Source organism: Streptomyces kurssanovii (assembly GCF_040677245.1).
Taxonomy (GTDB): Bacteria; Actinomycetota; Actinomycetes; order Streptomycetales; family Streptomycetaceae; genus Streptomyces; species Streptomyces kurssanovii.
In genome coordinates, this window is the sequence record NZ_JBFAQK010000006.1 from 1 (window position 1) to 207,625 (window position 207,625).

General features: G+C 70.5%; 180 protein-coding genes and 14 pseudogenes. 85 read left to right on the top strand and 109 right to left on the bottom strand.

Features of this window, described 5'->3' with window-relative positions; genetic code table 11:
- The 5 genes and pseudogenes from AB0K36_RS06835 to AB0K36_RS06855 form a co-directional block, all read right to left on the bottom strand.
- Positions 1-88 (bottom strand): annotated as a pseudogene (locus AB0K36_RS06835) (crossover junction endodeoxyribonuclease RuvC); the annotation flags it as partial.
- A 24-nt stretch (positions 89-112) separates the two neighbouring features.
- Entirely contained in the window at positions 113-1,168 is a 1,056-nt protein-coding gene (locus AB0K36_RS06840; RefSeq protein WP_364589297.1) for a maleylacetate reductase, read from the bottom strand.
- Between the two features lie 35 nt (positions 1,169-1,203).
- Positions 1,204-2,475 carry a PP2C family protein-serine/threonine phosphatase gene (locus tag AB0K36_RS06845; RefSeq protein WP_364589300.1) on the bottom strand — a complete coding sequence of 424 codons (1,272 nt, stop codon included), beginning with the start codon at positions 2,473-2,475 and terminating at the stop codon, positions 1,204-1,206.
- Between the two features lie 186 nt (positions 2,476-2,661).
- Positions 2,662-2,865 carry a cold-shock protein gene (locus AB0K36_RS06850; protein WP_005320750.1) on the bottom strand — a complete coding sequence of 68 codons (204 nt, stop codon included), beginning with the start codon at positions 2,863-2,865 and terminating at the stop codon, positions 2,662-2,664.
- Between the two features lie 232 nt (positions 2,866-3,097).
- Positions 3,098-4,102: a glutathione S-transferase family protein gene (locus AB0K36_RS06855; protein ID WP_435877803.1), complete on the bottom strand. Its 1,005-nt coding sequence runs from the start codon at positions 4,100-4,102 to the stop codon at positions 3,098-3,100.
- A gap of 174 nt (positions 4,103-4,276) precedes the next feature.
- Here AB0K36_RS06855 and AB0K36_RS06860 point away from each other — a divergent pair, with 174 nt between their 5' ends.
- The gene (locus AB0K36_RS06860; RefSeq protein ID WP_364589304.1) at positions 4,277-5,227 is read left to right on the top strand and encodes a GNAT family N-acetyltransferase; all 951 of its coding nucleotides are present in this window, start codon (positions 4,277-4,279) and stop codon (positions 5,225-5,227) included.
- A gap of 4 nt (positions 5,228-5,231) precedes the next feature.
- On the opposite strand, the gene AB0K36_RS06865 is transcribed toward AB0K36_RS06860, so the two are convergent.
- Positions 5,232-8,207, bottom strand: coding sequence for an ATP-binding protein (locus AB0K36_RS06865; RefSeq protein WP_435877804.1), 2,976 nt, complete (start codon positions 8,205-8,207; stop codon positions 5,232-5,234).
- Positions 8,208-8,562: 355 nt separating this feature from the next.
- On the opposite strand from AB0K36_RS06865, the gene AB0K36_RS06870 reads away from it, so the two are divergent.
- Complete coding sequence (locus tag AB0K36_RS06870; protein WP_364589307.1) at positions 8,563-9,681, top strand: isoafricanol synthase; 1,119 nt, start codon at positions 8,563-8,565, stop codon at positions 9,679-9,681.
- Between the two features lie 102 nt (positions 9,682-9,783).
- Here AB0K36_RS06870 and AB0K36_RS06875 read toward each other — a convergent pair whose 3' ends face one another.
- Both AB0K36_RS06875 and AB0K36_RS06880 read right to left on the bottom strand, forming a co-directional pair.
- On the bottom strand, positions 9,784-10,854 hold the full coding sequence (locus AB0K36_RS06875; protein ID WP_364589310.1) for an alcohol dehydrogenase catalytic domain-containing protein: 1,071 nt from the start codon (positions 10,852-10,854) through the stop codon (positions 9,784-9,786).
- A gap of 165 nt (positions 10,855-11,019) precedes the next feature.
- Positions 11,020-11,172 (bottom strand): annotated as a pseudogene (locus tag AB0K36_RS06880) (NADP-dependent oxidoreductase); the annotation flags it as partial.
- On the opposite strand from AB0K36_RS06880, the pseudogene AB0K36_RS06885 reads away from it, so the two are divergent.
- Positions 11,161-11,859, top strand: a pseudogene (locus AB0K36_RS06885) (substrate-binding domain-containing protein); the annotation flags it as partial. The pseudogenes AB0K36_RS06880 and AB0K36_RS06885 sit on opposite strands and share 12 nt — an antisense overlap.
- Position 11,860: 1 nt before the next feature.
- On the opposite strand, the gene AB0K36_RS06890 reads toward AB0K36_RS06885, so the two are convergent.
- Positions 11,861-12,184, bottom strand: a complete 324-nt coding sequence (locus tag AB0K36_RS06890) for a GatB/YqeY domain-containing protein (RefSeq protein ID WP_364589772.1) — start codon at positions 12,182-12,184, stop codon at positions 11,861-11,863.
- Between the two features lie 223 nt (positions 12,185-12,407).
- Here AB0K36_RS06890 and AB0K36_RS06895 point away from each other — a divergent pair, with 223 nt between their 5' ends.
- A complete protein-coding gene (locus AB0K36_RS06895; protein WP_364589313.1) occupies positions 12,408-12,968 on the top strand; it encodes a hypothetical protein in 561 nt (186 codons plus the stop codon).
- A gap of 362 nt (positions 12,969-13,330) precedes the next feature.
- Positions 13,331-15,454, top strand: coding sequence for a SpoIIE family protein phosphatase (locus AB0K36_RS06900; RefSeq protein ID WP_364589316.1), 2,124 nt, complete (start codon positions 13,331-13,333; stop codon positions 15,452-15,454).
- Positions 15,455-15,526: 72 nt separating this feature from the next.
- Here the strand turns inward: AB0K36_RS06900 and AB0K36_RS06905 are convergent, their stop codons facing one another.
- From AB0K36_RS06905 to AB0K36_RS06935, 7 genes are all read right to left on the bottom strand, one after another.
- The gene (locus AB0K36_RS06905) at positions 15,527-16,705 is read right to left on the bottom strand and encodes a putative hexosyltransferase (RefSeq protein ID WP_364589319.1); all 1,179 of its coding nucleotides are present in this window, start codon (positions 16,703-16,705) and stop codon (positions 15,527-15,529) included.
- Between the two features lie 701 nt (positions 16,706-17,406).
- A complete protein-coding gene (locus AB0K36_RS06910) occupies positions 17,407-18,246 on the bottom strand; it encodes an aldo/keto reductase (protein WP_364589321.1) in 840 nt (279 codons plus the stop codon).
- Positions 18,247-18,356: 110 nt separating this feature from the next.
- The gene (locus tag AB0K36_RS06915; protein ID WP_364589324.1) at positions 18,357-19,916 is read right to left on the bottom strand and encodes an FAD-dependent monooxygenase; all 1,560 of its coding nucleotides are present in this window, start codon (positions 19,914-19,916) and stop codon (positions 18,357-18,359) included.
- Positions 19,917-20,141: 225 nt separating this feature from the next.
- A complete protein-coding gene (locus AB0K36_RS06920) occupies positions 20,142-21,566 on the bottom strand; it encodes a flotillin family protein (protein WP_364589326.1) in 1,425 nt (474 codons plus the stop codon).
- A 149-nt stretch (positions 21,567-21,715) separates the two neighbouring features.
- Positions 21,716-22,222 (bottom strand): NfeD C-terminal domain-containing protein, encoded by a 507-nt coding sequence (locus AB0K36_RS06925; RefSeq protein ID WP_364589329.1) that lies wholly within the window; start codon positions 22,220-22,222, stop codon positions 21,716-21,718.
- Between the two features lie 348 nt (positions 22,223-22,570).
- Positions 22,571-23,092, bottom strand: coding sequence for a hypothetical protein (locus AB0K36_RS06930; protein ID WP_364589332.1), 522 nt, complete (start codon positions 23,090-23,092; stop codon positions 22,571-22,573).
- Entirely contained in the window at positions 23,089-23,238 is a 150-nt protein-coding gene (locus AB0K36_RS06935) for a hypothetical protein (protein WP_364589335.1), read from the bottom strand. Before AB0K36_RS06935 ends, AB0K36_RS06930 begins: the two co-directional genes overlap by 4 nt.
- A gap of 119 nt (positions 23,239-23,357) precedes the next feature.
- Between AB0K36_RS06935 and AB0K36_RS06940 the strand changes: the two genes are divergently transcribed.
- The 3 genes from AB0K36_RS06940 (at position 23,358) to AB0K36_RS06950 (ending at position 25,162) form a co-directional block, all read left to right on the top strand.
- Entirely contained in the window at positions 23,358-23,927 is a 570-nt protein-coding gene (locus AB0K36_RS06940) for a TetR/AcrR family transcriptional regulator (protein ID WP_364589338.1), read from the top strand.
- Positions 23,928-24,068: 141 nt separating this feature from the next.
- Positions 24,069-24,269: a hypothetical protein gene (locus AB0K36_RS06945; protein ID WP_364589341.1), complete on the top strand. Its 201-nt coding sequence runs from the start codon at positions 24,069-24,071 to the stop codon at positions 24,267-24,269.
- Complete coding sequence (locus AB0K36_RS06950; protein ID WP_364589344.1) at positions 24,266-25,162, top strand: RNA polymerase sigma-70 factor; 897 nt, start codon at positions 24,266-24,268, stop codon at positions 25,160-25,162. The genes AB0K36_RS06945 and AB0K36_RS06950 overlap by 4 nt, the downstream gene beginning before the upstream one ends.
- 186 nt (positions 25,163-25,348) lie before the next feature.
- Here the strand turns inward: AB0K36_RS06950 and AB0K36_RS06955 are convergent, their stop codons facing one another.
- From AB0K36_RS06955 to AB0K36_RS06975, 5 genes are all read right to left on the bottom strand, one after another.
- Positions 25,349-25,984, bottom strand: coding sequence for a DUF305 domain-containing protein (locus AB0K36_RS06955; protein ID WP_364589346.1), 636 nt, complete (start codon positions 25,982-25,984; stop codon positions 25,349-25,351).
- Positions 25,985-26,071: 87 nt separating this feature from the next.
- Positions 26,072-26,491 carry a DUF6153 family protein gene (locus AB0K36_RS06960; protein ID WP_364589349.1) on the bottom strand — a complete coding sequence of 140 codons (420 nt, stop codon included), beginning with the start codon at positions 26,489-26,491 and terminating at the stop codon, positions 26,072-26,074.
- Positions 26,492-26,851: 360 nt separating this feature from the next.
- Positions 26,852-27,214, bottom strand: a complete 363-nt coding sequence (locus AB0K36_RS06965; RefSeq protein ID WP_364589352.1) for an ArsR/SmtB family transcription factor — start codon at positions 27,212-27,214, stop codon at positions 26,852-26,854.
- Positions 27,211-27,657, bottom strand: a complete 447-nt coding sequence (locus AB0K36_RS06970) for an SRPBCC domain-containing protein (protein WP_189469587.1) — start codon at positions 27,655-27,657, stop codon at positions 27,211-27,213. The genes AB0K36_RS06965 and AB0K36_RS06970 overlap by 4 nt, the downstream gene beginning before the upstream one ends.
- Positions 27,658-28,334: 677 nt before the next feature.
- Positions 28,335-29,774: an FAD/NAD(P)-binding protein gene (locus AB0K36_RS06975; RefSeq protein WP_364589356.1), complete on the bottom strand. Its 1,440-nt coding sequence runs from the start codon at positions 29,772-29,774 to the stop codon at positions 28,335-28,337.
- Positions 29,775-29,970: 196 nt separating this feature from the next.
- On the opposite strand from AB0K36_RS06975, the gene AB0K36_RS06980 reads away from it, so the two are divergent.
- Positions 29,971-31,077 (top strand): LuxR C-terminal-related transcriptional regulator, encoded by a 1,107-nt coding sequence (locus AB0K36_RS06980; protein WP_364589359.1) that lies wholly within the window; start codon positions 29,971-29,973, stop codon positions 31,075-31,077.
- Here AB0K36_RS06980 and AB0K36_RS06985 read toward each other — a convergent pair.
- Positions 31,062-32,237, bottom strand: a complete 1,176-nt coding sequence (locus tag AB0K36_RS06985; protein WP_364589775.1) for a serine hydrolase domain-containing protein — start codon at positions 32,235-32,237, stop codon at positions 31,062-31,064. The genes AB0K36_RS06980 and AB0K36_RS06985 overlap by 16 nt on opposite strands.
- A 223-nt stretch (positions 32,238-32,460) precedes the next feature.
- Positions 32,461-33,357 carry an alpha/beta hydrolase gene (locus AB0K36_RS06990; RefSeq protein ID WP_364589362.1) on the bottom strand — a complete coding sequence of 299 codons (897 nt, stop codon included), beginning with the start codon at positions 33,355-33,357 and terminating at the stop codon, positions 32,461-32,463.
- A 107-nt stretch (positions 33,358-33,464) separates the two neighbouring features.
- Here AB0K36_RS06990 and AB0K36_RS06995 point away from each other — a divergent pair, with 107 nt between their 5' ends.
- Positions 33,465-34,499, top strand: coding sequence for a helix-turn-helix domain-containing protein (locus AB0K36_RS06995; RefSeq protein WP_364589365.1), 1,035 nt, complete (start codon positions 33,465-33,467; stop codon positions 34,497-34,499).
- A 771-nt stretch (positions 34,500-35,270) separates the two neighbouring features.
- Here the strand turns inward: AB0K36_RS06995 and AB0K36_RS07000 are convergent.
- Entirely contained in the window at positions 35,271-35,609 is a 339-nt protein-coding gene (locus tag AB0K36_RS07000) for a MerR family transcriptional regulator (RefSeq protein WP_364589368.1), read from the bottom strand.
- Between the two features lie 857 nt (positions 35,610-36,466).
- Between AB0K36_RS07000 and AB0K36_RS07005 the strand changes: the two genes are divergently transcribed.
- Entirely contained in the window at positions 36,467-36,856 is a 390-nt protein-coding gene (locus AB0K36_RS07005; protein ID WP_364589371.1) for an ATP-binding protein, read from the top strand.
- Between the two features lie 289 nt (positions 36,857-37,145).
- A pseudogene (locus AB0K36_RS07010) lies at positions 37,146-37,403 on the top strand (IS5/IS1182 family transposase); the annotation flags it as partial.
- A gap of 28 nt (positions 37,404-37,431) precedes the next feature.
- Here AB0K36_RS07010 and AB0K36_RS07015 read toward each other — a convergent pair.
- From AB0K36_RS07015 to AB0K36_RS07045, 6 genes are all read right to left on the bottom strand, one after another.
- Positions 37,432-38,037, bottom strand: coding sequence for a hypothetical protein (locus AB0K36_RS07015; protein ID WP_364589373.1), 606 nt, complete (start codon positions 38,035-38,037; stop codon positions 37,432-37,434).
- Complete coding sequence (locus tag AB0K36_RS07020; protein ID WP_364589376.1) at positions 38,034-39,299, bottom strand: DUF7224 domain-containing protein; 1,266 nt, start codon at positions 39,297-39,299, stop codon at positions 38,034-38,036. Before AB0K36_RS07020 ends, AB0K36_RS07015 begins: the two co-directional genes overlap by 4 nt.
- Before the next feature lie 3 nt (positions 39,300-39,302).
- The gene (locus AB0K36_RS07025; protein WP_364589777.1) at positions 39,303-39,689 is read right to left on the bottom strand and encodes an ATP-binding cassette domain-containing protein; all 387 of its coding nucleotides are present in this window, start codon (positions 39,687-39,689) and stop codon (positions 39,303-39,305) included.
- Positions 39,690-40,803: 1,114 nt separating this feature from the next.
- Positions 40,804-41,208, bottom strand: coding sequence for an EF-hand domain-containing protein (locus tag AB0K36_RS07035; protein ID WP_364589379.1), 405 nt, complete (start codon positions 41,206-41,208; stop codon positions 40,804-40,806).
- The gene (locus AB0K36_RS07040; RefSeq protein ID WP_364589382.1) at positions 41,196-41,366 is read right to left on the bottom strand and encodes an EF-hand domain-containing protein; all 171 of its coding nucleotides are present in this window, start codon (positions 41,364-41,366) and stop codon (positions 41,196-41,198) included. Before AB0K36_RS07040 ends, AB0K36_RS07035 begins: the two co-directional genes overlap by 13 nt.
- 195 nt (positions 41,367-41,561) lie before the next feature.
- The gene (locus AB0K36_RS07045; RefSeq protein WP_364589385.1) at positions 41,562-42,554 is read right to left on the bottom strand and encodes a 3-oxoacyl-ACP synthase III family protein; all 993 of its coding nucleotides are present in this window, start codon (positions 42,552-42,554) and stop codon (positions 41,562-41,564) included.
- 250 nt (positions 42,555-42,804) lie between these two features.
- Here AB0K36_RS07045 and AB0K36_RS07050 point away from each other — a divergent pair.
- Positions 42,805-42,957: pseudogene (locus tag AB0K36_RS07050) on the top strand (IS5/IS1182 family transposase); the annotation flags it as partial.
- A 2-nt stretch (positions 42,958-42,959) separates the two neighbouring features.
- Here AB0K36_RS07050 and AB0K36_RS07055 read toward each other — a convergent pair.
- Positions 42,960-43,331, bottom strand: coding sequence for a hypothetical protein (locus AB0K36_RS07055; protein ID WP_364589388.1), 372 nt, complete (start codon positions 43,329-43,331; stop codon positions 42,960-42,962).
- 105 nt (positions 43,332-43,436) lie between these two features.
- On the opposite strand from AB0K36_RS07055, the gene AB0K36_RS07060 reads away from it, so the two are divergent.
- Positions 43,437-44,012, top strand: a complete 576-nt coding sequence (locus AB0K36_RS07060) for a hypothetical protein (RefSeq protein WP_364589391.1) — start codon at positions 43,437-43,439, stop codon at positions 44,010-44,012.
- A 31-nt stretch (positions 44,013-44,043) separates the two neighbouring features.
- Here AB0K36_RS07060 and AB0K36_RS07065 read toward each other — a convergent pair.
- A pseudogene (locus AB0K36_RS07065) lies at positions 44,044-44,253 on the bottom strand (IS110 family transposase); the annotation flags it as partial.
- Between the two features lie 39 nt (positions 44,254-44,292).
- Positions 44,293-44,721, bottom strand: coding sequence for a hypothetical protein (locus AB0K36_RS07070; RefSeq protein ID WP_364589393.1), 429 nt, complete (start codon positions 44,719-44,721; stop codon positions 44,293-44,295).
- Positions 44,722-45,449: 728 nt separating this feature from the next.
- Between AB0K36_RS07070 and AB0K36_RS07075 the strand changes: the two genes are divergently transcribed.
- Together AB0K36_RS07075 and AB0K36_RS07080 are read left to right on the top strand one after the other, a co-directional pair.
- Positions 45,450-46,139 (top strand): iron-containing redox enzyme family protein, encoded by a 690-nt coding sequence (locus tag AB0K36_RS07075; protein WP_364589396.1) that lies wholly within the window; start codon positions 45,450-45,452, stop codon positions 46,137-46,139.
- Between the two features lie 72 nt (positions 46,140-46,211).
- Positions 46,212-47,129, top strand: a complete 918-nt coding sequence (locus AB0K36_RS07080; protein WP_364589399.1) for a TauD/TfdA family dioxygenase — start codon at positions 46,212-46,214, stop codon at positions 47,127-47,129.
- Between the two features lie 34 nt (positions 47,130-47,163).
- On the opposite strand, the gene AB0K36_RS07085 is transcribed toward AB0K36_RS07080, so the two are convergent.
- The 3 genes from AB0K36_RS07085 to AB0K36_RS07095 all read right to left on the bottom strand — a co-directional run bounded on the left by AB0K36_RS07085 (position 47,164) and on the right by AB0K36_RS07095 (position 50,184).
- The gene (locus AB0K36_RS07085) at positions 47,164-48,192 is read right to left on the bottom strand and encodes an NAD(P)-dependent oxidoreductase (RefSeq protein ID WP_364589402.1); all 1,029 of its coding nucleotides are present in this window, start codon (positions 48,190-48,192) and stop codon (positions 47,164-47,166) included.
- A gap of 92 nt (positions 48,193-48,284) precedes the next feature.
- A complete protein-coding gene (locus tag AB0K36_RS07090; RefSeq protein WP_364589405.1) occupies positions 48,285-49,214 on the bottom strand; it encodes a hypothetical protein in 930 nt (309 codons plus the stop codon).
- A gap of 13 nt (positions 49,215-49,227) precedes the next feature.
- The gene (locus AB0K36_RS07095; protein WP_364589408.1) at positions 49,228-50,184 is read right to left on the bottom strand and encodes an FAD-dependent oxidoreductase; all 957 of its coding nucleotides are present in this window, start codon (positions 50,182-50,184) and stop codon (positions 49,228-49,230) included.
- 153 nt (positions 50,185-50,337) lie between these two features.
- Here AB0K36_RS07095 and AB0K36_RS07100 point away from each other — a divergent pair, with 153 nt between their 5' ends.
- Positions 50,338-52,752 (top strand): ATP-binding protein, encoded by a 2,415-nt coding sequence (locus AB0K36_RS07100; protein WP_364589411.1) that lies wholly within the window; start codon positions 50,338-50,340, stop codon positions 52,750-52,752.
- Between the two features lie 13 nt (positions 52,753-52,765).
- Here the strand turns inward: AB0K36_RS07100 and AB0K36_RS07105 are convergent, their stop codons facing one another.
- The 9 genes and pseudogenes from AB0K36_RS07105 to AB0K36_RS07145 form a co-directional block, all read right to left on the bottom strand.
- Positions 52,766-53,230, bottom strand: coding sequence for a GNAT family N-acetyltransferase (locus tag AB0K36_RS07105; protein WP_364589414.1), 465 nt, complete (start codon positions 53,228-53,230; stop codon positions 52,766-52,768).
- Between the two features lie 44 nt (positions 53,231-53,274).
- On the bottom strand, positions 53,275-54,126 hold the full coding sequence (locus tag AB0K36_RS07110) for a DUF6879 family protein (RefSeq protein WP_364589417.1): 852 nt from the start codon (positions 54,124-54,126) through the stop codon (positions 53,275-53,277).
- Positions 54,127-54,279: 153 nt separating this feature from the next.
- Positions 54,280-55,257, bottom strand: coding sequence for an SCO2521 family protein (locus AB0K36_RS07115; RefSeq protein ID WP_364589420.1), 978 nt, complete (start codon positions 55,255-55,257; stop codon positions 54,280-54,282).
- Between the two features lies 1 nt (position 55,258).
- Positions 55,259-56,221, bottom strand: coding sequence for an SCO2522 family protein (locus AB0K36_RS07120; protein WP_364589422.1), 963 nt, complete (start codon positions 56,219-56,221; stop codon positions 55,259-55,261).
- Positions 56,218-57,135 carry an SCO2523 family variant P-loop protein gene (locus AB0K36_RS07125; RefSeq protein ID WP_364589425.1) on the bottom strand — a complete coding sequence of 306 codons (918 nt, stop codon included), beginning with the start codon at positions 57,133-57,135 and terminating at the stop codon, positions 56,218-56,220. Before AB0K36_RS07125 ends, AB0K36_RS07120 begins: the two co-directional genes overlap by 4 nt.
- Before the next feature lie 490 nt (positions 57,136-57,625).
- Positions 57,626-58,324: a restriction endonuclease gene (locus tag AB0K36_RS07130; protein ID WP_364589428.1), complete on the bottom strand. Its 699-nt coding sequence runs from the start codon at positions 58,322-58,324 to the stop codon at positions 57,626-57,628.
- Positions 58,325-59,389: 1,065 nt separating this feature from the next.
- Positions 59,390-59,732, bottom strand: a pseudogene (locus tag AB0K36_RS07135) (helix-turn-helix domain-containing protein); the annotation flags it as partial.
- Entirely contained in the window at positions 59,725-60,153 is a 429-nt protein-coding gene (locus AB0K36_RS07140) for a hypothetical protein (RefSeq protein WP_364589431.1), read from the bottom strand. The pseudogene AB0K36_RS07135 and the gene AB0K36_RS07140, both read right to left, overlap by 8 nt.
- Positions 60,154-61,348: 1,195 nt before the next feature.
- The gene (locus AB0K36_RS07145; protein WP_364589434.1) at positions 61,349-62,044 is read right to left on the bottom strand and encodes a helix-turn-helix domain-containing protein; all 696 of its coding nucleotides are present in this window, start codon (positions 62,042-62,044) and stop codon (positions 61,349-61,351) included.
- A 54-nt stretch (positions 62,045-62,098) separates the two neighbouring features.
- On the opposite strand from AB0K36_RS07145, the gene AB0K36_RS07150 reads away from it, so the two are divergent.
- Together AB0K36_RS07150 and AB0K36_RS07155 are read left to right on the top strand one after the other, a co-directional pair.
- A complete protein-coding gene (locus AB0K36_RS07150) occupies positions 62,099-62,470 on the top strand; it encodes a DoxX family protein (RefSeq protein WP_364589436.1) in 372 nt (123 codons plus the stop codon).
- Between the two features lie 69 nt (positions 62,471-62,539).
- On the top strand, positions 62,540-63,682 hold the full coding sequence (locus AB0K36_RS07155) for an NAD(P)/FAD-dependent oxidoreductase (RefSeq protein ID WP_364589438.1): 1,143 nt from the start codon (positions 62,540-62,542) through the stop codon (positions 63,680-63,682).
- A 376-nt stretch (positions 63,683-64,058) separates the two neighbouring features.
- Here AB0K36_RS07155 and AB0K36_RS07160 read toward each other — a convergent pair whose 3' ends face one another.
- The 6 genes and pseudogenes from AB0K36_RS07160 to AB0K36_RS07185 all read right to left on the bottom strand — a co-directional run.
- Positions 64,059-64,469, bottom strand: a complete 411-nt coding sequence (locus tag AB0K36_RS07160) for a hypothetical protein (RefSeq protein ID WP_364589440.1) — start codon at positions 64,467-64,469, stop codon at positions 64,059-64,061.
- A 560-nt stretch (positions 64,470-65,029) separates the two neighbouring features.
- Positions 65,030-65,749: an SGNH/GDSL hydrolase family protein gene (locus AB0K36_RS07165; RefSeq protein ID WP_364589442.1), complete on the bottom strand. Its 720-nt coding sequence runs from the start codon at positions 65,747-65,749 to the stop codon at positions 65,030-65,032.
- A complete protein-coding gene (locus AB0K36_RS07170; RefSeq protein ID WP_364589444.1) occupies positions 65,746-66,213 on the bottom strand; it encodes a cupin domain-containing protein in 468 nt (155 codons plus the stop codon). Before AB0K36_RS07170 ends, AB0K36_RS07165 begins: the two co-directional genes overlap by 4 nt.
- Positions 66,214-66,296: 83 nt before the next feature.
- Complete coding sequence (locus AB0K36_RS07175; protein WP_364589447.1) at positions 66,297-67,130, bottom strand: AraC family transcriptional regulator; 834 nt, start codon at positions 67,128-67,130, stop codon at positions 66,297-66,299.
- A 48-nt stretch (positions 67,131-67,178) separates the two neighbouring features.
- A complete protein-coding gene (locus AB0K36_RS07180; protein WP_364589795.1) occupies positions 67,179-67,322 on the bottom strand; it encodes a cupin domain-containing protein in 144 nt (47 codons plus the stop codon).
- 59 nt (positions 67,323-67,381) lie between these two features.
- Positions 67,382-67,753 (bottom strand): annotated as a pseudogene (locus AB0K36_RS07185) (hypothetical protein); the annotation flags it as partial.
- A 19-nt stretch (positions 67,754-67,772) separates the two neighbouring features.
- On the opposite strand from AB0K36_RS07185, the gene AB0K36_RS07190 reads away from it, so the two are divergent.
- The 3 genes from AB0K36_RS07190 (at position 67,773) to AB0K36_RS07200 (ending at position 69,116) form a co-directional block, all read left to right on the top strand.
- The gene (locus AB0K36_RS07190; RefSeq protein ID WP_364589450.1) at positions 67,773-67,997 is read left to right on the top strand and encodes a hypothetical protein; all 225 of its coding nucleotides are present in this window, start codon (positions 67,773-67,775) and stop codon (positions 67,995-67,997) included.
- A gap of 98 nt (positions 67,998-68,095) precedes the next feature.
- Positions 68,096-68,554: a CBS domain-containing protein gene (locus AB0K36_RS07195; protein WP_364589452.1), complete on the top strand. Its 459-nt coding sequence runs from the start codon at positions 68,096-68,098 to the stop codon at positions 68,552-68,554.
- Positions 68,555-68,714: 160 nt separating this feature from the next.
- The gene (locus tag AB0K36_RS07200; protein WP_364589455.1) at positions 68,715-69,116 is read left to right on the top strand and encodes a hypothetical protein; all 402 of its coding nucleotides are present in this window, start codon (positions 68,715-68,717) and stop codon (positions 69,114-69,116) included.
- 65 nt (positions 69,117-69,181) lie between these two features.
- Here the strand turns inward: AB0K36_RS07200 and AB0K36_RS07205 are convergent, their stop codons facing one another.
- The 4 genes from AB0K36_RS07205 to AB0K36_RS07220 all read right to left on the bottom strand — a co-directional run bounded on the left by AB0K36_RS07205 (position 69,182) and on the right by AB0K36_RS07220 (position 73,269).
- Positions 69,182-70,225 carry a LacI family DNA-binding transcriptional regulator gene (locus AB0K36_RS07205; protein ID WP_364589458.1) on the bottom strand — a complete coding sequence of 348 codons (1,044 nt, stop codon included), beginning with the start codon at positions 70,223-70,225 and terminating at the stop codon, positions 69,182-69,184.
- A gap of 73 nt (positions 70,226-70,298) precedes the next feature.
- On the bottom strand, positions 70,299-71,135 hold the full coding sequence (locus tag AB0K36_RS07210; protein WP_364589461.1) for an ATP-binding cassette domain-containing protein: 837 nt from the start codon (positions 71,133-71,135) through the stop codon (positions 70,299-70,301).
- On the bottom strand, positions 71,132-72,151 hold the full coding sequence (locus tag AB0K36_RS07215) for an ABC transporter permease (RefSeq protein ID WP_364589464.1): 1,020 nt from the start codon (positions 72,149-72,151) through the stop codon (positions 71,132-71,134). The genes AB0K36_RS07210 and AB0K36_RS07215 overlap by 4 nt, the downstream gene beginning before the upstream one ends.
- A 104-nt stretch (positions 72,152-72,255) precedes the next feature.
- A complete protein-coding gene (locus AB0K36_RS07220) occupies positions 72,256-73,269 on the bottom strand; it encodes a sugar ABC transporter substrate-binding protein (RefSeq protein ID WP_364589467.1) in 1,014 nt (337 codons plus the stop codon).
- Between the two features lie 276 nt (positions 73,270-73,545).
- Here AB0K36_RS07220 and AB0K36_RS07225 point away from each other — a divergent pair, with 276 nt between their 5' ends.
- Positions 73,546-74,508, top strand: a complete 963-nt coding sequence (locus AB0K36_RS07225; protein WP_364589469.1) for a carbohydrate kinase family protein — start codon at positions 73,546-73,548, stop codon at positions 74,506-74,508.
- Positions 74,509-74,746: 238 nt separating this feature from the next.
- Positions 74,747-77,305 carry a GH32 C-terminal domain-containing protein gene (locus AB0K36_RS07230; RefSeq protein ID WP_364589471.1) on the top strand — a complete coding sequence of 853 codons (2,559 nt, stop codon included), beginning with the start codon at positions 74,747-74,749 and terminating at the stop codon, positions 77,303-77,305.
- 109 nt (positions 77,306-77,414) lie between these two features.
- On the opposite strand, the gene AB0K36_RS34705 is transcribed toward AB0K36_RS07230, so the two are convergent.
- Together AB0K36_RS34705 and AB0K36_RS07240 are read right to left on the bottom strand one after the other, a co-directional pair.
- Positions 77,415-77,582, bottom strand: coding sequence for a hypothetical protein (locus tag AB0K36_RS34705; protein WP_435877805.1), 168 nt, complete (start codon positions 77,580-77,582; stop codon positions 77,415-77,417).
- A 344-nt stretch (positions 77,583-77,926) separates the two neighbouring features.
- Positions 77,927-78,379: a DUF7144 family membrane protein gene (locus tag AB0K36_RS07240; protein ID WP_364589476.1), complete on the bottom strand. Its 453-nt coding sequence runs from the start codon at positions 78,377-78,379 to the stop codon at positions 77,927-77,929.
- A gap of 518 nt (positions 78,380-78,897) precedes the next feature.
- On the opposite strand from AB0K36_RS07240, the gene AB0K36_RS07245 reads away from it, so the two are divergent.
- The 4 genes from AB0K36_RS07245 (at position 78,898) to AB0K36_RS07260 (ending at position 82,284) form a co-directional block, all read left to right on the top strand.
- Positions 78,898-79,305: an SHOCT domain-containing protein gene (locus tag AB0K36_RS07245; RefSeq protein ID WP_364589479.1), complete on the top strand. Its 408-nt coding sequence runs from the start codon at positions 78,898-78,900 to the stop codon at positions 79,303-79,305.
- A gap of 683 nt (positions 79,306-79,988) precedes the next feature.
- On the top strand, positions 79,989-80,312 hold the full coding sequence (locus AB0K36_RS07250) for a hypothetical protein (RefSeq protein WP_364589482.1): 324 nt from the start codon (positions 79,989-79,991) through the stop codon (positions 80,310-80,312).
- On the top strand, positions 80,309-80,881 hold the full coding sequence (locus tag AB0K36_RS07255) for a potassium channel family protein (protein ID WP_364589485.1): 573 nt from the start codon (positions 80,309-80,311) through the stop codon (positions 80,879-80,881). The genes AB0K36_RS07250 and AB0K36_RS07255 overlap by 4 nt, the downstream gene beginning before the upstream one ends.
- Positions 80,882-80,913: 32 nt before the next feature.
- Complete coding sequence (locus AB0K36_RS07260; protein ID WP_364589488.1) at positions 80,914-82,284, top strand: chloride channel protein; 1,371 nt, start codon at positions 80,914-80,916, stop codon at positions 82,282-82,284.
- An 86-nt stretch (positions 82,285-82,370) separates the two neighbouring features.
- Here AB0K36_RS07260 and AB0K36_RS07265 read toward each other — a convergent pair whose 3' ends face one another.
- On the bottom strand, positions 82,371-83,363 hold the full coding sequence (locus tag AB0K36_RS07265; protein ID WP_364589491.1) for a helix-turn-helix domain-containing protein: 993 nt from the start codon (positions 83,361-83,363) through the stop codon (positions 82,371-82,373).
- A gap of 134 nt (positions 83,364-83,497) precedes the next feature.
- The gene (locus AB0K36_RS07270; protein ID WP_364589494.1) at positions 83,498-87,184 is read right to left on the bottom strand and encodes a S8 family peptidase; all 3,687 of its coding nucleotides are present in this window, start codon (positions 87,182-87,184) and stop codon (positions 83,498-83,500) included.
- 419 nt (positions 87,185-87,603) lie between these two features.
- On the opposite strand from AB0K36_RS07270, the gene AB0K36_RS07275 reads away from it, so the two are divergent.
- The 7 genes from AB0K36_RS07275 (at position 87,604) to AB0K36_RS07305 (ending at position 96,126) form a co-directional block, all read left to right on the top strand.
- On the top strand, positions 87,604-88,017 hold the full coding sequence (locus AB0K36_RS07275) for a DUF7144 family membrane protein (protein ID WP_364589497.1): 414 nt from the start codon (positions 87,604-87,606) through the stop codon (positions 88,015-88,017).
- A 54-nt stretch (positions 88,018-88,071) separates the two neighbouring features.
- A complete protein-coding gene (locus AB0K36_RS07280; protein WP_364589500.1) occupies positions 88,072-88,992 on the top strand; it encodes a cyclase family protein in 921 nt (306 codons plus the stop codon).
- Between the two features lie 115 nt (positions 88,993-89,107).
- Entirely contained in the window at positions 89,108-90,712 is a 1,605-nt protein-coding gene (locus tag AB0K36_RS07285; RefSeq protein ID WP_364589503.1) for a GMC oxidoreductase, read from the top strand.
- A 159-nt stretch (positions 90,713-90,871) separates the two neighbouring features.
- Positions 90,872-91,711 (top strand): SDR family oxidoreductase, encoded by an 840-nt coding sequence (locus tag AB0K36_RS07290; protein WP_364589506.1) that lies wholly within the window; start codon positions 90,872-90,874, stop codon positions 91,709-91,711.
- Positions 91,712-91,753: 42 nt separating this feature from the next.
- A complete protein-coding gene (locus tag AB0K36_RS07295; protein ID WP_364589509.1) occupies positions 91,754-93,232 on the top strand; it encodes a cytochrome ubiquinol oxidase subunit I in 1,479 nt (492 codons plus the stop codon).
- The gene (locus tag AB0K36_RS07300) at positions 93,229-94,287 is read left to right on the top strand and encodes a cytochrome d ubiquinol oxidase subunit II (protein ID WP_364589512.1); all 1,059 of its coding nucleotides are present in this window, start codon (positions 93,229-93,231) and stop codon (positions 94,285-94,287) included. Before AB0K36_RS07295 ends, AB0K36_RS07300 begins: the two co-directional genes overlap by 4 nt.
- Positions 94,288-94,350: 63 nt before the next feature.
- Positions 94,351-96,126 (top strand): cation:proton antiporter, encoded by a 1,776-nt coding sequence (locus AB0K36_RS07305; RefSeq protein ID WP_364589515.1) that lies wholly within the window; start codon positions 94,351-94,353, stop codon positions 96,124-96,126.
- Between the two features lie 44 nt (positions 96,127-96,170).
- On the opposite strand, the gene AB0K36_RS07310 is transcribed toward AB0K36_RS07305, so the two are convergent.
- A complete protein-coding gene (locus AB0K36_RS07310) occupies positions 96,171-97,994 on the bottom strand; it encodes a glycoside hydrolase family 15 protein (protein WP_364589519.1) in 1,824 nt (607 codons plus the stop codon).
- 264 nt (positions 97,995-98,258) lie between these two features.
- Here AB0K36_RS07310 and AB0K36_RS07315 point away from each other — a divergent pair, with 264 nt between their 5' ends.
- On the top strand, positions 98,259-99,560 hold the full coding sequence (locus tag AB0K36_RS07315) for a DUF2254 domain-containing protein (RefSeq protein ID WP_364589522.1): 1,302 nt from the start codon (positions 98,259-98,261) through the stop codon (positions 99,558-99,560).
- A 158-nt stretch (positions 99,561-99,718) separates the two neighbouring features.
- Here AB0K36_RS07315 and AB0K36_RS07320 read toward each other — a convergent pair whose 3' ends face one another.
- The 3 genes from AB0K36_RS07320 to AB0K36_RS07330 form a co-directional block, all read right to left on the bottom strand.
- Positions 99,719-100,024 carry an SHOCT domain-containing protein gene (locus AB0K36_RS07320; RefSeq protein ID WP_364589525.1) on the bottom strand — a complete coding sequence of 102 codons (306 nt, stop codon included), beginning with the start codon at positions 100,022-100,024 and terminating at the stop codon, positions 99,719-99,721.
- A gap of 34 nt (positions 100,025-100,058) precedes the next feature.
- Positions 100,059-100,511, bottom strand: a complete 453-nt coding sequence (locus AB0K36_RS07325) for a DUF6325 family protein (protein WP_364589528.1) — start codon at positions 100,509-100,511, stop codon at positions 100,059-100,061.
- 206 nt (positions 100,512-100,717) lie between these two features.
- Positions 100,718-102,061 carry an erythromycin esterase family protein gene (locus tag AB0K36_RS07330; RefSeq protein WP_364589531.1) on the bottom strand — a complete coding sequence of 448 codons (1,344 nt, stop codon included), beginning with the start codon at positions 102,059-102,061 and terminating at the stop codon, positions 100,718-100,720.
- Between the two features lie 241 nt (positions 102,062-102,302).
- Here AB0K36_RS07330 and polX point away from each other — a divergent pair, with 241 nt between their 5' ends.
- Positions 102,303-104,063: a DNA polymerase/3'-5' exonuclease PolX gene (polX, locus tag AB0K36_RS07335; RefSeq protein ID WP_364589534.1), complete on the top strand. Its 1,761-nt coding sequence runs from the start codon at positions 102,303-102,305 to the stop codon at positions 104,061-104,063.
- 116 nt (positions 104,064-104,179) lie between these two features.
- Here the strand turns inward: polX and AB0K36_RS07340 are convergent, their stop codons facing one another.
- Positions 104,180-105,136 (bottom strand): GlxA family transcriptional regulator, encoded by a 957-nt coding sequence (locus tag AB0K36_RS07340; protein WP_364589537.1) that lies wholly within the window; start codon positions 105,134-105,136, stop codon positions 104,180-104,182.
- 109 nt (positions 105,137-105,245) lie between these two features.
- On the opposite strand from AB0K36_RS07340, the gene AB0K36_RS07345 reads away from it, so the two are divergent.
- The 7 genes from AB0K36_RS07345 (at position 105,246) to AB0K36_RS07375 (ending at position 112,952) form a co-directional block, all read left to right on the top strand.
- Entirely contained in the window at positions 105,246-105,557 is a 312-nt protein-coding gene (locus AB0K36_RS07345) for a cupin domain-containing protein (RefSeq protein ID WP_364589540.1), read from the top strand.
- 209 nt (positions 105,558-105,766) lie between these two features.
- The gene (locus tag AB0K36_RS07350; RefSeq protein WP_364589543.1) at positions 105,767-106,264 is read left to right on the top strand and encodes a hypothetical protein; all 498 of its coding nucleotides are present in this window, start codon (positions 105,767-105,769) and stop codon (positions 106,262-106,264) included.
- Positions 106,265-106,329: 65 nt separating this feature from the next.
- Positions 106,330-106,722, top strand: coding sequence for a DUF2267 domain-containing protein (locus tag AB0K36_RS07355; RefSeq protein ID WP_364589546.1), 393 nt, complete (start codon positions 106,330-106,332; stop codon positions 106,720-106,722).
- Between the two features lie 990 nt (positions 106,723-107,712).
- The gene (locus tag AB0K36_RS07360; protein WP_364589549.1) at positions 107,713-108,648 is read left to right on the top strand and encodes a TauD/TfdA dioxygenase family protein; all 936 of its coding nucleotides are present in this window, start codon (positions 107,713-107,715) and stop codon (positions 108,646-108,648) included.
- A gap of 357 nt (positions 108,649-109,005) precedes the next feature.
- The gene (locus AB0K36_RS07365) at positions 109,006-109,464 is read left to right on the top strand and encodes an RrF2 family transcriptional regulator (RefSeq protein WP_364589552.1); all 459 of its coding nucleotides are present in this window, start codon (positions 109,006-109,008) and stop codon (positions 109,462-109,464) included.
- A 328-nt stretch (positions 109,465-109,792) separates the two neighbouring features.
- The gene (locus tag AB0K36_RS07370) at positions 109,793-111,043 is read left to right on the top strand and encodes an acyl-CoA dehydrogenase family protein (protein WP_364589555.1); all 1,251 of its coding nucleotides are present in this window, start codon (positions 109,793-109,795) and stop codon (positions 111,041-111,043) included.
- 802 nt (positions 111,044-111,845) lie between these two features.
- Entirely contained in the window at positions 111,846-112,952 is a 1,107-nt protein-coding gene (locus tag AB0K36_RS07375) for an ABC transporter substrate-binding protein (protein ID WP_364589558.1), read from the top strand.
- Positions 112,953-113,075: 123 nt separating this feature from the next.
- On the opposite strand, the gene AB0K36_RS07380 is transcribed toward AB0K36_RS07375, so the two are convergent.
- The 5 genes from AB0K36_RS07380 to AB0K36_RS07400 form a co-directional block, all read right to left on the bottom strand.
- Positions 113,076-113,522 (bottom strand): TIGR03618 family F420-dependent PPOX class oxidoreductase, encoded by a 447-nt coding sequence (locus tag AB0K36_RS07380; protein WP_364589560.1) that lies wholly within the window; start codon positions 113,520-113,522, stop codon positions 113,076-113,078.
- 267 nt (positions 113,523-113,789) lie between these two features.
- Positions 113,790-114,764, bottom strand: a complete 975-nt coding sequence (locus AB0K36_RS07385; protein WP_364589563.1) for a hypothetical protein — start codon at positions 114,762-114,764, stop codon at positions 113,790-113,792.
- Between the two features lie 285 nt (positions 114,765-115,049).
- Positions 115,050-115,604, bottom strand: a complete 555-nt coding sequence (gene tpg, locus AB0K36_RS07390) for a telomere-protecting terminal protein Tpg (RefSeq protein WP_364589566.1) — start codon at positions 115,602-115,604, stop codon at positions 115,050-115,052.
- A gap of 4 nt (positions 115,605-115,608) precedes the next feature.
- On the bottom strand, positions 115,609-117,834 hold the full coding sequence (tap, locus tag AB0K36_RS07395; RefSeq protein ID WP_364589568.1) for a telomere-associated protein Tap: 2,226 nt from the start codon (positions 117,832-117,834) through the stop codon (positions 115,609-115,611).
- 313 nt (positions 117,835-118,147) lie between these two features.
- Positions 118,148-119,593, bottom strand: coding sequence for an FG-GAP-like repeat-containing protein (locus tag AB0K36_RS07400; protein ID WP_364589571.1), 1,446 nt, complete (start codon positions 119,591-119,593; stop codon positions 118,148-118,150).
- 380 nt (positions 119,594-119,973) lie between these two features.
- Here AB0K36_RS07400 and AB0K36_RS07405 point away from each other — a divergent pair, with 380 nt between their 5' ends.
- Positions 119,974-123,627 carry a protein kinase domain-containing protein gene (locus tag AB0K36_RS07405; protein WP_364589573.1) on the top strand — a complete coding sequence of 1,218 codons (3,654 nt, stop codon included), beginning with the start codon at positions 119,974-119,976 and terminating at the stop codon, positions 123,625-123,627.
- Between the two features lie 413 nt (positions 123,628-124,040).
- Here the strand turns inward: AB0K36_RS07405 and AB0K36_RS07410 are convergent, their stop codons facing one another.
- Positions 124,041-124,340: a hypothetical protein gene (locus tag AB0K36_RS07410; protein WP_364589576.1), complete on the bottom strand. Its 300-nt coding sequence runs from the start codon at positions 124,338-124,340 to the stop codon at positions 124,041-124,043.
- A gap of 1,395 nt (positions 124,341-125,735) precedes the next feature.
- A complete protein-coding gene (locus tag AB0K36_RS07415; protein WP_364589579.1) occupies positions 125,736-126,374 on the bottom strand; it encodes an HAD-IA family hydrolase in 639 nt (212 codons plus the stop codon).
- Positions 126,375-126,773: 399 nt separating this feature from the next.
- Between AB0K36_RS07415 and AB0K36_RS07420 the strand changes: the two genes are divergently transcribed.
- The 3 genes and pseudogenes from AB0K36_RS07420 to AB0K36_RS07430 all read left to right on the top strand — a co-directional run bounded on the left by AB0K36_RS07420 (position 126,774) and on the right by AB0K36_RS07430 (position 128,746).
- Positions 126,774-127,358, top strand: coding sequence for a DinB family protein (locus AB0K36_RS07420; protein ID WP_364589582.1), 585 nt, complete (start codon positions 126,774-126,776; stop codon positions 127,356-127,358).
- 37 nt (positions 127,359-127,395) lie between these two features.
- Positions 127,396-128,206, top strand: a pseudogene (locus tag AB0K36_RS34710) (IS5 family transposase).
- A 249-nt stretch (positions 128,207-128,455) separates the two neighbouring features.
- Positions 128,456-128,746, top strand: a complete 291-nt coding sequence (locus AB0K36_RS07430; RefSeq protein ID WP_364589588.1) for a hypothetical protein — start codon at positions 128,456-128,458, stop codon at positions 128,744-128,746.
- A 29-nt stretch (positions 128,747-128,775) separates the two neighbouring features.
- On the opposite strand, the gene istB is transcribed toward AB0K36_RS07430, so the two are convergent.
- The gene (gene istB, locus AB0K36_RS07435; protein WP_364589591.1) at positions 128,776-129,573 is read right to left on the bottom strand and encodes an IS21-like element helper ATPase IstB; all 798 of its coding nucleotides are present in this window, start codon (positions 129,571-129,573) and stop codon (positions 128,776-128,778) included.
- Between the two features lie 11 nt (positions 129,574-129,584).
- Positions 129,585-131,217, bottom strand: a pseudogene (istA, locus tag AB0K36_RS07440) (IS21 family transposase).
- Between the two features lie 305 nt (positions 131,218-131,522).
- On the opposite strand from istA, the pseudogene AB0K36_RS07445 reads away from it, so the two are divergent.
- Positions 131,523-132,339, top strand: a pseudogene (locus AB0K36_RS07445) (IS5 family transposase).
- Here AB0K36_RS07445 and AB0K36_RS07450 read toward each other — a convergent pair.
- Positions 132,331-132,819 (bottom strand): DUF5959 family protein, encoded by a 489-nt coding sequence (locus tag AB0K36_RS07450; RefSeq protein ID WP_364589594.1) that lies wholly within the window; start codon positions 132,817-132,819, stop codon positions 132,331-132,333. The pseudogene AB0K36_RS07445 and the gene AB0K36_RS07450 sit on opposite strands and share 9 nt — an antisense overlap.
- 42 nt (positions 132,820-132,861) lie before the next feature.
- Between AB0K36_RS07450 and AB0K36_RS07455 the strand changes: the two are divergent.
- Positions 132,862-133,053: pseudogene (locus tag AB0K36_RS07455) on the top strand (IS5/IS1182 family transposase); the annotation flags it as partial.
- Positions 133,054-133,062: 9 nt separating this feature from the next.
- Here AB0K36_RS07455 and AB0K36_RS07460 read toward each other — a convergent pair.
- Positions 133,063-133,437 (bottom strand): hypothetical protein, encoded by a 375-nt coding sequence (locus AB0K36_RS07460; protein WP_364589780.1) that lies wholly within the window; start codon positions 133,435-133,437, stop codon positions 133,063-133,065.
- A 271-nt stretch (positions 133,438-133,708) separates the two neighbouring features.
- Between AB0K36_RS07460 and AB0K36_RS07465 the strand changes: the two genes are divergently transcribed.
- From AB0K36_RS07465 to AB0K36_RS07485, 5 genes and pseudogenes are all read left to right on the top strand, one after another.
- Positions 133,709-134,305, top strand: a complete 597-nt coding sequence (locus tag AB0K36_RS07465; protein WP_364589597.1) for a gamma carbonic anhydrase family protein — start codon at positions 133,709-133,711, stop codon at positions 134,303-134,305.
- A 208-nt stretch (positions 134,306-134,513) separates the two neighbouring features.
- On the top strand, positions 134,514-135,185 hold the full coding sequence (locus tag AB0K36_RS07470; protein WP_364589600.1) for a hypothetical protein: 672 nt from the start codon (positions 134,514-134,516) through the stop codon (positions 135,183-135,185).
- Positions 135,186-135,577: 392 nt separating this feature from the next.
- Positions 135,578-136,366: a hypothetical protein gene (locus AB0K36_RS07475; RefSeq protein ID WP_364589601.1), complete on the top strand. Its 789-nt coding sequence runs from the start codon at positions 135,578-135,580 to the stop codon at positions 136,364-136,366.
- Positions 136,367-136,511: 145 nt separating this feature from the next.
- A pseudogene (locus AB0K36_RS07480) lies at positions 136,512-136,688 on the top strand (universal stress protein); the annotation flags it as partial.
- Positions 136,689-136,992: 304 nt separating this feature from the next.
- Positions 136,993-138,084 (top strand): amidinotransferase, encoded by a 1,092-nt coding sequence (locus AB0K36_RS07485; protein WP_364589604.1) that lies wholly within the window; start codon positions 136,993-136,995, stop codon positions 138,082-138,084.
- A gap of 112 nt (positions 138,085-138,196) precedes the next feature.
- On the opposite strand, the gene AB0K36_RS07490 is transcribed toward AB0K36_RS07485, so the two are convergent.
- Positions 138,197-138,496 carry an Hsp20/alpha crystallin family protein gene (locus tag AB0K36_RS07490; protein WP_435877811.1) on the bottom strand — a complete coding sequence of 100 codons (300 nt, stop codon included), beginning with the start codon at positions 138,494-138,496 and terminating at the stop codon, positions 138,197-138,199.
- Positions 138,497-138,856: 360 nt separating this feature from the next.
- Positions 138,857-139,660: an alpha/beta fold hydrolase gene (locus tag AB0K36_RS07495; RefSeq protein WP_364589610.1), complete on the bottom strand. Its 804-nt coding sequence runs from the start codon at positions 139,658-139,660 to the stop codon at positions 138,857-138,859.
- Between the two features lie 144 nt (positions 139,661-139,804).
- Here AB0K36_RS07495 and AB0K36_RS07500 point away from each other — a divergent pair, with 144 nt between their 5' ends.
- Together AB0K36_RS07500 and AB0K36_RS07505 are read left to right on the top strand one after the other, a co-directional pair.
- A complete protein-coding gene (locus tag AB0K36_RS07500; protein WP_364589613.1) occupies positions 139,805-140,263 on the top strand; it encodes a hypothetical protein in 459 nt (152 codons plus the stop codon).
- 604 nt (positions 140,264-140,867) lie between these two features.
- Complete coding sequence (locus tag AB0K36_RS07505) at positions 140,868-141,254, top strand: hypothetical protein (protein ID WP_364589616.1); 387 nt, start codon at positions 140,868-140,870, stop codon at positions 141,252-141,254.
- Between the two features lie 231 nt (positions 141,255-141,485).
- On the opposite strand, the gene AB0K36_RS07510 is transcribed toward AB0K36_RS07505, so the two are convergent.
- From AB0K36_RS07510 to AB0K36_RS07535, 6 genes are all read right to left on the bottom strand, one after another.
- Positions 141,486-141,794, bottom strand: coding sequence for a hypothetical protein (locus AB0K36_RS07510; RefSeq protein WP_364589619.1), 309 nt, complete (start codon positions 141,792-141,794; stop codon positions 141,486-141,488).
- Between the two features lie 130 nt (positions 141,795-141,924).
- Positions 141,925-142,191: a hypothetical protein gene (locus tag AB0K36_RS07515; RefSeq protein ID WP_364589622.1), complete on the bottom strand. Its 267-nt coding sequence runs from the start codon at positions 142,189-142,191 to the stop codon at positions 141,925-141,927.
- Between the two features lie 526 nt (positions 142,192-142,717).
- On the bottom strand, positions 142,718-143,383 hold the full coding sequence (locus AB0K36_RS07520) for an MSMEG_1061 family FMN-dependent PPOX-type flavoprotein (RefSeq protein ID WP_364589625.1): 666 nt from the start codon (positions 143,381-143,383) through the stop codon (positions 142,718-142,720).
- 431 nt (positions 143,384-143,814) lie between these two features.
- Complete coding sequence (locus tag AB0K36_RS07525; RefSeq protein ID WP_364589628.1) at positions 143,815-144,294, bottom strand: hypothetical protein; 480 nt, start codon at positions 144,292-144,294, stop codon at positions 143,815-143,817.
- An 803-nt stretch (positions 144,295-145,097) separates the two neighbouring features.
- On the bottom strand, positions 145,098-145,532 hold the full coding sequence (locus tag AB0K36_RS07530) for a hypothetical protein (protein WP_364589631.1): 435 nt from the start codon (positions 145,530-145,532) through the stop codon (positions 145,098-145,100).
- 133 nt (positions 145,533-145,665) lie between these two features.
- A complete protein-coding gene (locus tag AB0K36_RS07535) occupies positions 145,666-146,070 on the bottom strand; it encodes a type II toxin-antitoxin system PemK/MazF family toxin (protein WP_364589634.1) in 405 nt (134 codons plus the stop codon).
- Positions 146,071-146,222: 152 nt separating this feature from the next.
- Here AB0K36_RS07535 and AB0K36_RS07540 point away from each other — a divergent pair, with 152 nt between their 5' ends.
- The gene (locus AB0K36_RS07540) at positions 146,223-147,491 is read left to right on the top strand and encodes a mycothiol transferase (protein ID WP_364589637.1); all 1,269 of its coding nucleotides are present in this window, start codon (positions 146,223-146,225) and stop codon (positions 147,489-147,491) included.
- Positions 147,436-147,795: an isochorismatase family protein gene (locus AB0K36_RS07545; RefSeq protein WP_364589640.1), complete on the top strand. Its 360-nt coding sequence runs from the start codon at positions 147,436-147,438 to the stop codon at positions 147,793-147,795. The genes AB0K36_RS07540 and AB0K36_RS07545 overlap by 56 nt, the downstream gene beginning before the upstream one ends.
- A gap of 30 nt (positions 147,796-147,825) precedes the next feature.
- Here the strand turns inward: AB0K36_RS07545 and AB0K36_RS07550 are convergent, their stop codons facing one another.
- Complete coding sequence (locus tag AB0K36_RS07550; RefSeq protein WP_364589643.1) at positions 147,826-148,716, bottom strand: helix-turn-helix transcriptional regulator; 891 nt, start codon at positions 148,714-148,716, stop codon at positions 147,826-147,828.
- A gap of 231 nt (positions 148,717-148,947) precedes the next feature.
- Between AB0K36_RS07550 and AB0K36_RS07555 the strand changes: the two genes are divergently transcribed.
- Positions 148,948-149,478 (top strand): cyclophilin-like fold protein, encoded by a 531-nt coding sequence (locus tag AB0K36_RS07555; protein WP_364589645.1) that lies wholly within the window; start codon positions 148,948-148,950, stop codon positions 149,476-149,478.
- Positions 149,479-149,507: 29 nt separating this feature from the next.
- Positions 149,508-150,779: an MFS transporter gene (locus AB0K36_RS07560; protein WP_364589648.1), complete on the top strand. Its 1,272-nt coding sequence runs from the start codon at positions 149,508-149,510 to the stop codon at positions 150,777-150,779.
- 149 nt (positions 150,780-150,928) lie between these two features.
- On the opposite strand, the gene AB0K36_RS07565 is transcribed toward AB0K36_RS07560, so the two are convergent.
- The gene (locus AB0K36_RS07565) at positions 150,929-151,324 is read right to left on the bottom strand and encodes a RidA family protein (RefSeq protein WP_364589783.1); all 396 of its coding nucleotides are present in this window, start codon (positions 151,322-151,324) and stop codon (positions 150,929-150,931) included.
- Between the two features lie 136 nt (positions 151,325-151,460).
- Between AB0K36_RS07565 and AB0K36_RS07570 the strand changes: the two genes are divergently transcribed.
- The 5 genes from AB0K36_RS07570 to AB0K36_RS07590 all read left to right on the top strand — a co-directional run bounded on the left by AB0K36_RS07570 (position 151,461) and on the right by AB0K36_RS07590 (position 159,942).
- A complete protein-coding gene (locus AB0K36_RS07570; protein ID WP_364589651.1) occupies positions 151,461-152,435 on the top strand; it encodes a helix-turn-helix transcriptional regulator in 975 nt (324 codons plus the stop codon).
- A gap of 249 nt (positions 152,436-152,684) precedes the next feature.
- Positions 152,685-153,107, top strand: coding sequence for an effector-associated constant component EACC1 (locus AB0K36_RS07575; RefSeq protein WP_364589653.1), 423 nt, complete (start codon positions 152,685-152,687; stop codon positions 153,105-153,107).
- Entirely contained in the window at positions 153,104-157,618 is a 4,515-nt protein-coding gene (locus tag AB0K36_RS07580) for a caspase, EACC1-associated type (RefSeq protein ID WP_364589656.1), read from the top strand. The genes AB0K36_RS07575 and AB0K36_RS07580 overlap by 4 nt, the downstream gene beginning before the upstream one ends.
- Before the next feature lie 19 nt (positions 157,619-157,637).
- Positions 157,638-158,282, top strand: a complete 645-nt coding sequence (locus tag AB0K36_RS07585; protein WP_364589659.1) for a low temperature requirement protein A — start codon at positions 157,638-157,640, stop codon at positions 158,280-158,282.
- A gap of 271 nt (positions 158,283-158,553) precedes the next feature.
- Positions 158,554-159,942 (top strand): MFS transporter, encoded by a 1,389-nt coding sequence (locus tag AB0K36_RS07590; RefSeq protein WP_364589662.1) that lies wholly within the window; start codon positions 158,554-158,556, stop codon positions 159,940-159,942.
- Positions 159,943-160,175: 233 nt separating this feature from the next.
- On the opposite strand, the gene AB0K36_RS07595 is transcribed toward AB0K36_RS07590, so the two are convergent.
- From AB0K36_RS07595 to lnt, 4 genes are all read right to left on the bottom strand, one after another.
- On the bottom strand, positions 160,176-162,173 hold the full coding sequence (locus AB0K36_RS07595; protein ID WP_364589665.1) for a helix-turn-helix domain-containing protein: 1,998 nt from the start codon (positions 162,171-162,173) through the stop codon (positions 160,176-160,178).
- A 178-nt stretch (positions 162,174-162,351) separates the two neighbouring features.
- On the bottom strand, positions 162,352-163,173 hold the full coding sequence (locus tag AB0K36_RS07600; RefSeq protein WP_364589668.1) for a 3-hydroxybutyrate dehydrogenase: 822 nt from the start codon (positions 163,171-163,173) through the stop codon (positions 162,352-162,354).
- Between the two features lie 58 nt (positions 163,174-163,231).
- Positions 163,232-163,717 carry an NUDIX hydrolase gene (locus AB0K36_RS07605; RefSeq protein ID WP_364589671.1) on the bottom strand — a complete coding sequence of 162 codons (486 nt, stop codon included), beginning with the start codon at positions 163,715-163,717 and terminating at the stop codon, positions 163,232-163,234.
- A gap of 218 nt (positions 163,718-163,935) precedes the next feature.
- Entirely contained in the window at positions 163,936-165,567 is a 1,632-nt protein-coding gene (lnt, locus tag AB0K36_RS07610) for an apolipoprotein N-acyltransferase (RefSeq protein WP_435877809.1), read from the bottom strand.
- Positions 165,568-166,084: 517 nt separating this feature from the next.
- Here lnt and AB0K36_RS07615 point away from each other — a divergent pair.
- Positions 166,085-167,032, top strand: a complete 948-nt coding sequence (locus tag AB0K36_RS07615; protein WP_364589674.1) for an O-antigen ligase family protein — start codon at positions 166,085-166,087, stop codon at positions 167,030-167,032.
- A gap of 117 nt (positions 167,033-167,149) precedes the next feature.
- Here AB0K36_RS07615 and AB0K36_RS07620 read toward each other — a convergent pair whose 3' ends face one another.
- Both AB0K36_RS07620 and AB0K36_RS07625 read right to left on the bottom strand, forming a co-directional pair.
- Positions 167,150-167,737, bottom strand: a complete 588-nt coding sequence (locus AB0K36_RS07620; RefSeq protein WP_364589677.1) for a hypothetical protein — start codon at positions 167,735-167,737, stop codon at positions 167,150-167,152.
- Positions 167,738-167,969: 232 nt separating this feature from the next.
- Positions 167,970-168,755 (bottom strand): glutamate racemase, encoded by a 786-nt coding sequence (locus tag AB0K36_RS07625; protein WP_364589679.1) that lies wholly within the window; start codon positions 168,753-168,755, stop codon positions 167,970-167,972.
- Between the two features lie 58 nt (positions 168,756-168,813).
- Here AB0K36_RS07625 and AB0K36_RS07630 point away from each other — a divergent pair, with 58 nt between their 5' ends.
- A complete protein-coding gene (locus tag AB0K36_RS07630) occupies positions 168,814-169,986 on the top strand; it encodes a glycosyltransferase (RefSeq protein WP_364589681.1) in 1,173 nt (390 codons plus the stop codon).
- Positions 169,987-170,068: 82 nt separating this feature from the next.
- On the opposite strand, the gene AB0K36_RS07635 is transcribed toward AB0K36_RS07630, so the two are convergent.
- Positions 170,069-171,373 carry a TerD family protein gene (locus AB0K36_RS07635; protein WP_364589683.1) on the bottom strand — a complete coding sequence of 435 codons (1,305 nt, stop codon included), beginning with the start codon at positions 171,371-171,373 and terminating at the stop codon, positions 170,069-170,071.
- 251 nt (positions 171,374-171,624) lie between these two features.
- On the opposite strand from AB0K36_RS07635, the gene AB0K36_RS07640 reads away from it, so the two are divergent.
- The 3 genes from AB0K36_RS07640 to AB0K36_RS07650 all read left to right on the top strand — a co-directional run bounded on the left by AB0K36_RS07640 (position 171,625) and on the right by AB0K36_RS07650 (position 175,625).
- Positions 171,625-172,080 (top strand): DUF6643 family protein, encoded by a 456-nt coding sequence (locus AB0K36_RS07640; RefSeq protein WP_364589685.1) that lies wholly within the window; start codon positions 171,625-171,627, stop codon positions 172,078-172,080.
- 398 nt (positions 172,081-172,478) lie between these two features.
- Positions 172,479-173,087, top strand: a complete 609-nt coding sequence (locus AB0K36_RS07645) for an Rv1733c family protein (protein WP_364589688.1) — start codon at positions 172,479-172,481, stop codon at positions 173,085-173,087.
- A gap of 129 nt (positions 173,088-173,216) precedes the next feature.
- Positions 173,217-175,625: a right-handed parallel beta-helix repeat-containing protein gene (locus AB0K36_RS07650; protein ID WP_364589691.1), complete on the top strand. Its 2,409-nt coding sequence runs from the start codon at positions 173,217-173,219 to the stop codon at positions 175,623-175,625.
- Here AB0K36_RS07650 and AB0K36_RS07655 read toward each other — a convergent pair.
- Complete coding sequence (locus tag AB0K36_RS07655) at positions 175,595-178,099, bottom strand: hypothetical protein (protein ID WP_364589694.1); 2,505 nt, start codon at positions 178,097-178,099, stop codon at positions 175,595-175,597. The genes AB0K36_RS07650 and AB0K36_RS07655 overlap by 31 nt on opposite strands.
- Positions 178,100-178,374: 275 nt before the next feature.
- On the opposite strand from AB0K36_RS07655, the gene AB0K36_RS07660 reads away from it, so the two are divergent.
- From AB0K36_RS07660 to AB0K36_RS07670, 3 genes are all read left to right on the top strand, one after another.
- Complete coding sequence (locus AB0K36_RS07660; protein WP_189469733.1) at positions 178,375-179,214, top strand: DeoR/GlpR family DNA-binding transcription regulator; 840 nt, start codon at positions 178,375-178,377, stop codon at positions 179,212-179,214.
- A 5-nt stretch (positions 179,215-179,219) separates the two neighbouring features.
- Positions 179,220-179,666, top strand: coding sequence for an SRPBCC family protein (locus AB0K36_RS07665; RefSeq protein ID WP_364589697.1), 447 nt, complete (start codon positions 179,220-179,222; stop codon positions 179,664-179,666).
- A 74-nt stretch (positions 179,667-179,740) separates the two neighbouring features.
- The gene (locus AB0K36_RS07670) at positions 179,741-180,220 is read left to right on the top strand and encodes an SRPBCC family protein (RefSeq protein ID WP_364589700.1); all 480 of its coding nucleotides are present in this window, start codon (positions 179,741-179,743) and stop codon (positions 180,218-180,220) included.
- 17 nt (positions 180,221-180,237) lie between these two features.
- Here the strand turns inward: AB0K36_RS07670 and AB0K36_RS07675 are convergent, their stop codons facing one another.
- The gene (locus tag AB0K36_RS07675; RefSeq protein ID WP_364589703.1) at positions 180,238-181,374 is read right to left on the bottom strand and encodes a PLP-dependent cysteine synthase family protein; all 1,137 of its coding nucleotides are present in this window, start codon (positions 181,372-181,374) and stop codon (positions 180,238-180,240) included.
- A gap of 194 nt (positions 181,375-181,568) precedes the next feature.
- Here AB0K36_RS07675 and AB0K36_RS07680 point away from each other — a divergent pair, with 194 nt between their 5' ends.
- Positions 181,569-181,892, top strand: coding sequence for a hypothetical protein (locus AB0K36_RS07680; protein WP_005320591.1), 324 nt, complete (start codon positions 181,569-181,571; stop codon positions 181,890-181,892).
- Between the two features lie 179 nt (positions 181,893-182,071).
- A complete protein-coding gene (locus tag AB0K36_RS07685) occupies positions 182,072-182,608 on the top strand; it encodes an ATP-binding protein (RefSeq protein WP_364589706.1) in 537 nt (178 codons plus the stop codon).
- Between the two features lie 23 nt (positions 182,609-182,631).
- Here the strand turns inward: AB0K36_RS07685 and AB0K36_RS07690 are convergent, their stop codons facing one another.
- The 3 genes from AB0K36_RS07690 to AB0K36_RS07700 are packed head-to-tail and all read right to left on the bottom strand — an operon-like array spanning position 182,632 to position 186,265.
- Complete coding sequence (locus AB0K36_RS07690; protein WP_364589709.1) at positions 182,632-185,202, bottom strand: ABC transporter permease; 2,571 nt, start codon at positions 185,200-185,202, stop codon at positions 182,632-182,634.
- A complete protein-coding gene (locus AB0K36_RS07695; RefSeq protein WP_364589712.1) occupies positions 185,199-185,984 on the bottom strand; it encodes an ABC transporter ATP-binding protein in 786 nt (261 codons plus the stop codon). The genes AB0K36_RS07690 and AB0K36_RS07695 overlap by 4 nt, the downstream gene beginning before the upstream one ends.
- The gene (locus AB0K36_RS07700; protein WP_364589789.1) at positions 185,981-186,265 is read right to left on the bottom strand and encodes an SHOCT domain-containing protein; all 285 of its coding nucleotides are present in this window, start codon (positions 186,263-186,265) and stop codon (positions 185,981-185,983) included. The genes AB0K36_RS07695 and AB0K36_RS07700 overlap by 4 nt, the downstream gene beginning before the upstream one ends.
- A gap of 172 nt (positions 186,266-186,437) precedes the next feature.
- Between AB0K36_RS07700 and AB0K36_RS07705 the strand changes: the two genes are divergently transcribed.
- Both AB0K36_RS07705 and AB0K36_RS07710 read left to right on the top strand, forming a co-directional pair.
- On the top strand, positions 186,438-187,025 hold the full coding sequence (locus tag AB0K36_RS07705) for a TetR/AcrR family transcriptional regulator (protein WP_364589715.1): 588 nt from the start codon (positions 186,438-186,440) through the stop codon (positions 187,023-187,025).
- 7 nt (positions 187,026-187,032) lie between these two features.
- On the top strand, positions 187,033-187,614 hold the full coding sequence (locus tag AB0K36_RS07710) for a DUF4865 family protein (protein WP_364589717.1): 582 nt from the start codon (positions 187,033-187,035) through the stop codon (positions 187,612-187,614).
- Here the strand turns inward: AB0K36_RS07710 and AB0K36_RS07715 are convergent, their stop codons facing one another.
- Both AB0K36_RS07715 and AB0K36_RS07720 read right to left on the bottom strand, forming a co-directional pair.
- A complete protein-coding gene (locus AB0K36_RS07715; protein WP_435877810.1) occupies positions 187,615-188,460 on the bottom strand; it encodes a YhjD/YihY/BrkB family envelope integrity protein in 846 nt (281 codons plus the stop codon).
- 317 nt (positions 188,461-188,777) lie between these two features.
- Positions 188,778-189,992 carry an ROK family protein gene (locus AB0K36_RS07720; RefSeq protein WP_364589720.1) on the bottom strand — a complete coding sequence of 405 codons (1,215 nt, stop codon included), beginning with the start codon at positions 189,990-189,992 and terminating at the stop codon, positions 188,778-188,780.
- Between the two features lie 97 nt (positions 189,993-190,089).
- Here AB0K36_RS07720 and AB0K36_RS07725 point away from each other — a divergent pair, with 97 nt between their 5' ends.
- Together AB0K36_RS07725 and AB0K36_RS07730 are read left to right on the top strand one after the other, a co-directional pair.
- On the top strand, positions 190,090-191,313 hold the full coding sequence (locus AB0K36_RS07725; protein ID WP_364589723.1) for an MFS transporter: 1,224 nt from the start codon (positions 190,090-190,092) through the stop codon (positions 191,311-191,313).
- A 193-nt stretch (positions 191,314-191,506) separates the two neighbouring features.
- Positions 191,507-192,250 (top strand): maleylpyruvate isomerase family mycothiol-dependent enzyme, encoded by a 744-nt coding sequence (locus AB0K36_RS07730; RefSeq protein WP_364589726.1) that lies wholly within the window; start codon positions 191,507-191,509, stop codon positions 192,248-192,250.
- A gap of 29 nt (positions 192,251-192,279) precedes the next feature.
- Here the strand turns inward: AB0K36_RS07730 and AB0K36_RS07735 are convergent, their stop codons facing one another.
- The 4 genes from AB0K36_RS07735 to AB0K36_RS07750 form a co-directional block, all read right to left on the bottom strand.
- Positions 192,280-193,128, bottom strand: a complete 849-nt coding sequence (locus AB0K36_RS07735; protein WP_364589729.1) for a DUF4328 domain-containing protein — start codon at positions 193,126-193,128, stop codon at positions 192,280-192,282.
- Between the two features lie 426 nt (positions 193,129-193,554).
- Complete coding sequence (locus AB0K36_RS07740) at positions 193,555-194,220, bottom strand: response regulator transcription factor (protein WP_364589732.1); 666 nt, start codon at positions 194,218-194,220, stop codon at positions 193,555-193,557.
- Positions 194,217-195,470 (bottom strand): sensor histidine kinase, encoded by a 1,254-nt coding sequence (locus tag AB0K36_RS07745; protein WP_364589735.1) that lies wholly within the window; start codon positions 195,468-195,470, stop codon positions 194,217-194,219. Before AB0K36_RS07745 ends, AB0K36_RS07740 begins: the two co-directional genes overlap by 4 nt.
- A 115-nt stretch (positions 195,471-195,585) precedes the next feature.
- Positions 195,586-196,317 carry a TetR/AcrR family transcriptional regulator gene (locus AB0K36_RS07750; protein WP_364589738.1) on the bottom strand — a complete coding sequence of 244 codons (732 nt, stop codon included), beginning with the start codon at positions 196,315-196,317 and terminating at the stop codon, positions 195,586-195,588.
- Positions 196,318-196,489: 172 nt separating this feature from the next.
- Between AB0K36_RS07750 and AB0K36_RS07755 the strand changes: the two genes are divergently transcribed.
- Positions 196,490-196,939, top strand: coding sequence for a nitroreductase family deazaflavin-dependent oxidoreductase (locus tag AB0K36_RS07755; RefSeq protein ID WP_364589741.1), 450 nt, complete (start codon positions 196,490-196,492; stop codon positions 196,937-196,939).
- A gap of 293 nt (positions 196,940-197,232) precedes the next feature.
- Here the strand turns inward: AB0K36_RS07755 and AB0K36_RS07760 are convergent, their stop codons facing one another.
- Positions 197,233-198,480 carry a geranylgeranyl reductase family protein gene (locus AB0K36_RS07760; RefSeq protein WP_364589744.1) on the bottom strand — a complete coding sequence of 416 codons (1,248 nt, stop codon included), beginning with the start codon at positions 198,478-198,480 and terminating at the stop codon, positions 197,233-197,235.
- A gap of 146 nt (positions 198,481-198,626) precedes the next feature.
- Between AB0K36_RS07760 and AB0K36_RS07765 the strand changes: the two genes are divergently transcribed.
- The gene (locus tag AB0K36_RS07765) at positions 198,627-199,991 is read left to right on the top strand and encodes a dipeptidase (RefSeq protein ID WP_364589745.1); all 1,365 of its coding nucleotides are present in this window, start codon (positions 198,627-198,629) and stop codon (positions 199,989-199,991) included.
- Positions 199,992-200,056: 65 nt separating this feature from the next.
- The gene (locus AB0K36_RS07770; RefSeq protein WP_364589748.1) at positions 200,057-200,749 is read left to right on the top strand and encodes an MBL fold metallo-hydrolase; all 693 of its coding nucleotides are present in this window, start codon (positions 200,057-200,059) and stop codon (positions 200,747-200,749) included.
- A gap of 85 nt (positions 200,750-200,834) precedes the next feature.
- On the opposite strand, the gene AB0K36_RS07775 is transcribed toward AB0K36_RS07770, so the two are convergent.
- Together AB0K36_RS07775 and AB0K36_RS07780 are read right to left on the bottom strand one after the other, a co-directional pair.
- Entirely contained in the window at positions 200,835-201,566 is a 732-nt protein-coding gene (locus AB0K36_RS07775) for an SDR family NAD(P)-dependent oxidoreductase (protein WP_364589751.1), read from the bottom strand.
- Between the two features lie 184 nt (positions 201,567-201,750).
- Positions 201,751-202,794: an NUDIX hydrolase gene (locus tag AB0K36_RS07780; RefSeq protein WP_364589754.1), complete on the bottom strand. Its 1,044-nt coding sequence runs from the start codon at positions 202,792-202,794 to the stop codon at positions 201,751-201,753.
- A gap of 159 nt (positions 202,795-202,953) precedes the next feature.
- On the opposite strand from AB0K36_RS07780, the gene AB0K36_RS07785 reads away from it, so the two are divergent.
- The gene (locus tag AB0K36_RS07785; protein ID WP_189469776.1) at positions 202,954-203,133 is read left to right on the top strand and encodes a DUF8839 family protein; all 180 of its coding nucleotides are present in this window, start codon (positions 202,954-202,956) and stop codon (positions 203,131-203,133) included.
- Positions 203,134-203,145: 12 nt separating this feature from the next.
- Here the strand turns inward: AB0K36_RS07785 and AB0K36_RS07790 are convergent, their stop codons facing one another.
- The 3 genes and pseudogenes from AB0K36_RS07790 to AB0K36_RS07800 form a co-directional block, all read right to left on the bottom strand.
- Positions 203,146-204,066 (bottom strand): carbohydrate ABC transporter permease, encoded by a 921-nt coding sequence (locus AB0K36_RS07790; RefSeq protein ID WP_364589757.1) that lies wholly within the window; start codon positions 204,064-204,066, stop codon positions 203,146-203,148.
- Positions 204,063-204,995 (bottom strand): carbohydrate ABC transporter permease, encoded by a 933-nt coding sequence (locus tag AB0K36_RS07795; RefSeq protein WP_364589760.1) that lies wholly within the window; start codon positions 204,993-204,995, stop codon positions 204,063-204,065. The genes AB0K36_RS07790 and AB0K36_RS07795 overlap by 4 nt, the downstream gene beginning before the upstream one ends.
- Positions 204,995-206,285, bottom strand: a pseudogene (locus AB0K36_RS07800) (ABC transporter substrate-binding protein). The gene AB0K36_RS07795 and the pseudogene AB0K36_RS07800 overlap by 1 nt, the downstream one beginning before the upstream one ends.
- A 220-nt stretch (positions 206,286-206,505) precedes the next feature.
- On the opposite strand from AB0K36_RS07800, the gene AB0K36_RS07805 reads away from it, so the two are divergent.
- Entirely contained in the window at positions 206,506-207,384 is an 879-nt protein-coding gene (locus AB0K36_RS07805) for a sigma-70 family RNA polymerase sigma factor (protein WP_364589763.1), read from the top strand.
- The last annotated feature ends 241 nt before the right edge of the window (positions 207,385-207,625 follow it).

Genomic DNA, 207,625 nt, shown 5'->3' on the forward strand with positions numbered 1-207,625 from the left:
GTCCTTTCGATGCGTACGTCGTGCGGTGCGCGGCGACGGCTTGCTGGAGGCGGTTCTGCGCGGGAGCGCGCCAGATGTGGCAGATGGCTCGCAGGGGGGTGGGGACACGGCCTTACCAGGCGCTGTACAGGAGCCGGGTCAGCGCCTCGGTCTCCGGCGGCCGGGGATTCGGATACGGCCGGTCCACGACCCGCTCCGCCACCGCGCGCAGGGCGTCGCGCGGAACACCCAGCGCCCCGAGCGTGGTCGGGCCGTCGTGACCGCCGGCGAGCCTGCCGACGACCTCGACCGGGTCACCGCCGGCGATCCGCTCCAGGCGGGCGGCGGCCTTCGGCGCCCACGGGAGATTGAACGCCATGACGTGCGCCAACAGCAGCGCGTGGAGCTCCGCGTGCGGCAGGTCGAACATCCCGCCGAGGACGTGCGCCAGCTGGTGGTGCAGTCCCGTCCGGGTCCGGGCCAGACACAGGCCGGCGAGCCAGGCCGACTCCTGGAGCCGTCCGCGTCCTCGGAGCGCCGACAGATCGGCGAGGACGTGCGGGAGCACCGTCAGGATGCCGTCGGCCGCCTCTGTCGCGAGGGCGTCGCTCAGGGCCGTCGCGTCCGGTGCCCAGAGCGCCTCGACCGCGTGGGCCAGGGCGTTCAGGGAGCTCGTCAGCGTGAGGCCGGCAGGCATCGTCAGCGTCAGCTCCGGGTCGTAGACCACCGTCCCGGGCGTGATGGCCGGGTCGCGTCGGGTGGTCTTCACTCCGTTCTCCGTCTCGCCCAGGACGGGGGTCACCTCCGAGCCCGCGTACGTGGTCGGTACGGCGACCTGCGGCATCCCCGTCCGCACCGACAGCGCCTTGGCAAGGCCGACGGCGGAGCCGCCGCCGATCGCCACCACGGCGTCCGCCGACGTCTCCCCCACGACCTCCATCGCCTCGCCGGTCACCGCCACCGGGGTGTGCACGACGGCCCCGTCGAAGCGGGCCGCCAGCCGGGGGCCGAGCGCCCCGGCGAGCTCACCGGCCGCGGCCCTGGCCGACCCGGTGGCGACCAGCAGCACCCGCCGGGCACCGAGCCGTTCGATCTCCCCGGGGATGCGGTGGCGTGCGCCTGGGCCTACGAGGACGCGGGAGGGCAGCGTCTCGTGGACGGTCACGGGAGCGACGGGGTTCTCGGACATCGGTCGGTGCCTCCCGCTCGGAAGTCGTGCGGCCATCACCGGAAGGGACCGGCCGGTGGACCGAAGGGCGGCCGCCTGGCCGCGCTCTGTGCCTCGTACCGCACCGCCGGCCGTCCAAGAGGCGGGTTCGCGTTCTCCTGGGCCGGCGCGTGCGCGCTCTCCTGGGCCGGCGCGTGCGCGTTCTCCTGGTCCGGCGCGGTACGCGAAACGGCCACCATCGCGGCGTCGTCGCCCAGGGTCCCGCCGGCCGCGTGGTCGAGCAGGTCCTGGCGGAGGCGGTCGAGGAGCGCCTGCGGCGTCCGGCCCGCGCAGTCGGCGAGACGGTCCGCGAGCGGGAAGAAGGTACCGGCCTGGTCACGGGCCTCGATGACGCCGTCCGTGTACAGCAGGAGGGTGTCGCCGGGCTCGAAGACGAACGTCTCCGCGGTGAAGGCCGGCCCCACGAACTCGGTGAGCCCGAGCGGCGGGGCCGGACGGCGTACCTCCAGAGCGACGACCTCGCCGTCCCGCAGCAGCAGCGGCGGCGGGTGACCGCAGTTGACCATGTCGACGGCCGGCACGTCGTCGGGGACGTCGAGCACTGCCGCGGTGATGAACGCCTCGGTGGGCGTGCCGCCGGGCCCGGCCGCACCGGGGTCGTCCAGGTCGGAGGAGACGGTTCCCTCCAGATAGGCGACCAGCGCGGGAAGGTCGGCCTGCCGGTGGGCGGCGCCCCGGAAGGCGCCGAGGAGAAGGGCGGCGTCCCCGACCGCCTCGAGGCCCTTGCCACGGACGTCACCGATGAGGAGCCGGGTCCCGTCGGCGGTGCGGGCGGCCGCGTACAGGTCGCCGCCGATCTGCGCCTCCGCCTCGGCGGCCAGGTAGACGGAGGCGATGCGCAGGGGGCCGACCCGGTGCGGCAGTGGTCTGAGCACGACCTGCTGCGCGGCCTCGGCCACGGAACGCAGCTGAACCAGTTCCTTCTCGTGCCGTTCCCGCAGGTGGGCGAAGAAGGTGACGAACACCGAGATCAGTATCAGTGCGATGAGCTGGAAGCTGTGGTTGAGATCGATGAGGCTGGTGCGGACGATCGCGACCACCGCTTGGGCCAGGACGGCGACCGCGCCGATGCAGGCGGTGATCCGCGGGCCGGCGAACGAGGCCGTGACGGCGGGGGCGGCGGCGAGGAAGGGGCCCAGGTGGACCTCGGGGGGCGCGAGGATGTCCACCACCGTGACCGTCATGATCAGCGCGAGGACCACGGCCAGCAGCGTGTGGCCGGTCTCCCATGGCCGGGGACGAATCCCGCGCAGCGGCCGATGACCCATGCCTCCTGGATACACCCGCACAGGGCCGCGCACCTCCGCGCCCCCGGATTTCCGCGCCGCCCGCGCCCGCGCCGCGCCCCTCCAGGCCTTCTCACTCCGCGCCTTCGCGACGGCAGGGCGCGTCCGGGCACGAGGGCGCCCCCGGCACATGGTGCCGGGGGCGCCTTCCGCGCGAGTGCCGTCAGGTCAGACCGGACGGACGTTCTCGGCCTGCGGGCCCTTCGGGCCCTGCGTGATGTCGAACTCGACCTGCTGGTTCTCCTCGAGGGAACGGAACCCGGAGGCGTTGATCGCGGAGTAGTGGACGAAGACGTCGGGGCCGCCACCGTCCTGGGCGATGAAGCCGAAGCCCTTTTCCGCGTTGAACCACTTCACGGTGCCTGAAGCCATGCTGCTCTCCAATTTCGGACGCGGGGCATCGGCTGTCCGATGCCCTCTGGGTGAGGTGATCGCCCTGGTCCTCGGACTGCTGAACAGCAAATGCGCCCACGGGAACTCCCCGTGAGCGCACGAGACTTCGGAACCACGACTGCTGGACCTGAAACTACCCCATGAGTGACCGCCCGGCCACAGAACGCGGCTGCGGAAATCTTCACGGCGCCCAGGTTGTCCTTCATCGGGCCTACGACCTTCCCGGCACGGCCGGCACTTCCTCCCCCGGTGCGACCGGCCCCGGCGGCGTGCCGTCGCCGAACGGCCGCCCGCCCAGCGCCGCACGGCCGTGCGGCTCGAGCCAGCCGGACGGATCCGGGCCGACCGGCACGATCCCGGTCGGATTGATGTCGCTGTGCACCAGGTAGTAGTGCTTCTTGATGTGGTCGAAGTCGACCGTGTCACCGAAGCCGGGCGTCTGGAACAGGTCACGCGCGTACGCCCAGAGCACCGGCATCTCGGACAGCTTCCGCCGGTTGCACTTGAAGTGACCGTGGTAGACGGCGTCGAAGCGCACCAGCGTGGTGAACAGCCGTACGTCCGCCTCGGTGATCGTGTCACCGACGAGGTAGCGGGACCCTTGGAGCCGCTCGGAGAGCAGGTCGAGCCGCGCGAACAGGCGTTCGTACGCTTCGGCGTACGACTCCTGCGACCCGGCGAAACCGGCACGGTAGACGCCGTTGTTCACGTCCTTGTAGACGACCTCGTTGACGGCGTCGATCTCCGGCCGCAGCTCGGGAGGGTAGAGCTCCGGCGCCCCGTCGCGGTGGTACGCCGTCCATTCCAGCGACATGTCGATCGTGATCTGCCGGAAGTCGTTGGTCACGACCTTGCCGGTCGGCACGTCGACGACGGCCGGCACCGTGATGCCCCGGTCGTAGCCGGGATCGCGGGCGAGGAACGCCTCCTGGAGCCGCTCGATGCCGAGCACCGGGTCGCGGCCGCCCGGGTCGAGGTCGAAGGTCCAGCTGCGCTCGTCGTGCGTGGGCCCGGCGATGCCCATCGACAGCACGCCCTCCAGTCCGAGCAGCCGCCGCACGATGACCGCCCGGCTTGCCCACGGACAGGCCCGGCTGACGACCAGGCGGTAGCGGCCGGGCTCCACGGGGAAGCCGTCGCGTCCGTCCGCGGTGACGCGGGTGGTGATGTACCGGCTGTCGCGCGCATACTCCCCGCCAGGGTTCACATAACTCACGCCCTCCCCCTACCCCGGTCCGACAGCGGCGAACGCGGCGACCGGCCGGGAATGACGGGATCCCGTCGCACCGAGACCGGCCGTCGCCAAAAGCGCTGTGTACCGATGGCCGCCCTGTGTGATCATCGCGGGGCGCCGCACTCCGTGGCGCACCGAACGCGCCCCGGAGGCCCTGTGCTCGTCCGCTCCATCGCTGCCGCAGAATCCGAACGCGTCGCCACGTTCCTCGCGGAACCGCCGCTCGACTGGATCAGCGCGGACCGCTTCCGCGAAGACTGGGAGACACGGCAGTACCGGCCCGAATGGACGTGGACGGCCGAGGACACGGGCGGCGAGCTGCTCGGGCGGGCCCTGTGGTGGGGCCGCACGGACGGGGAGCTCCCGGTGGCTCTGGACTGCCTCCACGTCCGCGAGGACGTGCCGGACCGCGCGCGGGTGGCCGTGGCCCTCCTCGAGGCCGGCCACCGCGCGTTCCGGGAGCGTGGCGCCGAGCGGGATCCGCTCTACAACCTCGCGCTTCCCCGGGGCTGGCGCGGCGACGCCCGCACCGCGTCCGCGGTCGAGTGGCGACGGCTCGCGGCCCACCGCGCCGGCCTGACCGATGAGGTCGAGAGGCTGCGTTACGAGTGGACCCCGCAGGCGGGCCTGCCGGCGGCCGGGACCAGGCTGACGTTCGCGCCGGGTGACGACGCCGCGTTCCTCGACGCCTTCCGGCGCCTCGCCCAGGGCAGTCTCGACGTCCGGACCGGGCGCGAACTGGCCGCCAAGGACGCGGATGCCCAGGCCCGGGAAGACATGCGGTTCTATCTCGACGCCCCCGGTGAACGGGACTGGTGGCGGCTCGCGTACACGGCCGACGGCGCGCTCGCGGGCCTTGCCATACCGTCCAGCACCGGCGGCGACAACCGGAACGTCGGATATCTGGGAGTGGTCCCGGAGCTCCGCGGCCGCGGGCTGATCGACGAGATCCTCGCCCACATCACCCGTTTCCAGGCGGCGGCCGGCGCGGAGCGGATCACCGCCACCACGGACACCGTGAACCTGCCGATGGCCGCCGCGTTCGACCGCGCCGGCTACGAGGTCACGGAGATCCGCCTGGTCCTGGAGCAGCCGCCGACGCCGTGAGCCGTCACGACTCCGCGGGGTCATGACCCCGTGGGACCGCCGGGGAACCGGGACCGGCCCACGCGTCGGAGTCGGGTCCCGCCAGGAGCCGTGGCAGTCCGGCCTGATCGCAACCGGCCTTCAGGTATATGTCGGACAGCAGTCTGGTCACCACCGGGTCCGCGGCTCCCAGCGCCTCCGCGATGCGGGCGTTGGACCAGCCGCGGGCGGCCCATTCGGCCACGGTGCGCTCCTGCACGGTGAGCGTGTCGGCGGCCGCGGTACGCGGCTGGAGCGGCCACATGCCCGTCGCGTCCAGTTCCTCCCGGGCCCGCGACACCAAGGCGTCGGCCCCGCACTGCACGGCCCCCTCCAGCCCCCGGTGCAGCTGCTCGGCCGCGTCCTGCGGGAGCCCGCTGCGGCGCAGTGCCACGCCGTGGTCGATCAGCGCGCTCGCCAGGTCGTGGCCGGAGGGAGAGCGCTCGAGGTGCGAGACGGCCTCGGCGAGGACCGCGGCCCGCTCGGGGCCGGGCGTCACCGCGGCCATGGCATGCAGTGCCTGTCCGACGGCGGACCGAGTGCCGAAACGGCGCGCCCTGCGGACGCCTTCGGCGGCGAGTTCCCGGGCCTGTTCCGGGTCGGTGGCCGCCTTGGCCCGGGCCAGGTGGAGCTGCCAGGGGCACCATGCCGGGTTGCGCATACCGCGGGGCTCGAGGCGCTCGCCGACGCGGACGAGCTGCTGTTCGGCCTCGCGGCGCCTGCCGAGGGCGAGCAGCAGCTCGCTGTGGACGGTCTGGGCGTCCGGGTACACCACCGCGCTCGGCACGATGTCGCCGTAGTGGTAGGTGGTGGCGACCTCCTCGGCCTCCTCCGTGCGGCCGCGGGCGAGGAGGATCTCGATGAGGATGCCGATGGCGAAGTACTGCGCCGGCACCCGGTGCCCGACCCTGTCCGCGATCCGCAGACCGTCGCGGACCAGCGTCTCCGCGGAGTCGAGGCGTCCACGGCGGTAGCGGATGTAGCCCAGGAGCGTGTAGCCGAAGGACAGGTGCGCGCCGCGCCAGCCTCTGTCCTGGCACTCCGCGATGCCCTTCTGGAACAGTTCCTCGGCCCGGCCGGGCTGGTCGCAGTACATGAAGGTGAGGGCCACCAGGACCGGGACCTCGAAGCCCCACTGGTCGTCCGTCCACGGCAGCCCGTCGCCGAGGGCCTTCTCCGCCCACTCGAGCGCCGTCGCCGCCGGTTCGCCGCGCACCATCGCGTCCCAGGCCCGCAGGCCCATGATGTAGCGCTCCGCGGTGCCGTTGCCGGTGAGGTGGTCGGCGAGCCGGGCGAGCTTGCGTGAACGGGCGGGCGAGTCCTGCTCGTCGGCCCGGAAGGCGTTCCACATGAACTGCTCCGCCTGCATGTGCAGCCGGGTCCTGGCGTCGGTGGCCCATCGGGCCGCGTCGGCGACCGTGCGGGCGGCCTCCGCCATCCGGTCGGAGTGGCCGAGGGCCTGCGCCAGCCGGTAGACGATCGCCTCCCGCAGGGCCGGGTCGAGGACGGGTTCGTCCAGTGCGGCCCGCAGGTGATTGACCGTGATCGCGGGTTCCGTGAGCAGCGCGGAGCAGCCGAGGTCGAACAGGACCTGGGCGCGGTCCTCCATGGCCGGTGGTTCGCGCAGTGCCCGGGTGAGGCAGCGCCGGGCGGCGTCGGGAGCGCCTGCCCGGAGGTAGTCGCGGGCGGCTTCCGACAGTTGCTGCACCACCCAGGGGTCGCTCTCGGGGTGCGTCTCCAGCAGGTGCCGTGCGGCGGCCGTGGCGCCGAGACCCGCTCGGGAGATGACCGCGGCGGCCTGGCCGTGCATGGCGACGCGGAACGCGGCCGGTATCGCCCGGTAGACGGCTGTGGAGACGAGGGGGTGGAAGAACTCGAGGCGGTCGTCGTCCTCGTCGTTCCCGTCGCGGGCCGGGTCGGCGAGGATGCGGGCCTCGCGCAGTGCGGCGACGGCGTCCAGGGACTCGGCGTCCCCCAGTCCGCCGACGCTCGCGGCCCGGCTGCGGGACGCCTCCGCGCCCAGCACGGCGGCGCCCCAGGCGAACCGGACGGCGGAGGTGCCGAGCCGCTCCAGCCGCTCGATGAGGCCGCCGCCCTTCACCGCCGAGGCCAGTTCCCTCAGTTCGGGCAGGTGGACGACCTGGGGCTTGAGCCCGCGGTCGGCGACCCTGGCGGCGAGCTCGACCGCCTCGAACGGGTTCCCTCCGGTGACCGCCCAGGTCTCCCGGCAGAACGCGTCGTCGGCGTCCTCCCCCAGGGCGTCCCTGACGATGCGGCTGATCGCGCCGGGCGTGAGCGGCGCGAGGTCGAAGGGGCGCGACCCGTGGCGCTCGGCCAGCTTGCCGAACGCCAGGGCGTCGGCGGGGAGTTCGTCGGGGCGGTAGGCGACGACGAGGAGCATCGGCAGCTCGGTGACCCGCGGCGCGAAGCCGGTCAGCCAGGTCAGCGACTCGGCGTCCGCCCAGTGGGCGTCGTCGAGCATGACCACCAGCGGCGCGTGCTGGACGGCGAACCGTGTGGCGACCCAGTCCAGACCGTCCCGTACTCCCTGGGGATCGGGGGAGCTGTTGCCGCCGCCCGCCACCAGGCCCACCGCCGGAGCGACGATGTCGTACCAACTCCCCAGCGTCCTGCGGTGTTCGGCCTCGCTGCCTGCCGCGAGCACGGGCTGCACGAGGTGGCGTACGACGTGGAACGCGACGCTCTGCTCCTGTTCCCCGCCTCGTGCGGAAAGCACCGTGCAGCCGCGGGCCACGGCTCTTCTGCGCACCTCGTTGAGGAGGGTGGTCTTGCCGAGCCCGGCCGGCCCGGCGAAGACCAGCAGGCCGCCGGAGCCTGCCGCCGTCACCCCCTGGGACGGCCCGCTCAGCTCGGTCAACAGGCTCTCCAGAGCCGCTGTTTCCGTCTCGCGCTCCAGCAGCAGCCGCTGCGGCCGCCCCGGCCGGTCTCCCATGTAAGCCATGTCCGTTCCCTCGACCGCGTGTCGTCCCGAGTCCGGGTCTTCTGTCCCGGAACCCCAACTCCCGGGTGCGCAAAGCGTACGCACGCGAGAACCATGTGTAGTGCTCCGCACGGCTTTTTCTCCCGGGATGATCTGATCGCGGTAACAGCGTGGCCGAATCCGGGTAGTCTCGCCCCTCACCAAAAGGGGGCGCGCCCAGGGGGCGCACAAGGTGCCGTGTGCGCTGGGCGCGCACCCCGTCCCATCCGCCGACCACGGTCTTTCCGCCGGCACAACGCCTAATCTCGGAACGGCACCCGGCCGCGTGGGACCGCACCACTGACCGTCCGACGCGCCGCGACACCCAGGGGGGCGTATGGCACACGAGACGGATTCCGGCCGCCGGCCTCCGGGTCCCGCGAGCCCCTCGGACCCCACGCGGCGCACCGCGGCCGTCAGGATCCCGTTCCCGGCGCGACTGAGCCCGTACGCGGAACGCGCCCGGCAGCACACGCTCCAGTGGGTGCAGGAGACAGGTCTGCTCACGGGCGACGTGGCGACGGCCGAGTACGACGCGCTGCGGCTGGAGCGGCTGATGGCCTACTTCTACCCCGACGCCACGGCCGGTGACCTGGAACTGGCCGCGGACTTCAACGCCTGGTTCTTCATCTTCGACGACCAGTTCGACGGGGGTCTGGGCACCCGGCCCCACGAGATCCGCGGCGTGGTGGAAGCCCTCGTCGCGACGATGACGACGGACGGCGCGCCGCGGGCGTCCGACGGCGGGGACACCCCGCTCGTCCGGGGTTTCCGGGACATCTGGCTGCGGTCCACCGCCGGCGCCCCGTACGAATGGCGGCTCCGCTTCCGTGACCACTGGCAGGCGTACCTCGCCGCGCATGTGGGGGAAGCACACCATCGCAATGCGGACCGCCTGCCCTCGCTCGAGCAGTTCCTCGAGGTGCGGCGGCACTCCATAGGGGTGCAGCCGTGCCTCGACTTCACGGAGCGGTGCGGGGGTTACGCCCTGCCCGAGGTCCTGCACCGGTCCTTCCCGCTGCGGGAGATGCGTGAGATCACCGGCGATGTGGTGATCTTCGTCAACGACATCGTCTCGCTGGTCAAGGAGCTGGCGGCCGGAGACGTCAACAACAGCGTGGTCATAGAGCGTGAGCACAAGGGGTGCACGCTCGAGGAGTCGGTCGAGCACATCACCGCGCTCGCCAACGCCCGGACGGCCCGCTTCACCCGGCTCGCCGCCTCCCTCCCCGGGACGCTCGCCGAGCAGGGCGTACCGGCCGGGACACGCGAACACGTCAGCCACTACGTGGACGGCATGCGCCATGTGATGGCGGGCAACCTGACCTGGTCGCTGGCGACGTCCCGCTACGACGAGACCGGTATCGCCGCGGTGAGCGGCGGACGCCGGCGCCCCTGGGACGGTCTCACCACGGCGCCGGGAACGGCCTCGGCCCGGCACCGCCGCAAGGCCTGACGCCCGCCGCACCGCGCGAAGGCCTGACGCCCGCCGCACCGCGCCGTGGACGCGGGGCCCGGGCTCGTGGGTTCGGATCCCGCCTGTTCCGAAGGGGAGGCCCTAGGCGGGCACACTGACCTCGTCGTGCCGCGGGCCGCCGAGCACGACCTTGAGGGCCCCGGTGTCCTTGGCACGGGCGAAGACGTCGTACGCCTCCTCCATCTGTCCCAGTTCGAAGCGGTGCGTGACCATCGCCGACGCCGCCGGGAGCCGCCCGGCCGCCATCATGCGCAGCAGCATCGGCGTGGAGTGCGTGTCGACGAGTCCGGTCGTGATCGTCACGTCCTTGATCCACAGCTCCTCGAGATGGAGCGCCGCGGGCTTGCCGTGCACGCCCACATTGGCGACATGGCCTCCTGGGCGCACCATCCGCGTGCACTGTTCGAACGCCTCGGGCACGCCGACCGCCTCGACGACGACCTCGGCTCCGAGCCCTTCCGTGAGGTCCTCGACCAGCGCCTCGGGGCCTTCGTCGGCACCGACGGTGGCGTCGGCACCCATGTCGCGTGCCGCCTGGAGCCTGGATTCCGCCAGGTCGACGGCGATGATCCGCCCCGGGCTGTAGAGCTGGGCGGTGGCGATGGTGGCGAGCCCGATCGGCCCGGCGCCGACCACGACCACGGTGTCCCCGGGCCGCACCCGCCCGTTGAGAACGCCCACCTCGTACCCGGTGGGGAAGATGTCGGCCAGCAGGACCGCGTCCTCACTGGTCACAGCGCCGGGAAGCGGGTGCACCGTCAGATCCGCGAAGGGCACACGGACGTACTCGGCCTGGGTTCCGTCGATCAGATGCCCGAGCACCCAGCCGCCGCCCCCGCGGCACTGTCCGTAGCGGTTCTCCCGGCAGAAGACGCAGCGGCCGCACGCCGCGATACAGGACACCAGCACACGGTCACCGGGACGGACCGTGCGCACCTCGCTGCCGACCTCCACCACCTCACCGACCGCCTCGTGACCCAGGACCGTGCCGGGTGCCACTTCGGGGACGTCACCCTTGACGATGTGGAGGTCCGTGCCGCAGATGGTGGCGGCGTCGACGCGAATCACCGCGTCGGCGGCGTCCTTGAGGTCGGGGTCCGGAACGTCCTGCCAGGACGTCTGTCCCGGGCCTTGGAACACCAGTGCCTTCATGACGTCGTCCTTTCCGGTCCCGCTCCACCGGCGGCCGCACAGCGTGCGTCCGGGCGGTCGCCCCCGGTCCCTTCCAGGGTCCCGCCACCCCGCGACACCGCAAGTCCTGTTGCCGGCCTCGCCGCTTCCCGGAGGGAACGCCCCGTCCGGTGCGCCGCCGGTGCGCTACCCGGGCCGGGACACCAGCATCCTCCCGGTGTTCTCGCCCCGCAGCATGCCGAGGAACGCCTCCACGATGTTCTCGAACCCCCTGACCACGGTCCGGTCCGGCGCGATCCGGCCGCTGCGCAGATGTGGCACCAGGAAGTCCTCGAGGTGATGGGCGCCGAGGTGCGCGGAGCGGAGTGCGGCGCCGCGGCCGGGCCACTGCGCATCGCCGCCGTCCGCAGCGCCGCACTCCACCTGCTGCCGCGCGCGTTGGAGGCGCCGGCCAGGAGCCATCCGGAGGTGGCGCCGGTGGTGCGGATCGTACGGGAGGTCGGGCGCGGGGTGGCGGGCGAAGTGCTGGACGGGCGCGCGGACTTGGGCATCGCGACGATCGAGACGACGTCTCCCGTACCGCCGGAGCTGATCGGCGCCGACCTGCTGGAGGAGGGATACGCGCTGGTGCACCCGGCCGGGCATCCGTCACCGCGCACACTGCCGTTGGTCGACCGGACCGAGAACTGCACCTCGTACACGCGCACTTGGTGGCAGGAGCAGGAATGGCTGCCGTCGGCGACGATCGAGGCCCAGGACGACGGAGCAGTGCTCTCGTTGGTGAGCAGCGATTTCGGCATGGCTGTCATGCCGAAGTTGTCCCTGATCGGAGCACCGGACACCGTCGAGATCATTGATCTCGGCCCGGAGCGCCCCACACGGTCGGTCGGCTGCGTCACCAGCCGCGAACTGGCGGCACCGGCCGCCGTCCGGGCCTTGATCCGAGAGCTGCGATCGCCGGGGCGGTCGGACTTCTCCGGCTCTTCCGGCTCCTGGAACGGGGCCGGGCGAGGCCGCACCGAGTGACCTACGCGGCGCCGGGTCCGTCGAGGAGACCGAGCAGCACGGCGGCTTCCGAGCGGAGCCGCGCGGCCCGGTCCGCGTGCGCCGGCGCGGTCAGTTCCGCCGCCGCCTCCAGCCGTTCGGCGATCTCGGCGCGCACGATGTCCGCGGTCGCCTGCTCGCTCAGCTCTCGCCGCGCCACTTCGGTCGCACCGGCGCCGACCGGCGACTCCTCGAGGGACGCCGCCCCACGGATGCCGGCTGAACCCACGGGCACCGCCTCGGCGTTGTCCAGCGCCGCGAGCGTCGCGCGCAGAGCACTCACCGCGACCTTGTCGCGGGCCCGCATGGCTCGGGGCAGGGATTCACGCATACGTACACGCAGAGACATGCGGGTGACCCTATGTCCGAGCGCTCGGCCCTACAACGGGATATCCCGCCCTCCTTCGGGCCTGTCGGACAAGCGCGCGTGAAGGCGCCTCGAGGCCGCCCGTCGACGCGCCGGCTCAGGACGGCGCGCGGCCGCATAAGTGAGGTGCCGCGCCCGCACGGCAGGCCATAACCTCCCGGGGATGAGCAGCTTCGACACGCACCGCAGAAGGGTCCACGACGGGCGCCTGCCGGTGCGCGTCCGGCACACGCATCTGCGGTCGTGCCTCGTGCACTTCTCCCCCTACGGCTTTCGCGCCACGTACCACCACCTGTGCCTCAGTGCGAGGATCCCGAAGCCTCTGGACCGGGATCCCGACGCGCTCGTGCGCGCGGTCGAGGAGTTGCGGCACGCGCGGCGGTTGTGGCTCGAGGGCGAGCGGGCCTTCGCCGCGAGGCGCCGGGCGGACAAGGCGAGGGGGCGCCGGCAGGTGGCAGCCCATGAGTCCTGGCGGCACTGTCGACACGGCTGGCGGAACATCGCCTACTGCCCCGATCCACGGTTCCATCCCACCGAGCCGCTCCCCGTGGTGGTCGAGCGGGTGCTGCGGTCCCCGGTCCCGCCGGCCGGGAGTCCTGCGACGCCGACGTGCCGGGTGTGCGGCAGTGGGGACGGCGCCAGGGAATGGCACGACGGCGCTCACCGTATCCATCAGCTGTGCGGGCGCTGCGGTGTCGGCCTGGCGGTGCGGCCGGCCGGGTGACCGCGGTGTTCGGCCTGGCGGTGCGGCGGGCCGGGTGACCGCGCACGAGGACGGTGCGTCGTCTCCGTGGAGGCACTGCGTGGGGCCGCTGGGACCCGAGGTCCGACGGCCCACTCCGCTGTGCCGGTACACCAGGGCGGACGTATTGTCCATATATGGTCGATGAACGGTGTGATCGAAGCGGTGCGCGGCCACCGGATCCGGCCGGTCCGGTGGCTCGGTCGGCGGTCGCCGCGCACCGGCGGGCGGGAGCCTGCCGGTCCGTGGGTGTCGCACGACCGGCCGTGACCGGCGAGGCGGCCCGCAACCGCCACCGACACCGCGGCGACGTCACCTCACACACCGTGGCCGGGTGAAGAAGCATGCAGCCCGCCGACACGGACACGTCCTCCGGTCCGGGGCTCGAGCAGCTCGTCCCCGTCATGGGCGACGTCGTGCGGGACACCGGGGCATCGGTCGGAATGGTCTACCTGTTGGAGCCGGACGAGCGCATGCTGCGTCTGGCGCTGGTTTCCGGGGTGGCCCAGCGGATCGCCGCGCCGTGGTCCCGCATCCCCTTGGACACGTCGATCCCGGTGGCCGACGCGATGCGCAGCAGGCAGCTGGTGTGGCTGGGCAGCCAGGAGGAGATCGCCCGCCGTTATCCGCGTCTGGGGATCGTGCTCCCGTACGACTTCATGCTCGGCGCCGCGCCTGTGGTCGGCGGGGATCATGTGTGGGGCGGGATCGTGCTCTTGTGGCCGATCTGGCACCCGCCGCAGCTCAGCGCCCACGAACGGGAGGCCGTCGACGGCTTCTGCCGCCGCACGGGGGACATCCTGCGGCACGCGGCCGACAGCGGTCACCGGCTGCTGCCCGAAGGCGAACCACGGATCGTGACACCGCCGCGCCCCCGGGAGGCCGACCCGGCGCAGGCCAGGGCCGCGCACAGATTCGCCGAACGTCTGCCGGTGGGCTGCTGCGCGCTGGACCTGGAGGGCCGGATCACGTACATCAATCCGGCCGGCTCGGAGCTGGTCGGCGCCGGAGCGGCCGCTCTGCTCGGCAAACGCCCGTGGGAGATCCTTCTGTGGCTGCAGGACCCGGTGTTCGAAGAACGCTACCGGGCCTCGGTCGTCTCCCGACAGCCGACGTCATTCATTGCCCTCCGCTCGCCGGACACGCGGTTGCTCTTCGAGCTGTACCCGGACGAGAGCGGCCTCAGCGTCCACATCACGCCCGCCGCGGAGACCGAGGGCGCGCCTGCGGCACAGCACCCGTCCCGTCCGGCGGAGGCCGTCAACGTCATGGCGCTGTACCAGCTGACGCATCTGGCGGCCGCCCTCTCGGAGGCCGTGAGTGTCCAGGACGTGGTCGACCTGGCGGCCGACCAGATCGTTCCCGCGCTCGGTCCGCAGGGCCTGGTCCTCATGACGGTGGACGAGGGGCGACTGCGGGTCGTCGGCCACCGCGGCTACAGCGGCGAGTTCCTTGAACGGATCGACGGCATGCCGCTGAACTCGGACGTCGCCGGCGTGCACGTGGTGACGACGGGAGCGGCCGAGTTCTTCCCGAGCTTCGACGATTTCCGGCTCGCCCATCCCCACGCCCCTCGCTACGGGGACAGGAAGGCGTGGGCGTTCCTGCCTCTGACCGCCTCGGGCCGCCCGGTGGGGTCCCTCGCCCTCTCCTACGACCGGCCGCGCCCGTTTCCTCCGGCGGAACGATCCCTGCTGACCTCACTGGCCGGGCTGATCGCCCAGGCTTTGGACCGCGCCCGGCTCTACGACGCCAAGCACACCCTCGCCCACACCCTGCAGACAGCGTTGCTGCCCCACACCTTGCCTCCCGTCGCCGGCCTGGACGTCGCCGCCCGTTACCGCCCCGCCGGCCACGGCATGGACATCGGCGGCGACTTCTACGACCTGATCCGCTGCACGGCGACCACGGCGGTCGCCGCCATCGGCGACGTCCAGGGACACAACACCACCGCCGCGGCCCTCATGGGCCAGGTCCGCACCGCCGTCCACGCCCATGCCACCGCGGGCGCGTCACCCGGCGACATCCTCACCCGGACCAACCGCCTGCTGACCGATCTGGACCCCGGTCTGTTCACCAGCTGCCTCATCGCCAAGCTCGACCTCGCCCGCCACCGGGCGCACATCGCCACGGCCGGGCATCCGCCGCCGCTGCTCCGCCATCCGGACCGGCGCACCGAGGTTCTCGACATTCCCCCGGGCCTGCTCCTCGGCATCGACGAGAACGCCGAATATCCCACGACGGAGATCGCTCTCCCGTCGGGCGCCGTTCTCGCCCTGTACACCGACGGACTGGTGGAGGTCCCCGGCGCCGACATCATCGACACCACGGACGGTCTCGCACGGCGCCTCGCGGACTGCGAAGATCACCACCTGGACGACATCACCGACTGCCTCGTGCACCACGCCGACGGCTCTGCCGCCCGCACCGACGACGTCGCTCTGATCGTCGTCCGGCCGCAGCTCTGATCAGCCGCGGTCCTGATCGGCCGACGTGCGATTCGAGCGCGCCGCGTCGCCGGACGTCGACGTCGCGCGACGCTACGGCGGCCCGGAACCGTGCAGCCAGAACGCGCCGTAGACAGCCGCCGCCAGGGCGGCCGTTCCGACGATGACCCACGCCTGCTTCCCTCTGGTGCGGCTCAACATGTTCGCGACAGGGATGAGAAGCGGAAAGGCAGGAATCAGCAGCCGGGGCTTGGACCCGAAATATCCGGAGGCACAGACCGCCAGGACCACCACCACCCCGCAGTACACGGTCAGTGCCACAGGCTGCTTCTCGGTGATGGTTCTCCTGTAGAGCCAGCCGATCGCGAACACGCCGACGAGGAGAGCCAGTCCTGCGAGGAAGGCCGAACTGAAAAGGAGGCCGGCGATGAATTTCGAGAAGGCGAGCCCGCCGTCGAATCCGTTGCCCCACTCGGCCTGCACGTCGAGGTAGCCCCAGGGTGAGCCCACCCGATGACCGACCCACAGTATGTAGCCGACGGCTCCGAGAGGGGCGACGAGCAGGCCCGCGATCATCCGGCCCGTCGGCCGGGCCCCGGCCGGACTGCCGGATGTCGCCCGCATATGGACGATCGCTGCGGCCCATACCGCCGCGGTGACCGCCAGTCCGACCGGGCGCGTCAGGCCGGCCAGCGACGCGAAGACGCCGGCGCGCATCCAGTCCCCGTTGACGGACCACCGCAACGACCACACAGCCAGAGCCACGAACAGCGATTCGCTGTAGGCCATCGACTGGACGATGCCGACCGGCAGCGCCGCCCAGAGGACAACGGCGAAGAGACCGCTCCTGGGTCCGTACAACTGCTCCGTGACCGTGAATATCCCGAATGCCGCCACGAGGGACGCGACCGCGCTGATGAGGAGACCCGAATTCGCGGGGCTCAGAGACGTGACCGCCGACACCAGCGATTCGAGCCACGGCAGAAGCGGGAAGAAGGCCATGTCCGAAAGGACTCTGCCGTCCGGCGCCTGGAGAGTGAACCCGTAGCCTTCTTCAACGACCCTTACGTACCAAAGAGAATCCCAACGCCGCGCGAGCAGATCGGTCGCGTCGCGACCTGTGGCCCAGGACCACAGAAAGAGCACAGCGAGGCAGAGAAAACGAATTGCGGAATAAGCGAGCAGTGCAGGAGCGGCTGCTCTGAGCGCCCTGACACCTGAATGTCCCCGTACACCGGAAACGGTCGGCTCTTCCGGCCGGACAATCACCATAGGTGCTTCTGTTTTCTCTTCACACGAAGAGGTTCGCTGGGGGACGGCTTCCGCTCGGCCTCTTCCCGGTCGACGGCGGCCCGGCATGTGCCGGCCGCTCGCGCTCGACGCCCCTCCGGGGCGAACCACCACGTCACACTGCCGACGAACCCGGGTCGGCCCCCGACGTCGCCCATGATCGTGCGGCCGGTAGGCACCCGTCGCCCGGCGGCAACCGTCGGGACCGCTTCCGCGAGCACGGGAACAGCGCCGAGTACGACGGTCGACGACTCAAGCGGAATCACCTTTCCCCCTTTTCTCTTCCCACGCTCAGTGAGCAGCACTTCGCCGCGATCTTCACACCACGGTCACACCATCGTAATCACCTTCGCCGCCACCCAAGGACATTCAATGCTTATCAATACGGACACGCCGACTCCTCCGTGACCTCCATGAGAATGCACCCAAGGGGCGGAGTGGGCATGAAACTGCACAAAAGGGGCGAGCGGTAATCGTCGGCCGTGTCGCGCGAGGACGCTTCCCGTCGCCAGGACAGCGCGTGGAATCTCAACTCGCCGGATCATGCGCATGGTTGCGCCCAAGGCCCCCGGTTCGGTACGCACCGTATCGATCGCTGGGGACTGCCCCTCCTTTCCGCAGGAAAGGCCCGCAGCACGCCGCGGAAGCCGAGTCGGGCCGTCGCTACGCGGGCGGCCGTGGCCCTAGGCCGGCGCGGGCAGCCTGTCGAGGCGGTCGCGGTGGGCAGGCGACAGCTGGAGACGTTCGGCGGCGAGGTTCTCTTCCAGGTGGTCGATCCGCGTGGTGCCTGGGATCGGCAGCACGACCGGCGAGTGCCCGAGGAGCCACGCGAGCACGACCTGCGTAGGTGGGGCGTCGAGCTCGGCCGCCACGGCGGCGATCCCGGCCGTCGCCCCGGACTTGCCCCAGGCGACCGGCCGCCACGGCAGAAATGCGATCCCGGCCGCTTCGCACGCCGCGAGCACGGGCTCGTGCTCACGGTCGAGCAGGCTGTAGCGGTTCTGCACGCTCGCGATGTCGACGATCCCTCTCGCCTGCTCGAGCTGGGCGACGGTGACCTCGGACAGTCCGATCCGGCCGATCTTGCCCTCGGTCCGCAGCTCCCGCAGGGTGCCGACCTGGTCGGCGAGCGGGGTCTCCGGGTCGATGCGGTGCAGTTGGAGCAGCTCGATCCGCTCGACGCGCAGTCGGCGCAGTGCTTCCTCGACCTGGTCGCGCAGGACGTTCGGCCGGCCGTCGAGCCGCCACTCCCCCGAGGTACCCGATCGCGCGACGCCGACCTTGGTGGTGATGACCAGCCCCTCCGGGTAGGGGTGCAGGGCCTCGGCGAGAAGTTCCTCGTTGGCTCCCCCGCCGTACAGGTATGCGGTGTCGATCAGGGTGACGCCCAGTTCGACGGCCCGCCGGGCAACGGCGAGAGACGATTCCCTGGTCGGACCCGGCTCGGTCGGCAGGTGCATGGCCCCGAAGCCCAGCCGCCGTACGCTCAGGTCGCCCCCGATACGGAACGCGTTCGATGTCATCTGCCGCCTTCGCCCCCTCGTCAACAGGCAACGCTAACAGGGCAGTCGGCCACGGCCGGCCGCCACGGGCCACGTCGCGGGCCGTGGGTTCCGCCCTGCGGGGGGTGCCCTCAAGGGACCGGGCGTTCCGGTTGCCGGAACGGGAGCCAGTGGTCGAGGTAGGCGATGAGGCCGGTCAGGTCCGTGCCTGCCGCGAGGTGACCGATGTAGCCGTCGGGCCGCACCAGGCAGTGGGCAGTGCCGGCCCAGGGAGCGTCCGTTCCGAGTCTGTGCACGTGGAGGAGACCGGCGCGTGCCGCGTCGAGGGTGGCGGGGTCGGGGGCGCTGTTCCAGCTCTCCGGCGGACCGCACAGAAGCAGGTGGTAGCCGGCCTGGGCCGTCAGGGCCTGGAGGCCGTGCGGGGTGTCCGGCAGCCGGTCGCCGGCCTCGGGGCCGCGGCCGGGTGGCCTGGAGCCGGCGGTGGTGGCCGGGCTGCGCCGGTAGTTGACGGCGAGTTGGCCGAGCCGCCGGAAAGCGGCGGCACGCAGCGGCGCGGGGCGCAGGACGAGCGGTGCGATGCGGGGCGCGAGGTGGAGGCGGGCCGATCGGATCAGGGGGTGGGCACTGGTCGCGATCTTGAAGGCGAGGTCGGTGAAGCGCAGGACGCTGCGGCCGACCGGTGCGCGTTCCGGTTCGTAGGTGTCCAGCAAGGCTGCCGGTGCGGTGCCCCGGCAGACGTGGGCGAGCTTCCAGCCGAGGTTGAGGGCGTCCTGGATACCTGTGTTCATGCCTTGGGCGCCGGCCGGGCTGTGGATGTGGGCCGCGTCGCCGGCCAGGAAGACGGGCCCCGCCCGGTAGCGGACGGCGCCGCGGTTGTGGATGCGGAAGTCGGCCATCCACACCGGGTCGCGCAACCGCAGCGGCAGGTCCACGTAACGGTCGACGAGGGACTGGAGCATCGCCAGGCTCACATCCGGGTCAGCGGCACCCGATGTGTCCGGGGGCCGCATCGCGAGCATCCGCCAGGTCGCGGGCGACACGAGCGGGAAGAAGAACACCATCCCCGCGTCGGTCATGAAGGCGTGCGCGGCTCCCGGTTCGAGACCGTCGGCCTCCAGGTCGGCGAGCAGGAACGTCTGCGGGTAGGAATGGCCCTCGAAACCGATATGTGCCTGCCGGCGCACTGTGCTGCGGGCCCCGTCACAGCCGGCCACATAGCGCGCGGTCACGCGCTCCTCGGTCCCGTCGCCCCTCCTCAGCCGGCAGACCACCTGCTCGCCCGTGACGGCCAGTTCCAACAGCTCGACACCCCGCTCGAGGGGGGTCCCGCTGTCGGCCAGGAAGCGGCCGAGGACGCTCTCCGTCTCGGCCTGCGACAGGAACAGCAGGAACGGGTACGGAGTATCGGCGACGCCCAGGTCGAACAGCGGCACCCGCACCGTCCGGCCCGGCAGATGCAACGTCAGCCGCACCGCCGGATTGCCGCGCCGCACCAGCTCCTCGCTGACCCCGAAGGGGGCGAGGGCCTCCAGGGTCCGCGGCTGCACGGCCAGGGCACGGGACTCGCGGGCGCGGTCGAGGTGCCGGTCGATGATCCGGAACCGGGCGCCGTACGCGTGCAGTTGCGCCGCCAGGGCCAAGCCGGTCGGCCCCGCACCCACGATCAGCACATCCAGCGGCGGCTCCGTCATGCCTGCAGTGTCGCCCATCGGCCCGCCTCGTCCAAGCAGCGGCAGCGGCCGGTCGGGGCCGGGCTGCCGATCTCGGGCTACCGGTGTTTCGGGCTGCTGGTGTTTTCGGGCTGCCGGTGTTTCGTCGAGGGCGCGGCGGCCGGTCGGCGCCCCGCCATGGTCCCGCCCGCACCGCGGCGCCGTCCGACGGCGACACCGTGGACGAGCGTCAATGGTGGCCTCTCCTCACAGACCCGGACGGTCGGTGATCTCGATCGCCCCGTCGCCGTCGCGTGCCTTCGCGTCTTTCCCGGTGAGGCCCTTGAGAAGCTCCGCGAGGTCCACGCCGGTGGTCGAGCCCAGCAGTTCGAGCCCTTGGGCGACGTTGTCGGCGACGGCGCGGGGCAGTTTGCCCGCACCGTCGGTGGAGATGACGGTCAGCTTGTCGATGGCGGACAGCGGCTCCGCCGCCTTGGCGACGACCTGCGGCAGCACCTCGACGAGCATCTGCAGCACGGCCGCGTCCCCGTACTGGGCGAAGGCGTCGGCCTTCTTCTGCATCGCGCCGGCCTCTGCGGCGCCCTTGGCGGCGATGGCGGCCGCCTGCGCCTCACCCTCGATGCGTACGGCGTCGGCGAGTGCGGCCCGGTGGGCCTTCTCGCCCTCGCCGGTCAGCCTGGCGCGCTGCGCCTCTGCTTCGGCTTCCTTGACCTGTGCGATACGGCGGGCCTCTGCCTCCTGCTCCGCCTGGTAGCGGGCGGCGTCGGCGGGCTTGCGCACCCTCGTGTCGAGCTCGCGGTCGGTCAGCGCGGCCTGGCGTTCCGCGACCTTCTCCTGCTGGCTGAGGATCTCCTGCTGCCGGTCGGCCTCGGCGAGCGGCCCCGCGGCTGCGGCTTTCGCGGCGGCCACGTCGGTCTCGGCCTTGATCTCGGCCTGCTTGAGCGCGAACGTCCGCTGGGCGACGGCGATCTCTTCCTCCGCCTTCAGCCTGGCCTGCTCGGACGCCCGGCGGGCGACGGCCTCGGCGATGTCCGCCTCCTGCTTGGCGCGCGCCGCCTCGGGACGGCCGAGGTCCTCGAGGTACGAGCCCTCCGTGGTGATGTCCTGGATCTGGAAGGCGTCCAGCACCAGTCCCTGCCCGGACAGGCTCGCCTCCGCCTCCTCGGCGACCTGCCCCGCGAACGCCGCCCGGTCCCGGATGATGTCCTCCACCGACATGCGGCCGACGATGGAGCGCAGCGCGCCGGACAGCACTTCCTGGGTGAAGCCGACGATGCCGTCCTGCTGCATGAGGAACCGCTGAGCGGCCGCCCGGATGGAGTCCTCGGCGCCGCCGACCTTGACGATCGCCACGCCTTCGAGGTTGGCCTTGACGCCGCGCAGGGTGACCGCGCCGCGTACGGCGACGGGGATGTGCCGGCTGGACAGGTCGAGCGTGAACTTCTGCTGCACGAACGGGACGACGAAGACGCCACCGCCGACCACGACCTTCTGACCGCTGTTGTCGGTGGACACCCGGCCGGTGTCCGGGTCGGTGGACGTCTTGCCGCGTCGCCCGGTGATGATGAACGCCTCGCTCGGCCCGGCGACCTTGTAGCGCGTGATGACGACGAGGGCGAGCAGGACGACGAGAACGATGATGCCGACCACTGCGGTGAGTACAGGGCTCATGGCAATCCCCCTTGGGTGGACCGTGATCAGGACAGGCACAGCACATCGACACGGCCGGACGAGGCAGACCGGCCGGACATCGGATCGATCAGGCCGAACGGGCGTCGGACCCGGCGGCCCGAACAGTCCGACAGCCCGAACGGGGCGGGTCAGCGTTCGACGGGGCGCACCGCGACGGACGTGGCGCTGAGCAGGGACTCGACCCAGACCTCGGCTCCACGCGGGACCGGAGTGGTGCTCTTCGCCGCGTACTTCGAGGGCTGTCCCCCGGGGTACAGCATCACCTCGCCGTAGCCCTCCGCCGGAATCGCGGTGACGACGATCCCGGCGATACCCACCAGGTCCTCACCACGCAGGGCCGCCGAACCGGAACCCCGCATCAGGACGCGACCGGCCTTCCAGGTCAGCGTGCCGGCCCCGAGACCGGCCACCACCCCGGCACCGGTGGCCGCGCCGGCACCGAGCCCGGTCGTTCCCAGAACGATCGCCCCGACGAAACCGAGCATCGACACGAACCCGGCGACGACCGGAAGCGAAAGGAATCCGTCCACGCCGCCGCCCAAACCGTCGAGGGCGCCCTCCAGCAGCCCGTCGAAGACCAGGGACAGGACGAGAAGCACCAGGCCTGCGATGCCGAGACCGAGAAACCAGCCCATGTGCGCCCCCGTCCCGAACACCGATCGCCGAGCCCCGTCGCCGACGACGCGGTGATGCTCCCATCCTTCGGGCTCCAATACATTGCCGGGATCCGGCAGTCTTTACGCTTCCTTGATGCCGTGATGTGCTCGCTTCCCGCCCGGACGGCATGAGCCGCAGTGTGCAAGACGTGCTGACGTCCCCAGGTCCCGACCGCCGCGGGCCCGACGGGGATCGGCGGGACGGCCAGGCCTGCCGGAACGCGGCAGGAATCCGCCGCGTGACGGTCGGTCACCGACCCGCGGGCCAAGGCAGCCCGAGAACGCCACCGGCCGCGGTCCGCCGAACGGAACGGCGGGCCGGACGTCCTAGCGCGGCGCGGCCGCCCGCATGCGGCGCTGCCCGTAGCGCGTCGCCCCCCGGGGCTTGAAGACGGACAGTGCGACCGCGACGAACAGCACGAGGAGCGCCGCACCGGCGTCGGCGGCCAACTGGAGGCGCAGGCCGCCGAGTTCGCCGTCCGTCAGGGTCGCCTGCCTGACGGCGTCGGCCATGTGGCCGATGGGCCGCATATGGACGAGCAGCAGCGCGGTGGCCAGGACGCCTATCAGGAGCTTGACCAGAACCCAGTAGTGGCGGAACAGCCCCCAGACCGTGCCGAGTGACTGGATGAGCCCGGTGAGAAGACAGGCGAGCGCGAGCGGCACGATGACCAGCCGTGCGGTCAACTCCATGGAGAGGTACGCGGCCCGCACGGTCTGAGGGTCCTGGCTGGTCGAACCGGTGACGGCGAGAACGAGGAAGACGGCGACCGCGCCGATCCAGCCTACGGACGACGTGACGTGCGCGGTGAGTGCGATCTTGCGTGTCCGGGGCGTCATGGTCGTCATGGCGTGTGCCCTCCCATGCCGCCGCCGGCGAGATGCACGACCACGATCACCACGACGAGCAGGAGCGCGATACCGCCGAGCACCTTCACCCAGCGCGGCGCACCGCCCTCGTCCGGAGGTTCGGGAGTGGCAAGCGGGTCTGTCATGACGGTCCTCATCTGTGGCGGTCATCCGCGGCCGGAACCCCGTGCCACGCTTTTACGAGACAGCGTGTCTTCACTATAGCCATGCCGTTTCGCATTGGGGCGGGCAGCATACTGAGGGCGTGCCCAAGCTGTGGAACGAGACGGTCGAGGAACACCGCCGCGCGGTGCGTGACGCGATCCTGGACGCGACCGCGCGCCTGGTCGCCTCCGAGGGTCTGCGGTCGGTGACGATGTCGCAGGTCGCCACGGAGACCGGCATCGGTCGGGCGACGCTCTACAAGTACTTCCCCGACGTCGAAGCAGTGCTGCTGGCGTGGCACGAACGCCAGGTGCACGCCCACGTGGCGCACCTGGCGGAGGTCAGGGACCGGGAAGGCGCTCCGGTCGAACGGCTCCGGGCGGTACTTGAGGCGTACGCGTCGATCGCGCACGAGCGTCACGGTGACGAACTGGCGGGCCTGCTGCACCGCGGGGAGCACGTCGACCGGGCCCACGGGCATCTTCACGGCATCATCCGCGACCTGCTCGACGAGGGGGCCCGCAGCGGCGGGATCCGCCGCGATGTCGCACCGGACGAGCTGGCGAGCTACTGCCTCCACGCGCTCACCGCGGCCGGCGGTCTGCGGAGCAAGGCCGCGGTCCGCCGCCTCGTCGGCGTCACTCTGACGGGACTGCGCCCCGAGCACTGACCGCATTCGGCCATGGCCGGCACCCACCTTGGGGACCGACGCCCCCACCCATGGAGTGATCTCTCCCACACGCTGTCACAGCGACCGGCCGCCCGGTGTCTTGAGGCCGAATCCCCTCGGCACCGACGCGAAGGAGACACCATGGCCGCGATCACCGATGTGGTCGTGACCGGCGGCTGCGCCGGAGTCACGGCCGCCGGGGGCGGCGCGGCGCCGGCCACCGCCGAATTCGTAGCCCAGGCGACGCATCGCCGGGCGGTCCGGTCGAATACCGCTGTGGATGCACGTTCGAAGGCCGTCGGCGATCAGGCCCGGCCGCGAAGGAAAGGGGTCGACGGATGAGCGACCAGCACGCGGACCCGGCGACCGACACCTTCGTCGCCCACCGCAACCTGCTTTTCACCGTCGCCTACGAGATGCTCGGATCGGCCGCCGACGCCGAGGACGTCCTCCAGGAAACCTGGCTGCGGTGGATCAAGGTCGACCTGGAACAGGTCCGTGACCACCGTGCCTACCTGGTCCGGATCACGACCCGGCAGGCGCTGAACCGGCTGCGTACCATGAAGCGCCGCAAAGAGGCCTACGTCGGCCCCTGGCTGCCCGAACCCCTGCTCACCGCACCCGATGTGGCCGAGGACGTCGAACTCGCCGAGAGCGTGTCGATGGCGATGATGCTCGTCCTGGAAACGCTGTCGCCGACAGAGCGCGCCGTCTTCGTGCTGCGCGAGGCGTTCGACGTCGGCTACGACGAGATCGCGGCCGCCGTCGACAAGAGCCCCGCGGCCGTCCGCCAGATCGCCCACCGCGCCCGTCGCCACGTCGACGCCCGCCGCCCCCGCCAGGCGGTCACCGCCGGACAGACCCGGGCCGCCCTGGAGTCCTTCCGGCGCGCTCTGGAATCCGGCGACACCCAGGAACTCCTCGACGTTCTCGCCCCCGACATCGTCCTGATGAGCGACGGTGGCGGCATCAAGCAGGCCGCGCTGCGGCCGATCGTCGGCGCCGACAAGGTGGCCCGCTTCATGATGGGTGGTCTCGGCAAGAACAAGCGCCTGATCACCGTCTCTCCCACGGTCGTCAACGGCAGCCCGGCACTCCTCGTCCACCTGGACGGCGAGATCGACGGCATCATGGCGATCAGCGTCGAGGACGCCCGGGTCACGGGCCTCTACTTCGTCCGCAACCCCGAGAAGCTGAACCGCGTGGAATCCGAGACGCCGCTCACCCTGCGCTGAACACCGGCGGCCGAGCCTTGCCGTCGAAGCGGCGGCCGCCCCTGCCGGCGCCAGAACCGGCCGGCACCGTACCCGGCCGGGACAGCACCGGACCCGGCCGGGGCAGCCGGTGCCGTCGGCCCCGGTCCCCTCGGCCGGGGAACAGCGGGGGCGGCAGCGCCGCCCCCGCTCCGGGGAACTCCGCCGTCAGTTCTTGCCGAGCAGCTCGTTCATGCGCGTGATCTCGGCGCTCTGGGAGGTGACGATGTCGCCGGCCATGTCCTTGGCCGGCCGGTAGGAGCCGTCGGCCTGTTCGGTCTTCGCCATGTCGACGGCACCTTCGTGGTGCTTGACCATCATCTCGAGGAACGCGGTGTCGAAGGCCGCCCCCGACGCCTTCTCCAGCTCCGCCATCTCCTCGGGCGTCATCATCCCGGACATGGAGTGCCCGGCGTGCTCGCCGCCCTCGTCCTCCTTGGGGACGTCCTCGCCCCACGAGGTGAGCCACCCGGACAGGGTCTTGATCTCCGGGTCCTGCGCCTTCTTGATCTCGGCGGCCAGCGCCTTGACGTCCGCGGAGCCCGCGCGGGTCGCCGCCAGGTCGGCCATCTCCACGGCCTGCCGGTGGTGCGGGATCATCCCCTGCGCGAAGGTCACATCGGCGGCGTTGTGCTCGCCCTCCTGGGCGGAGGCCGACGTCGCGGTGCCGGGCGCCGAGGGCGCGTGGCCGCCGTGGCCGGAGGAGCTGTCGTCTGCGCCGCCGCAAGCGGCGAGCAGAACGGCGGCGGTGGCCGCGGCAGCGACAGCGGCGGCGCGACGGATCATGGAACGGTGTGCGGTCATGGTGGTGCTACTCCTGTGACGGTGCTTCGATCGGGCATGGTTCGCACGGCGGCACCGGCCGGGAAGACCGGCGCGCCGAGGGTTGCCCTATATGCGCAGGAGTTGCAGTTCACTCAGTGACGGCGGGGCGCGGACGCCTGGAGCCGCATCGAAGGCAGCTGCCGGATGATCCGCGGCGGGCGCCGTGCAGACCACTGACGGGACGAGGGCGGGAAGTGCGGGGGCCGCGCTCGTGCCGCTCGCGGCGCAGGTCTCGTCGGCGTGCGAGAGATGCCCGCTCCCACCGTTGTGGTCGTCCCCGTGTACGCAGTCACAACCGGCCGGGTCGTCGTGCACCTCGGCGGGAGCCGTCGGAGCGGCGGTGGTCGACACCGTGCCGGTGGCAGCGACGGCGGTACCCGGCGCCAGTCCGTGCATGGCCACTACGCCCAGAAGGACGGCCAGCACCAGCATCACGTAGGCACGGGCCCTGGAGGGGCCGACCTCGCGGCGGGTGTGCTGACTCATGCCCGCATCCTAACCAGCCACCCTCCGCCTGGCGCCGAGCACCGCACCACCGGGCCGCCGAGCACCGCACCTCCGAGCACCGCACAGCACCGCCGGCGTCGTTCTGCGCCGAAGCGCCCGGCGACCACCCCCGCGGCCACGGACGCCGGTTCCGGGACACCGAAGGTCAGGCCGGTGGTGGGCGGGCAGAGGCCCAGGACCCTGGGGCATGCGCCACCGCGGCTCGGTGTGCTCGGGTCGCTCACCGAGCCGCGGCGGCAGCGACTCCGGTTCCGTGGCCGGGCCGGCCCCGCGACCGACTGCCCCACAGCTCACCGACGCCCGGTCGGCCTTCGGCCGGAGGAACGGCGGCCCGGAGCGCTAGCGCGTATCCCGCTCCGCTTCCTCCGCCGCCTCGGCGACGCGCTTGATGTTCGCCAGCCGCCGATCCCAGTCGGCGGCGAGCGCGGCCATCCATCGCGCCGTCGCGTCCAGCGCCGTGGGCCGCACCGCGTACCGCACCTCGCGCCCCACCCGGGTCCCGGAGACCAGCCCGGCGGCGTCCAGCACGGCGAGGTGTTTGACCACCGCCTGCCGCGACACGGGAAGTTGCTCGGCGAGCGTCGTCGCGGTGGCCTCGCCCTTCGCGGCGAGCAGTTCCAGCAGTTGACGCCGCGTCGGGTCGGCCAGCGCGACGAGCACGCTGTCGACGGCCTCACCGGCGCCACGAGCTCCGTCCGTCACGCGGACGGCTGCTCGGCGCGCGTCTTGAGCGCGTCGAGCTCCAGGGGCCAGCCCTCGCTGTGGTCCTTCCGGTTCTGGCTGCGCAGTTCCTGGGACCCGGCCAGCGCCGCGAACCCGCTCTCGACGACGTGCAGCCGCGTCTGCCCGCCCTCCTGGGTCAACGTGAACTCCACAAGGGTGCTGTTGTCCTCGCGCAGTTCCTCGCCGGGGAACGCGCTGGTCCAGCGGTACGCCAGGTACGTGGGCGGCTCGACCTTCTCCACCCGCACCGGGAAGTCGCCGTGCTCGGCGTTCTTGGCCACCATCGACTCACCTTCCCTGGCCACGGTGCCGGGCAGGCTCGCCTTGTCGGCCACCCAGAACCCGGGCTGCGCCACCAGCGACCAGACCCGCTCCAGCGGTGCCGCGATGAGGGTCTCGCTTTCGATCCTGTCCTCGCTCATGAGGGGACTCCTTGTTCGCTCCGCCATCAGATGCAACTCCAGAGTTGCACATCAGAATCTGAGGTGCAACCCAAGGGTTGCACCAAGCGGTGCTCACTCGCCCCTCGCCGAGCCGGAGCGCGGCAGTTCACGCACACAGCAGGTCCCGCACCGCATCTCAACGGAGGGACGGACGGGACGCGAAACGCCCGACCGGAAGACCGCACGGGCCATGGGCCGCAGGCAGCGCGCACCATCGGGAGCCGCGGCGCTTCGTCAGAAGATCAGATGGTGCTGTGCGACGAGCGCTATCGTGGCCGCCATGTCCGCCTCGCGGCCGTAGGGACCGATCGGGCCTCCCCCAGGTCGCAGTGGACGACGATGATCTTGTCCTTGCAGCCGGCCCTGGCCGCCCAGGTCGCCGGCCGGTGGAGCATCACGAGCGAGTCCTTGCCCGCGCTTCTTCCACCATCTGGTGCAAGGTAGTTGGCTGTCCCGGTGATGGGACTTGTCCAGGTAAGAGCAGGGAATGCCTCGTTAGCCAAGCAACAGTAGTGTTGTCTTTCTCGATGAGGGGTGGGAGGTCGGTCCGGAGGTTCTGGGGTGCATCGCGCCGTACCTGACCGAGCCTTTATGCACGTACAACGGAAAGACCACCCCGGCGGGAAACCCGTTCGACCCGCACGTTCCATGGTCGGTTAAGACATGGCTCCGCTATCGCCGGCCGCGACGATCGTCTGCGCGGCCCGTGCCGCTTGGGCCGCTACGCCCGCAATGCTTGACGTAATGAACGGACCGCCCCCGGCGAGGTCTCCCACCACGTGCAGGCGCGGGTCAGCCGGAACCAGCCCACCGGCCGGGTGCAGCTCGGCGGAGCCGTCGGCCAGCAGGGCCGTGACCAACTGCCCGGCCCTCCGAGGGATCGCCTGCGGTGGCGGGTTCACGGCGTTGATGACGGCGTCGAAAGTGCGTTCGTCGTCGTCGCGGCGTACCCGGAACACCCCGTCCGCCGCCTCGATCTTGCGGACGCCCGGGGCGATGGTGAGTTGCCCGGAGTCCAACAGCCGCATCATGGTGGCGGCGTTCACCGGGACCATCGGTGAGGCCACACTCGTCGCCATGCGGAAGTGACGTCGTAGCCGCAGGCGTTCGGGTTCGGGCAGGAGCCGCCACGCATAGGGTCCAACGCTGTGCGCTGTCTCCTGGAGGACCCGGCGGCCGATCCTGGAGTCGTCGACAGCGTCCAGTTGCGCCCGCAAGCGCCGGACCGGATCTTCAGTCATGGTCGCCAGCAGTTCGGCCATGAAGGATTCGAAGTCCTCTCCCGTTTCGGCCAGTTCGGCTCGCAGCAGCCCTATGAGGTCCTGGAGGGCAACGGCACCGTGGTGCTGGTGCAGGGCCGCCACCCGCTCGGCGGTCACATGCTGCGGCCGGTGCTCGACCGGGCGCTGCCAGACGTGGGGCAGCACACCGCTGCGGGACAGCAGCGTGGTCGGCCCGGTGTGCCCGCGCGTGGCGAGTGACACGACGACGTCGACCGCGGTCAGTCCGCTCCCGATGACCGCGACGTTGCTGTCGGCCGCGACCTGGTCGAGTATGCGTGCCAGCGGGTACGGATCGTCCACGAAACCGGAGGCGCCGCCGAGACCGTAGTGGTCTTGCGGCGTTCCCCCGCCCACGCACAGGGCTACGTGGTCGGCCTCGTGCCCGCGTCCGTCCTCGGTGCGGAGCGACCAGCGGGCCCCGGACCGGGCTGCCCCGGTGACGTGGGCGGTGACGACGCGCACCCGCCAGCCGTCTTCGCGCAGGGTGGCCAGCGCTGTCTCGGCGGTGTGTGCCAGGTACTCGCCGTAGAGCGCGCGCGGAACCAGCGGCTGTCCGAGCCGTTCGTCGAGGTGAACCGGGCCGCGCGTGCCCAGCCAGGCCGCGTAGTGCGCGAAGTCCAGGTGGCGGATCGACATGATGGCCGGTGGTGCGTTGACCAGCACCGTGTCCAGGTCAGGGCCGTACGGGCGGCCTCGCCAAAGATGCGGGGACGGCTCGAACACCGTGATGGCCCCAGGGCTGTCGGCGGTGGCCGCCAGGCTGTCCAGCAGACCGACCGCGGCAGCACCCGCTCCGACGATTGCGATGTCCATGTTCTTCGTCCTTCCCTTCACGTTCCGGGCCGCCGCCGAAAGGAGCCGCGGCCTCATCGAGACTCGCCGCCCCCAGTGCCGAGCCCCATCCCCCGCGAGGGGTGACCGGCCGGAAATAACCCCCTCAAACGGGGGGTTGGTGCAGGACAGGAGGGCGGGCAGGCTGGCCTGCATCCAGACCACGGGAGGGATCTCCATGTCCGATGCGCGCCGCCACGCCGAGGTGCTGCCAGCTCACGCCAAGGTGCTGTCGGGTGCGGATCGGGCCACCGACACACGCGAACTCTTCAGCCGGACGTCCGCCAAGCTGCGGCGTCACATTCCGTTCGACTCGGCCGTATGGGCGGCCACCGACCCGGAAACCGGTCTCATCACCGCGCCGATGCTGGTGGAGTACCTCGGCTCCAGCGAGGGCTGCGCCGAGTACTGGGAAAGCGAACTCCTGGAGGAGAACGTCCTCCCGTTCCGTGACCTCACCCGCGCCGCCGTCCCGGCGGCCGGTCTGCGCGCGGTCACCGGCGACCTGCCCGCGCGCAGCGCGCGCTTCCGCCGGCTCCTCGGGAGTCAGGGCGTGGACGACGAGCTACGGGCCGTGCTGCGGGTCGGCGACCGGCCATGGGCCGTGGTGAGTCTGTTCCGTATGAGCGGTGGCGCCCCGTTCGGCCCGGCCGAGACCATGCTGCTGGCCGGTCTGTCCGGTCCGCTGGCCTCGCGGCTGCGCCGGTTCGCCCGCCCGTCCGCGTCCGGCGGCGGAACCGACGCACCCGCGCCCGGACTGGTGCTCTTCGATCCTTCCGGCGAGCCGACGTCGATCAACGAAGAGGCGCGGCAGCACTTCTCTCAGCTCCCTGAAGGTCCCTCCACCCCCTCGCAGTTGGGCCTGAGGCTGCCGATCTGGGTGGTCGCCACTGCGCTGCAGGCCCGGGCGATCGCCCGGGGCCGCGACCGGGCAGGCGGCGCGAGGATGCGCATCCGAACCGTTGACGGCCGCTGGTTGACCTGCCACGCCTCCTGTCTCAGCGGCCCCGCTGGGCAACCCGGTCCCGTGGCACTCGTCATCGAGCCGGCGGCCGCCACCGACCGGGCGGTCCTCATCGCCGAGGCGTACGGCCTGACGCCGCGAGAGCTGGAGATCACCCAGCTCATCACGCGCGGGCTGCCCACCACCGAGATCGCCGCGACACTGTTCATCTCCCCGCACACCGTGCGCGACCATCTCAAGGCCGTCTTCGGCAAGGCCGAGGTCTCCAGCCGGGGCGAACTCGTCGCACGACTCTTCGGCGAGCACTACCGGCCCGTGTGAGCACCCCACCCGTCAGGCGTCGAGGCGGCGGCGGCAGGTCTCGATGTCACCGAGGTACTGGGTGACATGTTGTGAGCCTTCTCGGCCTGGGCGTTTGCGTCACCGCACATCACTTGCCGGTACAGCGACTTCAGCGCGGCGTCGATGGGGTGGTGTTGCGGCTTCCCCGAGGAGTCCGGCTTGTTCCACCTCTGAAGGTTGAGCGCGACGGACAACTGGCGCTCGCCGTCGGCCCGGGTCAGGGACATCGTGCCGGCGCCCCACACCGTGCCGTCGTGGCCCCAGAAGGTGCCGCAATCCCGGATGGCGACCTTGTGCAGACCGAGGCCGTATTCGATCAACGATCCGTCCAGCGCGACGACCGGGACCGTGCGCTGCATCTGCGCCAGCGACGCCTGGTTGACGATCTTGCCGTCGAGCAGCTTGCCGTAGAAGCGGTTGAGATCCTCCATGGTCGATACGAGAGCGGCCCCCGTTCCCGTCCACGACATGTTGTAGACGCTGTAGTCGCGCGGCGGGTCGTTCAGGCCCCACAGAGACTCGTACATCCGCGAATGCGGTCCCTCGATACGCGGCCTCGCCGGAAACCCGGTGTGCCGCAGCCCGGCACGCTCGATGACATTTCGGGTGATGTACTTCTCGGCCGTGGTACCGGTCACCTGCTCCAAGAGCTGGCCGAGGAGCAGGTAATTGGTGTTGGAGTACACGCCCGGAGTGGCTCCGGGCTCCCCGGCGGGAGGCGCGTCGACCCCCATCTTGATCAGCTCGGCCGGGCGGAATTGCCTGAACCGGTTGTCGTCCAGGCTCTTGGGCGACATGTCCTGCAGAGAAGGGAACGCGTAGCGGATGTAGTCGGGCAGGCCGCTGGTGTTGTTGAGCAGCATGCGCACCGTGATCTTCTTGCCGCGCTCCCCCGGCACCAGCTGCGGCAGGTAGCCGCCGATGGGTGCGTCGAGCTGGATGCGGCCCTGCTCGACCTGCTGCATGACTGCGGCGGCGGTGAAGGTCTTGGTGATGCTGCCGACGCGCTGGCGCATGTCGGGCGTGACGGGACGGCCGGTCCTGACATCGGCGACCCCGGAGGCGCCGCGCCATGTCCGGCCGGCATCGCGTACCTCGGCGTACACCCCCGGCACGCCGGCGCGGTGGACACCGTCCATGGTGGACTTCAGCTCTACGGGATCGAGGCCGGTGGCCGGGCTCGTGCCGGCAACCGGCGCGGCCCTTGTCCCGTCGGGCGTGGGAGCTGCCGCCACCGTGCCCGCACAGACGCTCAGCGCGGCCACGCTTCCACATATCGCCAGTCGGATCTTCAAGACACCGGTCCTTTCGTGATCGATGAGTGCAACGGGGGCTGTCCCCAGGCCTTTCGGTATCCCCGGTTCACTTGGCCAGAGCGCGCCGCAGGGCGGCGCCGAGTTCGGCGTTCTGCCGCTGCGAGACCTCGGCGGACAGGATCGCCTGGGAGCCGTGGAAGGTGCCGGGCCACTGGTGGAGCTCGACCGACACGCCCGCCTGCATCAGGCGCAGCGCGTATGCGATGCCCTCGTCGCGGTTCGGGCAGAACTCGGCGGTGGCGATGTAGGCCGGTGGCAGGCCGGAGAGATCGGCGGCCCGAGCCGGGGCGGCGTACGGTGTGGCGGGCCGGGAGCCCAGGTAGTGCCGCCATGCTGCGGCGAGCTTGTCGCGGTTGAACCAGGGCGTTGCGGTGAAGTTCCGCGCCGACCACGTCTCCTGCCGGTCGTCCAGTCCCGGCTGGTTGAGCAGTTGGAAGTGGATCACCGGTCCCTGCTCGTCGCGCGCCCGCAAAGCCACCGCGGCCGCGATGTTCGCCCCGGCGCTGTGTCCTCCGACCGCGATCCGCGCCGGGTCGATGCCGAGTTCGTCCGCGTGCTCGGCCGTCCAGGTCAGTACGGCATAGGCATCGTCGAGGGCGGCCGGGAAGCGGTGTTCGGGCGCCAGGCGGTAGCCCACCGAGATCACCGCCGCCCCGGAGAAGCCCGCGATCCGGGCGGCCCAGGGATGCTCGGTGTCCAGGTCACCGAAGACCCCGCCGCCGCCGTGCAGCCAGACGATGGCGCCTTGCGCCTGGTGCGGGCGGTAGACCCGCACCGCCACGTCCGGGTCGGCGGACACCGTGCGGTCCTCGACCTCCATGTTCGAGGTGTCCGGTGCCGGCGCCGCGGCGGCACGCTCGGAGAAGTTCTTGCGCGAGGTGACCGGGTCGTTCATGTCGAGTTGCGGGAGAAACGGGATGAAAGCTTCGAGTTCGGGATCCATGACGACCATCCTCACGGTCGTCACCCGGTGGGTCACCCGCCATCCGTCGCGCATCCCACCGCCAACACGCACCAATCGGCGCGCCCTGATCCTTCTATCCTTCTGCCATGGAAGCACTGGCCGTTCGGCTGTCGGGACTCGATCCGTACGTCGACGGCGCGATGCGCATTGTCGCGTTCTACGACACGCTGATGCGCCGACGGGTGGACCTCCCGGCGCTCGCCCGGGCCTCGGCGGGCCTGGCCGAGTGCGTAGCAGGGATTCGGCTCCACGGGACGGGGCGGGTGACCCGCGTCTCGCCCGACGGCAGTCAGACATCCACCCCGCCGGTACCCGCGTCCACAACGGTGCCGATCACTCTGGATGAGGAGGAGATCGGCACGGTGTGGCTGGAACGCCCCAGCCCGCCGAATCCCCTCGACGAATTGCTCCTCGACCGGCTCGCCATCGCCGCCGCGGCCGTCGCCGAGCAGTACGGCCCGGCCCGCACTACCATGGCCGACCCCGCCCTGGTCGAACTGGCGATCAGCGCCGACAGCGACGAGGCGGCCAGAGCCCGGGCGCTACGGCTGCTGGGTTTCGCCGCCGACCTTCCGGTCCGCGTCGTCGCCGTACGGTCTCGGCTCCCGCTCGGCCGTCTCGGCGGCCTGTTGTGCCCGGCCGGCCCGGTGAAGGCGGCACCTCTCGCCGACGTGGGCGTCATCCTGGCCGCCGCCATCGACCCGGCCAGGTTCCCGGCGGGCGTACGTGCGGGCATCGGCGCCGCGCAAAGCCCCGACCTCTCCTGGCGGCAGGCCCGCACCGCCCTCCGCTTCACCGGCCCGCGCGAACCGGTCGTCCGCTACGCCGACCTGGGCGCGCTGGCGCTCCTGGCCGAGATACCCAAGGACGCCTCGCGCGACAACGCCGACGTGGCCGCCATTGCCCGGATCTCCGGCAACCCGGAAGACATGGAGACGCTGCACACCTACTGCGCCACCGGCTCCCTACGCCGGGCCGCCGACCTCCTCCACCTGCACCACAGCAGCGTCGCCCGCCGACTCGAACAGGTCGCAAAGACCCTGGGCATAGAACTCACTGAACCTACCGGACTAATGCGGGTCAGGCTTGCCCTCACCGCATGGCGGCTACTCGACGGCTGAGCAAATCCGCCCCGTCACCCGAGGTGCCCGCACACGGTGGTGCGCTCGGCGCCGCCAGCTCCTCGGCCTGGCAGAGCGCAGCGCCGCCCGAGACCAAGCGAGCAGGTCTCTCCCCCCACCTCGCACGAAGGGATGTCAGCGCACCGGGTGTTCTGTGCATGCCCTGTGATCAGCGGCTTTGCCTGCCCCTGTCCGCCGATCTTGGGCTGTGGGAAGATGTTGTTCATGACTGATGTCCGAAGGGGCCGTGCCGCGTAGAACGCCAGTTTCACTTCGACCGCGTGAACGCGTATGGGGACGGCCCTGGGTGCGCTATCGCGATGTCCACAGACTGTCGGGGGCAGCGAATGCGGCCGTCCGCACACTCGAACGAGAACGACTGACCCCAGGCATCGTGTCGGTGGCACTGAGTGTGTGGTCTGTCCGGGTCCACGGGACCAAGCGCCGTTGGAGGCGCTGGGAGGCCGAGTTCACCTGCCCGTGCTGCGGTGAGGGCTGGGCTCGGGACAAGCTGCAAGAAGCTCTGCTCATGCTGCCCCCGAGCGCCGCTGCCGAGCTTCAGGTACAGGTCGAGAGCCTCGATGAGTTGCTGCTCAGGCGAACACATCACGAGCCCATGGCGGATCCGGAGTTGGCGTGGTGGCACTGCCGGTGCTGAAAGCTGACCGGGACGCTACACGTACGCGCATTCCGTCACCACCGGCAACGCCTCATGCCCGTACTCGGCATGCGTGCGCGGGGCCTACCGGTCTCCGGCGGGCGCGCACTGTCTCAGGCCGCGGCCGTTGGGGTCGCCGATTCGGCCGTGTGGCGGTGTTCGGCATTGATGCTCCGGGCTTCCTCGAGCTGGTCCTCGAGGATGATGATGCGGCAGGCGGCCTCGATCGGGGCGCCCTGGTCGACGAGTTCCCGGGCACGGGCCGCGATGCGCAGCCGGTAGCGGGAGTAGCGGCGGTGTCCGCCCGCGGAGCGCAGCGGTGTGATCAGGCGGGCCTCGCCGATCGCGCGGAGGAAGCCCTGGGTGGTGCCGAGCATTTCGGCGGCCCGGCCCATCGCGTAGGCGGGGTAGTCGTCGTCATCGGGACGGCCGAACGAGTCGTCTGCTGTCATCGCACCTCTCTGTGAAACACGCTGGAGGGGCCCTGGTGCCGTACGGCACCAGGGCCCCGAAGGAACTGCTACACCATCTGCCGGCCCTGGTACTGCGCCGGCGTTCTGTTTCCGCAGACCCGACCGGAATGCTGTCGGGGATGCGGGGATCGCGGATGTGTGACCGGAGACCACCTCACTATCGATGTCCTGCGGTACCCGGATGCAAGACTTCCGTCCGGGCGATCCTGATGGCGCGGGTTCCTCCGTTCTTCCTCGGCGATCAACTGCGTACTGCTGGTACTGCGAACTGCTCAGTGGCCTCTGACAGCGCCACCTTCGGCAGCCAGCCCCGTCGCCCATCCTGCGTCTGCTCTGGCTTAGAACCCCACTGCCGAACTTCCCGATGCGCGCGTCCGCAGCCGACGCCTTCACCGAGGTGCTGCTCACTGACTTCACTGCTGGCTTGTGCGAACTTCGCTTACTGGTACTGCGTCAACTGCGGTACTGCTCACGGCGGCCCCTGATCACTGCGGGCCACCCGATCCGGTCGCCAGTCCCGTCGCCGTCCTGCACCAACCCTGGCTTCGAAACTCCGCCACCGCACCGTCCTGCCAACTGCACCTGCGAGTACCGCTGTTGGTACTGCTTGCCCGGCGGTTCGTCTCTGCCAGGCCCTGCTGTCTTTCTGGGCTACGAGAGAGACCATAACCAGGCCAACACCCAATGTCTACTCCAGCCAACATAGATTTTCGCGTGTTCGACGATGAGGTAATCGGTCTCGAACGGAGACTTTGGAGGGGTTGACGAGCCGCAGGCCGGGCACAAGCGGCAGTCAGGACCGGGCAGGACGATGCAGAGACAGGGGTGGTGGCCTGATGGACACGATGAGCGTCACCGTCGCAACCGGCCGCCCCGAGACATCCGTCGCCGGGGCACGCGAGAGCGCCCGGGACTTTCTTGAAGGACTCCTACATCCGATCGCTTCCGAAGCCGCCGACACCGTGATCCTGGTGGTCTCGGAGCTCGTCACCAACGCCCTGCGCCACGGCGGCGGCGCCTGCACCCTGGACCTGACCGCAAACCCGGACAGCATCGAAGTGGCCGTGCACGACCGCAGCCCGCGGCCCCCACGCATGCGCACCCCCGACCTGAACGGCGGCACCGGAGGCTTCGGCTGGCCCATGGTCAACCGCCTCGCCCACACCACCTCGGTGACCCGCCGGACGTCCGGCGGCAAGACCGTCAGCGCAACTGTCGCCCGATAGCGCCAAGACCGACGGGGTAACCGCTGTACCGACAACCTCGGCCAGTAGGTGCGGATTTCGGCCATCCGCTCCGGCAGGTCGGGGTCCGGGGCTGGACCCTCGCCCTCGAACACCTCGCCACATCAGCCGCAGCCGGTTCCGAAGGCGCCGTCAGCGGAGACCAGGCAGCATTCGACCTGATGGCGTCCGAGATGCACATCGGCATCAGTCACATCACCGCCGTCAACAAGCACCTCGACGAAGCCCTCGGCTCATAGCGGAGATGACCGCCCACGCGGGAATGGTCCCGCGCAGGTTGCGGGACTGGAACGAGGCGGCGTCCGGCAACGCTTGCATGAGGTGCTGCTGGCCGAGCGCAATGCCGTCTTCCGGCTGGACCGGCCCCGCTGCGTGGTCGACTCCCCCCTACGTCAGGGCGCTAAAGGGGGAGGCAGAAGGGCCATCGCCGGTCGACCGGGGGCGGGCCGGCTCGAAGCACCACCTCATCGCCGACGGACACGACACTCCGCTCGCGGTCCTGCCGACCGGCGGCACCCGCAACGACGTTTATCGGCGTCGTCGCCCGCGCGCGGCGCTTACTGGATTCTTGCGATCAGGGGTGCGGCGCCTCTCCCGATCAGTGCTGTGACCGCCGTGCCGGCGCAGAGTGTTGCGCCTGCGAGGGCGAGTGCGGGAAGGGAGTTGCCGGGGTGGAGCAGCCAAGCCCATGGCTGTGGTCGACCTCCTGGGCCCCATCCGGCTGCTGCGCAGATGAGGGGCACGGTCGCCAGGGCGGCGCCCGCTACTCGATGGCCGAGGAGAGGGGCCAGGAGCAGTGCCATGCCGATGTATCCGGCGATATTGCGGCCGAGGACCATGGCGATGTCGGTACGCCACAGCAGGTGACAAAGGACAGCTGCCGCCATGGCTACTGCCGCTGTTCCCAGGGCCAGGCAGGTGTCCCAGGACGACAGGGGACGTGTGGAGATGCGCTCTGTGCGCTGGTCCGCGCGTGCGGCCCCGTAGAGCAGGAGGACACCGGGCACCAGAGTGATGAGGTGTCCGACGAGGAAGTGCCCTGCCTGTCCGGCTACTGCCGGGACAGGCAGCTCTGAGCTGCCGATAAGCAAACCGATCAGGAAGGTCGCGGTGGTTCCTGCGGCGAGCGCGGGCACGGCCCGCAACTTGAGCCACCAGATCATCGTGTGTCCTTGGCGATGGCGAGCTGGGGCGGTGTGCTGCAGGACTGCATGGCTTTGCGGTTGCGCTCGTACCAGTCGAGCTGGGCCTGTCGTGGTTCCTTCATGACGGCCGCGGCCATGCCGGATTCCTTGGGCCCGAATCGACCGGCGACGCTGTCGGCCGGCTCACCGGCGGTGGCGTGCAACCAGGCAGCGACCGGTGCAGCGGCTTCGATGGCCGGATACGGCTCACCGTGCAGGGCGCAGGCGGGAGGTTCGGGCAGGAGCCCGGAGACGACGCCTGAGGGGATGTCGGCGAGGCGCGGGTTGGTGGGAATGCCGAGCTTCGCCGCTCCGGCTGGCGGCTTTTGCGCCATGGTGAAGGTGTCAGGAACGCTGATACCGGCCATTCGCAGCCGCCCCACTGCCTTGGTGGTCTCGCGCTGTACGAGCGGCCGGTTGTCAACTTCGGGCCATAGGCAGATACGAGGCTGCTGTCCTTCGCAGATCAGTGCGCCGGTCTGGCGCGCCTGGACGGGCTCGGGGCCGAGGTCGCGGGCGATGTAGGCGGCGCAGCCGAACCCTGACACGACAAGGGCGACGGCAATGACCCGGGCGCGTACCTGATCTCGTCGCTGGATGATCAGCCCTGCGGACAAAGACACGGCAGCGGTGAAGACGGCGGCGCTCCAGAGGGCTCGGCTGTCGACCATGGTGTCGATGGAGCAGCAACTGTCGAGGCCTCCTCCGACGAGATGGCGAAGCCAGTAGATGCTCCAGGCGGACGGGTAGGCGTTAAGGAAGAAACCGGCGATGAGCGCGAGAGGTGCAGCCAGGACGCCGGACATGTGGCGCCCGAGGAGGTATCCGGCGAGGGTGTTGGCCGCCACGACGGCGAGGGTGATCAGGAGGATGCCGAGGTGGGGAATGCCGAAGCCGGGGTCGGTTGCTGATGCGGCCAGCAGCAGAGCGGTGCCCATGCCGAGAAAGCCCATGACCGTCACGGGAAGCAGTACGGGCAGCGTGATGGCCAGCGGGCTCCGGACGGGGGCTTGGTCGAACACTCCCCCGCGGTGCAGTCGCGCTGCCTCCCATGCTGCGCTCGCGGCGCAGGCGGCGCTGACAAACGGAAGAGCGAAGGTGGCGCTTCCGGTGGCCGAGGGCCAGTAGTGGGGAGTGACCCAGGCCGACAGGTCGTCGCCAAGAGCGACGACCACGAAGCCGAGCAGGAACGGCAGCACATAGGTGGCCGATGAGGAGCGGAGAGTCGTGCGCAGCAGCATCGGTTACGCCTCCTGGCCCACGAGACGGGCGTAAGCGGCCTCTGCTCGGCCTCGGGGGGAGTCGACTCCCTCAGCGAGGGCGTCGAAGGCGCCGGTAGTGCCTTGGAAGCGGACCGTGCCGCGGTCGAGGACCACGACATGGCTGTATAGATCGGCGAGGTCCTCGGTCTGGTGGGTTGACACGACCACCTGCATGTTCTTGCTGAGCTCTTCCACGAGCGAGCGAAAGACAGCGCGTTGCTGGGGATCGAGGCCGGCGGTCGGCTCGTCCATCAAGATCAGTTCGCTGCTGTGCGTGAGGGCTCCGGCGATACCCATCCGGCGCTGCTGGCCACCTGAGACCTGATGGCTCTTGCGGCTGCTCAATTCCGTGAGGCGGACGCGTTCCAGGGAAGTACCTGGTCACGGCGCTGGTGACGTCGAGGTAGCTGCCGTACGTGAAGCCGTCGAGTTCGAAGTAGTACGACCCACGGGACTTGTCCCCCCCACGAGACCGTGTTGCAGTAGCTGCTTCTCAGGCCTGGTCGTCATCCGGACCGAACACGTCTTTCCAAAGCCGTAGTTGGGCGGCCCCGAAACGGCCCGAGTCCGTATGTCCAGTTGTCTATGTGCGAGTTCCAGCTGCCTTCGGCGAAGGCGGGCGTGGCTCCGGCGAAGCCGAGAAGCGTGGCCCCGACCACAAGTCCACGTGCCAGACGGCGGTTCTACACGTGCATGACTTCCTCCCCTGTCAGGTGACACCCCAGTGGGTGCACATGGGCATGCGGAGGGAGGTGCGCTCGCCTCCCCCCAAGCAGCGCAAGCCGGTGCCGGCCGTGCCAGGCGATCGCCCCGCGACACTAACCTCGAGAGATCAACTGCAGAGTGCACAATCGAAGCTTTGTCTGAATCAAGCCTCTGCCCAGCAGCAGCCGAAAGGGCGGCCCGCGCGTTCAGCTCCGGAGCAAATGCGGGCCGGCCTCCCCGTGCAGCCACCCGCTGTTACAGGGTCGACGGCTGATAACTGTGGCTGACCTTGTGACGTCACCTGGTGCGCAGATGTGACTGCGTCAGGGACAGGCACCCGTAGTGCCCTGCCCCCGGCGAGAGGTCCGGCCGAAACCTTGCACAGCCCTCACGCCTTTGCTGTCCGTGTGTAGCTCATCGGGTGGCTCTCTCACCTGTCTCTGAGTGCACCGTCGTCGCTGGTTCGGCGGGGGTGCTCGCCCAAGTGCTGGCGTATGGGAGGGAAGAAGCTCGGCCCCTGCGTGCCGACCTGTGGTTCACGTCTGCGTCAGAGCCGGCGGTGGCAAGTGAGGGCTGCGGCTATGCCGACGAACGCGAGGAAGCGGTCGGGCTTGTGTTCGTAGCGGCGGTGGAATCGGCGGCAACCGGCCAGCCGATACCGGGTCTGCGGGAGCAGCCGGCCGCCCGGGCTGGCGGTAGTGCCCCGTACGGCCGGTTCGAACGGACACGAACGACCGTCCCCATTCGCACCGGTCCGTCTGGGCGACACGTTTGCTTGCTATGCGGGGTCCAGTGGTCCGAGCAGCCACACGCCGGTAGAGGTCGGTTCCTCGTTGAAGTAGAAGTCACGGATTGCCTGGAGCATGTCGTCGCGGCTGATCAGCCCGTCGGCGTCCCGATCGAGGCGGCCGAAGACCTCGCGAGCGTCCGCTTCAGGCAGCCCCATCAGGGCGCCGGACCAGCAAACCTGCTCGTCCCGGGTCAGTTTCCCGTCACCATCCTGATCAGCGATGTCCATCAGCGCATCGAGGAACGGCACGTACCCGGCGTCGAAGGAAGCGGGCGTGACCAGCAACCCTGCGGCGAACGCCGCCTGGTACTCGGCCAGGCTGATGCGCCCGTCGACATCGGCATCCGCGGCCTGTGACAAGTGATGCCACAGGCCGTCGCTCAGCTCCCGCATGTGTTTGAGCGCGGGGCTTCGGGCGCGAGCTGGAAGGCGGCGGCGAGGCGGTCGCAGGCCGACTCGAAGTCGGCGCGGTCGATATAGCCGTCATGGTTGGTGTCGAAGGTGTCGAAGCGGCGGGCGAGCTTGCGCTGCAGGAACGGGGAGATGTCCATGCCCGACACCCTGCCTGCCAGAGCAACGCCTGAAACACCACTGACGACCGGTAGTACCCATACGAGGCGCCAGATTGGACACCGGGCTACGGCCAAGCGCTCATCCGTCGAAATGCGCACGCGGTCACGGAAACCCGAATGGAGCCTGCCGTCCGGCTCCTGGTGTCACGAGTGCGAGCGCGTGGACCACGGCGTCTACCAGCTGATCAGCATCACGCCGCCGCTGGCGCCGCTGGCCATGCCGAACAGGGCCACCTGTGTGCCCGGGCGTAGCCGACCTTGGTCGGCGGCGTGGTCGAGTTGGAGGAGGAGGGTGGCTGCGCCCATGTTGCCGGAGCGGTGGAAGGTGGGCACGACCATGTCGGGCTGGATGCTGAGGCGTTCGCAGAAGGTGCGGACGAAGGGGACGGACGGCTGGTGGAGACAGACCAGGCCGAGTTCGTTCGGATCGGCGTGCTGTTCCTTCAGCCACTGCGCGGCGCGGGTGTCGATGCCGAGGAAGGAGGCGAGGAGCTTTTCGGAGTCGATGTGCAGTCCCGGCGGGCCGTCGGGGGCGTGGTGGGGGTTGAAGAGGGTGGCAGCCGGCCAACCCGCGGAGTTGGCCATGAAGGTGTGAGCGATGATGCCCGGCCGGGGGGAGGCTTCGACGAGGAGGGCGGCGCCCATGTCCCCGCCGGTCAGGGAGGCCAGGCCGGTCCGCAGGGTGGTGGGGGTCAGGTTCCATCGGCTGAGGCGGCTGAGGGTTTCCCCGCATGCGATCAGGATCCGCCGGTAACGGCCGGCGCGGATGAAGGCGTCCGCGACGTCCAGGGCGTTCAGGACGCTGTTGCAGGCGTTGGAGACGTCGAAGACCGGACAGGACAGCGCGGTCTGGGCGGCGACGATGTGGGCGTTGGCGGGTTCCTGGACATCGGCACTGACAGCGGCGAACAGCAGCAGGTCGACTTCGCCCGGTTCGAGGTCCGCCTGGGCCAGGACACGGGCGACGGCACGGGAGGCGAGGTTGGAGGGCAAGTCGCCGTCCGCGGCGACGATGCGCTCTTCCAGCCCGTAGAGCCTCCGCGGCAAGCCGGCCGGAACCCGTACACCGGGGCTGTGCTCACGCAGCCGGTCCTCGATAGCTCGCGCGCTCTGGCGGCCGTCAGGCAGGTGGACAGCGACCTGGGTGATGCGGCTGTAGAGACTCATGCCAACTCCTTCGCCATGCCAGCATGCCCCGGGGCTTTGTGAGGCAGGCCGCTGACCGTGTGTTTCACCCGGTCCGACAGCCACAGCGGTGACACGGTGTGAAGCGGCACCAGGAGACGGGCGTCGAAGCCGAAGGTGTAACGGGCCCTGGGCCAAGGGTGCTGGTGACCGGGCTGCGGCCTCGGTGCGGCCCGTCGGCGGGCCAAAGCGCACAAACGCGGCAGCTCTCCACCGGTCAGCGAGCCGTTTCAATCTGTCCCATGCGCGTATCCGCGCGGTGGGCGAGCAGGCCATGGCTGCCCTGAATCAGTGGCGCCTGCTGCGGAAACTCCGGTGCGGCACGACCCGCATCACCGACACCGTGAAGGCCGTCCTGGTCCTCCACCTTGGCACCGTGGGCTGAGCTCAACCCGCGGACCTCATCAGGGCCATCAGTTCCGCCTCGGTGGTCCCGGCCGGCACGCGCACGTCGAAGGTGTAGCCCTCATCGCAGAACACCAGGTCGAGATGCATGGGTGTCAGCCTGCGGAAGGCGATCACCAACCAGACCGCGTCCTCCTCCCACATGTCCATGTACAGGCAGGTACCGTCCTCGTGCAGATAAGCCTCACCCGGGCCGATCGTCGTATCGAGCCCCCAGATAAGACTGCGCACTGCACTACGGGCCGACGAATCGATCCCGACCTCAGCCCACCGAGCACGGATCGCCTCGGTCAGCGCACGCCGATCGACGTGCCATCCGCCCGCATCACCCTCGACCACCGCCAAGAACGTCATGGTCAGGATTTATCAGACGCCCGTAACACGGCGCTGAACAGCAGCTTCCCGAAGGTGGAGTGGGTTCGGTGACATGCTGTCGGTGGCTGCTTCTACTGTTGCCTCATGGGGAACTATTTTCAGACCGTCGTCGACCTCGACGCCACGCATGCGGACGCCCGCACCCTGGCAGACAGCGGACTCGACTGGCTGGTCAGGGAAGGGATAGTTCGGGCCGAGCTCACCGACTGTGTCCTCGGGGCGCCATCGGGGCATCCGCCCGGTCCCTCCTGGGCCAAGGCGGTCGGTCAGGAGGACTGGGAGCCCAGCGACGGACTCAGGATCGAGACCGGCCGCACCGTATTCAACTGCGGTCAGGGCGAGCCCAGGTTCGCGGTGTGCCCCCATTGTGCAGGGCGGGCGGATTTCTACACCGACCGGCTGGAGGAGATCGAGGGTGCGTGGGAACCCTTCGGTGAGGCCATCAACGCCTGGAGCGACACAGGCAGCGCGGCAGTCGCCTGCCCGCATTGTCGGTGCCCTGGTGACCTGACCGCGTGGACCTGGTCGGACGACTACTTCGCCTTCGGGTATCTCGGCTTCGAGTTCTGGGACTGGCCCGACTTCAGCCCCGGGTTCCTCGAAGGTCTCTCCCGCACGCTCGGGGGGCATCGCACGGTTCTCATGGAAGGCAAGCTCTGAGGGAGCCGGAGTTCGTACATCCTCCCCCCGCTCAACCCGGGGATGCTCGGAGCATGGCGAACAGGCCGCGATGCGTTGGCGGGCGAGGCGGAGGAGGGCCTGGGCGTGGGTTTTACGCGGGCGCGTCGCTTGCCGTAGTAGGCGCGGGAGGCCGGATTGGGGTTCGTACAGGCGAAGACGGAAAGGAACATCGCCGTTTGAGCTGCCGGTTGCAGCCTCGGGGTGCGTGTTCGCCGGTCGCAGCTTCCCCCGCAACGGGCTGCGCCTCGGCCACGGTGGCTCAGGCCTGCGCGGGCGGCGCCGGAGGTGGCGGGTTGGTGAAGGAGATGCCGGAGAAGTCACGGCCCTGCATGACCGGCCCGTGCTGAGTCCCGCCGCTGATGGTATTGCTGACGTCACCGTCGCCGGTGCGTACCAGTTTGGCCTGCTCCTGCCAGGTGGCGAGCCCAGAGCGGAAGTCGGCGTCCACGGCAGCCCGCACCGCCAAGGCCGTACTCAGCGCCTGTGCACGGGCGGGATCAGCCGGCATTTGTCCCAACGCCGCCACCTCCAGCTCCCCGGAACTCACCGCAGGAGCCGCGGCGTCGTCGCTGCCGCGGCGGAACGGCCGCCGTACCAGGGCGCCCAGCCCGGCCCACGCCTGTCGTCCCGCCTCACCACCGGCCCCGCCTGCAATCGCCGCCAACAACGCCACCGCAACCGGATCCATCCCCCGACCACCCTCCGCACGCATCCGTTCACCAACAGTGGACACGGTACGAGCAACCACGGTTGCATGACACCCCAACGGCACCTGTTGTTGGTGGGATCTCGGGGCGGCGGAAAAGTGCCTTGTGGGTGACGTCTGCTTCGCGTTGCTCGGTCCAGACCGCTCTTGGGGCAGTTCCTGGACTAAGACTGTGGCATCGCCGGGTACAGGCGAGGGGCCACAGAATGCGCCAATTCGGCACTTACCTCCCGTGAGGCATCGCCGGGCCGATAATGTGTCGAGTCCTGAATCGGGCAGAACGCCGAGGGCGGTGGAGGCATGGGTCCGGTGTCGGCAGCAGCGCCCGCGGAACTGGCAGGAGGCGCCGCCGGTGCGCTCGGCCACGACGCATCCGCGCAGGCTCCGGCTGTCAGCACCGGCGAGGCGGAGCCGATCCCGTTTCAGGGGAACCGTGGAGATACGGCGCGTACACCGGCGTTGAGCAGTCCATTGGCGACGCGCGCCGCGACGGCCCCGGAGTTCTCCGCCGACCGGCGGAAGTGGCATGAACAGACGAGATTGCTGCGACCCGGCGACGGTGACGTCCACGACATGGTCAGCGGCGGCGGCACCCGGTCCGGGCACCTGGTGCAAGGGCGGGACTGCTCCGGGTTGGCCTTCAACACCCCCGCACCGCCTCCGCCATCACCCGCCCCCGGGGCTGATACGTCGACGCAAGGCTGAGCCGATTGGAGACCACGAAGGTGGACGCCGTATACGCAACATCGCAACACCTGCGGAGCTACGTGGATCAGCACAGGGTGCTTAGCCACCCGTTCCTCGCGTTGGTGGCTTCCGGCAGGGCCGATCCCGAGCATTTTGTCGCCTGGGGGCTTCAGGAACGCCATGTGTCGTACGCCTTCCCCCGGTCCATCGGGTTATTGATCTCGTGCGCCGATGACTTCCGCATGAGGACGGTGCTCGCCGAGAACCTGTGGGAGGAATTCGGTGAGGGAAATCCCGACCAGGCCCACGCCGTCCTGCTCGACAACCTGCTCGAGTCGATGGGAGTCGGCAGGGACCGACTCGACTGCCCTGCGACCGACGGGACGCTTGCGTTCCTCACGACGCAGCGCGACCTCACGACGTCGAGTGCCTGGCGAGGCGTGGGAGCCTTCTGTTACGCGAACGAATATCTGTCGCTCGCCGAATTCCGCCCGCTGGAAGCCGCCATCCGGTCCCGTTTCCCGGCGGCCGACCTCTCGTACTTCACCGAGAACATGAAGGCCGACACCCGGCACACCGAACTCCTCGAGTCGCTGATCGACGCCGCGGCGGAAACCCCGTCGAACAAGGCGGACATCGAGTACGGCGTCAGTGCGGCGCTCGACGCGCGCTGCCGGTTCTACGACTCCCTGGTGCCGTGGGGAGCCGAGTGACGGGCCATGGCAACAGGGCGTTCCATACACATGTCGTGCAGGAAATGGCACGACCGACTCGAGGATTTGGCAGTGGCGTTGCCCGCGGTGCCGCGTCTCGACGTCGCGGCGTTCGTCCGTGCCGCCGCCACGGTGGCTGCCGCACTGCCGGGCCCGCTTCTGGAGCGTCTGAAAGCGCTGAGGACAGGGCAGGACGGCCTTGGCTACCTTCACCTGACGGATCTACCCTGCGCCCCTGGTGCGCTGCCGAGTACGCCTGACAGCCGGCCTGCCCCGGCCGAGCGGCCGCTGCTTGCCATGGAAGGCTGGCTCGTGGCGATATGCACGGCGATGGGCGTGCCCACCGCTTACCGCGAGCTGCACTCGGGCAGTCTGCTTCAGGACATCTATCCGTCGCCGCATGCCCATCCGCTGTCGGCACAGAGCTCGGCCACTCCCCTGTCCCTGCACTCGGAAATGCTTTACCACCGGTGGCGGCCAGATTTCCTGCTGCTCGCGTGCTCACGCGGGGACCACGACGGCGCTGCCGGGACGACGGTGGCGTCCGCCCGGGCCGCGCTGCCGCTGCTCGGGGCCGCCGAGCTGGAGATCCTGCGCGAGCACCGTCTGGCATGCGGCACGGACCTGGCCTTCCGCCACCCGGACGGATCGAGCCCGCAGGCGCACGTGTTGGTCGTCGACGGTGATCCCGCTGATCCTCGGCTCGCCTTCGACCGCGAATTGCTGGAACCCGGCAGCCCGTCGACTCGTCGAGCCCTGCAGGCGCTGTCCGAGGCGCTGGACAAGGTCACCGACACGGTGTGGATGCGCCGCGGTGACCTGCTGGTCCTGGACAACACCCGTGTCGTCCACGGTCGCACGGCATTCACGCCGCGCTGGGACGGCCACGACCGGTGGCTGCACAGGATGTACGCCAGGTCGGTGCCGCCGGGTTCCGCCGGCTCGGCGGCCGCACCTCCTTACCGGACCAAGCCGTTCGCGCCCTGCTGAGTCCGGCGGCTCGGCCCGCCTCGGCTCCTGGGCGCTATGCGCTGCCGCCGTGCTGCACGGCTGCCCGGCGTTCGCGGAAGTCGGGGTTGGTAACGTCGGGAGAACCGGTCCCTGACAGCACGTCGCATACCGCGCGGGCGGCGCGCATGCCGGCGCGCAGGCCCGCGTCCCGGGTGAGGAAGCCCATCTGGGGGACGGACAGAAAGCGTTGCGGGCCGAGCGCTGTGAGCGCGGCCCAGGCGTCGCCGGATCCGAGGCCGTCCACTGCGGCCCGGAGGTTTTTGTGCTCGACGGCCCAGGCGAGCGCCACAGGGTCGACGAGGTCGTGATGGCCCGTGTTCACCAGCAGGGCGTCGTCCTTGCAGATCGCCAGCTCCCGTCTGCCGAGCAGCGGCGGTTCGCCCGCAGTGGGCCCCGGGCGGTGCAGGCTGATCACGTCGGACCGGGACAGGAGGCCGTCGAGGTCGGTGTAGGCGATGCCGGTGGCGGCCTCGAGCGCCTGGTTGCGCCGCGGGGACGTGTACAGCACGCTCATGCCCAGGCCTTGGGCGATTGTGGCGACGCGTGCTCCGATCCTGCCTGCTCCGACCACTCCCAGGGTGCGACCGCCCAGCTCTCGGCCTTCGGGAGGTGCAGCCGCGGTGATCGGGGCGGCCGGGGAATGCGGGGTTCTCACAATGGCGTCGGTGAACGGGCGGGCCAGGGTGAGAGCGAGCAGGACGGTGAACTCCGCGACCGAGGCCGCGTTCTCGCCTGGTGTGTTCGCCAAGGCGATCCCCAGGTCGTAGGCCGTGCGCCAGCCGGGCAGGTAGCTCTGGAAGTCGGTGCCGACGAACGCGACGGCTTCCAGGGCTGCGGCCCGTTCGAAGTGGGCGGGTTCGGGCTCCTCGTATCCGCCGATCAGATACCCGCAGGCGCCATCGAGCGCCGCATGCAGGCCGTCCGCGCTCAGGTGGTCGTCGGTGACCTCCCGCAGTGCGAACCCACGGTCGGTGATCAGGCGACGAGCCTCCGGTGGCACCACGGTCGTTCCGGTCACCAGGACGATGAGCTGCTCGTTCATGTGCCCTCCTGTGGCATGCGGCCCCTGGTCGCCGTCATCGCTTCGGCCGGGAGCGGGGCGAATCGCCGGCGGTCGAGGACGGCATCGCGTCGTCAGCGCAGATCGAAGACGATGAGGGACAGCGGTCCGCGCCAGGTGAACTGTCCGCAGGTGATGACCCGTGCGTCGTATACCCGTCCTGGCAGCGCCGCGGCGGCCTGTTCGAGGACCTCCTCCGTCGCGTCGTGTCCGTCGTCGTCGGGCTCGTGCTCGATGACCACCGTCGCACGCTGCATCATCATGGCTGACTGGCGCAGCGTGGCCACGGTGGTTGCGGTGAAGCCCGCCTCCTCCAGGGTCGTCTCCCGCCCGTAGTCGGCGTGTGCCGCGGCGAGAATGTCGCGGGCAGAGGCGGTCAGTTGCGGCGGGGCGCCCAGCAGCGGCGACCGCCGTCCGAACTGTGGCGAGGTGTACAGCACGGCGCCTTCTTTCGGGACCTGCAGGGCGCGCCAGCCGGCCGGGGCTGTTGCGTCCGCGCACACCAGTCGGCCGGTGGCAGCGGGCGGCCGGTGGCGCGCGAGATCGCCAGCGACCTCCTCGTACCCGAGCGGAGTACCGCGCGAGGCCCGTAGCGCCAGCACGATGGCCAGGCAGGACGCGACGGTCACCTCGTCGGCGCTGCCGCACACGGGGAGCATCGCCAGCACCGACAGCAGGCTTTTGAGGTCACGGATCGGTGGCAGTCGCCTCAGCATTCGGGCATGGCCGACGGTGGCCCGGCTCTTGGCCAGGCTGACGCAGGCGAGGACGGGGTCGATCTCGATCCCGAAGAACGGCAGGTTCATCAGCCGGGCCGCCGTTGCCGAACTGCCCCCGCCGGCGAAGGGATCGACGACGGCGCTGCACGACGGGCCCACGATGTCGGAGACGACCTCCATGGTCGTGCGGACGTTGGAAGCGCTCGCCGTCTGGAACCAGCGGTCCACGGGTTCTTGCGGGTCTGGGTGGTAGCGCTCGGCGTCCAGCGGCAGGGACAGGGGCATGGCGTTCCTCTCCTCAACCGATCAGGGACTGGACCTGCCGCGCGCAACCCCACGAGAGGGTGACGCCCGAGCCTCCGTGACCGTAGTTGTGCACCACGGGAAAGCCGTGGTGGGTGCCGCGTTCCAGGCGGACGCGCGGCCGCACCGGTCGTAGTCCGACCCGGAGTTCCCTGACCCGGGCGCGACCGAGTTCCGGAAGGACGGCGGCACAGCGCGCCACGATCCGCTCGGCGGCCTCCGGGTCCGGCAGCAGGTCGCCTCTGCCGGGTCTGACCATCCCGCCCAGGACGACGTGGTCGGGGTGGGCGATCCAGTAGGTGGGGTCCTCGCTCTCGGGGAAGTCGGAGAAGAATCCCTCGATCCCGGGATTCTCCGTGATCACCAACTGGCCCCAGCTCGGCGTCACTTCCCGGTCGCCGACCAGGTCCCTGGCCCCCAGTCCGGTGCAGTTGACCACTACCGGAGCGAAGTCCAGCGCCTGGTCCAGTTCGTGCAGCGGGTCATCCAGCAGTTGGACGGTGGCTCCGGACGCGACCAGACGGTTCATCAAGTAGTCGAGGTAGACGGGCATTTCGAAGATCGGTGCCCGGTAGGTCCATCCCCAGCCGAACCCGGACGGCAGTTCGGACGGGCCGCAGGTGGCAAACCCGCTCACCGAGCGCAGCCAGGCGGGAGGCTCCGCCGGCTCGCGCGAGGCCTCGATCCCCTGGACGATGCGGACGCCGGATCGCGGGTCGGCGGCGATCGCCGTCAGGTCCGGCAGGCTGTGCAGGCTCCAGTTCAGCACCCGGGGATCGTCGAAGACGTACGGCCCCCACAAGGCCCCGGCCACCGCCGAGGTCGTACGCTGGGGTACGCGGTCGGAGACGACGGTGACCGTCCGTCCCGCCTCCGACAGCACCAGTGCGGTGGTCAGCCCCGCCACCCCGTGCCCGACCACGACGACCTCAAGATCCGCTGTGAGAGCCACCGCTCCAGATTAGGGATTCGCGCCGATCCCGGCCAGATCGACGGTCGGTCAAATACTATGCATACGCCCGCCGATGGGCGCTTGAGCTGGTTGACTGGGAGGAGGACTCCGCATGGGCGGTGGTCAGCTGCTTGCGACCGGGAGGCCATGCCGATGGAGGGCGCCGAAGGGCGGGCCGGGAGCAGTCCCGACCGGTCCGGGACGACGCGCTCGGAGTTGTCCGGCAACGCCTGGGACGTGGTCCAGGCGCGCGACGTCACGGGCGGGATCCACTTCCACCACGCGGACCGTGCGCTGGGGCAGAGCCCACGGCAGCTCCCCGCAGACGTGAGGGGATTCGTCGGCAGGCAGGCGGCACTCGACAGCCTCGACGACATCCTGACCCGCGGCGCCGAGGGATCGCAGACCGTCGTGATCTCGACGATCGCCGGCACCGCCGGCGTCGGCAAGACGTCCCTCGCAACGCACTGGGCGCACCGGGTCACGGACCGTTTTCCCGACGGCCAACTCCACGTCAATCTCCGGGGCTACGACGCGGGACCGCCCGTCACCGCCGATCAGGCGCTCGAGCGCTTCCTGCGCGCGCTGGGGGTCGCTCCGGGAGCCATCCCCGAGGACACGGAGGACAAGGCCGCGCTGTACCGGTCCCTGCTGGCCGGGCGGCGCATGCTCATCGTCCTGGACAACGCCGCAGCCGTACGCCAAGTGCGCCTGCTGCTGCCCGGGACCGCTTCCTGCATGGTGCTGGTGACCAGTCGTGACCGGCTGTCCGGGCTGGTGGCCCGGGACGGCGCGCACCGGCTGGACCTCGACGTCCTCGCCGAGGACGAAGCCGTGCGGTTGTTACGGGACTGCACCCGGGGCCACCGCGGCCCCGACCCCGAACCGGAACTGATCCAGCTCGCCCGTCTGTGCGCGCGTCTTCCCCTGGCGCTGCGCATCGCGGCCGAGCGGGCGGCGGCCAGGCCGCACATGCCGCTCAGCGAGTTGATCAGCGATCTGCAGGACGAGTCCTCCCTGTGGATAGCGCTGTCGGCGGACGAGGAAGACGACAGCGACGCGGTGCACACCGTGTTCGCCTGGTCCTACCGGGCGTTGGGCGGCGACGCCGCCCGCATGTTCCGGCTGCTGGGCCTGCACCCCGGGCCGGACTTCTCGGTACACGCCGCGGCGGCCCTGGCAGGCGTCTCCACCGTCACCGCGCGGCGGCTGCTCGACTCCCTGGCCGGCACGCATCTGATCTCCGCGTCCGCCTACGACCGCTTCCAGTTCCACGACCTGCTCAGGGCCTTCGCCTTCGAGCAGGCGGTGAGCGACGAGACGCCGGAAGGCCGCAAGGCCGCGGTGCGGCGGCTCTGCGAGTGGTACCTGGAGGCGATGGCGGCAGCGGCTGAGGTGCACGACGCGCAGTACGCCGACGACTGGCATGTGCATCCTGCGCGGGCCGACCTGCCGGGGCTTCCGGACGTCTCGGACTACGAGCGGGCCATGGCCTGGTTCACCGTGGAGACCGACAACCTGGTGGCGGTCAGCAGGACGGCGGCCGAGGCCGGCCTCCATGAGGTGGCGTGGAAGCTGCCGGCCCTGTTGCGTACGCCCTTCCTGGACCGGCATCCCGTGCAGGGCTGGCTGCCGATGGCCGAGCAGGCGCTGCTGGCCGCCCGGCGGTCCGAGGACCTGCTCGGCCAAGCCGTCACTCTCCTTGGCATGAGCATCGCGCACCGGCAGGCGCACCGTGTCACGCAGGCCGTCGAGCACAGCCGCGCGGCGCTGGCCGCGGCCCGGCAGGTCGACGACGCGTGGCAGACGATCGCCGCGCTGGTCATGCTGGGGCACGCGCTGCGGCTGGGACGCCGACTCGACGAAGCCCTGGAGTCCTACCAGGAAGCGCTGGGCATCGCCCGACGGCTGCGGCTGCGTCTGTGGATCGTATGGGGACTCATCGGACGGGCCGAGGCGCTGCTCGACGCGGGTGCCCATAGCGAGGCCCGCCAGTGCGTGGCGGCCACGCTCCGGCAGCTGCGTGAGGACGAGAGCCCCGGAGCCCGCTCGGAATGTTTGTGGGTCGAGGCGACGATCGACCGGGAAACGGGCCTCCTGGCCGACGCGGACCGGCGCATCGGCCAGGCTCTGCACCTGGCGTACGAGACCCGCAACGTCATCTACCAAGGCCAGTGCGAGACCGAATTCGGTCGGATCTGCCTCTCGGCAGGCCGGGCCGAGGCCGCGCTGGCCGCGCTTCAGCGAGCCGCGTCGATCGGCAGGCTCCTGGGTGACCAGGCGATGGAGGGGACGGCGCTCGACGTGACCGGGCTGGCTTACCAGGCGCTGGACCGGCCGCAGGAAGCCGTGCGGTTCCACCGCCTAGCTGTGACGGAGTTCCGGGAGCTCGGCGACGACTGGCAGGTTGCGGGGGCGCTGGAGAACCTGGCGACTGCCCTGGACCGGACCGGCGATCCGTCCGCGGCGTCGCACCGGCGTGAGGCGGTCGGCATACTGCGGGGCTACACCGACAGCCGGGCGAGAGCATTGTGCTCGGCTGTGATGGCCCGGCTGCCTGCCGGGTGAGGGCAGGCGCGGGCTATTGGATCCGGCGGTGTGCCTCACGGACCATCACCAGGCGGTCCTGGCCCGGCCCGAAGTAGTCGCGGTACTGCTCGGCGAGGCGGAAACCCGCCGCCTGGTACAGCCGCAGAGCGGGGTGGTTGTCCGGCGCCACGCTGACCCGGACCGCGCAGGGTTCCCGGTCGTCGTCCGCGAGGTCCAGCACGGCGTCGAGCAGGCGGCGCCCGTGGCCCTGCTGCCGGTGGGCTCGGTCGACCGCGAGGGCGAGCAGCCACGACCGGCCGTTGCCGTCGCCGGCCAGGAGCACGTAGCCGTACAGCCCCCCGGCGTCGGCGGCGACCAGCATGTGGCGGCCGTGGACGTCGAACAGCTGGCGCAGCGTGAAGTAGGGATAGCTGAGGCCGGGGAACGTGTGCGCCTCGAGGGCCGCAATGGCCGGCAGGTCCCTCTCGACCGCAGGTCGCACCTGTCCGTGCTGCATGTCCCCCTCCCCCGGTGTGCAACCTGGTGCCGGGCCGCCGTCCTTCACTGGCCGGCCTCCCAAAGCGTCCTGAACTGCTGGACGCGGTGGGCGATCCGGTCGGAGTGCAGGTCGATGGCCGTCCTGGCGGCGACTCCACGCAGGTCAAAGCTGATCTCGTAGGAGAGCGACTCGTCGAAGACGATGAAGTCGTCGATCCCGGCCAGCCGAACTTTGGGCGCCAGTCCGGAGAGGGCCAGCACCCGCACGTCTATGCCGATGTTCTGCTGTTCCGCGCGGAGCCGACTCAGTTCGGGGAGGTCGTGCTCCGGTTCCTCGATGATGAACAGCCTCCGGATCCGCACATCACGTTCGATCGCGTCGCGCTGCGCGCACAGGTACCGGGCGCCGAGTTCGCTTCTCCAGAGGTCCCGGTCGGCTTCGCCCCAGGTGCTGGTGGCGTCGATGGTCAGGGCGGCGCAACCCGTGAGCGTCATGATCCAGTCGTGGTCTCCCTCACGGTAGGCGACCTCCTGGCCGAGGTCCTCCATCAGTGCGGCGAGCCGCATGATCTCCACGCGGACGAAGTCCTGCACGATCGCCGGGGCGAGGGTCCCGGCGGTCGCCGCACTGCGGACCAGCCGAGCCACCGCTTCCCGCGGCAACGCCGAACGATCGACCAGGTCGAAGAGTTCGGTGATTTCGTTGAGGCGGGCAAGGCCGCCCGTCACCATCTCTTTCATCTCGCAGGTGTGCGTGGCGAGCGTCTCCTCGACGGAGGTGAGCCGGCTCGTGAAGCCGTTCATGAGCGGGACCATCAGCGCCGCGCCGCCCATGAGGGTCGAGACGGTCAGCTTCCAGACTTCGGGCTGCTCGGTGAGGCTGGTGAGCAGGTAGCCGACTCCCCCGACCAGCACGGCGTTCAGTGTCCTGAGCAGAATCGGCGGGCGGTGCGGAACGGGAAGTGCAGCGGCATCAGGCGTGTTCGACGGTCGAGCCATGTGTCGTGATCTCCTCGGAGGGATGGTGCGCGTCCGGACCCGAAAACAGAGCCCGCCCGTCGGTGGCGGTCAGGGCGGCAGCTCGGTGACGGTCTGCAGGGCCAGTTGGTCCCTGATCCTTTGCACCAGGAGCTGCCACTGCCTGGTGAATCCGGGCTCACGCTCCAACACCTCCCACAGCGGGCGCAGGGGCTGGTCCACGCGCGCTGCCGGCATCCACAGGTGCATCAGGTGGTCGACGGCGGGGCGCAGCGCCGTCAGCGCGTTTCGCCCGTCGGTCGAGCCGAGCCGGCTGCGCTCTACCATCCTGACGAGGGTGGTGAGCAGCCAGTCGTGCAGGGCAAGGTCATGGCAGAGCCCCGCGGCGGCGACGGCAGGGATGTCCGTGGGCAGCCGTAGCTCCGCCGTCCGCAGTCCGTTCCCGGCGAGGGTGAACTGCTGCAGAACGGGACCCTCGCCGTCAGCGGCCCGTAGCGCCACCCAACGCAGCCGAGTGGTCCGTGACTTGAACGGCGGTTGCCTGTCGAGTGCAGGGTTCCGCAGCACCCGGGTGAGCGAACGGCCGACGATCGTTCCCAGGTCGAGGTCACCGGGGCGGGGTCCGTCGCCGAGGCAGCCGTCGGCGACATCCCGCACGGGAAGCGTGCCGAACGGCTCGAGGACGCCGGTGCGGGCCAGGTAGTGGCCCCAGCGGCGGCGCTGGCCGGGGCCGTCGGCGGTGACCGTGCAGTGGGCGCCGACCTGGAGCAGGCGGCCCTCGGTGAGCGTGGCGCGGGCGGTCACGGTGCCGACGGCACGGATCTTGGCGCCGGAGGCGGAGGGCAGGTGGCAGTCGACCCCGGTCGGTACGTCGGACGACCGGATGTACAGGTTGGGTCGCTCGGAGATCAGGACTCGCTCGTCTGCCCGCCACCGCAACAGATCGGCGGCGTCACACCCGGTCAGTGCCTGGCGGTGCGGCAGCAGGCAGGTGTGCACCTCGCCGAAGACCAGCACCGGCTCCGAGTTCTGCTCGGTGCGCTCGCCGGTGGCGGCGGGCCCGGCCATGTCAGGGCCCCTCGTGGAAGACATAGGAGATGCGGTCGGAAATCTCCTCGGGTACCGGAAGGCCCTCGCGGAGGGCGCGCTCGCGGACTTGGTTGAGAGCGTGCGGCTCGACGTCCACCTGGTCGAGGACGACCCGCACCGCATGTTCGACCGGCAGGAGGCGGGACGGCAGGACGGAGCAGGTGCGGTAGGCGGAGAAGGGCGCAGCGGAGGGGTTGAGCCGGGTCACGGGCGGCAGCGCGTCCCAGTCGTTCGGAAAGTCCTCGCCGACCGTCCACTGCACGGGCTGGAGAACAGGTTCGCCGAGGTGCCGCAGCAGGCCGAGCCTGGCCAGCTGCCAGACGGCGGCCAAGAACGAGCACGACCAGACGCGCCGGCCGTCGCGCTCGTCCCAGAGTTCGGCGTCGAGGAAGACCGAGTGGCGCCGAGCGGTAGTCTCGGCCGGCGGCTGCCAGTCGGCGGCATCGGCCATCGCCGCGGCGGTGCGCGTGTCCGGGGTGCGGCGGCCGTTGGCCAGCCAGCCGGTCTGCCCGGCCGGGGGCCGGGAGCCGTCACTGCCAGGGGGCGGCGACTCGACCAGGCGTGCCTGGACTCCTTCGGCGACGGGGACGCCGTCCGCGACGGCGCAGCCGGACTCGCGGGCCAGGTAGTCGATGACGAGGCCGGCCCGTTCGGCCTCGGCGAGCAGGACGGGAAGGAGTGCTGCGGGGGTGGCGCAGGAGGTGCAGTATTCGTCCACCAGGAAGCAGGTGCTCACCCGGGGCCTGCGGCCGCCGGCGGCGGCAACAGTGCGCGCGGTGTCGGCCCAGGGCCGGACCCGGGCGAGGTGCTTGCGCAGCCGTTCCGGACCAGCCTCGAAGTCCTCCATGGAGAGGTGGCCGAGTTCCAGTGACACATGGGCGAGGGGCAGCGCCTGGGTGCGCGGCTCGGCGGTCGTCTCCCTGAAGACGGCGGCGTCGGTCACGGTATCCCCCAGGCGTCGTCGTCGGTGAGCTTTCCGGCCAGGTCCTGGAACGCCTTCAGCGTCTCCGGTCCGGCGACCCAGCTGGAGAGCACGTCCTCGTCGGTGATGAGCTGTTCGCGCCACTGGAGCAGGGGTTCGAGCGGCACGGAGCCGAGCATCGCGCTGTAGCCGACGCCGCGGTCGGCGGCGAGCCGGAGGAGGCCTTCGTCGCATGCGCGCATCCACGCGGACTGGGAGGGCGGTGCCAAGGACCACGGCGGCGTTTCAGGGTCGGGCACGGCGGCCCGTACGAACCGTATGTTGCCGCGCAGTTGCTCGACGTCGTGACCGCGGGCGGCGCCGGCGCTGAGGATGCCGCGTGGGCCGAAGGCGAACCCTGATGCGGCGACCACGTGCTGGTGGGTCCAGCGGTGATGGATCAGCCACCGGGCGCCGATGCCGTGGAACTCGGGTCGTGCGGTGACCTCGAGTGCCAGGTCGACTGCGTAGCTGCGGCCGGCGCTGAGGTCGACCAGCACCACGTCGAATTCGCTGTGGAGCCGCAGGAAGAGGTCGATGCAGCGGATCACGGAGTCGTTGTCGACGGCGAACTCGCCGCCGCTGCGGTCGCCGGGGAGGAATTCGAGGCTGCCGGAGCCAGCGGGCCGGCGGCGCAGCGCCTGGTGCTCGGTATGCGCCCAGACGTCCAGCCGGACCGGCTCGTGCACCTGCCCCTGGAGGTAGGAGTGGAGGCCGCCCTGGCCGATGCCGCCCAAGGCGCTCGGTACGTCGAAGATCGCCGCGACAGTGGGTGAGCCGAAGTCGAAGTCCAGGTAGCAGACGTCGTCGCCGGCCAGGGCACGGCGGAAGGCGATGTTGGCGCTGGTGACCGAGCGGCCGGTGCCGCCCTTGTCCGAAGCAGAGAAGACAATCACCGTTCACTCCCCCGAAAGGCGGCGCGCCTGCCCCGCGCCAGGCTGTCGAGCTCGGCCAGGACCCCCAGGATGAGTGCCAACGCGGTGTCGGACCGGCCGCTCCGCGTCGTCGACGCTACTGAAGCCTCCCCCTTCACCCCAGTCCCATTCACCGTCTCAAACGAATGGCGTGACACCGCCTGCCATATATCAAGCAGGTGCTGGCGCGGCTTGATCTGCATCCTTACCCCTCGCGAGGATCTCCCGCGGTCCGGCCACGAGGATATCCGCCCCTTGTGCTTCCGATGGGCCTCGTAACAGTTGCCGCCTGCCCAGCCGTTCGCACCGGAGGACCCTCCGCCGCATTCCCGAGTCCGATGACGCACCCTTTTCGGCAAGCGGTCATTCCCCTGCGGACTCGATGTGCATGAACTTCTCCGAGCGCGGTCGTCCGGCTCCTCGCTCAGGCTTTCCGTCTTTCCGTCTCGCCGCTCACGGGCCCGGCATGAGGTCACTTGGAGTAGGTCTGTTTCCAGCGTGACCGGTGACTGGCTCCTCCTTGTCCGCGTCCGTTGACTTCGGCCAGCGACAACAGCGGTGTCCCGTTGTTCCACAGGCCGAGGAAGTCACGGTGCAGTGTGAGGATCTGGTGGCCGACAGCGAACGCTTCAGCCTGGCGGCTGAAGCGTGTGGTGGCGACGAAGATGGCCACATCGGCAGCGAAATGCACCTTCGCTCCGAGCAGATCGCGTACTTCGCGGCTGGCGATCGTTCGGTGGGGTGCGTATCGCTTGCACTGGATCACCATGCTCCGGCCGTCTGGCAGTCGACCGAGTACATCGGCTCCGTTGTCCCCGGTACCGCCGACTGTGCGTACCTGTGTGCAGCCGTCACGGCGGCACAACTCTGCGACCACTTCCTCGAACTGAGTTCCGGACAGTGTGTCGATCACAGCCAGAGTCCGCTGTCCCGCTGCGATCTGCTCCTGCCGTCTCCACGTGGCGTCCTTGCTGCGCAGCAGCCTGTCAGTGCGCCATAGCCGCCAGGCCATCCAGCCGACTCCCGCGGCGGCCAGGACTGAGCCGATATACAGCCAGATCAGGGGTCGCAGCAAGACCAGCAGGATCAGTGCAGCGAGCGCGCCCGCTGCCGCCTTGTACCGGGCGGTGCGGAGTCTGCGGGCAGTTCTGCTTCTGCGTTTGGCCGCCATGTACGCCCCCTCTTGCGCCGGGCCGGATGGTTCCTCCCTTCTGTGCAGTGTGGGCATGCTGAGCGGCTTCACCAGGTCGCGGTTCCGGCCATTGGCTTGAACTTCTCGTCCCCTGCAGGCGCCGATCGTTGTTCGGGGTGGTGGGCTCGCCTTGCTACAGGCCGAATTCGGCCGGTGCTGCTTGCCTCTGCGGACTGAGGCCGGAGCGGCGGCGGCGCAGGTTGCTCAACCACTGGTCGATCATTCCTCTGATCGACGATTTCTCGCGGCATCCGGCCTTCCCCGCCGCGTTCCTCTTCGGCATCGCCTACGCCGCCGGCACCGAGTACCACGAGCAAGGGCGGAAGGCGGTGGAGTACGGCGTCCGGCCGATTCGGGAGAAGAGGGTGACGCCTCTGATCGTTTTCATGACGGCCTCATGCGATGCCTGGCGTGGGAGGAGGAGCCGCGACTGCTGCCGATAGCCAACTACTTTCATGAGGTGGCCCACTCGGCGGCGACGGGCGGGGAGGCTTTGGGGGACGAGATCTACAGCAGGGACGTCCGCAGGGTAGTTACACGAGAGAGTCGCTCAACTTCGAGTATGAGGGCACCGGTTACGCCCAGACGTACAAAGGTGACGTGTGCATGGAGTGCGTGTACCGAGAGATCGACTACGGCCTCGACGGAGAAGTCTGGTTCGAGTGTGGCGACTGCGAAGGCACGAAGAAGGTTTCGATCCGGTCGGTGAGGACGAATCGGTCTGCACATTGGAGACGTGCCCCGGTTGCGGCGGCCTCGGCTTCTACGAAGGCACGACAGACGACCTTCCGTCTGACGCCAGGCGAGTGTTCGAATTCTGATCGACAGACCCTCGTCAGCCGATGGCCTGCGCGCGGGAGCGCAGGACCGGCGTCGGCTTGTTCGCCGTCGCCGTGGCCGCGGCGACCGCCCGTCTGTGATGCGTCGAGGGTGGCGTGGGCGAGTCGTCGGCCCGACTCCGGTTCTCGTCCCAACGGAACCGTGTTCTGAAGTTCCACGTGGAGATGCACGCGGAGTAGAACGCCGGCCGGCGTTCCGTCCACGCCACAACCGCTCGACCGAATCAGCAGGACCGGATGCCGGCTCGATCGCCAGCAGCGGCCGCAGCCGCTGGATGACGCGGCACACGGTCGCAGGAGAAACTCCGAACAGCGGCGCGAACTGCCACATGGTGAGGTTCGTCCGGTAATAGACGGCCACCAGCAGCACACGGTCCAACGGCAGATACCAGGTCCGTTTCCCGCCCCGCTCCGGAACCACGCAGCCGTTCGAACTGCCGCACCGCAAGCCCGGTGAACGTCCCCACCCACGACGGCCCAGCCCTCAACACCCCTCCCCTACAGGGGAAATGCCCGCGTCGCAGCCTTCTGCAACACCCTTCAGTCATGTGGGGTGAGCACCACATACGTGACTTGTGTCCCATCGTCCATGGCGCCTCTGAAAAATTGTTGATTCAGCAAGGGCGAGGTTGTGAGTACCGACGCTACGACACCGGCAGCCGAAGCGAGGAAACCCAGGACCGCAGGCGCCCCTTCAAGGAGCGCGTCTTCGATCGCTGCCTGGCCGGCCTCGGTAAGAACGTCGTTGACGAAATCATTGACTTCACTCGGCGGATCGTGGGGACCGTTGTAGATCTCCACGTAGTAGCCGTTCGCCTGACGTGCAGTGACCGTGATCCGTGCATCGTCTCGGATCATTTTCCCTTGCGGCGCCTCTGAAGGTATCGGGATCAAGGTGCCGTCGGGCTCGGGCGCAGATTCGAATCGGGTCGTGTCGCCGCTTGCCGGGTTGGGAAGTGCGTCCGCCATGTCAAACCTCCCATTCTCATGGGGCGGGCCTCGACGGGGGTCACTGATGACGTCTTGCCAGGGGTGATTGAATTTCTTCAACAGCAGTCAGTCGACCAGACGTTGCACTGGTGACCTGCTGCACGACGTTGCGGGACCAAGGCTGTCGCCCTGGACGGAGGCGTAGAACGGGAGTTCATTCGAGAGGGATGATTCCCGTAGGCTCTACGCCTCAGCATCCCCTGACCGAGGCGTTGGAGGAACATCCTTGGGGGCAGGGCGGCACGCAACCTCTTATACCAGGCGGACCCCTCAATTTCCGAACTGATGGCCTATATCAGCTTACCGCGAGGTTCTGCTCCTTGCAGGATGAGGTGACAGATTGGAGCGAAGCAGGCATGTGACTGATTTCTAGGGAGCGTGCGGTCACCCCGTGTTCCTTGTGTTTCTCGGGATTTGCCCAGAAGTCCTATTGCTCTTCTCATGAATTACTTCTGCGAAGGCGCGCAGAGATGCCGCCTCCTCGACGAAGAGGCTGGAGTCACGAGGTTCAAGCCAGCGGACGGCGGAGCTGAGACAGTCCGCTGGTGTCCCGCCGCTGACCTGCGCCGCGTCCAGCCGTGGCTACTGACACCACGCTCGCACAGACCCAAGGACGTGCGGTGGCGGTGCGAGGCGAAGAACATGGATGGCGCCGCCTACTGGCGCCCAGCGCCCGGGCGGGGTGTCCGACTCGTGCGGGCAGCGGCCTCGGTGCCTGACGCTTGGCCACGCACCATCCTCAGGTCGCCGCAGAGGCAGCAGCGGTGTGGGGCTGACCGCCGCAGTGGGGGCGCGTCAGCGTCGCTCGGCCACTCCGAACGCCTGCAAGCTCGACGTGCCACCAGAGCATTGGATGAACTGCTGGACCAGATACCCGACGGCGCCATCGGGAGGCGTCGGGCCGGTCAGCCCACACCGCACCACCGTCCTCCCGGGTGGGCGCGACGAAGGGTGCCGCAGTACATCACATTGGACAACTCCAGCGGATGGGCCGGATCCGGTCACCAACTCCGGGACAACGCGCATGGAGACAGGCAGCTAGGAGGGCACCTCACGCCATAAGGGGGCGTGGCGGCAAGGTGAGTTCGTTAGCCCAGGCCGGGGCTCTGCTGAAGGAGCGCCCCGAAAAGGATCGTCGTATCTTTGTAGAGAGTGCCCCGAAAACCTTGGGCGGCTAACAGCGTCGCAGGGAGGCGGGCGTACGCCCGATGAGATCCCGCGCAGTGCGAGTGAGGTGGGCCTGGTCGGCGAAGCCTGCGGTGGCTGCGGCCAGGGCGGCAGTCGAATCCGGCAGGGCGGCGATCGCGTTGCGGAGCCGGCCCCAACGGCGCAACCGGGCAAGCGTGATGCCCACGTCCTGCCGGACCAAGGCCCGCAGCCGAGGGGCCGACAGGCCGATCTCGATGGCGATGGAGGCGATGGGCATGTCCGGATCGCGCAACGTGCACAGGCCGACAGCGTGGGCGACTCTCGGATCGAGCGAGGCCGGGCGCCCAGCGAGTGTCCGCAACTCGGCGTATCCGGCCGCCAGGTCCACACCGGTGCCGGGGCCGTCGGAATCGGTGGCGCCGAGCGCGGCGAGCAAGCGGCGGACCTCGCCTGGACCGAGCGGTATCGGCCCTGGGCAGGACGGCAGCAGCCAGGGGTCGATGAACAGGGCGATGTAGGGCGAGGTCGCCGCACAGCTGTGGGCCAGTTGGGGCGGAACGATCAGCCCGGGCGCTGCCACCGTGGGCCTTCCCGGCTGGAGGAGTCGGGCGTGGCCGCCGATCGGCAGCACAGTTTTCCACGCGGGCAGCCGGTGTTGGGCGACGTGGAACGGGCGCGACTCGGCGAACATCGTCGCTTCCGTGCCGGAGGCGAAGACCATGCGGCGATCGTTTTGTTCAAGTGCCCAGGCATGAGGTGAACGGATCATCGTGCCATGCACGCTATCGCTGCCATCGCCTTGGCGTTGTTCCTGGTCGTCACAGGGGTCATGCATTTTGTGGCGCCCGGCTACTTCCCCATGCTGATACCCGCATGGCTCCGCCGGGAGCGGCTTCTCGTGGCCGTCAGTGGGGTGGCGGAGGTCGTGGTGGGTGCCCTGGTGCTGGTTCCGTGCAGCAGACGGGTCGGGGGTGGGGCTGCCGCTGTCCTGATCACCTGTTACCTGGTGTCCCACGTGGACGCGCTGTGCCGCGCGCGGCCGGACCGGCCCCGGCTGCTGGAGCGGCCGGCCGGTGGGGTGGCCCGGTTGGTGGTGAACGTGCTGTACATCGCCTGGGCAGTCGCCGTGGCCCGATCAGCGGCCTGACGCCCATGGTGGCGACCGATCGTCAGAGGTGGTGCCGAAGCCACCCGTAGTCCCAGAGGAAGTCATGCCATGAGTCATCGCGTCGTTGTCGTAGGTGCCGGTTACGCCGGTCTGCTGGCGGCAAAGCGCCTCGCCCACAAGCTGCGGCGCAGCGATGCCACCGTCACGTTGGTCAATGCCTCAGATCGGTTCGTGGAACGGGTCCGCCTCCATCAGCTCGCGGCCGGGCAACGATTGGCGGGGCTGTCGTTGCGGCAACAGCTCCGCGGTACATCCGTCGAGCTGGTCGTCGCACGCGTGACCGCGATCGACACCGCCGGCCGGACCCTGTGTATGGACGTCGCGCCCGGAGTGATCGGCTACGACACCCTGGTGTACGCGTTGGGCAGCCGGGGGCGGCTCGATGATGTTCCCGGGGCGGTCGAGCATGCCTACACCGTCGCCGACCTGGAGCATGCGACGCGGCTGAGGCACAGGGTTGCCGAGTTGGCGTCCGGCGGCACGGTTGCGGTGGTCGGCGGAGGGCTGACCGGGCTGGAAACCGCCTCGGAACTGGCCGAGAGCTATCCCGAGCTGCGAGTCCGGCTGCTCACCGGTGCCGATGACATCGGGTCCGGGCTCGTGGCCCGAGCCCGGACCCACCTGCGGCGCGCTCTGGACCGGCTGGACGTCTCCGTTCATCCGAAGACCGTCGTCGCCGCGGTGCGGAGGGACGGCTTGAATATCCGCGATGGCGCGCCGTTCGCCGCTGACGCGGTTGTGTGGACCACCGGGTTCCGTACACCGGAGCTGGCCCGCGCGGCGGGATTCGCCACGGACGAGAGCGGCCGGATACTCGTCGACGCCACTCTGCGCTCGGTCTCGCACCCAGAGGTGTATGCCGTCGGCGACGCGGCTGCCGGCGTGTCGGTGAGCGGGGCACCCAGCCGGATGTCCTGCCAGACAGCCCTGCCCATGGGCCGAGGCGTGGCCGATGTCATCGCGGCTCGGCTGATGGGTCGGGATCCAGGGCCCGTGCGGATCGGATACATCTTCACCAACATCAGCCTTGGCCGGCGTGACGGTGTCGTCCAGTTCACCCACGCCGACGACCGCCCGAGGAGGTTTGTCCTGACGGGACGCGCCGCGGCGGCCTTCAAGGAGACTGTCGTGCGAAGCACGGTACGTTCCGGCCCGCGCGGCGAGTTGGGCAGGGACGAGTCGGGTTCCTGAGCCAAAGCCTCATACCGCAGAGGATCTTGGGATCTCACCAGGCCCGCTCACGAACCGTACCAATGTCTGGGGGCGTTCACCTGTACGCGGCTGAGGAGCTGAGGTCGTACGCCGACACGGTGGCAGCTCGTGCCGGCGCGTTGTGCTGGGCACGCGTGCACCATCCGTCCCCGCGGCAAGGCACGCCGGGCCCTTGGCCGGGGTGGGTGAGGCCGGCCAGGGCCCGCGCCCCCTGCTCCGTATGTCAGGCGGCGGTCCACCGATGCGGCCGCGAGGGCGCGGCGCTCCACCAATGCCGGATCATCGAGGACCGTGTCCGGATCCTCGATACCGGCGGCGCCGGGGAGCACATCACTCCTGACAGTCGAGCCAACCCTCAACGGGTTCCCTCAGCGTGACGGTCAGTTCGAGAAAGGACTCCGGTGACGGATGCTGAGAACGGCTCTCGTTCGGTGCGCGGCAGCGATACCTCGACCAGTTTGCCGTCATAGATCATCCAAAGGCCGAAACAGTCGTCGTCCTCGTCTCGAACGAGGACTTGGACGGAGTGCGGGTCCGGCCATGCCACAGATTCCAAGTGGTTCAGCAGCCCGTGCCAGTTGTGGCGGATGAACTGGACAACCCACGTGTAACACTCATCGGACGGCATGCGCGACCCTTCGAACATGCCGTCATCCACACGCGTGAAGCATTGGTGCCAGTCCCGGCCCTCGTCGGGGCGGGTGAGAGGTTCCATGACCTCTTCAGCCCTTCGCGCCAGGACAATGACCTCGGTGTATCTACTCATCAGCCCATGATGATCGTGCCCCTTTAGAAGAAGACCGAGAAGACGATCACGCTTTGACGACAGGTCCTAGCGCGGGCGGTGTCGGCCGGGCGGCGGGAGCGCTCTTCCGCCGCGACTTCTCGGGGGTGAAACAATGCCCGGATGGCCTGCGCCCTCTCTGGTCGATGATGCCGAGTGCGGTGTCGGCACGGCCGCTGTGGGTGGTACTCGAGTCAGCCGCGCCGCTTCAGCTGCTTCGCGGTCACGCTGGACCTCAGGCAGCGGAGCCGCTCGCGTGCACCACTGCCCATCCCTGAGGATTTGCAGGGCTTTGTCGAAGCATTCGTGAACCGGTTGCGTTCGATGGACTGACGGCTCGCCACCCGGGCAGGGGACGTCGGTCTATGGTCCGAGGGGCTGACGCCGTTGGCGTGGCAGGCCCGGCGCGGTGCCGGGCCTGCTCGGCGGCCACCTCGTCATCGCCGGTGCCGGCGTGCTCGCCGCCAGCACCACTCGTCCGGCTCGCAGGCCACCTCCGCGCGCGGTGGACGGTGTCCAACCGGTCGCAGCGCCGGAACCAGCTACGCGCTGCCGGTCAGCAGACCGGTGTCGATGACCTCAGCGACAAGGGTGGCACCGCGGCTGTTCTGGTGGATGTGGTCGGTCGTGAGCACGAGACCTCGGCGCCGCGAGATCGTGTCGAGGCTGCGGCGCAGCAGGGCGTGCTGGAGGAGGACGCCGACGGCCGCTGCCAGCGTCACCTCCCGGTACGGAATCGGCGGCGGGTCCGCTTGGCGCAGTGCCTCGAGCTGGCGTTCGTGGAGCGGAAGGTAGGTCACCTCGTGGCCGGCGGCGACCTCGGCGATCATCCGGCTGTACGCCTGCGATGCCTGCGCCGCTGCTCCGTCGAGTTGTTGGCCGAGGACCGGGATCGAGAGCAGACCGATCGTCGCGTCGGTCTCCGCCCGCAGCCGTTCCACTACGGCTCCCAGGCACTGTTGGAACCAGCCGGCTGACGGGCGCGCGGGGAGCTGTTTGCGCTTCATGGCCTGCTCGACGGGGTAGCCGGCAAGGCTCGCTCGGGCGTCGTTGCTCCCGATCAGCACGGTGATCACGTCGGGCGGGTCCGCGACGACGGCGTCGAGGCGCTGCAGGAGGTTGTAGGCGAAGTCACCGTTGGCGCCGAAGCGGGCGGGCTGCAGGTCACCGGGAGGGTGGCGTCGTACAAGAAGGTCCAGGTAGTCGACGCTGAGCTGCGCGCGGGTGAGGCTGTCGCCGAGGCAGGCGATGCGTGTCGTCACGGCGCTTGCGGGCCGGGCGTGCCGACGCGTTCGGTCGGGCGGGTGTCGGTCCGAGGACGGTGTTCGGTGTCGACGCCGGCGGTGATGGTCAGGATGGACGTCGGCCCCGCCATGTCGACCGCGTGCCATACTCCGGCGGGGTTGATGGTGGCTTCGCCCGGCCCGAGCAGAACGCGGTCGGGCACCCCGTCGACGTCGCGGGTGACCGTCACCGACCCGCTGAGGCAAACGACGAGTTCGTCGCCGGCAGGGTGGTTCTCCCAATGGTCGCCGAGGCCGTCGCCGTCGAAGATCATCACCATCCGGCCCTCGGCGCCGTCTGCCGCGACAGCGGCGCTGTAGGCCTGGAGTACCTCGGGGTCCCAGGCGAAGTCCTCGACGGGTCTCGCTGTTGATCCCAGCCCGAGGTGTACGGGGGTGGTTCGCAGGTCGATTGCGTTGGGTTCGTGGTTGACGAGTCTCATGCCGACGATCGTCACGCGACAGCGATCGGGTGGTCTTGAAGGAATGGGAACACAAGCCGACGCGACGGGCGGTGGGTCGGCGTCTACCCGGTCCCGAGGAGGACCTCGCCGCGACGCCAGGCCGTTGGCGATCGGCCCGTGAACTCGCGCCAGTCCCGAACGAGATGGGCCTGGTCGGCGTAGCCGGAGATGGTCGCCACATCGGCCCATGGGGGCGGGTGCTGCGTCGTCGCCAGTTCGTGGGCGTGCTCGAAGCGCAGGACGCGGGCGAGGGTCTTCGGCGACAGGCCGAGTTCACCGCGGAACCGCTCGGTGAGGTGCCGACGGCTCCAGCCGAGTTCCGCGGCGACCGCTCCGACCTGGACGCAGCCCCGTGCGGCGACGAGGCGGCGCCAGGCCTCGGCCACCTCGGGGCGCACCCGGCGCATACGGTCGTCTCCGGCGGCACGGCCGACGGCTCGGAGGAGCAGTTCGTCCAGCGCGGTGAAGCGCGCCGCCCATGTCGTCGCCGTTCGGAGCCGGTCGACCAGCTCGGTGCCGAGCGCTCCGAGAAGCTCGTCGAGCGGGACCAGTCGGTGGGCGAGCACAGCGGCGGGCATGCCGTAGACGGCCCGAGCCCCGAGCGGTGTCAGCGATACCTGCACACCTTGCTGGCGTCCATCGTGGTGGACGGCGACGGACCGGCACATCAGACCGCCGGCCACGCTGCTGAATCGGGTGACCGGTGACCCGTCGTCAACGCCCGCCGCCATCTCGATGGGGTCTGACAGGCTGATCACCGCAGTGAGCAGGCGGCTCGGCGGCCCGCAGTGCACCCCCGTCGGGAGCCCGCGGAGGTCGAAACCGACATACGAGTCGACGTACTGCTGCAAGGCGGGCGCCGGACGTGCACCGATCCCGGCCGTGTGGTCCTCCACTCTTCTCAGTGTACGGAGCCGGCGAGCCCGGCAGGTCCACCCGAAGCGTCAGTGTCCCTTCTGTTCCAGGTCCTCGGGGCCCGATTCGCCGCCCAGTCGGTCGAGCCAACGGAACAGTTCCTCCAGGCCCCCTGGGGAGATGACTTCCAGCAGCCGGGCGCGGGTGTCCCCCGCGTTCCAGAACGTGTGCACTCGCCACGCGGCTTGAAGACGAGGTCACCGGGCCCGGCGACAACCTGCTCGTCCGCGAACCTCGCACCGACCGATCCCTCGAGGACGAAACCGAATTCGTCCTCCTTGGTGTGTCTGTGCACGGTCGCCGCAAGCACCTTCGGGGGCAGACGGTGCTCGACGAGCGCGAAACGCCCGCCCCAGTCGCGGCTGTTGATCAGAAAGCGGTCCCCGCACGCCCGCTCGGGCTGATAGAGCTCACCGTCCTCAGGACCCAGAATCCGACGCTCGATCATGGCGCCCACTCCCTTTCGAAAGGGATCTTCGGGTCGGTCCATCTCGACCATACGCGCACGCCCGGGGAGGTGGCAGAGGCCCGGACCGGTCGGGATTCCCGGTCTCCGCCCCCGGCGACCGGGCGGCTCCGCTGTGCGAGTGGCTGCCGTGCCCATGAGACGGCAGTCTTGATGTGTGGGTAGGGCGCCGATCGTCGTGCACCGGCCGTCACCGTCGGGCGGCCGGCGGGTGACGGTGCACCTGTCCGGCAGGGACGAGATCCTGGGCACCGCCTATTCCGATCACGACCTGGTGGTCTTCCTCGAGGCCGCAGGGATCGACGACCCGGACACGGTGATCGACGACCCGGGCATGGTGGAGTGGCGCGGCGGCCGGGCCCACGAGTGGACCGCCGCCTGACCCACACCGCGCTGACCTGGAACTGCGAGGCGGAACACAGCTCCGAGGGACTCGGACACGGCCCCGACTCGCAGGGACAAGGGTGAAGGAGGACGGCTGTGCGTGCGCGGGATCTTGCGGAGGCGTATCCGTTCGTGACCACCGACGACGGGGCGATGGACGCGGCCAGGATGCTGGCCGAGCGGTCGCTGCCGGCCCTTCTCGTCCTCGACGCCGACGGGCATCCCTACGCCATCGTTCCGGGTTCCCAGCTCGTGCGGCAGCTCGTGCCGCACTACGTCCTCGATGATCCGCGGCTCGCGGCTGTCGTCGACGAGCGGCCCGACACCGATGTGACCGAGCGGCTGGCAGGGCTCACCGCCGCGGAATGGGCGCCCCGGAGTGCTTTCCCGCCGCCGGTCGTAGGACCTGACGCCCGTCCGATGGAGGTCGCCGCGCTGATGGCCCGCACGCGAAGTCCGCTGGTCGCGGTGATCGAGCGCGACGCCGACGGCGTGCGCCTGCTGGGCACGGTCACGGCCGCCCGTCTCATGGCGCACTTCATCGGGGGTACGTGAACCGGGCGGACGAGTCTCGTCGCGCACGCGCGAAGCGGTCGGATCCGCCCGTTGCGCGACGCGGGTACGCCCAGCCCGCTCGACGTGCGGCAGCGGGCCGGCGGGCGGAGCCGGGTCGGCCACTTGACCTCAAGCGTGGCTGAGGTTTCAGGATCGAGTCATGACAGGACACGACGACGACATCCTTCTCTTCCGCAACACGATGCGCATCACCGACGGCCACCTGGAGAGCTTCCGCAGCGCCGTCACCAGAGCCGTGGACTTCGCACAGCGGCACGGGCCGCAGCTGATGGTGCAGACGTTCGTGGACGAGGAACAAATGCTCGCGCACAGCTTCCAGCTCTACCGGGACTCCGACGCGGTCCGCCTGCACTGGAAGCTCGCGGACCCGTACATCCAGGAGGTCATGGAGCACTGCCGGGTGGAGCACTTCGAGGTGTTCGGTGAGCCGGACGCCGACGTGGCGGCCGGACTGCGCTCGGCGCTCGGCGAGCACGGCGAGCTCAGGTTCTCTCCCCGCCTCGCGGGCTTCGACCGCTTCACCCCGGCGCCTCCGGCGTAGTCGGCGCGTCTGGACGGGCCCGGGCGCGCCCACCGTGGGGCCCCCCGTCGCCGCTGCGGCCTTGTTCAGCCGCCCGCTTCCGCCGATGCGCGGGCACGCCGTGGCGGCCGGCTGGAACCGCGGACGACCAGGCGCGTGGGGACGGTGACGGTACGGGCCCGGGAGCGGTCGCCGTCCAGGCGGGCGAGGGCGGTCCGGGCCGCCGCTTCACCGATGGCGGCCGGATCCTGCGCCACGACCGTCAACGCCGGTTCCAGCACCTCGGCCAGCGGAAGGTCGTCGAAGGCGACCAGGGCGACGTCCTTCCGGCCGGCGCGGGTCAGTTGGGCGACCACACCCATGGCCACGATGTTGTTGCCCGCGAACAGGGCGGTCGGCGGATCGGCGAGGCCCAGCAGTTGGGTGGTCGCTGCAGCCGCGGTCTCCTGGCCGTGGGCGCCGGTCACCAGAGTGCGGTCGTAGGGCAGTCCCGCTTCCTCCAGCGCCGAGGTGTAACCGGCGAGCCGCTCACGCCGGGTGTAGAGCTTCGCGGGCAGGTCACCGATGAAGCCGATGCGCCGGTGGCCTTGCGCGACGAGATGGGAGACGCCCTCGTGGACGCCGGTCCGGTTGGAGCTGACGACACAGTCGGTGGACAGGCCGACCCCGGGGCGGTCGAGGAACACGATCGGAAGGCCGGCCGCGCGTGGCACCTTGAGGTGGCGGTGGTCGGCGCCGAACGCCGGGACCACCATCAGGATGCTGACACGGCGGGCCAGGAAGGTCTCGGTCAGCACCCGTTCCCGTTCGGGATCCTCGGCGGACGAGCCCATGAGCAGCGTCAGCCCGCGGCTGCGGACCGCGTCCTCCATCCCGCCGGCGACCGTTCCGAAGAACGGGTTGCCCAGGTCCGGCACGACCAGGCCCACGGTGGTGTCGGGGCCTCCTACGCGGATGTTCCGGGCCATCAGGTTGGGCTGGAAGCCGAGTTTCGCCACCGCCGCGTGGACGCGCTCCCGGGTCTGCGGGGAACTCGGACCGTCCTCGTTGAGCACCCGGGAGACCGTCTTGGCGCTGACACCCACTTCGCGGGCGACGTCGGCCAGTGTGGGGCGGCGGGTCGCGGCCATGTACCACCGTTCCTGTGCGTTCGCCGGGCCCGGCCCGTCCCGGCCGGGCCCGCTGTCTTCTCTGAGTGCTGACTCAGTGGGCTGACACGCCTGCCGCCCTGGCGGCGTCGGCGTCGGTGACGACGGTACCTCCGTCGCTCTTCACCGTGAGCGCCCCGGTCATGATGGCGACCACCTCGGCCATGGAGTGGTCGGAGGGCTTGATCAGTGCCTCGCGCCGCCCGAGCCGGTGGACATGGATCCGGTCGGCGATCTCGAACACGTGGGGCATGTTGTGACTGATCAGGACGACGGGCATGCCCTTGTCGCGGACCCGGCGGATGAGGTCGAGCACCTGTCCCGACTCCCTGACGCCCAGCGCCGCCGTGGGCTCGTCCATCACGACGACGCTCCTGGCCCAGGCCACGGCGCGGGCGACGGCCACGGCCTGGCGCTGGCCGCCGGAGAGGGTCTCCACCGCCTGGGTGAGCGACCGCAGCCCGATCTTCAGATCGGCCATGTGGGCGGCGGCCTCCTCCCGCATCCGCTTCTTGTCGAGCAGGCGGAACGCGCTGCCGAGGACGCTGGGGCGGCGCAGTTCCCGCCCGAGGAACATGTTGGAGGCGATGTCCATGGAGGCCGCGACGGCGAGGTCCTGGTACACGGTCTCGATGCCGTGCTCGCGCGCGCTCTGCGGGCCGCTGAACCGGATGGGCTTCCCGCCCAGTCTGATCTCGCCCTCGTCGGGGACGATCGCGCCGGTCAGCGCCTTGATCAGGCTGGTCTTGCCGGCTCCGTTGTCGCCGATGACAGCGAGGACCTCGCCGGGCATCAGGTCGAAGTCGGCACCGTCGATGGCGGTCACATGGCCGTACTTCTTGACCAGGCCGCGGGCCTGGAGGACGGGGGTCGCGGACGTGTCGGTGCTCATCGCGCCTTCTTCCGGGAGATCTGGTCGACGGTCACGGCGAGGATGACGAGGATGCCGGTGATCAGCGTCTGGTAGATCGACGCGACGCCCATCAGCTGGAGCCCGTTGCGGAAGACACCGACGATCAGAACGCCGATGAAGGTGCCGAGGACGGCGCCCCGGCCGCCGAACAGGCTGGTCCCGCCGAGGACGACGGCGGTGATGCTGTCGAGGTTGTCGGTCTGTCCGGCCTGCGGATCGCCCACGCCGGTACGGGAGACGAGCAGCAGGGCCGCGACGCCGTACACGAGCCCGGCGAGCGTGTAGACGCCGATGGTCAGCCGGGAGGTGCGGATGCCGTTGAGCCGCGCGCTTTCCGGGCTGTTGCCCAGGGCGTAGACGTGGCGGCCCCATGAGGTGCTGCTGAGTGCGTAGGCGAAGGCCAGGAACAGGGCGATGGTGACGAGGGAGCCGTAGGTGATGTCGGTCCGGCCCAGCGGGAAGGTCTCGCCGAGGGCGGTGAGCGGTGCCGGCAGATCGGTGACCGTCTGCTCGGCGGAGTAGATGTGCGTCAGTGCGAACGCCACGTTGAGCATGCCCAGCGTCACGATGAAGGGCGGCAGCGGGATCATCTGCACGAGCAGGCCGTTGAGGAGCCCGAAGCCGCCGCAGACCACCAGTCCGAGGGCGATCGCGGCGAGCGGGGGAAGCGTTCCCTGAGCTGCCATCTTGGCGATGACGATGCTGCCGAACGCCATGACGGCACCGCAGGAGAGGTCGATGCCGGCGGTCAGGATGATGAGGGTCTGGCCGATGGCGAGGGTGCCCACGACCATGACCTGCTGGACGATCAGGGAGAAGTTGCCGCCGGACAGGAACTGCTCGGTCGTCAGCGAGAAGAAGACACAGGCGAGCAGGAGCGCGGCCAGTGGGCCCGCGGTGGGTGTGGCGATCAGCCGGCGGACCGCGGTCGGTCCTTTCAGCTGGTCGTAGGGCGTGGTCGTGGGCGTGGTCGTGGGCGTGGTCGTGGCAGTCATGGTGGTCCTTGCCGGTGATGGATGCCGGAGGTGCGTGCCGGAAGCGGATACGCGGGGCTGGTGCCGGCGGTCGTCGCCGGTGCGTCGTGGCCCCACTGCGGGGCTCAGCCCCAGCAGTTCTCCAGGCCGTACGCGGTGTCCTTGGCGTCGGCGCCCGTGTGCTCCCGGTCGGTGATCAGGGTGACGCCGGTGTCGGTGTATCCGGAGGTCTTCTGGCCGGTCTCGGCGAAGTCCGCGACGGCCTTGACGCCGAGGGACGCCATCTTGAGCGGGTACTGCTGCGAAGTGGCGGCGATCTTGCCGTCCTTGACGGCCTTCGTGCCGGTGCAGCCGCCGTCGACGGAGACGACGAGCACCTTCTTCTCCAGGCCCTTGGCCTTCAGCGCGGTGTAGGCGCCGAGCGCGGCCGGTTCGTTGATCGTGTAGACGACGTTGATGCCGGGGGCCTTCTGGAGGCAGTTCTCCATGGCGGTCTGGCCCTTGGCCTGGTCGCCACCGGTGTCCTGGCTGCACACGATGGACGGGTCTCCCTCGGGGACGCCGAAGCCCTTGAGGAAGCCCTCGTGCCGCTGCATGCCGACTGCCACTCCGGGGGCCAGGTCGAGAGTGGCGATCTTCGCCTCCTTGCCCGCCATGGCCGCCTTCGCGTACCGGCCGATGAGTTCGCCGGCCTTGACGTTGTCGGTGGCGAACAGGGCGTCGGTGGCGTCCTGGGGCTCGGTCGGGCTGTCCAGGGCGATGACCAGTACGCCCTTGGCACGGGCCTTCTCGAGCGCCGGCACGATCGCCTTCGAGTCGTTGGGCGTGATGAGGATGCCCTTCACGCCGGAGTTGACCATGTTCTCGATCGCGGTGACCTGGCCGGCGTTGTCCCCGTCGAACTTGCCGGCCGCGCTGACCAGTTCCACTCCGCTCTCCTTCGCGGCCTGCTCCGCGCCCTCCTTCATCTTCACGAAGAACGGGTTGGTGTCCGTCTTGGTGATCAGGCCGACCTTCACCGGGCCACCGTCGGAGCCGCCCTGCGCGCCGGAGCCGCAGGCCGTCAGTGCGAGGGTCGCGGCGGCGGTGGCGGCCGCGACCCTGGCCAGGGTGGTGACGGCACGGTTGTTTCTGGGCATGACTGACTCCTGCTGGTTTCGGGCGGGGCGGCCGCGTTGTCCAACGGCTCTGCGGCGCCAGGAGATTGCTGCTCGAGCGGTGTCATCGTTGACCTATGTCATCGTTGACACCGCTTGCGGAGGATGATGGACTCCGGCTCCCGGCAACGTCAATGCCTTGACGCCGTCACAAATCCGCAACGCCGCGACAGCCGCCGCACTTCGGCGGCGCCGGCCCTCTGGCTCCCCCTCAGCGGCGCGCCGCCACCGCGCCGCCCTACCCGGAGAGAAACAGTCATGCGCCTGCCCCAGATCACCGTCCTCGGTGAGTGCGTCGCCGACGCCTTCACCGTCCCCGCGCCGGCACCGGACGAGCTCGCCCTGCGGGTCATGCCGGGCGGCGGTCCCGCGAACACGGCCGTGGCACTCGCCCGGCTGGGCACGCCCGCCCGCTTGCTGGCCCGGCTGTCCGACGACGTGTTCGGCCGGCTCTTCCGTGCCCGGCTGGAGTCCTCGGGCGTCGATCTGTCGCAGACCGTACGCGCCGGGGAGCCGAGCACCTTGGCCGTCGCCGAGCTGGACGCGGCGGGACAGGCGGCGTACTCCTTCCACGCGCAGGGCACCGCGGACTGGCAGTGGACGGCGGACGAACTGGCCGCGACAGACCTTGCGTCCACCACCTGCCTGCACTCCGGCTCACTGGCCCTCGTACGCGAACCCGGCGGCCGGGCCGTGGAGGAGTTCCTGGCCCGCGCCTCGGCCACCGCCACGATCTCCCTCGACCCCAACGTCCGGCCGCTGCTCGTGGCGCCCGAGGTCTACCGGGAACGCCTGCCGCGCTGGTGCGCGCTCGCCGACGTCCTGCGCGTGAGCGAGGACGACCTGGAGCTGCTGCTGCCCGGTCACCCGATCGACCGGGCATGCGACGTCTGGCACTCCGCGGGCGCCCGGCTCGTCGTCGTCACCCTCGGGGCACGCGGCGCCGTCGCCTCGCTGGACGGGGAACGGGTCACGGTCCCGGCGCCGCCCACCGCCGTCGTCGACACCGTCGGAGCCGGCGACTCCTTCACCGCGGGACTTCTCCACCACCTCGGGGCCAAGGGGCTGCTCGGCGGCCGGCTGACGGATCTGCGGGTCGACGACGTCATGGAGGCGTGTGCGTTCGCGGTCAGGGTGGCGGCTCTGACCTGCTCGGTCAGCGGGCCGAACCCGCCGTGGGAGCGCGAGGTGCGGCAGCCGGCGACCTCGGTCGGGACGTAGCGCGTCGATCCCGCCCGTCCCGGCGGCTCTGCCGGAACCATTGACGAACCGCCTCCGGCGCGCTCATCATCACTGCCCAGCGGATGTCATCGCTGACATGTGTCATCGATGACATCGCTGTTTCATCGATTGACACCGCTGTTTCCGGGCCGTCCCCACCGCCCGGCACCGCGATTCCCCCGGCGTGCCACCGCAGCGGACGCGGGCAGGACGCCGCCGCCCACAGTGCAGGAGAACCATGAGCCCAGGCCCCGTGTACCGACGTGCCCGGCTGCGCCTTGTCGCCGCGGCAGCCGCGACATGCGCCCTCGCCGTCACCGCCGTAGTCCCCCAGGCGGCGGCGACCGGCACAGCGCCCCACACCGAGACCTATCGGCCCCAGTTCCACTTCTCACCGGAGAAGAACTGGATGAACGACCCCAACGGGCTGGTGTACTTCAAGGGCGAGTACCACCTCTTCTACCAGTACAACCCGAGCGGCAACACCTGGGGAAACATGTCCTGGGGCCATGCGGTCAGCAAGGACCTCGTGCACTGGGAGGAGCTGCCGCTCGCCATCCCGCACGACGACGAGGAGATGGTCTTCTCCGGCAGCGCGGTCGTCGACCACGAGAACACCAGCGGCTTCGGGACCGAGGACGACCCCGCGATGGTGGCCGTCTACACCAGCGCCTACAAGAAGGACGGCAGGCAGGCCCAGTCGCTGGCGTACAGCACGGACCGCGGCCGCACCTGGACCAAGTACGCGGGCAACCCGGTCCTCGACATCGGCTCGAAGGAGTTCCGCGACCCGAAGGTGCAGTGGTACGCGCCGACGAAGAGCTGGCTGATGACGGTGTCCCTGTCCACCGAGCACAAGGTCCGCTTCTACTCCTCGAAGGACCTCAAGAGCTGGACACACCTGAGCGACTTCGGCCCGGCCGGCGCCGTCGGGGGCGTATGGGAGTGCCCCGACCTGTTCCCGCTGCCCGTCGACGGCGACAGCGGGCGCACCAAGTGGGTCCTGGTCGTGAACATCAACCCCGGTGGCATCGCCGGCGGTTCGGCCGCCCAGTACTTCGTCGGCGACTTCGACGGCACCCGCTTCACCCCGGACGACGACGGCTCGTACACACCTCCGCCCGGCCTGGTCGTCCAGGACTTCGAGGCGAGCGACTACGGAAGCTGGACCACGACCGGCACGGCCTTCGGCGGCGGACCGGTGCCCGCGCCGGCGCCCGGCTCGTCGGGCACGAGCGGCGTCGAGGGCCGGGGGTTCGTCGACAGCTTCCACGGCGACGACGCCGAGACCGGCACGCTCACGTCCCAGCCGTTCACCGTGGACAGCGCGTACCTCAACTTCAAGGTGGCCGGCGGCCGTCACCCGCATGTCCCCGGCTCGGTCCTGGGTGAGGCGCCGGCGCCGGAGGGCACGGTCCTCGCCGACTTCGAGCAGGACGGCTACGGATCCTGGACCGCCACCGGCACCGCCTTCGGCGACGGCCCGGCCGCGGGAACACTCCCCGGCCAGCAGCAGGTTTCCGGGTACACCGGCGACCGGCTGGTGAACAGCTTCCGCAGCGGCGACTCGACCACGGGCACCCTCACCTCGCCCGAGTTCACCCTCACGGCGAAGCACATCAACTTCCTCGTCGGCGGCGGCCGGCATCCCTCCGGAGCCGAAGCGCCCACCGCCGTACGCCTCGTCGTCGACGGCCGGACCGTACGCAGCGCGACCGGGGCCGACTCGGAGGCCCTCAACTGGGCCTCGTGGGACGTCGGCGACCTCGCCGGACGCAAGGCGCACATCGAGGTCGTCGACGAGAACACCGGCGGCTGGGGTCACATCCTGCTCGACCAGGTCATGCTCTCCGACACCCCGGCACGGCCGCGTTCGACCGAGACGGCGGTCAATCTCCTCATCGACGGCAAGGTCGTCCAGAGCGTGTCCGGTGCGGACAGCGGAAGCCTGGACTGGGCGTCCTTCGACCTCCGCGCCCACCAGGGCAAGCAGGCCGCCGTCCGGCTCGTCGACATGAACAAGGGCGGCTGGGGCCACATCATGGCCGACCACTTCGTCGCCGCCGACGAACCCGCGACCTCCAGCGTCCAGCGGGCCCACTGGGTCGACCACGGCAAGGACTACTACGCCGCCGTCTCCTGGGAGGACGCGCCGGACGGCAAGCGCCGCATGATCGGCTGGATGAACAACTGGCAGTACGGCAACAGCATCCCCACCTCCCCCTGGCGCAGCGCGCAGAGCATCCCGCGAGAGATGGCGCTGCGCACCGTGGACGGCCGGATCCGCCTGACGCAGCAGCCGGTGACGTCCGTGCGGTCGCTCCGAACCGGGCAGGCGGTCGGTGTCCGCGACCTCACGGTCACCGACGGCTCCACACCGCTGGCCGGGGGACGTGCCGACGGAAAGGCGCTCGATCTCGAGGCCACCTTCTCCCTCGGCGACGCCGAGCGGTTCGGGCTCAAGGTCCGTACCGGCGAAGGGCAGGAGACCGTCATCGGGTACGACGCGAAGACCCAGGAGCTGTACGTCGACCGCACGAAGTCGGGCGCGGTGGACTTCCACCATGACTTCCCCGGTGTGCAGCGCGCACCGCTGGCGGCCGAGGACGGCAAGGTCAGGCTGCGGATCCTGGTGGACTGGTCGTCGGTGGAGGTGTTCGGCGGCGACGGTCAGGCCGTGATCACCGACCAGATCTTCCCCGACCCGGACAGCGACGGCATCCAGGTCTTCGCGGAAGGCGGCTCCGTCGGCGTGGACAAGATCAAGGTCTGGCAGCTGCGGTCCTACCGCGACTGACCCGCTCACGGCGAAGCGGTGGGGGCGACGACCGCTCACGGCGAAGCCGGCGGGGCGGCGACCGCCCCGCCGGCTTCGCGCCATGCCGGGCCGTGGCACGTCCGCGCCGCTACTTCTGCCGTGGCGGGTGCCGGTCCCTGTGTCGGCGCAGCATGATCACGGAGGCCAGCACCCCGAGGCCCCAGGCGATCAACAGGGCACCCCACAGCGGCATGGTCACCTCCGGGACGAGCAGGCGGATCTTCACGTCCTCGCGGTTCTCGAAGATGAAGACCATCGCGACCGCGGTGACCAGAACGAATGGCGCGAGGCGACGGACACCGGGGCGGGACAGGAACGGTGTATGCGGCTGCTGGTGGTCTGTTCTGCTGCTCCGAGCCATGAGATGCCTCTCCCTCAGGTGGCTCCTGCGCCGACGTCCCCATCCGGCACGTTGCGCGCCGGACGGGAGGGCGCGACGCGTGCCACGGCACATCGGGCAACGCGCTCCCCCGCACCCTCACAGGTTCCCCCCGTAGAACGTTGCCGGCCTCACCCGCGCAGGGTGATTCCGACGCCGGGTAGCCGCGCACTCGCAGATCGAGAACGGGCTCCTCGGCGGCTGATCAGCCCGGGCCGGACTCACATGTGATGGACGCTGCGTCCGCCGGTGCCCTCTGTCGGGGCGAAGTCGTCCTTGCGGACCGTGCACAGGCCCCAGATGACCAAGGCGTACAGGGCGATGGCCACGATCGACCAGACCGGGTAGTACGGCAGCGACAGGAAGTTGGCGATGATGAGCAGCCCTGCCAGCGCCACGCCGAGGACACGCGCCCAGACGGCGGCCTTGAACAGGCCGATACTGACGATGATCGCCAGTGCACCGATGATCAGGTGCAGCCAGCCCCACGTGGTGAGGTCGAATTCGAAGACGTAGTTCGGGGTGTTGACGAAGACCTCGTCCTCGGCGACGGCCATGATGCCGCGCAGGACATCGAGGATTCCGGCGACGAGCAGCAGGACGGCGGCGAACACCATCACCCCGCTCGCCACCGCTGCCGACCTGTGGGTGTCCCGCTGAAGAGTGGTGCTCATGGTGCCTCGATTCGGGTTCTCGCGGGCATCTGTGCTGAGCACACGCCCGGCGTGACGGCGACCGGGAGTCAGCGCCGGATCGCCTTCCTGACGTGGACCCGTCCGGGATCCACCGCGCGAGCCGATGCCGGCTCACGTCCAGTCATCCTGCTTCGCGATGCGCGGAGGCACTTCACCCGCAAGGGGTGAGCGATGGAACCGCACGCCATGACCGCATCACTGTCGAACGCGCGTGGGCGCCGATGGCGAGGCGGTCACCTTTACGCTCCCCGTCCGCTGCCGCATCCGGCGCGGACCCCTCAGAGTGCGCGTACCTCTCCGCCGTCCCGGCGTCGTGCGCGCCGCACCGCCGATGAACTGGCGCAGGCTGCGGCAGCCTCCCTGACGGTCGGCCGGGCAGCGGCAGGCAGTGAATCACCCTTCGCGGGTGATGGCGTCGTCCGTGCGCGTGCCGAAGCTGGGGGCCAGTAACGGTGCCGCACTCCGGCAGGCACCGTGGAAGGCCACGAGGAGTGACGATGGACAGCCATCTGTTCCTGGCGTACGACTACCCGGTGCTCGGCGCGTTCTGGACCGTGATGTGGATCTTTCTGTGGGTGATGTGGCTACTGCTGCTGTTCCGCATCATCGTCGATGTCTTCCGCGACGACAGGATGAACGGGTGGCTCAAGGCGGCATGGTTGATCTTCGTGCTGGTCGTTCCGTTCCTCGGCGCGCTGACCTATGTGATCGTGCGAGGCAGGGGCATGGGCGAGCGGGAGCTGCGGCACACCCGGGAGCAGAAGGCCGCCGTCGACGCCTACATCCGGGACGCCGTCGGGGCCGGCAGCAGCACGGACGAGCTGGCCAGGCTGTCCGAGCTGAAGGCCAAGGGAGACATCACCGAAGCGGAGTTCCAGAAGGCCAAGGAGAAGATCCTGCACTGAGGCGTGGCGGTCGCGACCGTCATCGCGCCGAGGCGCCTCTGGATCCCGCGACCGCAGTGCGACGGCATACCGGCCGAGGCCGCTGACGCGGAGCCGGACGACACGCTATGAGGGCGGAGGCCCAGGTCACCGCCCATCGCGAGAACCTGCCGGCCGTCGAGCACCCCGTGGTCGTCCGCCACCCGCGCACCGGTCGCAGGCGGCTTCAACGTGTATCCGCGGGAGGTCGAGGAGGTCCTCCTCACGCATCCCGCCGTGAGCACGGCGGGATGCGCATCGGCCTGCCGGACGAGCGACACGGTGAGGAGGTCAGGGCCTGCGTGGTCCTGGCCCCTGGAGCGGCGCTGTCCGAGGCGGAGCTGATCGCCCGGTGCAAGGAGGAGATGGCGGGCTACAAGTACCCCCCGCCTGGCGGAATTCTTCGATGTCCTGCCCACCAACGCCACCGGCAAGATCCTCAAGCGCGAGCTCCGGGAGGCCGGTGCGGCCGCCCGCACCGCCGCCACGGGTAACGGGCAGCAGGACCGGCGGAGGCCGACTGGATCAGCGGGCGGGTTCATCCGGCCGGCCGAACGCTGCCGGCCGCTCCGGTAGCGGGACCCGGAAGGAGCGCTTTTGCTGGACTGGCGGCGGGTCTCCGCTGCTCGCGAACCACCCGCGGAGTGCTCTCTCAGGAGATCCGTATGGAACCCCAGCCGAGCCGGCCGGATCGATCCCACGGCATCCCCTCTCCGGAGGGGGAACGGACGGGGGTGGCGGACCTCGAGCGCGGTATCGCGGAGTCGGAGAGCGGTGGGAGGCCGCGCCGTCACCGGTGTCGCTCGGTCCTGTCGGCCGTGACGCTCTTCCTCGCCGCGTTGCCGTCCGTTCTGTCGGCCGTCGCGGTGTGGGCCGACAGCGTGGTGGAGGGCACCGACGGCCTTCGCCGTGCGCGAGTCCTCGACGATCCCGGCGCGGAGGGCGGGTTCGGCCGGTGGTACGGCGAGAGAGAGACACGCCCCTCATGAGCACGCGGCAGGAGCGTGACCGGGTCCGGTGGCTGCGCCCGGACCGTCGCCGTCTGCTGCTGTCACTCCTGCGTTCCGTGGTCGTGGTGGCCGTGACCACCACGGCGTACTACCTGCTCCCCCTCGACCGTGATCTCGACCGGAACACCACCGTGGTTCTCGTCCTGGGTCTGCTGGGAATCGGCGCACTGCTCGCCCTGCAAGCTGTCGGCATCGCCGTCTCGCCGTACCCCCGTTTGCGTGCCGTCGAGGCGCTGACCACAGCCGTGCCCCTCTTCCTGCTGCTGTTCTCGGCCACTTATCTCCTGTACGCACAGGAGCAGGGAGCGCACTCCTTCTCCGAACCGCTCGACAAGACCGACGCCTTGTACTTCACGGTGACCGTCTTCGCCACCGTCGGCTTCGGTGACATCGTGCCCGTCTCGGAGACCGCGCGGGTGCTGACGACACTTCAGATGGTCGCCGACCTCATCCTGGTGGGCGTGATCGCGAAGGTCATGGTCGGTGCGGTACGGCTCGGGCTCGAGCGGCGCCGGTCCTCTGCCGCGCCGGAGCAGCGTGAACCATGACCCGCTCGTCACTCGTTCGGAGGGACTGATCCATGACGGCGCCGAAGGCCCCCTCCCCACAGCCCGCGGAGTCCGACGAGGCCGACCGGCTGCGGGATCTCCTGCGTACGCCCGCGTACCGCAAGGTCCTGGTCTTCAGCGCGCTGATCGGCATCCCGATCTCACTGGCGGCGTTCTTCTTCCTTGTCGCCCTGCACGAGCTGGAGCACGTGATGTGGGCGGACCTGCCGAAGGCATGGGGGTGGGACGTCCCCCCGGCCTGGTGGCCGCTGCCCCTGCTCGCCGTCGCCGGAGTCGTCGTGGGGCTGGTGGTGACCCGTCTGCCCGGCGCCGGGGGGCACGTTCCCGCATCCGGCCTGCACGCGGGAGGGGCCTCTGCGGCCGCTCTTCCCGGGGTGGTCGTCGCCGCGACCGCGAGCCTGCCGCTCGGTGCGGCCCTCGGCCCGGAGGCGCCACTGATCGCGGTCGGCGGTGGGCTGGCCCTGCTCTTCCGGCATCTCGTCCGTGCCCCCGCCACCCCGGAGAGCACCGCACTGCTGGGTGCGGCCGGCGCTGCGGCGGCCATCGCCGCGATCTTCGGCAATCCGCTCATCGCCGCGGTCCTGTTGATCGAAGTGGCGGGCGTGGGCGGACCCCAACTGTTCATCGTCCTCCTGCCCGCGTTGCTCTCGAGTGGCGTCGGAGGGATCGTGTTCACGGGCTTCGGACGCTGGACGGGGCTCGACACCGCCAGTCTCACCGTCCACTTCCCGACATCGCCCCCGCGTCTCGACACCGGCGACGTGGTGTGGTCGATGGTGCTGGCGGCAGGCGTCGGTGTGCTGGTCCATCTGGTGATCGCCGGGGGGCGCCTGACAGCCGGCTTCGTGGCGGGGGCACCCTTCGTCCGGACGGTGGTCTGCGCCGTCGCCGCCGGCGGCTGCGCGGCCCTTTACGCGGTCGCCACGGGCCGCAGCCCGGTGGAGGTCGCCTCGTCCGGCCAGGCCACACTGGCCGCGTTGGCTGCCGATCCGCATTCCTGGAGTGTCGGCGCGCTGCTGGCCGTCCTGGTGTTCAAATCCGCCGCGTACGCCCTTTGCCTCGGCAGCCTGCGCGGTGGCCTGGTGTTCCCGGTCCTCTTCGTGGGCGCGGCGGCAGGTGTGCTGCTCGCTCCGCTCCCTGGACTCGGGGTGATCCCCGGTGTCGCCGCCGGGATGGCAGCGGCATCGGCGGCCGCGCTGCGGCTTCCGGTCAGCAGCGTGGCCCTGGTCGTCCTCGTACTCGGTAGCTCGGAGACGATCCCGGTGGTGATCCTGGCGGCCGTGACGGCCTTCGTCACCTCGGAACTGCTTCCGCAGGGCCCACCGGTCACGCCGCCGCCCCCGCGCCAGAAGGCTGCGGGCGGCGGCAGTGCGAGGGCGTGACCGGGCGGGGAGGAGCGTCGTCCTGTACACCGGCGCCCGCCCGCCTGCATCACGGCGGACCCCACCGGGACAGGTGACCGACCTCGTTACAGGGGCTCCGTCCAGCCGTTCCGCACGGCGTGGGCGCCGAGCTGGATCCGGGTCCGGACCCCGGCCATGTCCATGAGATGACGCAGGCGCCGGTGCAGCGTGCGCGGTGACAGACCGAGCTGCGTCGCGGCCGTCAGGTCCGTGAGCCCGGCCAGGAGCAGGGCGAGGATCCTGCGGTCGAGCTCGGTCGGGCCCTGTGGACCGAACTCGGCGGTGAGCGGGGACTCTCCCGCGCAGCCCGACAGCTCGAGCGGGTGGGCCGTGCGCCATACCGTCTCGAACAGTGCGTCCAGGGCGTCCAGCAGGCCGCTGCGGTGCAGCAGTACGGCGCCCGGCTCTCCGGCCGGCGTGACCGCGAGCGGGACAAGACCCAGGTCGGCGTCGGCCAGCACGAGTTTCATGGGGACGCGGTCGGCGACGCGCAGCTGCACGCCGTTGCGCTGGGAGTCGATCGCGTCCTGGACGATGCCCGGCTCCGCCAGCACGGCGCGGTCCAGTACCGCGCGGAAGAGCACGCCGCGGTCGAGGGCCATGGGCTCGGCCGTGTTCTCGTCGGGAGGCAGGGCGACGAACGGTGCGGTGATGAAGGAGCGGACCTGGGTCCTGGCCGCCTGCTGCACCTGGAGGAATCGATGACGGATGGCGTCGACGCCCGTGACGACCTCGATCAGGTCGGTGATGCTGCTGCCGGTCATCGCGGCCCGGTGTTCCTCGGCGAAGGTCACCAGTGCCTGCTCGGCCATGCGCAGTCCGTCCCGGCGCTGGCTGATGAGAGCGCCGAGTGCCATCGCCGGCGGCGCGGCCGTGAACCGCTCGTCCGCCGACCTGGTCGCCAGCCCCCACTCGACCAGGCGGCACAGTGCCTTGTCGACGTGGGCCTGCGACACGGCTGCCACGTCCGCGAGGTGGACCGCGGTGGAGTTCGGCTGTCCGAGCAGCGTCCGGTAGACGCGCTCGTCACCGGGTTCGAGGCCCAGAACATCCAGCATCGGCGACCGACTCTCTTCCACTTGCCGCAGCGGGGAGAGTATCCGCCATGGCACCGGATCTTGAACAGTCCCTGCTGGGAGTGGGTGCGAGGGGAGCCCCGGGGAGTCGCCTCCCCGGGGCCCGGCAGTGCGGCTCATCGCAGGCCGTACGCCCGGATGATCTCGTTCTTGACGCTGTATCCGCTGTCCGTCCCGGCGCTCGCGCGGACCGAGAGGAAGCCCCCGGGCTTCTTGGCCGTCCTGAACGAACCCGTCCAGTAGCCGTCGGCGCCCTTGGTCAGGGTCACCTTCTGCCAGGTGGTGCCGTCGTCGTACGAGACGTCCAGCGTCACCGTGGTGACGGTGCCCGGCACGGTGCCGAGGTCCATGGACACCGGTTTGAGCGCGATCTTCTGGGTCGCGTTGGCCCTGACGTCGCCGTGCAGGTCCGTCTCCAGCTTGTAGTCCAGGTTCAGCACGGAGAACGGCTCGAAGGAGTCCGAGTCGACGGTGTCGGACGGGAAGGTCCACTCGCTGTGGGTACGCGTCGACAGCCGGAAGACGTCTCCGGGCCGCTCCACGTCGAGGACGGCGCGGTAGGGCAGCTTGCCCGCCGGCACCTCCACCCACTGCATGTCACCGCTGACCGGGTTGTCGTGGATCAGCGTGTCGCCCTGGAAGATCCGCAGGTGCGACGGTGTCTCACCCCACGGCAGGTACCCGCCCAGCCGCATGCTGTCGCTGGCGGAGGCCCACGCCTGCACGTTCCAGGTCATGAAGTTCTGCCAACGGGAGTTGTACACCCCGAAGGACTCGCTCTGGGCGGGCCGGGTCGCCGGGGCGAACCAGTCCAGCCGGGTGGTGCTGCCCTTGGTGTACGTGTTGTCGCCCGACACCATCACCCACGGCAGGTTTCCGTCGATGCCCTGCGCGTGGAACTCCCGCCAGACCTGACCCGGGGTCACCCACTCGGTGCGGGTGCCCGGGTGCCACTCGCGGTCGGGGAAGTTGAACGACGGGCTGAGGGTGAAGTCGGACCGGTAGCCCTCCGCCGACCGGCCGCCGGCGGCCGCGTAGTAACGGGCGTCGATGCGGGCGAGGTCGTCCTGGGTGGGCCTGTAGACCAGGGCACGGTCCGGCACCTGGCCCGGGTAGTCACGGGTCAGGTCGTAGACGAACGGCGTGTGCTCGGTCTGCTTGACGGTCAGCTTGAGGTTGCCGGCCTTGGCCATCGAGATGAGGGCCTCACCCGCGTCGCGGTGCACGGTGGCGACCGGGACGGTCGACTCCCCCACGTACTCCATCAGGGCACCGACACCGTCGTTGACCACGATCAGCGCCTTCGCGCCGGCCGCGACCGCGGCCTCGGCGCGCTCCTGCGGGGAGACCTCGTCGCTGCGCCCGACGACGACGACCTTGCCCTTGGCCTTGACCTTCTCGTACGCGGCCGCCGCGCCGTCGCCCGCGTGGACGGCCTCCAGCCTGTCCGTGGCGGTGCCCAGCGCGCTGCCCGCCTGGACCAGCGTCTCGAACCGGAGCCGACCGTCCGGCGTGCTCAGGCCGAGCTGCGGCTCGCCCTTGCGCCAGCGGGTGATCAGCGTGAACTCGCCCTGCTTCATCGGCTCCGTCGGCGCGACGTAGACGTCGTCGTACATCGGCGGCAGCACGTACGCGCTGCGGTAGTCCATGTACGGGTCCAGGCCCTCGTAGTGGACGTTGAAGTCGACCTTGCGCTGACGGTCCTCGGTGCGCTGCGGCGCCTCGGTCTGCAGCAGGCGTGCCTTGCTCGCGTCGAGCACCACGTCGGCGGAGCCGTCCTCGAGCACCGTCTCCGGGTCGACCAGCACGGCCAGACCCGAGCGGTCCGCCTTCTCGCCCGCCACGTCGAGGTACCCCGCGACGGTGTAGAGGCCGGGTGCCATGCGCATGGTGGTCGAGCCGTCGACGTAGACACTCCACGGCCAGGAGTCGCCGGCCAGATTGATGCCGACCCAGCCGGCGGCGGGCCTGCCGTCCTTGCCGACCAGCTTGATGTTCAGGTCGTAGCGCTCCTCCTCCTTCAGCAGCGCCACCGAGGTGCGGGTCACCGTCTCACCCGTGACCGCGTCGGTGCCGATCACGTAGCCGCCGTGCCGGCCGGCCGAGGCGGTCCGCGGATCGCCGGTCACCGGGACGGCGGCGGTGCCGCCCGCGGGGACGGTCACCGTGGCCGCGCCCAGCCTGAACGGGCCGTCGGTGTTCGTCAGTGCCAGATTCAGCGTGACGTCGGCGGAACCGGTGTTGGTGAAGGTCATGTCTGCGGTCACGGGGACGTCGCTCGGCTGGTGCGGCCAGGTGTAGCTGCCGAAGAAGAGCGACCCGGAGCTGCGGACCGTGGCGCGCACGGCGGAGGCCACGTCGAGACGGCCGGTGCCGACCTCGTACGGCGAGTACCCGGCGTCCAGGCCCTTCGCGGTGCTCGTCAGGTGTTCCTTGAGCTGGGCGCCGGTCCAGTCCGGGTGCTGCTGGGCCAGGATCGCCGCCGCGCCGGCCACGTGCGGGGTGGCCATCGAGGTACCGCTGATCGTGCGGTACATCCCCTCGCCACCGTCGGTCATCGCCTGCGAGCGGGCCGCGGTGATGTCCACGCCCGGCGCCGCGATGTCCGGCTTCATGCCGCCGGAGTGGGCGAGGGGGCCGGTGCTGGAGAAGGACGCGAGCCGGTCCTGCTTGTCCGTGGCCGCGACGGTCAGCGCCGCGGCGGCCGCACCGGGGGCGGAGATGCTCTCCGGGCCCGAGTTGCCGGCGGCTATGACGAACAGCGTGCCGTACCGCGCGGAGAGCGCGTCGACCGTCTGCGACATCGGGTCGCTGCCGTCCGTGGGGTAGGAGTCACCGAGGCTCATGTTGACGACGTCCGCACCGGACTCGGCGGCCCACTGCATGCCGGCCATGACCCAGGAGTCCTGGCCGTAGCCCTCCGCGCCGCCGAGCACCTTGCCGACGTACAGGTCGGCGTCGGGGGCGACACCCTTGTTCTCGCCACCCGAGGCGGCGCCCGAACCGACGATGGTGCCGGCCACATGCGTGCCGTGCCCGTTGACGTCGGTGACGGCCTCACCCGGCACGAAGCTCGCCGTGCCGTCGATGAGGCCGGCGAAGTCGGGGTGGTCGGCGTCGATGCCGGTGTCGAGCACGGCGACCTTGACGCCCTTGCCGGTGTAGCCGGCGGCCCAGGCCTCGGACGCGCCGATCAGCGGCACGCTCTCCTTCAGGCCGGCCTTCACGCGGCCGTCGAGCCACAGCTTGTCGACACCCTCGCCCAGTGTGGCGCTGCCCCGCGGCGCTACGGAGGTCCAGAAGGTGCGGGCCTGCCGCTTGTCCGTGGTGAGCGCGGCACCGTGGATGCTGTTGAGCTTGCGCGTCAGCTTGCTGCCCCGGGGAGCCGTCGGCTCGACGGCCGCGCGGGACTTCGGCCGGCTGTACGTCGCGATCAGCGGTACGGCGGCCGACTTCGCGTCGTCGTACCCCATCTCGATCAGGTCGGTGACGTTGAACAGCCGCCGGTCCAGCTTGTCCGTTCCCAGCAGCGGCACCGCCTCGTCCGGAATGACGAACAAGTCGCCCTTGATCTCCTGGAATTTCACGCCGCCGACGGCGCTGTCCGGTCGGTCGACCTCGGCCGTCTGCCGGCCGTCGGCCGTCGTGGTGACCGTGACGACGTCGCCGGTGACAAGAGTGACCTTGTGGGTCCCCGAGGGCTTGGCGGTGACGGTTGGCTTACTGGGAGCGGCTTGTGCGGGTCCCTGCAGGACTGCGAGACACGAGGCCAACAGCGGCACCGCGGTGGCTGCTGCGAACAACTGCCGGCGTCTGCGCCGGAAGGCGGAATCTTGGGAGGGGGAGTGCATGCCACGGGTCTATCGACCGGTGACCGCCGTCGTGAAGGCCTCATGGTGGCAAGTCCTCGCCATGGCAGATGCTTGTCAGCCACGAACCGCGCATTCCGGTCGGAACGACGTCGTACGGACGCGGGTCGGGCAACCTTTCCACCCGGCACGGTTTCCTCGGTCCACGCCGAGCCTGGTGGGGTGGTGCGGCGTCAACCGCGCGCCACCGGCGGGCGGAGGTGGCCGGGAACACGAACGGGAGGCCGCCGCAACACGGGCCGCCCTGTCTCTTCGACATGCACTCAGGGACGACGAGGGCCAGATTGGAGATATCCGACCTACCGGACGGAGACGTCCCGGCGGGGAGGCAGAACAACACGGAGGAGCCTGGCATGACGACCCACGCGAGTGCGCCTGGCCGGCGCAACGAAACGCACAGCAGTGGTTGGCTGGTGTTCGCCGCCGTCATCATGATCTTCAGCGGCATCATGACGCTGCTCGGGGGCATCTCGGCCATCGCCAAGGACGACGTGTTCCTGGCCACCCGCAATTACGTCTATGAGCTCAACCTCACCGGCTGGGGCTGGATCCACCTCATCCTGGGCATTCTGATCGTGCTCACCGGCGTCGCCCTGTTCTCGGGTGCAACGTGGGCCAGGGTCGTCGGCGTGGGGCTGGCCGGACTCAGCATGATCGCCAACTTCATGTGGCTCCCGCACACGCCGTTCTGGGCGCTGCTGTTCATCGCGATCGACGCCCTCATCATCTGGGGGTTGTGCGTCGCGCCCCGGCCGATGAGGGACTGACGTCCGGGGCCCTTACACGTGACACCGTCGCAGGAGCCCTCGGCATCACCTGCTATGACCGCGCACGGATTCCGGGCGCTCTACGAACGACTACGGAGCCGGGCGGCGGCACAGCCCACGATGAACGGCCGGTGCGGTGCACTCCGCCACCTGACCCCTGAGCGTGTGGCGGCGGCCGCCGCCGAAGTCCGCCTCGGACACACGGTGTCGCTGGCAGCTCCGATCGAGACCGAGCCGGGGCCCGACGCCCCCGAGCCCGCGACGCACCGGATGACCGGGCCGGGACCGCGCGATCTCGGCTCGGACGGACTCCACTTCGCCACCGACCGCTTCGCCATGAACGTGCACGGGGACGCGGACAGTCATCTCGACGCCCTCTGCCATGTGGTGTTCGACGGGGAGTTGTACGGCGGAGTGCCGGCGAGCACCGTGACGGCCGAGGGCGCCCGTTCGCTCTCCGTCGACGTTCTCGAGAACGGCATCGTCGGTCGGGGTGTACTGCTGGACATCCCCCGGCTGCGCGGGGTGCCCTGGCTGGAGCCGGGCGACCATGTGACCTCGGGTGATCTGACGGGTGCCGAGGCCGCCCAAGGGGTGCATGTCGGCCCTGGTGACCTGCTGTTCGTCCGGGTGGGACATCGCCTTCGTCGTACCGGACTCGGCCGGTGGAACGTGGCCACGGCGCGGGCGGGCCTTCATCCGACCGCCCTGGAATTCCTGGCCGAGCGCAAGGTCGCGGTCCTGGGCGGAGACGGCAACAACGACACAGCTCCCAGCGCGGTGGAGGACATCGCCTTCCCCGTACACGTCCTGGCGATCCAGGCCATGGGCATCCACCTCATGGACTACCTGCGGTTCGAGGAGCTCGTCGCGGTCTGCGCGCGGACGGAACGCTGGAGTTTCCTGTCTGTGATCGCGCCCCTGAGGTTGCCCGGAGCCACTGGCTCGCCCGTGAACCCGATCGCGGTGCTGTGACCGAGGTGCCCGGCGGGCGCCCACCCTCCGGTCGCCGCTCCCGGAAGGGGCGGATACGTTCGAAGGAAGTGGGCCGCGCAGCGGGAGACACAGCACCTGACGCCAGGTCGGGGCCATGATCACAAGGACGGTGGTCGCCGTGGGCGACACCCCTCACTACGACGTCATCGTCATCGGCACCGGAGCCGGCGGAGGCACTCTCGCCCACCGGCTCGCCCCGTCGGGCAAGCGCGTCCTGCTGATCGAACGCGGTGGTTACCTGCCGCGCGAGCGGGACAACTGGGACTCGACCGCCGTGTTCGTCAAAGCCAAGTACCGGGCCCCGGAGTTCTGGCTGGACAAGCAGGGCAGCGAGTTCCCGCCCGAGGTCAACTACTACGTCGGCGGGAACACCAAGTTCTACGGCGCCGCCCTCTTCCGGCTCCGTCCCGAGGACTTCGGCGAGATCCGCCACCACGGCGGAGTGTCGCCGGCCTGGCCGATCCGGTACGAGGACCTGGAGCCGTACTACACACAGGCCGAGCACCTCTATCTCGTCCACGGACGGCACGGCGAGGATCCCGGCGAGGGGCCGGTCAGCGCTCAGTACGCGCATCCGCCGGTGGAGCACGAGCCGCGCATCCAGCAGCTGAGCGACGACCTCGAGAAGCGGGGCCTGCACCCGTTCCATCTGCCGATCGGCGTCAATCTCCGCCAGGAGAACGGCGGGCGGCCCGGTCACGCCAGTGTGTGCATCCGGTGCGACCGGGTCGACGGCTTTCCCTGTCTGGTGCGCGCCAAGTCCGACGCCGAGGTGATCTGTGTCGAGCCGGCTCTGGAGCACCCCAACGTCGAGATGGTCACGGACACCCAGGTGGTCCGTCTGGAGACCGATGCCCGAGGACGCAGTGTCAGCGCGGTCGTCGGCCGTCTCGCGGACGGTCCGGAGGTCCGGTACACGGCGGACGTGGTGGTCGTCTCCTGCGGGGCGGTCAACTCGGCGGCACTACTGCTGGCCTCGGCGAACGAGCACCACCCCCGTGGCCTCGCGAACAGTTCCGACGTGGTCGGCCGCTTCTACATGCGGCACAACAACCTGGCGCTGATGGCGGTCTCCAAGGAACCCAATGACACCCGGTTCCAGAAGACCCTCGCGCTCAACGACTGGTACTTCGGCGCGGACGACTGGGAATTCCCGCTGGGTGGCATCCAGATGCTGGGCAAGTCGGATGCGGAACAGATCCACGGCGAGGCCCCGCGGTGGGCCGGCGCGGTGGCACCGGACATGCCGTTCGAGGTACTGGCGCATCACGCCGTCGACTTCTGGCTGTGCGGGGAGGATCTGCCACTGGCGGACAACCGGGTCACTCTCGACAGTGACGCGCGGATCCGGCTCACTCTCGACGAGAAGAACAACGTCGAAGGCCTGAAGCGCCTGAGGCACAAACTGCAAGGCATGCTCGGCCACTTGGGCATGCACGAGCACCATCTGCTGTCACGCAGCATCTACCTGCACAAGGGCATGCCGATCGGTGCGACGGCGCACCAGGCGGGTACCGTCCGCTTCGGTGCCGATCCCGCCGACTCCGCGCTGGATGTGAACTGCAAGGCTCACGACCTCGACAACCTGTACGTCGTCGACACGAGCTTCTTCCCGAGCATCGGCGCGGTGAATCCCTCCCTCACCGCGATCGCCAATGCCATGCGCGTCGGCGACCATCTCTTGGCCCGGCTGGGCTGACGATCGGCGAGTGGTCCGACTGGACGAAGCTGCTCGACCCAATGGTCTAACAGACGGGCTCGGGACACGCCGTCCGCCGCGTCCGGTGATTGGCTGGCCCGTGCCCGGCCGAGCCACCGCCGGACGGAGCGCCACCGCGCGGCGAGGGGACAGGACAGCATGGATTCCACCGTGGAAACACCGCAGGATGTGATCCCGGCTCGTTTGCTGCGGGGACAGAAAGCCTTGGTCACCGGCGCCAACTCGGGTATCGGCAAGGCCACGGCCATCGGGTTGGGCCGGGCAGGGGCCGACGTGGTCGTGAACTACGTGGCGGGTCGCGAGGCTGCTGACGAGGTGGTCGCAGAGATCGCCTCGTTCGGAGTGCGCGCGGCTGCCTACGAAGCGGACGTGTCCCAGGAGGACCAGGTCGTCGCCATGATGGACCGGATGGTCCAGGAGTTCGGGACCATCGATGTCCTGGTCGCCAACGCGGGAATGCAGCGTGACGCCCGGTTCACGGAGATGACGCTCGCTCAATGGCAGAAAGTGCTCGATGTCAATCTCACCGGTCAGTTCCTGTGTGCCCGAGAGGCGACCAAGGAGTTCCGGCGCCGGGGCGTGGTCCCGGAGATCTCCCGCTCCGCCGGGAAGATCATCTGTATGAGTTCGGTGCACCAGCTCATCCCTTGGGCGGGCCACGTGAACTACGCGTCGTCCAAGGGCGGTGTGCAGATGATGATGCAGACCCTGGCCCAGGAGCTCGCGCCGGAGAAGATCCGCGTGAACGCCGTCGCCCCGGGGGCGATCAAGACGCCGATCAACCGTGATGCCTGGGAGACGCCAGAGGCACAGAAGGACCTCCTGCGGCTCATCCCGTACGACCGGATCGGGGACCCCGACGACATCGCCAACGCCGTCGTCGCGCTCGCCTCCGACCTCATGGACTACGTGGTGGGAACCACCCTGTACGTCGACGGCGGCATGACCCTCTTCCCCGGCTTCGCCACCGGCGGATGACCTTCTCCCGGCCCTTCACGACCACGAACGACGAAGGCTCGCATGCCCACCTCGCTCCACCTGCTGGCGGATGCTCCGGCCCAACTCCTTCCGGCCCGGGAACTCATGGCCTTCACCCTGGCCTCCCACATCATCCTGGTACCCCTCGGCGTGGCCTTCCCCTTCATCACCCTCGTCATGCACTACCGCGGTCTGCGCCGCAAGGACGCCACGGCCCTGCTCCTGGCACGGCGCTGGTCCGCCGTCATGGCGGTGCAGTTCGCGCTCGGCATCGTCACCGGCACGGTGCTGTCGTTCGAGTTCGGTCTGCTGTGGCCCGGCCTGATGGGAAGGTGGGGTGATGTCTTCGGCATCGGATTCGGCGTCGAGGCATGGGCCTTCTTCCTGGAGGCCGTGCTCATCGCCATCTACCTTTACGGATGGCGGCGGTTGAAGCCCCGGACACACTTCCTCCTCGGGCTGCCGCTGCCGTTCGCCGCACTGCTGGGAGCGTTCGGCATCCTGGCCGCCAACTCCTGGATGAACACGCCGCAGGGCTTCTCCCTCGACTCCGCGGGCAACCCGGTCGACGTGGACGTGTGGAAGGCGATCTTCACACCGATGTTCGGGCCGCAGTACTGGCACTTCGTCGTGGCGATGATCATCACCGCGGGCTTCATGGTGTCCGGTGTCTACGCCGTGGGCTGGCTGCGCGGCCGCCGGGACCACTACCACCGGCTCGGCTTCGCCGTTCCCTTCACCATCGCCGCCGTCGCCGCCCCTGTGCAGTTCGTGCTGGGCGACTCCATCGCCCGGTCGGTGTTCCACAAGCAGCCGGTGAAGTTCGCCGCGATGGAGATCGTCTGGAAGACCGACACCCGTGTGCCGGAGTACCTCTTCGGACGTCTGCAGGAGGACGGGACCGTCTCGGGCGGCATCAAGATCCCGCTGCTCGACTCCGTCCTGGCAGGATTCAGCCCGGACACCGAGGTGGTGGGGCTGACCTCCGTCCCGGCGGACCAGCGTCCCACGGCCACGCAGGCAACCATCGCCCACTGGGCCTTCGACATCATGGTCCTGATCGGATCCGCCCTGGTGCTGCTCGCCCTCGTGTACGGGCTGATCTGGCTACGGCACCGTCGCCTGCCCGCCTCGAAGTGGTTCTACCGCTCCGCGGCCTGTGCGGGCGTCGCCTCCGTCGTGGCCGTCGAGTGCGGCTGGATCGCCACCGAGGTCGGACGTCAGCCCTGGATCGTCTACCAGAACATGCGGGTCGCCGAGGCGGTGACGTCGACCCGCTCCACCACTCTGTGGATCATGCTCGGTGTGGTGATCGTGGTGTACGTGTGCCTCTTCGGCTCGTTCCTCGTCGTTCTGCTGAAAATGCGCACGCGCTGGCGGCTCGCCGACGAGCAGCAAGCTGCAGGAGGTACGGGCCACGCGCCGGAGGCAGACACTCCCTACGGCCCGCGAGCACCCCTCCCGGCCGGCTCCTCCGCCGCCGGAGGCGCAGCCGCCCGGCCCGGAGACGGCCGCCCATGACCGCCGATCTCATCGCCGTGGTGATGCTCCTGGCCGTGGCCGCGTACGCCTGCGCGGGCGGCACCGACTACGGGGCCGGCTTCTGGGACCTGACGGCCGGGGGAACGGAACGCGGCCGGCGTCCCCGGTGGCTCATCGATCACGCCATGGCTCCCGTCTGGGAGGTGAACAACGTCTGGCTGATCTTCGTGCTCGTCATCATGTGGACCGGCTTCCCGGTCCTGTTCCAGACCGTGTTCTCCGCGATGTGGCTTCCGCTGGCGCTGGCCGTCGTGGGCATGGTCCTGCGCGGCGCCGGCTTCGCGTTCCGCAAGCCGTCCCGGCGGCTCGCCGACCGGCGGCTGTACGGCGCCGTGTTCGCCGTGGCCTCGGTCGTCACACCGTTCTTCCTCGGTGCCGCCGTCGGCGGGATCGCGTCGGGACGGGTGGCGCCCGGCACCGAGGCATCGGCAGATGCCTGGAGCAACCCGACCTCCCTGTTGTTCGGGCTGGTCGCCATCGCCACCACGGCCTTCCTCGGCGCGGTGTTCCTCTCCGGCGACGCCCGCCGCTTCGAGGCGCCCGATCTGATCGGCTACTTCCGGCGGCGGGCGCTGGGCAGTCTCGCCGTGCTCACCGCCCTCGCGGTGATCACTGGATTCGTCACCCACGAGGACTCCCCCCACGTGTGGCACGGGCTCACCCACGGCTTGGGGCTGTTCTTCGTCGTCCTCGCCGGGGTGGCCTCGGTCGCGACGGTGTGGTTGCTCCGGCGGAAGCCGGGAACGTGGGTGCGCGTCACGGCGGTCGGGGTGGTCGCCGCCGCCGTCATCGCCTGGGGCATGGCGCAGCGCCCGTACCTCGTCCCCACGTCGCTGACCGTGGCCGATGCGGCGGGCGCGCCGGCCACGCTGACATGGCTGGCGGTCGTCACCCTGGTGGCCTTGGTGCTCGTTCTGCCCGCTGTCGTCCTCCTCTACTGGCTGGACACCCACGGGGAGTTGGAAGAGCTCACCGACTCCGAACTGCGAAGAGAAGGCGGCACCGCCGGTGACGGTGCGGCACACGACAGCTGATCCCCTGCTCGCACCCGAACAGCACACACCCCTCGCGCCCGGACCACGACGAAGGAAGCCGCTGTGACCGACGACGAGATCCTTCTCGGACTCGCCCTGACGGTGGTGCTCGCCACCGGCTCACAGATCCTGGCGAACAAGCTGCGCGTACCCGCCCTGATCATCCTGCTTCCCGTCGGGTTCGCCGCCGGTGCGATGACGGACCACATCCACCCGGACAAGCTGCTGGGGCCGGCCTTCTCGCCCCTGGTGTCGCTGTCCGTCGCGGTGATCCTCTACGACGCCGGTCTGGGACTCGACCTGCGCAAGCTTGCCCGCCAGACGCGCGGGATCGTGGGCAGGCTGCTCGTGTACGGCGTGCTGCTCACCTTCCTCGTCACCGGGGCTGTGGCACCGGCGATGTTCGACATGCCTTTGCGCGTGGCGGCGATGCTCGGCATGATCCTCGTCGTCTCGGGGCCCACGGTCGTGGGGCCGTTGCTCGACTTCGTGCGGCCGAGCGACAAGGTGCGGCGCGTCCTGATGTGGGAGGGCACGCTGACCGACCCGATCGGTGCCATCCTCGGCGCGCTCACCTTCCACGCGGTGGCCTCGTCGCACCAGATCGACATCGGCCGGGGATACCAGCTCGGCCAGTTCGCCCTCAGCCTGGCCTTCGGGCTGGTCGGCGGCGCCGTGGGAACGGCGCTGCTGTGGTTCACTCTGCGCACCCTGCGGCTCGGCGAGACGCTGGGGACGCTGGCGCAACTCGCCATCGTGATCGGCGTATCGGCGGTCTGCGACATCGTCCGGGACGACACAGGGCTCATCGCCGCGATCGTGGCGGGACTGGCCGTCGCCAACATCCGCGGCTTCGACATGCCCGCGCGCCGGCCCTTCTTCGAGACCCTCGTCCAACTGATCATCGGACTGCTGTTCATCTCCATCTCTTCCACGGTCACCCCTGCGTCCCTGGTGCCGGTGCTCCTTCCCGCGCTCGGCCTGATCGCGATCCTCGTCCTGGTGGTCCGCCCGATCGTGGCCTTCGCCGCCGCGGCGCGGACGGACCTCTCACGGGGCGAGCGCGCCTTCGTCGGATGGATGGACCCACGCGGCATCGTCGCGGCGGCAACGGCGTCGGCCTTCTCCGCCGGCCTGGCCGAACGGGGAGTGACCGGGGCGGCGAAAATCCTTCCGATCACCTTCCTGGTGATCGTGGGGACCGTGCTGCTGTACGCGCTGACGGCAGCGCCCGTGGCCGGACGGCTCGGCGTCGTCAAGACAGCGGGCACGCGCGTACTTCTGGTGGGCGGCGAGCCCTGGGTGGTCGATCTGGGAAGGACCCTGAGGTCCGCCGGCCTCGACGTGTTGATGTGGGCGGGACGCGAAGAGTCGCGAGAAAGGATCAAGGGAGCGGGCCTCGAGCTGGCCAAGGGCGATCTGCTGGCCACGGCAATCAACCCAGGGGCGCGTCTGGAGGGCGTGACGGCCGTCTTCCTGGCCACCGACGACGACGACTTCAATGCGCTCGGTTCGATCGTGATGCAGGACAACGTCGAGGGGCCCGTCTACCGGGTGGGACCACCGCACGACAGTCACGGCGTGGTCGCCCCGTACACCGGCGGCGACATCCTCTTCGGCCGCTCCCTCGTCCGACACGTCCTCGCGGAGCGCTACGAACGCGGCGCCCGGTTCGTGGTGCAGCCGGCCACTGCCCCGCTGCCCCAGGAGCACGACGTGCTCTTCGTGGTGCGGGGGGACCAGCGACTGGAGCCGGTCACAGAGACGCAGAAGACCACTCCGCAGGAAGGGGACACCGTCGTCCTCCTCGGGCCCGCGACGGACACGGCCCTGCGCTGAGGACTCGCGCGGCGGGCCCCGGGGCTCACACTCCTTCTGCTTACCTAGAGCATGCCGTCCAAGGTGATCGCCGCGTCGATCAGGGCCAAGTGCGTGAAGGCCTGAGGGAAGTTCCCCAGCTGTCGCCCCGTCAGGTCGATCTCCTCGGAGTACAGGCCCAGGTGGTTGGCGTACGTGAGCATCTTCTCCAGCACCAGCCTGGCCATGTCGGTGCGTCCGGCGCGGGCGAGGGCGTCGACGTACATGAACGTGCAGAGGGAGAAGGTCCCCTCGGAGCCCCGCAACCCGTCGGGGGACGCCTCGGGGTTGTAGCGGTAGACGAGGCTGTCGCTGACCAGTTCCTGGTCCATCGCGTCCAGGGTCGACTTCCACATCGGATCGTCCGGTGTGATGAAGCCGACCGTCGGCATGCGCAGCAGGGAGGAGTCGAGCACATCGTCTCCGTAGTGCTGTACGAATGCCTGCTTGTTCGGGTCCCAGCCCTTGCCGATCACCTGCTCGTAGATCTCGTCCCGTGCGTCGACCCAGCGTCCACGCGCCGCGGGACGGCCGTCGTCGTCGGCGATCCGCAGGGCACGATCGAAGGCCACCCACGACATCACGCGACCGTAGGTGAAGTCCTTCCGGCCGCCGCGGGTCTCCCACAGCCCTTCACCCGGCTGGTCCCAGTGGTCGACGAGCCAGTCCAACAAGGTGTGCAGCGCCTTCCAGCCTCCGTGGTCGAGGTGCATGCCGTGCTGGTGCGCGAAGTAGATGCTGTCGAGGGCCTCGCCGTAGATGTCCAGCTGAAGCTGGCGCGCCGCTCCGTTGCCGATGCGGACCGGGGCGGAACCGCAGTACCCCTCCCAGTGCTCCAGGGTCTCCTCGACGAGGTCGGCGGTGCCGTCGACCCGGTACATGATGTTCAACGGCCCGGTACCGTTTCCGGCGCCGGCCTCTTCCTTCACCCGGTCGTGCAGCCATCCGATGAACGCGGCCGCCTCTTCCTTGAAACCCATGCCCAGCAGGGCGTACACGGAGAACGAAGCGTCACGGATCCAGGTGAACCGGTAGTCCCAGTTGCGCTCTCCACCCAGTTGCTCGGGCAGTCCCGCCGTCGGGGCGGCGACCAGCGCCCCGGTCGGCGCGTAGGTCATGAGCTTCAGCGTCACGGCCGAACGTTCCAACGCCTCCCGCCAGCGGCCGGAGTAGGTGGACTGCCTCAGCCAGGAACGCCAGAAGCGGACCGTCTCGTCGAAGAGCTGCTCGAACTCCTCCACGCGGACCTCGTGCGGAGGTCCTCCGGGGGACGACTCCATGACCAGGCCGCGCTGCTGTCCCGCCCGCAGAGTCAGCGAGAAGCGCAGGTCCTTGTCGCCCGAGAGGGCGTTCAACAGCCGCTCGTCGTGCGGCTCGCGGACGGGGTGGACGGCAAGGTGCATGTCCTCCGAGGTGAACAGGGCCCCGTGCTCGGAGATGTGCAGTTCATGTGGCTTACGGCCGTAGTCGAAGCGCGGAGCGATCTCCCCCTCGAACGTCATGCTGCCGCGGACACAGCGCAGCATGCGGACGAGACGGTGCCGGTCAGTGGCGGTCGTTCCGGTCACCGGCATGAAGTCGACGACCTCCCCCGCCCCGGTCTCGGTCATGAAGCGCGTCACGAGAACGGCGGTGTCAGGGTGGTAGAGCTGCTTGGTCGTGTACGTGCCCGCAGCCGGCCGCACGGTGAAGTGGCCGCCCTTCTGCCGGTCCAGCAGGGCTCCGAAAATGCTCGGCGAGTCGAACCGCGGACAGCAGAACCAGTCGATCGTCGCATCGGTCGTCACAAGAGCCGCGGTCTGCAGATCACCGATCAGCCCGTGGTCCTCGATCAGGGGATAGTCGTCCATCGTCAACCCCTTTCAGCCCCGGTCGATCACGAACGGGCACCATGACACGGTGGCCGCGGAGTACCGGGACGCCACGGAGTCAGCTTAGGCCGACGATGTCGGCCCGTCCTGGCGAGGAAACCGCGCAAGGCGGCGGTGGCGGTTCCCCTGCTGCTGCGCCGGTCACCCTGTCGCTTTACCGTGAGATGACGCCGGTCCCGCCAGGGAGTCCGCCGTCCCGTGTGCCTCAAGAACACGTGACTCCTCCGGGTGAAGGGGCGTGGCATGGGTGTCATGACGTCCTGGGCGGCCCGGTTCAGGTTGCGGCAATACGCCAAGGCGAGTCTGTGGATCGTGCCGATGCTCGGTCTCGTCCTCGGTGCCCTCCTCGCCGAGCTCGCCCTGGCCGCCGACGGCGCCGATTGGCCGCCGAGCGGCTGGCACTACTCCGCGACGACGGCGAGCGGCGTGCTCACCGCCATCGTGGGCGCGATGGTGGCGCTGCTCGGCTTCGTCGTCACCATCGGAGTGCTGGTGGTGCAGCAGGCCACGGGCACCCTGTCCCCCCGGTACATGCGCCTCTGGTACCGGGACCGGCTGCAGAAGTCGGTTCTGGCGACCTTCACGGGGACGTTCGCGTTCGCCTTCTCCCTGCTGCGCAGCGTCGAATCCGAATCGGTCCCCGACCTCGGAGTCACCCTGGCCGGCGTGGCCGTGGCCGTCAGCCTCGTGCTCCTGCTGGTCTACCTCAACCGGTTCACCCACAGTCTCCGACCGGTGGCCATCGCGGAGCTGGTCGAAGGCATGGGAGAGGCAGTGTTCACGAGCGGCGCCGCGGCGATCCGGGGGGCCGCTGCCCGTGGAGCCGGAGTTGTGCCGTCCGACGGTCCTGTGATGCGCATTCGTACCGAGCGGGGTGGCGCCGTCCAGGCCTTCGACGTGCGTGGGCTGGTCGCGGAGGCGGCGCGCCACGACTGCGTCTTCGTGATGACCCGGCTGATCGGAGACTTCGTACCACCCGGCACCGTGCTCGTCGAGGTCCACGGAGGCACGTCCCGACCCGACCCGGCGCGGGTGTCCGGTCTCGTCGCCCTCGGGGCCGAGCGCACCATCGAACAGGACCCGGCCTTCGCTCTGAGGGTCCTGGTCGACATTGCCATCAGGGCGTTGTCCCCGGCGGTGAACGACCCCACGACCGCCGTGCAGGTCGTCAACTACATCGAGCGGTTCCTGCACACGGTAGGCAGGACGCACCTCCCCGGTCGTTACGTGCTGGCGGACGGTCATGGGGACGCCCGGCTCGTGCTGCCGGGGCGCAGCTGGGACAACTATCTTGAGCTCGCCGTCTGCGAGATCCTCCACTACGGCAGCTCGTCCGTGCAGATCTGTCGCAGGCTCCGCGCCATGCTCGACGGCCTGCTCGACGCCCTGCCGCCGCAGCAGCACCCGGCGGTGCGCGCGCAGACGCTCCTGCTCCAGGAGTCGGTCGAGCGGGAGTTCACGGATCCGGCCCGCCGGGCCGTCGCGCGGCAGGCCGACCTGCAGGGCATCGGCGGGCAGTCCATGGGCGGACAGTCCTCCCCATGACGTCCCGCACGGCCCTCCCCATGACGTCCCGCACGGCCCTCCCCATGACGTCCCGCACGGCCCGCACCATGCCGCGGCCACGCTTCTGGAGCGGCGGCAGCATGGTGCGGGATCCGGCAGCGTGCGGGATCCGGCGGATGCCGGGCAGCTCGTCCCGGTCAGAGGTCGAGGATGCGGCTCTTCTGAGCCGCGAACTCGGCCTCGGAGAGCACCCCTTGCTCCTTGAGCTGAGCGAGCTCCTTCAACTGCGAAATCTTGGTGTCCATCGACACTGCGGGTGGTGCAGGTGCAGGAGCGGGTGCGGGTGCCGGAGCGCTGTAGGCCTGTTGCGGCGACGCGGCGGTCTGTCCGTAGTCCTGCTGCGCCCATCGGCCGGCCTGGCGGCGCGAGACCCGATTGGAGACGGCGGTGGCGGTACCGGAGACGACCGCGGTGCGGGCGACTCCGCGAAGTAGACCAGGCATGACAGGTTCCTTGTCGTCGGGTGGGCGTCGGCCGTCAGGAGGCGGATCCCGCCTCGACGGCCTCCAGAGCCGCCATGAGATCCTCCGGCGGGATCCTTCCGTTGGCCACCATCCGTGCTCCGCTGCGGCGCAGGGCCGCTGCCAGCGGCGCGGCCCACACGTTCTCGTAGACGATGACGCCCGCGGAGTTGCCGGGTTCGAGGACGGCGGCGGCCTCCTGGAGGTCGTTCTCGCCGAGCAGGCCCGAGGAGGCGCCCTCGAACACGGCCAGGTCGAGTTCCCCGTCGCCGTCCATGTCGGTGAGCTTGAGCGCTCTGACCGAACCGTCTGCCTCTTTACGGACGAAGGACAGGTCGAGGATGCGGATGATGCGCCGCTCGACGAGTTCGAGCAGCAGGGGCAGGCCTTCGCCGGTCATGCGATTGCCCGGGAACTCCAGGACCAGGTAATCGACAGGGCCCATCTCGGAGAGTTCGTCGACGCTCATACCGACTCCTCGTCTGGCGGCTTTCCTCCGCCGGTGCGGCAGCCGCGCCCCGACCGCGCTCATTGCCACCTTCCATTCCAACACCGCAGTACCTCGCAGGCATCTTCGGGCAATCGGAGCCACTGCTGTCCTTGCGGCGAGGCGGACACCGTCCTGCTGGAACGCCTTTACATCGCCGGCCGTACGGGGGTGAGGTTCGCGTGGGTTCACACGCCGCTCGGCCAGGTCTCTTCCTCGCCCGTGTCGGCGGGGGCCGTGTGCAGCGGGGTCAGAGCGGTGGTGCGGTCGATGTAGCAGAAGGCGTCGTAGCGTTCTCCGACGACCGTGGCCACGTAGTTCCCCCACTTCTCCCGCTCCGGCCGGTAGACCACGCCGATCGCTCGGTGGTCGCACACGTCGTCGAGCCAGGCGGGCCGGGTGGTGCCCCCCGCGTCGGAGTGTGTCCCCGTCGGCGGGAAGACGAAGAGCCCGGAATCACCGGGCAGCGCCTGGTGCATCGAGTCCTCCAGACTGCCGTCACGGGCCGGCGGCACCCGCATCGCGCGGGCGCGCCCGCCCCAGCGGTCGGACGCGATCACGGTGCCTTGGTAGGAGCCGAAGCCGACCAGCACGACGCCGTCGTCCTCGTGGCGCTCCCTGACCAGCTGACCGACGTTGACCAGGCCGGCCGCCGCCATGTCGGTGGCACGGGCGTCGCCCACATGGGTGTTGTGCTCCCAGACCACCGCCTTGGACCGCGGCCCGTGGTGGTCCATGAGCCGGTCGAGGGTGTCCGCCATGTGATGGTCCCGGATGTTCCACGATTCCGGACCGCCCCGGAGCATCGCCCGGTAGTAGCGTTCCGCCCCGGACAGCACCTCGGCGTTCTGCCGGGCGGCGAAGCCGGCCAGGCCGCCGTCCGCGGCTGCCGCCTGCTCCGCGCTGTGCCGCAGGTGTACCAGCAGCTCGCGTACCTCCGGCTCACAGCCGGACGGCACCAGTTCGGTGGCCATCGCATAGGACTGCGGGTCCTCCGCGTACGGCTCGAAGCACCGGTAGGCGTCCAAGGCCCGGTCGACCGCGTCGGGTACGTGCTCGCTCAGGTAGTCGCGCACCGCTTGCAGCGACTCCCACAGGCTGTACACGTCCAGGCCGAAGAACCCGGCGCGCCGGTCCTGCGGCAGCCGGGCGTTGTGCTCGCGGAGCCACCGGCAGAAACGGGCGACGTCGGTGTTGGCCCACATCCACGTCGGCCAGCGGTCGAAGTCCTCCAGCACGCCCGCGGGGTCCTCGGGCGCCCCGGGAGCGCCGGTCACAGAGCAGTGCACAGCGTGGCAGTCGGGCCAGTCGCCCTCCACGGCGACAAAGGAGAAGCCCTTCTCCTCGATCAGCCGCCGCGTCAGCAGTTCGCGCCACCGGTAGTACTCGGACGTGCCGTGCGACGCCTCTCCCAGCAGCACGTACCTCGCGTCACCGATCCGCGTCAGCAGCGGATCCAGCGACTCCGGCCCGGTCAGGGGCAGCGCATCCCGGCGGATCCGGAACGGATGCCCAACGGTGGCGGGAGTCATGGAGCCTCCTCACATCGAGACCGCTTGAGGCCACCGAATGCCCCACTGCGTCTCTTCTCACGTCGCGGTCTGCTGGGCGGGTAGCCCTCCTGCCCCGGGGGCATGCGCCTGCCGGAGCCGCACATTCGCCCGAGGGAGGGGCACTGTCACAGGCCCGCGCAGGTACGGGACCCGGACTCCCTTCCTGAGATGACAGGCGCCGGCACGCATGAACGGGGCGCTGTCTGCCTACTCGGGAATCATGGTTCGGTCCAACGACGAGGTGTCCGCGCTGTTCCACGAATACGCGGACCTGATCTCGATCACCGGAGGAGACGCGTACAAGTCACGCGTCTACGAGAAGGCTGCCCGGTCCGTGGGCGGCTACCACGCCGACGTGTCCACCCTCGACGTCAAGGGTCTTCAGGAGATCCCCAACGTCGGCAAGTCCATCGCCGAGAAGATCCTCGAGTACTCGCGCAGCGGCAGCGTGTCCGCCGTCGAGGAGCTGCGGGCGAAGATCCCCGCCGGCGTCCGGCGGTTGACCGCCATCCCCACGCTCGGCCCGAAGAAGGCCTCCGTCCTGTACGAGGAACTGGGCATCTCCTCCGTCGAGGAACTGGCCGACGCCATCCATGAGGAACGGCTGCGCGATCTGAAGGGCTTCGGGCCGAAGACGGAGGAGAACATCCTCCACGGCATGGAACTCCTGCAGTCCTCCGGAGAACGCGTCCTGCTCGACGCGGCCATGGACCTCGCCGACGACATCGTCGCCGAGCTTTCCGGAGTGGCCGGCTGCCGGCGCTGCACCTACGCGGGCTCGCTGCGCCGCTTCCGCGAGACCGTCGGCGACATCGACGTGCTTGCCGCGGCCGCCAGGTCGGCGCCCGTGATGCGGGCGTTCACCGAGTTGCCGTACGTCGCGGAGGTCGTCGCGCACGGCGAGAAGAAGACGTCCATCCGCACCACCAAGGGCCTTTCCGTCGACCTGCGCGTCGTACCGCCGGACTCCTGGGGCGCGGCCCTGCAGTACTTCACCGGGTCCAAGGCGCACAATATCCGCACCCGGGAGCGGGCCGTCCACCACAAGCTCAAGCTCTCCGAGTACGGTCTCTTCGATGCCGAGAGCGGCAAGAAGATCGTCTCCAAGACCGAGGAGGACGTGTACGCCCGCCTCGGCCTGCCCTGGATCCCGCCCACCCTGCGCGAGGACCGCGGCGAGATCGAAGCCGGGCTGCAGGACGAGCTGCCCGACCTGGTCAAGGAACAGGACATCCGGGGCGATCTGCACACGCACACCGACCTCACCGACGGTCTCGCCCCGCTGGAGGAGATGGTCGCGGCGGCCGCCGAGCGCGGCTACGCCTACTACGCGATCACCGATCACGGCCCGGACCTGTACATGCAGCGGATGACCGACGAACGCATCCTGGCCCAGCGCGAACGCGTCCGGGAACTCGACGGGCAGTACGCAAAGCGTGGCAAGCGGGGTGGTATGCGGCTGCTGCACGGCGTGGAGCTGAACATCGATCCGGACGGCGGCGTGGACTGGCCCGAGGAGTTCCTGGCCGGCTTCGATCTGTGCGTGGCGTCGGTGCACTCGCACTTCAACCAGGGGCGTGAGGCGCTGACCCGGCGAATCGTCCGGGCCTGCGAGAACCCGCACGTCGACATCATCGGCCACCCCACCACCCGGATCATCGGCAAGCGTCCGCCCATCGATGCCGACCTCGACGCGATCTTCGCCGCGTGTGCGCGCACCGGCACCGCGCTGGAGATCAACGCCCACCCCGACCGGCTGGATCTGCGCGACGAGGACATCCTGCGGGCCAAGAGGCACGGCGTGAGGTTCGCCGTCGACAGCGACGCCCACGCCACCCTCCACCTGGCCAACATGCGCTACGGCGTAGGCACGGCACAGCGCGGCTGGCTCACCAAGAACGACGTGATCAACACCTGGCCGGAGAGCCGCCTGCGGCGCCTCCTGCGCGAGGGAAGGACCGGCCACAGGTCCCGCGGTTGAATCACGGCAACCGGCCGGTGCGACAGCGCGGGGTGGCGTTCGGCCGACTCGACCGCGCCGAGGCCGGGCGAGACGAGGACGGCCTCGTCGGGCAGGCTCATGGCCGGCTCGGCGGATCAGGCGGGTTCCCCGGAGGGAGCGGGGAGGCGCTGGAAAGTACGCCGATACGCGGTGGGTGTGGTCTGGGCTTCGCGGGCGAGGTGGAAGCGGAGATTCGTTGCGGTTCCCAGGCCGGCTCGGCGGGCGATCTCCTCGACGCCGAGGTGAGTGGTCTCCAGGAGGCGCCGGGCCTGTTGGAGGCGCTGGGTATTGATCCAGCGCAGGGGTGTGGTGCCGGTTTCCGCCGTGAAGCGGCGGGCGAAGCTGCGGGGGGAGAGTGAGGTGCGGTGGGCAAGGTCGGCCACCGTCAGGGGGCGGTCGAGGTGCTGGAGGGCCCAAGCACAGACGTCGGCCATGCCGGTGCCGTCGGTGGGCAGCGGCTGGGAGATGTATTGGGCCTGGTTGGCCTCACGGTGCGCGGGGACGACCAGGCGGCGGGCGAGCTCGGCGGCGGTGTCCGCGCCCAGGTCCTCGCGGACCAGGTGCAGGCACAGGTCGATGCCCGCGGTGAATCCGGCGCTGGTCAGGACTGAGCCGGAGGCGATGTACAGGGGCGCGGGATCGACGTCGACCATGCGGTAGCGGTCGGCGAGATCGGGGGCGTCCATCCAGTGAGTGGTGGCGCGGCGCCCGTCGAGGAGGCCGGCTGCCGCCAGGGCGAACGCTCCGGTACACACGGAGACCAGCCGGGCGCCACGTGCTGCTGCGGCCTGGAGGGCTTCGGTCACCTCGGGCACGGGTGGATCGTGCGGTGCATAGCCGGGCACGATGACCGTGTCGGCCTCGGTCAGGGCCTCCAGTCCTCGGGGCGCGACGAGATCGAACCCGGTGGACGTGGCCACTGGCCCGGCTTCGGCAGCGCAGAGGCTGAACCGGTAGAGGCCGGGGGATCCGGGGGCGCCGAAGACCTGGGCGGGGATGGCGAGATCGAGGGCGACGATCCCGGGAAGCGCCAGGGCGACGACGTGATGCATGGCAGAAATCTTATGCCTCACGTCATTTCTGCCTATCGCGGTGATCGAGACCGTCTTGCACGATGGACGGACCCGATGCCCATAAGGCCCTTGACCAGGGAGAACTCTGATGCGTTTCCTCGACGCCGCCTCATTCACCGCAGAACGCCCGTGGGGTGCCGTCGATCTCGCGGGCGTGGATGACGCCACGGTTCGTCTGCACTGGACCGACCAGCCGTACCAGTGGCACGTCAATGACGGCCCCGAAGTGTTCGTTGTCCTGGACGGGGCGGTCGATATGCATTACCGGGTGGACGGCATCGAGCGGGTCGAGCACCTGACGCCGGGCCGGGTGTGCTGCGTCGAACCTGGCGATGCCCATGTCGCCCACCCTGCGCCGGAGGCCCGCATCCTCGTCGTCGAAAGGCGCGGCAGCGTCTGATGATCCCGGGCCCTGAGGCAGTCGCGCACCCGGGGCCGCCAGGAGGGGCGAGCGGACGTGCCGCACGCCCCCGGGCCGCGAGGCCGGCGCACGGGGTCGTTTGGCTGCACGGGTGCTGTGTCACTCGTCCCGGAGACGGATTCAGCGCACGTCGCGCGGCTCGAGGATCAAGGTCCGGGCCGGCGGCTCGGGAGGAAGGGGCCAGGCTCATGGTGCGGAAGAAGATGGAGGGGGACGAAGAACAGCGGCGCGCGGCCGCGCGGGACGCGGAGAGGGCAGGCGAGCAGCCCTCGGACCGGGGTGCGACGACGGGTGGGTCAAAACAGCGCGCGCACATGAGGACCTCTACGCCCCACGAGGAGAAGACGGCGTCCCTGCACCGCGGCAAGCAGCAGACCGCCACGGGCGGCACTCAGGGCAGTTCGCGGGCCGATGCGTCGTCTCCGGCCCGGTCCTTCACCGGCCGGGGTCGCCAGGACTACTCCGAGGCGCACGAGCGGGTCTTCGAGGCCCTGGTCACCGCCCAGGAGAAGCACGGGGGCGAGGGCGTGCATGCCGAGGAGATCGCCCGAAGCGCCGGGCTGCCTGCCGAGGAGACCCGCGCCGTGTTGCACGACTTGTCCGACACGCATGGGGTGGTCAGCGAGTTGCAGGGTGCCGACACACCCGACCTCGGCCCCCGGTACGAGACGAGGCCCGGGCTCTGACCGCTCTGACCAGGGAAGAACCGGATGTGCCGGGTACGCCGCCGTCGAACCGAGGGGAGAGATCGATGAGGCATGACGAATTCCTGGCCCGGGTACGGGAGCGCGGTGAGTACGCGGACCAGGCGGAAGCCGCCGAGATCACGACTGTGGTGCTGGAGACTCTGGCGCACCGCATCACGCCCGGGGAGGCCAAGGACCTGTCGGCCCAGCTGCCCGGCGCGCTGAAGGAGGCTCTCAAGGTCGACGGGGAGCAGCGGGCCGAGTCGTACGGCGTCGAAGAATTCTGCCGTCGGGTGGGAGAACGCACCGGGGCCCGTCAGCAAACCGCCCAGTGGGACGCCAGTGCCGTACTCAGCACGCTGGCCGACGCCGTCTCCCCCGGCGAGCTCAACCAGATCATCAGCCAGCTCCCTTCCGGCTACGCCGTCCTCTTCGGCAAACCCGACCTGAGCGACTGACCCTGTCCACGGGGCCGGGGCGAGCGGTGAGCGGCTGCCGTCGGAGCGCACCTCGCGCCGGTCGGCGCCGCTCTCGGACGCCGCCCCGCGGCCGCCGGAGGCGGCCCTTGGCGGCCCCCGGGCGACCGGTGCCGTACGGGCCCCGACCGCCGCGGGGCTGGGGACGCGGCATCTCCTTCAGCACGCGTCCAGGGCCGTTTGCTCATGGCTGTGCGGTGTCCGCCTGCGCCGGGGGTCCTCGACAGCAGGGGCAGGTCGGTGGTTCTCCCCGTCCGCGGCAAGGGATGTGCCGCGCTTTATGAACGGCTCACTTCAGGAGTGTGGCGGTGCATTCAGCATGTGAGACAGGTCCGTTTCCCGCGTTGACGTGGCTGATCCCCGCTGACAGCCTCGTCGGTGTGAGCCAGTCAGCGAACTTCACCGCGCGGTTGCACGTCGATCTTGGACGGCACGCCAGCGCCCTCTGTGCGACCCCCTGCCGCGGCTGCTAGACGAACCCCTCGGCGGCCTCACCCCCAGCCGCCGGACCTTCCCGGCAGCGGGCCTCCCCGGCACCGGGACCTCCCTGACCTCGGACGTCCCCGGCACCGGGACCTTCCTGGCATCGGACGCGAACCGGTCAGCGCCCTGAAACACGTTCACCCTCCTTGCGCAGTAGGCAGGTTGGGTCGGCGGGCGTGTTCGACAGAGGCGAAGACGGCGTCCCGCTGATCGCCCGGCGGTCCGACCGCCGGACCTGCTTCCGGTGAAGTCCGACTTGCCCTGTTGACGCCTGTACGTGGCCCGTATCTCCGGCCGTTCCTGGGCAACTCCGGCGTCCGTGACGAGGACCGCCTCGAACGCGCCGGACCGCTCAGCACCTACCGCAGGGACATCGGCCGGGGCAGGCGCTGGACGCCCCGTGCCACCTCGCCGTCCATGTGCGGCCCCCGGCAACGACAACCGACCCCGCCCATCGCCTCATTGAGCCTCCTGAAGGGATCACCCGACATGACCACCACACCCGCGGCACCCCACGTGTCCGGCACAGCAGTCGACTTGGAGATCAGCCGGATCGGCGGGCGCATCGGCGCCGAGGTCCACGGTCTGGACCTGGCGGCCGAAGGCGCCCTCGTCCCCGAGGTCGTCGCCGGCGTCAACAACGCCCTCCTTGAGCACAAGGCCCTCGTCTTCCGCGACCAGCGCCTCGATGACGCCGGCCAGCTCCGCTTCGCGTCCCTCTTCGGCGAGCTGACCACCGCCCATCCCACCGTGCCGTCGGTCGACGGGCAGCCGCGGATCCTGCCGGTGGACGGCGACGAGGGCATCCGCGCCAACCACTGGCACACCGACGTCACCTTCGTGCGCACGCCCCCCAAGGCGTCCACCCTGCGCGCACTCGTCGTCCCCCCGTACGGCGGGAACACCCTCATCGCCAATACGGCTGCCGCCTACCAGGACCTGCCCGAGCCGCTGCGGGAGCTCGCCGACCGGCTGTGGGCGGTCCACACCAACGCGTACGACTACGCCGAGCCGAAGAACGAGACAGCCGCCGAACATCGCAGGCGGTTCGTCTCCCGCCGCTACCGCACCGCCCACCCGGTGGTGCGCGTCCACCCGGAGAGCGGCGAACGAGGGCTGTTCATCGGTGGGTTCGCACAGAGCCTCGTGGGCTTCGGCCCGTCCGAGTCACGGGACCTGCTGCGGCTCCTCCAGTCGTACGTCGTCCGGCCGGAGAACCTCGTGCGGATCTCCTGGAACCCGGGCGACCTGGTGCTGTTCGACAACCGCATCACCCAGCACTACGCCCCCGACGACTACGGCGACCAGCCGCGGCTGCTGCACCGCGTGACCGTCGCCGGAGACGCTCCCGTCGGTGTGGACGGCGGACACAGCTACGTCGTCGAGGGCGACGACGCCGCCCACTACACGCCCGCGGCCGCCTGACCGGCCACGCCCCGGCAGCCGCAAGCCCCGGTCCGCCACCAGGACCGGGGCCGGCGGCGCCCCGATCCACTCCGCACCTGCGATGGCGCAAGGGGTCGTCGCTGTGTTCCGCACCCTCACCGCCACCCACAGGCGCGCGGCGCGAACGGTGGTCCGGAACATGTGCGGTACCCGAGGTACCCGGCTTCCCGGGGCCGGCACGACGGGCCCGATCGACGGACCGTGCCCCCGCGAGCCGGGGGCACGGTCCGTGTGTGCGACGTGACAGGTGCGGGCGCCGGGCACGCCGGGCCCTGCGGCGGCCGGGCCGACCGGGCCGACCGGGAGCGATGCCGAACCGTACGGGATAATGCCCGTATGCGGATCTCAGCCAGGGCGGACTACGCGGTACGCGCCGCCCTCCTCCTCGCCGGCGCCAAGGACACCGGACCCCTCAACGCGGAGGCCATCGCCGAGGCGCAGGAGATCCCGCACAAGTATCTGGAGAGCATCCTCAACGACATGCGACGCGGCGGACTGGTCGTCAGCCAACGCGGCGCCGGCGGAGGATACCGGCTGGCGAAAGCCCCGGAGGACATCTCGGTAGCCGACGTGGTGCGCGCGGTGGACGGTCCGCTCGTCTCCGTGCGCGGCGTACGGCCGCCGGAGCTGACGTACCCCGGCCCCGCCGAGGCGCTGCTGCCGCTGTGGATCGCCGTGCGAGCGAATGTCCGCATGATCCTCGAAGGCGTCTCCCTGGCGGACATCGCGTCGGGCCGGCTGCCCGAATTCGTGCACGCCTTGGCGGACGACCCCGCCGCCTGGTCCAACCCCTGAGCGTCGGCGGCAGCGGCAAGCTGCTCGGTCTCGCATCGTGAGGCCGGGCAGTCCGCCATGTGACCACCTTCTTGCCGCTCCGGCCCTCCCCGAGCAATATTCCTACTAATCCAGTAGGGATAGCAGGAATACGTCGCGGGCGACGGTTTCGCCGCGGCCGCCCCAGGGCGAAGAGCACCACGCCCGCGCACCGCACCAGCCACGCCGTCACCCAACGACCCTTCGGAGTACCGAACATGACGACCACGCACCGCAGCCTGGCCGCCTCCGTGGCCCTGGCCGCCCCCAGGCCCGCAGCCCCTCGGCACAGCGGCCTGTCGGTGACGGCATGCCGATGACACCGACCGCTCCGCACACCCCACGCGCCCCGCACACCCCGCGCACCCCTCGCCTCACCGACCCGTCCGCCGACGCGCGGCGGCACACCCTCCTGCGCACCGCCCGCGACGTGGCGGACGACCTGGCCGCCGACGCCGACGCCCGGGACCAGGCCGGGGAACCGCCCGCCGACGAGGCGGCCCGACTGCGCGAGGCCGGCGTCCTGGCAGCTCTCACCCCGCCCGGACCGGACCGCGGGACGGACTGGAGCACGGCTTGCGCCGTCGTCCAGGAGATCGCCACGGCCGACAGCTCCGTCGGAGAGATACTCGCCCGCCACTACGTCCATACCTGGAGCAGCCGGTTCTACGGCACGAGCACGGCGCGCACCGCCGCCATCGAAGGGGAATCGGTGCGCGCCCAGTGGCTCTGGACCGGCGCCGTCCGCGCACCCGGATCCTCCGACGACGGTGAAGAAGGCGACCTGACTCTGACGCCGCTCGACACCGGCTACATCCTGAACGGGCGCCGCGCGTTGGACACGGCGACCACTGCGGCGGACCAACTCGTCGTGGACGCGCGCTGCGCCGTGACCGGCGACATCCTGGTCGTACGCCTCCCGAGCGACCACCCGGGGCTCACCGTCGAGGTCGGCGGCGGCCGCCTGGGCCAGCGGGTCGCCGGCGCGGGCACCCTGGTGCCCGAGCGGGTCGTCGTCGCCCCGAACCAGGTCATGGGCGTCCGGCCGCACGACGAGGAGTCGACTGCGCCCTTCACCGCGCTCGCCACACCCGCGCTCCGCCTCGCCCTGTGCCACGTCGGCCTCGGCATCGTCGAAGGCGCCCTGGCGGAGGCCCGCGACCTCAGCAGGACCGCCTCCCGCACCTCGCGACTGCCCGCGAAGGACCCCGACCTCCTCCTCGCCTACGGCGAGCTGGCGTCCACCGCGCAGACCGCCTCGGCCGTGGTCGGGCGGGCCACGGACGCGATGGTGCGAGCTCTGGACCTGGGACCGCTCCTCGACGTCGAGGAACCCGCGGCGGTCGCCGCCCTCGTCGCCACGGCCGAGACGGTGACAGCGAGGGCGGCGCTGAGGGTCACCACCCGGGTGCTTGAGGTCGCCGACGCCCCTGGCCTGGACCGGTTCTGGCGCAACGCCCGCACCCTCACCGCCCACCGTTCCGCCGCACGCCGGCTGCGTGCCATCGGGGACCACTACCTCAACGGCCCGCACCGCACGGTGGCCGCGAACTGCCCCTGAGGCGGCGTCACTCGGCCACTTCGACAGCCGACCACCGGCAGCCCGGCCGCACACCGCCCTGAACTCCCGGCCGGACCCATGGAGCCCGGCCCGGCCGGATCCGTGGAGCCCGGCCGGATCCGTGGAGCCCGGCCGGATCCGTGGAGCCCGGCCGGATCCGTGGAGCCCGGCCGGATCCGTGGAGCCCGGCACAGAGCCGGGCCCCGCGCGGACGGCGTTGCCCGCCGCGCCGGCCCGGCGGCCGGGGCGGGGCGCCGCGTCGCACGTCCCCCTGACACGCCGGACCCCGACCGTTCATCCCAAGAGGCGAGATGAGTGAATCCACTATCTGAACACCCTCTTGGGGCGGGCGCCGCCTTCTGCCACTATCCCTACCAACCAGCTGGGAAATGTAGGGATTGGGAGGTGGCCATGAAAACGCTCGACCGCACGGCCCTTCTCACCTCGCGTCGCCACATCGACCTCGGCCGCACGTCCAGCACCGTCTGTCGGCCCGTCTGAGACCGTCCTCGGCACCCGGCATCCCAGGAACACCGCCGGGCACCCTGACGCCCCGCTTCTTTCGCGGACCGGACACTCTTCGGTCCCCAGCGCCCTCCCCAAGTCGCCATGACCGCATGCCTTCGGGCGCGGCACGGGCGTGACCGAGGCGCGCACCGCGCGTTCCCGCGACGGCCATCAGGGTCCTCGCCGCACCCGCACCCGCCGCACGCACCCGGAGCGCTTGCGCGTGGCGTCCCTGCCGGCTTCGCCCCCGTTTCCCCGTAACTCCCGCTCACCTCACCCCTTGAGAGGACACCCCGTGTCTGCCGCAAGACCGCTCACCACCCTGCGCATCCTCGCCGTCACCGTCACACTTCCCCTCCTGCTGACCGCCTGCGGCTACGGATCCGCGTCCACCGACGACGGCGAGCGGACGGAGGTCGCGGCGGACGGCAAGAAGCTCTCCACCGACGAGGTGCGCATCGGCTACTTCCCCAACCTCACTCACGCCACCGCCCTGGTGGGCGACCAGCAGGGCATCTTCCAGAAGGAGCTGGGCCGAACGCGGTTGAAGGTGTCCACCTTCAACGCGGGCCCCTCCGAGATCGAGGCGCTCAACGCCGACGCGATCGACATCGGCTGGATCGGCCCCTCCCCCGCGATCAACGGCTACACCAAGTCCAAGGGCTCCAACCTGCGCATCGTCAGCGGTTCTGCCTCCGGTGGCGTGAAGCTGGTCGTCGACCCGGAGAAGATCAAGACGCTGGACGACCTCAAGGGCAAGCGGATCGCCACCCCGCAGCTCGGCAACACCCAGGACGTCGCCTTCCTCAACTGGATCGCGGAGAAGGGCTGGAAGGTCGACACCGAGAGCGGCAAGGGCGATGTCTCCGTGGTCCGCACGGACAACAAGGTGACTCCCGACGCCTACAAGTCCGGTTCCATCGACGGGGCCTGGGTCCCGGAGCCGACGGCGTCCAAGTTGGTGGGCGAAGGCGCGAAGGTGCTGCTCGACGAGTCGGACCTGTGGCCGGACAAGAAGTTCGTGATCACGAACATCATCGTGTCGCAGAAGTTCCTCAAGGAGCACCCGGACGTCGTCGAGGCCGTGCTTCGCGGCTCGGTGAAGACGAACGCGTGGATCAACGCCGATCCCGACAGGGCGAAGGCGTCCGCGAACGCCAAGCTCAAGGAGCTCACCGGCAAGCCCCTCGGTGACGCCGTGATCGACAGTGCTTGGCCGTCCATCTCCTTCCTCGACGACCCACTGGCCGCCACCCTGAACGTGCAGGCGCAGCACGCGGTGAAGGCCGGCCTGCTGAAGAAGCCGGAACTGAAGGGCATTTACGACCTCACCACGCTCAACAAGGTCCTCAAGGCCGAGGGCAGAGGCGAGGTCGACGACGCCGGACTCGGTGCCGAGTAACGACGACAACGGGACGCGACGAGTTCCCAGGAGGTGACGAGCACGGCCGCCGCGATCGCGTCGCGCCGGTCGAGTCCGTCACCCTCCTGGGAGCCTCCGACCGCGGTCCGACGAGTGTGCCGGTCAGGGAGCGGGCACGGGGCCGCCGGGCCGGAACCGCTCGACCCCGACGATGTGCCGCACCTTGACCGGGCGCACTATCACCGCGACCCGCTGCTCCCCCGGCATGATCCACTCGAAGCGCTCGCTGCCCAGGTACTTACGGGCCAGCCGGTCCATCCGATCGTGCGCCTCCTCGCCCTCGATGAAGCGGGTCACCACACCACTGATCTGCACCCGGTCGAAGGGATCGCTGGCGTCCGCGTGCGAGAGGTAGACGCGGGGGTCGCGGCGCAGGTTCTCCTCCTTCACCCGGCCCACCGAGGTGTTGAACGTCAGCTCACCCTCGCCCTCCAGATCCACCCACATCGGGCTGACCTGCGGTGCTCCGTCGGCGAACACGGTGCCGACGTACCAGACGTTGGGGGCCTGCAGCCGGGCACGAACGGCTTCGTCGAATGTCTCAGTCATCCCCGGAGGCTACCCATCGTGATTCGCGGGGCAGTCCGGGGAAGGTAAAGCCGATGCCGGTGATTCACTCGCGCACCGGTCCCTGATGGCCGAGACTCGGCGGCGGCTGAGCCGAAGCACGATGGTTGTCACCGGCGGAGCCGATGAGCTGGCGAATGGGCCTGTCGAAGCAGCCTGGTTGTCACAAGCGAGGCACGCGGCTTGTCACAAGACACCCATCAGCGGATTTTCTGTCACCAGACACGAAGATCGGGAGGCCTCGAGCACTCAACCTTCCGGGTGCGACGGAGGGGAAGGCAGCAGGGAGCGCCAGCGGAGGGGGTTGCCGTCGGGACCGTCGGTGAGCCATGAACCGTCGCCCAGGGGCACCAATTCGTACGGGTTGGTCACCTCGACGGCGATCTCGCTGCTGAGCGTGCCCGTGCGCACGTCGATCAGGTAGTAGCGGAACCACTCCTCCTCGTCCTGCCCCTCACCGCCCAGCGTGACCACGGCCAGGTCGGGGGTCAGGTAGCCGCCGCTCCATTCCACGAAGGTCTCCTCCGGGTCGAACCCGAAGGCTTCGACGGGCAGAGCGAAGAGCACGTCCCCGCTGGGGTGGCGGTGGAAGGCGACGTCCACCTGGCCGTGGTCGACGGTCATGAACTGCTGGCCGTCCGGCGCCAGGTCGATCAGGCAGCGGTCCCACCACGGGTACTTCACGAACTCCACCTCGCCGTCGGCCCCGGCCGAGCCTCTGAGAATGACGGAGCCGTCCTGGCCCTCACCGATGTCGAGGTAGATGCTGCCGTCCACAGGGTGCACGTGGTGGCCGGCGCCGTGCCCGACTGTCTCCAACTCACGGCGGGCCAGGATCGCCCCGCTGTAGGCGTCGTGCACGACCCACTGGTCTGTACCCCCGCGTCCCGCCATCGCGTCCGGCCGGTAGACCCACACGGTCCGGCCGTCCCCGGACAGCGCACAGCCAGGCCGGTGGCCATGGCGCTGGTCCGAGTGCGGCTCGAAGTCCGATGTCCACACCAGGTCACCGGCGAGGGTGAGGCAGACGACGCCGTTCAGCGTCGTATATACGACTCGCTCCAGATCGGGCCAGACCGCCGACTCCACGACCTCGTCGCCAGGCCGCGGCTGGAACACCGCGACGGGCTCCAGCGCCCCGAGAGCACCGGAATCCATCGAGTAGGCATAGATCCACCCGGCGCGGTGGCGCGTGATCACCTTCGGAGCCCGCAGAGGAATCATCCGCCGAGGCTAACGCCCAGCTCACGCTCACCGACAACCAGGATCGGTGGGCGCGACACCCTCCAAGGCGACTACCTCCGACGGAAGGGGCCGATCTGCTTCCCAGTGCGTATGCCGAACGAAGCACGTGCAGGTCGACCAGAACGCTCGGCCGGCCGACCATCGTGCTCAGCGGCCAGGTAAGGCGCTCGATCACACCCGTGGTGACAACTAGCCTGCCTTTGTGACAACTAACGTGCTTCGGCTCAGCGGCTCGGCACCGGCGCTCATGCTGCGCGAGGCATGTCAGAAAGAAACATCGAAGTAGTCGATGTCCGTGAATTCCACTTCGAGGTTGTCGGCGCGGCGTCCGCCGTCCTTGAAATAGATCTCCTGGAGTCCTTCGGCGACGATCGCGCGGAGCTGCTGGTCGCCGAGCCCTTGCTGCTGGGCGTCGAACAGGCGGTTGGCGTACTCGGGGGGCAGGTGGACGGTCAGCCGGCGCATCCGGCCGTCGTCGGTGCTGCCGATCGGTGCCGTGTAGCCGAACCGGGCGCGGGTTTCCACGGTGATACCGGTGGCGCCGGCAGCCTGCCGACGGCGACGCTTGCGGACCAGGGGCTGCCAGCGGGCGCGTACGGCGGCGTCGATGCGTTCGGCGATGTCCTTGGGCGGCTTCTTGCGTGCACCCGTGCGGTAGCGCTCCACGGAGCGCTGACTGACCCCGATCTCCTGCGCGACGGCCCGGGTGCTCTTCAACTGCCGCACCAGGTAGTTGATCCGGGCCTGAAGGCTCTTGGGCGGTTCGCGGGTGAAGGCTTCCTGGTCCGCGCGCTCAAGGGCGTCGTCGATGTCCCCCACGGGTCTACTCCCCGTCCTCGAGGACGGCGTCGCCGCCCTTGATGTGGCGGGCCGGGTTCAGGCCCTTCTCCATGAGGTCGACCGCCCACGCCATCTCCTGGACGCCCTCCACCTTGGCCAGGCCCGGCGTGGGGCCGAGGCGGAAGGAGCCGGGCAGTGGCTTGCCGTCCGGCGTGCGGGGCAGGAAGTCGAGCGGCGACGGGCCCCGGCTGGCGTAGACGACGCAGTCGGAGAGGACCGCGAGCGGGTACTGGCCGGTCTCCTTGGCGGTGTTGAGCATCTTGCGGTGCATGTTCACCCGCGCCTTGGAGATGACCGCGGCGCGGATGTCCGGACGCCAGGTCGGACGCTCGAGCGCCGGCCACCGTTCGCCGCCGCGGTAGTGGCGGCCCTGGGGGCGCTCGCGCAGCTTGCCGATGCCGCCCTTCACCGTCGCCTTGATCGCCGCCAGCACGGCCGCCAGGCCGGGATCGGCCTGCTTGTGCTGCTCCATCGCGGCGAGGAACGCGGCCTCGTCGAGGTCCTTGGTCACACCCAGGTCGGCCATCGTGTCGACGTAGGCGGTCTTGAGGCGGTCGTGCCACGGGTCCAGGAACGCGCCCGTCTCGCGCCGCAGGAAGGCTTCGACCGGGGCGACGTCGGCCCCGAGCTCCGCCGCGTAGGCGACGGTGTGGGTCTGGTACCAGGCAGGTCCGGTGGGGCGCCGGCCGGAGGGGGTGAACGGCGACGGCAGGCGCGGGTCCAGGTCGACGTGGGAGAGGTCGACCAGCCAGGAGCCGGGGATCTTCTTGTCGAACACCGGGCGCCGGACGTACTCGGGGCCGGACAGCCCGACCACCAGCCGTGCGGCGGCGGCGAGGAAGGCGGTGTTGATGTCCAGGCCGACCGCGCACGGCCACAGGCACTCCTCGTCCGCCAGCAACTGCGGGTCACGCACCCACTGGTAGGCCTCCTCGTCGAGGAAGCCACCCTGCCAGCCCTGCGCGACCGGATGCTCGGGGGTCGCCTCCGGAGGCGCCGGGTCGACCGGCTGTGTGCCGAGCGAGCCGGGGTTGTGCCCGGACACCCACTCCCCCGTCTGGTCGTTCCTCACGGCGCGGGTCGGTGGCCGCAGCGCGGTCATCAGCGCCAGACCGGAGACGGCGGTGGACCCACGTGGTGTGATCACCCGCTGGGCGTACACCCCTAGGACACGGGCGACGTCGGCCGGCTCGAGACCGGCGACGCCGGGCCAGGAGCGGGAGTCGAGGGCGTCCCACGGCATGATGGCCAACTGCACGCACTGCCGCTGCCCGGCCTGCGCAGGACGGTAGATCCGCGCCCAGGGGCCGAACCCGCGCTTGGTCAGCTTCCACTTCGCGCGGGTGAGCTGCTTGACCACCGGGTGGTCCTCCGGCAGCCGCAGCGAGCGGCGGGCCTCCGCACCTTCCAGGCGTTCGGGCAGCCCGAGCTTCACGGCAGCGGATGCGGTGAGCACGATCAGCGGATCGCTGTCCTTGCCGTTGCGATGCAACCGCGCAGCGCCGATCCCGGACTCGGTGAGCGCCCAGTCGACCAGCTGCGCGATCGTGGTCGCCGGGCAGTCCAGGACGATCCCGCCGGCGCAGTACGCCAGGCCGTCGCCGTCCAGCACGGCGAGCGGGCCGTGCGGGAACCGGGGATCGGCGGCGACGGGTTTCGTGACGGTCCTCTTCGCCGCCGCCCGGCGCCCCGTCGACGGCCCGGCCGCGGGAGCCGCCTCCACCACGGGAGCAGGGGGTGCGGCGGGTGCGGAGGTGACTGGTGCGGGTGCGGCGGGTGCGGAGGTTCCTGGTGTGGGGGCGGCGGGTGCGGCTGGCGGGTGGGGTGCGTGGCCGGCCGGTGCGGGAGCAGCCGGCGCAGAGGCGACCGGTCCGGGGCCGGCTGGCGCGGAAGCAACCGGATCGGCGGGCGGGTGGGTTGCGTGGCCGACGGGCGCCGGCTCCGGCTCCGGCTCCGGTGCGGGAGGGTACTTCGCGGCCCAGCCCTCCAGCAGCCGCAGGTACGCCTGCAGACGCGGCGGCCGGGGCTCCGAGCGACCGTTCTCCCAGTTCTTCACCGTCTGCGTCGTCGACTTGAGGGCAGCGGCCAGGCGGGCCTGCGTAATGCCGGCGGCCTCACGCAGCCGGGCCCGCTCAGCGGGCGGCGGCAGCTCCGGCTGATCCTCCAGCAGCGAATCGACCGCCGCGAACAGCTCTTCCTCGGTCGGCATGCTCCACCTCCGACCCAGACACTAGCAGCAATTTACCCCTGTTTTTATCCTTGAATTGACTGGGGATCTCAATGCCGACGCTCCCAGGCGGAGACCAACCACGCACTGCAGTACCGTCCTTGCCCACTGCCGAAATTGACCTCCTTTCAGCGAGTCGGCCGTGCCGGCCGGGCCCCACCCCGGCGCCTGACCGGTTGCTCGCGCCGACATCGGTGGAATGCGCCGAACTCCGGGCGTGTCCGGACAGGGCTTTGGGCTGTGTCGCGGGGGGCTTCTTCGCCGGCCCATGACTACGGACGGACAACGAGACACCTCACCGGCCGAAGCCGTAGTAGCCGCGGCCCGCGGTGAGCGCGATGCCGAGGGCGTCCTGTTCGAAGGTGACGGTGTGCGAGGTCGAGACGCCGCGGGCGGAGCCGGGCAGGACCCAGACGATCGGGTCGCTGCCGCCCGCGGACCCGGAACTACCGATCGCCAGTTCCGCCGAGTGGTCCCGGTCGGTGTCCAGCAGGGCGGTCCCGTTGCCGAAGCCGGCCTCGATGTCGTCGGATCCCCGAATGCCGGGGGTGAGCCGGCTGAAGAGCAGGGCGCCTTGCGTGGTCAGCCCCTTGGCGCTGCCCAGCAGCAGGATGACGGTGGGGCGCCCCATACCCTCCGTTCCGGCCCGGCCGCTGAAGGCGACGTCGGCGTAACCGTCGCCGTTGGTGTCGCCGGCGGACACGGCGTGGCCGAAGGTGCAGTAGGTGAATTTCGGCGAGCCCGGCAGTGCGGCCTGCTCGGTGATACGGACCGGCTCGAGCCTGCTGCTCTGCCCCTTGGGGCCGCCGTAGGAGACCTCGATCCGGCTGCCACCCTTCGGCGGCACGGGATCGCCGAGCATTTCGCAGGCGAGGCCCATGACGATGTCCGCGTAGCCGTCCTTGTCGATGTCGGCGGTGACGGGCTCCTGACCGTAAAGGTCCTTGCCCTGGGCGTCCTTCAGGCGCGGGCCCTTGGTGAGCCGACCGTCGGCGGCACCCCGGTACACGACGGTGGCGCGGGGGGTGTAGTTCCCGTCGCCGTACATCGACCAGGTGACGACGAGGTCGTCGCGGCCGTCGCCGGTGACGTCCCCGGCGGCGGAGGGTGTGGCGATGTCGTCCCCGGACGTGAAGGGTTCGCCCTCCGGGGCGAGGTCGAGACGGACGGTGCGCTCCGGCTTGCCCGCGCGGGTGAAGGGGCCGAGGGCCAGGGTGCCTATGTCCGTCTCGGTGTCCGTGGTGACGAGATCGGCGTAGCCGTCGCCGTTGAAGTCACCGGCCACGGGGAACATGCCGGTCAGGCGGGCAGCGCCGGCCACGGACAGGCCGCGCTCGCCGCCCCGGACGACGAAGAGAGTGTTCCTGCCCGCTGTCGCGACGAGGTCCGCGTAGCCGTCGCTGTCGAGGTCCGCGCTGAGCGAGTGGGCGCCGAACCGGCCCCCCTGCCCGGCCTTGCCCAGTCCCAGGCCGTTCTGGTCGACGACCTGGGACCGCGCGGCGTCGGGGCCCTCCTCGGAGCCGTGGACCACGACCACTTGGCCGGCGTCGTGGACACCTTGGACCGTGGCGCCGGAGTCGGTGACGACCAGATCGCTGTAGCCGTCGCCGTTGAAGTCGGAGACGGAGGCGGAGGAGGCGACAGGCGGGCGTTGCTCCGGCTTGTCAGTGCCGCTGCTGCCGGAGCATGCGGCAGTGACGGCCAGGAGGATGCCGAGGCAGGCAAAGGCACGTTTCCGCATGATGGTTGGACTCCCCGTCCGCCCAAAGGTTGCACGGCTCCCCAGCCGACCCCCCTGACCTCCCAGCAAAGGACGGCGGCCGGCCCCGCTGCCGCTCGCACGCCTCGCACACTGTGCGGGCGGTAGCGCCGTCGGCCGCAGCGTCTCAATCGCACCGATACCTCACCCGCAAGCCAGCGAACCCCAACCCCTGAGATAGGCCCTCTGCCGGCAACAGTCCACCAGCGCCCGGCTGTCTCTCACCCACTGCCTCCGAAAGCGAGAGGTCGCAGCCACCGTGCGTCCGGGGTCGCCACCGTGCCGCACCGTACCGCAACTGGAGATCACCGTCCGGCGTCCTAGGATGCAGAACCGCGCACGACAGCGACCAGGGGGCCGAGTTGGCGACGAAGCTGCTTCCGGAGGACCGGGAGAAACTTGGCGAGTACTGGCTGGCAGCCCGGCTCGGATCGGGCGGTCAGGGGGTGGTGTACGAGGCGTACGGTCCGCAGGGCGACCGGGTGGCCCTCAAGACGCTGCATCGCGAGGCCCAGCCGGCCGCACGGTCGCGCTTCGTCAAGGAGGCGGAGGCGGCACGCCGGGTCGCCCCCTTCTGCACCGCCAAGGTCCTCGACGCGAGCATCGACGGCGACACCCCGTACATCGTGACCGAATACGTCGAAGGACGGACGCTCGACGAGACCATCAGGCAGGACGGCGCCCTCCCCGAGGACTCCCTGGTCAGGCTCGCCATCGGGGTCGCGACCGCGCTCGCCGCGATCCACCACAGCGGCGTACTGCACCGGGACCTGAAACCCGGCAACGTACTGCTCAGCGGCGAGGGCCCACGAGTCATCGACTTCGGCATCGCACGGGCTCCAGGCATGTCGCTCACCAGCACCGGCGCGGTGATGGGGACCTACGGCTACATGGCGCCCGAGGTGCTGTCCGGGAGCCGGGCCACGCAGGCCGCGGACATCTTCGCATGGGGTGCGCTGATCATCTTCGCCGCGAGCGGAGTGGAGCCGTTCCGCGGGGCGAACATCGGCGAGGTCGCGCACCGCACGGCGTTCGTGGAACCCGACCTGTCCCTGCTGCCGGCGAGGATCCGCCCGCTTGTCGCCGCCGCGGTGGCGAAGGATCCGCAACGTCGGCCGTCCTCGCTGGAGTTGCTGACCGGACTGATCGGCGATCTACCCGGGTCCGCCGACCCCCGGCGGATGCTGATGGAGACGGGCGCCCGCAGGGCGGAGCCGGTCGCGAAGACTCCCGCCGTGGTGGAACCCCCGCTCGGCGAGCGCGCGGAGGCCGCCTTCGCCGCGCTGCCGGACGCCGGCCGGTCGGCCGCGGAGGAACTGATGCTCCGGCTTGTCGTACCCGGCGACGCCGTGGACGGATCGCTGGACTCGGTGCGGGTGGCGCGGCCCGAGGAGTGCACCGCCGGCATCGAGGCCCTGGTCCGCGCGATCGATGCGCTCACCGACGCCGGGATTCTGCTCCGCACCGATGAGGAGGCCCTTCGTCCGGTCAGTGCCGCGGTGCTGCCGGCCTGGCCCCGGCTGAAGCAGTGGGTCGCCGCCCACCGCGCCGCCCTGGCCGTACGGCTGGATGTCGCGGAGGCCGCACAGGTGTGGGACCGGCACGGACGGCGCCCGGAGGACCTGCCGCACGGCACCGCCCTGCAGACGGCTCTCGCCTGGCAGGTCACCGCCTCTGCCACGATCGGGCCGAACCCGCTGGAACGGCTCTTCCTCCGGGAAGCGGAGCAGCGCGCCGCTCGCAACGCCCGTCGCCGCCGTGTCCTGCTGGGCGTCGTCGCCTCGCTGTCGGTGATCGCGCTGCTGGTCGGCATCGTCGCCTGGCAGCAGTACGGGGACGCGGCACGCCAGCGCGACGAGACCGCGGCACGGAACCTTGTCGAGAACGCCGAAGCCCTCCGGAGCACCGCGCCGAGCACCGCCCAGTTACTGAGTGTCGCCGCCTGGCAGATCGCCCCGGTCGCAGAGGCCCGTGCGGCCCTGCTCACGGCGGCCACCCGATGGGAGGGGCCGTCCGTCGACGCTCGGGTCCCGGCGGGCGGAATCCGCTTCCTCCAGCCGGACGGCAAGCGGGTGCTCACCATGAACGAACGGACCCTGCGTCTTTGGGAGTTCGCGTCCGACCGGTTGGGACTGGTGGCGAAACCGTTGATCGACATCCGTGACGACGACGGCACTTGGCGGTCCACCGGCTATCCGACTGCCAGCGACAACGGAAGGTACGTCCTCCTCTCCTACCAGGACGGCACGTACGAAGTACGGACCGCGGACGGCGAAACGACCGGAAAGCGTTTCCGGGGCGCTGACGGTTTCACGGCCGAGGGAGTGACCGATACGGGTGACGTCCTGTTCCGCTCCGACGATCCCGAGGTGCGCCGCCTCGTCTCCGCCTCGGGAGAGACCGGGGCCACCTGGCCGCATGCGCTCGATCGTCCCACCTATCTGTCCCCCGGCGGGGATCAGCTGATCACCTGCACCGACAGCCAGAAACTCAGGTTTCTGACCATTGAGTCGGGGAAAGTCGGCAACACCTCGCCCGACGAGTACAACGGAGACGAGGTCTGGGCTCCGGAGCGGAAATGCGAAGACGTCCGTCACGCCACGTTCAGTCCTGACGGCTCGTCGGCGCTCGTGACCATGGGCGACACCATCGAGCTCTGGAACATTCGGACGGGAGAACGCCACTGGTGGGTCCCCGCCGATGTGAAGCGGACCCGTTTCAGCTCGGACGGCCGCCACGTGGTGGGCATCGCGGACGACGGGGTGGACATCTGGGCCGTCGAGCATCCGACCGAGAGCATGGTGACCGTCCCCGTGCAGGGATCTGTCGACGGCGCCGTCCTCGACGGTTCCGCCAAAATGCTCAGGGTGCTACTGAGAGACTCCGACCAAGTACGGCAGTTCGACATGCGTGACGTCGTCGACAACCCGGGGGACAACGGCGGCGGACCGCGGGCCACCGAGTTCTCCCGGTCGGCTTCTCTCGCACCGGACGGCAGTACTCTGGGGGTGTCCATGCCGAACGGGCATTCCCTCCAGCTCGTGGACATGGCGACAGGCAGGAAGACGGGCGCCCCGTTCCCGCAGGGTCAGGGCGTACTCAGTGCCGTCGGCAGCTTCCCGGCGAGCGCGCTCAGCGACAAGGGGGCTCTGCTCGCGCTGTCCGAGGTCGCCGAGGACGGCCGCGCGTCGATCGTCCTGTGGGACACCGGGCGACGAAAGAAGCTGCACCGCGTGCCCGTGCCCGGCCCCGCGAGCACATCCGTGATGCCTCGGGTGACGTTGTCGCCCGATGGGCGCTACCTGTATGCGTGGTTGAACGGCGAGTTCCCTCTGGATCCCGACAGCGGTTATCTGTGGGAAACGAAGAACCCGGCAAAGCCGCTGCGTACCTTCCCGCGCGCCGGGGCCGGAACATTCAACTCCCACGGCGCCCTGTTCACCGCCGCGGGCGACGTTTTCGACCCGCGCTCCGGAAAAGTCCGGAAGAACGTCTTCGAGGGCGCCGACGTCAAGGAGATCGCCTCCTCCCCGGACGGTGAGAAGATCGCGACACTGCTGAATTCAGGATGGGTCGAACTCTGGGACGGCACAGCACGTTCACGTCTGGCGCGCATGAACAGCAGCCTGACGGACGGAGGTTCGAGCCAGGGTCAGGAATTCTCCCACTTCGCCTTTTCCGGGGACGGCACGCTCCTGGCGACCGTGGTCGGCGGCGGGACGGACGACAGCGATTCCGAATTCGGCGGCACCGAGGTCCAGTTGTGGGACACGGAGAGCCGGTTGCCCCTCGGCGAACCGCTGGTTCTCACCGGCCGTGGTATCGACCTCATCGACTTCGACGGCTCGACATTGCGCACCGTCAGTGCCTTCGACACCTACTCTCTCGATCTTTCTCCCGGCAAGCTGACCGAGACGGCGTGCTCGCGGGCAGGCCGGGACATCACGCGGGAGGAGTGGGAGACCTACGTGCCCGGGTTGCCGTATCGAAAGGTGTGCAGCGGGACGCACCGCTGACTCCGTCGAAGGACGGCGCCCGTACCCGGGCCCCTGCACGAGTCGTCACAAGCGGCGTTGACGGCCGCCTCGGTCCTGGTGGGCGCGGGTGAGAACCTGCACGAACTGCTCATCGGGCTTCAACGCGTCCAGGCCGGGGTGCTTCAGGGTGGCTCCCTGCGGAGCGGGGTGGACATCCGCGGCGGATATCGGCGACGTGCCGGCTGCTTAGGGGAAGGGCGGGTCCTGCTCGTCGGGGACGGTGGTCCTCGAGGCACGGCTGAACACCCAGTCAGACGCGGGCGAAAGAGGCATCCCCGGGCGAGAGCGGGGCGGGAGTACCGGCTACTGTCCTGCGCTCCAGGGGAGGACAAATTCAGAGTCCGCCGCGCCGCCGGCGGCGGGCTGCCGACTCAGCGGGCGAGGGACATGCCTCAGTGTTCATCGTGGTCGCCGTTCCGCTCGACGGCATCCATGAACTGATCATGCACCTGCAGCTCGCGCCCCCTACCTGGACTCGTCAGGACGATCGTCTTTGCCTCGCCAAGGGCTTTGGGGCCCGCTCCAAGAAGCTCGCGCATAATCACCACCGCATCGAGCACCTCAACTCGGCGCTCAGTCAGCAGCTGCTGCACTGCAGCCATCCCGCCCTCACCCGTCAACAGCGGCCGGCACTCATCGACGAGCGCCTCGAGCCGAGCCGTCCTCTCCGGATGCAGCCCACTGATCGCCATCCCGTCGTCCCTCCATCGCGCCCAGCCTCTTCCTCGATCATCCCCGACGGCAACAACGTGCGATTGCCTGCTGAGCATGAGGCGCTGCCAAGGTCCGAGTTCGCTGCTCAAGTTCCTTGCTCAGCGGGGTGGTCACGAGTTCGTCCCAGGCAGCGTGGCTCCGGGCAGCCACGCGCCTGCTCGAGATAGTCCGAAAGAGGCGCCGGCGAGGGGCCGCAGTGACTGGCTCAGTCGTCGAACCACACGACGAGGCGCACGTTGTCGTCACCGTGCTGCGCTGCGAGCGTCTCCATGGCTTTCCGAGGGAGTCGAGGTCGTACGCGGTGTACCAGGCTGCCTCCCGGCCGTCCTGCGACGCTCGATACTCGAGAAAGCCGCTCATGTCTGTACCCATGCCGGACATTCTGCCGACCCCGTCAACTGGTTTGGCCTGCCACGGATCGACGACCTGCGCATACGTAAGCTGTCTGGTCAGACCGCCCTGTGTTGAGGATCGGCGCCGTGCATCCAGGCGGGACTTCCGACCTGTGCTTGAACCACAGCTCTGCCCCTAGTTGGGCGGCTGATGCGGTCGGTCCAGTCGCGCTTGGTGAAGTTCGTCCAGTCCGTCTTGTACTGGCGCAGAACACCTGTTCCTCACAGTCGTATTCCTCTGTCGAGGCCGTGACGCCTGGCCTCGTGGACCAGGGAGTGCGTCTGCGACAGTGAGCGAATGGATCACGCTCTCGGGGCTGGCGAGAACCCCTTATTGAGGACTGAGGAGCACCAACAGGTGCAGGCTGCGGTAGCAGCGGCTGCGGCCGTGCCGCGTCCACCGACGCTTGGCTCTCTGATCCGCAGTTGGCGGGAGATGGTCGAGGAGATTGAGGAGGGCTACGCCTGGTCCCACCCGGAGTTCACCAACGACTGCTGGTGTCGAGAGGTGCTGGCACGGGCATTGCCCATGCTGCCGCAGCAGGTAGCAGCAGCGATGAGAGCCCAGCTCAACACCTTGGACGAACGCTTTCAAACGGCAACCGTCCCCTGGCCCGGCCATGAGCAGCGCAGCGGTCGGTGGTGGCAGCGCCGAGTCCCGCGCGTTTTGGAGCCTGACGTAGGGGAGCGGTATACGGACGGGTGGCCACTGGGGTGGGAGATGCTGCCGTTTCCCAAACCGGAAGCCGTCCGGGTCGTGCCACCTGACGGTGGCCCGGCATAGTGAAGTGACTCCCACACGCCCTCTTCTTCAGACACGATCGCGGCCGTGAGCCGCGGATCTGGCCCTGATCAACAGCGCCCGGGCATCAGAACACCCCCAAACGGCAGGCGCAAGATCAGCGAGCGGAAGACCGTGTCAGGGCGGACGGTTCGCAAGGCGATCAACTCGGTCCGGCCGGGAGCGACCAGTCAGAAGCGTCATCCGAGCAGGACGCGTGCTGGAGTCAAGGGGCCAGCTTCCAGATGAGATGCGATGCGCGCGATCGCCCCGGTGTTGTCTCGGAACAGATGCGCGTGCATGCCCGCCGCCTGGGCGGCCTCAACGTTTGCTGCGGCATCGTCCACGAAGAGACAGTTCTCCGGCTGCACCTCCAAGCCGGCGCAAACAGCTTCGAAGGCACGCAGGTCAGGCTTCTCAATGCCGATCTCATGCGAGTAGACGATCTGCTCCACGAGTTCGTCGAAGTGGTACAGCGCCGACTCCCGCTCCCTGGCCCCGACGAAGCTGTTGCTCAGGATGCCCAGCCTGCATCTCCCCTGCAGCCCCCGCACATATTCGATGAGCTCCTCGTTCGGCGTCCCCAGATACTCCGCCCAAAGATCAGCCATGAAGGCTTCAACCTGGGGCGTGTCAAGGCCCAGGTGGGCCGCCACCTGCTCGTGCACCTCTCGTTCGCTGATGCTCCCGACACTTCCGGCACGCCACACGTCGCGCATCCGCTCATGCACGGTGCCCAGCGGCAGCTCCAGCCGCTCTTCCCACCGTTGCACCCATCCGGTTTCCGGCGTGATCTCCAGCACGCCGCCGATGTCGAGAATGACGCAGGTCGCGGTCACGCGAACTCCCCCTCTTCGTCTTGCCTGGCCGGCGAGCACACTGATCTACGGAGAAACTGTTGCCCTTCCCGCGGGGTCAAGGTCAAGAAATCTCGGAACCTTGTGACAGCCCTGTCGCGAGCCGCTGACCGCTTCGGCCGCATCAGTAGCTGCGATCGAAGCTCGCGAAGCGAGAGACGACCGAAGCCACGCCAGGGATCAGAAACACGCACTTGATTCAGAGAAGGCACGTACTGCCTAACATTCTCTGCACTAAGAGTGCTGTCTCACGTGGCAAGTCCCGCGAGCTTCTTCAGTAGCTCGGGGTGGTGGCCATGGCCGGGCTTCAGCACTGCCGGTCGTTGCGGTGCACGTACAGGATCTTGAGGCCACGAGTAGCCCATGGCAGGCTCATGCCGCATGATCGATGAATTCGCGAAGAGCACCTTGCACGGGCGACTGCGACGGGACCGTGAGGCGCTGCTGTGGAAGCTCGATGGCTTGTCCGAGTACGACGCGCGCCGGCCTCTGACGGCGACCGGGACCAACCTCCTCGGTCTGGTCAAGCACGTGGCCACGGTCGAGGCCAGGTACTTCGGTGAGGTCTTCGACCGCCCGTCTCCGGAACCGCTGTGCCGGTGGCAGGATTCCGATGGCAGCGATCTGTGGGCGGCTGAGGACGAGGCGCGCGATCAGATCATCGAGTCCTACCGGCGCACGTGGGAACACTCAGACGCGACCATCGACGCGCTTGCCCTCGATGCCCCGGGCCACGTGCCGTGGTGGCCGGTGCCTTATTCCGACACGAACCTGTTCGCCATCCTGGTCCACGTCCTCGGCGAGACCAACCGGCATGCCGGGCACGCCGACATCCTGCGCGAAGGCGTGGACGGCCGAACCGGGATGCGCCCCGAACACGAGATGCAGATCGATGAGGACGCCCGCACCGCCTACTGCGCGAAGATCGAGCAGGCCGCCAGATCGGCCTCATCAGTCAAGGCATAGAAGGCTGTCCCATGTGACTTGATGTTCGAGCGGCATGATGCCGGCCGTAAGTGCTGATCTGTCGAAGCGTCTGATTCCTGATGAGCTCTGGAGGCTGGTCGCCCCGTTGCTGCCGTCGTTCGCGGCTCGACCGCAAGGTGGCGGGACCGCTCCGCGCGACCAGCCGGCCGTGTTCACCGCAGTGGTGTACGTGCTGACCAGCGGGCTGTGCTGGCGGCATCTGCCTCCGACGTCCGGCACGTCCTCCGCCACCGCGCATCGCCGCTTCACGGTATGGGCCGAGGTCGGCCTGTGGCGTCGGCTGCATCGGGCGGTGCTGGACGAACTCGGGGTCCGGAGCGAAGTGGACTGGACCTCGGCGATCGTCGACGCGGCCTCCGTTCGCGCCAAAAGGGGGGATCGCTGACAGGGCCGAACCCGGTCGATGGCGGCAAGAAGGGCAGCAAGCTGCACGTGCTGTCCGATGCTCAGGGCATCCCGCTCGCCGTCGCCGTGTCAGGTGCGAACATGCACGACAGTCTCGCCCTCAAGCCGCTCATCCTCGGCATCCCGCAGCCCGGTCCCGCCGGGGACCACGGCGACGCCGGCCCGTCAAACTCCGCGCGGGCAAGGCGTACTTCTCCGCCGAACACCTCTGCCGGCTGCGCGAGCGTGGGCTCCTCGCGCGCATCGCGCGGCCGGGCATCAAGTCCGGCGAACGCCTCGGTCGGCACCGCTGGAAGATCGAGCGGTCGATTGCTTGGCTCTTCGGCTACCGCCACCTGACCATCCGATATGAACGAAAGGGCTCTGGCTGCGTAGGTTTCAAGCGAGAGCACTTGTCGGTGGGTTTCGGCATCACGCCGTGACCGAAGAGCGCGTGAATGTTGGTGGGAAGTAAGAGCACCCCGAGTGGCGGGGAGCTCGATCGTGCGTGCGGAGCCAGCCTCGTTCGTGACAGGATGACGGCATGTTGATCAGAAAGGGCGATGCCGCGTAGGCGCCCGAAGGCCGTCCGTGCTGAGCTGTGGCGGCCTCGCAGACACGTTGCAGTTCGGCGGATCCGGGGCGTTTCCGCAAAGACTCGTGCAGCTGTCCGCCGCGTCGAGGATGAGCGGATGTGGCCTGGCGCAGTTGCTGACGCGCTCGCTCGTTTCGAGTGGGCGTTCAGGCAACCCGGCCGTTATCTGAACGCATCCCAGGTCTGGCAGCCCGGACTGGAGGCGGAGTATGCCCGCGATGATCTGGAAGAGGTCATGCTTCACCTCCCTCGCGGTGCCCGGCGCGATCTCGGCCGGCTGGTTGCTCGTATCGACGATGAGTTCGAGCGTCGCACTCTGCCCAACCCTGGGCCGGTGAACGCCTTCACGGAGGGCGGCTGGTGGTGGTCAAGGATCCGTGAGCACTGAGGACGCTCACGAAGCCTCGTGCGCCCAGGTCAGCTCGTGGCCAGCTGTTGTTCGGCGCGGGCTCGGGTGGTGGCGAGGCGGTAGGAGTCGGTTCCTGTCTCGATGATGTTGCCGCCGAAGGTGAGGCGGTCGACGATGGCCGCGCAGAGCCTGGGGTCGGTGAAGGTCTTGGTCCAGCCGGAGAAGGACTCGTTGGAGGCGATGGCGACGCTGTTCTTCTCCTCGCGTTCGGTCAGGACCTGGAAGAGGAGTTCGGCGCCGCGGCGGTCGAGCTCCATGTAGCCCAGCTCGTCGATGCAGAGCAGGTCGACGCGACCGTAGCGGGCGATGGTCTTGGTCAGCTGCTTCTCGTCAGCTGCTTCGACGAGCTCGTTGACCAACTTTGTCGCCAGGACGTACTTGACCCGGTAACCGGCCATCGCGGCCTCGGTGCCCAGCGCGATCAGCAGGTGCGACTTGCCCGTGCCGGAGTCGCCGATGAGGCAGAGCGGCAGGCCCTTCTTGATCCATTCACACTTGGCGAGGGTGTGGACCATGGCCGCGTCGATGTTCGGGTTGGCGTCGAAGTCGAACTTGCGCAGTGACTTGTCGCGTGGGAATCCGGCGGCCTTGATGCGCCGCTCGGACCGGCGGCGGGCCCGGTCGTCGCATTCGGCCAGGAGGAGCTCGGAGAGAAATCCGAGGTAGGACATCTGCTCGCGGCCGGCGGTTTCTGCGAGCTCGGGGAACTGGGACCTGATCGTGGGCAGCCTCAGCATCCGGCATGCATGGTCGATCGCGGCCGTGGCGGCCTGTTCGGTGAGTCCTCGCTGGCGGGGAATGGACACGCTGTTCTCCTTCAGGGGGTGGGGCGGTCGCGGCGGAGCCGCAGGAGCTGGTCGTAGTGAGCGACCGACGGCAGAGGCCGTTTGTCGGGTGGTAGGCGGGCCCGGACGGCAGCCGGCAGCGGGGCGATGCTGGTTCGGCTTCCCGCTGATGGTTCTGGGGCCTCGGCAGGGGCAGTGTCGGCGTCTGCTGCCTTGCGGGCTTCAAGAGCGACGGCGTCCGCCGTCAGCGCCCCGGTCTTGAGGGCAGCGGCGAGTCCGGTGACCAGGTGCTCGTGCGGCAGGTGCCGACCGAGGAGAAGGACCTCGATGAGCGCGCGGGTGCCGTCCCGCTCGCCGTGGGCCTTGACGGCCGCTTCCCACCAGGCGTCGTGGACGGGAGTGAACCGGCCTGCGGAGCGGGCCTGGTCGAGCGCGGTCGCTCCCGGGAGGGCGCCGGGCTTGCGCACGAGAGCTTCCGGGTAGTGGTCCAGTTCGAGGCGGGTGCCGCCTTTGGCGATCAGTCGTTCATGCCGGGCAACCTCCTCTCGGCCGTCATGGACGACCAGCTCGGAGGCGTGCAGCATTGCTCGGACGTTCCGGCCGATCAGCCGGACCGGCACCGAGTAGCGGTTGGTGCGGACGCTGATCTGGCTGTAGCGGTCGACTCGCAGAGTGAAGAGCCGGCCTGTCTCGAAGGGCTCCTGGGGCAGCGGCGCCAGCAGCGGCTGCTCGGCCGCGAAGTACTCGCCGATCGTGCGAGGACGGGACCCGGATCCGGCGATCCTCGTCCTCTTGGTCCCACTGGTCGATCATCGCGTTGAGCTCGGCGAGGGTCGCGACCTCGGGCACCGGCACGAGGTGGTTGCGGCGGAACCAGCCGATCTGGCCCTCGACCCCGCCCTTCTCGTGGGCGCCGCGGATTCCGGGCTGGCAGTAGAGAGCTTCCAGACCGTAGTGGGAGCGGAACGCGGTCCAGCGCTCGGCCTCGACGCGATGCCGGGAGAAGCCCAGCACCTGGGCGACCGCGGCCCTAAGGTTGTCGTAGCGGACCTTCCCGGTCGGCACTCCGCCCAGCACGTTGAGAGCGTGGACGTGGCCCTCGAAGAACGCCTCCTGACCCGCCGAGGCGAAGATCCGGTGGACGGCCTTGCCCGAATAGGACAGCCGGAACGCGAACAGGTAGCAGGTCACCAACTCGCCGGCCAACCGCACCGTCACGTCGCCGAAGTCAACCTCCGCCTCCGCTCCGGGCTTATGGGTCTGCGGGACAAAGGCTTCCACCACACCTCGCCCGGCCTGGACCCGGATCTCCTCACGCCGGTCAGCAACGTAGCCACGGACCATCTGGTACGAGATCTCGTCCGCCCCGTGCTCGTCCGCCCCGTGCTCGTCCAGCAGCCGCTCGAAGATCCGCTTCACCGTGTGCCGCTGCTTGCGCGGAGCATCCAGGTCGGCCCGCAGCATCTCATCGATCAAAGGCTTGTACGGATCCAGCCGCGTCGGCCGCGGCGGAAGCTTCTTCCGCGGCTCCGGCCAGGCCGACGACAACGCCTTCTGCACGGTCAGGAACCCGACACCGTACTTCCGCTGAAGAGCACGGCTCGACAGACCAGCCTTCGCATCACGACGGATCGCCGCGTACAGATCGACCTTGGACTTCGGCAGCACCCGGGCCCCCTCGTCGTGCAGAGCACAACCATGCTCCCGAAGCAAGCACCCCGGCGCTCTCAAAACTCAGCGACATCACTCTCCCGTGGAAGAGGGCGCTCTCCACGCTGAGCTACAGGCGCTCTCGCAACTCACCAACAAAGCCAGGGCTCGCACTTCCTCGCCTTCCTCGGCCTGGCCGCTGCCCTGACCTGCTACAAGAAGCTCGCGACTTGCCACGTGAGACGCCCTCTAAGAACTCCTAACGAAATGATCTTCGAGGTGGTTTGATCGCTCCGGGACCGTTGATCCGGGGGTGCGGGGTGGCTCGACCGAAGCCGTGGGATGTCGATGACGAACTATGGGCGTTGATCGAACCGCTGCTGCCGAAGGTCGAGCGTCGGACTCGTTGCATCCTGGGCGGAAGCGGCATCCGGACCGGCTGGTGTTCCAGGGCATCCTTTTCGTGCTGCACACGGGGATCGCGTGGGAACACCTGCCGCAGGAGCTCGGCTTCGGCTCGGGCATGACCTGCTGGCGCCGCTTGGCCGAGTGGACCGAGGCTGGCGTGTGGCCCCGGCTGCACCAAGAGCTCCTGGCGAAGCTGCGCGGCGCGAACGCCCTGGACTTCTCTCGGGCGACGGTCGACGGCTCCCACATCCGGGCGCTAAAGGGGGCCCCAAGACGGGACGAAGCCCTGTCGACCGGGGCAGGACGGGCAGCAAACACCACCTGATCACCGACGCCACCGGCATCCCGCTCGCCGTCACCCTGACCGGCGGCAATCGCAACGACGTCACCCAGCTCATTCCGCTGCTCGAAGCCGTTCCACCGGTGCGGGGCAAGCGCGGCCGGCCCCGGCGCCGCCCGGACATCGTGCTCGGTGACCGCGGCTACGACCACGACAAGTACCGCCGCCTCGTCTGGGCCCTCGGCGTGAAGCCGGTGATCGCCCGACGCGGCACCGGGCACGGCTCCGGACGGGGCACCCAACGCTGGGTCGTGGAGCGTGCGTTCGCCCACCTGCACTGGTTCCGCCGCCTGCCGATCCGCTGGGAGATCCGCGACGACATCCACGAAGCCTTTCTGACCCTAGGATGCGCCCTCATCTGCTGGCGGCGACTTGTCTCCCTACCCTGACAGCATCGGAACCCAGTGATCCATCACCTGGCGCAGACGCTGGCGGTGGTCAGCAATCCAGTCGTCCGGCGGGACGAGCGGGACCCGCACGGTGACCATGGACCCGGACTCGTCCTCCACGACTACCTCCGGGCAGTCACGCTCGCCCGTGAGCTGGATGAAGATGGACGGCCCGCTGCTCATCTCCATCCAGGCCACGTCTTCGCCGGCGTCAAGCCGTTCCAGTGCGTCGGCCCAGCTCTCCAACCTCGCAACGTACAGCGCCAGGTCGATACGGCCGGACACGAAGGGCGTCTTGACGACGATTTCCGCGTCGAGCCCGGCGGTCCATCTGGGGCTACGTCCCAAAACGTTGACCGAGACGCTGTTGCCCTCGTCATCAGCAAGCGAGATGAGCTCCCTCGGGGGGCTGTCGCCCATAGCTGCCCTTTCGTCGGCGAGTACCGAGCGATCGTCGCCCGACCTGAGGCCATTCTTCATCTCATTTTGTTAGGAGTTCTAAGAGGTTGTCTCACGTGGCATCTGCGGAGAGGCCGCGCCGGCGGTCGCCCACCGGCTTTCGACGCCGAGGCGTACAAGCAGCGCAACGCGGTCGAGCGATGCATCAACCGGCTCAAGCAGTGGCGCGGCCTGGCCATGCGAGGGGACAAGCTCGCCATCGCCTTCAAGGCTGCACTCCACCTCGTCGCCAACCTCATCTGGGCCCGGCGGTAGGCCGACGCTTCAGCGGTCGACCACCCAGCGCGCGTCCTCAGGCCAGGAACCCGTGCTGACGATGTGCTCCACGAGCCTGAACGCCTCACCGATCGGCACGGTGTCTTCGTCCAGGTACTCGTCATGCTGCCCGTTGGAGAGAACGAACCCCTCGCTCGAACCGCCCGCTCCTGGATCAACGGCATGCTGCTCGCCGTCTTCCCCATCGAACAGCACCACCATCGCGCGCTCGGTGTTCGTCACGAAGGCCAGCGATCGACCGGACGAACTGGTCAGCCACGTCTCAAGCTGCCTTTCGTCGACCCTCGTCCGAAACGTCTCCCGCACCACATCGGACGACACCGGGGCAGTGCTGTCGTCATCGATGATCCAGGACTCGATCATGGCCACGACGATCTCACGGACGGATCTAAGCGACAGGCCTAGACCTCGACCCAGGCTTGCAAAGCGTCGCGCCGTGCCGAATGTGGGGGCCGTCGCTCACCTCGGCCTCCTCCATCACCCAGACCGGGATCCCTGGATCCTCCCGCCCTCGCCGGCGATCACCTCCGCGCCCGCGCGGCCGCGCAATGAGCCCCGGAGCCCCACCCCCGGCCGGGTGACCGTGCACCGTGTCAGAAGCGTCGACCCGCCTTCCCGGGCCTAAGCTCCGGGCATGTTGTTGGAGCATCGCGGAAAGAGTCCTGTGGTTCCCGAGTCCGCGTACGTCGCCCCCTCGGCAGTGCTCTGCGGTGCGGTCGTCCTGGGCGAGCACACACGCGTCCTGCACGGTGCGGTGCTCACCGCCGAGGACGGTGAGGTACGCACGGGAGCGAACGTGGTCGTCATGGAGAACGCCCTCGTCCGCGGCCGCGAAAACCATCCGGCGGTTCTGGGCGACGCGGTACTGATCGGACCCCACGCACACATCAACGGGGCGACCGTCGAGGACGAGGTCTTCGTGGCGACCGGCGTGTCGATGTTCCCCGGCGCTGTGGCCGGGGCCCGCTCCGAGCTGCGGATCAACAGCGTGCTGCACGTCAACTCGAGACTGCACCCCGGCACCGTCGTGCCGATCGGATGGATCGCGGTCGGGGATCCGGCCGAGTCGTTCTCACCCGACCGGCACGCCGAGATCTGGGAGATCCAGCGCGACCTCGACTTCGAGGGCACCGTCTACGGCGTCCCGAGCGACACTCCGATGCGCACCATCATGGCCCGCCAGGCGGCCTACTACTCGGCTCACACGAACGACGGGCACCTCGACAACTGACCTGGTCTGAAACTCCCCTTGGCGACCGCCGGCGCAGCCGACGGACAACCAACGTCAAGATGCCCGATGTCGCCACCCCCGTTCCCCGAAGCCGGGGTGCGACGCTATTGGTGCGCGGGACGACAAGGGGCCCGCGGACTCCCTTACGGACGCCGAGTGGGCAGCGCGCGTCTGCGTCCTGTCCGGTACCGCTTCTACAGTGCTCCCTATGCCGACATCCGTCCACGCCCTCGCCCACAGGCCGTTGACCGCAGCGGTGGTCGCCGAACTGGTCGCTCTGCCAACGGTGCCGACACCCACCGACGACGAATCACTCGACGCCGAGATGCTGCAGCGAGGGTGGAGCTGGGAGCACGAGCTGGTCTGCGACTCGATCCGCACCGGTCACGCACATGTCCTGTGCACCGACACGTACGTCCCGTTCGGCCATCCCGAGGCCCGGCACTTCCTCGTCTTCGGTGAGCTCTACCCGGTGGACGCCGAAGACGAGAACATGACCAACGGTCCATGGCTGTACCGCCTCATGGACCGCTGGGAGCAGTTGCCCGGCTGGAACGGCCGCCGACCTTGCACGACCGAGGAATGCGAGGCCGTCCTGGCTCAGGCGACGCAGGCGGTGACCGAACACGTCGGCACAGCGCCTGAGCGGACGAGCCTGTCAGCCGCGGCCGTGCTGCAGTCCGCGCCCGCACTCGCACACCGCGTCTGGCGTACACCCACCCACGCTCTCGTTCTGGGGCCGGCGTCCGACAATGGGCCCTACGGCTACCTCACCCACCTCCAGCTGTCCTACACCCCGCTGTCCTGCGCGACCGAGCTGCCCCCCGAAGGGGACGACGACGGCTTGGCCAAATGGATCAGCGCGCACGTCGACTGGTAGGAGCCGGAGTGGAGAGAGGCAGCGTCTGACCTCCGGCCAGGACAACTCCGGCCGCCTGTGCCGTATGCCAGGCTCGCTCGGCATGAGGCGTTCAGGGCGTTCGCTTCGCATCACCGTGCTGTCCGCCCCCAACTGGCCCGCGATGCCGCCATGCCGTCATCGCGGGCCGGTTGGGGGCGTCGCCCGGCAACGGGGCAAGGTCTGTTCGCAACCCCCACTTCACAGCAGGGGTGCCCGTCCAATGCTCGTGGAGGTTGCAGCGAAATCGGTCTCCACGGTGCCCACAAGAGTGGACTTCGTGCGGGAGGGCAACTGCCACCTCGCACCGGTGAGTAGCATCCGGCAGCAACACACCATGTAAGCAACACACCGTGTACGAGGAGCGTGCAGTCGTGGCCGACCAGCCCGAGAAGACCCCCATCCAGAACGTGTACGCACAGCGCTACGCGGAGGACCTCGCGGCCAACCGCAAGGAGCAGGCCGATCTCCAGGAGCGCCTCGAGCAACTCCGTGTGGAGGAAGCGTGGTTGGTCGAGGCGCAGGCCACCACCCTGCCCACAACGGTCATCGCGAACTCGGAAGCCGAAGCCGTCGCCGGGGCGGACGAGACGTCACCGGCGGCCACGGGCGAACAGAGGGAGCGCGAGCCGGGCGCCCCCGCATCGGCCGAGGCCGAGGCCGTTGCCGATGCTGCCCGGACCGTTCCGAAGCCGCGACAAGGCAAGCAGGTGAGGGCGGCGCAGTCCAAGCCGGCCGCGAAGAAGGCACCTGCCGCCAAGGGCAAGAGCACCGCCAAGAAGGCGACGGCGAAGAAGACGGCCACAGCGAAGACTCCGGTGAAGAAGACCGCCGCCACAAGGGCTCCGGCCGAGAAGGCGCCGGCCAAGGAGAAGGCGGTGCCGCCGTTGCACGAGCTCGTCCTGGGCATCCTCCTCACGTCCCCCGGCGAGCCGCGTGTTGCGCGGGAGGTCACCGACCAGCTCGCGCAGGACCATCCCGAGCGGGCGACGTCCGTCCAGACGGTGCGCAACACCCTGGAGGCCCTCGTCAAGAAGAAGTCCGTCGAGAAGTCGAACCAGCAGGGGTCGGCGATGTACACGGCGTTCGCCCCTCCCGCTGTGGGCGACGTGGTCGAGGAGGCTGCCGAGAAGGCGGCTGAGAAGGTTCCGGCTGAGGTCTAGCGTTCGCTGCGGCCCGCCCGGACGACGTGGCCCTCGTCGGCTTCGACGACTCGGCGGTGGCCCGGCGCCCGGGCGCCTGCGGCTGCCTGGCCGGCCGAGCCCCGGCCCGGTACCGGGCAGCAGCACGCGCCAAGGCAATCAGCCAGGGCAAGCACCACACCAAGCCCTCCTCCGCCTCGCAAGACGACGAGCCGACGTCCTCTTCGCGATGCTCCGCGACGGCACCTTCTTCGCGCTGTCCCTCGGCCGCGTCGGGCACACCGCGCTCCAGCATGCCGACTGTCCCGTCGCGGTGGTGCCGCAACGCGAAGCCGCATCCTGAAGCAGCCCAAGTCCACCGGGCACGCGCCAGGGAAAGGCCCACGGGGAGCCGCGCCGGGCCATTGGTGTGATCACGGCGTGGCGGCGTTGTCGTGGGTCCTGCGCGTTGTGCAGTGTGTGGAAGCTCTTGGTGAGCGACGCCGTACCCTCCGCCGCGCCAGCAGGGCTGATGCCTGTTCGAGCCGGAGAGCAAGGGAGGAGAACCGTTTCAGTCGCGGTTACCACGGCAACGGAACACTCATCGGTGGCCCTACGCCGGGCAACGAACCAACAAGGCGCGCATGGTGACACCGGAGGTGGTTTCGATGAGCACGCCGACACGTGCGCCGGTCAATTCGCACACCGAGTGGGACCCTCTGGAAGAGATCATCGTCGGGCGTCTCGAGGGCGCGACGTTCCCCTCCCACCATGCGGTCGTGGCCTGCAACATCCCGCCCTGGGCGGCGAGGCTGCAGGGGCTTGCCGCCGGCTTCAGGTACCCGCGCGTGCTGGTCGAGCGGGCACAGCAGGAACTCGATCAGTTCGTCGCTCTCCTGCAGTCCCTCGGCATCACGGTCAGGCGGCCGGAAGCGGTCGATCACAAGAAGCGGTTCGGCACGCCCGACTGGTCGTCGCGCGGTTTCTGCAACACATGTCCGCGGGACAGCATGCTCGTGATCGGCGACGAGATCATCGAAACCCCGATGGCGTGGCCGTGCCGGTATTTCGAGACACACTCCTACCGTCCGCTCCTCAAGGACTACTTCCGGCGCGGCGCACGCTGGACGGCAGCACCGAAGCCGCAGCTCACCGACGAACTGTTCGAGGCGGATTTCCGTCCCCCTGCGGCCGGCGAGCCCATGCGCTACATCCTCACCGAGTTCGAGCCGGTGTTCGACGCTGCGGATTTCGTGCGCGCCGGACGCGACTTGTTCGTGACAAGGAGCAACGTCACCAACGGGATGGGCATCGCGTGGCTGCGCCGGCATCTCGGTCCCGGTTACCGAATCCACGAGATCGAGAGCCGCTGCCGCACGCCCATGCACATCGACACGACGTTCGTCCTGCTCGCGCCCGGCAAGGTGCTGCTCAATCCCGAGTACATCGACGTCGACCGTCTGCCGCAGGTTCTGCGCACGTGGGACGTTCTCCTTGCCCCGGAGCCCGACCCGATCTCCGAGCGCCTGCTGAAGATCACCTCGATGTGCGGCAAGTGGCTCAACATGAACGTTCTCATGATCGATGAGAAGCGGGTGATCGCGGAGCGGCACCACACCCGCATGCTGCGGGCGCTCGAGAGCTGGGGGTTCGAGCCGATCCCGTGCGATCTGATGCACTACGCCCCGTTCGGCGGCTCGTTCCACTGCGCGACACTCGACATCCGGCGTCGCGGCGGACTTGAGTCGTACTTCGATTGATCGACAAGACCGTGGTCCGCCGGTCGCGCGTTTCCCGGCGGCGTAAGGCAGCCACGCCGTCGCCGTGCACGCCGACGGCGGAGAAGCGGGTCGAATCGCCGGCCGGACCCGTTCAGCGGGCGGTGATCTCGATGCGTCGCGGCTTCTCGTGCCCCGTCCTGGGTACGCGGACGGTCAGAACGCCGTGGGTCAGGTCGGCGCTGATGCGCTCGGGGTCAGCGTCGGCCGGCAGGTTCATCCGGTAGTCGAACTGTCCGAACCTACGGGTCTGACGGTGAAGGACGCCGGTGCGTTCCTTCTCCTTCACCTCTCCGTGGATGGCCAGTTCCGAGCCCAGAACTTCAAGCCAGCCGCAGCAGATCTTGCTCCTTGTCCATTGTCCATGCCGCTGCCCGACCTGACAGCTGCGCAGGGCTCCGAGGGGCTCCGTGGTCGGGAAACGCCGTGCGCCATATGGCCTTCGCGACGGGGGCTACGTACGCGCGGACCAGGGTTCGGCGCCATCAGGCGTGGCCTGTCGCAGCTCGTGGCGGTCGGTGAAGCGGTGGCGACAGCGGCGGGCACGCACCAGCCGCTGGGCGCCTCAGGGGGATGCGCCTGCGGGTGGGCGGCGACCAGGCGGCGGGGCGGGTTCCTGGTCGTCGGGTCAGGACGAGCATGTCCGGAGCATGGAGCACGACACATGGGCACGAACTCGTGCCCGGCGCGCTGTCGGGCGATCCGATGCGCGCCTTCGCCTGGTGCTGGGACCGGTGCAAGTCCTGGCGCACCCCTATGCGGACAGACCGGCGAGAAATTCGGAGACCAGGCGGTACACGATGTCGGGTTGCTCCAGGTGCAGGTCATGGCGGGTCTCGCGAACGCTGACGGAGACCGAGGGGATGCGGCGGCGCATCAGCGCATCGACCCGTGCAGGCGGGATGAAGCTCGCCTGGGCCAGGATGAGCAGGGTAGGGCAGGCGACGCGCTCCCACTCATGTGCGAAGGAGTGCCGGGCAGCATCCGCCACGGACCGGACCATCACGTCCCGGTCGAAGCGGGGCCACCATTGCCCGTCGCGTTCCTCCAGCCCGTCCGCCCAGCCCTTGCCGATCGCTCCGCCGCCGAAAAACCGGATCGCAGCATCGCGTGAGGGAAAGGCGGTCGGCCACGAGTCGAACCACCGGCGGATATGAGTCGGCCATTCCGGGTCGGGACCGCTCACGTCGGCTTCGATGGACACCAGCCCGCGGACCAGCTCAGGATGCCTCGCGGCGGCCAGGATGGCCGCGTGTCCGCCCATCGACTGTCCGAGAAGGACAACCCGCTCCAGGCCCAACTGGTCCGTCACGGCGACGATGTCTTCGACGAAGGCATCTCTGGAGACGTCTGAAGGGAAGCGGTCGCTGGCGCCGTGGCCGCGTTGGTCGACTGCGACCACCCGGTATGCCGAACTCAGAGGCCTTGCCAGTGCGTCCCACTCGCCCGCATGGCCGGCCAGCCCGTGCAGCAGCACCAGCGCCGGCCCGTCTCCGCCCCAGTCCCGACAGACGAGCCGCACACCCTCCCGCTCGACCACACGCTCGATCCACGTCACCGCGGCACCCTAACGCGCAATGATCTTCCTACGAAACGGTCCGACCTCGACGCCGCAGTCCCCCCCATCGGTGACGACAAGCCCACCCATGGGACACCTCTGTGTGCTTCAGACTGGCTTCGTCACTGAACGAAGGGAGCCGACGTGCCCAACAGACCACGGCCGGAGGAAGCCCTCGACCTCCTGCGTGCCGAGCTGGCGACCGGGCAGTCGGAGATGACCGAGTGGACCACTCGGGGTGCATGGCTCGCCTTCATGCGTTTCGGGCGGAGACGCTTTGACACCGCGCCCACGCCCGACTCCGACGGCTTGCTCTTTCAATACGGCACGTACGCCTTCAGCGGGCGACCGCTGTTCACTGTGGACCTCACGCGGCAGTTCGACATCACCGACGACGGCGAGCATGACCACTACATGCAAGTTCACTGCGAACTCCGCTACGAGCCCGAACCAGACCTGGATGCCCTGGGAAGCTTCGACTCCTGGTTCTTCCACGACGCCGGTGCGGACCTCGACGACTGGTTCGCCGCCGTGGAGGGGCGTCTCGCGCTGCTGCTTGGTCGCAGGCCCTCCGAGATCGGCCTGTACGAGGAGCCGGTATAGCCGTTCGAGTGGTGAGAGGTTGCAGGGCTTCGCCACGCGAGCAGGACACGCTTGCGCGGGAGGTCGAAGCCGCCGTCCCCGCCGACGAAGTCGACGGGGACCACGAATGGAGCGAGTGGAGGAGATCTCCGCATTGGCGCCGGGGCGGTGAACCTGTCCCGGATGGCGGTGAACCGGTTGTCCGGCCGTCCGCCGGCCCCGGCGGAGGTCCGCGTCGAGCGGCTACGGTTGTCCCACCGCCTCCGGCCACCGGCGCACCGCGGGAGGCCGGATCGGCGGGCGCTGACACCGGAAGGGGGCGGACGGGGTGGCTGGACGGGCGCGCTACGGGGCCGGGGTCGTGGCCTTGGCAGGGGTCGCGGTCCTGATCGGGCTGCTGGGACGGCCCTCGGGCGGCGACGGCGATACCGGCGGATCCGCCGCGACCCCGGCCTTCTCCGTCGCCCCCGGGTCCTCCGGGCGGCCGGTCACCCCGACGGCCCCGGTGTCGGAAAGCCCAGCAGAGACGCGCCTCGACCTTTTCTCGTTCAGTGGCCTGTGCCAGGAGGAAGGGGGCCGTCCGGTCCCCCGGGCGGCACGCTTGTCGGCGTCGGGACCGCGCCCTGTGGTCGTCCATGTCAACGGTCTGCTGCACCAGTTCGAGGGGGGCGGCGGCTATGACCGCGCCGATCCGTTCACGCCGCTGCCCGAGCGGGTGCAGCTCGTAGCCTGCGCCCGGTACGAGGGGCTGGGCAAGCTCCTCAAGAAGTGCCGGTACGAGTCGCCTGTCGAAGCGGGCCGGGAGATCTCCCATTACGAGGGCCGGTACGAGGTACGGGTCCTGGAGGCCCGTACCGGCCGCCTGCTCGACACCCATCGCATGGCCGGCCGCACCTCCGCCACCTGCACACCGTTCGTCGAACGCGGCGCGGACACGGAGGAGTTCGAGCCTCCCGGCGATGCCGCGTTCCGAGAGCTACTCGGCCCGTACGCGCGCGGCGAGAAGCCCTGAGCGGAGCGCCGCCTCGGGCCTGTCGCGGACGACAGCGTGCGGCGTGAACCGGACGACGGGCCCCAGTTGAGGGTGCCCCAAGCCGCTGCCGTGGGGGCGCGACCAAGTCGGGATGGCGGGCTTCTCGAGGACCAAGCGGTGACTTCGGGCGCGGTGGGACCCGATGGGCAGGCGGCGGCCCCGGCAGCGTGTCGCCCAGGCGCAGCACTCAAGGCGTTCCCACCCCGACGGCTAGCGTTGTCGGTTTCCTCGTCGCGTGGTGATCCCGTTGGTGACGAAGACGGCGATACCGAGGATGCCGAGGCCCACCCCCGCGTAGCCGACGAGTTCTCCACGGGCCTCGTTCTTCTCCTCCTCGTCGTAGCTGAGGGATTCGCCGCCCACCCTCACGCACCACTGACCGGGTCTCATCGGGCTGCCGTCGCACTCGACGGCCTTGCCGTTCATGAGGGCCTCGGCGTTGATGAAGAACGTGGTCATGCCGACGATGAACAGGGCCCAGCCGAGGACCCTGAGCCATGGCCGCCCTGAGCTGCGCATTCAGAAGGTCCTTCCCGTCGCGACGTCAGAAGGGGATGCCCGGTGCCCACCGCGCCTGAGCCGCCTCGGCACCGTCTCCGCGTGAAGGGCATCGTTGTACGGAATCCTGCCCCAGGGGCAGAGCCGTGCGTCACCCGACGGGTTCGATCCGGAGGACTGCGGCGGTGTCGAGGATCTCTGCGACCTCCAGGCTCATGGCGTCGTTGATGGTCGCGGCGGGTCCCTTGCCGCAGCTGAGCCGGACGCCGCCGCTGCCGTCCGAGGACACGCTGCCGCCGCCGGAGCAGCCCGAAACGCTGTAGCCCGATCCCGTCAGCGGCGCGACCATCTCGACCTCACCATCGGTGATCGCCGTCACCTCGATCGGCCCGAGGCCGTACTTTTCCGGCACTGTCACGACGTCGCCTACGGCGACCTCGATCTCACACGTCCCGTCGGCGCACGGCCCGGTGGGCGAGGGCGACGGCGTGGCCGTCGCTGTGGGAGTCGGCCCGGGGTCCGACGCCGGTGCCCCGGAGCCTGACCTGGTGGGCCGCTCTTCGGTGGGGGACCCATCCGAAGAATCCGAGGAACACGACGTGAGAGCGGCGAACACGACAGCGACAACAACGGTGACGACGGCGGTGGATGAGGTTTTTCGCGTCATGGCCGCCATTGAACCGCGCCACGACCGGGTCCGGGCAGACACGGAGGGCCGGTACGCCGGTGAAGGGGCCGTGCAACAGGGCGGATTGGAGCCGGAGCCTGCTCTGCTTCGAGAACATGCCTGCCCCGCGGCGCGGCCCGGACGTGGTGCTGGGCGACCGAGGCTACGACGACGACAAGTACCGCCGGCTTGTCCGGGGGACCATTCCTCGCCCTCGGATGCGCGCTCATCTGCCGGCGGCGCCTGACCTCATCGCGACAGGAGTGCTCATCCGAACTCACTCGTAACGCAGGCGCAGTGACTCCCGTTCGGCCTCCTCGACCTGATCGACGGTCAGGCCGGGCAGGTTCAGCTGAGCCAGCGTCACCTCGGCGCTGGTCGGCTGGGCATCAGCAGGCACCCACCGCTCCGGTTGCCAGGCATTGGCGCGCATCAGCGACTTCGGACAGTGTGGATAAGCCTGCTCGACCTGCACCACGATCGCCGTGACCGGCGGTTTGCCAACGGGCGTGAGTTGGGCGAGCAGCTCCGGACGCGCCGAGATGCAGGCGCGGCCATTGACGCGCAGCGTGGTCGGGCGGCCGGGAACGAGGAAGAGCAGTCCGACGCGTCCGGTCTGCAACACGTTGTGCATGGTGTCGAGCCGCTTGTTACCGGTCGCGTCGGGGATGACCAAGGTCTGCTCGTCGAGCACCGAGACGAACCCGGCGGGGCCGCCACGCGGCGTCACGTCCGCCCGGCCCTCGACATCCGCGCTGCCGATGAACACCAGCGAGGAACAGCCGATCAGAGCCCGGCTCTCCTCGGTCAGGCGGCCGGTCTCCTTGCGGAGCGAGTTCGGGTTCGGCTGCGGGTAGAGCTCGCGCAGCTGGTCCGGGCTGGTGAGGGCGTCAGCCTGGAGGGATTCGAAGAGCGAGCCGGCGAACCTGGTGTCGATCATCATACGAACGACCCTAGAAGACGACCGAGGCATTGCGCGGATCAGCGGGTGATCTCACCTGCGTTGACCAGCCGCTGGCCCTCGGCGCAATCAGAGGAACGCGGCCGTGCACTGCCAGCCCGTACCGAGGCGGATCTCGTCGGCGAAGGACGCCGGTGCGTTCTTTCCCCTTCACCTTCTCCGTGGACGGCCGGTTCCGAGTCCAGAACCTCCGGCACGCGCGCCGCGCCGTGCGGCGGAGTGGTGCGGCTGTGGGACCGGGCTGAGAGCCGTGCGGCCACTTCCCGACCCGGTTTGCCGTGGTTGCGGGGTGTGGTTCCGGGCCGGCGCTCGCCTCGCCGGTCCGGAACCACACGTCAAAGGGCAGGCGGTACACGACCCGGGTCGGCCGCTCCCGGTTCAGGCACGGCACCGCCGGTGTACGTCACCCGCATTCACTGGGCGCGGTGGCGGCGGGTGATCAGGAAGGCTCCGGTGCAGGCGGCCAGTGCCGCCATGGCACCGCCCGCGGCGGTCACCGCCGTGCTCGAGATCTGGCTGCCACCGAGACCGCCCCGTGCCGGGGTGCCGGCCAGCACGGTGAACGAGGCGTTCGCCGTCCGGCTGCCGCACCGCACCGTCACCGTGTGGGCGCCGGGCGTGGCGGTGTCGGCCACCCGTGCGGTGGCCGTCGTAGTCGTTCCGGCGGGCAACTGCACGGCGGGGAATGCCGCGGAGGTGACCGTGCCGCCGCTGGTGCAGCCCGAGGCGGTGACCTTCACCGTCGCGCCCTGATGGACCTGCGACGGGCTCACGCTCACGTTCGAGGGCCCCGCTCCCGCGGGCGTGCCACCCGCCCACGCTGCGGACGAGGAACACACCAGCACAACGGCGGCTCCGGCCAGGACGACCCGGGCCCGTGACAATCTGCGCATGACACTCCTCCCATGGAAGACCCGCACCCGGCATGGCTCCGGTGGTGTTCGCGCCTCCCGTACACCACCCTCGGCACAAACCCGGACAATGGCACGCCCACCCCTCCCCCATCTGGCTCGGAAACGGGGTGAACGTACAGGTCACCAGCACAATGGGCGCCGGCGGGCAGGGGGACCGGATTGGTACAAACAGCCCATCCCGGCTGCCCGGCGGGGATGCGAGTGGCCTGCCGCCGCGCCGGGTTCCTCGTCGAGACTCGTGGACGCGTGAAGTGCACCCCTGTCACACGCAGAGACGCGGTCTTGTGCGGGGGCTCGGGCATACGCCCCGGCCAGACCCCCGCCCTTGTCGACCGACATCCCGGGCCAGATTTCAGGCGCCGCCTTCGGGCCACGGACGCCCGCACCCGCACCCGCACCCGCACCGGAGAAACCACGGCGCGCGCCGGCAGCGTATGAGCACGAAAGAGAGCCCCGGACGGCTACGAGATCGTCCCGGAGTGCGCCCGGGACCGCCTCGGCGACCCGCAACCCGGCCCCCGCTGCGACCGGTTCCTCGCGTCCAGCGCCCACGGCCGCGCTGGAATGGAAGTAGAAGGACGCCATCCGCTCCTTCGAACGCACCTTCGGCGGCAGGCCGCCGAGGAACGAGTCCCGCAACGCGCCCGTCCAAATCGCACGATGACGGGATGGGCCCGTGGGTTCCCCCCAGGCCCTTCCAAGTGCCGTCTCAGCGACTCCGATGCCGTCACACCAGGCCACGCAAGACCCTCACATGGACCCCGCTGGCACTGGAGCGTGAATCACGCGGCAGTCAGGCGGAGGTCTCCGGACCAGCTCTCGCACTGGACGCCGCCGGAATCGAAGACGATCTCAAGCGCGATCCGTCCACTTGCAGGATCCCACTCTTCCCGCACTGCGAGGACCGTCGTGCCGAGGTGCTCCATGAACGGTGTCTCGCTGTTGGCAGGGGCGACCTCGACTCGGCCGCACTCAGCCATGTCATATCCCTCAAAGGGGGCCGACACCTCGACGATCAGGCACCAGTCCGAGCCAGTCGTGACGCGGGTGGAGTCTCCCGCGTCGTCGATCAGCCACACATCCATCGGCCCGGACGGGTCCTCGGCGCCGTACAAGTGCCAGGACACAAGCACCTGTTCAAGACGCCGCCCGACCAGATACTCAGGGCGCACACGGGCCCCGTGCAGCGGGCACTCGTCCAGCTCTTTCGACTCCACCTCGCGACCGTATCGGCAAGGAGCGCCTCAGCTCACCACTCTGGGTTTCGGTGCGCTCGCGGACAGGCGCATCGCGTATCTGGGGTGCGGCCCGAACTTTCGACGAAATCGAGGTGGGCGGCAGAGGCGTCCGCTACTCGAGTCCTCCGAGACGGCGGGCATCTTTGATCTCGTGGAGCCTGGCAAGCGTCATCGGGGTCCACTCCCTCTTCTGTCCAGCGGCATGGAGGGCTTCTCCAACCTCGTTGAGCTTCGCGGAGGACAACACGCCCGCCCGCTCGATCAGGTCGTCCCGGGCCACGGTGGTCAGCCATGTGCAAGGAGTGAAGCCCGGACGCGGGAAAGCGAACCGCAGCACGCCTTCGAAGGGCAGTCCTTCCAGGGCGCCTATCGCCACTTCAACGCCCAGGCCGCTGATGTCGACGCCCGCTGGTGCAACGACCTGCATGGCCTGGAGCCCGGATGACTCGTCGCCCGACAGCAGCACGACCGGACGTCGCTCGTCGAAGTCGACCCACCAGACTTCGCCGCGTTGCATGTGTCCTCCTGGCACGAGTCGGCGGGCGGACGCTGCGTGCCCGAGCGGGACACGGGATGCGGCCCCGTCTTCACACGTCGTGACCGCGGGGGCCGTGAAAACGGGTGCGGTCACCGGTGATCACCGGTGTGTGAAAACTTGAAGATCATGCGATGGCCGCGGGTCACAGCGTAGACCCTGTCCGCCGGCAGGAGGCGTGCGAGGTCCTGATGGGCCGGATAGCGGGCCGGTTCGCGCGGGTTGAACCCCGGCGTCGGGTAAGGGACTTGGTACCGGGGCTGCTGTCGGACCTGCCGCGCAAGAACTGTTGGGGCGTCACCGAGTGGCCCGGGGAGGCCGGTCCGGACGACATGCAGCACCTGCTCGGCCGGGCCAGGTGGGATGCCGACGCCGTGCGCGACGCCGTGCATGAGTACGTAGACGACGTGCGTGAGTACGTACTGGAGCACTTGCGCGACGAGGATGCGGTGCTGGTAGTCGACGAGACCGGGGACGTGAAAGAAGGCACGCACACCGTCGGTGTCCAGCGCCAGTACACCGGCACCGCGGGGAGAATCGGAACGCGCAGGTCGCCGTCTACCTCGTCTATGCATGCCAACGCGGATGCCCTGGCCGCGAAGGTGCCCAGGCGGGCCTCGCAGAAGCTGGCGGCCGGGGCCGGCACCAAAGGGCACCGCTTCTACGACTCGGCCGTCATCGACCTGGCCGAACCCCGCCCCGGCAGCCACCAGCTGCTGATCCGCCGCAACCGCACCACCCGCGAACTCGCCTACTACCGCTGCTTCTCGCCGACCCCGGTGCCACCGGCCACACTGGTGCGGGTCACCGGGTCGAGATGGCAGCTGGAGGAGTCCTGGGTACGTTCACGTCAGACGGGCTCTCGAACGAGGGCCCGGCAGCCTATCGTTGGCGACATGGTCTCCCTTCCGTCGACGGAACCCACGGTGTTCCACGCAGCGCTCCGCGAGCAGTTCGAGACGTTCCTCGATGAGCATCGATCCGCGCTCCATGACAGCTTGAACGGGCTGACCGACGAACAGGCCCGCCTGTCGCTGGTCACGTCCAAGACCACACTTCTGGGGCTGGTCAAGCACGCCACGTTCGTCGAGAAGGTCTGGTTCGACGAGGCGGTCACATGCCGTTCCCGCGCCGAGATCGGCATTCCCGAAACGCCCGACGAGTCGTTCGATCTCGACGACAACGACACGATCGCGTCCGTCCAACGAGCCCATCAGCGGGCGTGCGCGGCGTCCCGCCGGGCCACCGCGGAGCTGACACTCGACGACCTCGTACTGGGCAATCGCCGAGGCCCGCTGCCCCTGCGCTGGGTCTACCTCCACGTGCTGCGTGAACTGGCCCAGCACTGTGGCCACGCGGACATCCTGCGCGAGCAGGTCCTCGGCGGGAAACGCGACGGCTGAGGCGGCCGTCGCACAGCTGATCACCGCCGGTCTGTGGACCGAGGTGTGTCTCGCCTTCACGGCGCTCGACGCCGTCCAGGACGGCTTCGAGGTCCACCCGGTGTCGGATGCGGTCGGCGGCATCAGCCCGGACAGCCACGAGCGGGCCATGCAGCGGATGATCCAGGCGGGAGCGCACCCGGTCACCGCCCCGGCCGTGGTCGCCGAGCTGCAGCGGGACTGGGCGCGTGGTCACGGCGACAAACTGCGCGACATCATGCGCTGGTACTTCCCGGTGCTGAACAAGGTCCGCGCGGCCGGCTGAAGGACCACGTTCCGGTGGCGGTCACCGAGGTCAGTTGGTCGTGGTCGGCTCGCTGTGAGTACCGGCTTCCTGTGTGGCGATCCAGGAGGCGAGCAGGCGCAGGCCCTCTTCGGAGGGGGAACCGGGTTCGGCCGTGTAGATGGTGAGGGTGAGGCCCGGTTCGGCGGCCATCTCCAGGCCCTCGAAGGCGAGGGTGAGCTCTCCGACGGCCGAGTGGTGGAACCGTTTGGTGCCGGTGCCGTGGTGGCGGACATCGTGGGCGCCCCAGCGGGTGCGGAATTCCTCGCTGCGGGTGGACAACTCGCCGACGAGGTCGTGCAGGTCCTTGTCGTACGGGTTACGGCCGGCTTCGGTGCGCAGGATGGCCACGGCGACGTCGGCGAAGAGGTCCCAGTCGGGGTAGAAGCGCCGGGAGGCGGGGTCGAGGAAGTTGAAACGGGCGAGGTTCGCCTGGTTCCCGGGCGCGGCGTAGACGTCGGCGTAGAACGCGCGGGCCAGCTGGTTGGCGGCAAGCAGGTCCATGCGCCCGTTGCGGACGAAGGCGGGCCCGGCGGTGATCGCGTCCAGGGTCCATTGCAGGCTGCGGTGCGGCGTCCACTTCCGCGTCGTACGGCGGCGGGGGCGGGTCAGGGCGTCGGAGCCGTCGGCGGCCTGGGCCAGACGAAGCAGGTGGGCGCGTTCGGCGTCGTCCATCTGGAGGGCACGGGCGATGGCTTCAAGGACGGCCGGGGAGACGCCGGCGAGGTTGCCGCGCTCGAGTTTCGCGTAGTACTCGACGCTGACGTCGGCCAGGGCCGCGACCTCGCTCCTGCGCAGCCCCGGCACGCGGCGGCGGGTGCCGGCGGGAAGTCCGGCCTGTTCAGGGGCGATCTTCGCGCGCCGCGAGGTGAGGAACTCGCGGACCTCTTCACGGTTGTCCACACCTCGACGGTACGGCCTGCGCGCCGCAGGTGGGGTTCACTGCCGGTACACCCCTCGTTGGTGCCTCGCTACGCGCGCGGAACGGCGGTTACCTGGTGGCGTGGCGCTTCCGGCCACGGCGTCACGGCGCCGCGGGCCGGATTTACACCCCTCATGTGACGCCCCGCACACCGAGACCACCGGTTCCGGCACTACGTCGGACCGATGCCCCACCGACCCCGGGATCACGCCATGCGATCGTCCGCCCGCAGTGTCCTCGCCCGCGCCGTCCCGGCCGCCGCCTTCCTGCTGGCCGTGACGGCCTGTGCCGACTCCTCGTCTGCCTCCCCGTCTCCGGCGTCCGCCGCCGGGCGGCAGCAGACGGCCACGGCCGAGGCACCCCCCACCCCGTCCGACAGGGACACCTCCATGAACATCCGGCTCACCATCGACGGCCACCGGGTCGACGCCACCTTGAACGACAGCCCCGCCGCGCGCGACCTCGCCGGCCTGCTCCCGCTCACCCTGGAACTGGAGGACTTCCACGGGACGGAGCGAGTCGGATACCCGCCCCGCAAGCTGGACACGTCCGGCGCACCGGCCCCGGCCGCACCGAAGGCCGGCGATCTGGCCTACTACGCGCCCTGGGGCAACCTGGCCCTCTTCTACCGCGACGGCCCCTCCGCCTCCGGCGACCTGCTCGTCCTCGGCCGCCTCGACGACAGCGGCGACATCGGCCGGCTCGCCACGGCCGACCGCGTCCGCATCGAAGCCGCCGCCTGACCACCACCCGTAAGGAGAGAAGCAGCCGTATGCCTTCCGCAGCAGGGACCGCCCCCGGCAAGCTGCCCTTCGTCGTCCGGGTGCTCGCCGCCGGTACGTTCCTGATGGGAACGAGCGAGTTCGTCATCGCCGGACTGCTCCCGGACATGGCCGGCGACCTCGGCGTCAGCGTCTCCGACGCCGGCCTGCTGATCAGCGCCTTCGCCATCGGCATGATCGTCGGCGGGCCGACCATGGCCCTGGCGACCCTGCGCCTGCCGCAGCGCCGGACCCTGGTGCTGGCCCTGGCCGTCTTCGCGATCGGGCACGTCGTCGCCGCGCTGAGCGGCTCCTTCACGGTGGTCCTCGTCGCCCGCGTCGTGACCGCCCTGGCCACCGGGGCGTTCTGGGCCGTCGGATTCGTCATCGCCACCGCCGCCGCGGGTCCGGGCAACGCCACCCGGGCCGTCGGCGTGATGATGGGCGGCCTGACCCTGGCCAACGTCGTCGGCGTGCCGATCGGCTCCCTCGCCGGGCAGTTCACCGGCTGGCGCGGCCCCTTCTGGGCCCTGGCCGTCCTCTCCGCCCTCGCCGCCGCGGTCATCGGCCGATTCCTCCCCACGGTCGAGCAACGCGCCGAAGGGTCGGTACGGGCCGAGTTCCGTGCGCTCCGCCAAGGCCGTCTTTGGCTGGCACTCGGCGCCGCGGTGCTGATCATGGGCGGTGTCCTGGCGACCTACACCTACATCACACCGCTGCTGACCGACCGCGCCCACATAGCCGAAGGCGCCGTGCCGCTGGTGCTGATCGCGTTCGGTGTCGGCGCCGTGGGCGGCAACTCCTTCGGAGGCCGGCTGGGCGACCGCCGCCCCATGGTCACGACGGTCACCGCCGCCGCGGCGACCGCGCTCGTCCTCCTGCTGCTGATCCCCCTGTCGGACGCCCCTGTGACGGCCGTCGCTCTGGTCTTCCTCATGGCCCTGACCGGATTCAGCATCAACCCGGTCGTCACCTCGCTCGCCGTCCGCTTCGCGGGTGATGCCCCCACGCTGACGTCGGCGCTGACCACGTCCGCCTACAACACCGGCATCGCCGGCGGCTCGGCCCTCGCCGGGCGGGCCCTGGACTCCTCCCTCGGCCTGACCGGCCCCGCTCTGGTCGGCGCCGTCCTCGCCGCCCTCACCCTGCTGCCGCTGATCGCGCTCGCCGTGAGCGGCACCGGTCGGACCACCCGGATCGTGGCCGAGCACCCTCAGGTCGCACCGCCCGTTCGCGGATGTCTCCCACCCGGATCGCTTGAGAGCGCTGAGCGCCTGAGGTGATGGCTCGTCGGCCGGGACGGCGCTGCCTGGCCGTTGCCGGCCCGCTGAGGAACAAGCGAAGAGGTTCGGCCGGTCCGTCGAAAGCGGCCACCCGGCCCGCTGTTCGTGCCGGTTCGACCGGCACGAACAGCGGAGGCGGCGAGGTCACATCACGCGACGGCGGTCCCCTCGAGCTCGACCATCAAAGTGGGGATCGCCAGCCGTGTCACCCCGAGCATCGTGGTGGTCGGGGCCACCCCGGCGGCGCCCAGCCGCGACGCCAGCACGCCGTAGTGCCGGAAAAGCAGATCGACGTCGGTGGCGTAGACGTTGAGCCGTACGAGGTTCGCGAAGGACATGCCGGCCTCGCTGAGTACGGCCTCCAGATTGTCGAGGCTCAGCGCCAACTGCCCTGCCATGTCACCCTCATGCTGGGGCTTGCCGTCGCCGCTCATCGCGGTCTGCCCGGCGCAGTACAGGGTCCGGGTGTGCCCGGAGACGATCTCACCCTGGTTGTAGCCCATCTCCACGGACCAGGTCCACGGGTTGACCGTCGTTCGCTCCACAGCCACATCAGCTCCATTCGGTTCAGCGACGATACGTACGTCCATCGGCTCGGTAACTGCCGCTCTTCGACGTCGTGTTGAGAGCCTGCCAACGCATCACGACATCCTGTGTCATGTATTCCGCTAGGGTTTTCGTATGCGCGCCGACCGGTTGGTCTCGCTGGTGCTGTTGCTGCGCCGGCACGGTCGGCTGTCCGCGGCCACGCTCGCCCGCGAGCTCGAGGTATCCACGCGTACCGTGCTGCGCGACATAGAGGCGCTGTCCGCAGCCGGCGTCCCGGTCTACGCCGAACGCGGCCGGCACGGCGGTTTCGAGTTGCTGCCCGGTTTCCAGACAGAGCTCACCGGACTGAACCACGACGAGGCGCTCGCCCTGCTGGTCGCCGGATCACGCCGCGGCGCCCAGGTGTTCGGCCTCGGATCGGCGCTCGCCTCAGCCATGCTCAAGGTGGTCGACGCGCTGCCCGAAGGCTATCGGGACACCGCGGCCGGCGCGGCGCAGCGCTTGCTCATCGACCCGGAGACCGACCTCCTCTCACGCCGCGTGGTCGCCGAGGAGGTGCCCGACACCATCGTGGCCGAGGTCCGGCGCGCGGTGTTGGCCGGACACAAGCTGCGCATCCGCTACGCGGCTGTGGACCGAACCCCGAAGTGGCGCACGGTGGACCCGATCGGCCTGGTCACCGTGCGCGACCAGGGCTACTTGCTGGCCACGCGGTCCGGCGCGGACCGCACGTACCGGCTGTCCCGGGTGTCGGCCGCCGAGGAACTCGACGAACCCGCGCAGCGACCCGACCGGGTCGATCTGGACCGGGCCTGGCAGGAACGCAGCACGACGTTCCGGACCGGCGGCGACCAAGTCGCCGTGCTGGTACGGGTAGACCCGGCGCGGCGGGAGGAGCTGGTCGGCACCGCGCTGGCCGTCCGCGCAGAAGAAGCCGACGCGGACGGCCGGCTGCGGCTGGAGTTGACGTTCCAGGATTCACGGCACGCCGAGTGGGCGCTGTGGCAGCTCGCCACGGACGCGGAAGCCCTGGCCCCGCAGTGGTTGCGCACCTCCTTGCGGAACCGCGCCGCCGCGATCGCCACCTGCTACGGAGCGCCGTCCTGAGAGTTTCGCCTGCTACGGAGCGGCCGTCCTGAGGGGTGTTGCCTTCTACGGGCCGCCCGCAGAGGCCATTCCGACCGCGCCTTTTGGCCGTCCTGGGGCGTCCGGCGCCGGGGCCGGACGCGCGGCGATGCTTCGGGGCGGGCGGCGTGATCCCCTGGAGCGCCGGCGCCCGGCTGAGTAGCCTCGGACCCTCCAAGGGCGTCGGGGGTCGTGGGTGAACTCCTGGGCCGGAGAACGAGGGGGAGACAGATGCGTACCGTCATGACCGTACGGGCGGAAGGACCTTCGGGTGCTGTGGAGGAACTGCGGGGATGGCTGCTGAACGAGCCGGAACTGCGGGGTCGTGTCCGACGGGAGTCGACCGAGCCGCCGCCCGGGGCCATGGGCCCCGCGACCGATGCCCTCGTAGCCCTGCTGGAACCGGGCGGGGTGGCTGCGGTCTTCGCCGGGGCGATCGTCGCCTGGGTGCAGACGCGGCGCGGCAACCACACCGTCACCGTGACCCGGGCGGACGGCACCTCGATCACCATCAGCACACGTCAGGCACGCAGCCTGAGTCCCCAGGAACTCGCCGAGCTGGCCGAAAGGCTGGCACGGCCCGCGGAGCGGGCGGAACTGCCGGGTGACGGGCAGAGCGGAGCGGAGCGACCGCGCGAGGACCCCGCGCCGTGACCGACGGCCTGGCGGCACGTGGTGCCCGAGTCCTGCTGATCGGCACCGGTACGTTCCGCCAGGGCTCGGAGCTCACCCAACTGGACTCCGTCAACACCACGTTGAGCGATCTGCGGCGAGCGCTGCACGACGCGTGCGGTAGGGCCGCCGACAGCGTCACGCGCGTCCCGGCCGACGCGGACGCCACCGCGGTGGTGGCCGCCGTGGAAGCGGCGGCACACGACGCGACGGGGCCGTTGGTGCTGTACTACGTCGGACACGGCCTGCTCGGGCCCGGAGACGAGCTGTACCTCGCCACTCATTTCAGCCTTTCGGATCACAGCATCGCCGGGGCGGTGCCCTACCGCACCGTGCGTGACCTGCTGGGTGGGGCGGCGCATGGCTCTCTGGTGGTGCTGGACTGCTGTTTCTCGGGCATCGCGAAACGGCCGAAGGGCGGCGGGACACCGGATCCGTTCGTGTCCGCCCAACCACGAGGCAGCTTTCTGCTCACGTCGGCGTCCCACTACGCGCTGTCGTTCGCTCCGAAGGGGGAAGAGCACACGCTGTTCAGCGGCCGGCTCCTGCGTCTGCTCGACGAAGGTGACCCGACCGGGCCGCTGTGGCTGACCGCCGACCGCTTGCACGCCGCGCTGGAGCGGCAGTTCGCCGACGACACTCGGGTGCGGCCGTCCCGACAGAGCGAGGGAACGCTGGGTGCGCTGCCCCTCGTACGCAACCGCGCCTACCAGGTCCCCGACGAGGGCCACGTCGAGCCACCCGCCGACCTTCCCTGCCCGTATCCCGGTCTGGAGCCGTTCCGGACCGAGGACAGCGGTCACTACTTCGGCCGGGACGACCTGGTGCGGCGGCTGCTGACCGCTGTGCGCGGCAACGGTCCGGTCGTGGTGGTGGGCGCTTCAGGGGCGGGCAAGTCGTCCCTGCTGCGGGCCGGTCTGCTGGCCGGGCTCGCGCGCGGTCACGCGTCCGACGACGACGCGACCCCGTGGCCCGCTCTGCTGCTGCCCGCGCCCGGGTCGCACCCGCTGGCCGCCCTGGCCGACGCCTGGGCACGCACCACCGGGCGCCCGGTCCCGGAAGTGCGCCGCGCGCTGGAGCGGGGCCGATTCCTGCCGCCCCTCGCCGGGCGGGCGGCATGCCGGCTGCTCGTGGTCGACCAGTTCGAGGAGGTGTTCACACACTGCGCCGACGCCGCCGAGCGTGCCGCGTTCATCGCCGCTGTCGCGGGCGACGGGCCTGCCCCGCGACCGCGGGTCGTCCTCGGCCTTCGTGCGGACCACTACGGCAGCTGCCTGGCCCACTCCGCACTGGAGAGGGCCTTGCGGAGCGGGCAGTTGAACGTGCCACCGATGAGCGAAGAGGAATTACGGGCCGCGATCGAGGGCCCCGCGGCCGCGGCCGGTCTGAAGCTGGAGGACGGACTCGCCGACCGGCTGCTGCAGGACCTCAACGAAGGCCGGCTCGGTGACCACGGGACGGGCGCGCTGCCGTTCCTGGCACACGCACTGCGCGAGACCTGGCTGCGGCGCGCCGGTGCCCGGCTCACCCTGGCCGGCTATCACGCCACCGGCGGCATCTGGCGATCGATGTCCCGGACCGGGGAGAACCTCTACGGTGAACTCTCCCCCGAGAATCAGCTGGTGCTGCGGGAACTGCTCCTGCGTATGGTGCACCTGCCCCCGGACGGCGCGGGGGCGGTGATCCGGCATCCGATCCCGCTCGCCTCCTTGCTCGACGGGCTGCCCGCCGGTGCCCAGGACGTACGGGACCGGCTGGCGAAGGACCGGCTGATCACCGTCGACCAGGACACCGCGCAGATCGCCCACGAATCCCTGCTGCGCGCGTGGTCGCGGCTGCGTGACTGGGTGACCGAGGACGCGGCGGCCTTGCTGCAGCGACAACGACTGCGTATCGCCACCGAGGAATGGCAGGCCGCCGGGCGCGATCCCGCCTTCCTCCTGCACGGCAGCCGGTTGCAGAACGCGCTGGATCTGCGCGTCCCCGGTCACCGCGCACCGCTGACGGAACCGCAGCGCCGGTTCCTGGCCGAGAGCGAGGCGGCGGCCCTCAGCACCCGGCAGCGCGAGCGGCGCCGACTCAGAGCGCTGAAGGCCGCGGTCGTCACACTGGTGATCGCGGTGCTCGCCTCGATCGGGTTCGCCGCGACGGCCCTGCGCCAGGAACGCAGGGCTGAGGAGCAGCGCAACACCGCCCAGTCACAGCGGGAGCTGGCCACCTACCGCGCGCTGCTGGCGGAGGCGGACAGCCTGCGGGACACGGATCCACGCAGTTCGCTGGCCCTGGGCCTGGCCGCCCACGCGCTGCGGCCGGGGGCGGACGCACGGCGAAGCATGTTCCGGACACTCGCCGAGAGCCCGTTCCGCGGCTCCGCCCTGCTGCCGACCGAGGCGACGGAGGCGGTTCTCGGGCCGGACGGGCGGACCCTCGCCGCGTTCGAGGACGACTCCCTGACGCTGTGGGACGTGGCCCGCGGATCCTCCCGGACCACCGCACTGGCCCGTCTGGACTGCGACGCCTACACGGTCTCTTTCGGCGGCCCGGGCGGCCGGACGCTCGCCGCTCTGTGCTCGGACGACACGGTGTCACTGTGGGACCTCACCGGACTGCACGAGGGGAAAGCCCCCCGGCGCACTGTTTCCGGGCCCCTTCCCACCGGTCTGCCCGGCTACGCGGAGGCCATGGCGCTGAGCCCCGACGGCAGGCGGGCGGCCGTGGTCGGCTGGTGGGACGAGGACGACGATCGGGCGGCGGAACACGGCGGCGCACTCGCCCTGTGGGACGTCTCCGGCGCACGCGAACCCCGCCGGGTATCGGTGACCAGAGGGGTGTATGAGACCGACGGCGTGGCATTCGCCCCGGACGGCCGGACACTGGCCGTCTCGTCCGACTTTCCCAGAAGCAGGGGATCGCTCGACATCGGCCGGAACTACACCGTCGACGGCGTGCGCGTCTGGGACGTGACGGATCCCCGCGCACCCCGGCCGGGTGGATTCGTGCGCGGGTCCGACGGAGAGCTCGCCTTCAGCCCCGACGGCCGTCACCTGGCCACGACCGACGAGGCGTCCGCCAAGCTCCTGGACGTCTCCGATCCCCGCGATCCGAGGACCGTCGCGAAGTGGCAGGCGCACTCGTACGAGGTGCAAGGATTCGCCTTCTCCCCGGACGGCTCCCGGCTGGCGACCGCGGGCAAGGACGGGGTGGTCGCCGTGTGGGACCTGAGCGACACCCGAAAGCCGGTGCGGCGCGAGAACCTCGTGGGGCACACGAGTGTGCTGGCACGGATCGAGAAGGGGGTGGACATCGGCGCCGTGGCCTTCCTGCCCGACGGGCGCGGGCTCGTTTCCGTGAACACCTTCGGCCGGGAGTCGGAAGCCGTCCACTGGAATCTGGGAAACACCCAGCGGGCCCGTGTCGTGCGGAAGCTGGATTCGGGCACCGGTCACACCGTGGTGGCCCTCTCGCGTGACGGCAGGATGCTGGCCGTGACCGGCTCCGACACCGTCCGGCTCTGGGACGTCGGCGACCCGACCGCCCCGAAGGCGCTGTCCACGGCCCGCGGCCCGCGCAGCATCGTCCGGGACATCGCCCTCAGCGGCGACGGCACCCTCCTGGCCGGTCTGCACGTCGACGGAACGGTGACCTTGTGGGACCTCACGGACCGGAACCGGCCTCGTGTCATCGGCCCGCTCGGCACCGCCCCCAAGGACGCGCGCGAGCTCCTCTTCGCGCCCGACCGGCCTCTCCTGGCGGTCCGCGGCGAGGCCCTCGACCTGTGGGATGTCGCCGACCCGCGGCGCCCGCGGAAGGAGGATTCACTCACCGACGTCAGCTCGCTCACGGGGAACGACTTCAGCCCCGACGGCCGCTATCTGCTGACGTCCCGGGGCCGCTACGCGGGAGGCGTGCACCTGTGGAACCGGGAGTCGTCCGGCGCGTCCTTCACGGAGCTGGTTCCGGACGGAGAGCTGCCGAACCTGCGAGGCCGGACGGCGTTCAGCCCGGACGGCAGGACGGTCGCCGTGGCCGGAGAGGGCACCAGCGGGGAGGACAGAAGGAGCGCGGTCCTGAGTCTCTTCGACGTGAGCGACCCGCGGCGGCCCCGGCAGACGGGCACGGTGCCGCGCGAGGACGACCGGGAGGTGACGTTCGACAGCGCGGACTTCCACCCCGGCGGAGACCTGGTGGCGGCGGGCGGATGGGACGGCCTCGCGTGGCTGTGGAGCGTGGGCGACCGCGACGCACCCCATCTGGCCGGGCGCCTGGGCCCCCACGCGGGCGGTGTGAGCGACGTCGTCTTCTCCCCGGACGGCCGTACCCTCGTCGCCGCCGGTGGGGGCACGGTCCTCTTCTGGGACCTCGGTGACTATCCGGCCATCGCCGCCGACACGACCGGACTCGCCTGCCGAGTGACCGGCGGCGGGTTGGAGGACTGGCAGTGGCACGTCTACGCCCCCGACGTTCCCTACCACCGTTCGTGCCCGTCCCGCTGACGGCAGAGCCGGGAGCTGATTGCGCGCCGGCCGGCAGTCCCCGCGGTTCCACGACGTCGGCATGGCCAACATCCGCTGGACGGTGATCGTCCAGGCCGGCTGGATCGTCGTGGCCTTCGTCCCTCTGTCGATCACCGCCGTCTTCGCGGCGTTCGGCGTCCTGGGCGCCCTGGAACTCGTCCTGCCGGTGCTCGCGCAGCGCTCCGCGGGCGGCACGCCCTGGCACCCGCACCACGTCGCCGAACGGTACGGACTCTTCGCGATCATCACGCTCGGCGAGGGCGTCCTCGGCACCGTCGCCTCCTCCGGCGACCTCCTCGGCGGCGGCGACGGCACGCGCTGGACCTGGAACGCGATCGCCGTCGTCATCGCCGGCGTGGGCCTGACCTTCGGCATGTGGTGGACGTACTTCATGACGCCGTTCGGCGACATCCTGGTGCACCGCCGCGGCCGCGGGTACCTCTTCGGCTACGGCCACATCCCCGTGTTCATCGGCATCGCCGGAGCCGGCGCGGGCCTGCACGTGGCGGGCCTGTACATGGAGCACCACGCCAAGATCTCCGGCACGGCCGTCGTCCTCGGACTGGCCCTTCCGGTCGGCCTCTACCTCCTCATGGTCTATCTGCTGCACAGGCTCCTGCTGGAAGTACTCGGTACGCGGTAGGCCGGGCGCGTCTGCGTCGGGCAGACCACCATCGGTACGTGCACCGAGACGGCCTCGCGGCTCTCGGAACCGGTCCTGCTGCGGTCTCGCCGCCTTCGCCGTCCGCAGACGCGTGCGGAGGGCGCTCTTCGCCTCTGCGGGGATGTCATGGTGGGCGCACGCACCCCCGATCGCTGAACTATGGTGTCCCACCACATACGCCCCTGACCTGGCCCTTCCTACGGTGTGGCGACACGGAAACGTCCCCGCCAACTGTCCGGAAGTGGTGTCCATGGCCGCCCCCGCAACCGCCCCGCCCGAGCCCAGCTCGCTCAAGCGCATCGTCGCCGCCAGCCTCATCGGGACCACCATCGAGTGGTACGACTTCTTTCTCTACGGGTCGGCCGCCGCGCTGGTCTTCAACGAGCTGTTCTTCCCGGATTCCGACCCGCTGGTCGGAACCCTCCTCTCGTTCCTCACCTACGCCGTCGGCTTCGCCGCGCGTCCGCTCGGCGCGCTCGTCTTCGGGCACTACGGGGACCGGCTCGGGCGTAAGAAGCTGCTGGTGCTCAGCCTGCTCATGATGGGCGGTGCGACGTTCGCGATCGGACTCATGCCGACGCACGCGACGATCGGCTCCGCCGCTCCGGTCCTGCTGACCGTGCTGCGGCTCGTGCAGGGATTCGCCCTCGGCGGCGAGTGGGGCGGCGCGGTGCTGCTGGTTTCTGAGCACGGCGACGCCAAGCGGCGCGGATTCTGGGCGTCGTGGCCCCAGACGGGCGCGCCGGCCGGGCAGTTGCTCGCCACCGGTGTGCTGTCCGCGCTCACCGCGCTGCTCTCGGACGCCGCCTTCTCCTCATGGGGCTGGCGCATACCGTTCCTGCTCTCCGGTGTGCTGGTGATCGTCGGCTTGTGGATACGTCTCTCTGTCGACGAATCGCCGGTCTTCAAGGCCGCACTGGCCCAGGCCGAGCAGCGCAAGGCGGAGGCCGGTCAAGTGGAGAAGATGCCGGTCGTCGCCGTGCTGCGTCACCACTGGCGCGATGTCCTGATCGCCATGGGTGCGCGTATGGCGGAGAACATCAGCTACTACGTGATCACCGCGTTCATCCTCGTCTACGCGACCACTGCCGTGGACATGAGCAAGCAGACCGCGCTCAACGCCGTCCTCATCGCCTCCGCCGTGCACTTCGCGGTGATCCCGCTGTGGGGTGCGCTGTCCGACCGCATCGGGCGCCGGCCGGTGTATCTGATCGGCGCGATCGGCGTCGGAGCCTGGATGTTCCCCTTCTTCGCACTGATCGACACGGCGGGGTTCGGCGCCCTGCTGCTCGCCGTCACGGTGGGTCTCGTGCTGCACGGTGCGATGTACGCGCCCCAGGCGGCGTTCTTCTCCGAGATGTTCGCGACGCGGATGCGCTACTCGGGCGCCTCGATCGGCGCGCAGTTCTCGTCCGTCGCGGCCGGTGCGCCGGCCCCGCTGATCGCCACTGCTCTGCTGGCCGACTACGACTCGTCGACGCCCATCGCCCTGTACGTGATCGCCGCGGCCCTGCTCACCGTCGTGGCCATCGCCTGCGCACGGGAGACGAGGGAGCGGGACCTGACCGCCCTGGACAGCGACGCCGATGATGTCGAGGACGCTCCGGCCACGGCCACGGCGGACGCCCGTACCGCCTGACCCGGTGGGGCCGGCCGGTCGGCCGGCCCCTCCTTGTACGCGAACCGCGCGGACTCACCGGAGTCCGCGCGGTTCTGCGTTTGCGGAGGAGGCGGGAATCTCGTGGACGCCAGGAGAACGGTGGCCCCGTGTCCCGAAGAACCCGCGGACCCCGAGACCTCCGCGTGCCCGAGGAACGGGGACTCGCGTGCCCGCATCTCTCGCGCGCCCGCGTACAGGGAGGGGCGGGGCTCTCAGGAGCCGGTCGACGACGACATCGCGTGCAGCCTCAGCGCCAGCTGGATCTCGAGGGACCGCGCCGGCGACTGCCAGCCGGGGCCGAGCAACCGGCCTATGCGCTCGAGCCGTTGGGCCACGGTGTTCACATGGACGTGCAGGTCGTCCTTGGTGCGGGCCGGGCTCATGCCACTGGCGAAATAGGCGTCCAGAGTGCCGACCAGGTCGGTACCTCGCCGCCGGTCGTAGTCGACGATCTCCCCGATGGTGCGGTGCACGAAGCCGTCGATGTCACCGGGGTCGGCCAGCAGCAGGCCGAGGAACCCCAGGTCCTGCGCCGCGGCGCCTTCCCCGGAGCGGCCGAGGAGGCGCAGGGCGTCGAGGCAGCGGCGGGCCTGGGCATAGGCCTCGGCCACCGGCGCCGGGTCCCCCGCCGGTGAGTCGACCGGCGAAGAGGCGCCGACGGTCACCGGCTCGCGGAGCGCGCCGCCCAGCTGCCGGGCGATCTGGCGGGCGAGGTCCGCCGCCGTGTCGCCGGGGCCCAGGGGCAGCAGCAGGACCGTGCCGCCGTCGCGGGCGGCGGCGAGACCGGAACGGGTGGCGGCCAGGTGCGAGGCGGCGGACCAGAGGCGCTGGCGGTCCGCCGTCTCGCGCGCGGAGACGGCGGCGCCGTCGAGGGAGGCCGCACGGGCGTGGGCGCCCGCACGGGTCCACGAACCGGGGCGCGCGGCCTGCTTCCGGCCGGCGGCGGGCTCGGCGCGGGTGGCGTCCGCCCGGGTGGCGGTCTCGTCCGCCGTGCCGTCGATGCGGGCGGCGAGCACCACGTGCGGGACGTCCAGGTCCGCGCGCAGCCGGGCGGCCCGCTCGCGCAGCAGCCGCGGATCGCGGTCCGGGGCGTCGAGCAGGTCGTCGAGCAGCTCGCCCCTGACGCGCTGTTCGGCGTCGTGCGCCGAACGCCTGGCGAGCAGGAGCAATGACGTGACCATCGCGGCGCGCTCGAGGGTGCGCCGGTCGACGGGGTCGAGTGCGGGGTGTCCGCGCAGCACCAGCGAGCCGAAGACTTCGCCGCCCGCGGCGACGGCCGCGACCCAGTCGTCGCCGTGCCGTGTCGCGTGGCCGCCCGCGCCGGTGGTGTCCGGACCGGCTTCGGTGAACTCGACGGTGCCGTCGAGGACTTCGGAGAGCGCGGCGGCCACGTCCTGGACTCCCCCGCCGCGCAGGACCAGCTCGGTGAGGCGGTCGTGGACGTCCGAGGCCCGCTCCAGGACTCCGCTGTGGTCCTGGATGATCGCGTTCGCCCGCTCGAGGTCGGCGAGCGCGGAGCGGGTCTCGGCGAGGAGGTTGGCGGTGTCGATGGCGACGGCCGCGTGGGCGGCGAAGGAGGCGAGCAGCGCGACCTGCTCGCGCTCGAAGACCCTGGCGCGCCGGTCCGCCGCGAACAGGACGCCGATGACCTGGCTGCCGAGCATGAGCGGCACGCCGAGGATGGCGACGAGGCCCTCGTCCTTGACCGCGGCGTCGATGGTCCCGGTGTGCTCGAACCGGGCGTCGTCGAAGTAGCTGTCCGTCACGTAGGGCCGGGCGGTCTGGGCGACGAGTCCGCCGAGCCCCTCCCCCATGCCGAGCCGCACCTGCTGGAAGCGGGCCGACACCGAGCCTTCGGTGACGCGCATGTAGGTGTCGCCGGCCACGGGGTCGTGGAGGCTGAGGTAGGCGACCTCCGTGCCCAGCAGCGATCGGGCCCGCTGCACGATCGCCCGGAGCACCGCGTCGAGATCGCGCAGACCTGCCAGGTCGTGCGCGGTCTCGAAAAGGGCGGACAGCTCCGCCTCGCGGCGCCGCCGCCCCTCCAGCTCCGCCCGCACCCGCAGGGCCAGCTGCTTGGCGTGTTCGAGCGCGGCCAGCTGCTCGGGCCCGGCGCCGTCCGCGCGGGCGAGGAGCAACGGCCTGTCGTACGCCTCCGCGGCCGCGCCGCGTGCGAGGAGCTCCAGGTAGTGGGCTTGATCGTGGGACATGGACACAGGATTCCTGCCGTACGGGCGGTCGCACCAGCCCTGTGGACAACGATGCGGTCCCAGGCCCGACGACAGGACTGGATCCGCCCGTGCTCTATGGACCTGTCGTGTCACGTGTCGTGACACCTCGGTGGCACCTGTCGCGACACCTGTCGTGACACGTGCCGGATCGCTGTGCCTAGTGCGCCGTCCAGCCGCCGTCGAGGGTCAGCGATGTGCCGGTGATGAAGGACGCCTGGGGCGAGCAGAGGTACAGGGCGGCCTCCGCCACCTCCTCCGGCTCGACGAGCCGCTTGATCGCGGAGTCCTTGAGCAGGACCTCGGTGAGCACACGGTCCTCCGGCAGGTCGTGCGCCGCGGCCTGGTCGGCGATCTGCTTCTCGACGAGGGGTGTGCGCACATAGCCGGGGTTGACGCAGACGGACGTCACTCCGTGCGGTGCGCCCTCGAGGGCGGCCGTCTTGGAGAGTCCTTCGAGGCCATGTTTGGCGGCCACATAGGCGGACTTGTAGGCGGAGGCGCGCAGTCCGTGCACGGACGAGATGTTGACGACCCTGCCCCAGCCCTGTGCGTACATGTGCGGGAGCGCGCCCCTGATCAGCCGGAACGGGGCTTCGAGCATCACCGTGAGCACGGTGTGGAAGACGTCCGGCGGGAAGTCCTCGATGGGCCGTACCAGTTGGAGGCCCGCGTTGTTGACGAGGATGTCCGTGCCGGCGGCCGCCGCCTCCGCGGCGTCCAGGTCGGTGAGGTCGAGCAGGTACGGTTCCACGGCCCCGGCGAGGCCCTCGCTGTGCGCGGCGAGCGCCGCCAGACCTTCGGCGTCCCGGTCGACGGCTCTCACCTTGGCCCCGGCGGCCGCGAGCCGGAGGGTGCAGGCGCGGCCGATGCCGCCCGCGGCACCGGTGACGAGGGCGGTACGGCCGCCGAGGTCGACGGACAGGGGGGACGCCGCGGCTGCGGGGACGGGGGTGCCGGGCGGTGTGGTGGGCGCGGTCATGTCCGGCACATTAGGCAGCGATCATCCGTCGACCGATGTGGTCACAACCCATACTTCGCTACGCCTTGGTGGGTTCGAACCATGCTGGTCCTTCGGACAGCGCATGTTTGATCCGGAAGATCGCGAAGTCCTGGAGCTCCGGCAGCGCGTCGACGGGGAACCAGCCCACCTCGAGGGACTCCTCGTCGTTGACACGCGCCTCGGCGGCGCCGCTCACGGCCCGGCAGCGCATGGTGATGTCCATGTACTGGCACACGTCGCCGTTGGGATAGGTGACGGGCCTCGGCAGCGCCTGGACGAGCACGACCCGTTCGGCTACGCAGCGCACGGCGGTCTCCTCGTACACCTCGCGTGCCGCCGTCATGGCCGGCTGCTCACCGGGCTCCGGGATGCCGCCGATGATCGACCAGTTGCCCGTGTCGGCGCGCCTGCCCAGCAGCACCCGACCCGCGTCGTCGAAGACGACGGCGCTCACACCCGGCAGGAACAGCAGCTGGTGGCCGGCGGTCGCCCGGATGGCGCGGATGAATTCGGGAGTTGCCATGCCCGGACCCTACCTCCGGCCTGGCCGGGACCGGCCGAACGCCTCCGCCACCCGGCACGGCCCCCGCCCGGCCGGGACCTCCGGCGCCGCACACCGGCCGGACACGGGCGCCGCACACCGGCCGGACGCCCGGCGGGCTCGTGACGTGTCCGCTCCGCCTCCCGGATGCCCAGCGGGCTCGTGACGTGTCCGCTCCGGCGGCCGGACGCCCGGCGGACTCAGGCCGTGTCCGCTCCCGTGACCGCCTCGTCCGCCTCGTCCGTCGCGCGACGCCGCGTCCGCACGGCGCCGACGGCGACCGCGGCCAGGCCGCCGGCCGCGAGCAGCAGCAGCGCCAGTTCGGGCGCGCTGCCGAGCCGGGTCGCGGGCGTGAGCGACGAGCGCAGCGGCAGCTCGGCGACCAGCGCGTCGGGCGTGAACATCGCCGTCTCCTCGACGATCTCCCCGTCGGGCATGATGACGGCGCTGACGCCGCTGGTGACGGGGACGACGACGGACCGGCTGTGTTCGACGGCCCGTACGCGGGACATCGCCAGCTGCTGGTACGTCATCTCGCTCCGGCCGAAGGTGGCGTTGTTGCTCGGCACGGAGATGAGCTGCGCCCCGTGCGTGACGGTGTCGCGGGCGGCGTCGTCAAAGGCCGCCTCGAAGCAGGTGACAAGGCCGACCTTGGTGCCGGCGAGATCGAAGACGCCCACCTCGTGACCGGGACCGAAGTCGCGGCGGACACGGTCCACGTCGGAGTTGAAGACCCGTACGACGGACCGCATCGGGATGTACTCGCCGAACGGCTGCACATGGCGCTTGTCGTAGGTGTCGACGGGCCCGCGGGCGGGGTCCCACTCGATGAGGGTGTTGCGGAGCTTGCCCGTCTCCGGGGTCAGCACGGCGCCCACGACGGTCGGCACACCGATGGCCTTGACCGCCCGGTCGATGACCAGGCGGGCGTCCGAGTTGCGGTACGGGTCGAGATCGGAGGAGTTCTCCGGCCACAGGACGAAGTCCGGCCGGGGTTCCTTGCCGGCCGCCACGTCCGCGGCGAGCTGTTCCGTCCGGCGGGCGTGGTTGTCGAGGACGGCCCGGCGCTGGGCGTTGAAGTCGAGACCGAGCCGGGGGACGTTGCCCTGGATCGCGGCGACCGTGGCGGTGCCGTCCTCGGCGGAGTCGTCGACCAGAGGCCGGGAGGCGAGGGCCGCTGCGACGGGCACGAGGAGGGCGAACAGCGCCGTCACGGCGGCGATGCGCGGAACGGTCCCGCCGCGGCGGTGCGCGAGGGCCTGCCGCGCACACTCGTAAAGACCGAAGCCGCAGAGCACGACGGCGAAGCTGAGCACCGGGGTACCGCCGAGTGCCGCGAGCGGCAGGAAGAAGCCGTCGGCCTGGCCGAAGGCGATCTTGCCCCACGGGAAGCCGCCGAACGGCATACGGGCGCGCGCCGCCTCGCCGGCGATCCAGACGGCGGCGGCCCATACGGGCCACGCCGGCAGCCGTGAGACGAGTGCGATGCCCGTACAGGCGAACGCCACGAACAGCGCCTCCGCCGCGACCAGCGCCAGCCAGGGCACCGGGCCGACCTCCTCGCCCGTCCAGAACAGGAGGGGAAGCAGGAAGCCCAGGCCGGCGAGGTAGCCGAGTCCGAACGCGGACCGCGGACGGCGTCCGTGCAGCGTCAGACCGAGCAGGGCGAACGCCGGCACGGCCAGCCACCACAGCGGACGCGGCGGGAAACTCGCGAACAGCAGCAGGCCGGAGAGCGCGGCGGCGCCCGGGCGCGCGAACCGGCGCAGCAGCGGCCGGCCCTCGGTGGAGGCGGGTCCGGGGGTGTCGACGGAGGTCATGATGGCGCTCACCTGGCGGAGTCTACGGCGGAGGCCTGTGAGCGGCGCAGTCACGTCCACCTCATCCAGCAGCAACGTTTCTTCGCAATCACTCCACACATGTCCGGGGCTCCCGTTAGCGTGTTCGCCGGTCCCGCGCACACCACGAGCCGTTCAGGTCGGTTCCGGCTGTCGCGCGTCGGGCGCCCGTCGGCGTCCGGCCCGTACGGCCGCGCGGGGCCCGTCACAGTCGGGGGGCGACGGTATGGGTTCAAGGGGCGGTCCGCCCACGGGCCGGGAAGGCCGAAGCGATCCGGGGAGGGCCGGGGAACGCCGGAGCGATCCGGAGACCGCTCCCGGAGGCGGTGACGGTGCACCCTCGGACCGGGAACGCGCCGACGGTGCGCACTCGCGCCCGCGACGCGGCTCGCGCCCGGAACGCCGGGACGGTGCCGACTCGCGTCCGGAACGCGGGCACGGTGCGGACGCGGGTCGCGAACACCGCAGCGGTACGGACGCGGCGGGGGTCGTCGTCCTTGTCGGCTGCGCCGTGTGGTCACTGGTCAGCGCCGCCGGACGGGAGGGGCGGCCGGAAGGTGTGCTGCTCGCCGTGTTCGCCGTCACCGCGGGGTACGCGTGCGGACGGATCTCGGGCTCGCTCCTTCCGGTCGGCGGCTTCGCCGTGACAGCGGCGGGGGCCGTCGCTGTCGCGGTCGCGTCCCACGACGGGGAGGTACCGGGAGCCGCCGCCGGTGCCGCCACTCCCATGGGACAGACGGGCGCCGTCGCCGCCCTCCTGGTCCTCGGCACGGGTGCGGCCTGCTGCGCGGCGTCCGCCGCCCGGACGGCGGGCGGCAGGACGGCGTCGCGCCTGTTCGCGTCGGCCGTTGCCTGTTCCGCGCTCGTGCTGGCGTCCGTGCCCGCGTTCGCGGCCTGCCTGACCGTGCTGCTGTGTTCGCTCGCCGCGACCCGGATCCGCCGGCGCCTCGCTGTTCTCGCGGCACTCGCGCTGGCGACGGGGCTCGTCGCGGGAACCACCTGGGCCGTCGCGGAGGACGCCCTCCCCTCCGGCCTCGCCGCCTCGGTGGAGGCGCCGCTCACCGAGCACCGGGTCGCTCTGTGGCGGGACGCCGTCACCCTGGCGGAACAGGAGCCTGTCCTGGGTGTCGGTCCCGCTCGCTTCGGCCGGCTGAGTCCCACCTCGGTCCAGGCGCCGGCCTCGGGGAGCAAGCCCCATTCGGCACCGCTCCAGCAGGCGGCGGAGCAGGGAGTGGTCGGCGTCGCGCTGCTCGCGGCGGTCTTCGGCTGGATCCTGTACGGGCTCGGACGTTCGCCCCGTCCGGCACCGGTGGCGCTGAGCGCCGCCGCCGCGCTCACGGCGGTGGCGGTACTCGCCTGTGTCGGCAACGTGCTGAGTTTCGCCCCCGTCACGACCGGGGCCGCGCTGCTGGCGGGTCTGGCCACGGCGCGCGCGCCCCGCGAAGGCCACGACCTGTAGACCACGGCACAGCGAGCGCGCAACGCGGCGTCCCGGGAGGAACCAGCGCCGCGCGATGAGGCACGGGGCCGGGTCACCGCAGAGCAGGGTGACGCGGGCGGCCGCACTCGGGCGGGGTCACGCCCCTGGCGCCGGGCTCGCCCCCGTCGCGCCCGGCGTCCCGGTCGCCTTGAGGTGATTGATCCTGGCGCGGATGACCCGTACCGCCATGGCCGCGTCGTCGACCGTCACCGTGAACCTGCCGCCGTCGCAAAGGGTGACCGCCAGTCCCTCGCCGCGCCGGACGACCACCGCGGTGCCCTTCTCGGGACGCCAGCGGCAGCCCCAGCCGCCCCACTGCCGGGGCGTCACCCGGTGGACGAATTCGGCGCTCTCCACGTGCGACAGGGGGATGTGCCGGCGGGGCACGCCGATGTGGCCGCAGCGCACGTCCAGCGCATAGCTGTCGATCTTGACCGCCACGTGCACGAAGGCGAGCGTCCCGTAAAGGATCATGAGGCCTGCCGCGAGGCAGCCGATGACCGCCATCAGCATGGCGGCGATGCCGGTGGTCCACGTGGCCCCGACGGCCAGCTTGATGCCGAGGGCCAGGCAGGCCACGCCCGCCACGGCGAGCAGCCACTGCATGCGGTTGGTCGCCCGGCCGGTCCAGACCTCTGGAAGGGGCTCCGAGCCGCGCCCCTCGTGGCGGAAGTGGTGCCTCATGCCTAGGACCCTACCCAGCATCCGGACAACCAGCACTGATGCGGCGAAACGGCCGCAAGGGCGGGAAAGGCACCCGTTCGGCGCCTCTTGGCGTCAGCAGCGCGGGCGCCGGCGGCCGACGGAACGCCGTCCGACGCCCGGCGTCGTCACAGGTCGCGGGCGTCGTCCGAGGCCCGGCGTCGTCCGAGCTCGCGGACGGCGTCCGCCGCCCGCGAAAGGACTGCCACCCGGTTCAGTGCGCGGGGGTCACCGCAGGCAGCAGGCGGGCTTCGGCGTAGCCGAGCGCCTCCGCCGGAAGAGTGGCTTCCGTCCCGCTGAGCAGGACCGTGAGCCGGCCGCTCGGCGGCGCGTCGGGTGCGGGCTCCGCACCGATCCGGCGCAGTGCCTGCGCGGCGACGGCTCCTGCCGAACCGTGCAGGACGAGCGGCGGCATGCCGGGCCGCTGGACCGCGGCCCGGATGCGCTCGGAGACCAGTTCGTAATGGGTGCAGCCGAGGACGACGGCCCGGACGTCCCGGGGAGTGAGCGCGGCCGCCGCGGCGACGGCCCGGTCGATCGCGTCCTCGTCCGCCCGCTCCACCGCGTCGGCGAGACCTGGACAGGGAACCTCGGTCACCTCGACCGAGCCGGCGAACTCCTTGATCAGTCCACGCTGGTACGGGCTGCCCGTGGTCGCCGGGGTCGCCCAGATCGCGACGGGACCGCCCCCGGCCGCGGCGGGCTTGATCGCGGGGACCGTACCGATGACCGGGATCGACGGCTCGAGCTCCGCCCGGAGGGCGGGCAGGGCGTGCACGGAAGCGGTGTTGCAGGCGACGATGAGCGCGTCGGGCCGGTGCGCGGCGGCCGCCCGCGCCACGGTCAGGGCGCGCACGGCGACATCGTCCGGCGTACGGGGGCCCCAGGGCATGCTGCCGGGGTCGGAGGACAGCACCAGATCGGCGTCGGGGCGCAGCGTACGCACCACGGCCGCCGCCGCCAGCAGGCCGATACCGGAATCCATGAGCGCGATCTTCACCCGGTCACCATAGTCGACCGCCGTCACGGCGGGCCTTGCGTGGGGCAGACTGCGGCGGATGAGCGCTCTTGCCTGGACCGCCGTCGGATCGCTGGCCGCCTGGGGGTGGCTGCTGCTCGGCCAGGGCTTCTTCTGGCGGACCGACCAGCGGCTGCCGGACCGTGAGGATCCCGCGCACTGGCCGGATGTCGCCGTCGTGGTACCGGCGCGGGACGAGGCGGACATCCTTCCCGTGAGTCTGCCGACGCTGCTCGCCCAGGACTACCCGGGCCGGGCCGAGATCGTGCTCGTCGACGACAACAGCGGTGACGGTACGGGGGACCTGGCACGGTCACTGGCGGCGCGGCACGGTGGCCTGCCGCTGCGGTTGGTGACGCCGGGCGAGCCCGGGCACGGCTGGACCGGGAAGCTCTGGGCACTGCGGCACGGCATCGCCGCCGCGGAGGAGCGTGACCCGGAGTTCCTGCTGCTCACCGACGCCGACATCGCCCACGCTCCGGACAGTCTGCGGGAGTTGGTCGCCGCGGCGCGCACCGGCGGGCTGGACCTGGTGTCGCAGATGGCGCGGCTACGGGTGGCGAGCGGCTGGGAGCGGCTGGTGGTACCGGCGTTCGTGTACTTCTTCTCGCAGCTGTATCCGTTCCGGTGGATCAACAAGGCAGGGGCGCGGACTTCGGCCGCGGCGGGCGGCTGTGTGCTGCTGCGGACGGAGGCCGCGACGCGGGCCGGTGTCCCCGACTCGATCCGCCAGGCGGTGATCGACGACGTCTCCCTGGCGCGTGCCGTGCGGCGCTCGGGCGGCAGGATCTGGCTCGGTCTGGCCGACCGGGTCGACAGCGTGCGCCCGTACCCGCGGCTCGCGGACCTGTGGCGGATGGTGTCGCGCAGCGCCTACGCCCAACTGCGCCACAGCCCGCCGGTGCTGGCGGGGACGGTCGCGGGGCTGGTGCTCGTGTATCTCGCCCCGCCGGTGGCGCTGTCGGTCGGGCTGCTCGGCGGGGACACGGTGGCCGCGTGGGCGGGGGCGGCGGCGTGGGCGGTGATGGCGGGCACGTACCTGCCGATGCTGCGCTACTACCGTCAGCCGCCGTTCCTCGCGCTGACCCTGCCGTTCACCGCCGCGCTCTATCTCCTGATGACGGTCGACTCCGCGGTGCAGCACTACCGGGGCCGGGGTGCCGCGTGGAAGGGACGCACCTACGCGCGGCCCGAGGCCGCCGGCGACGCCTGAGCGCGACGCTTGGCCCGGTCGTTCGTGAAACGGCGCCCGCCCCGCCGGAGGTGACGGCGGGGCGGGCGCACGGCAGGCGCCGCTACTTGCGGCCGGGGGTCCAGTTCATGCCCCAGCCGTAGGCGTGGTCGATCGTGCGCTGCGGGCTGACACCGCGTTCCGGGACCAGGAAGCGGGCCTCCCGCTGGACGACGAGGTCGGAGCCGGTGTTGGTGATCAGGGCCAGGGCGCAGACCGTGGAGGGGACGGTGCACTCGCCGAGGGAGAAGTCGATCGCCGCTCCGTGCTGCGGCTGCAGCGTCACCGTCGCGTCGAGGTCGGCGAAGCTCCGGGCGCCTTGGTAGACGGTCACGAAGATGACGACGCGGCGAATGTCCTGCCGGCGGTCGAGGTTGATGGTGAGGTTCTCGCCCGGGGTCCCGCCCGTGCGGTCGTCCCCGTCGAGGTGGATGAACGGGGGCTGGTTCAGCGCCCCGAAGGCGTTGCCGAGAGCCTGGACGACGCCCTTGCGGCCGTCGGAGAGTTCGTAGAGGGCGCACAGGTCCAGGTCGAGGTCGCCGTGCATGGCGATGGCTCGGCCGAGCTTGGCGCCCCAGCCCTGGAACTGCTTGCGGACCTGCCAGCTGAGGTTGACGCGCATCGCACCGGAGGTGCCGCCCTGCTTGGTGAGGGAGACGCTCGGCGACTCCTTGGTCAGCGTCACCTTCGTCAGGCGCACCGGGGCCGACGGCGCCGGCGGCGCGGCGTGGGTGACCGGCGCCGGCGGCGCCGCCGGCGGGGGCGGCGGGGTGGCCACGGGCGGCGTGACCGCCGGCAGGGTGGCCTGGGTGACGGACGCCTCGGTGACGGTGGCCTGCTGCGGTTCGTCGACGGTGATGCCGAAGTCCGTGGCGAGTCCCTCGAGGCCGGTGCCGTAGCCCTGGCCGACCGCGCGGAACTTCCACGCGCCCTGGCGCCGGTAGAGCTCGCCGAGCACGAAGGCCGTCTCGACCGTGGCGTCCTGGCTGTCGTAGCGGGCGATCTCGGCGCCGGAACCGGCGTCGAGCACTCTGATGTGGAGGCCGGGCACCTGCCCGAAGGTGCCACCGTCGGCGGAGGCGGCCAGCACGACGCGCTCGATCGAGCTCTCGACGCGGTCGAGGTCGACGGCGACGGAATCGGTCGTGGCGCCGGTCGCCGGCTGCTTGCCCTCGTGCCGAACGGCCCCCGAGGCGTGTGCCGGCTGGTTGTAGAAGACGAAGTCGCTGTCGGAACGGACCTTCCCCGACGACTGCAGGAGGAGGGCCGACGCGTCGACGTCGGGCACCCCCGGTCCGGAGTGCCAGCCCAGCTCGACGCGGACACTCCGCACCGACACCGGAGTGTTCGCTCCCTTAAGCATGGACATGCTCTCCCCCATCTCGATTCGTTGCGCCCGGAAGATCATTCATCGTCAACCTATTCCGCATTCATCCCCCACAGGGGGGCCGACCCGTGGGTAACCCTCTCTCAGCTTGCGCTTTACACGATCACGAGACGTCAGGAAGCCCGTTTCCCCCAACTTCGCCCACATTAGTGAACCGTGGTCACTCACAGCTGATGAAACAACCCTCTTATCGGGCTCCCCAACCAGCACATCGTGGGCTTAACTTATGTGCCATGACCTCCCCCCGCGCCACCTACGGCGGCGGTTACTACTCCGCGCCGGCGTTTCCCGACACCCCGATCTACGACTCCCTGGTCGCGGAGCGGGGCACCCCTCAGATCGCCCCGATCCGAGTGCCTGCCGCATACGACACCGGCAACAGCTACCTGCCGGCGCTCCCCGCGGCCCTGCCCGCCCTCCCGGCGGCACCCTCCCATCCCGCCCCTTCCTACGGTTACCCGCAGCAGCAGATGCACCAGCCGGTCCCGCTGCAGCAGGCGCCCGCCCCGTACATCCCGCAGCAGGCGGGCCCTCCCCGCGGCTATCCGGGACCGCAGTACCAGTCCCAGCCGCAGCGGCCGGTGTCCACCGGCTACGAGGCCATGCGGCCCGCGGCGGCGCGGCCCGCTCCGGCGCCCGCGCCCTACGAGGATCCGTACAACCGCCCGTACCAGGGCCGGGGGTACTGAGCGACGGCGAGGGCGGCCCGTCCGGACAGTGCTCCGGCGCGGAGGCAGGGCGGGCCGCCGCTCGACGAGCAGGGCACACCGGAGATCTGCCCCGCGCACTCATGAATCGCCTCGCCGCGCAATCATCTGCCCACGTTCGCCACGTACATGAGGCCGTCACCGGCTCACTCCTCGCTGATCACGCAGAGCGACCGGTTGTTCCCTCTGCCCGCGCGTGACCGACCATGCCCCGCACCCGCCACCGACATCGTCCGCCGGACGGGAACCGATCGCGGTGGCAGGCTCGTTGGACAGGGCGCGGCACGGCTCGCGGGGGTGACGTTCCTCTCTCTTCGCACCACCCGCGCTTGTGCCGTGCCCTGCCGGGCTATCACGGACAAGGGAAGGGGGTGCGGAAAGTGCGGGCAGCCGTCGGCATCTGGCGCTGGCGCCGCAATCCCCTGCGGCGTGCCACCGATCTGTACGAGGCGTGGCTCGCGCTGGTCGCCGCCCTGCTCATCGTCACGGCCGGCCCGGCGGTCGGCTGGGTCACCGGCGCGCTGACCGAGGAGTCGCTGCGCCAGTCGATCCGGGTCCAGCGCCTCCAGCGGCACGCCACGACGGCCACGGTGCTCGGGCCTGCCGAATTCCCGCGGCCCGCCGCCTTCGACCCCGAGACCGCCGCGGCCGACGAACGCCGCAGGGCGGTCGCCGCGAAATGGACCGCCCCGGACGGCAGTCGGCACACCGGCACGGTCCCCACCACGCTGCCCGCGCCCCGCCCGGGTGACACGTTCCCGCTGTGGACGGACGGTTCCGGCCGCATGGTGCCCCGCCCGATGGACACGGCCACCGCCGAGGTGCACGCCGCGCTCGCCGGCGTCGGCGCCGCTCTGGCCTGGGCCGTGCTCGTCGAATGCGCCCGGAGGCTGGTCCTTTGGCGGCTGGTGCGCCGCAGACACGCCACGCTCGACCGGGCCTGGGCAGCGGTCGGGCCCGACTGGGGGCGGACCGGCGCAGGAAGCTGACCTGCCACATCCCGTCAACTCCCGCGGGCCGCGCGCGCTACGGTGGTGCGACGCCCTTCGGGGTTCGGGAGGCGTTCCCCTCAGAGACGCGGCGTTGCACGGAACACGAGGTGGGGGCAGAGCAGCACGATGGCACAGGGCACGGTCCAGGTGACGCACACCGGCACCTCGCGGTGGCGGCGCCGCACAGGCGAGTACCCCTCCCTCGCCGCTGCCCTGGAGGCCGCAGGCGACGGGGACATCCTCACCGTCGCCCCCGGCACCTACCGCGAGAATCTGGTCGTCCGCCGCGCGGTCACGCTGCGCGGCCCCGAAGGCTCCGCCGGGTCGGTGCGCATCGCCCCGGCCGACGGTGTGCCGCTGACCGTCCGGGCCTCCGCCACCGTGCAGGACCTGCATGTGGAGGGCCAGGACTCCGCCGCCCCCGCGCTGCTGGTGGAGGACGGCACCCCCGAGCTGATGGACCTGCGGATCGTCACCAGGTCCGCCGTCGGTCTCGAGGTCCGCGGCGCCGCACGTCCCACGGTGCGCCGCTGCACCATCGACAACCCGGCGGGCGTCGGGATCGGCGTACTGGACGGCGCGGGCGGCGTGTTCGAGGAGTGCGAGGTGGTGGCGGCCGGCCAGTCCGGCGTGTCGGTGCACGGCGGGGCGCATCCACGGCTCGAGCGCTGCCGCGTGCACCACACCTCCGGCGCGGGCCTGAGCGTCTCCGGCGAGGGCAGCGGTCTGGAGGCGATCGGCTGCGAGGTGTACGAGATCAAGGGCACCGGCGTACAGATCGCGTCCCGCGCCGGCGCCCACCTGACCGACTCCTCCGTGCACCGCACGTCGGCCGACGGCGTCACCCTCGACACCGACGCGGTGCTCACCCTCTCCGACTGCGACATCCACGACATCCCGGAGAACGCGATCGACCTGCGCTCCCGGTCCGTGCTGACGCTCACCCGCTCCACGGTGCGCCGCTTCGGCCGCAACGGCCTGTCCGTGTGGGACCCGGGGACACGCGTGGACGCCAACCAGTGCGAGATCCACGACAGTACGGGCGACTACCCGGCGGTCTGGGTCAGTGACGGCGCGACGGCGGTGCTCGACTCCTGCCGCGTCCACGACGTGCCCGACGCGCTGTTCGTCCTCGACCGCGGCTCCCGTGTCGACGTCGTCGACAGCGACCTCTCGCAGGTCCGCAACACGGCGGTCTCGGTGAGCGACGGCGCGACGGCACAGCTCGACGACTGCCGCATCCGCGAGGTCTCGACGGGCGCCTGGTTCCGCGACCACGGCAGCGGCGGCACCCTGAACGGCTGCACCATCGACGCCGCCCAGACGGGCGTGATCGTCACCAAGGGCGCCGACCCGGTGATCGAGCGCTGCACCGTCACCTCCCCGGCCGAGGCCGGCTTCTACGTGTCCGCGGAGGGCCGCGGCACGTTCCGCGGCTGCCGGGTCACGGGCAGCGGGGGCTACGGCTTCCATGTGATGGACGGCTGCCGTACGACGCTGGACCGCTGCCGCACGGAGCGCTGTGCGCGCGGTGGTTACGAGTTCGGCGAGGAGTCCGGCCCCGTCGTCGAGGACTGCACCAGCGACGAGAGCGGGATCGCCCGCCCCGGCGCGGAGCCTGCCACGGCCACCCTGACGGCGACCAGGACGCCCGGTCTTCTGTCCGCCGTCCCCGCCCGGAGCACACAGTCCGCCCCCGCGCCCGCCCCGCCGGAGGAGCCGGCGCGCAGTTCCGTCGCGGTGCTCGGCGAACTGGACGCCCTGGTGGGCCTGCACAGCGTCAAGCGCGAGGTCCGTACGCTCACCAACATGATCGAAGTGGGCCGCCGCCGTCAGGAGGCCGGTCTGAAGGCGGCGTCCGTGCGGCGCCACTTGGTCTTCACCGGCTCCCCGGGAACAGGCAAGACGACCGTCGCCCGGCTGTACGGCGAGATCCTCGCCTCCCTCGGGGTGCTGGAGCGCGGCCATCTGGTCGAGGTGTCCCGGGTGGACCTGGTGGGCGAGCACATCGGCTCCACCGCGATCCGCACCCAGGAGGCGTTCGACCGGGCGCGCGGCGGTGTGCTGTTCATCGACGAGGCGTACGCGCTGTCTCCCGAGGACTCCGGCCGGGACTTCGGCAAGGAGGCCATCGACACCCTGGTGAAGCTGATGGAGGACCACCGGGACGCCGTCGTGGTCATCGTCGCCGGCTACACGGCGGAGATGGAGCGCTTCCTCGCCGTCAACCCGGGTGTGGCGTCCCGGTTCTCACGGACCATCACCTTCAGCGACTACGACCCGGAGGAACTGCTGCGGATCGTCGAGCAGCAGGCGGAGGAGCACGAGTACCGGCTGGCCGAGGGCACGTCGGAGGCGCTGCTGAAGTACTTCACGGCGCTGCCCAAGGGGCCGGCCTTCGGCAACGGCCGTACCGCGCGCCAGACGTTCGAGTCGATGGTCGAGCGGCACGCGGGGCGGGTCGCCGAGCTCGCGGAGACGAACACCGACGACCTCACCCTGCTCTACGCCGAGGATCTGCCCGAACTGCCCTGAGACTGCCGGGGCACGGCCGGCGTGAGCCGGTCGAGCAGGGCGGCCCGCTCCGTGGCGAAGTCCGGGTGGGCCTGGTAGTCGGAGTGCCCGAGGATCGGCTCGGGCAGCGGATGGCGTTCCGAACGGCCGTAGACGACCGGGTCCTTGAGCGCTTGGCGGTCGACATCGGCCGGATCGTCGCAGCCGTCACCGGCGGCGTCCGTGTCCGCGGCGATCAGCATCGGCCCGCCGATCGGGTCGGTGCGCCGCCACAGGTTGCGCCAGCAGTCGACCTCGCTGCTGAGTTCCAGCAGCGCCTTGGGCCCGAAATAGGCGGGGAACCAGCGGCCGTACAGACGCTCCAGCGGCGATCCGTAAGTCAGCAGCGCCACCCGTTTGCGGGTGGCGGCGGGCAGTTGCCACACGGCGGCCGCGGCGAGAACGCTGCCCTGGGAGTGTCCCGAGATCACCAGCCGGCCGCCGGTCCGCCCGGTCCAGGTGCACATGCGCCAGGTCAGGTCGGGGACGGCCCGCTCCGCGTAACACGGAGGCGCGAAAGGGTGCGCGGCGCGCGGCCAGAAGGTGCCCACGTCCCACAGGATGCCGATGGTGCGCCGGGCGGAGGCGTCGCGGTAGGCGCGGCGGCCCATGGTCACGAACAGTATGAAGCCGAAGCCGACGAGCCAGGACCCCAGTGCCTGCGCGGTCTCGGCCGCGGACTCCGCGGGGCCTTCGCCGAAGGAGCGGCCCGGCACCTCGCCGCTGAGCCACGCTCCGCCGACGGCCGCGGCGCCGAGCAGCAGGGTCGCGCCGGAGACGACGCCGACGATCAGCGGGGCGACGTCGGTGAGTGCCGCGCGGGCGCGGGTGCCCGCTATCCGCCGGGTGCGGACACGGTCGCGGCGGCCTTCACCGGGCTCGCCGTCGAAGTACTCGGCCTCGATCCGCGGTACCAGGCGGCGTGCGGTGAGCCATGTCCGTACGACGAGCAGCACGGCCGGTACGAGAAGCACCGCCAGGAGGACGGGGATGACGGACGCCTGCCAGCTCAGCAGCACCGGCGGCCCGGGGATGGTGCCCTCCCCGTCCATGCCGGGGGTGCCGGGTCCGTCGAGCCAGTCGGCGACGCGCTGGGCGACACCGCCGGTCATCACCCCGCCGAGCGCGCAGGCCAGCATGGCGACGGCGGGCCCGCCGAGTCCGTGCAGCACGGTGCGGGGGTGCCGGGCGCGGCGGTGCAGCCGCCGGGCGGCCACGGCCAGGGCGACGACGAGGACCCCCTGGGCGAGGACGATCACCCGGAACGTCACGTCACCGGGCAGGGTGCCGCCGGACGTCCATCCGGGACGTGACCAGGAGGCGTAGAGCAGCGACAGGGCGAGCAGGACCAGGGCGGCGCCCGGCAGGAAGCGCACGGCGGCCCGGTCGATGCCGGCGTCGACGCGCCGCTCGCTGCGGCCCCGGCGGGCCACCACCCACAGCACGGCGGCCGCACCGGCGACGAGCGCGCCTTCCAGGAAGATGCCACAGATCTTCAGCAGGGTGTCCTCGCCGCCCCGGTCGTGCCGGGCGGCGGCTCCGGCGACCGCGGCGGCGACGGTGAGTAATCCGGCGGCGGTGTGGGCGGCGCGCAGCCGGGCGACGAGCCGCCGGCCGTACCAGAAGCCGGGCCTTCCCAGCGCGGGCCGGACCAGCGGCTTCCGCTGCCCCACGGCCTCACCCGTACCGCGGCCGTCGTGAGCGCCGCCCGTACCGCGAGCGTCGTGATCGCCGCCGTCATCGCGGCCGTCGTGATCGCCGTCGGCCTCCGGAGCGTCCTCGTCGCCCTCGTCGTCCCCGTATCCGGCGGCCGCGTCTCCGGCGCCGGTCGGCGGGCGCTGGGACTCGTAGGCGCTCCAGGTCCGGTTGGACAGGTACCAGAGCAGCGCGACCAGCGCGGCGGGCACCACCGCGGCGAGCGTCAGGCGCCGCCCCGGCTGGGACCACCAGCCTTCCCTGGCGGCGGACATGAAGCCGAGCCAGGACCTGTCGTCGCTGCACTCGTCCGACCCGGCGCACTGCCAGGCCAGCAGGTCGAGCGCGACCTCACAGGCGGCCGCGGTCAGGAGCACCGTCAGGCTGAGCGCGACCAGGCGCACCAGCGCGCCGTAGAGGCGAGTGGTGCCGCGTCTTCCCTTGGCTCTGGGCCGCATCCAATGCGCCAGGTTGACGACCATGAACGGGAGCAGCAGCAGCCACAGTGCCCGAGCGCCGTTGCCCGACGTGAGGTTGGACCAGCAGTACGCCTCGGGGATGGGCCGGTCACGGTACTCGCCGGGGTTGTTCTCCGCCTCCGCGTCGTCGGTGCGGCGGTACACGGCGGCCTTCTCGTCGCCGGTTATCCGTACGGTACGGGGGTCGCCGAGCATGTCCTGCGGGGTCGCTCCGCCGACGCCGTGGACGAGCAGCTCGAGCGCGGGACCGCCGCTTCGCGGTGCCTGGGTGGCAGGGGACACTGCGGTGACTCCCTCATCTCGGGACGAGCCGGAACGGAACACAACGGGACGGAACGGGTGAAACGCGAGGGGCCGGTACGGGCGCGGCCCGGTCCGGTGTGACCCCCCGGCAACGATGGCGACAGAATCGCGGATCACGACAGGCCGCCGCACCGCTCTCACGGAATCTCCCCGAGCCCGGCGGGCAATACGCGTGCGAGGATGAGAAGCCTTGGCCACAGCCCCGTGGGAGGGCGTGGACGGCGTACGGCAACAAGGAAGGACCGGCCCCGGCGGTGAGCGACAACCAGAACCTCCTCGCGGAGCAGCGGCGTGCTCTGATCCTCGACGAGGTGCGCAGGCGCGGCGGGGTCCGGGTCAACGAACTGACCCGCAAGCTCAATGTCTCCGACATGACGGTGCGGCGCGATCTGGACGCTCTGGCACGGCAGGGCGTCGTGGAGAAGGTGCACGGCGGCGCCGTCCCGGTCGTCGAGGCGAGCACCCACGAGCCCGGGTTCGAGGCGAAGTCGGCACTCGAGCTGAGCGCGAAGGAGGACATCGCGCGCGCCGCGGCGGCCCTGGTGGCGCCCGGCAGCGCGATCGCCCTGTCCGGCGGGACGACGACGTACGCGCTGGCGCACCATCTGCTGGACGTGCCGGACCTGACGGTCGTCACCAACTCGGTGCGGGTGGCCGACGTCTTCCATACGGCACAGCGGTCGGGGGGCGCGGGCGGCCAGCGGCCGGGCGCCGCGACGGTGGTGCTCACCGGAGGGGTGCGCACGCCGTCGGACTCGCTGGTCGGGCCGGTGGCCGACCAGGCGATCCGTTCGCTCCACTTCGATGTGCTGTTCCTCGGCGTGCACGGCATTTCGGTGGAGGCCGGTCTGTCGACGCCGAATCTCGCGGAGGCGGAGACGAACCGCCACCTCGTGCAGGCGGCCCGCCGGGTGGTGGTCGTCGCGGACCACACCAAGTGGGGGACGGTGGGCCTCAGTTCGTTCGCCGGGCTCGCCGAGGTGGACAGCCTCGTCACCGACGCGGGGCTGCCTGCGGCGGTCCGCGAGGAGATCGCCGAGCATCTGCCCTCGCTCGTCGTGGCGGGCGAACAGGCCGACGCGCAGGACGGTTGAGCGGTGTGAGCACCTTCCGTATCGGACGGGTCACCGCTCTGCCGGCCGCCGAGTGCTGGCTGAGGGTCACCGACTGGCCGGCGCACGGGGCCGCGGTGCCGCTGACGGCCGTCACGGTGTCGGGCCCCGGGCCGGCCGGCGTGGGCACCATGGTCGTCGCGCGCAGTGGCGTGGGCCGGTTCGGCTTCGACGATCCGATGGAGATCGTCGAGTGGGAGCCGCCGTCGGCGGGCCGGCGGGGCCGCTGCCGGCTGGAGAAGCGCGGCCGCGTCGTCGTCGGCCGGGCCGAGATCGAGGTCCATGCCACGGACTCGGGTTCGGTGGTCCTGTGGGTGGAGGAGCTGCGCCTCGCGCTGCTGCCGCGGCTGCTGGACCGGCTGGTGGCCCGGGTGGGAAGACTGCTGTTCGCCCGCGCGCTCGACGCACTCCTGAGCGGCCCGGCGGGGCGCTGAGGGCGGACATCGGAGCGAGCTGCGGCTATGGTGTGCGGTCCCGTCGTCCGCCGCTGGAGATAGGACCACCCCCCATGGCACGTCAACTCCGTCCAGTAGACCTGGAGTTCGTGGAGAACGCACCACTGCGACTGGTCTTCTCCGCGCACCTCACGGCGTCGCCGCAGGCGTTGTACGCGGCACTCGCCGACGATGTCGCCGGCTGGCCCGAATGGTTCACCGCGGTGACCGCCGCCCGGCCCGTGGACGACGGCGCGGGCCGTGAGATCAGGCTCAAGGGCGGGACGGTGTTCACGGAGACGGTCCTCGCGCGGGAGCCGGACACCCGCTACGCCTACCGCGTCGACCAGACCAACGCCCCTGGTCTGCGTGCCCTGTTGGAGGAGTGGCGGATCACCCCGACACCGACCGGCTCCCGAGTGCGGTGGACGTTCGCGGCCGACGGCCCCGCGCCGCTGCGGGTCGTGCTGCGCCTGGGCCGTCCCGGGCTGGGGCGCGCCTTCAAGGACGCGGTGCGCAATCTGGACCGCCGGCTGAGCCGTTCCAGCGGCTGACCGTCGAGCCCTGCCGGTCAGCAGGGCCAGACGCCGCCGGCGAGGAACTCCTCGATGGCGACCGTGTACGGGTGGATGTCCAGTCCCTGTTCGGCGAGCCAGCCGTCCGAGTAGTACTTGTCGAGATAGCGGTCGCCCGGATCGCAGATGAGGGTGACGACACTCCCCTTCTCCCCCGCGGCCACCATCTCCGAGACGATCTTGAAGGCGCTCCACAGCCCGGTGCCGGTGGAACCGCCCGCCTTGCGCCCGATGGCCTGTTCCATGGCCCGTACGGCGGCGACGCTGGCCGCGTCCGGCACCTTCATCATCCGGTCGATGGCTCCCGGCACGAAGCTGGGCTCCATACGGGGCCGGCCGATGCCTTCGATCCGCGAGCCGCAGTCGCTGCTGGCCCGGGGGTCGCCGTGGGTCCAGCCGTCGAAGAAACAGGAGTTCTCCGGGTCGGGGACGCAGATACGCGTGTCGTGTTGCATGTAGTGCACGTAGCGGGCGATGGTCGCCGAGGTGCCCCCGGTGCCGGCGGTCGCGACGATCCAGGCCGGCTCCGGGTACCGCTCCAGGCGCAGCTGCTGGTAGATCGACTCGGCGATGTTGTTGTTGCCGCGCCAGTCGGTGGCCCGCTCGGCATAGGTGAACTGGTCCATGTAGTGGCCGCCGGTGCGCTCGGCGAGCGCGGCGGACTCCTCGTACATCCTGCGCGGATCGTCGACGAAGTGGCACTGCCCGCCGTGGAACTGGATCAGGCGGATCTTCTCGGCGCTCGTGGTGCGCGGCATGACGGCGACGAAGGGCACCCCGATCAGCTTGGCGAAGTACGCCTCCGACACGGCGGTCGAGCCGCTCGACGCCTCGATGACGGGCTTGCCGGGTCTGATCCAGCCGTTGCAGAGCCCGTACAGGAACAGTGAGCGGGCCAGCCGGTGCTTGAGGCTGCCGGTGGGGTGGGTCGACTCGTCCTTGAGGTAGAGGTCGATCCCCCACTGCTCGGGGAGCGGGAAGCGCAGCAGGTGGGTGTCGGCGGACCGGTTGGCGTCGGCCTGGACCTTGCGTACGGCCTCTTTGAGCCAAGCCCGGTAGTGGGGATCGCTGCGGTCGACGTCGACGGTCACGGCCGGCGCGCCCGGTGCCTGCTGCTGCCCGGTGCTGTTCATAACGTCGCCCTCCGTCTGCGGTCGTCGGTGCCGTCATCCGGCCACACCGGCAACAGTAAGCCCGCCACCTGCGTAAACGTTCGCTTTGGGTATCCATAGGCGCAGCTTGTGGCGTGACCGCGCCGGGCGTACTGGTGTGCACGGCGCGAGTTGTGCACACTTCCAGGAGAGTCGCTGCAAAGGGGGCGGACGCAATGGCCATGGCAGAACCGGAATTCAGCGCCACGGGGGTGCGTATCGAGCGCTGGCCACGCTCGCTCACCCGGGCCGGACAGGTGCTGATCAAGGACGGCAGGCTGGCGCTGATGACCAGTTACGGCCGAGTGATCGAGAGCGCGCCCGTGCGTGCGGTCACCGCGGGACGGCCGTGGTTCGCGGGTGACGACAGCACGGTGGCGACGCTCAACGGCAAGCGGTACCGGCTGACCATGGGGCAGCGCAGCCGGCGGCCCGACGCCCGCGCCCTGGCCGGGCGTTTCCTCGAAGCGGTGCGGGGGGCAGGCGGTTCGGAGCGCTGAGACGCGCGGAAGTCCTGTGAGTTGCGGGCCCCTCGGCGATGGTCCACGCTGGTTCCACATCACTCAGGGTGCACCGGCGGTTACGCTGCGATCCAGCCCCGCCGGTCTGATCAGCAGGTCGGCCACCTGCTGGATCGCTTTTCTCGTCTTCTTCCGGACTATTTCGGGGAGTCGCAGCCGTGATCAGCCAGCCAAGCAGGCACTGCACGGTGGAGCTCCAGGCCCTGCCGTCGCGGATCGGTCAGGTCCGCAGAATCATCTCGGCGCAACTGCGCTACTGGCATCTCGATCCTCTGATCGACCAGGCGGCGCTGGGCGTCACCGAGCTGCTGACCAATGTCCACCGGCATGCTCAGCCGGACAAGATGTGCACCGTGGACGTCGAGCTGCTGCTCGACCGGCTCACGGTGTCCGTCCACGACCACGATCCCCGGATGCCGACCGTGCGCAGGTTCGGCACGTCCGCCACCTCGGGACGGGGCCTGGCTCTGGTGGCCGCCATGAGCGAGAGCTGGGGCGTGAGACCGCACGGCGACAGCGGCAAGGTCGTCTGGTTCACCCTTCCGGCCTCCTCCCCCGCCGTGACCATGCCGCCCGGTGCGGCGGTCTACGGGGCGACGACCATCGGCCCGTTCACCGGGGCGCCGGAGGCCGAGATCCTTCCGGTCGTTCCGGAGACGGAGACGGCTGCCGCCCGGTCGGCCGTTGCCGGCTGACCGGGCGGGCAAGGGGCCGCGTCTCATTCCGCGGCGATGGCGCGCAGCACGTCGAGGCGTGCGGCGCGGCGTGCGGGCCGCCGGCCCGCGAGCGCCCCCGCCACCAGACCGACCGCCGCCACGGCTGCGAGCTGCAGCGGCGGGACCGCGAAGGCGAACGGCGTCCCGCCCGATCCCTCCGACGCCTCGACGAGCACCCAGCCCAGCAGCGCGCCGAGTGCCAGACCGCCGGCCGTACCGAACGCCGCGACCAGCACCGACTCCCAGCGCACCATCGACCGGAGCTGTGACCTGGTCTGCCCGACGGCACGCAACAGCCCCAGTTCCCTGGTGCGTTCGTGCACGGCGAGCGTGAGGGCGTTGGCGATGCCGAGCAGCGCGATCACGACGGCGAGGGCGAGCAGCGCGTAGACGAGGGTGAGCATCATGTCGATGCCCCCGGCAGCGCTCTGCGCGTACTCGTCACGGGTCTGCACCTCCGGATTGCCGAAGTCCGCCGCGGTCCTCTCGACCGCTGCCGCACCGTCCGCCGTGCTCACGCCGTCCGCGAAGGTGACGGAGACCAGCGTGTCGGAGTCCTGGCCACGGTGCGGCGCCCACGCCTCTCGGGTGATGACGTAGTCGCCGGTGAGTTCCGACTCCTCGTAGACGGCCCGGACGGTGAAGGTCTGCCGGGTGCCGTCGGTGAACGTCAGCTCGGCGGTGGAGCCGGGCCGCCAGCCGTGCTCGTCGGCTTCGGTGTCCGCCACGGCGAGACCGGTCTTACCGAGCGCGGAGAGCGAGCCCCGCACCTCGCCGAGTTCGAACGCGTCCGCGAGCGCGGCGGGGTCGGTGACGGTCAGCCGGCGTCCCACGCCGTCCACCTCCGCGACACCCTGACCGAGTCCGACCGCGGTGCGCACCTCGGGCCGCGCCTCGATCGCGGGGGCGAGCTTCGGGCTCAGGCCGCTCCCGCCGGCACCGAACGCCGGTGCGCTCACCGCGACATCGCCCGCGAAGGACCGGGAGACCGTCTGGTCCATGGTCGCCTTGAGCGAGGCTCCGAAGACGGTGAACAGCGAGACGACGGCGACGCCGATCATGAGCGCGGCGGCGGTGGCCGCGGTGCGCCTGGGGCTGCGCAGGGCGTTGCGCTTCGCGAGGCGGCCCGACACTCCTGGCAGCCGGTCCAGCGGGCGGCCCATGACGCGTACGGCACGGCCTGCCGCGACGGGACCGAGCGTCACGAACGCGGCGAGGACGAGCGCCGCACCGGTCGCGGCGAGCGTCACCGAGGGGACGGCGAGCACGCCGGTGAGGACGGCGGCGATCCCGGTGAGTGCCAGGGCGCCGCCCGCGAACGCCCGCTTCCGTGAGGCCGCCGGGTCCTCCACGGTGCTCTCGCGCAACGCGGCCAGCGGCGCCGTGCGTCCGGCGCGGACCGCGGGCATCAGGGCGGAGCCGAGACAGACCAGCAGGCCGACGGCGAGAGGCAGCAGCATCGAGACGCCGCTGACCTTCAGGGCGCCGTCGGGGAAGGGGAATCCGATGGCCGGGAACAGCGCCTGGAGTCCGGCGGCGATGCCGATGCCGGCGAGCAGGCCCGCGGCGGAGGCCGCGACGGCCACGACGGCGGCTTCGACGAGGGTGGCGCCGACGATCTGCCGGCGGGACGCGCCGAGCGCCCGCAGCAGCGCGTTCTCGCGGGTGCGCTGGGCGATGACGATGGCGAAGGTGTTGTGGATCGAGAAGGTGGCGACGAACAGGACGATGCCGGAGAAGACCAGCAGCAAGGTGGTGAACAGGCTCAGGAACTGACCGGAGATCATCTCCTGGTTCTCCCGCGTGGACTGCTCCCCGGTGATCGCCTCGACGTCGTCGGGCAGTACGGCTCCGAGCGCGTCGACGAGCTCCTGCTGACTGGTTCCGGGGCCGGCCCGCACCTGGATGGACGCCGCCTCGCCGGGCCTCGGGGTGAGGTACTTCTCGGCGTCGGCCAGGGTCATCGCGGTGAACGTGGTCCGGCCCATGCCGTCCTCGCCGCCGAAGGCGGCGAGGCCCACGACGGTGACCCGCAGCGGGTCGGGGGTTCGCAGCACGGTGGTGTCACCGATCCTCAGCCCGCCGTCGTCGGCGGCGCCGCGGTTGATCACCACTTCGCCGCTCGCGGCCGGTGCGCGTCCTTCCGCGAGCCGGTACGGGTTGAGTTCCGGGTCGGGGATCCAGTTGCCGGCGACGGTGGGCGGACCCTGTCCGCCGACCGGTTCACCGTCGGATCCCATGAGCTGGCCGGCGCCCCGGATGTCGGGTTCCGCCGCGGCGACGCCGGGGATCCGCTCGATCCGGGCGACGAGGTCGGTCTTCACCGGCTGCCGGGTGCCCTGGGCGTCGCCGGAGACGGTGACGACGGCGGAGCTGCGTACGACGGCGTCCGTACCGCCGGTGGCTCCGGCGAAGAGGCTGTCGAAACTCGCCCGCAGCGTGTCGCCCATGACCAGCGTGCCGGTCAGGAAGGCGACCCCGAGCAGCATGGCGGTGAAGGTGCCCGCGAAGCGGCGCTTGTGGGCCCGCAGGGACGTCCGGCTGAGGCGCAGGGAGGCGCCGGTGGTGGTCATGGCGACACCTCCGGGTCTCCGTGCCGGGTGCCGTCGAAGGCCTTGAGACGGTCGAGGACCCGTTCTGCCGTGGGAGCCTCCATGCGGTCGACGAGACGTCCGTCCGAGAGGAAGACGACCTCGTCGGCGTGGGCCGCGGCGACGGGGTCGTGGGTGACCATGACCACCGTGCGGTCGGTGCGGCGGACGGTGCCGGCGAGGAGCCGGAGCACCTCCTCGCCGGAGCGGGAGTCGAGGTTCCCGGTCGGCTCGTCGGCGAAGACCACCTGGGGTCGGCCCGCGAAGGCGCGGGCCACGGCCACGCGCTGCTGCTGGCCTCCGGAGAGCTCGCTCGGCCGGTGGTGCAGCCGGTCGCGCAGTCCGACGGTGTCGATGAGCGCGTCCAGCCACCGGCTGTCGGGCCGCTCCCCGGCGAGGTCCATGGGCAGGGTGATGTTCTCCGCCACGGTGAGCGTGGGCAGGAGGTTGAAGGCCTGGAAGACGAAGCCGACGTGCCTGCGGCGCAGCAGGGTGAGCCGGTGGTCGTCGAGGCCACCGAGGTCGGTGTCGCCGATGAACGCCGAGCCCGACGTGAGGGTGTCGAGCCCGGCGGCGCAGTGCATGAGCGTGGACTTGCCCGAGCCCGAGGGCCCCATGATCGCGGTGAAGCGGCCGGCCGTGAAGGCGACGCTCACCCCGTCCAGGGCCCTCACCTCGGTGTCGCCGCTGCCGTAGACCTTCACGGCGTCGACGACCCGGGCGGCGGTCCGGGTGTCCGTCCCGGTGGTGACGGTGCCGGTCATGCCGCGCCGTCCTTGGAGACGCGGCCGAACTGCTCCTCCAGGACCGACAGGCGCAGCCAGTACTCCTCCTCGTCGATCTCGCCCGCGGCGAAGCGGCGGCCGAGGACGGCGATGGGCGAACTCTCGGCGACGGGCGGGCGGGTGCCCTGCCACCGCGCGGGACGGGCGCGCCAGATGCCCGTGCGGCGCAGGACGGTGACGGCTCCGACGACGACGGCAGCCCAGATCAGCGGGAAGAACAGGATCCACGGGCCGGGCCCGTCGTAGGCGAGCGCGTTCATCTCGATCAGCTCCTCGGTGGCGATGGGGTGCGTTTCCTTGTTCGCTTCGAGGCTCCCGCCGGCAGGGGGTGCGGGTCGTCGTACGGCCAGCGGCAGTGTGCGTACCACCCGCGGAGTACGCGGGCCGCGCGCGGCTGCTTCCCCTCTGCACGTGACTTCTGTACCTACTGGTATGTACAGTGGCCTCATGAGCACTTCCGAACGGCTGATCGAGGCCACTCGCGAGCTGCTGTGGGAACGCGGCTACGTGGGCACCAGCCCCAAGGCGATCCAGCAGCTCGCGGGTGCCGGCCAGGGCAGCATGTACCACCACTTCGCGGGCAAGCCGGACCTCGCGCTGGCGGCCGTCCGGCGCACGGCCGACGAGCTGCGGGCGGCAGCCGCGGCCTCGCTCGACGGACCGGGCACCGCGTACGAACGCCTCGCCGGCTACCTGCTGCGTGAGCGGGACGTGCTGCGCGGGTGTCCCGTCGGCCGGCTGACCATGGACCCGGACGTCATCGCGGACGACCGGCTGCGGGCACCGGTCGACGAGACGATCGACTGGCTGCGCGGGCGGCTGGCGTCGATCGTCGAGGAGGGCAGGGAACGTGGCGAGCTGAGCACGGCGCTCGTCCCGGCCGACGTCGCCGCGACGATCGTCGCCACCGTGCAGGGCGGCTACGTACTGGCACGCGCGTCCGGCTCTCCTGCCGCCTTCGACGCCGGAGTGAGGGGACTGCTCGCCCTGCTGAAGCCCTCCGACGCGGACAGGGGGTGAGCGCGGCATGCAGGTGATGCAGTACGAGATCACACTTCCCGCCGACTACGACATGGGGATCATCCGCGAGCGGGTCGCGACACGAGGGCATCTGCTCGACGACTTCCCGGGCCTCGGGCTCAAGGCCTACCTGGTGCGGGAACGCGGAGCGGACTCGCCGGTGAACCAGTACGCGCCGCTGTACCTGTGGGCGGCGCCGGAGGGGATGAACCGCTTCCTGTGGGGCCCCGGCTTCCAGGGCATCGTCGACGACTTCGGGCGGCCCGAGGTGCGGCACTTCACCGGACTCGCCTACCACGAGGGCCCCGCCGCGGGGCGCCGCCCGCGCACCGCCGTCCGGCGACGCCTCGCACTGACACCGGGCGCCGCGCCCGCCGCGCTGGTGGACGAGGCCGTACGGGAGACGGAGCGGCTCGCCGCGCTGGACGGGGTCGTCTGCGCCGCGCTCGCCGTTGACCCGCGCCACTGGGAGCTCCTCCACGTCACGCTCTGGGCCGACGACCGGCCGGGGGCCGACGGCGATCGCTACCAGGTGCTGCACCTCTCGCAGCCGCAGCGCGCGGCGCTGCCGCGCGGCCGGCACTGGTGATCACCGATGCGGCGGGCCCCCGCCCTTGCGCGCCAGATGCCACCTCGCCCACATCTCATGGCCGACGCGCCCCGCGATCGCGCCGCCGTAGACGACCACTCCGACGCCCACGAGCCAGGACTGGACCACCAGAACCGTGCCGAACGGGCCATACGTCACGGCGTTCGACGCGATCAGCGGCGAGAAGACCAGCTGGGAGAAGACCCGCAGCCCGAGCAGGGCGATGGCGGTCGCGACGGCCCCCGGCAGCAATGCCCGCCAGCGGACCCGCCCGCAGAGCAGCACCCGCTGGGAGGCCCAGAAGAACAGCACCGTGCCCGCCAGGTCCCCGATCGCCCCGATCGCCGCCGACAGCAGCGACTCCCCCGGCAGCGGCGTACTCACGAAGATCATCAGGTAGACGATCAGCATCCCCAGCCACACGACATGCCGCCACATCGTGTGCCAGCGGGCGGCGGGCAGGTCCCAGACCTTCTCGTACGTGGTCTGCACCGCGGAGCCGAACGTGAGCCCGAAGACGGCGAGCGCGGCGAGACCGAAGGCGGTGGTCCGCTGCAGCGCCTGGCGCGGCAGACCGAACAGCCGCTCCACCTCGTCCTGCGAGGACTCCGCGAGCCCCAGCGCCTGGCTCATCCACCGGGCGAAGCCCTGGCCGCTCGCGGGGTCGGTGGCCGCGACGACGATGAGCAGCGGCACGAGCGTCAGGAAGCCGAGTGCGGCGAAGCCCATGGCACGGTGCATCAGTTCGAGTCGGCGGCCACGGCTCCAGCCGACCCCGAGAGGCGACTCGGCCAGCTTGCGCCACAGACGCAGCAGACGGTGCGGGCGGGCGGGGTCGTAGCTCACATGTCGTGGCCTACCCGAAACCGCCGACGAACCGGCCGGTGTGCCTCCGGACGGGTGGCCCCCGCCCGCGGCCGCCCGGTGCTCCTGGCTTACGGGGGGCCGCCGAGCGGCGGCCGCCGGCCGGGCAACACGGCCCCGGCGACGCGGCCGGGCGACACGGCCGGCGTGAGCGGCCGGGCGACACGGCCCGGGTGACGGGACCGGGCGGCGGCGCCGGGCAACGGGCCCGGGCGGCGCGGGCGGAAGGGAGCACCGGGGCGGGCCGGCGGAGGTGCGTGTGTCCGGACGGAACCGGCGGGCGTCTTCGGGCCGTGCCGTCAGGCGAGCGCGCCCAACGGGTCGTCGAGGACCGGCTGCCAGGCGAGTTCCGCCGCGCCGACGAGGCTGTTGTGGTCGAGGGTGCAGGCCAGGATGGGGACGCCGCCGCTTCTGCCCCACAGGCTGCGGTCGGCGACCACGGCCCGGAGCCGGTCGGGGTCGGCGTCCAGCAGTTCCCGGTGCAGACCGCCCAGGATGATGCGGTCCGGATTGAGGATGTTGACGAGGCCGGCAAGCCCCAGCCCCAGCCGGTCGATGAGCTCCTCCGCCGCGGCGCGCACGGACGGGTCGCCGTACTCCTCGCGGAGCAGGTCCCTGGCCCGTTGCAGCAGGGACACCTCCGGGCCGGGGTTGCGGCCGGCCGCGGTGAGGAAGGCGAGCGGGTCCGTCTCGACGTCGAGGCAGCCCCGGCTGCCGCAGTGGCACGGGCGGCCCTCCGGGTTCACCGTGAGGTGCCCGACCTCGAGCGCCAGTCCGGAACTTCCGCTGTGCAGGCGCCCGTCGAGCACCAGGGCACCGCCGACGCCGCGGTGGCCTGTGGCGACGCACAGCAGGTGCTGTGCGCCCCGGCCGGCGCCGTGCCGGTGTTCGGCGAGGGCCGCGAGGTTGACGTCGTTGCCGGTGAAGGCGGGTCCCGTGATGCCCGCCGCACTCACCCGCCCGGCGAAGATCTCCCGCACCGGAGCCCCGGCCGGCCAGGCCAGGTGCAGCGGGTTCAGTGCGGTTCCCTCGGGTTCGGCGACCGCGGACGGCACGGCGAGTCCGGCGCCGACGCAGCGGCGGCCGCTGCGGCGCAGCAGTTCGGCGCCGGCGTCGACGACCTCGCCGAGCACCTGGGCGGGGTCGGCCTGAACGGTGACGCAGCCGGGTGCGGTGGCGACGATCCGGCCGCCGAGACCGACGAGTGCTGCGCGGAACCCGTCGGCGTGCACCTGTGCGGCGAGGACGACCGGGCCGGTGTCGTCGACGGACAGCCGATGGGAGGGGCGGCCCTGCGAGCCGGCCGCCGCGCCGGGCCGGGAGTCGACGCGGATCAGTCCGAGCGCTTCCAGTTCCGCCGCGACGGCCCCGGCGGTGGCGCGGGTGACACCGAGCTCGGCCGTGAGCACGGCACGCGTGGGCGCACGTCCGGTGTGAACCAGCTCCAGGGCGGGGCCGAGTGCACTGCGGCCCCTCTCGAGTCTCGTCCTGGTGGTCGTCGCCTTGCCGTTCATGGAGGCGAGTCTCCCATGATCCCGGAGGTGCGAGCGCTGCCGTGCGGGGAATCCGGCCGCCTTGAAAGGAACCGGCCGTACCCCCTATCCTCACTTTGTGCCGCTACTAAACAAACTCCGGACAGTCGTACCGGGCGGACCCGGCGGAGACCCCGCCCCCGTCTCCCTGTCCCGCCTCCGCGTCGCCCTCACCGTCTTCTTCGCCCTCGACGGCTTCCTCTTCGCCGGCTGGGTCGTCCGCATCCCGGCGATCAAGCAGCAGACCGGCTCGTCCGCGAGCGACCTCGGCCTCGCCCTCCTCGGGGTCTCGGCCGGCGCCGTCGTCACGATGACCCTCACCGGCCGGCTCTGCCGTCGCTTCGGCAGCCACTCCGTCACCGTCGTCAGTGCCGTGCTGCTGTCCCTGAGCATGGCACTGCCGCCGCTCACGCACTCCGCACCGGCGCTCGGCCTGGTACTCCTCGTCTTCGGCGCCGCCTACGGCGGAATCAACGTCGCCATGAACAGCGCCGCCGTCGATCTCGTCCGGACGATGCGACGGCCCGTCATGCCCGGCTTCCACGCGGCGTTCAGTCTCGGCGGCATGCTCGGCGCGGGTCTCGGCGGCCTCGTCGCGGGGGGCCTGTCCCCCACCGTCCACCTGCTCGCCCTCACCGGCATCGGGCTCGTGGTCACCGCCGTTGCCGGGCCCCTACTGCTCCGCCACCCCGCGCCCACGGCCGGGACGCCGACGGCGTCCCCCGCACCGCGCCGCCTCGAGGGCCGCACCCGCCGGCTCGTGGTGCTCTTCGGCGTGATCGCGCTGTGCACCGCGTACGGAGAGGGTGCGATGGCCGACTGGAGCGCGCTGCACCTCGAGCAGGACCTGAACGCCCACCCGGGTCTCGCCGCCGCGGGCTACTCCCTGTTCGCGCTGACGATGACCGTCGGGCGGCTCAGCGGCACGGCGATGCTCGAACGGTTCGGCCAGACCCGCACGCTCGTCCTCGGCGGGGCGACGGCCGCCGTCGGCATGCTGATCGGCGCCCTCGGGAGCTCGGTGTGGGTGGCCCTGGCCGGTTTCGCCGTCGCGGGGCTGGGCCTGGCGAACATCTTCCCCGTGGCCGTCGGACGGGCCGGCGAGCTCGCGGGTCCCGGCGGTGTCGCCGCCGCGTCGACCCTCGGATACGGCGGCATGCTGCTCGGCCCGCCCGCGATCGGCTTCCTCGCCGACTGGTTCTCGCTGCCCGTGGCGCTGACGACGGTGGCCGTGCTCGCCGCCTGCGCCGCGGCGATCGCGTACGGCGCTCGTGGCGCCGCCGTGCACAAGGCGGTCGAGTAGCGCTGCTCTGGCTGCCCGGTCCGGCCGTCGCGGCATGGAACCGCGATCACACGGGAGAAAGCCATGCACGCACGACGGACCGCCCTCGGCGCCTTCACCCGGCTGCGGAGGAGCATGACGGGCGCGATCCGCCCGCCCGCTGTCTGACGGCGCCCCCTCGAGAGCAGGGCGGTCCGCTGGCACAATCGGCGTCATGGAGACCTCTGCCCTGATCAAGTCGCTCGTCCAGGAGGGCCAGTTGATGGCCCTCGCCGCCGAGGAGGCGGGGCCGGACGCCGCGGTGCCCACCTGCCCGGCGTGGCAGGTGCGCCACCTGCTGCGGCACACGGGGATGGTGCACCGCTGGGCGACGGTCTTCGTCGCGGAGGGCTGCACCGAGTACCGCCCGGACGCCGGTGAACCGGATCTCGACGGCGACGAGCTGCTCGAATGGTTCCGCGAGGGCCACGGGCTGCTGGTGGGCGCACTCAGCGAGGCTCCGCCGGACGTGGACTGCTGGTCGTTCCTGCCCGCGCCGTCGCCGCTCCACTTCTGGGCACGGCGGCAGGCCCATGAGACGGCCGTCCATCGTGCGGACGCCCGGTCCGCGGCCGGCGGCGACCCGGGTGACGTCGCGCCCGAGTTCGCCGTGGACGGCATCGACGAACTGCTGTCGGCGTTCCACGCCCGGGGCAAGAGCCGGGTGCGCACCGAGACGCCCAGAGTGCTGCGCGTCAGGACCACGGACACGGGCGACGTGTGGACCGTACGGCTGTCCCCGGAGCCGCCGCGTACCGGACGCACGGAGGAGGGCCCCGCCGACTGCGAGGTCAGCGGCACCGCGGAGCGCCTGTATCTGACGCTGTGGAACCGGCTTCCCCTCGACGCCGTGTCCGTCACCGGTGACGCCGGGCTTGCGCGCCTGTGGCGGGAGCAGTCGGGCATCACCTGGTCGTAGTCCCGGCGCTCACTCCGGGGCGGTCGCGGTCAGCGATGGCCGCCGCCCCGGCGCTCCTTGTCAGGAACGGTGGCCGGGGCGAGGGGTGCGTTCGGCCGGGATGCCGCGGCGGCGCATTGCATGGCCGTGAGCCTGTGGACGAACCGGACCGCGAGCGCGGCGGCGATGATGTCCAACGCCTCGGCGGCGACGAGCAGTTCGGTGGCGGACACGACGTCGAGCGGCGCCTCTGCCGCCACATACCGGCGTTCGGCCACCTTCATGACGAGCCAGCTCCCGAGGTAGGCGGCCCACCACAGGTTCACCGGGGTACGGGGCTGGTGCTCGTCGCCCGCGTGCGGCAGGGAACGGCTCGCCGTCCAGACCTGCGCGGCGATGCTTCGGGGGATCCACAGGTTGGCGATCGGAATGAACCATGCGCCGATCGCCCAGCCCGTGCCGCGCGTGAGCACATCGGGCGCCAGGAGGGCCGCGTTCTTCGTGACGCGGTGGAACCAGATGATGAAGACCACCGCGGTGACGAGGAAGGCCATCATCTGGAAAGAGGTGGTGCAGTAGATGAGCTGGTCCGCTTGTTCGCCCTCCTCCACCGTGTACGTGGCGAACGGCTTGAACTCGGTGTCCGCGAACAGCGCGCGCATATTGAGGAGCGCACCGATCGACGCGATGTCGGTGAGCACCACGAGACCCAGCAGGACCATCACGGCGCGCCCCAGCCCGAGCGGCGAGCGCGGCAGCGCGGCGGCCGGCACCGGGGCGGGCGTCAAGGACGAAGGGACCGCCGCCGTTCCCGCGGCCGCCTTGGTGAACAGGCAGTCGGCACAGCGACCGTCCTCGGTCGGCGCCGTCTGTCTACGGCAGTCGGAACAGAGCAGCATGGCGGAGCAGCCCCCCAGAAAGTGAATGGACGGGAACCCCTCCCCAGAGGCCCCTCGCGTGGACGCGAGCGGACGCACACACGGGCGGCCGCCTGCGGACGGTACGCCCGTACGGCTCCTGCCGTCCAGTACGAATCCCCAGCTCAGCACGGGGGCGGCGGGCCGGGGGTACGGATCCGTCCGTATCGCCGTCGCGCCCGCCTGCGGGTCACCATTCCGGCGAACGCCACTACGGCGTGACCGGAGAGACCCTCCTCCGGCGCGGCCATGTCCGGTCCCGAACTCACGGTGTTCCGATCGTCGCCACCGAGGTGACGCACGGCGTCCCGGTCGTCGACACCGAGGTGCCGGATGTACGCCCAGAGGTCCAGGTGCTTGCACGCCCCTCCCGGGCGGCGTTCGCGGAAACCCGCGGCGGGCCGTGTCTCAGCCGAGCCAGCCGGGGCGCACCAGGCCCGATTCGTAGGCGAGGACGACGAGTTGGGCCCGGTCGCGGGCACCGAGCTTCACCATGGTGCGGCTGACGTGCGTCTTGGCGGTGAGCGGGCTGACGACCAGACGACGGGCGATCTCCTCGTTGGACAGGCCGATGCCGACCAGGGCCATGACCTCCCGTTCCCGTTCCGTGAGTTCGCCGAGCCCCTGGGCCTCGGCGGGGCCTTTGGAGCGGGCGGCGAACTCGGCGATCAGACGGCGTGTCACGCCGGGCGACAGCAGCGCGTCCCCTTCCACCACCGCCCTTACCGCGCGCAGCAGTTCCTCCGGTTCGGTGTCCTTCACCAGGAAACCGGAGGCGCCCGAGCGGATGGCCTCGAAGACGTACTCGTCGAGCTCGAAAGTGGTGAGCACGACCACCTTCACGTCCGCCAGGCGGTCGTCGCCCGTGATCCGGCGGGTGGCGGCCAGGCCGTCCATGAGCGGCATCCTGATGTCCATCAGCACCACGTCCGGGCGCAGTTCGCCCACCAGGCGCACCGCTTCCTCGCCGTCGGACGCCTCGCCCACGACCTCGATGTCGGTCTGGGCGTCCAGCAGCGCCCGGAAGCCGGCCCTGACCAGCATCTGATCGTCGGCGAGCACGACACGGATCACTGCGACTCCTTGGCCTGCACGGGAAGGTCGGCGAGGACCCGGAAACCGCCGTCCGGCCGGGGACCCGCCTCGATGGTGCCACCGAGCGCGCCGGCCCGCTCCCGCATTCCGATCAGACCGTTGCCGCTGCCGCCGGCGTCGGACCCCGTCGCGGGCCCCTCGTCGTCGATCTGGAGGGCGAGCCTGCCGGGCGAGTACGCGATCCGCACGCGGGCGGTGCGTGAGCCCGAGTGCCGCACGACGTTGGTCAGGGCCTCCTGGACGATGCGGAAGGCGGCCAGGTCGGTGCCGGGCGCGAGCGCCGCCGGTTCCCCGACCCGCTCGACGTCGACGGTGAGGCCGGCGCCGGCGGCCTGTTCGACCAGCTCCGGCAGACGGTCGAGGCCCGGGGCGGGGGCGCGGGGCGCGTCGCCGGGGGTGCGGAGCGTGTCGAGGACCTGGCGTACCTCGCCCAGGGCTTCCTTGCTCGCCGCCTTGATGGTGGTCAGGGCGCTGCGGGCCTGCTCCGGGTCGGAGTCGAGCAGCGCGAGGCCGACCCCCGCCTGGACGTTGATGACGGAGATCGAGTGCGCGAGGACGTCGTGGAGTTCGCGGGCGATGCGCAGCCGTTCCTCGTCCGCCCGGCGTCGTTCCGCGGCGGCGCGCTCGGCACGTTCCCGTGCCCAGACCTCGCGCCGCACCCGCACCAGCTCGGACGCGGCGACGATCGCGATCACCCAGGCGGTGATGAACACCTCCTGGCCCCAGGGGGCGGCGTCGTCACCGCCCGGGGGCAGGTACCGGTACAGCCAGTGCGCGATCAGCAGGTGCCCGGCCCAGAGCAGGCCGATGGCCCACCAGGCGGCGCGCCGGTGCCCCGCGACGATCGCGGCGAAGCATGCGACGGCGATGGTGAGGAAGACCGGCCCGTACGGATAGCCGGCGGCGAAGTACACGAACGCGACGGCGCACACGCCGAAGACGGTGGCGACGGGATACCGCTTGCGCAGCAGAAGCAGCGCCGGGCCGGCGAGGAGGAGGACCCGCGCGAACACGTCGAGCGGCTCGCGGGTGTCCTGCTGCCCCTCGGCGGCGAAGCCCGTGCCGACCATGACGAAGACGGCGAGGGCGAGGGTCGACAGCCACGGGACGCGTGCGCTGTCGTGCCGGTCCTCGAAGGCCCGCCTCCACGGCGGACCGCCCCGGGACCACGGCGGCCCGCCGCGTGACCAGGGCGGACCTCCGTGGTCTCCGGTGTGCTGCTGTTCCATACGGCCACGCTAGACCGGCACGGTCCCCACGGGCGTCAGCCGGGCGTGGCGGTCACGCGTACTCCCTGGGGAGTACGCCGCCGTGGGCCGACGGCCTCCAAGAGCCCGGTCCGCGTCAGGATCCGGCGCTGCTGTCCGGCGGCGTGCCGGCGGATTGAGCCCGCAGTCCCACCTCGTGGGCGATCCGGGTGACGGTGTGCTCGAAGAAGGCCTTCCGGTCCGCGACCACGTTGTTGAAGTGGCCGAAGAGCTCGAAGGAGATCGTCCCGAAGACGTGCGACCATGCGGCGACCATCGCGGCGACGACGGCCGGCGGCAGGTCGGGGGCGATGTCCGCGGCCATGCGCTCCGCCTCCGCGCGCAGCCCGGCGGACAGCGGCGGCAGCGCGAGACCGTCCGTGCGGTGGGCGTCGCGGACGACGGAGACGAGCGCGAGGGGGACTCGGGAGGCCGCGGCGATGGTGTCCTCGGGTGCGCTGTAGCCGGGGACGGGTGAGCCGTAGACGAGGGCGTACTCGTGCGGGTGGTCGAGGGCCCAGTCCCGTACGGCGGAACAGGCCGCGGTCCAGCGGGCGCGGTGGCCGGCCGAGGGCGGGGCCGCGGCGAGCGCGGACTCCGCGGCGGCGCCGGCGGAGTCGTAGGCGTCGACGATCAGGGCGGTGAGCAGGTCGTCGCGACTCGGGAAGTAGCGGTAGAGGGCGGAGGAGGCCATGCCGAGTTCGCGGGCGACGGCGCGGAGGGAGAGCTTGGCCGCGCCTTCTGCGGCGAGTTGCGCGCGGGCCTCGTCCTTGATGGCGGCGGTGATCTCGGTGCGGGCCCGTTCCCTGGCCCCTCGGATGGTGCTCATGGTGGGACACTCTGTCACGTTCCAGAGCAGTAGCCAACAACGAGAGCAGTGCTCTTGCTTTGCTGTCATCCAGCGTGCACACTGATCTCAAGCGAGAGCACCGCTCTCGAAATGAATCGCCGGTCACGGATCAGGACACCGGACGAACCGGTCCAGCACAGGGGAGAACGCCATGCCGCAGGCGCACTACATCAAGCCCAGCCGGTTCGACACGATCCTGAACAACGCAGTCGGCTGGCTCGCCCGCCGGGGCATCAGCCTCATGGGCACGGCGGAGCTCTCCGTCCGCGGCCGGACCAGCGGGGAGTGGCGCGCCATCCCCGTCAACCCGTTGCCCTACGACGGCGGCCCGTACCTGATCTCCGCCCGTGGCCACTCCCAGTGGGTACGCAACCTCCGCGCCGCCGGTGGCGGGCAGCTCAAGGTCGGCCGCAGAACGCAGCAGTTCACCGCCGTGGAGCTCCCCGACGACCAGAAGCCGGAGCTGCTGCGCACCTACCTCGAGCGCTGGGGGTGGGAGGTCGGCCGCTTCTTCGGCGAGGTCGACGCCCGGTCCACGGACGAGGAGCTGCTCGCGGCGGCCCACCGGCACCCCGTCTTCCGGATCACCGTCACGGGGTGACGCCCGTGCGAACGCCTGCGCCGGCCCGCACCGGTACGCGCGCCAAGACGGGCGGTGCGGCCGGACCCAGCGGTGCACCGGACCGGGCCGGGGCCGCGCGGCGCGCGCCGCGCGCCGCGACCAGGGTGCGTGCCGCGACCGCGGTGCGCGCCCGGCCGTGCCGGATTCCCCGCCGTGCGACACCCGGTGCCCCCACCGGCGGGCCGGACTGCCGGCCACGCGCAGCCGCGTACCGCTCGGTGTGCGTGAGCCGAGGCCGGGCCGCCCACCGCGACCGGCGCGCCCGGGAGGGCTCACGGCGCGGGCTGTGACGCCGCCCGCTTGTCCAGGACGTCCAGCGCACGCCGCGCCAGCGGGTGCGTGCGCACCAGGCCGGCCAGCGTCGTCGAGCCGCGGGTGATGTCCGCGAACGCCTTCCATGCGGGCCGGAACCCGGTCAGGACCGCGTGCAGCAGTCCCGGCCGCCGTTCGAAGACGGTGAGCATCCGCCGCCCGACCGCCATCTCGACCCCGAGCCCGGACTTGACGGCGAACGCGTAGTTCAGCGCCTGCCTGCGCGCGTCGACGGCGTCGTGGGCCTCCGCGATCCGTACGGCCCACTCCCCCGCGAGCCGCCCGGAGCGCAGCGCGAACGAGATGCCTTCCCTGGTCCACGGCTCGAGCAGCCCGGCCGCGTCGCCGCAGACCAGGACCCGGCCGCGGGAGAGCGGCGAGTCGTCGCTGCGGCAGCGTGTCAGGTGACCGGAGGAAATGGCGGGCTCGAAGCCGGCGAGCCCCAGCCGGGCGATGAAGTCCTCCAGATACCGCTTGGTGGCAGCCCCTTCGCCGCGCGCCGAGATCACACCGACCGTCAGCGTCCGGCCCTTGGGGAACACCCAGCCGTAACTGCCGGGCATCGGGCCCCAGTCGATGAGGACCCGCCCTTCCCAGTCCTCCGCGACCGTCGCCGGGACCGGGATCTCCGCCTCGAGCCCGAGATCGACCTGGTCGAGCTTCACACCGACGTGTGCGCCTATCCGGCCGGCACTGCCGTCGGCGCCGACGACCGCGCGCGTCAGGACCGTCTCCCCGTCCGACAGCACCACGGCGACCGTGCGCCGGTCCGGCACGGCGGGTCCGTGCTGTTCGACGCGGGACACCGTCGCGCCGGTGCGCAGCACCGCTCCGGCCTTCTGCGCCTGCTCGACCAGACCGGCGTCGAACTCAGGGCGGTTGATGAGGCCGAAGAGCATCCGCTTGGAGCGGCGGGTGCGGGCCAGCCTGCCGTTGAGCGAGAAGGTCACCGCGTGCACCCGATCACGCAGCGGCAGTTCGAAGCCGGGCGGCAGGCTGTCACGGGACGGTCCGATGATCCCCCCGCCGCAGGTCTTGTAGCGGGGCAGTTCGGCCTTCTCCAGCAGAAGCACCCTGCGGCCGGTCACCGCCGCCGCGTAGGCCGCCGACGCCCCCGCGGGCCCTCCGCCGACCACGACGACGTCCCACACGGGGTCGCCAAGCTCATTTGCCGCCTCTGCTCCGGTGGCATCGTTCTCGCTGCTCACGATGTACTTCTGCTCCCGATCCGACCTGTGGCCCAAGCTCTCGACGGCATCCTACGGCGCGGTCGCCTCCCACCCCTTGTGGGAGGATCGACCACACATTCGCCGTACACACATCGCACAACGTCGTGCCCTCGAGGAGCGTGCCCATGACCGCCGTACCGATCGCAGAAACCGTCGCGTCGCTGCTTCCCCGCGCCAAGGCGGAGCTCGCGGAACTGGTGGCGTTCCAGTCGGTCGCGGACCCGGCGCAGTTCCCGAAGAGCGAGTGCGAGGCTGCGGCCGCATGGGTGGCGGGGGCCCTGACCGCGGAGGGCTTCACGGACGTGGCCGTCCTGGACACGCCCGACGGCACCCAGTCCGTCTACGGCTTCCTGCCCGGCCCGGTCGGCGCCCCGACCGTGCTGCTGTACGCGCACTACGACGTGCAGCCGCCACTGGACGAGGCGGCGTGGATCTCGCCGCCGTTCGAGCTGACGGAGCGGGACGGCCGCTGGTACGGGCGGGGGGCCGCGGACTGCAAGGGCGGCTTCATCATGCACCTGCTCGCGCTGCGCGCCCTCAAGGCGAACGGCGGCGTGCCGGTGAACGTCAAGGTCATCGTGGAAGGCTCGGAGGAGCAGGGCACAGGCGGTCTGGAGCAGTACGCCGAGGCACACCCGGAGTTGCTGGCCGCGGACGCCGTCGTCATCGGCGACACGGGCAACTTCCGTGTCGGTCTGCCCACGGTCACGGCGAGCCTGCGCGGCATGACGCTGTTGCGCGTGCAGATCGACACCCTCGGGGGCAATCTGCACTCCGGGCAGTTCGGCGGCGCGGCCCCGGACGCGCTGGCCGCACTCATCCGGGTGCTCGACTCGCTGCGGGACGAGGACGGCTCCACGACCGTGGACGGGCTCGCGGCGGACGCGACGTGGGACGGGCTCGCCTACCCGGAGGAGGACTTCCGCAGGGACGCCAAGGTGCTCGACGGGGTGGGTCTGATCGGCGAGGGCACGGTCGCCGACCGGATCTGGGCCCGTCCCGCCGTGACCGTGCTGGGCATCGACTGCCCGCCCGTGGTCGGCGCGACGCCGTCGGTCCAGGCGTCCGCGCGGGCGCTGATCAGCCTGCGGGTGCCGCCGGGCCAGGACGCGGCGGAGGCGCACAAGCTGCTGGCCGCGCACCTGGAGGCGCACACGCCGTGGGGCGCGCGGGTGGCGGTCGAGCAGATCGGCCAGGGCCAGGCCTTCCGTGCGGATGTGACGAGCCCCGCGTACGCGTCGATGGCCGAGGCGATGAAGGTGGCGTACCCGGGTGAGGAGATGCAGGCGTCGGGCATGGGCGGCTCGATCCCGCTGTGCAACACGCTCGCCGCCCTGTACCCGGACGCGGAGATCCTGCTGATCGGCCTGAGCGAGCCGGAGGCGCAGATCCACGCCGTCAACGAGAGCGTGTCGCCCTCGGAGCTCGAGCGGATGTCGGTCACGGAGGCGCTGTTCCTGGGCAACTACGCCCGGTCGAAGCGGAGCTGACCTCCGGGATCTGCCGAGAGCAGAGATCCGTGCGGCGGGCCGGTGCGCCTGCGTAGGTTCGCCGCATGGACTTCATCGAGGTGTCGCCGCGGCTGTACATGTTCCGCTTCCCGATCGGTCAGGCGTACGTGTGGCGCGACGGCGACGATCTCACGCTGGTCGATGCCGGACACGTGGGCAGCGCACCCCTGATGGAGGGGGCGCTGCGTGGCGCCGGGCTGGACCCGGCGCGCATCCGGCGGATCGTCCTCACGCACTGCCACCGCGACCATGTGGGCGCGGCCGGGGAGTTGGCGGAGCGGTACGGCGCCGAGGTGCTCGCGCACCGGCTGGACGCCCCGGTGGTGCGGGGCGAGCAGCCGGTGCCGGAACCGGTCCTGCTGGACTGGGAGATTCCGTTGTACGAGCACGGTCTGACCGTGCCGCCGGCGCCGCCCACCCGGGTGGACCGCGAGCTGGAGGACGGCGACGTGCTGGACTTCGGTGACGGTGCGCGGGTGGTGCACTCCCCCGGGCACACGGATGGCTCGATCGGCCTCCATCTGCCGGCCCACGGGGTGCTGTTCACGGGTGACTGCGTCGCCGGTGTCGGCGAGGTGATGCTGGGCGTGTTCAACGTGGACCGGGCGGCGGCGCTGGCGTCGATGCGCCGCCTCGCGTCGCTCGCGCCGTCCACGGTCTGCTTCGGGCACGGGGAGCCGCTCACCGAGGACGCCGCCGCGGTGCTGCTGGCCGCGGCCGGGTCGGCCGCCGGCTGAGGACGCCGGTCAGCGGCGTGATGGTCGTGCGACGCGGCTCGTGGGTTCGTGGCGAGGTGGGACGGGGACTGCTCGGCGAGTGCGTTCAGTCGACGACAGCGCCGCCGGTGACATTGACCTCTGTGGCGGTCATGGTCGGCGCGCGGTCGGAGGCGAGGAAGGCCGCGGCGTAGGCGACGTCTTCGAGACGGGGCCGGCGGCGGAGCAGCGTCGCGGTCGCCTCCGGGTCGTCCTCGGGCGGGACGGACGGATCGGGCGAGCCGGGCGAGAGCAGCCAGGCTGCCCTGATGCCGTGGGGGCCGAGTTCGCAGGCGAGCTGGCGGCACAGACCGGCGAGGGCGGACCAGGCGATATGGGAGCCGCCGAGGCCGGGGATGGCTTCTCGGCCGCCGCCCATGGCCAGGATCACCCCGGTGCGGCGGGGGATCATGTGGCGGGCGACGGCGGTGGCCAGAGTCAAGTGGGTGGTGACCGCCTTGGTTACGGGGCGCAGCACGTCTTCGTGGGCCATGTCGACCAGTGGGGTGCCGTGGAGGTCGTCGTTGGAAGTGGCGTTGAAGGCGATGTCGATTCCCACGGAGTGCCGGGCGACGGCGTCGGCGTGCCGCTCGACCGCGGCGCGGTCGGTCGCGTCGAGCGTGGCGACCTCGACGCGCCCCCCGGATCCGGCGATGGTGCCGGCCAGCTCCTCCAGAGGTGCGCGGGTGCGTCCGGCCAAGTGGACCGTGGCGCCTTCGCCGGCAAAGACGCGGGCGACCGCGGAGCCGATCGCTCCAGCGCCGCCGTAGACGATGGCGGTCTTGTTCTCCAGCAGCATGGCATTCCTTCCGGGGCGGGTCCTTCAGCTGATTTGATCCCGCCACGCCTCCATCCGCTCTCGGAGCGGTGCCGCCTGCCCCGGCGTCGACGCAGTCGCCCGTCACGTCGACGAACGCGGCCCGTCACACCCGTGCGTGCCATGCCCCTCGGGACCGAGCAAGGTCCGAAGCAGGCTCCAGGGGTCAGGAACCGCCGACCGGGACGCCCGCCTCCAGGTTGAGGACCGTTCCCCGCTCGCGGGCCCGCAGGGCCCAGCGCAGCCGCTGGTACCGGTTGGGCGGCAGCATGGCGGCCGCTTCGTGTTCGGTGGCGAACTTCCAGCCGCGCAGTTCGGAGCCGGGGAGCAGTACGCGTCCGGCGTCGCCCTCGGGGAGGCGGCCGCCGTCGAACAGCAGCCGCAGTCCGCCGAAGCCGGGCGGCTCCGGCGGCTCCCAGTCGACGAGCAGCAGCCTGGGCACCTCGGCCAGTTCGATGCCGAGTTCCTCCGCGACCTCCCGCATGCCCGCGCGGGCGGGCGCCTCGCCGCGCTCCACGACGCCGCCGGGGAACTCCCAGCCGGGCTTGTAGGTCGGGTCGACGAGGAGCACCCGGTCGTGTGCGTCGAAGAGCAGCACACCGGCGGCGAGGGTCTCGGCCGCCGGTTCGGGCGTCTGGACGATGTCGCTGACCGGTGCCGCGCCCGTGCGTACGGCTTCGGCGACGGCCGCGGCGACCGCCCGGGTGTCGAGGCGGCTGTTGTCTATCACGTGCGCGTCACCCGCCAGCCAGCCGAGCGCCGCCTGATAGCGCTCGATGTTCCCGACGGCCCACCGGCGGACGCGTTCGCTCTCCTCCGCGTCGCCCGGGCACGCTTCACGGGCGGCTATCCGCTCGCGCAAAATCGTTTCAGCAGGTGCCAGCAGCACATGCCGCACCGCTATCCGGCGCGAGGCGAGGCCGCCGAAGATCTCGTCTCGGTAGTCCTGGCGCAGCAGGGTCATGGGCGCCACCAGCACACCGCCGAGTTCCGCCAGCAGGGCCGCCGCCGTGTCCACCACGAGCCGCCGCCAGATGGGCAGGTCCTGGTAGTCGCCGACCTCGGCCAGCCGCTTGGCCGGCAGCAGGTGGCGCATGCCCGCGCCGATCAGTTCGGGGTCGAACAGTGTGCTGTTCGGGATCAGGTCGATCAGTTCGCGTGCGGTACTGCTCTTGCCCGCTCCGAACGCACCGTTGATCCAGACGATCACGGGTCCCCCTCTTCCGTAGCCCACAGTGGATTGCCCGCAACACCCTGCCACGCAAACCCGGTACCGGAACCGGTTGGCCGGTCGGGCACTCCAACTGTGGCCGGGCCGTGACACCTGCCGGGGACCGTCGTTGGAGCGGGAGAGACGAGGGAGTGCGTCATGCGTCGCACAGTGTTGGAGAAGTTCCCGGCGGGTGATCCGCGGGGTAGTCGGCAGGCGGAGGAGTACGCCCGCCACCGCAGGGACGAGGGTCTCGCGGCGGAGGTCGTGATGGACCTGGACGCGGACGCGTTCCTGGTCGTGGTGCCGCAGCAGCAGAGCTCGGAGCGGGACTGGTGACGGCCCCGAGGCTCAGCCCTTGGTGGAGCCCAGCGTGAGCCCGGCGATGAAGTGGCGCTGGAGCAGCAGGAAGACGACGAGCGTGGGGAGCGCCACGATCACGGATCCCGCCGCCAGCAGGTTGTAGTCCGTGAAGAACTGGCCTCGCAGGTTGTTCAGCGCCGAGGTGACGGGCAGCTTGTCGCCGTCCGAGATGAAGACCAGCGCCCACAGGAAGTCGTTGTACATCCAGGTGAACTGCAGCGTGCCCAGCGCCGCGAGCGCGGGCCGGCACAGCGGCAGCGTGACCCGCCAGTACTGGGTCCACACGCCCGCGCCGTCCACGATCGCCGCCTCGAGGATCTCCTGCGGCAGGGTGCGCATGAAGTTGGCGAGAACGAAGACGCAGAACCCGGTCTGGAAGCCGGTCTGCACCAGCACCACGGCCCAGTACGAGTCGAACATCGTCATCGAGTCGGACATCCAGTACGGCAGCGGGATGCGGTTGAACAGCACGTACAGCGGGGTGACGATGACCTGCTGGGGCAGCAGGTTGCCGGCGGTGAAGAGCATGAGCAGGACGAGGGATCCGCGCAGCCGCAGCCGGGCGACGGCGAAGGCGACGAACGAGGCGAAGAAGAGCGCCAGCAGCACCCCGGGGACGGCGATGATCAGGGTGTTGACGAAGTATTTCGTCATCCCCGAGTCGGTGAAGGCCTGTTGGTAGTAGTCCAGGGACAGGTTGTCCGGCCAGGAGAAGTACCCGTGCTCGGAGGTCTCCTCGTACGGCCTCAGGGAGGCGTACACCGCGAGGATCAGCGGGGCGAGGAAGGCCAGCGACACGGCCATCAGGAAGGCGTGCACCCCGTACCGGCCGGGCCCACGACGGCGCCGGCTCCGTGCCGGGGCCACCGCTCGGGTGCGGCCGGGCGGCGGAGCGGTGTCGAGGGTCATCGGTTCTTCTCCCCACGCATCTCCTGGACCAGGAACGTCACGACGAACCCCATGGACACGAGCAGCAGGACCACGGCGATGGCCGAGCCGAACCCGATCCGGCTCGCCTCGCCGATGATGTTGTCGGTGACGAGGACGGAGAGCAGTTCGAGGCCGTTGCGGCCCTTGTTGACGGCGTAGACGATGTCGAACGCGCGCAGGGCCTCGATGACCGTGATGACGCCGACGATGATGTTGACCGGGCGCAGGGTCGGCAGGACGACGCGGAAGAAGGTCTGCGTCCCGCTCGCGCCGTCGATGGCTGCCGCTTCCTTGAGGGACGGATCGACGGCCTTCAGCCCGGCGAGGTAGAGGATCATCACATATCCGGTGTGACGCCAGGCCGCTGCCAGCAGGATCATCCAGATGTTCAGGTCGGGGTCGCCGAGCCAGTCGGTGGGGTTGCCGCCGCCTCCCAGAACGGCGTTGAGTGCGCCCTGGTCACGCGAGAAGACGAGCTGGGCGATGAATCCGACGACGGCCAGCGACAGGACGACGGGCATGTACAGGGCCGACTGGTAGAAACGGCTGAACCGCACGCCCCGGTCGACGAGCACGGCGAGCAGCAGTCCGGACGGCGTCGACACGAGCCCGAGGAAGAGCAGCCAGAGCACGTTGTGGCGGACGGCCGGCCAGAAGGCCGGGTAGTTGGTGAAGAGGTTCTCGTAATTGTCCGTGCCGACCCAGGAGATGTCCCCGATGCCGTCCCAGCTGGTGAAGGACAGCACCACGGACGCGAGGGTCGGGCCCCAGACGACGAAGACGTCCAGCAGGACCGGTATGCCGAGGAGCACTCCGATGACGGAGGCGTCGCGGCGGGTGAACCGTCGCCGTCGCTTGACGGTGTTCGTCGGCACGGGCGGTGCCTCCCGTTCCCTCACGGTGGGCATCAGTCGGCGGCGAAGATCGTCTTCTTCTGCCGCTCGATGCCGTTGACCAGCCCGTCCACGTCCTTCGGGTTGTTGATGAAGCTCTGGATGGCGGGAATCATCACCACCGAGGAGAAGTCCGGCCGGGTGTCACGGTCCAGGAACTGCGAGATCTGTTTCGCGCCGGAGACCAGCTCCACGGCCTTCTTCTGGAGCGCGGTGTACTTCGAGGTGTCGGCCTTGTCGCTGACGGCGATGTTGTTCGGGTCGCCCGCGAGGTAGATGTCCTCGGCCTCACCCGTGGCGAGCCACGCGAGCAGGTCCTTGGCGCTCTCCATCACCTTGTCCTGCTTCAGGGACTTGGACTTCTTCGCCAGCAGGAAGCCGTCGATGGGCGCCTCGACGGCGTCCTGGCCGTGCGCGGGATCGATCACCGGGAACGGGAAGAAGTCGATGTCGCCCTGTTCCTCCGCGGGGAACTGCTGGCCGGGGTGCGGGAGTCCGAAGACGGCCATCCCCGTCTCCTTCTTCTGCAGACTGGTGGCCGCCTCCTGCCAGGTACGGCCGTTGGCCGCGGGCTGGCAGTACGGAAGCAGGCTGCGCCAGGTGTCGAAGACCTCCCGGACCTCCTTGCCGGTCCACGCCTCCTCGCCGGCCATCAGCCGCCGGTGGAACTCGTATCCGTTGGTCCGCATGTTGATGTAGTCGAACGTGCCCATCGCGGGCCAGCTGTCCTTGTCGCAGAACGCGATGGGGACGAGCTTGTCCTTCTGCATCTGCCTGGCCAGCGCGATGTACTCGTCGAGGGTCCGGGGCGCCTCGTACCCGCGCTCCTCGAAGACGCTCCGGCGGTGGAACACCGCCCACGGGTAGTAGTAGTACGGCGTGAGGTACTGCTTGCCGTCCTCGCCCGTCGACTGCGCCTTGAGCGCCGGGGAGAAGCCCTCGTACGACCGCCAGATGTCGCTGATGTCGTGCAGCAGTCCCTTCTTGGCGAAGAACTGCATGCGGTAGCCGGCGAACCACATGAAGACGTCGTCGGGCTTGCCCTGGAGATAGCGGTTGATGTTCTCGGAAGGTGTTGTGGTCGACGGTGTTGACCTTGACCTTCCGCCCTTCCTTCGACTGCTTCTCGTAGGCGGCGAAGGCGGCGGCGAACGCCTTCTTCGGTACCGGGTCCGAGGAGTTGGACCCCAGACGGACGGTTCTGCCGTCGCCTCCGGGGCCGCTTCCGCACGCGGCGAGCACCGCGGGCAACGCGACCGCGCCGGCGCCTGCCGCCGCGCCCCTCAGCAGACTCCGCCGGGACACCGATAACTGCGCCATGTTGCCTCCTCGGGCTGCAACCCAACACAACCGAACGCGAGGCTTGGATCTCACCCTCAACCAGGCATGTCGTCAAGGGTTTGAACGAGACTTCTCCAACAGACTCCAACAAGCCCTACCGCAAACGCCCGCCACCGGCTGCTGTCACATCGGCACGCTCCACGGGGTCTACTTCCATGACGCCCCGAGGAAGGAACGAGACCCAGTGGACGAGCACGCATGGTCGAAGGAGCACTTCGAGGAGCACCGGCCTCGCCTGCACGCGGTGGCCTACCGGATGCTCGGCTCCGCGAGCGAGGCCGAGGACGCCGTGCAGGAGGCCTGGCTGCGCGTCGACCGCGCGGAGACGAGTGACATCGAGAACCCCGGCGGATGGCTGACCACGATCGTGGCACGGGTGTGCCTGAACATGCTCCGCACCCGCGAAAGGCGTCGGGAGGAACCGCTCGAGCCCTCGGCCGCCGGCACGTCGGACGGACCCGACCCGGAGCAGGAGGCACTGCTGGCCGACTCGGTCGGGCTGGCGCTGCTGGTGGTGCTCGACATGCTGTCTCCGGCCGAACGGCTCGCGTTCGTGCTCCACGACATGTTCGCCGTGCCCTTCGACGAGATCGCCCCCATGATCGAGCGCTCTCCCACCGCGACCAGGCAACTGGCGAGCCGCGCCCGCCGCCGGGTCAGGGGTACGGCCCCGGAGCCGGAGACCGACCGGACCCGGCAGCGCCGGGTCGTCGAGGCATTCCTCGCCGCCGCCCGCGGCGGGGACTTCGACGCGCTGGTCGCCGTGCTCCATCCGGATGTCGTCTTCCGCGCGGACCGGGCCGTCGGCCCGACCCCGGAGCCGCTCGAGTTCCACGGCGCCGAGGCCGTGGCCAGGGGTGCGTCCGCCGCGTCGGAGCGGGTCCGCTTCAGCGAACCGGCCCTGGTGAACGGCTCGGTCGGCCTGGTGATGGCACCGCGCGGCCGGCTCTTCCTGGTCCTGAAGTTCACGATCGAGGACGACAGGATCACCGAGATCGATGTGATCGCGGAGCCGGACCGCCTCCGCGAGGTGCACCTGGCCCTCCTCGACGGCCCGGCGTGACGCGGCGGGTTCGGCGAGTACCGGCCGTGCAGCCGGGCCCGGGCCACGTACACGTGCCATCACCGCACCCCGCCCCGCCCGGAGGGGCGGGGCGCAGGCGGGACCGGACGACTCCCCCAGGGGCCCGGGGGGGGGGGGGGGCCCCCCCCCCCCCCCGCCCCCCCCCCCCCGCCCCCCCCCCCCCCGCCCCCCCAAAAAAAAAAACAAAAAAAAAAAACAGTGAGAAGAAAAAATGTGGAGT

Excerpts from the sequence above, each read along its gene's own strand:
- AB0K36_RS06840 (WP_364589297.1), bottom strand. The coding sequence starts at position 1,168 with ATGTCCGAGAACCCCGTCGCTCCCGTGACCGTCCACGAGACGCTGCCC.
- AB0K36_RS06845 (WP_364589300.1), bottom strand. The coding sequence starts at position 2,475 with ATGGGTCATCGGCCGCTGCGCGGGATTCGTCCCCGGCCATGGGAGACC.
- AB0K36_RS06850 (WP_005320750.1), bottom strand. The coding sequence starts at position 2,865 with ATGGCTTCAGGCACCGTGAAGTGGTTCAACGCGGAAAAGGGCTTCGGC.
- AB0K36_RS06865 (WP_435877804.1), bottom strand. The coding sequence starts at position 8,207 with ATGGCTTACATGGGAGACCGGCCGGGGCGGCCGCAGCGGCTGCTGCTG.
- AB0K36_RS06870 (WP_364589307.1), top strand. The coding sequence starts at position 8,563 with ATGGCACACGAGACGGATTCCGGCCGCCGGCCTCCGGGTCCCGCGAGC.
- AB0K36_RS06875 (WP_364589310.1), bottom strand. The coding sequence starts at position 10,854 with ATGAAGGCACTGGTGTTCCAAGGCCCGGGACAGACGTCCTGGCAGGAC.
- AB0K36_RS06890 (WP_364589772.1), bottom strand. The coding sequence starts at position 12,184 with ATGCGGGCCCGCGACAAGGTCGCGGTGAGTGCTCTGCGCGCGACGCTC.
- AB0K36_RS06895 (WP_364589313.1), top strand. The coding sequence starts at position 12,408 with ATGAGCAGCTTCGACACGCACCGCAGAAGGGTCCACGACGGGCGCCTG.
- AB0K36_RS06900 (WP_364589316.1), top strand. The coding sequence starts at position 13,331 with ATGCAGCCCGCCGACACGGACACGTCCTCCGGTCCGGGGCTCGAGCAG.
- AB0K36_RS06905 (WP_364589319.1), bottom strand. The coding sequence starts at position 16,705 with ATGGTGATTGTCCGGCCGGAAGAGCCGACCGTTTCCGGTGTACGGGGA.
- AB0K36_RS06910 (WP_364589321.1), bottom strand. The coding sequence starts at position 18,246 with ATGACATCGAACGCGTTCCGTATCGGGGGCGACCTGAGCGTACGGCGG.
- AB0K36_RS06915 (WP_364589324.1), bottom strand. The coding sequence starts at position 19,916 with ATGACGGAGCCGCCGCTGGATGTGCTGATCGTGGGTGCGGGGCCGACC.
- AB0K36_RS06920 (WP_364589326.1), bottom strand. The coding sequence starts at position 21,566 with ATGAGCCCTGTACTCACCGCAGTGGTCGGCATCATCGTTCTCGTCGTC.
- AB0K36_RS06925 (WP_364589329.1), bottom strand. The coding sequence starts at position 22,222 with ATGGGCTGGTTTCTCGGTCTCGGCATCGCAGGCCTGGTGCTTCTCGTC.
- AB0K36_RS06930 (WP_364589332.1), bottom strand. The coding sequence starts at position 23,092 with ATGACGACCATGACGCCCCGGACACGCAAGATCGCACTCACCGCGCAC.
- AB0K36_RS06935 (WP_364589335.1), bottom strand. The coding sequence starts at position 23,238 with ATGACAGACCCGCTTGCCACTCCCGAACCTCCGGACGAGGGCGGTGCG.
- AB0K36_RS06945 (WP_364589341.1), top strand. The coding sequence starts at position 24,069 with ATGGCCGCGATCACCGATGTGGTCGTGACCGGCGGCTGCGCCGGAGTC.
- AB0K36_RS06950 (WP_364589344.1), top strand. The coding sequence starts at position 24,266 with ATGAGCGACCAGCACGCGGACCCGGCGACCGACACCTTCGTCGCCCAC.
- AB0K36_RS06955 (WP_364589346.1), bottom strand. The coding sequence starts at position 25,984 with ATGACCGCACACCGTTCCATGATCCGTCGCGCCGCCGCTGTCGCTGCC.
- AB0K36_RS06960 (WP_364589349.1), bottom strand. The coding sequence starts at position 26,491 with ATGAGTCAGCACACCCGCCGCGAGGTCGGCCCCTCCAGGGCCCGTGCC.
- AB0K36_RS06970 (WP_189469587.1), bottom strand. The coding sequence starts at position 27,657 with ATGAGCGAGGACAGGATCGAAAGCGAGACCCTCATCGCGGCACCGCTG.
- AB0K36_RS06975 (WP_364589356.1), bottom strand. The coding sequence starts at position 29,774 with ATGGACATCGCAATCGTCGGAGCGGGTGCTGCCGCGGTCGGTCTGCTG.
- AB0K36_RS06980 (WP_364589359.1), top strand. The coding sequence starts at position 29,971 with ATGTCCGATGCGCGCCGCCACGCCGAGGTGCTGCCAGCTCACGCCAAG.
- AB0K36_RS06985 (WP_364589775.1), bottom strand. The coding sequence starts at position 32,237 with ATGGACGGTGTCCACCGCGCCGGCGTGCCGGGGGTGTACGCCGAGGTA.
- AB0K36_RS06990 (WP_364589362.1), bottom strand. The coding sequence starts at position 33,357 with ATGGATCCCGAACTCGAAGCTTTCATCCCGTTTCTCCCGCAACTCGAC.
- AB0K36_RS06995 (WP_364589365.1), top strand. The coding sequence starts at position 33,465 with ATGGAAGCACTGGCCGTTCGGCTGTCGGGACTCGATCCGTACGTCGAC.
- AB0K36_RS07000 (WP_364589368.1), bottom strand. The coding sequence starts at position 35,609 with ATGACAGCAGACGACTCGTTCGGCCGTCCCGATGACGACGACTACCCC.
- AB0K36_RS07005 (WP_364589371.1), top strand. The coding sequence starts at position 36,467 with ATGGACACGATGAGCGTCACCGTCGCAACCGGCCGCCCCGAGACATCC.
- AB0K36_RS07015 (WP_364589373.1), bottom strand. The coding sequence starts at position 38,037 with ATGATCTGGTGGCTCAAGTTGCGGGCCGTGCCCGCGCTCGCCGCAGGA.
- AB0K36_RS07020 (WP_364589376.1), bottom strand. The coding sequence starts at position 39,299 with ATGCTGCTGCGCACGACTCTCCGCTCCTCATCGGCCACCTATGTGCTG.
- AB0K36_RS07035 (WP_364589379.1), bottom strand. The coding sequence starts at position 41,208 with ATGCGGGAGCTGAGCGACGGCCTGTGGCATCACTTGTCACAGGCCGCG.
- AB0K36_RS07040 (WP_364589382.1), bottom strand. The coding sequence starts at position 41,366 with ATGGACATCTCCCCGTTCCTGCAGCGCAAGCTCGCCCGCCGCTTCGAC.
- AB0K36_RS07045 (WP_364589385.1), bottom strand. The coding sequence starts at position 42,554 with ATGAGTCTCTACAGCCGCATCACCCAGGTCGCTGTCCACCTGCCTGAC.
- AB0K36_RS07055 (WP_364589388.1), bottom strand. The coding sequence starts at position 43,331 with ATGACGTTCTTGGCGGTGGTCGAGGGTGATGCGGGCGGATGGCACGTC.
- AB0K36_RS07060 (WP_364589391.1), top strand. The coding sequence starts at position 43,437 with ATGGGGAACTATTTTCAGACCGTCGTCGACCTCGACGCCACGCATGCG.
- AB0K36_RS07070 (WP_364589393.1), bottom strand. The coding sequence starts at position 44,721 with ATGGATCCGGTTGCGGTGGCGTTGTTGGCGGCGATTGCAGGCGGGGCC.
- AB0K36_RS07085 (WP_364589402.1), bottom strand. The coding sequence starts at position 48,192 with ATGAACGAGCAGCTCATCGTCCTGGTGACCGGAACGACCGTGGTGCCA.
- AB0K36_RS07090 (WP_364589405.1), bottom strand. The coding sequence starts at position 49,214 with ATGCCCCTGTCCCTGCCGCTGGACGCCGAGCGCTACCACCCAGACCCG.
- AB0K36_RS07100 (WP_364589411.1), top strand. The coding sequence starts at position 50,338 with ATGGAGGGCGCCGAAGGGCGGGCCGGGAGCAGTCCCGACCGGTCCGGG.
- AB0K36_RS07105 (WP_364589414.1), bottom strand. The coding sequence starts at position 53,230 with ATGCAGCACGGACAGGTGCGACCTGCGGTCGAGAGGGACCTGCCGGCC.
- AB0K36_RS07115 (WP_364589420.1), bottom strand. The coding sequence starts at position 55,257 with ATGGCCGGGCCCGCCGCCACCGGCGAGCGCACCGAGCAGAACTCGGAG.
- AB0K36_RS07130 (WP_364589428.1), bottom strand. The coding sequence starts at position 58,324 with ATGGCGGCCAAACGCAGAAGCAGAACTGCCCGCAGACTCCGCACCGCC.
- AB0K36_RS07140 (WP_364589431.1), bottom strand. The coding sequence starts at position 60,153 with ATGGCGGACGCACTTCCCAACCCGGCAAGCGGCGACACGACCCGATTC.
- AB0K36_RS07145 (WP_364589434.1), bottom strand. The coding sequence starts at position 62,044 with ATGGTCTTCGCCTCCGGCACGGAAGCGACGATGTTCGCCGAGTCGCGC.
- AB0K36_RS07150 (WP_364589436.1), top strand. The coding sequence starts at position 62,099 with ATGCACGCTATCGCTGCCATCGCCTTGGCGTTGTTCCTGGTCGTCACA.
- AB0K36_RS07155 (WP_364589438.1), top strand. The coding sequence starts at position 62,540 with ATGAGTCATCGCGTCGTTGTCGTAGGTGCCGGTTACGCCGGTCTGCTG.
- AB0K36_RS07160 (WP_364589440.1), bottom strand. The coding sequence starts at position 64,469 with ATGAGTAGATACACCGAGGTCATTGTCCTGGCGCGAAGGGCTGAAGAG.
- AB0K36_RS07170 (WP_364589444.1), bottom strand. The coding sequence starts at position 66,213 with ATGAGACTCGTCAACCACGAACCCAACGCAATCGACCTGCGAACCACC.
- AB0K36_RS07200 (WP_364589455.1), top strand. The coding sequence starts at position 68,715 with ATGACAGGACACGACGACGACATCCTTCTCTTCCGCAACACGATGCGC.
- AB0K36_RS07205 (WP_364589458.1), bottom strand. The coding sequence starts at position 70,225 with ATGGCCGCGACCCGCCGCCCCACACTGGCCGACGTCGCCCGCGAAGTG.
- AB0K36_RS07210 (WP_364589461.1), bottom strand. The coding sequence starts at position 71,135 with ATGAGCACCGACACGTCCGCGACCCCCGTCCTCCAGGCCCGCGGCCTG.
- AB0K36_RS07215 (WP_364589464.1), bottom strand. The coding sequence starts at position 72,151 with ATGACTGCCACGACCACGCCCACGACCACGCCCACGACCACGCCCTAC.
- AB0K36_RS07220 (WP_364589467.1), bottom strand. The coding sequence starts at position 73,269 with ATGCCCAGAAACAACCGTGCCGTCACCACCCTGGCCAGGGTCGCGGCC.
- AB0K36_RS07225 (WP_364589469.1), top strand. The coding sequence starts at position 73,546 with ATGCGCCTGCCCCAGATCACCGTCCTCGGTGAGTGCGTCGCCGACGCC.
- AB0K36_RS07230 (WP_364589471.1), top strand. The coding sequence starts at position 74,747 with ATGAGCCCAGGCCCCGTGTACCGACGTGCCCGGCTGCGCCTTGTCGCC.
- AB0K36_RS34705 (WP_435877805.1), bottom strand. The coding sequence starts at position 77,582 with ATGGTCTTCATCTTCGAGAACCGCGAGGACGTGAAGATCCGCCTGCTC.
- AB0K36_RS07240 (WP_364589476.1), bottom strand. The coding sequence starts at position 78,379 with ATGAGCACCACTCTTCAGCGGGACACCCACAGGTCGGCAGCGGTGGCG.
- AB0K36_RS07245 (WP_364589479.1), top strand. The coding sequence starts at position 78,898 with ATGGACAGCCATCTGTTCCTGGCGTACGACTACCCGGTGCTCGGCGCG.
- AB0K36_RS07250 (WP_364589482.1), top strand. The coding sequence starts at position 79,989 with ATGGAACCCCAGCCGAGCCGGCCGGATCGATCCCACGGCATCCCCTCT.
- AB0K36_RS07255 (WP_364589485.1), top strand. The coding sequence starts at position 80,309 with ATGAGCACGCGGCAGGAGCGTGACCGGGTCCGGTGGCTGCGCCCGGAC.
- AB0K36_RS07260 (WP_364589488.1), top strand. The coding sequence starts at position 80,914 with ATGACGGCGCCGAAGGCCCCCTCCCCACAGCCCGCGGAGTCCGACGAG.
- AB0K36_RS07265 (WP_364589491.1), bottom strand. The coding sequence starts at position 83,363 with ATGCTGGATGTTCTGGGCCTCGAACCCGGTGACGAGCGCGTCTACCGG.
- AB0K36_RS07275 (WP_364589497.1), top strand. The coding sequence starts at position 87,604 with ATGACGACCCACGCGAGTGCGCCTGGCCGGCGCAACGAAACGCACAGC.
- AB0K36_RS07280 (WP_364589500.1), top strand. The coding sequence starts at position 88,072 with ATGACCGCGCACGGATTCCGGGCGCTCTACGAACGACTACGGAGCCGG.
- AB0K36_RS07285 (WP_364589503.1), top strand. The coding sequence starts at position 89,108 with ATGATCACAAGGACGGTGGTCGCCGTGGGCGACACCCCTCACTACGAC.
- AB0K36_RS07290 (WP_364589506.1), top strand. The coding sequence starts at position 90,872 with ATGGATTCCACCGTGGAAACACCGCAGGATGTGATCCCGGCTCGTTTG.
- AB0K36_RS07295 (WP_364589509.1), top strand. The coding sequence starts at position 91,754 with ATGCCCACCTCGCTCCACCTGCTGGCGGATGCTCCGGCCCAACTCCTT.
- AB0K36_RS07300 (WP_364589512.1), top strand. The coding sequence starts at position 93,229 with ATGACCGCCGATCTCATCGCCGTGGTGATGCTCCTGGCCGTGGCCGCG.
- AB0K36_RS07310 (WP_364589519.1), bottom strand. The coding sequence starts at position 97,994 with ATGGACGACTATCCCCTGATCGAGGACCACGGGCTGATCGGTGATCTG.
- AB0K36_RS07315 (WP_364589522.1), top strand. The coding sequence starts at position 98,259 with ATGGGTGTCATGACGTCCTGGGCGGCCCGGTTCAGGTTGCGGCAATAC.
- AB0K36_RS07320 (WP_364589525.1), bottom strand. The coding sequence starts at position 100,024 with ATGCCTGGTCTACTTCGCGGAGTCGCCCGCACCGCGGTCGTCTCCGGT.
- AB0K36_RS07325 (WP_364589528.1), bottom strand. The coding sequence starts at position 100,511 with ATGAGCGTCGACGAACTCTCCGAGATGGGCCCTGTCGATTACCTGGTC.
- AB0K36_RS07330 (WP_364589531.1), bottom strand. The coding sequence starts at position 102,061 with ATGACTCCCGCCACCGTTGGGCATCCGTTCCGGATCCGCCGGGATGCG.
- polX (WP_364589534.1), top strand. The coding sequence starts at position 102,303 with ATGGTTCGGTCCAACGACGAGGTGTCCGCGCTGTTCCACGAATACGCG.
- AB0K36_RS07340 (WP_364589537.1), bottom strand. The coding sequence starts at position 105,136 with ATGCATCACGTCGTCGCCCTGGCGCTTCCCGGGATCGTCGCCCTCGAT.
- AB0K36_RS07345 (WP_364589540.1), top strand. The coding sequence starts at position 105,246 with ATGCGTTTCCTCGACGCCGCCTCATTCACCGCAGAACGCCCGTGGGGT.
- AB0K36_RS07350 (WP_364589543.1), top strand. The coding sequence starts at position 105,767 with ATGGTGCGGAAGAAGATGGAGGGGGACGAAGAACAGCGGCGCGCGGCC.
- AB0K36_RS07355 (WP_364589546.1), top strand. The coding sequence starts at position 106,330 with ATGAGGCATGACGAATTCCTGGCCCGGGTACGGGAGCGCGGTGAGTAC.
- AB0K36_RS07360 (WP_364589549.1), top strand. The coding sequence starts at position 107,713 with ATGACCACCACACCCGCGGCACCCCACGTGTCCGGCACAGCAGTCGAC.
- AB0K36_RS07365 (WP_364589552.1), top strand. The coding sequence starts at position 109,006 with ATGCGGATCTCAGCCAGGGCGGACTACGCGGTACGCGCCGCCCTCCTC.
- AB0K36_RS07370 (WP_364589555.1), top strand. The coding sequence starts at position 109,793 with ATGCCGATGACACCGACCGCTCCGCACACCCCACGCGCCCCGCACACC.
- AB0K36_RS07380 (WP_364589560.1), bottom strand. The coding sequence starts at position 113,522 with ATGACTGAGACATTCGACGAAGCCGTTCGTGCCCGGCTGCAGGCCCCC.
- AB0K36_RS07385 (WP_364589563.1), bottom strand. The coding sequence starts at position 114,764 with ATGATTCCTCTGCGGGCTCCGAAGGTGATCACGCGCCACCGCGCCGGG.
- tap (WP_364589568.1), bottom strand. The coding sequence starts at position 117,834 with ATGCCGACCGAGGAAGAGCTGTTCGCGGCGGTCGATTCGCTGCTGGAG.
- AB0K36_RS07400 (WP_364589571.1), bottom strand. The coding sequence starts at position 119,593 with ATGCGGAAACGTGCCTTTGCCTGCCTCGGCATCCTCCTGGCCGTCACT.
- AB0K36_RS07410 (WP_364589576.1), bottom strand. The coding sequence starts at position 124,340 with ATGGCGATCAGTGGGCTGCATCCGGAGAGGACGGCTCGGCTCGAGGCG.
- AB0K36_RS07420 (WP_364589582.1), top strand. The coding sequence starts at position 126,774 with ATGATCGATGAATTCGCGAAGAGCACCTTGCACGGGCGACTGCGACGG.
- AB0K36_RS07430 (WP_364589588.1), top strand. The coding sequence starts at position 128,456 with ATGTGGCCTGGCGCAGTTGCTGACGCGCTCGCTCGTTTCGAGTGGGCG.
- AB0K36_RS07450 (WP_364589594.1), bottom strand. The coding sequence starts at position 132,819 with ATGAAGAATGGCCTCAGGTCGGGCGACGATCGCTCGGTACTCGCCGAC.
- AB0K36_RS07460 (WP_364589780.1), bottom strand. The coding sequence starts at position 133,437 with ATGATCGAGTCCTGGATCATCGATGACGACAGCACTGCCCCGGTGTCG.
- AB0K36_RS07465 (WP_364589597.1), top strand. The coding sequence starts at position 133,709 with ATGTTGTTGGAGCATCGCGGAAAGAGTCCTGTGGTTCCCGAGTCCGCG.
- AB0K36_RS07470 (WP_364589600.1), top strand. The coding sequence starts at position 134,514 with ATGCCGACATCCGTCCACGCCCTCGCCCACAGGCCGTTGACCGCAGCG.
- AB0K36_RS07485 (WP_364589604.1), top strand. The coding sequence starts at position 136,993 with ATGAGCACGCCGACACGTGCGCCGGTCAATTCGCACACCGAGTGGGAC.
- AB0K36_RS07510 (WP_364589619.1), bottom strand. The coding sequence starts at position 141,794 with ATGCGCAGCTCAGGGCGGCCATGGCTCAGGGTCCTCGGCTGGGCCCTG.
- AB0K36_RS07520 (WP_364589625.1), bottom strand. The coding sequence starts at position 143,383 with ATGATGATCGACACCAGGTTCGCCGGCTCGCTCTTCGAATCCCTCCAG.
- AB0K36_RS07525 (WP_364589628.1), bottom strand. The coding sequence starts at position 144,294 with ATGCGCAGATTGTCACGGGCCCGGGTCGTCCTGGCCGGAGCCGCCGTT.
- AB0K36_RS07535 (WP_364589634.1), bottom strand. The coding sequence starts at position 146,070 with ATGCAACGCGGCGAAGTCTGGTGGGTCGACTTCGACGAGCGACGTCCG.
- AB0K36_RS07540 (WP_364589637.1), top strand. The coding sequence starts at position 146,223 with ATGGCCGCGGGTCACAGCGTAGACCCTGTCCGCCGGCAGGAGGCGTGC.
- AB0K36_RS07555 (WP_364589645.1), top strand. The coding sequence starts at position 148,948 with ATGCGATCGTCCGCCCGCAGTGTCCTCGCCCGCGCCGTCCCGGCCGCC.
- AB0K36_RS07560 (WP_364589648.1), top strand. The coding sequence starts at position 149,508 with ATGCCTTCCGCAGCAGGGACCGCCCCCGGCAAGCTGCCCTTCGTCGTC.
- AB0K36_RS07570 (WP_364589651.1), top strand. The coding sequence starts at position 151,461 with ATGCGCGCCGACCGGTTGGTCTCGCTGGTGCTGTTGCTGCGCCGGCAC.
- AB0K36_RS07575 (WP_364589653.1), top strand. The coding sequence starts at position 152,685 with ATGCGTACCGTCATGACCGTACGGGCGGAAGGACCTTCGGGTGCTGTG.
- AB0K36_RS07590 (WP_364589662.1), top strand. The coding sequence starts at position 158,554 with ATGGCCGCCCCCGCAACCGCCCCGCCCGAGCCCAGCTCGCTCAAGCGC.
- AB0K36_RS07595 (WP_364589665.1), bottom strand. The coding sequence starts at position 162,173 with ATGTCCCACGATCAAGCCCACTACCTGGAGCTCCTCGCACGCGGCGCG.
- AB0K36_RS07600 (WP_364589668.1), bottom strand. The coding sequence starts at position 163,173 with ATGACCGCGCCCACCACACCGCCCGGCACCCCCGTCCCCGCAGCCGCG.
- AB0K36_RS07605 (WP_364589671.1), bottom strand. The coding sequence starts at position 163,717 with ATGGCAACTCCCGAATTCATCCGCGCCATCCGGGCGACCGCCGGCCAC.
- AB0K36_RS07620 (WP_364589677.1), bottom strand. The coding sequence starts at position 167,737 with ATGAGGCACCACTTCCGCCACGAGGGGCGCGGCTCGGAGCCCCTTCCA.
- AB0K36_RS07630 (WP_364589681.1), top strand. The coding sequence starts at position 168,814 with ATGAGCGCTCTTGCCTGGACCGCCGTCGGATCGCTGGCCGCCTGGGGG.
- AB0K36_RS07635 (WP_364589683.1), bottom strand. The coding sequence starts at position 171,373 with ATGTCCATGCTTAAGGGAGCGAACACTCCGGTGTCGGTGCGGAGTGTC.
- AB0K36_RS07640 (WP_364589685.1), top strand. The coding sequence starts at position 171,625 with ATGACCTCCCCCCGCGCCACCTACGGCGGCGGTTACTACTCCGCGCCG.
- AB0K36_RS07650 (WP_364589691.1), top strand. The coding sequence starts at position 173,217 with ATGGCACAGGGCACGGTCCAGGTGACGCACACCGGCACCTCGCGGTGG.
- AB0K36_RS07670 (WP_364589700.1), top strand. The coding sequence starts at position 179,741 with ATGGCACGTCAACTCCGTCCAGTAGACCTGGAGTTCGTGGAGAACGCA.
- AB0K36_RS07675 (WP_364589703.1), bottom strand. The coding sequence starts at position 181,374 with ATGAACAGCACCGGGCAGCAGCAGGCACCGGGCGCGCCGGCCGTGACC.
- AB0K36_RS07680 (WP_005320591.1), top strand. The coding sequence starts at position 181,569 with ATGGCCATGGCAGAACCGGAATTCAGCGCCACGGGGGTGCGTATCGAG.
- AB0K36_RS07690 (WP_364589709.1), bottom strand. The coding sequence starts at position 185,202 with ATGACCACCACCGGCGCCTCCCTGCGCCTCAGCCGGACGTCCCTGCGG.
- AB0K36_RS07695 (WP_364589712.1), bottom strand. The coding sequence starts at position 185,984 with ATGACCGGCACCGTCACCACCGGGACGGACACCCGGACCGCCGCCCGG.
- AB0K36_RS07700 (WP_364589789.1), bottom strand. The coding sequence starts at position 186,265 with ATGAACGCGCTCGCCTACGACGGGCCCGGCCCGTGGATCCTGTTCTTC.
- AB0K36_RS07705 (WP_364589715.1), top strand. The coding sequence starts at position 186,438 with ATGTACAGTGGCCTCATGAGCACTTCCGAACGGCTGATCGAGGCCACT.
- AB0K36_RS07710 (WP_364589717.1), top strand. The coding sequence starts at position 187,033 with ATGCAGGTGATGCAGTACGAGATCACACTTCCCGCCGACTACGACATG.
- AB0K36_RS07720 (WP_364589720.1), bottom strand. The coding sequence starts at position 189,992 with ATGAACGGCAAGGCGACGACCACCAGGACGAGACTCGAGAGGGGCCGC.
- AB0K36_RS07730 (WP_364589726.1), top strand. The coding sequence starts at position 191,507 with ATGGAGACCTCTGCCCTGATCAAGTCGCTCGTCCAGGAGGGCCAGTTG.
- AB0K36_RS07735 (WP_364589729.1), bottom strand. The coding sequence starts at position 193,128 with ATGCTGCTCTGTTCCGACTGCCGTAGACAGACGGCGCCGACCGAGGAC.
- AB0K36_RS07745 (WP_364589735.1), bottom strand. The coding sequence starts at position 195,470 with ATGGAACAGCAGCACACCGGAGACCACGGAGGTCCGCCCTGGTCACGC.
- AB0K36_RS07750 (WP_364589738.1), bottom strand. The coding sequence starts at position 196,317 with ATGAGCACCATCCGAGGGGCCAGGGAACGGGCCCGCACCGAGATCACC.
- AB0K36_RS07755 (WP_364589741.1), top strand. The coding sequence starts at position 196,490 with ATGCCGCAGGCGCACTACATCAAGCCCAGCCGGTTCGACACGATCCTG.
- AB0K36_RS07765 (WP_364589745.1), top strand. The coding sequence starts at position 198,627 with ATGACCGCCGTACCGATCGCAGAAACCGTCGCGTCGCTGCTTCCCCGC.
- AB0K36_RS07770 (WP_364589748.1), top strand. The coding sequence starts at position 200,057 with ATGGACTTCATCGAGGTGTCGCCGCGGCTGTACATGTTCCGCTTCCCG.
- AB0K36_RS07775 (WP_364589751.1), bottom strand. The coding sequence starts at position 201,566 with ATGCTGCTGGAGAACAAGACCGCCATCGTCTACGGCGGCGCTGGAGCG.
- AB0K36_RS07785 (WP_189469776.1), top strand. The coding sequence starts at position 202,954 with ATGCGTCGCACAGTGTTGGAGAAGTTCCCGGCGGGTGATCCGCGGGGT.
- AB0K36_RS07790 (WP_364589757.1), bottom strand. The coding sequence starts at position 204,066 with ATGACCCTCGACACCGCTCCGCCGCCCGGCCGCACCCGAGCGGTGGCC.
- AB0K36_RS07795 (WP_364589760.1), bottom strand. The coding sequence starts at position 204,995 with ATGCCCACCGTGAGGGAACGGGAGGCACCGCCCGTGCCGACGAACACC.